Below are 230,686 nucleotides of genomic sequence, written 5' to 3'. Positions count from 1 at the left end.
CGGTGCCGCTGACCGGCGCAGAGATCGAAGACTTAAGGGGTTTAGGCGAGACGATAGACCTTGAAGAAGTGCAGCAGGTGTATCTTCCGGTGTCTCGTCTGCTGAACCTGTATGTGAACGCCGCCTCGTCGCTGAACCATATGACGAACGATTTTTTGGGGGTTTCGCAGCGGCGGGTACCGTTCATCATTGGTGTGGCGGGCTCGGTCGCTGTGGGCAAGTCCACAACCGCCCGCGTGTTGCAGGCGTTATTACGCCGCTGGCCTTCCACCCCGAAGGTGCAGCTCGTCACCACTGACGGCTTCCTGTACCCTAATGCCGAGCTGCAGCGTCGCGGCATTATGCACCGTAAGGGCTTCCCCGAGTCTTTCGATCGCAGAGCCCTGCTGGAGTTTGTATCCGCCGTCAAATCGGGTGTGCCGCAGGTTTCGGCACCCAAGTACTCGCATCTGTATTACGATATCCTGCCCGATGAGCGGATTGAGGTGAACACCCCGGACGTGCTGATCCTGGAGGGGCTGAACGTGCTCGCCCCCGCCGGTACGGAAGGCCCCGAAACATCGGATTTGACGCTCAGTGATTTTTTCGACTTCTCCATCTACGTGGATGCGCTCACTGAAGATATTCAACGCTGGTACGTGGAACGTTTCCTTTCCTTGCGTTCTTCGGCGTTTTCTAACCCCAATTCGTATTTTAGGCGTTATGCTGAGCTGGACGATACGCAAGCGGCAGAGGTTGCTACCGGTATCTGGAAGTCCATTAACGAACCGAACCTGGTACATAATGTACTTCCAACCCGTGCCCGTGCTCACCTGATACTGCAAAAGGGCGCTAACCACAGCGTGCAGCGGGTGCTTTTGCGTAAAAACTAGATGCGTTCGTGTGGATCACATGTCACCGACGAATGGAGATATTATGACCGTGCACCGAACAGCCGATATTTTTTCGCGCCGTGCCGCGCTTGCTCTCGCTGGCGGCGGAGCGGGCGCCTTATTATTGGCGGCCTGCGGTTCGGGTGATGGTACTTCGGGTGTATCAAACTCGGCTTCTTCTACTGGTTCCGCTTCTGAAGGGTCGGGTGGTGCGGGCTCAACGGCTGCGGCTGGCTCCAGCCCTTCGGCCGCATCGGCGAGCACCGAGACGAACCCGGGGTCGTTAAGAGTGATTGTGAACAAGATGCGCCCGTTCTCCCCTAAGGAGTGGGAGCCTGAGGACCTGGTAGATTTTGAGGGACATCAGCTGCGGGCTGAGGCGGCCGAAGCAGCGAAGAAAATGATGCGGGCCGCGAAGCAGGAGGGTGTGGAGCTGACGGTTAGCAGCGCCTACCGTTCGTACGCGGTACAGCAGCAGACCTATCAGCACTGGGTTGAGGTGAACGGCAAGCAGAAGGCAGATACACTCTCGGCCCGCCCCGGATATTCGGAGCATCAGACCGGTCTTGCCATTGATTTTGGGTCGGCGCAGGAGGGGTGCTTGCTGGAAGAGTGCTATAAGGACACGAAGGCCGGGCGGTGGCTGGCCGAGCACGCCCCCGAGTACGGCTATATCCTGCGCTTCCCTCAGCAGCAGCAGGGTATTACTGGCTACATTTTTGAGCCGTGGCACTACCGGTATTTGGGCGTTGAGCTTGCCAAGGAGTACACAGCTTCAGGAGCGGACACTTTGGAGGAGTTCTTTGGCACGGGGGCTGCCCCGAATTATGAGGAGTCTTAGAGCGGTGACTGACCGTCACTGAGGGCTCACCCTGAACGACAGGCTTAACTGTATATTTAGTGAAGTACTGAGGGGGCACATATGGAGAGTGTGTCCCCTCTTATGCTCGAATTTATGCGGTTAATAAATGCATCTCTGATAGACTGCTGAACATTTCCAGAAAGTTATTTGTGAATAAAAACACAAGGGTTTTTGTCTATATTCTGAGACACCTCTCGAAATCTGCACCTGATTATGGTTATCCTTAATCACATGCTTAAAGGTTTTAAAGATTTTATTCTCCGTGGCAATGTCCTTGATCTTGCGGTCGCTTTCATCATGGGTGCTGCGTTCAACGAGGTCGTGAAGGCTCTCGTTAATTCTATTCTGATGCCTGCCATTTCTATGGTTGTTGGCGTTCAGAATTACGATAACTTCCTGGCATTTGGCGATGTCAAGGTTGGCGTGTTCCTGACTGCTGTTGTCAACTTCTTGCTGGTTGCTGCCGCCCTGTACTTCGCGGTAGTGATGCCTATGAAGAAGCTCAACGCAAGGGTCAGCAAGAAAAAGGCTGAAGATATGGAAGACACTGAGCTGTCCCTGTTGAAGGAGATCCGCGACTCCCTCACCACCAAGAAGTAAGCTTCCCGTTCGTACCTGTATTTAACAGGCTTAACCTATCCCGTTCTTTCCCACCGGAAAGAGCGGGATAGCTGCTTTAAAGCGTCATACCCACAACAGGGACACCAATAATGAAAGGGCACCGACGGAGCAAGCCGTCGGTGCCTTGTGCGCATTATAGGGTTTATACGAGTTTCAGCTCTTTAGTGACAACATCAGCCAGCTGCTGGGCGACCTCGTCAGCCTGTTGTTGAGCTGCGGCTTCCACCATTACCCGCACCAGCGGCTCGGTACCGGAGGCACGCAATAGCACGCGCCCGCTGTGCCCCAGTGTTTTCTCGGCATCAGTCACTGCGGCGGTGAGTGCCTTATTGGTTTTCACACCGGCCCTGTCTACGTTCTTCACGTTAATGAGGCGCTGCGGGGTGGGCTTCATGCGGGCTGCCAGCTCCGATAGTTTCTTCCCGCTCCGGGCCACTTCGGCCGCCAGGTGAAGGCCTGTCAGCACACCGTCTCCGGTGGTTGCATAGTCGCTCATAATCACGTGCCCGGATTGTTCGCCACCCAGGTTATAGCCGTTTTCGCGCATGGCCTCCAGCACGTAGCGGTCCCCTACCCCAGTGCGCACTAGGTTAATGTCGTGCTCTTTCAGATATAGTTCCAGCCCCAGGCTGCTCATGACGGTCGCCACGAGTGTATCCTGCGCCAGAGTGCCAGCGTTTTTCGCTGCTACAGCAAGAATCGCCATAATCTGGTCGCCGTCCACGAGCTTGCCGTTCTCATCCACGGCTTGGCACCGGTCAGAGTCGCCATCGTGAGCAATACCCATGTCGGCGCCGTGTTTTATGACGGCTTCTTGCAGCTTCTCGGGGTGGGTTGAGCCCACACCGTCGTTAATATTCGTGCCGTTCGGTTCCACAGCTAGAGTAACTACCTCAGCGCCCAGTGCCTCAAATGCGGCGGGCGAGACGGAGTAAGCGGCACCATTCGCGCAGTCAAGCACAATCTTTTGGCCCGCCAGCGGTTTTTCTTCCGATAGGGTGGATACCAGATGATCCACGTACACTGAGGCGCCATTACTGAGCGGACGCACAGTACCTACCGCACCGCCGGTGGGGTACCGGAATGCTTTGAGCTTATACACGTGCTCAATGGCGTCTTCGACCTTGTCCTCAAGCTTCTGACCGCCGCGTGCTAAGAACTTAATGCCGTTATCGGCAGCAGGGTTGTGTGAGGCAGAAATCATCACCCCAAAATCGGCATCGGTGTGGGCTACCAGGTAGGCCGCAGCCGGGGTGGGGACTACCCCCGCGTCAAGCACATCAACACCGGCGCTGGCGAAACCAGCCTTCATTGCCGCGCAAATGAAGTCTGCGGATGCCCGAGAGTCGTTAGCGATAACTGCCCGGGGACGTACCCCGTCAGCAACGGTATCGAATCCCAGTACAATAGCTGCTGCCTGGGCAAGTTCTAGAGCGAATTCCGGGGTGATCGCCGAATTGGCGAGGCCACGCACCCCGTCGGTTCCAAATAGTCTTTCAGTCACACTCCCATTCTACGGGGTACTGAGAGATTCTTCAGGCAGGTTTGGTCAATAGCAATGATCACATCATTAAAATTTTTATTAAATATTCATTTAAAAAATTAAGATTATATAAATTAATTGCGCCCTGCAAGGAAAAACTTGCGGGACGCAACTGCATTCTTCTATCAACCCGATAATAGATTATTCGTTAAATTTTTTTATGTATTACCCGTATTATTCGGAGTGTAATAGCAATAAAGTTTTATAGCACCGCACCCACCCGGTGTATCAGTGACTTTTTCCAGGTGGGTGCAGGCCTCAAGGTCTACCCTTGTACATGGGCTAGGCTACTGAACGACAGGGAAACCTTCCGGGTCGCTGCCGCCTTCCTCCTCAAATACATCGGTAGCCGACCGAACAATAAGGGGGTCGCAGGTGCCCACCACTTCATGGTCCTTGGAGGGGTAGTCGAACTGCGAGAGCACATAGCGCATTGCCTCTAGACGGGCACGCTTCTTATCATTCGACTTAATTACGGTCCACGGGGCATCGCCGGTGTGAGTGTAGAAGAACATTGCCTCCTTGGCGGCAGTGTAATCGTCCCACTTATCGAGCGAGGCAAGGTCGGTGGGTGAGAGCTTCCACTGTCGCACCGGGTCGGTCCGGCGCGAGTTAAAACGCGCCAGCTGCTCCTGCTTGGTGACAGAGAACCAGAACTTAATGAGCTTAATGCCGGAGTTCACCAGCATACGTTCCAGGTCGGGAACCTCACGCATGAACTCAAAGTACTGCGTCTGGGTGCAGTACCCCATCACCCGTTCAACACCGGCACGGTTGTACCAGGAACGGTCCATCATCACGATCTCCCCGCCTGAGGGAAGGTGTTTAATGTACCGCTGAAAGTACCACTGGGTCTGTTCAATGTCGGTGGGTTTCTCCAGCGCAACCACACGGGCGCCACGCGGGTTCAGGTGTTCGGTAAAGCGCTTAATAGATCCGCCCTTACCAGCGGCGTCGCGCCCCTCAAAGATGATCAGGATTTTCTGGCCCGTGGCTTTTGCCCACAGCTGGAGCTTCAAAAGCTCAATCTGCAGGGCTCGCTTTTCTTTCTCGTAGGCTTTACGCCCCAGTTTCGTATCGTACGGATAGCCGATTTTCCAGGCGTCGCTCTTATTGTCGTCTTTTTTGCTGCCGTTTAGTGCGTGCGTTAAGGAAGCCATTTCGTCCAATTCCGCGGCATAGTCTTCCACTACCGAGGTACGGCGAAGCTGAGGCCTAAGAGCCTGCTTAATGGCTGCCCGCTTATCGGAGGTGGATGTGCCACTTTTTTCGGTCTCAAAGACAGCCTTCTCACTTACAGAATGGGCTGTAACGGACTGATCTTCTACAGTGGTGGCCTGCTCCGTTGCGGGGTTTTTCTCCGTCATACTGTCTCTTCCTGTTGTGTCTACTATGACCTTTTAACTGTATCGAAATCACCCTCTAAGTGACAACCGTTACAGTTACACGTACCCTTATGGTTACTACCCAAGCCCCGCCGCTGTGCCCTTTCAGCGGCACTATTACCGTGGGCCTACCCCCCGTGATATATGTGTTTCTTTCAACGCCCATACAAACGGGGCACTCTGCACGCACCGCCACTCTGCCTCTGCTCTGTTATCCCACTACTAAACCGCAGCAGCAAGAAGAGCTCCAGACTGACCTCGATAGCTTCAGGTAAAGCAAAGGCCCTGCAGCCCCACCTGAGGAGAGCTGCAGAGCCTGCAAACTGTCGCAGAACCAGCGATTAACGCTTGGAGAACTGCGAAGCTTTACGTGCCTTCTTAAGACCGGCCTTCTTACGCTCAATGACGCGTGCGTCACGGGTGAGGTAGCCTGCCTTCTTCAGCGCGGGACGGTTGTTCTCACGGTCGATCTCGTTCAACGCGCGAGCAATGCCCAAACGCAGCGCACCAGCCTGACCGGAGGGGCCGCCACCGTTAATGCGTGCGATCACGTCGTAAGCGCCCTCAAGTTCCAGAATCTTGAACGGCTGGTTCACGTCCTGCTGGTGCAGCTTATTGGGGAAGTAGCTATCCAGGGCGCGGCCGTTAATGGTCCAGTTGCCGGAGCCGGGGATAACGCGCACACGCGCCACTGCTTCTTTACGGCGGCCAACTGCAGCACCTGCAACAGTCAGTGCCGGACGGCTTGCCTGTGCAGCCGCCGCGACGGGGGCTGCGGATTCCGAGGTGTAGCTGGTCAGCTCTTCCTCGACTACGATCTGCTCTTCATTCTGAGCCACGATTTCTCCTATTGTTTCTTCGTAGGCCCGAATTACTGGGCGACCTGGTTGAATTCGTAGGTCTTGGGCTGCTGAGCCGCGTGCGGGTGCTCGGGGCCAGCGTAGACCTTCAGCTTCTTAATCTGCTGTGCAGCCAGCTTGTTCTTGGGCAGCATGCCCTTCACAGCCTTCTCAACCGCACGAACAGGGTTGGTTTCAAGAAGCTCTGCATAGTTAACGGACTTCAGACCGCCGGGGTAACCCGAGTGGCGGTATGCACGCTTCTGTTCAAGCTTTGCACCGGTCAGGGCGACTTTCTCAGCATTCACGATGATCACGAAATCGCCGGTGTCCACGTTAGGGGTAAAAGTCGGCTTGTGCTTACCGCGCAGCAGGATAGCGGTCTGGCTTGCGAGGCGACCGAGCACCACGTCGGTGGCATCAATGATGTGCCACTGGCGCTCAATTTCGCCGGGCTTAGGAGTATAAGTGCGCAAAATATTGGCCTTTGTCTCGAAATGTACATTCGGCGCTTAGTTGGGTATCACGCCTATTACTACGTGCATGACGAATCCGGGTGAGGACCGAATGCTCGCCCGTCCTAGCCCGTACCCCGCGGCACCTTAACGTCCTGCAACTAGACAGTGCCGCAGAGCGCGCTCGGGTAGAACACGCACAACTGTCAAAACTATACAGGACTTTAAACGCTTAATCCACACGGAACCCTCATCCGTGTGGATTTAAACGTTAAAATAAACCAGCACCTTTTAGGGGCCGGGCTATGACCGGTTTACCCTGCGGCTGCGGCGGTACGCGTCCGGCGGGCACGTTCCGCCTGCGCCCCGTACTCTTCAGGAGCCGGGTAGTAAATCTCAGCCAATGATAGGCCCTGAGGGGGTGCCAACGTCAGAGAGGCATCGCGCGCCGGGGAATCAATCAGCCCCCGCAGCCATTCGCGGGTGCGCTTGCCGCTGGCATACAGCACCAGAGCCCCAATAATGGAGCGCACCATATGGTGGCAGAAGGCATCAGCAACAATATGGGCCTCAATCAGGCCCTCTTCAGTGCGCATAAAGTTCAGAATCCGCAGCTCACGAATAGTCGTAGCACCCTCACGGGGCTTACAGAACGACAGGAAATCACGCAACCCCAACAGGTCTGCGGCGGCCTCATTCAGAACACTCGGGGTGAGCCTCTCAGGGACGCCCCACGTGAAGGTGCGCCGCAGCGGGTCGGGGCCTGCCTGCTGCCCATCGGCAATACGGTAAATATAACGACGGCCAGTCGCCGAGAAACGTGCATCAAAGTTAGCGGGCATCTCGCACACGCGGTGAATACGTATTGCCCCCTGCATTACGCCGTGCATACTCATGGGCAGGCCCAATTTTACCTCGGCCTCCCCCAGCGTGCGGCGCAGGGCCCCGGTAAGGCGGCGGTGCAGGGTGCACGCCGGGTCCTGATTACCCTCACGTCCGGTGAGTTTCTGCCATGTCTCTTCTGTTATGTCCAGATGCACAGTCTGCGCCTCAGCGTGCACACCGGCATCGGTACGGCCTGCGACCGTCACTCGGTGGGGTGAGCGCAGAATAAGTTCCAACGCAGATTCCAGAACACCTTGGACCGTCACCCGGCTGGGCTGCCTCGCCCACCCGCTAAAGAACGAGCCATCATACGCCAAGTCGATACGTACCCTACGCAGCCCCGGAGCTCGCACGCTAATAGCGGCGTCAGCGAAATCATCGCCGCAGCGCATGGCTATTAAGGCTGGATCGTATTCCTGCATCTCAAAATCCTGAACGCTGTCTTCCTGCACACCTGCTTCCCAGAGGGCCAGCATCGTATTCTCCTTGTGGTTGGTTGAGTCGGTGAGTGTGAGCCAGTGCTCTTCCACCATACCCGCCAAACAACCGGTAAAGAAACTACAACGAGAAAATAAGTAAAATTTTATCAAATTGATATAAAAGCAGGCCCGCCCCCACAGAACGTGGGGGCGGGCCTGCACAAAGCATCAGATGATCGCCACGACTACTCGGCGGAAACCTTCTGAGCCGCTGCGCCACCAGCCGGTGCGTAACCTGCTGCTTCAGCTGACTCGGCCGAGTCGAACCAAATCTCAGCAATAGTGTTCGCATACCAGCGGGAACCGGGCACATGGTACTTCATTGAGTCGGCGTTACCCTTCACCTCAAAGCCCTTGGGAGCCTCACCAGACTCCAGCGGGGGGTGAGCACCCGTGGGCAGGTCAGCAGACTTCCCTGATTCCTCAGCAGCGGGCTTTGCCTCAGCCTTCTCAGCCTTAGGAGCATCAGCAGCCTTTTCAGCAACCTTGGTAGCCTCCGCAACGGCGCCCTTGGTAGCCACCGGCTCCATCACGAGCTCAATCACAGCCATGGGGGCGTTGTCACCCTTACGGTTACCAATCTTAATGATGCGGGTGTAGCCGCCGGGACGCTCCGCCATTGCCGGGGCGATCACAGTGAACAGCTCGTGCACCACAGACTTATCGGTAATGGAACGCAGCACGCGGCGTCGAGCAGCGAGATCGCCCTTCTTACCGAAAGTAATGAAACGCTCCGCCACCGGGCGCATACGCTTCGCCTTGGTGAGGGTGGTGGTGATGCGCTTGTGCTGGAACAGCTGCGCAGAAAGGTTATTGAGCATCAGACGCTCATGGGTCGGGGAACCGCCAAGGCGAGGACCCTTAGTGGGAGTAGGCATAATTATTTCTCCATAGTTTACGTTCCGTCGCTCCAGTAGCCTCAGAGCTTAGGAACCAAGTTTGACTAACCCCGGTTTACCGGGTGAACTGTACGGTCGGAATGGTCCGTGGGGATTATTCGCCGGAACCGTCTTCGTCGTCGAACGCGCGGATTACGGGCTCAAACCCGGGAGGGGAATCCTTCAGGGCTAGGCCGAGCTCGTGAAGCTTTGCCTTGACCTCATCAATGGACTTGGCACCGAAGTTACGGATATCCATGAGGTCGGCCTCGCTACGGGTCACCAGCTCACCCACAGTGTGGATGCCCTCACGCTTGAGGCAGTTGTACGAGCGGACGGACATGTTCAGGTCCTCAATCGGCAGCGCCATATCAGCGGCGATGGACTCGTCCACCGGGGACGGACCAACCTCAATACCCTCGGCAGCAACGTTGAGTTCACGTGCTAGCCCGAAGAGCTCGACTAGGGTGCTACCAGCGGATGCGACGGCATCGCGCGGTGCGATAGCTTCCTTAGTTTCAACATCCAGGGTCAGGCTGTCGAAGTCGGTGCGCTGCTCCACACGGGTCGCATTCACGTTGAAGGTGACTTTCAGAACCGGTGAGTAGATAGAGTCAACCGGGATACGGCCAATCTCTGCGTCACCAATTTTATTCTGAGCAGCAGACACGTAGCCGCGGCCACGCTCGATAGTCAGCTCAGCGTTAAAGTTCGCCTTATCGTTCAGGGTAGCGATGTGCAGATCCGGGTTGTGGATTTCTACACCGGCGGGCACCTCAATATCGCCTGCGGTGAGCTCACCCTCGCCCTGCAGCCGCAGGTAGGCGACCACGGGCTCGTCGTTCTCAGAGGAAATGGAGAGTTTCTTGATGTTCAAGATAATCTCGGTCACATCCTCGGTCACACCTGCAATGGTGCTGAACTCGTGAAGCACACCGTCGATACGGACGCTGGTCACGGCAGCACCGGGAATGGAGGACAGCAGGGTACGACGGAGCGAGTTGCCCATGGTGTAACCGAAGCCCGGCTCAAGGGGCTCAATGGTGAAGCGCGAACGGTTCGGCGCTACGACCTCTTCAGTCAGAGTGGGGCGCTGTGCAATAAGCACTTTGTTTCCTTTCGGTGGACTCCGCTATATGAGCCCACAGGTTGGGGAAAACAGGATTCAGGAAGCAGACGGTAGTCTGTACTCTGCTCGCAAGGCATAGCCCGTATACACGGGTGGCCCAGCGAGGGACAGGGACGGAACCCTACTAGACGCGACGGCGCTTAGGCGGACGGCAGCCGTTGTGCGCAACGGGGGTGACGTCCTGGATCGAGCCGACCTCTAGGCCTGCTGCCTGCAGCGAACGAATGGCGGTTTCACGACCGGAACCGGGGCCCTTGACGAATACATCCACCTTTCGCACGCCGTGCTCCTTGGCGCGGTTAGCAGCGGCTTCGGCGGCCAGCTGTGCGGCATAGGGGGTGGACTTACGGGAGCCCTTGAAACCCATGTCACCTGCGGAAGACCACGAGATCACTGCACCGGTGGGGTCGGTAATGGAGACAATAGTGTTGTTGAAGGTCGACTTAATATGAGCCTGACCAGCAACGATGTTCTTGCTAACCTTGCGGCGGGTCTTACGAGCAGCCGCGGCGCGAGTCTTGGGAGGCATTTTTGATTCTCCTACAAAGGTTTACTAATACGTTGGCCGATAGCGATGATCCGGCTGAGCAACGTTGCTTACTTCTTCTTACCTGCGACGGTACGCTTCGGGCCCTTGCGGGTACGTGCGTTGGTCTTGGTGCGCTGACCGTGAACCGGCAGGCCGCGACGGTGACGCAGACCCTGGTAGCTGCCGATTTCAACCTTGCGGCGAATATCGGCTGCAACCTCGCGGCGAAGATCACCTTCAACCTTGTAGTTGCCTTCGATGAAGTCACGAAGAGCCACAAGCTCCTGGTCGGTGAGGTCCTTGACACGGGTGTCAGGGTTCACGCCGGTAGCAGCGAGGGTTTCGTGAGCACGGGTCTTACCCACGCCGTAAATGTAAGTGAGAGCAACTTCCACGCGCTTTTCGCGGGGAATATCAACTCCAGCGAGACGTGCCATACTGGCTTCTCCTTGTTGTTTTCCAGAGGTCTATAGCATCACTGCCCGGGCGTACCCGGTCCCCGGCCTCTGAGTCCGGAGGTATCCGCCTCTGCCCCGTATAAGGGACGATGCGGAGCGGTGCCTATGACGGTTCCACCGTTCGGTGGGTTTATGGCGACCGGGGCTTAGCCCTGGCGCTGCTTGTGGCGCGGGTTTTCGCAGATCACCATGACCACACCGTGACGGCGGATCACTTTGCATTTATCGCAGATCGGCTTAACGCTCGGCTTGACCTTCATCGCATTCCTTTTGATTGCAACTTGATAACTGGCGAGATAAGAGGTTCCGTCAAAACGCGGAACTATTTATCCCTGTGAACACGACTTAAACGCCGCCGAAGCGACGTTTAATCATCGGGTTTATTTGTAACGGTAGACAATACGACCGCGAGAGAGGTCGTAGGGGCTCAGTTCCACTATCACACGATCCTCAGGCAGGATTCGGATGTAGTGCTGACGCATCTTGCCTGAAATGTGGGCAAGGACCTTGTGGCCGTTTTCCATCTCAACGCGGAACATCGCGTTAGGTAGGGCTTCCACCACGTGGCCTTCAATTTCGATGACGCCGTCTTTCTTGGCCATATCCTCCGCTAACGTCGGTGCCCGGAGCCTAATGCGCCGGGCAATCTAATATTCTGCTGTGAGCCCTCGCCGACATACGAGAGTATCGGCGCGGGGCGTTCCACACCTAAAATGGGTGCACTTAACGCCGGCACAAACTACCAGCTATTAACTTTACGACACGCCCGGCCATAACACAACTTGGGAGGCTATGCTTCACCACACACTGCTGTTATTCTTCTTCCTTGGCGGCAAGCTGACCGCAGGCACCATCAATATCAGAACCACGAGTATCACGAATTGTCGTTGGAATACCGTGCGCCCGCAGACGCTCCACAAAATTCTGCTCCACGCCCTTACGCGATGCTGTCCATTTTGAGCCGGGGGTCGGATTCAACGGAATAGGGTTTACATGCACCCATCCGCGGCCGCGCTGCGCTAGCTTTTTCCCCAGCAAATCGGCGCGCCATCCCTGGTCATTAATATCGCGAATCAGCGCATATTCAATTGAGATGCGCCGCCCGGTCGTGCGGTAATAGTCGTATGCGGCATCCAGAGTCTCATCAACCTTCCACCGCTGGTTAATGGGAATAAGCTCATCGCGCAGTTCATCATCCGGCGCGTGCAGCGAGAGGGCAAGCGTAATCGGCAGTTTCTCCAGCTCAAACTTGCGGATACCGGGCACCAATCCCACGGTAGACATCGTCAGTCCGCGCGCGGAGATACCCAATCCCTCGGGGGCGGGATCGATCAGGCGGTGCACCGCACCCATCGTTGATTTATAGTTTGCCAGCGCCTCACCCATGCCCATAAACACAATATTGGAGACGCGCAGCGGGCGGGTATCTTCCGACCCTCCATCGGCCTTGTCAAGACCCTTCATCTGCTTCAGATAGCGTGCCCCAGCAACCACCTGCTCCACGATTTCCGCGGTCGAAAGATTACGAGTGAGCCCCTGCTGCCCGGTGGCACAAAAGGGGCAGTTCATCCCGCACCCGGCCTGCGAAGAAATGCACATGGTCACGCGGTTGTCATACCGCATAATGACCGATTCAATAAGCGCCCCGTCGAAAAGACGATGTACGACTTTGAGGGTATCCCCGCCGTCAGCTTCTAGGGTTCGCACGGGAGTTAGCAGCTGCGGCATTGCACGGGATACTATCTCGTCACGATCCTGAGCAGGCAGGTCTGTCATCTGCGCCGGGTCGTTAACCAGTCGTTCGAAATAGTGCTTTGAGAGCTGCGATGCACGGAAGGGCTGGTATCCCAGTTCCTTGAGGAATTCACGACGCCCCGCCATATCAAAATCGGCAATATGCTTGGGCGGTTTTGTGCGCCGGGGTGCTTTGAGCGCAATTTTTCCCGGTTCGGGGCGCACGCTTGAAATCTCCACGGGTACTTTGGTGGAGCGCGACGTGGAATCGGTTGAAGCTGCGGCGCAGCCAGCGAAGGTTTCGGTCATGGTTTCTTCCTGTCGTCTGTGTGGTGTGAGGTCAGTACCTCATCAGGTGAGGAACCGGTTGCCCGGCGGTATTCTGGAAGCCGGGTGGGAGGGTACCTCAAGTGCAGCAGCCGCACGGTCCGCTGTGGGGCGGTGTCTTAGTCGGCGGGGATCTCTCGCACCTCCACGCCCAGCTCCGCAAGTTCCTTAGCTCCCCCGTCCTGCGCAGTAAGCACCCAGATCCCATCCCGGTGAACAGCAACCGAATGTTCCCATTGACAGGCGTCGGAGCCATCAGCAGTCACGACCGTCCAGTCGTCCTGGAGCACGCGTGTGGCAATACCCCCGGTGACGAGCATCGGTTCAATAGCGAATGCCATACCGGGCTTAATTTTCGGGCCTAAATCACGTGCCGCATAGTTCAGTACATCTGGGCGCATATGCATTTGGGTGCCAATACCGTGCCCCACATAGTCTTCAATAATGCCGTACTTATCCCCCGCCTGCTCACGCACGAACCCTTCAATAGCAACTCCGACCTCCCCCACTTTTTTGGCGGTAGCCAACGCCGCGATACCGTGCCACATAGCAGCGCGAGTGATGTCCGAAAGTTCACGCCGTTCCTGGGACACTTCACCCACTAAGACGGTGCGTGCTGAATCACCGTGCCACTGTTTACCGGTTGCCGGGTCAATAATATAGGCGCCACCGTCAATGGAGAGAATATCTCCCTCTTTGAGCCTGTAGTCGCCGGGAATACCGTGCACCACCTCGTGGTTTACAGAGGTGCAAATACTGGCCGGGTAGTCGTAGTAGCCGTAGAAGTTCGAGGTGCCGCCCTGCTCCTGCAGGCTCTCTTCGAAGACGCGGTTAATCTCTGCGGTGCTCACTCCTGGCTGGGCGGCAGCAACCGCTGCGTCGAGCGCTCGGGACGTAATTAACCCGGCGCGTGACATATGCGCCAGTTGGGCATTGGTTTTAATCTCGACTCGTGCCACGGTGTTTACCCTTCATTCAGTGCGGTGCGGCGGGGTGCCGTATCTATCCAAGCTTAAAACGCTGTGCCCCCGCAAGTTCTTGCGGGGGCACAAGTCACGGTTTCCGCTAGTTAAGGGCCGAGAGGATACGTTCGGTCACCTCAGCGATCTCGCCAAGACCGTTTACTTCTTTGACGATGCCGCGTTCACGATAAATCGCGATCAGCGGTGCGGTCTCCTCTTCGTACACCTTCAGGCGGTGGCGGATGACCTCTTCATTATCGTCGGTGCGGCCCTGCTCGGCAGCACGGTTCAGCAGCCGCGCCACAAGCTCATCGTTATCAGCAACCAACAAGAGCACACGGTCAATCTGCTGATGAGTTTCGGCGAGGATCGAATCCAGTTCGTGCACCTGCGCGGTGTTGCGGGGGTACCCGTCCAGCAGGAAGCCGTTGGCGGTGTCTGCCTCAGCAAGGCGCGCCCGCACCATCCTGTTGGTCACAGAATCAGGAACTAGGTTGCCGGAGTCGATATACGACTTGGCTTCTTTACCCAGGTCGGTTTCTTCCTTAATGTTTTTGCGGAAGATATCGCCTGTGGAGATTGCCGGGATGTTCAGTTTCTCGGCGATTTTTACGGCTTGGGTGCCTTTGCCGGCCCCCGGGGGGCCAACGATCAGCAGACGGTTCATCGAAGCAGTCCTTCGTAGTGTCGTTGTTGGAGCTGGGCGTTAATCTGCTTGAGGGTATCAAGCCCAACGCCCACCACGATCAGCAGCGAGGCGCCACCGAACGGGAAGTTCTGGTTTGCCTGGAATAGAATCAGCGCAACCAGCGGAATCATAGAGATGACCGCCAGGTAGAGTGAGCCAGGCAGGGTAATACGGTTCAGCACGTAGCTGAGGTAACGCTCGGTAGGTTTGCCGGCTCGAACGCCGGGGATGAACCCACCGTATTTCTTCATATTATCCGCCACTTCAACCGGGTCGAAAGTCACCGACACATAGAAGTACGTGAATCCCAGGATGAGGAAGAAGTACAGGGTAATGTACAGCGGGTGATCGCCGCGCACCAGGTAGGTGTTAATCCAGCTGACCCACTCCGGCGGAGGCGAGCCGTTATTGGGGGTGTTCAGCTGGGCGATAATGCCGGGTAGGCTCAGCAGGGAGGAAGCGAAAATCAGCGGAATCACACCGGCCATATTGACCTTGAGCGGAATATAGGTGCTTGTGCCGCCAATGGTGCGGCGCCCAATCATCCGTTTTGCGTACTGCACGGGTACACGGCGTACCGACTGTTCCACGTAGACTACGGCGAGCATCACCACAAGGCCCACACCGCACACGGCCCAGAAAACCATTGCGCCCTGCTGACGCTCAATAGCGCCAAGTGCGTTCGGGAAGGAGGAGGCGATGGATGTGAAAATCAGCAGTGACATGCCGTTGCCCACGCCGCGTTCGGTGATCTGCTCACCCATCCACATGATCACGGTGGTACCTGCGCACAGGGTGATAATAATCAGCAGAACATGCCAGATGTCATCAACGGGGATAATGTTCGGGCAGTTCCCGATCAGTGCGCCGCTGCGGGCCATTGACACAATGGTGGTGCCGTTCAGAAGCGCGAGGGCGATGGTGAGATAACGAGTGTACTGTGTGAGTTTAGCCTGTCCCTGAGCCCCTTCATCGTGTAGCTCTTGGAAACGCGGGATGACCACACGCAACAGCTGAATAATGATGCTTGCGGTAATGTACGGCATCACGCCCAGTGCGAAGATAGACAGCTGCAACAGGGCGCCACCGCTGAAGAGGTTAACGATGTCATAGATTCCGTGGTTACTGCCATTATTGGCGATACACTGCTGAACGGTGCCGTAGGAAATACCGGGGGCAGGGATGAAAGTGCCCATGCGGTATATCACGATCATGCCCAGGGTAAACAGCAGCTTGCGTCGCAAGTCGGCGGTCTTTAGGACGCGCCCGAATGCGCTAAGCACATGTCCTCCTGAAATTCTTGGGGTGTGCACGCCCTAAGGCTAACCTTAGCGGGTGCGTTAAACACATACTTTCCAGTCTAACCCGTTCACGGCGTTTGTCGATAACCGTACCCACGAATACCGCCTATTTCTACTCTCTGAGCATGATTTAGTGTGCAATAACACCGTGCGGTTGCTGACTGGAAAAGAACGACCCCCGCAGGGGTAAAAACCTGCGGGGGTCGTACCTGTAGTGTGAAAACTACTTGACGGTCACAGAACCGCCAGCGGCTTTGATCTTCTCAATAGCGGAAGCCGATGCCTTGTCAACGGTTACGTTCACCTTCACAGTGATCTCGCCGTTGCCCAGAACCTTCACGGGCTGGTTCTTACGAACTGCCCCCTTAGCCACCAGCTCGGCGACGGTTACGTCACCGCCGGAGGGGAAAAGCTCCTGGATACGGTCCAGGTTTACCACCTGGTACTCGGTGCGGAACGGGTTCTTGAAGCCGCGCAGCTTCGGCAGGCGCATGTGCAGCGGCAGCTGGCCGCCTTCGAAGCCTGCACGAACCTGGTAGCGTGCCTTGGTACCCTTGGTACCGCGACCTGCGGTCTTACCCTTGGAGCCTTCACCGCGGCCTACGCGGGTCTTTGCCTTGTGGGCACCCGGTGCCGGGCGCAGATCGTGAATCTTGATAGCGTCTGCCATCTTACTTGACCTCCTCAACCTTCACCAGGTGAGCAACGGTGTTAACCATGCCAACGGTGACGGGGTCAGCAGTGCGTACTACCTTGTTGCCCGGGCGCTTAAGGCCGAGGGAACGTAGGGTGTCGCGCATGTTCTGCTTCTGACCAACATAGGACTTGACCTGGGTGATTTCCAGCTTTGCGTCACTGGGCTGAATACGCTTAGCCATTACGCACCTGCCTTATCGGACTTGGTGTTGCGCAGGTAGCTGGGGATAACCTCGTCTGCGGGCAGGCCGCGGCGGGCTGCCACTGCCAGAGGCTCTTCCAGCTGCTTGAGTGCTGCAACGGTTGCGTGAACGATGTTGATCTGGTTAGCTGACCCCAGCGACTTGGAGAGCACATCGTGAATACCGGCGCACTCCAGCACCGCACGCACGGGGCCACCAGCGATCACACCGGTACCGGCGGTTGCCGGGCGGAGCATCACAACACCTGCGGCTGCCTCACCCTGCACACGGTGCGGGATGGTGCGGTCCTCGATGCGGGGAACACGGAAGAAGTTCTTCTTCGCTTCCTCAACGCCCTTGGAAATAGCCGAGGGAACTTCCTTGGCCTTGCCGTACCCGACGCCGACCATACCGTTACCGTCACCAACAACGACCAGAGCGGTGAAGCTGAAACGACGGCCGCCCTTCACCACCTTGGCAACACGGTTAATGGCAACAACGTGCTCAATGTACTTGTCTTTTTCCTCTTCGCGTGCGCGGTTGTTCTTACGGTCACCGCGGCCGCGACGCTCGCCGCGGTTGCTGCGGCGATCTTCGCGCTGCTTGGAGGTCTCAGCGGTTTCAGCTACGGTTGCTTCGCTCACCTGAGTTTCCTTTTCGTTCTGCTCGCTCATTAGAGTTCCAGACCCCCTTCGCGTGCACCATCAGCAACTGCTGCAACACGACCGTGGTACTTGTTACCGCCGCGGTCGAACACAACGGTTTCGATACCCGCAGCCTTCGCGCGCTCTGCGATGAGTTCGCCAACACGCTTAGCCTTAGCAGTCTTTGTCAGTTCGGTTGCTGCACGCAAATCCGCTTCCATGGTCGATGCCGATGCCAGGGTTACGCCCTTCACATCGTCAATCACCTGCACGAACATGTGACGGCTCGAACGGGTGACGCACAGGCGCGGACGCGCCGCAGTACCCGAGATGTGCTTACGCAGACGAGCGTGACGACGTGCACGCTGCGCTGCTTTCGACTTAATAGCCATGTTTACTTACCAGCCTTCCCGACCTTGCGGCGGATGTGCTCACCTGCGTAGCGAACACCCTTGCCCTTGTAGGGGTCGGGCTTACGCAGACCACGAATGTTTGCTGCAACCTGACCAACCTGCTGCTTGTCGATACCCGACACGGTCAGCTTGTTGGGGCCCTCCACGGTGAAGGAGATACCTTCGGGGGCCTCAATGCTGATCGAGTGGGAGTAACCGAGAGCGAACTCAAGGTCTTTACCCTTGGCGGTCACACGGTAACCGGTGCCAACGATCTCGAGCTTCTTCTCGTAGCCCTGAGTCACGCCAATGATCAGGTTCTGGATCAGGGTGCGGGTCAAACCGTGCAGTGAACGCGACAGACGCTCATCATTGGGGCGGGAAACGGTAATTTCGTTCTCGTTCAGGGCTACAGTAATGGGGGCGGCCACAGTGTGGCTCAGCTCGCCCTTGGGGCCCTTAACGGTCACCAGGTTGCCATCAACTTTCACCTCAACGCCAGCCGGAATCGAGATGGGGAGACGTCCAATACGTGACATTATTCTCTTCCTTTCTCTAACCGACTACCAGATGTAAGCGATGACTTCGCCGCCCACGCCCTTCTTCGCAGCCTGCTTGTCAGTGAGCAGACCCGAGGAGGTGGACAGGATTGCGGTACCGAGGCCGCCCAGAACCTTCGGCAGGTTCGTGGACTTTGCGTAGGTGCGCAGACCCGGCTTGGAAATACGGCGCACGCCAGCGATAGAACGCTCACGGGACGGACCGTACTTGAGGACGAGGGTCAGGGTCTTACCAACCTTGGCTTCCTCTTCCTTAACGTCAGCAATGTAACCCTCAGCCTTCAGGATCTCGGCGATACGAGCCTTCAGCTTGGAGTAGGGCATAGATACGGTGTCGTGGTATGCCGAGTTTGCGTTGCGCAAACGGGTCAGCATATCTGCGACCGGATCAGTCATAGTCATGTGGGCTCTTGCCCTTCCTCGTTGTGGTTTCCCCCGCCGCCTGTTGTGCGGGTGGGACCTACAACGTAGTCGTTAGTTGGTCTTGAACGGGAAGCCCAGTGCCTTCAGAATGGCACGGCCTTCATCATCGGTCTTGGCGCTGGTCACCACGGTAATGTCCATACCACGCACGCGGTCGATCGAATCCTGATCGATTTCGTGGAACATGGACTGCTCGGTCAGACCGAAGGTGTAGTTACCGTTACCGTCGAACTGGCGGTCCGAAAGTCCGCGGAAGTCGCGGATACGGGGCAGGGCCAGGCTGACGAGGCGGTCCAGGAATTCCCACATGCGGTCGCCACGCAGGGTGACGTGCGCACCAATGGGCATTCCTTCACGCAGCTTGAACTGTGCGATGGACTTCTTCGCGCGGGTAACAATCGGCTTCTGACCGGTGATGGCGGTGAGGTCGCGGATAGCGCCGTCCATGAGCTTTGCGTCGCGAGCTGCCTCGCCAACACCCATGTTCACAACAACCTTAACGACCTTCGGGATCTGCATGACGTTCTCGTACTTGAACTCTTCCTGCAGAGCGGGAACGACGACCTCAGCGTACTTGGTTTTGAAGCGGGGGGTGATCTTGGTTTCGCTCATTAGATGTCCTTACCCGAGCTCTTGGCGTAGCGCACACGAACGGTGCGGGTCTTGCCGTTACGCTCTACAGTCTCTTCACGGAAACCAACACGGGTCGGCTTCTTGGTTTCGGGGTCAACGATCGCAACGTTCGAGACGTGAATCGGTGCCTCAACCTTCTGAATGCCGCCAGCAGCGCCGGTTACGGGGTTGGCTTTGGTGTGCTTGGTGACGACCTTAACGCCCTCAACAATCACGCGGTTTTCCTTAGGGATAACCTTCAGAACCTTACCCTGTTTGCCCTTGTCTGCACCGGAAATAACCTGAACCAGGTCGCCGGACTTGATCTTAGCCATGAGTTAGAGCACCTCCGGAGCAAGCGAAACGATCTTCATGAACTTCTTATCGCGAAGTTCACGGCCCACGGGGCCGAAGATACGGGTACCGCGAGGATCACCATCGGTGTTCTTCAGGATCACTGCGGAGTTCTCGTCGAACTTAATGTAGGAGCCGTCTGCTCGACGGGTTTCCTTCTTGGTGCGGACGACTACGGCTTTCACCACGTCGCCCTTCTTTACGGTACCGCCGGGGATAGCATCCTTGACGGTTGCGACAATAACGTCGCCAATGCCTGCGTAGCGACGCGAAGAACCGCCGAGCACACGGATGGTCAGGATTTCCTTCGCACCGGTGTTGTCGGCGACCTTCAGTCGCGACTCCTGCTGAATCATATTTCTCCTGTCGTCTCGCCGGTTCCGACACGCAGTAAGCGCGAGCCAGCCTTGCGGAACATTTTTACGGGATTGGGTGACGCCCCGGGCCCAACACTGTGCAGTGAGGGTTAGCGGAAACGCCTGGGGTAGCCCATGCCAACAGCATCTGGACCCGCGTGAAGCGGGCGTAATCCACCCGCGTAGCGGCATTATGCTTTGGCACGAGAAACCCGTGGTTGCGCGCGCGAATCTGTATGCGCGCACGCATTCTTAAAAATATACCGGAGATTTAGCGGTAAAACAAAGAAAATGCCGCAGGTAGGATGCGCGCCACATTTGAGACACGCCTACCCGCCCTAGCTGTCCCGTCCGGATACTCATCCTACGGGGCTAGGGAAATTTGGGGTATCCTGCAAAATCAGTGTGCTGCACAGATGTATCCACGGTGGCTACCGCTGGTGCAGGCATGTGGCGTTCTGCCTCTACAATACGCACCGGGATTCCCAAGGAGCGCGCAATATCGCCCTCTGCTTCCCCAGAGCGGACAGTAATAACATGCTCTTGCCCGGCCTTCCACTCGGCGGGGAATTCTACGGAGGCGGTCAACAACGCCCCAAAATGCGCCGCCTGAACCTGAACACGCGCCAGCTCTACCCCATCCCCTTCGATAATCACCTCGGACCCAACGCATGGGCCGTATCCGGGATGCTCTTTTAACCATCCCGAACCCGTTATCTGAATCGGGTACCCTTCAGGCAGCTCTGCAAGTATCTCAACATCAGCACCATCATCTTCAACAAGAACCCGCAGCGATGGGGAGAATACAGGAAAAACCGTGGCATCCGGCTCACCGTGCACCTGCACCTGCACACGCGTTATAGAATCCGCGTCAATAGTGCGCGGCTTTTCACCGGTGCGCTCTTCAGTATCCGCCGCAGTAAATTTACCCGTGAACGGATCAATATGGAACGGCACCCGCACCTGCTTGTGCTCCCCCGCCTTATCGGAGACAAGCACCGCCCCATCAGGAAGCAACACCTGGTGATTGGTTTTCGTCTCACTCACGCGGATCTCCCCCAACACTTTTCGGCTGGCAACGTCAATAATGCCAACAGTTCCACCAATAGGCTCAGGCGAACGGGGCGCACCGAAATCAGTCACATACAGTAGAGCTTTGGCAGCGTCATAGAGGATATTGGTTGGCATTTTGCCGTACGGGATAAAATCTAAAGGTTCCCCTTCAAGGCTGAGAATATGAACACCGGAGTTACGGCCCTGCACACCCTGAGTGGAAACATAGAGCTCACCGCGCGCACCGCTGACTTCAACACCGTGCACCACAGCAGGTAGGGTCTTGTAATCGGCGGCAGGCACATCATAAGTTCGTATATGTTCCGCGGTATTGAGATCTACCACTAAAATCTGGTTATTCATAATGTCGGGAATGTACAGTTCACGTTTTTCATCTAAGGCAATAGGCCCCAGAAGCATCGCTTCGGAGCCGCCGCTCTGCGTAGTGAGGTAGTGGTAGTTCACCTCAAAAGTGTCGAGGTCTACAGTGCAGTACCCTCCTGAAGTGGTGATATAGGCGCGGTTTCCGGGCGTATCAATAAATAATTCGCGCAGCTGCCATATCTGCTCCCCCACCGCCAAACTATCCCATACCAGGGACAGGTCATCTTGGTTATACACTGTGACGGACCCGGTGCTTGCGCTGCCAACCCACAAAGTTCCGCGTTCGTTATCGAGTGCTAGCCCAAAAGCACCCTGCAGCTGGTATTGCCCTTTCACCAGGTCTCGGTTATCGGAGGTCACGGGCAGCTGCGCGAATGCTTCGATACGCAAAGTATCGGGGTCAATGCGCGCAATGGTTGAGGTGGTGCTTCCGTGGGCGCGGGCATAGTTAAAGGTTCCGGTCACGAACAGCTGCCGTGTTGTGGGGTTGTGCGCTAGCTGGTATTGCCCAGGAATACCCTGCGCTTTAAGGAGGTTAGCGGTAACAGTCTGAGCCATAATGAAAGATTCTTCTCACAAAAATATAGGAGGCGGATATTTAATGTGATGGGCGGGTACTCCCTACTCTTGAGGAAGTACCCGCCCCTATCATAGACGCGCTATGCGCTGTTTTACTAGCCTAAAGCGGTGTAACCGACTTTATCCGTTTAGGCTGAAGTGCGGCGACGTGCCACCATGACCGAACCTGCAACGAGCGCAGCCGTGCCAGCACCCAGGGCTACCCACATCCCTGAGGCACCAGTGTTAGCAAGCGTCCGTGAGGAGGACTTGGTAGCGGCAGTGGTTGCAGAGCCGGAGCCCCGTGCCTCGCCGCTCGTAGTACCAGTAGACCCGCCACTGGTGGTCGTGGAATCACTGGTTAGAGTGGAATCGTGATCGTTATCCTTGGCGGCTGCAATACCATTGGCGTCGCCCTTGGCTGCGCCGTTAGCGTTGGCGTCTGCGCCCGCGTTAGCGTTTGCATTAGCGTTACCGCCTGCGTTTGCGTTGGCATTGGCGTTATCGCCCGCGTTAGCGTTGCCACCAGCGTTGTTACCACCAGCATTATTACCGCCACCAGCAACAATAGTCACATCGTTAGCTTCACCACCACGAGGGGTATCACCCTTCTTCATGGAGCCACTCAGCAGGTTAACGCTGACCTCATCACCAACGTTCGGTACAGCAACACCCTCCTTCACCTGATCTGCACCCGGGAAAGGAATCTCAGCGGTGAAGTTACCGTTAGCATCTGCCTGGATGTACAACCACACACCGGTGCTGTTACCCTTCTTACCCTCAAAAGTAGCGTCCACCTTAGGAGCCAGAGCACCACCATTGAGCTTAACAGCGATCACCGAACCGCTAGTACCATCCTGAGTCTTGAAACCCTCACCACGGATCTTCAGCGGCTGACCAACCTGCCACTGCTCAGGAATGTACACCTTGGCACCATCATCGTAGGTGTGAACATCTACTTCACCAACTACGTTATTGCCACCCTGGTTGGGGTTAGCCTGGTTGCCACCCTTGTTCGGGTCGGCCTGGTTACCGCCCTGGTTGGGGTTAGCCTGGTTACCGCCCTTGTTCGGGTCGGCCTGGTTACCACCCTGGTTTGCACCAGCATTGGCGTTGCCACCAGCGTTGGCATTACCGCCTGCGTTGGCATTACCGCCTGCGTTGGCATTACCGCCTGCGTTGGCATTACCGCCTGCGTTGGCATTACCGCCTGCGTTTGCATTATCAGCAGCATTGGCGTTACCACCAGCGTTAGCGTTTCCGCCTGCATTGGCGTTACCACCGGCGTTAGCATTGTTACCGCCACCAGCGTTATTGCCGCCGCCCTGGTTTGCACCAGCCTTAGCGTTGTCGCCACCGCCTGCGTTATTACCGCCAGCCTTAGCATTGTCGCCGCCGCCAGCGTTATTACCGCCAGCCTTAGCGTTACCGCCAGCGTTTACATTGCCACCAGCGTTATTGCCGCCGCCCTGGTTTGCACCAGCCTTAGCGTTGTCGCCACCGCCTGCGTTATTGCCGCCAGCGTTAGCGTTGTTACCGCCAGCCTTAGCATTGTCGCCGCCGCCAGCGTTATTACCGCCAGCGTTTACATTGCCACCAGCATTATTACCGCCACCAGCAACAATAGTCACATCGTTAGCTTCACCACCACGAGGGGTATCACCCTTCTTCATGGAGCCACTCAGCAGGTTAACGCTGACCTCATCACCAACGTTCGGTACAGCAACACCCTCCTTCACCTGATCTGCACCCGGGAAAGGAATCTCAGCGGTGAAGTTACCGTTAGCATCTGCCTGGATGTACAACCACACACCGGTGCTGTTACCCTTCTTACCCTCAAAAGTAGCGTCCACCTTAGGAGCCAGAGCACCACCATTGAGCTTAACAGCGATCACCGAACCGCTAGTACCATCCTGAGTCTTGAAACCCTCACCACGGATCTTCAGCGGCTGACCAACCTGCCACTGCTCAGGAATGTACACCTTGGCACCATCATCGTAGGTGTGAACATCTACTTCACCAACTACGTTATTGCCACCCTGGTTGGGGTTAGCCTGGTTGCCACCCTTGTTCGGGTCGGCCTGGTTACCGCCCTTGTTCGGGTCGGCCTGGTTACCACCCTTGTTCGGGTCGGCCTGGTTTCCGCCCTTGTTCGGGTCGGCCTGGTTACCACCAGCATTATTACCAGCGTTGTTGCCGCCCTTATTGGGGTCGGCCTGGTTACCACCCTTGTTCGGGTCGGCCTGGTTACCACCAGCATTATTACCAGCGTTGTTGCCGCCCTTATTGGGGTCGGCCTGGTTACCACCCTGGTTGGGGTTAGCCTGGTTTCCGCCCTGGTTGGGGTCGGCCTGGTTACCACCAGCATTATTACCAGCGTTGTTGCCGCCCTGGTTGTTATTAACCGTGGGGGTGGAGGAAGCACCACCGTTAGGCTGCTGGCTTGCGCCAGAAGACTGGCTAGCACTCTCAACCTGAAGGGTGACGGTGTTCACAATAATCAACGCACCGGAGTTCTGGCCATAAGCGAAGAGCTTACCGCCAGAGAAAGACATATTACCGACAATATCGAACTGACCGGTGGAGGTCTTCAGATCGATAGTCTTCACCACTGCACGAGTCTGCAGGTCAATAACAGTCACATAGCCGTAGCTTGAGATATATGCCTTGCCAGAGTCCTGGTCAATCTTAATCTCACGTGCCTGGAAGCTGGACTGGCCCTGCGCACCCTGAACGGCGCCATTGCTAGTCCACAGTTCCTTCATGGTGTTCTGGTCGTAAACAGTCACCGTGCTCTTCTCGGTGTTAACAACCCAGACGGTACCGTTCACGTCATCAATAGCAATGCTGTAGGAGCTGGAACCCTGGGTAGCACCGGGCAACTGAACAGTTGCCTCAACCTGCTGGGTATCAGCGTTCACGCGGGTGACGCACCCTGCGCGGTACGAATCATAGGAAGAGTAAGTCTTCCAAGCCTTGTTGTTCTTGGCAGAGTATGCAGACTGCGACGACTGGTACTGACCAGCCAAATCCTTGCTCTGCTCAGCCTGGCCCTGGCCTTGCTGCTGGTTGCCAGCCTGGCCCTGCTGCTGTTGCTGCTGAGCGGGCTGCTGCTGTTGGTTAGCCTGGCCCTGCTGCTGGGCAGGCTGCTGCTGTTGCTGCTGAGCGGGCTGCTGCGCCTCCTGACGGGCGCCTCCCCCCAACTGCTCAGTGGGTGCATTAGCAAATGCTGCGGGAATGGTTCCCAGCGAACCTGCTACGACTGACAGTGCGCCAGCCGAAGCCAAAAGCTTGCGGGAAGTTACTTTCTTGGACGAAGAAGTCATATTCTGATCCTCGATGTCTTTGGCGATTGACCTTTAGGGTCCGTAAACCTCAAAGATTACTTGACTAACACAGTAATTAACTTAAACCTGAGATGTAGACAAGTACAGTTCGATACTAGAGATTGCATTTCCAAGAATCAACCACTAGACAGGAATTGTAATCAGATATTTATATTTTCTTGCTTACGTTCCGTCATCAAATTTTATTTTTGTACGCAAACAAATACCCACAGCAAAGGGCCCTTCCCCGGGAAAACGGGGAAGGGCCCTTCCTCTACATACACGCCATACAGAGCGTTCGTTCTAGAAAAGCTTACTTAGCTTTTTCCAGAATCTCTACGACACGCCAACGCTTGGTAGCGGATAGCGGACGGGTCTCTGCCAACAGAACATAGTCACCAACGCCGCAGACATTCTGCTCATCGTGTGCCTTGATCTTAGAGCTACGGCGCATCACTTTGCCGTAGAGTGCGTGCTTCACGCGGTCCTCGACCTCGACGACAACGGTCTTGTCCATCTTGTCGGAGACGACGTAGCCGCGGCGGGTCTTGCGGTAGCCGCGCTCTTCGTTCTTTACTTCACTCACTTGGACTCACCTTCGGTTGCGGGACGAATACCGAGCTCACGCTCACGAAGCACGGTGTAGATACGTGCAATGTCACGCTTGATGGTGCGGCGACGACCAGCGTTAGCCTGACCGGTGACTTCCTGGAAACGGATGTTGAAGAGTTCCTTCTTCGACTCGCTCAGCTTCTCAGCCAGCTCTTCATTGGAGAGCTCTGCGAGCTTGTCGATGCTAAGATCCTTGGATCCAACTGCCATCTCTCTTATTCACCACCTTCGCGACGCACAATACGTGCCTTCATCGGGAGCTTGTGGATTGCCAGGCGCATTGCCTCACGAGCCACTTCTTCGGACACGCCATCGAGTTCAAACATGACTCGACCGGGCTTAACATTGGCAACCCACCACTCGGGTGAACCCTTACCGGAACCCATACGAGTTTCGGCAGGTTTCTTTGTCAGCGGGCGGTCCGGATAAATGTTAATCCAGACCTTACCGCCACGCTTAATGTGACGGGTCATTGCGATACGGGCAGCCTCAATCTGGCGGTTGGTCACGTACGCAGGGCTCAGGGCCTGAATGCCCCACTCACCGAAGCTAACCTCGGTGCCGCCCTTAGCCAGACCATGACGCTTGGGGTGGTGCTGCTTGCGGTACTTTACTCGACGGGGAATAAGCATTTATGCCTCACCGTTCTCTGCAGTCTTGGCTTCGGTGTTTGCCGAAGCGTTCTCGTTGCGGCGCTCACGACGGGGGCCACGGCCACCGGAGCGGCGGCGGTCACCGTCACGGCGGTTGCCGCGTCGGTTGTTGGCTGCCTGCTGAGCTGCCAGTTCCTTGTCGGTCAGATCGCCCTTGTAGATCCAAACCTTCACGCCAATACGGCCGAAGGTGGTCTTAGCCTCGAAGAAGCCGTAGTCGATATTCGCGCGAAGAGTGTGCAGGGGCACACGGCCTTCACGGTAGAACTCGGAACGGGACATTTCAGCACCGCCCAGACGACCGGAGCACTGGATACGAATACCCTTTGCACCTGCACGCTGTGCGGACTGGATAGCCTTCTTCATGGCGCGGCGGAAAGCAACACGGGATGCGAGCTGTTCCGCGATGCCCTGTGCAACCAGCTGAGCAGACAGGTCGGGGTTAGCGACCTCCAGAATGTTCAGCTGAATCTGCTTACCGGTGAGCTTCTCAAGCTCAGCGCGGATACGGTCTGCTTCAGCACCGCGGCGGCCGATCACGATACCGGGGCGAGCAGTGTGGATGTCCACACGTACACGGTCACGGGTACGCTCGATCTCAACCTTTGCAACGCCTGCGCGATCCAGGTTCTTCGCCAGCAGTTCGCGGATCTTTACGTCCTCACGGACAAAATCTGCGTAACGCTCGCCGGGCTTATTGGAATCAGCGAACCACTTAGAGACGTGTTCGGTGGTGATGCCCAGTCGGAAACCGTTCGGGTGAATTTTCTGGCCCATTTAGCGGTTCTCCTCCTTTTCGGGGGTAGCAACGACCACGGTAATGTGGCTGGTGCGCTTGTTGATGCGGTATGCACGACCCTGAGCGCGGGGCTGAATGCGCTTCATGGTCGGGCCCTCGTCCGCGTATACTTCGCTGATAAACAGCTCTTCTTCGCGGAAAGCCACACCTTCCTGGTTTGCTTTCTGGCGTGCGTTAGCCATCGCCGAAGCAACAATCTTGTATACCGGCTCCGAAGCTGCCTGCGGGGCGAACTTCAGAATCGCCAGAGCCTCTTCCGCTTGCTTACCACGGATCAGGTTGACGACACGGCGGGCCTTCATAGGCGTAACGCGAACGTAGCGCGCTGATGCCTTGGCTTCCATTGCCTATCTCTCTTTCGTCTATTGCCGAAAGGGAAACGTTAGCTGATCGGGAAAACCCGATTAGCGACGCTTGCCCTTACGGTCGTCCTTCACATGGCTGCGGAAAGTGCGGGTCGGTGCAAACTCGCCGAGCTTGTGACCAACCATCGACTCGGTGATGAACACCGGCACGTGCTTGCGTCCGTCGTACACTGCGATGGTGTGCCCGAGCATGTCGGGAATAATCATCGAGCGGCGGGACCAAGTCTTAATAACATTCTTGGTGCCCTTCTCGTTCTGAGCTGCGACCTTCAGGTAAAGGTGCTGATCAACGAAAGGGCCCTTCTTCAAACTACGAGGCATGTGTCAGGCTCCTTAGCGCTTCTTGCCAGTACGACGGCGACGAACGATGAGCTTGTCGCTTTCCTTGTTGGGGCGGCGGGTGCGGCCCTCAGGCTTACCGTTGGGGTTAACCGGGTGACGACCACCGGAGGTTTTACCTTCACCACCACCGTGCGGGTGGTCCACCGGGTTCATGACCACACCACGAACGGTCGGGCGGATGCCCTTCCAGCGGTTACGGCCAGCCTTACCCCAGTTAATGTTGGACTGTTCGGCGTTGCCGACCTCGCCCACGGTTGCGCGGCAGCGAACATCCACGTTGCGGATTTCGCCGGAGGGCAGACGGAGCTGGCCGTACTTGCCTTCCTTAGCAACCAGCTGAACCGAGGCACCAGCGGAACGTGCCAGCTTTGCACCACCGCCGGGACGCAGCTCAACGCAGTGGAGCACGGTACCTACGGGGATGTTGCGCAGCGGCAGGTTATTGCCGGGTTTAATATCGGCTGCGGGGCCGGATTCAACGATGTCGCCCTGTGCGAGCTTGTTCGGAGCGATAATGTAACGCTTGGAACCATCGAAGTAGTGCAGAAGCGCGATGCGTGCGGTGCGGTTCGGGTCGTACTCGATGTGTGCAACGCGTGCATTCACACCGTCTTTGTCGTGACGACGGAAGTCGATCAGACGGTACTGACGCTTGTGCCCACCGCCCTTGTGGCGAGCGGTGATGCGACCGGTGTTGTTACGGCCGCCCTTCTTGGGGAGCGGACGAACCAGGGACTTTTCCGGGGTGGAGCGGGTGATTTCAGTGAAATCAGCAACGCTCGAACCGCGGCGACCCGGGGTCGTCGGATTGTACTTACGAATACCCATTGTTAGATATTTCTTCCTTCGTTAAAGTGGTCTCCGCTGGCCTTATGCCTGCGGACCGCCGAAGATGTCGATGTGGTGGCCGTCCTTGAGGGTCACAATGGCACGCTTGGTGTCTTTGCGAGAACCCCAACCGAAGCGGGTGCGCTTGCGCTTACCCTTGCGGTTAATGGTGTTCACGGACGCTACTTCAACCCCAAAGATCTTCTCGATGGCCTGCTTAATCTCCAGTTTGTTGGAGTTGGGGGCAACCTCGAAGGTAACTTTACCTTCGTCGATCTGGCTGTAGCTCTTTTCGGATACGACGGGGGCGATGATCACGTCGTACACAGACTTGGTGGAAACGCTCATTACTTAGCGCCCTCCTTCTTCTGGTTAGCAGTTACGAATGCATCGTATGCTGCCTTGGTGAAGACCACGTCGTCTGAAATCAGCACATCGTAGGTGTTGAGCTGGTCAGCGTACAGCACGTGTACATTCTGCAGGTTACGTGCGGACAGGGCCGCAATATCCTCGTCGCGGCCGATCACTACGAGCACGTTCTTACGCTCGGTGATGGACGCCAAAGCCGCCTTAGCAGCCTTAGTCGAGGGGGTGTCGCCTGCAACGAGGGTCTCTACCACGTGGATACGGCCGTGACGAGCGCGATCAGAAAGAGCGCCGCGCAGTGCCGCAGCAATCATCTTCTTAGGGGTGCGCTGTGCGTAGTTACGCGGGGTGGGGCCGTGCACCACACCGCCACCGGTCATATGCGGTGCGCGGATGGAGCCCTGACGCGCGTTACCGGTGCCCTTCTGCTTAAAAGGCTTCCGGCCTGCACCGGACACCTCGCCACGGTTCTTGGTCTTGTGGGTGCCCTGACGTGCGGCAGCAAGCTGTGCAACGACAACCTGGTGCAGCAGGGGCACGGATGCCTGCGCGTCAAAAATCTCTGCGGGCAGGTCTACTTTAAGGGTTTTGACAGCCATGATGTACTAGGCTCCCTTCACAGCGGTACGAACTAGAACAACGCCGCCCTTAGGACCGGGAATTGCACCCTTGATCAGCAGCACATTGTTCTCAGCGTCCACACCCTGGATAGTCAGGTTCAAAGTGGTGTGGCGTGCTGCGCCCATACGGCCAGCCATGCGCATACCCTTGAACACGCGTGCGGGGTAGGATGCACCACCAATGGAACCGGGCTTACGGTGGTTCTTGTGCTGACCGTGCGATGCGCCAACACCCTTGAAGCCGTGACGCTTCATAACACCTGCAAAGCCCTTACCCTTGGTCTTGCCTACGACGTCTACCTTCTGGCCGACCTCGAACATCTCAACAGTCAGTTCCTGACCGGGGGTGTATTCTGCGGCATCTGCGGTACGTACCTCAACGAGGTGACGACGAGGGGTAACACCGGCTTTCTCGAAGTGACCAGCCAGCGGCTTGGTGACCTTGCGAGAATCGATGGCACCGAAACCAATCTGCACGGCGGTGTAGCCGTCAGTTTCCTGGTTACGGATCTGGGTAACAACGTTAGAATCAGCCTTGACGACGGTAACGGGCACGAACTTCCCGTCCTCGTCCCAGACCTGGGTCATGCCAAGCTTGGTGCCCAGCAGGCCCTTCACCTGGCGCTCGAATTTGTTAGTCATTTAGATGCGATCCTCTACAGCTTGATCTCGATGTTCACGTCTGCCGGCAGGTCAAGACGCATGAGGGCATCAACAGCCTTAGGGGTCGGATCAACGACGTCGATCAGACGCTTGTGCGTACGCATCTCAAAGTGCTCGCGGCTGTCCTTGTACTTGTGGGGAGAACGGATAACGCAGTATACGTTCTTCTCGGTCGGAAGCGGCACGGGGCCAACTACAGTTGCGCCTGCACCCTTGACCGTTTCGACGATTTTCCGTGCCGAAGAATCAATGACCTCGTGATCATAGGACTTCAGACGGATGCGGATTTTCTGTCCCGCCATCTGTCGGACTCTCTTTCTTGATGTATTCCCTGTATCGGGGCGTGTGCCCCTTATAGCGGCGCTTAAGGAACGCGATATATTCATCACGTGCGCCTCCCGATACGGACTGAATCCGGCAATGCCGGGTTCCTCACCCCGCTCAGGCACCGACCCCCGAACTCGGGCGTGTCGCCTGTGCGTAGACAGACTCATCCCTTGTGTCTTTGAATCGGGTCATACGTGGGCCTGTTTTGAGCAACAGACACTTTTACAACGCCGTCTATTCTCTCAAATAGGAAGGTACCGCGCAAGCGGGAATACATTAAGTGTGGAAGAACACTTAAACGGTACCTACCGTAAGCCCGACAAGCACAGCAGCCCCTCCCATCAGACACCTGGGCACCAAGCATCCTCCAACACCCCTCACACTGGGCCGTCGGATTTTACTCAGGAAATCTGCAGAAACAATACATCTCTAAAAACACTAAAATGATATATTAGTGATTTATGCATAACTAAATAGAGGTTATGAATTCTTTACACCTCTGATTCCCCCAGGAATCTTCAAAGTTTTTCTCAGTAAGCTTTTGGGCCGCTACAGCCCAAAACATAGTGACCCGGGGTATCGGTTCAACTAAGGTGGAAGTAAACCCGTTACCGTCACGAGGAGACTACGATGTCAGAACCTAATCAAGGGTTCCCCCCTCAGCTTCCCCCCGAGCCGGGGCGGCCTGCACCGCAGCAGGAGGCACCCCCCAGCTATGGCTCACCCCAGTACGCCCAGCAGGTTCCTCAGGGGGTACCGCCACAGCCTTACCCCGGCTACTATCCCCCAGTTCCTGCCCCTTCTAACAGCCGCAGGAAAACAGAAGATCTGCTTCTGAACGTTCTGCTCTACTTAGGGTCACTGCTGCTTATTGGCTCAGCAGCGCTGTTTATCACTAGCGTCACGTCCGAAGAAACCATCGGTCTACGTGTTGCAGCGCTCGGTTTTGGCAGCGCCCTCTTCTACGGCGCTGGCCTGATCATCTATAAAACAGTGGCACGCCTGCGTCTGGCTTCTTACTCCTTCACAGGCACCGGTTTAGCTCTTCTGCCACTAACCGGTATAGCAACCTACCATCTGGGAGTGTGGGATAACGGCCGCATGATCTGGCTCATCACCTCTTTGGTGGGTACTGTAGCCATTGTGCTGGCCTGCACCATGATGCGTAACCGTATTATGGCGTACCTGCTCGTATCCTTCTTCATTTCGGATGCTTTAGCAGCCACCCGAGTCGCAGAACTACCCTTCGTATGGTACTTCGTGCTACTGACAGTGCTCGCCACCATCCTGGGTCTTATTCTGCGGCTCAACGCGAAGCTTGTACCTACCGGGCTCCGTGAAGGACTCGTAGAATCCTCCCGTATTTTTGTGCCCGTCACGGCAGCGGTCGTGTTCTTCTTCGTCTCGAATATGAGCTTTCTTGAGGTGGGCGTTGTATTCGCCATTATGAGTGTGTACGCCCTCGTGTTTTTCACCCTCGACAACAAACTCGACTACTATATCCAGCTGCGTATCTACCCGCTGCTGGCCGTCATCTACTTCTGCATAGAGCTGCACAATCTGCCGCTGCTGTTCGCATTCTTATTCCTTGCTGTTTTACTCAGCAACACCCTAGCAGCCCTACTGTGCTACCCGATTATTATGCAGCGCAAAGGTTACGACCAGAATGGTGCCCCCCGCCTAGAGGTGGTTGGTCATCTTGATGCAGCCCTCAGCATCGCCGCTGCTGGTTTCACGCTCTTAGAAGCTACCATCACCATATTGCCTCACCGCTCCATTGATGGGGGAAACGTCCTAGAGCGCCTACTGCCCTTCTTCGAGTCACAGAACAATGGCGGATTCCTACCCGCGCTCTGGGTTTTGAGCGTATTCTTCCTTGTGGGCATGCTCCCCTACAAGCGTATACTGCCTGCAAACGTCATCCTCTACACGGTTTATGGCGTTGCTCTGCTTCTGTCTCTGGCTACGGCACGTTCTGATGGGGCGTTCTATGTGTGCTTCGCGGTCATTCCCATAGCCCTGCTGCTAAAGCGTGCACCGGGCGTTGAGCCATTAGCGGTCTCCATCGGCGCCAAGGTGAGCGCGTTCCTTGGTATTATGCACCTGTCGTACGTGACGTTCAGTGATTTCAGTGGGCGCGGCATTATCCTGCTCATGGCCGCTGTCATGGCAGGTTTCGGGGTGATCACCCTTTCCTTCGCGCACTCCGCTCAGGGCGCTAAGAGCAACAGCCGTATTGTTGAAGCGCTCGTGTATACCATCACCTCCGCCACGTTCCTGTTTCTCCGTTCGGTGCTGAGCTTCCGTTACCCCGAAGGTTCCACCGAGATTCTCACCGCGATGCTCTACAGCGCGGCTCTTATCGCCCTCACCGCACTGTGCATTTGGATGATCCGCCTGGCTGTCGATACCGCCTCAGCCAACATTAACCTGGGGGCCCGCTGGGCGTTGGGTATCGCCCTCAGTGGAACAGCCATAGCATCCGTCCTTATGCCCTACTACCTGCTGTCCATCATTATGCTGGTCATACTAGGTGGCACTATCGCATTCTTAGGGTTCATCATGATCCCGGCAGGCAGCCCAAGCCGTACCTTCCTGCTCAATATGGCACGCGGACCCATCTGCTGGATAGCCCCAGTACTGTGGGCCTCAGATACGGCACGTTTTGCTGACTTCCTGCTGCTGCTATCCGGGCTCTGCCTGCTGCTGGGTGTGCTCAGCGCCGTGCTATACCGTACCAGCGGCAGCCGCGGCGAGATGGTGACTTTCCAGGTGTTCTTCTATATCGCCTGTGTACCAGCAGGTATTGCCGGACTATTCATGGTCCGCTCCGAACCGCTCGCTGCTACCCTGTGCCCGCTGGCTGTAGTGCTCATGTGGGGTATCGGAGAATGGACTAACGTACTGTTCCTTCGCTTAGCAGCCGCCTCCGCTTTGGTGCTCACGTTACAGTCCATAGCTGATGTAACTTTCAAACCATCATTCTTTGCGCTGCACAGCAATACCGGTGGACCGTTTACCTGGGTGGCGGATTTCCCCACCGTCTATGGCCTCAGCGCTCTCTTCACCACACTGCTGCTGTACGTTGGCAAGGTACTGCTGCCCCTTGAAATTGGGGGTACCCAAAATGTACGCCCCAGCATCTCGGTACAGCTTCCGAGCACACCGCCGCGTGTGGTGCTGCTGCCGATGCACGGTCCGCTTACCAGCCCCTATCCGTATCGAAAAGCACAACACGGTTCGTTCGCCAACCGTGCATGCGGTGTACAGAATTTGCTGGTTATTATTCCTGGCATTATCGCCCTGGTTCTTTACGGGATGTTCTCCCTCGCATCAGCTAATACAACTATTAGTGCTTTCCTTTGCGCCTTCGCGGTGCTTTCTATCGCGTCGGTCTTGCCGAAGGAGAAAACGTACATAGCGTTCTTGCTCTCAGTTGTGGCTTTTGTGGGCCGGTTCCTCTTGACGATTAACAGCGGAAGCTTCTTCATTAGCTTCCTGGAACTGATATCGCTTATCCTGCTAGCACTCAGCACCGCCCCGGTACTGCGCAACGTCATGTCCAACCGTCCGGCTCGGGAAGGCATTGACGCATCGGTCGCTGGCCTGTACGCCACATTTGCTCTTCAAGGAATGGTCACCTTCATTGCGTGGGCTTCCCCACACGATATTGCCCAAGGCACCGTGATTATGACCATCAGCCTGCTCATGACCATTCTTGCGGCACTGCTGGTTGACCGTATCTGGGTCATTATTGGGGCTGTCATCGTCACCATAGACCTGGCGCTGCTGCTGAACAGCATGAACCCGCTGATGCTGATGATCATCGCGATTATCCTGATTTCCGGTGTGGTGTGGCGTTTGCTTACCCGCGATAAGAAAAACCCACCCACCGATGCTGACCGCAACGGTATGCCGCAGCCAAGCGCCCCACTACCCTATAACCCGCAGGACCACATGCCTGCCCCGGTGCAGGGTATGGGAGCCCCGCAGGGCGAACCGCAGCAGTACTACCCTCAACAGCAGCCCCCGCTGTCCCCCGACTACGCTCAGGGTCAGCAATGGCAGGGGCAACAGTACCCGCAACAGTAGCCCGCTCACCCTAACATGACGGTAACAATGGGGGCCTGGAAGGAACACTAATTGTTCCTTCCAGGCCCCCATCGTTTATTGTGTTGTGTTCACTATGCTGTACTTTAGCGTTCGCCCTGACCGTTCAGGTACCGCACCAGCTGTAAGAGGCGGCGAGCCCAGCTGTCCCAGTTCAGCCTCTCCCGCACATCCCGCACAGCCCACAGTGATGCATTGTCAATATCAACAGCCTTCATAAATTGCAGGCGCTTATACGAGTTCTGTTGGAACATGTCGGTTCGGTACAGCCAACCGCTACGATCGTGCCGCACCAGCGAAGCAATCCCCTCTACCTGCTCCCCCAGCACCGGCAGACCGCAGTACAGCGCATCGGTAACCAGCGCATCCTTACCCGCGGCAACAGGGACAAGAAGCACATCATGTTCAATATACACTTTCGCGGCTTCGTCATAGCTTGAGGGGGCCGGAACCCGACGGATCTCATACAGTAAATCTTCCGGGGAATCGCCTACGATACACAACTGCACCTTACGGACCTTCACCAGCCGCTCATACAAGTCGAGTATCATCGGCCCACCGTCCCGCTTCCAGTCCTCGCTGACAAACAGAAGCTTAAGCACATCACGGTCTGTGATGCGTGTGGGGCGGATAATCTTCGACTCCCCCACGAAGGAGCCCATCGGCACAACCTCAACCTTGCTGCTGGGAATATTCAAATCATCAATCAGCACGTCTTTAATCCATCGGTTCGCCACCGCGAACAGGCTCACCCCCGACGCGGACGCCTTCTCAAGGATCCGGCCCTGTACCGACATGAGTCGGCTAATGCCGCCGCCGCGCCGTTTCTCGGCGCGCAGTCGGGTTCCAAAAGACGAATCCGCCACCTGAATAACAGGGATTTTCCCGGATATCATAATCGTCTCAGTGGGTGGTGCTAAAGAGATAAGCGCAGCAACCCCCTGCAAATCAGCCACCTGGGAGCGGGCACGCAAACTGGTTTTCGCGGAACTAAACAAAGTATGAGTGGTCGTGTACTCCCGCCCCAAAAGTGAAGCGACCCTGCCCACCAACCGGTCAGCCAAAGGATCCTGCCCCTCGGCCACACGCACGATTAGTACCTCAGTGAGGTTCTGCAGGGCACGCACCGCAGCTGAGTTCTCCAGACCATAGGCGGGTGCCTGACTTTCGCGGCTTCCCAGAATCACGGCAACCGGCGGGTACTTTTGACCTGGCACTCATCTCTCCTAAAAGTACTGGTGTAAACTTTTATGCCACACCCCTAGAGTACCGTACCGGACTGTACGTCACTACCGTCACCATCTCAACCCCCACCGTTTAAATACAAAAGGACCCCCACAATACTGCGGGGGTCCCCTGTGTAAGATTCGCTACCTTCTAGAGGCAGAGCCTGCTACAAGAGCATAAGCGAATTGTCGTTGTTACGGCAATTACTTGATGATCTTGGTAACGCGGCCCGAACCAACGGTGCGGCCACCCTCACGGATAGCGAAGCCAAGGCCCTCTTCCATAGCGATGGGCTGGATCAGCTCAACGGTCATCTCGGTGTTGTCACCGGGCATAACCATCTCGGTGCCCTCGGGCAGCTTAATAACACCGGTCACGTCAGTGGTACGGAAGTAGAACTGAGGACGGTAGTTCGAGTAGAACGGGTTGTGACGGCCGCCCTCATCCTTGGAGAGGATGTAGACGTTTGCCTCGAACTCGGTGTGGGGGGTGATGGAGCCCGGCTCCACAACAACCTGACCACGCTCAACGTCGTCACGCTTGAGACCACGCAGAAGCAGACCACAGTTCTCGCCAGCCCATGCCTCGTCGAGCTGCTTGTGGAACATCTCGATACCGGTCACGGTGGTCTTCTGGATGGGTCGGATACCAACGATCTCGACCTCGGAGTTGATCTTCAGGGTACCGCGCTCTGCACGACCGGTCACAACGGTGCCGCGACCGGTAATGGTGAAGACGTCCTCGATGGGCATGAGGAAGGGCTTGTCCTTCTCACGAACCGGATCGGGGATGTAGCTGTCAACAGCTTCCATGAGTTCCTCAACCTTAGCAACCCACTCGGGGTCACCCTCAAGAGCCTTCAGAGCGGAAACGCGGATCACGGGAGCCTCGTCACCGTCGAACTCCTGCGAGGAGAGAAGGTCACGGACCTCCATCTCGACGAGGTCAAGAAGCTCTTCGTCGTCAACCATGTCAGCCTTGTTCAGTGCCACCAGCAGGGTGGGCACGCCAACCTGGCGAGCGAGCAGCACGTGCTCACGGGTCTGAGCCATAGGACCGTCGGTAGCAGCAACCACGAGGATTGCGCCGTCCATCTGAGCAGCACCGGTGATCATGTTCTTGACGTAGTCGGCGTGGCCGGGTGCGTCAACGTGTGCGTAGTGGCGCTTGTCGGTCTGGTACTCAATGTGCGCGATGTTAATGGTAATACCGCGCTGACGCTCCTCAGGAGCGGAGTCGATCATGCCGAAGTCACGCTTCTCGTTCAGGTCCGGGTACTTGTCAGCCAGCACCTTGGAGATGGCAGCGGTCAGGGTGGTCTTACCGTGGTCAACGTGACCAATGGTACCGACGTTAACGTGAGGCTTGGAGCGCTCGAACTTAGCCTTAGCCAAGAGTGTTCCTCCTAGAACGTATCGAAAACATGCACCCGAATCTTATCTCCGGCGCAATCCGTAGAAAAACGGTCTAGCGTCTACAATAGCGGATTACGACGCAGAGATGAAACTGTCCATGCCTTCAATGATGGATTTTAATTAAAAATTTTAGAGTGTGGGCTGCGCGTTTCTCAACCCGCAGCCCACAGGATGAGAGCGGTGATTACTCGCCGCGGCTCTTCTGGATGATCTCGTCAGCGACGTTCTTGGGAACTTCACCGTAGCTGTCGAAAGCCATCGAGAACACTGCACGGCCCTGGGTCTTACCACGCAGGTCACCAATGTAGCCGAACATTTCGGTCAGCGGCACGAGAGCTTTAACGATCTTCACGCCGGATGCATCCTCCATGGAACGCACGTGACCACGACGGGAGTTCAGGTCGCCGATAACATCGCCCATGTACTCCTCGGGGGTACGTACCTCAACGTCCATGAGCGGTTCCAGCAGAACCGGGTTAGCGCGCTTAGCACCTTCCTTGAACACCATGGAACCGGCGATCTTGAACGCCATTTCAGAGGAGTCAACATCGTGGTACGCACCGTCGATCAGGGTTGCTTTCACACCGACCATCGGGTAGCCAGCCAGGATACCGAACTTCATAGCGTCCTGAATACCGGCGTCAACAGAAGGAATGTACTCGCGAGGCACGCGACCACCGGTCACCTTGTCCTCAAACTCGTACAGTTCCTCGCCATCCAAGGGCAGCGGCTCGAAGGAAACCTGCACCTTTGCGAACTGACCGGAACCACCGGTCTGCTTCTTGTGGGTGTAGTCAACCTTCTCGACAGCCTTCTTAATGGTCTCGCGATACGCCACCTGAGGCTTACCAACGTTAGCTTCAACCTTGAACTCACGCTTCATACGGTCAACAATGATGTCCAAGTGGAGCTCGCCCATACCACCGATTTCGGTCTGGCCGGTCTCTTCGTTCAGCGACACGGTGAAGGTGGGGTCCTCAGCGGAAAGCTTCTGGATAGCGGTCGACATCTTCTCCTGGTCACCCTTGGTCTTAGGCTCAATAGCCACGAAGATCACGGGGGCGGGGAAGGTCATCGACTCAAGCACAATCGGATTTGCCGGATCGCACAGGGTATCACCAGTAGTGGTGTCCTTCAGACCAATCGCAGCATAGATGTGGCCTGCAGTGACTTCCTCAACAGGGTTCTCCTTGTTGGACTGCATCTGGAAGAGCTTGCCGAGGCGTTCCTTCTTACCCTTAGTCGAGTTAAGAACCTGCTGACCCTGGGCCGCGTGACCGGAGTACACACGGGTGTAGATGAGCTGACCGTAGAACGGGTGAGCTGCAACCTTGTAGGCCAGAGCCGCGAAAGGCTCATCAGCGGAAGCCTTACGGGTGAGCTTCTCTTCCTCATCCGAGGGGCTAGAGCCCTCCACAGCGGGCACATCCAGCGGGGAAGGCAGGTACTCGATCACGGCATCCAGCATGGGCTGAACACCACGGTTCTTGAAAGCAGAACCGCAGAGCACGGGGAACGCCTCACCGTTAATGGTCAGCTGACGGATACCAGCTTTGAGCTCGTCAACGGTCAGTTCGCCCTCTTCGAGGTACTTCTCCATGAGCTCTTCGCTGGACTCAGCAACAGCCTCAACCATCTCGGCACGGTACTCTTCAGCCTTAGCCTGCAGGTCGGCGGGGATTTCCTGAACCTCGTAGGAGGCACCCATGGTCACGTCACCCTTAGAGTCACCGGGCCATACGTATGCCTTCATTTCGAGCAGGTCAACCACACCAACGAAGTCGCTCTCAGCACCAATGGGCAGCTGCAGAACGAGCGGCTTAGCGCCCAAGCGGTCGATAATGGTCTGAACAGTGAAGTAGAAGTCCGCGCCCATCTTGTCCATCTTATTGACGAAGCAGATGCGGGGAACGTCGTACTTATCAGCCTGACGCCACACGGTCTCAGACTGAGGCTCAACACCTTCCTTGCCGTCAAACACTGCTACCGCGCCGTCAAGCACGCGCAGCGAACGCTCCACCTCAACGGTGAAGTCAACGTGACCGGGGGTGTCGATAATGTTGATCTGGTTGTCTTTCCAGAAGCAGGTGATAGCTGCGGAGGTAATGGTAATACCTCGCTCCTGCTCCTGAGCCATCCAGTCCATAGTTGACGCGCCATCGTGAGTCTCACCGATCTTGTGGTTAATACCGGTGTAGAACAGGATGCGCTCAGTTGTGGTGGTCTTACCGGCGTCAATGTGCGCCATAATACCGATGTTGCGGACCTTGTTCAGGTCAGTGTACACATCATGTGCCACGTTTTTCTCCCTAAATGAGATACTCCGAAAGCCTGACGGAAAACCCGGCAGGCTCTAAACGGAGAATTACCAGCGGTAGTGAGCGAAGGCCTTGTTGGACTCGGCCATCTTGTGAGTGTCTTCGCGACGCTTCACAGCGGCACCGAGACCATTGGACGCATCCAGGATCTCGTTCATCAGACGCTCAGTCATGGTCTTCTCGCGGCGCTGCTTTGAGAAGCCAACAAGCCAGCGAAGAGCCAGAGCGGTGGAACGGCCGGGGCGAACCTCAACCGGAACCTGGTAGGTAGCGCCACCAACACGGCGGGAACGAACCTCAAGCGAGGGCTTGATGTTGTCCATAGCCTTCTTCAGGGTAACAACCGGGTCAGAACCGGTCTTCTTCTCAACACCCTCAAGAGCACCGTATACGATGCGCTGGGCAACAGACTTCTTGCCGTCCAGCAGAACCTTGTTAATGAGCTGGGTGACCAGTGTCGAACCGTACACCGGATCGTTGACGAGGGGACGCTTGGGAGCGGGACCCTTACGAGGCATTACTTCTTCTCCTTCTTAGCGCCGTAGCGGGAGCGAGCCTGCCCGCGACCCTTAACACCCTGGGTATCCAGAGCGCCACGAACGATCTTGTAACGAACACCGGGGAGGTCTTTCACACGACCACCGCGAACGAGCACAATCGAGTGCTCCTGCAGGTTGTGACCTTCACCGGGAATGTATGCGGTAACCTCGACGCCGCCGTTGAGCTTGACACGAGCGACCTTACGCAGTGCCGAGTTCGGCTTCTTCGGGGTGGTGGTGTACACACGGGTGCACACGCCACGCTTCATGGGGTTGCCCTTCAGTGCGGGCGCCTTGGTCTTGACGACCTTGGGAGTCCGGCCCTTACGGACCAGCTGCTGAATAGTAGGCACGTTTTCTCCGTTGCATTGATGGGCTTATCTGTCTTCAAGCCCGCTAAACTGACTAGCTCCCGGCGCTTTCACCCCGGGCGCTCTCGGTTATAGAAGCCCGCACACACTAGCACCCCGCATGAGGTGATAAAGGGCGCGGGTTCTTGGCTCCCAGCGAATCACTTGCTACCTTACGACCGAGCTCGATTCGACCGGGGTTAGAAGTTTTTGGGCACACTTAAAAATGGCATTTAGGTGTCAGCACAAAAAGCAACACCAAAGGACGGTATCCATACTGCCATTGATTCGTTTGCCCGCGTGCCGGAATCTTCACGGCACCCGCGTAATAGCGGGCACCCCAGCACTGAGGCCAAGTACTTCGACATACGACTATACAGGTTAAAACCCGCTTAATCCAGCGGGTTTTACTGCCAAGAAGGCAACCACCGCTTTAAACCCTGTGTGATTACTCACCATCTTGGTGCGGGAGATGTTTCCACCCCGCAGGCGCATACCGTGTTTAAAGCCTCAGGAGGCGGCCCCGGCACAATGCCGAAGCCGCCTCCCTCAACTGCCCCAGTGGTTAGCACCAGAAGCAGACCGGATAGAACCTCAGGTGAGGCTACTCCATACCGCGACCGTACTCTTCCAAGGGAACCGCCATAAACCCGTTATTCGCATACGGGTACGGCTCGTCGCCCATCGGGCTAAAGACGCTCTGGTAACCGAATGCCTCCAGCGCGTTAAGCTGCTCCTGACGGGCCTGCGGGCTGGGCTCAACCTCAATATCGTTGTAGCGAGCCAAACCGGTACCGGCCGGAACCAGCTTACCGATAATGACGTTCTCCTTCAGGCCAAGCAGCGGGTCGGTCTTAGCCTCCATTGCGGCCTGAGTAAGCACGCGGGTGGTCTCCTGGAAGGATGCGGCAGAGAGCCAGGACTCGGTGGCCAGCGACGCCTTGGTAATACCCATCATCTCGGGGCGACCGGCGGCGGGCTTCTTACCCTCCGTCAGGGCCTTACGGTTAGCGCGCTGGAAGACGATATTATCCACCAGCTCACCCGGCAGCAGCTCAGTATCGCCAGACTCAATGACGGTCACGCGGCGCAGCATCTGACGCACAATAACCTCAACGTGCTTATCGTGAATCTCCACACCCTGAGACTTGTACACGCCCTGAACCTCGCTCACCAGGTGCTTCTGCGCCTCACGCGGGCCGCGAATACGCAGCACCTCCTTCGGATCCACCGAACCGGCGGCAAGCTGCTCGCCCACCTGCACATGATCGCCATCCTGAAGCTTCGAGGCGGCACGGCGCAGCACCGTGTACGACTGCGGATCAGAACCGTCATCCGGGGTCACCACAATCTTGTAGGAACGCTCCGTGTCCTCAATGCTCACCCGACCGGCAACCTCAGAAATAGGTGCCACACCCTTGGGGGTACGGGCCTCAAACAGCTCCTGGATACGAGGCAGACCCTGGGTAATGTCGTCAGCCGATGCCACACCACCGGTGTGGAAGGTACGCATGGTCAGCTGGGTACCGGGCTCACCAATAGACTGAGCCGCAATAATACCCACGGCCTCGCCAATATCGACCAGGGTGTTCGACGCCATCGAACGGCCATAGCACAGGGCGCACACGCCAATACCGGACTCACAGGTGAGCACCGAACGCACGCGCACATCCTTCACACCAGCCTTGAACAGCTTCTCAATCAGCACATCCGAGACATCCTCACCAGCGGCTGCAAGTACGCTGCCCTCAGCGTCCTTCACATCCACCGCAAGGGTGCGTCCGTGAATGGAGGTCTCAACATCCGGATGCAAGTTTGCCTCATCATCAATGAGCGGAAGCACCAGGCCGCGGCGGGTACCGCAGTCATGCTCACGCACAATCACATCCTGCGACACGTCCACCAGACGACGGGTTAGGTAACCCGAGTTAGCGGTACGCAGCGCGGTATCGGCAAGACCCTTACGGGCACCGTGGGTTGCGATGAAGTACTCCAGCACCGACAGGCCCTCACGGTAGGAGGACTTAATCGGGCGGGGCATAATCTCGCCCTTCGGGTTCGACACCAGACCACGGATACCCGCAATCTGACGAACCTGCATCCAGTTACCACGTGCACCGGAAGTCACCATACGGTAAATGGTGTTCTGACCGCCATTAGCGCTCAAATTATCGCGCATCGCCTCAGCAACCTCATCAGTTGCCTGGGTCCAAATCTCGATCAGTTCCTCACGGCGCTCATCATCGCCAATGGTGCCCATCTCAAAGTTCGCCTGGATAGCGGCGGCCTGCTGCTCATAGTTCTCCATGATCGCAGGTTTCATCGACGGGGTGGCAATATCAGAAACCGCCACGGTCACACCCGAACGTGAAGCCCAGTAGAAGCCAGCGTTCTTCAGGTTATCCAGGGTGCGGGCCACGATATCCATCGGGTACTTCTCAGCAAGATCGTTAATGAGCTTGCCCAGCCCCTTCTTATCAGCAACACCGGAGAACCACGGGTAATCCTTCGGCAGAGTCTGGTTGAACAGGATCTGACCGACGGTGCACTCCAGCAGAACCGGGCCGCCCGAGGTGTAACCCTCAGGAGCTTCCCAGCCCTCAGGTGCCACGAACTCATCACTGGAAAGACGCACCTTCACCTTGGTGTACAGCTCAATCTCGTGACGATCCATCGCCATCAGAGCCTCGGCAATCGACGAGAACGCGTGACCCTCATTCTTTTCACCCTCACGGGGAGTGGTCAGGTGATACAGGCCAATGATCATATCCTGCGACGGAACAGCCACAGGGCGACCATCCGAAGGCTTCAAAATATTGTTCGAGGAGAGCATCAGGATGCGCGCCTCAGCCTGAGCCTCGGGCGAAAGCGGCAGGTGAACCGCCATCTGGTCACCGTCAAAGTCAGCGTTGAACGCGGAGCACACGAGCGGGTGCAGCTGAATAGCCTTACCCTCAACCAGCTTCGGCTCGAACGCCTGAATACCCAGACGGTGCAGGGTAGGTGCACGGTTCAGCAGCACAGGGTGCTCGGTAATGATCTCTTCGAGAACATCCCACACCTGCGGGCGGAAACGCTCCACCATACGCTTTGCACTCTTAATGTTCTGTGCGTGCGAAAGCTCCACTAGGCGCTTCATGACGAAGGGCTTGAACAGCTCCAGCGCCATCTGCTTCGGCAGACCACACTGATGCATTTCCAGCTGCGGACCAACCACGATCACGGAACGGCCAGAGTAGTCCACGCGCTTACCAAGCAGGTTCTGACGGAAACGGCCCTGCTTACCCTTGAGCATATCGGAGAGCGACTTCAGCGGGCGGTTACCGGGGCCGGTCACGGGGCGACCGCGACGACCGTTATCGAAGAGCGAATCCACAGCTTCCTGCAGCATGCGCTTCTCGTTATTCACGATAATCTCGGGGGCGCCAAGCTCCAGCAGGCGCTTGAGGCGGTTATTACGGTTAATCACACGACGGTACAGGTCATTCAGGTCGGAAGTTGCGAAACGGCCACCATCGAGCTGAACCATCGGACGCAGCTCCGGCGGGATAACCGGAACAACATCCAGCACCATACCCAGCGGGGAGTTATTGGTGGTCAAAAACGCGTTAACAACCTTCAGACGCTTCAGCGCACGGGTCTTCTTCTGGCCCTTGCCGTTCTGAATGACCTCCTTCAGCGCCTCGGCTTCGGCCTCAAGGTCGAAATCCTCCAGGCGCTTTTTAATAGCTTCAGCACCCATTGCGCCCTCAAAGTACACGCCGTACTTATCAACCATTGAGCGGTACAGCGCCTCATCGCCTTCAAGGTCAGCGACCTTCAGGTTCTTGAAGCGGTCCCACACCTTCTCCAGGTGCTCAATCTCGCGGTCGGCGCGCTTACGGGCCGAAGCCATCTGACGTTCAGCATTCTCACGCAGCTTACGCTTCTCAGCAGCTTTACCGCCGTCAGCCTCAATACGCGCCAGCTCCTGCTCAACCTCGCGGGAAATAGCGGCAATATCGGCGTCGCGCTGGGTCTCCAGGGCCTTCTTATCACGGTCATGTGCGGCCTGCAGGTTCGGCAGATCCTCGTGACGAGCTTCCTCGTCCACGCTCGTGATCATGTAGGCGGCGAAGTAGATGACCTTCTCCAGGTCCTTCGGAGCCAGATCCAGCAGGTACCCCAGGCGGGAGGGAACACCCTTGAAGTACCAGATGTGGGTGACGGGGGCAGCCAGCTCAATGTGGCCCATACGCTCACGGCGCACCTTTGAGCGGGTCACCTCAACACCGCAACGCTCACAAATGATGCCCTTAAAACGTACGCGCTTGTACTTGCCGCAGTAGCATTCCCAGTCCTTAGTAGGGCCAAAAATGCGCTCGTCGAACAGGCCCTCCTTCTCGGGCTTGAGGGTACGGTAGTTGATGGTCTCGGGCTTCTTAACCTCGCCGTAAGACCAGCGACGAATATCGTCGGCGGTGGCAAGGCCAATTCGCATCAAACCAAGCGAAGATTCGTTGGACATATCGGTCCTAATCTCTTTCTGTAGTTTACGAAGACTTCGGTTTAGCGGGCGGGGCAACCGCAGCGGCGCCCCACCCTAGAAGGAAGGCGGATTATGCCTCGTCCACAGAGCTGGGCTCTGCGTGGGTGAGGCTCACACCCATATCTTCTGCTGCCCGGAAGCCTTCTTCCTCCGAGTCGCTCATCTCAATGGTCTTCCCGTCGGTAGAGAGCACCTCAACGTTCAGACACAGGGACTGCATTTCCTTAATAAGAACCTTGAAGGATTCGGGGATGCCCGGTTCGGGGATGTTCTCGCCCTTAACGATTGCCTCGTATACCTTCACACGACCAGCCACATCGTCAGACTTGACGGTCAAGATTTCCTGCAGGGTGTAGGCGGCGCCGTACGCTTCCAGCGCCCACACTTCCATCTCACCGAAACGCTGACCACCGAACTGGGCCTTACCACCCAGCGGCTGCTGCGTAATCATCGAGTACGGGCCGGTAGAACGAGCGTGAATCTTATCGTCCACCAAGTGGTGCAGCTTCAGGATGTACTGGTACCCCACCGAGATCGGGTCAGGGAACGGCTCACCTGAACGACCATCAATCAGACGGGCCTTGCCGGAGCGGTTAATCAGGCGGTCACCATCACGGTTCGGGTTTGCGTGGTCCATGAGGTCAAACAGCTCGTCCTCATGGGCGCCGTCAAACACGGGGGTTGCCAGGCGGGTGGGGCCGGACTCTTTCGGGAAGTTCGGCATATTCTTCAGCCAGGCCGGGTCGCCCTCAATCTTCCAGCCCTGCTTGGCCAGCCAGCCGGTGTGAACCTCAAGCACCTGCCCAATGTTCATACGGCCGGGCACACCCAGCGGGTTCAGGATGACGTCCACGGGGGTACCGTCTTCCAGGAAAGGCATATCCTCAATCGGCAGGATCTTGGAAATAACACCCTTGTTGCCGTGGCGGCCCGCGAGCTTATCACCATCGGTGATCTTACGCTTCTGCGCCACGTACACGCGCACCAGCTGGTTCACGCCCGGGGGCAGATCGTCTTCGTCGTCGCTTTCACGGTCGAAGATACGAACACCGATCACAGTACCGGATTCGCCGTGAGGAACCTTCAGGGAGGTATCGCGCACCTCGCGGGACTTCTCACCGAAGATCGCGCGCAGCAGGCGCTCCTCCGGGGTCAGGTCGGTCTCGCCCTTGGGGGTGACCTTACCGACCAGAATGTCGCCAGCCTCAACTTCGGCACCAATGTGGATCACACCGCGCTCATCCAGTGCGGACAGGGCCTCATCCGAGACGTTAGGGATATCGCGAGTGATTTCCTCAGGCCCGAGCTTGGTGTCGCGGGCATCGATCTCGTGCTCCTCAATGTGGATGGAGGTCAGCACGTCCTCGGAAACCATGCGCTGGGAGAGGATAATCGCATCCTCATAGTTCAGGCCCTCCCACGGCATGTATGCCACGAGCAGGTTCTTGCCCAGAGCGAGCTCGCCACGGTCGGTGGAGGGGCCGTCCGCAATAACGTCACGCTCTTCCACACGCTGACCGGCCTTAACCACAACACGCTGGTTGTAGCAGTTACCCGGGTTCGAGCGGGAGAACTTCATGATCGGGTACGAGCTGCTGGTGCCGTCATCATTACGGACCATCACCAGGTCAGCCGAGACCTCAGAGACCACGCCAGCTTTCTTCGCCAACACGGAGTCACCGGAGTCAAGCGCAGCGTACTTCTCCATACCGGTACCCACCACGGGAGCCTCAGACTCCAGCAGCGGCACAGCCTGACGCTGCATGTTCGCGCCCATCAACGCGCGGTTCGCGTCGTCGTGCTCAAGGTAAGGGATCAGGGCGGTTGCCACCGACACCATCTGGCGCGGGGAAACGTCCATGTACTGCACGTCGGTTGGTGCTACCAGCACGGCCTCACCGGAACCATCGCCTGCACGGCAGAGAACCTCGTCCTCAGCGAAGGTGCGGTCAGCGGTCAGCGGGGCGTTTGCCTGCGCAATAATGACGCTCTTCTCGTCATCAGCAGTCAAATAACGCACCTTGTCGGTGACCTTGCCGTCTTCAACCACGCGGTAGGGGGTCTCAATAAAGCCGTAAGAGTTAATGCGGCCATAGGTTGCCAACGAACCGATCAGACCAATGTTCGGGCCTTCAGGGGTCTCAATGGGGCACATACGGCCGTAGTGTGAGGGGTGCACGTCGCGCACTTCCATGCCCGCGCGGTCGCGGGAAAGACCGCCGGGGCCCAGTGCCGACAGGCGACGCTTGTGGGTTAGCCCAGCCAGCGGGTTGTTCTGGTCCATGAACTGCGACAGCTGTGACGTACCGAAGAACTCCTTAATGGCCGCCACTACGGGGCGGATGTTCACCAAGGACTGCGGGGTAATCGCGTCCACGTCCTGGGTGGTCATGCGCTCACGCACCACGCGTTCCATGCGGGAAAGACCGGTGCGGATCTGGTTCTCAATCAGCTCACCCACGGTACGGATACGGCGGTTCCCGAAATGGTCGATGTCGTCCACATCAACCTTCAGGTCGATCTCCTGGCCGCCGCGTGAACCCTTAATGGTGGGCTCACCGGCGTGCAGGGCGCACAGGTAATGAATCATCTGTGCAATATCGTCCTGGCTCAGCACCGACGCTTCATCCGAGTCTAGGGGCACCTCCACGCCGAGCTTGCGGTTCACCTTGTACCGGCCAACCTTCGCCAAATCGTAGCGGCGCGGGGTGAAGTACATGTTGTCAAGCAGTGCCTGGGCTGCCTCGACTGTGGGGGGCTCACCCGGGCGGAGCTTACGGTAAATATCGAGCAGGGCCTCGTCCCGGGTTGAGACGGAGTCCTTCTCAAGAGTCGCACGGATCGAGTCGTACTGGCCGAACTCTGAAAGAATCTTCGACTCGCTCCACCCCAGGGCCTTCAGCAGCACGGTCACGGACTGTTTACGCTTACGGTCCAGGCGCACACCCACCTGATCGCGCTTATCAATCTCAAGCTCGAACCAGGCGCCGCGTGAAGGAATCACACGTGCCGAATAGATGTCTTTATCTGAGGTGCGGTCCGGGGCCTTCTCAAAGTAAGCACCGGGCGAGCGCACCAGCTGGGAAACGACCACACGTTCGGTACCGTTAATAACGAAAGTACCGGATTCGGTCATGAGCGGGAAGTCGCCCATGAACAGGGTCTGCTGCTTAACCTCGCCCGTGGCGTGGTTAATGAACTCAGCTTTGACATAGAGCGGAGCGGCATAGGTGGCGTCACGGTCTTTGCATTCTTCAACCGTGTACTTGGGGTCCGCGAACTCCGGGTCGGAGAAGGAGAGCTGCATGGTCTCCTGAAAGTCCTTAATCGGGGAGATTTCTTCGAAAATCTCGGCAAGACCGGACTTACGCGGAACGGAGGTATCGCCAACAGCTTCAGCTGCTTCAAGGCGAGCCAGCCACCCGGCGTTACCGACAAGGCGGTCAAAACTATCGGTCTGGATAGCCAGCAGGTTAGGAACCTTCAACGGTTCGTTAATTTTTGCGAATGAAATACGGCGGTCGGTGTTACCCGCACCGTTAGCGGCGTCATGGTTAGAGGTGCTCGAAGCGACCAAGATGGGGATCCTTCCACAGACATGTCTGTTAGCAATCAGCCTCCCGGCAACGTTACCGAAAACACAGACTCCGGGCCGCAGATACGGTGCACGAAGCTACAGATGTCGAACGGGGAAACGTCACCTTCAAGCCTGTGCCCACCGCTATATGAAGGCACTCAGGTTAGGGAAAGCGTAAATATTAACGATACACCATTGTTTGAGGATTGTCTACCACACCCCGTGGGATGATGCAAGCGCCGGTTCACAAGAACTTGTGATGCCCCTTGTGAAAGCTTCAATAGTATGCCCGCAATAATTAATCACCGGATTTTGAACCGCTCATGAGAGTCTCTCACTCTCCCCCGCCCCGGCTGGCCTTCATGCTTCTAGTGCCCATAGTCAAAAATAGTGCCGTCAGGGTTGGTGTACGACTCAACCGCCATACCCACTTTCACCAGTTTTACACCGTCCTGGTACACCATTATCATGCCATGTTCAATATCCCACTCAGTCTCGGCTTCCACCACAATCAGCAGGCTGTTATTGTCCCAGGCCACCGTGCACCGATCCCAGATAGGGCCCACCAGGCTCCACACCTGAGATTCGGGAATATCCGGCAAGTATTGTTCCCAGCCGTACTCATCCGCCATATCAAAATACATACGGTAGAACTGGTACACATACGGGGTTGCCTGAGCAAAAATATCGGCATCGGGTGAGCGGAAGTTATCAATCGCGGCACGAATACGCTGCCACCCGGCGGAGTCAAGAGTCTGCAGATCGAACCTAAACGTTACTGCATTCTTCTTGAGCGCAGGCACATCCACTGGATCGCTCACATAGAGCTCTTTATCGGTATCGTAGGTGAAGTTTATGCTCTCAGGTTCAGGAGTGCTCTCAGGTTTCATCGCCGCCGCTTTCCTTCTGTATGAACTCCCATTATTTCATCACCGCTCCCCGTTCCGGTCTTTTTAGCGAACGTGTTCTTGAATCGTTGCCTCCAGTTCTTCAAGAAACCGTGCGGTGGGCGGGCGCACCTAACACCCGGTAGCTAGCACTCCACCACATTCAGCGCGAGACCGCCCATGGAAGTCTCCTTATACCGGTGTGACATATCCATGCCGGTTTGGCGCATCGTCTCAATCACCTGATCCAGCGACACCCGGTGCACCCCGTCCCCGCGCAGGGCCATGCGCGCCGCCGTCACCGCGTTCGATGCGGCCATAGCGTTCCGCTCAATACACGGGATCTGCACCAGCCCGCCCACGGGGTCGCAGGTCAGCCCCAGGTTATGCTCCATCGCGATCTCGGCGGCATTCTCAATCTGCTCATTCGTGCCGCCCAGCACCTGCGCCAGCCCAGCCGCCGCCATTGACGAGGCGGTACCGACCTCACCCTGACACCCGACCTCAGCCCCCGAGATGGAGGCCCGTTTCTTATACAGCGCACCGATTGAGGCAGCCGCCAGGAAGAACTTAACCACCGCGTCCTCACGCGCAGCCTGGCCACAGTGGCGAATCCCCGGGGTGTAATTCATGGCGTAGTGCAGCACCGCCGGAATAATACCCGAGGCGCCATTCGTTGGGGCCGTCACCACGCGCCCGCCGAAGGCGTTCTCCTCATTCACGGCAAGCGCGATCAGGTTCACCCAGTCCGTGGCGAATTCCGCCGACTTCTCGGGGTCCTCCACCATAAGGTCACGGTGCCAAGCCCCCGCACGGCACCGCACCTTAAGCGGCCCCGGCAGGTACCCCACGCGTGACAGCGAAGACCCAATGCACTCTTTCATGACCTGCCGAATGCCCAGAATACCAGCGCGTACTTCCTGCTCGGACCGGACGGAACACTCATTCGCCATTTTCAGTTCGGCAATACTCAGCCCAGCATCATTCGCCAGCTGCAGCAGCTCAGCACCGGAACCAAACGGATAAGGCGGGTTCGACAGGGACGCCCCTCCCGTGGCCTCCTCATCGCCCTCAACAACGAACCCGCCGCCAATTGAGAAGTAGGTGCGCTCCGCCAGTATCTGCTCACCAGCAAACGCAGTGATTTTCATACCGTTCGTGTGGCGTGGCAACACCGTGAGCGGGCGCAGGGTCATCTCGGCTTCACGGTAGTTCAGCACCGGCCCGTACACTTTCCCGTCCTCCCCGCCGGGGGCTCCCCCCGTGTAGGCCCGCGAGGGGTACCCGGCAAGCGGCAAGGTGCCATCTACACTATTGCGCTGCATCATCGCCTCGGCATCAGCAATGCAGATAGTTTCGGGGACGAACCCGCAGAGTCCTTTCAAAGCCGCGCTCATGGTGCCGTGCCCGGCCCCGGTTGCCGCAAGGGAACCGTAAAGATCGACGTGGATACGGCTCACCCTATCCAGCAGGTTCGCGTCGATCAGCTCGGCAATAAAACGGTTGGAGGCGCGCATCGGCCCCACTGTGTGCGAACTTGAGGGGCCCACCCCCACACTGAACAGCTCAAAGACACTAATGTCATACTCCAGTGCCTCCGCTTTTTTCTGCACGGCGCTGGGTATGCTGGCGGTGCTGGGGTTCCGGTCGTCATCGGGCGCACCAATGTTAAGAGCCATAGTTCACTAAACTTTCTGATTTTTCCCGGCACGACATTGCACCGCAACAGTGTTCTCACCCAGCCCCATACGTTGCCGAGCCCAGCCCCGGGTTCTGGGGTGAGGCGGCGAAACGCTACAGTATCTGCGGTATGAGCGGAGCCGCCGAGCAGGTATCAACAGCAGACGTTTCCCATCCTATCCCACCGGGCACCAACCTTAAAACTAAGGGTGGGTTACCCCGCACTCGCGCCCGCCCGCTAAGTGTTCGTTCGACTAAGACACCACGGGCAGAGGGCACACACGAAAACCGGGGTGCCACTCCCCCACCGCTGTGAGGAACCAGCACCCCGGATCTGTGCGTAAGCCCTACCGGATGCGCGGGCGGCTACACCGTGAGGAGCCGCCGCTTGTTGCTACTTCTCGCGCTTGTAGAACGGCAGCGGAACCACATCAAACGTTGCACGCTTACCGCGAATATCTACGTCCACCTCGGTGCCGACCTCGGAGAATTCGCGCTTCACCAGGGCCATTGCCACCGGGTAACCCAGGGTCGGCGAGGGAATACCGGAGGTGACCTCACCAATCTGGTTGCCCTCGGCATCAACAAGGAACGAACCCGCACGTGCCGGACGCTTCGCCTGTGCCTTCAGACCCACCAGGATGCGCTCCGACGGGGACTTCGCAAGCTCGGCCAGGGCGGCACGGCCCACGAAGTCAACGGCCTTCTTCTCCAAGGCAATCTCAACCAGGCGGCCCAAGCCAGACTCGAACGGGGTAATATCCAGGCCCAGCTCGTGGCCGTAAAGCGGCATACCAGCCTCAAGGCGCAGGGAATCACGGGAAGCCAAACCAGCAGGAGTCAGCCCAAACGGCTCACCTGCGGCGGCGAGAGCCTCCCACAGTTTCACGGCATCAGCGTTCGGCACGAACAGCTCAAAACCATCTTCACCGGTGTAGCCGGTGCGTGCCAGCAGCACATCCACCCCGGCGATGGTAACCGGCACAGAAGCGTAGTATTTGACCTCACGCACCGCGTCCTCATCGGAAGCACCAGCGGCCAGCAGAATCTCCTCAGCACGCGGACCCTGCACAGCAACCAGGGAGGTTTCCTCAGACTCATTGACGAACTTCACATCAAAATCGCCCAGGCGCTCACTCATGGCGGCGAAATCTTTATCAATATTGGCGGCATTGGGCACCACCAGGAACTCCTCGTCACCCAGACGGTAGGTGATGAGGTCATCAATAACACCGCCCTTATCGTTCACCAGGATAGAGTACTTGGCGCGGCCAGGCTTCAAGACAGACATGTTGGAAACCAGCGCGTAGTCAAGGAACGCTGCGGCGTCCGGCCCGCTCACACGGAACTCGCCCATATGGGAGAGATCAAAGATACCGGCGCGGGTGCGCACAGCCTCATGCTCGGCAACATCGTTAGCGTACTTGAGCGGCATATCCCAGCCACCGAAGTCGGTGAACGAGGCACCCAGTTTTTCGTGGACGGGGTACAGGGCGGTTTTCTTGGGTGACATATTATCTCCTTACTACACTGCTTCGTGTAAAAACTAGTGCAAGAACAATCGTTCTGCTATAAGTGTGGTTGGTGTGCTGGGGTACGCCCCGCTCCCCTGCCCTCCCGCGTCTGGGGGAGGGCGAAACGGGGCGCCCCTGAACCGGTGCTACCGGCCGAAAACCCTACTGGGCTTCAAGGTCGAATGCCTCCATCGGCGGGCATTCGCAAACGAAGTGGCGGTCACCACCGGCACCATCAATACGGCCCACCGGGGTGAAGTACTTATTCAGACGCAAAGACTTCACCGGGTACGCCGCCTGCGTGCGGGTGTAGGGGCGGTCCCACTCGTCAGCAGAGACGACCTCCACAGTGTGCGGGGCATTACGAAGCACCGAATCCTCCAGTGCGACCTTACCGTCTGCGACCTCAAGAATCTCGTCGTAGATGGTCTCCATCGCCTCAATGAAACGGTCGAGTTCCTCCTTCGACTCCGACTCGGTCGGCTCCATCATCAGGGTGCCCGGAACCGGGAACGCCAGGGTGGGGGCATGGAAACCGAAGTCCATCAGGCGCTTACACACGTCCTCAGCGGTCACATGCGAACGGTCGGTCAGCTCACGCACATCCAGGATGCACTCGTGACCCACCAGCCCGCCCGGGCCGGTGTACAGTACGGGGAACTTATCGTTCAGTTTCTTCGCCACATAGTTGGCGTTCAGTACCGCATATGCGGAAGAGCTCTTCAGACCCTCAGCGCCGCTCATCGCGATATACATCCAGCTGATCGGCAGCACCCCGGCCGATCCGAAGAACGCTTGCGAAATCGGAAGCGCCGCGCCTTCAGGCAGGTTACCTTCAGCGTCAGCGGTGTAGGCATCACCGGGCAGGTACTTCACCAGGTGCTCCCGCACCGCCAAGGGGCCCACGCCGGGGCCGCCGCCGCCGTGCGGAATGGAGAAGGTCTTGTGCAGGTTCAGGTGGGAGACGTCGCCGCCGAACTTACCGGGCTGCGCAAAGCCCATCTGCGCATTCAGGTTAGCGCCATCCACATACACCTGCCCGCCCGCAGCGTGCACCAGCTCGCACACCTGGGCCACCTGCTCCTCAAACACGCCGTGCGTGGAGGGGTAGGTGATCATAATGCCTGCGATCGCATCGCCGTACTTCTCAATCTTTGCCTTCAAATCCTCAACATCGATCGAGCCGTCGGTTGCGGTTGCCACACCCGCAACCTTAAGCCCAGCCAATGCGGCGGATGCGGCATTCGTGCCGTGTGCAGAGAGCGGAATGAGCACAGTATTGCGCTGATGGTCACCATTAGCCTCGTGGTAGGAGCGGATGGCACGCAGACCGGCGTACTCGCCTGACGCGCCTGAGTTCGGCTGCAGCGACACCGCATCGTACCCGGTGATAGCCACCAGCCAGTCAGAAAGCTCACGGATGAGCTCATGCCAGCCCTGGGCCTGATCGGCCGGTGCCAGCGGGTGAACGCCCGCAAATTCAGGCCACGAGATGGGCTCCATCTCGGCCGCCGCGTTCAGCTTCATGGTGCACGAACCCAGCGGAATCATCGTCCGATCCAGCGCCAAGTCCTTATCCGAGAGGCGGCGCAGGTAACGCATCATCTCGGTTTCAGAGCGGTACTTGTGGAAGATGGGATGCTGCATGTAGTCGTCGGTGCGCAGCAGTGCATCCGGGATACCAAACGCAGGGTCAGCCTCAGCGGGCAGCTCCCCACCGAGGACCTTCACAAGGCGCCCCAGCACGGCATCATCATGCGACTCACCCACTGAGATACCCACGCGGTTAGCGTCGAAACGGCGAATATTAACACCGGCATCCAACGCCTTAGCCACCAGCTCATCAGCCGCACCGGGTGCCTCAACAACAACGGTGTCAAAGAAGTCCTTGTGCGCAATACCGTAACCAGCCTTCTGCAGCGCAGTGGCCACACGTGCCGCATTCGTGTGCAGGCGTTCAGCAATAGCGCGCAGCCCCTCGGGGCCGTGATACATGGCGTAAGCACCGGCAACAATCGCCAGCAGGGCCTGGGCGGTACAGATATTACTGGTGGCCTTCTCACGGCGGATGTGCTGCTCGCGGGTCTGCAGTGCCAACCGGTACGCAGGTTTACCCGAAGAGTCCTGCGAAACACCCACCAGACGGCCCGGCAGGGTACGTTCCATCCCCTTATGAACCGCCATGTACGCGGCGTGCGGGCCGCCGAAGAAGAACGGCAAACCAAAGCGCTGGGTGTTGCCCACCGCAACATCGGCGCCCAACTCACCCGGGGACTTCAACAGAGTCAAAGCCAGCAAGTCGGCGACCACGGTCACCAGGGCCTTACGTTCTTTAGCGGCCTTAATAAGCGGCTCAATATCGCGCAGCTGGCCATCCTGGGCGGGGTACGCGAAGACCACACCGTACAGGTCGCCCTCGGGCAGCCCATCCGAGAAGTCGGTGATTACAAACGGGATGTCGAGCATCTGCGCACGACCACGCACCACCGAAATCACCTGCGGCAGGCAGCGTGAGTCAATGGCGAAGAAACCGTTCTTCACCTTACGGTTAGCGCGGTGCATCATCACAACCGCTTCAGCAACCGCGGTCGCCTCATCCAGCAGGGAGGCGTTGGCGATCTCAAGACCGGTCAGTTCCATGACCGTGTTCTGGAAATTCAGCAGAGCCTCCAGGCGGCCCTGCGAAATTTCAGCCTGATACGGGGTGTATGAGGTGTAAAACCCGGGATTCTCAAGGATATTACGGCGAAGCACAGCGGGGGTTACGGCATCATAGTAGCCGGCACCAATCATCTGTGCGTACACCTTATTCTTAGCGGCATACCCAGCGATCTTAGCCAGTGCATCCTGCTCAGTCAGCGGCTCCGGCAAAGGCAGATCGGCACGAAGACGAATCTGTTCGGGGACGACGGCGTCCATCAGAGCCCCTAGGGAGTCATACCCCAGGGTGCTGAGCATCTGCTCAGCGTCTGCGGAACGGGGGCCGAGATGACGGTCAATGAAAGACATATATCTATCTCCTAATCGGCGCAAACCGTTAGCGGTTCACAACGGTGCTGTTGTGTATAACAGTACTAATTTTCCCACAATGTGGGCTTAAACTTCTAGCTGTCTATGCCCTGTGACACGCATATTATGGGGGCTTACCGGCACATATATATGCACAGGTTAGGGCGCGTCAAGAGACTTCTTGCCGCCGCGCACTATGAGCGTCATCCCCACACCAACGGCCGCGGTCAGGGCCAAGAGCATCAACCCGTTAAAGTAGCTGTTCGCGGCGGCATTATAGGTTGCGCCCATCACCAGCGGCGGGAAGAACCCGCCCAGCCCACCGGCGGCACCAATAATTCCAGACGCGATGCCCACCTTATCGGCTGGAATAGCACGGCCAACCCAACCAAATACGCTGCCGCACCCAAGCCCCAGCAGCACCGCCATCGTCAAGAACAGCGGGCCATACACATGCTCCCCTTCGGGCTGGAGGGCCACCGAGGCTCCCAGCGCCACGGTTCCGCCCATACCTATCAGGGTCACCAAGCGCGGCCCCACCCGGTCGGCCAGTATCCCGCCGAGAGGACGAGCCGCCACCGCAGCAACCGCGAAGCCAGAGGCACGCATCCCCGCCTCAATCAGGTTCTTCTCGTACACGTTCGTAAGGAACGTGGGCAGGTAGTTTGAAAACGCCACAAAAGCGCCGAAGAAAATCGAGTACAAAAAGCACAGCTGCCACGTTTCTTTAACACGGGAGGCCGCCAAAAGTTTAGGGATTATCGGCTCGGTAGAACGAGTGAACTGTGGGGAATCACGCAGAACCGTAAAACATACGGCCGCCATCACCAGGCACAGGGCGGCCAGCAGAATATGGGTGGGCCAGTACCCCAGCTGCCTGTGCAAAATCGGGGTCACAAACGCCGAAACGGCGGTACCCACGGTACTCACCCCATAAATACCGGTCGCGAACCCCTTCTTCGAGGCACCGTACCAGGCTGCACTGAACGGGATACCCACCGCGAACACGGTACCGGCAATACCAAGAAGGAAGCTAAACACCAGCATCAGCCCGAACGATTTCATGGAACCCGCCAGCGCCACCAGCAGCGTTAATGGGGCGCTGAGCGCCATAACAGCGGTGAGCATCACGCGCCCGCCGTACTTATCGGTGAGCGCCCCAGCAGGGATACGCCCTACCGCCCCCACCAGTACAGGCATAGCAATCAGTAAGCTGGAGCCTCCCTCATCCAAATGCATTTGCTCTGGGGAGGAATAGAATTTGGCGAGCGGGCTAATAACGCTCCAGGACCAGTACGCAAAAATGGAGGCGAACGTTGCCACCAGCAGGTTACGCAGCTGCCCTTTCTTCAGGTCAGCATGTTTCACTTCAGAAGCTTCCATGGTTCCTCGTTGGTGTATCGGTGTTGCGTTGTCTACTAAAACCCACACTGAATATATGCATATTTTATACGAAATTTATGGGTTATTGTGACTGTTGCCCCATCAATTTGTTGTTTTACGATTTGAAACCCACAGAAAAAAGCTCTGGTCGTTCCCCACCAGGGTGGGGAACGACCAGAGCCGTGGAACAAACAGTTGAGTGAAAAACTCAGCTACTGTTTCGCAACAGCCTAAGCCTTATGATGCTCCGGCTTGCCTCCGTGCTTGACGAAGAATGCCGAGGCGAAGGCCAAGGCCGCGGTTACAGCCAACAGGGTTAGGCCAACGAAGTAGTTACGATGTGCGGCATCGTAGGTTGCGCCCATCACCAGCGGCGGGAAGAACCCGCCCAAAGCACCAGCAGCAGCGATCACACCAGAAACCGCACCCACGTTCTTCGGGTCAGCCGCGCGGCCAACCCAGCCGAAGACCGAGCCGGAGCCCAAGCCCAGCAGAGCTGCCATCGCCAAGAAGATGGGGCCATAAACGTGCTCGGCGTCCGGCTGGAATGCGGTAACCAATGCCAAAGCCGATACGCCGCCCAAGGCAATGAAGGTAATGATCTTCGGGCCGAACTTGTCAGCCAAGATACCGCCGAAGGGACGAGCGACCACGGCAGCCGCCGCGAAACCTGCGGCACGAGCACCAGCAGCCTCAGCGTCGAAGTTGTAGATATTGTTCAGGTAGGTCGGCAGGTAGTTCGAGAACGCCACGAAGCCGCCGAACACCACAGAATAAAGGAAACACAGCTGCCAGGTGGACTTCACCTTGAACGCCCGAATGATCTTCGGCATCAGCGGGGTAACCTCGCGGTTAGCGGTCGCCGGTGAATCACGCAGAAACAAGAATGAGATGGTGGCGGTCACTGCGCACAGGCCAGCGATCATGTAGTGGGTGTTCATGTAGCCCACGAGAGACAGCAGACGCGGAGTGAAGAAGGCCGACAGTGCGGTACCGACCATGCCTGCACCGAACACGCCGGTTGCGAAGCCTTTACGCGCGGGCGGGTACCAAGCTGCACTGAACGGGATACCCACTGCGAACACGGTACCGGCAATACCGAGCAGGAACGAGAAGACCAGCATCAGGGGGAAGGACTTCATCGAACCGGCAAGACCGACCAAAAGCACCAGCGGGGTGCTCACAGCAAGCACCAGGCTCATCATGATGCGCCCGCCGTACTTATCGGTCAGACCACCGATCGGGATACGCCCGACTGCACCAATAAAGATCGGCATGGCAACCAGCAAACTGGTGGTGCCCGGGTTTAGGTTCATCTGTTCCGGTTTAGCGTAGTACTTAGCTAACGGACCGACGATTGTCCACGCCCAGAACCCGACGGTCGAGGCGAAGGTAATCAACAGCAGATTAAACAGCTGACCTTTTTTCAGGTCGTAACTCTCAGCAGCGGGAGCGCTCATGTTTCCTCATTATGATTGTGTGTTTACTTATCGGCGGAAGACATCTTCACGGTCATGAGTACCGATCGGATCCCAACCACGGCGTGCGCCCACACGCTCCCCACCGCGGGAACGGTAGATGGTGTACGGGCGGAACAGGTAGTGCAGCGGCATAGTCAGCGCGTGCACCAGGCGAGTGAACGGCCAGATGATGAACAGCACCATGGCCGCAATAATATGAATCTTGAAGGATAGCGGCACGTTGACCATCAGCGCCACCTCCGGGTGGAAGTAGAAGATGGAACGGAACCATACCGCGATGGAGGTGCGGTAGTTGAACTCCACTTCATGCCCGTTAACCGGCGGCAGGCCGCCGGAAGGATTAATTGCCGAGAACAGGGTCGCGGCGGTACCAGCCAGAATCACGGCCACCAGCACGAAGTACATGAATTTATCGTTCGCAGTAGTTGCGGTGAACACCTGGGCGTTATTGCGGCGGCGCCACAGCAGCAGTGCCAAACCGGCAATGGTGGCTAGAGCGGCAGCCGAGCCGCCCACCAATGCAACAATGTGGTAGGTGTGATCATCCACCACATAATCCGTGAGCATCTTCGGGACCACAAGACCGCCCACGTGTCCCATGAACACGGCGGCTAGGCCGTAGTGGAACAAGGGCGAACCCAAACGCAGCATCTTCGATTCGTAAATCTGCGAAGAACGTGTGGTCCAGCTGAACTGATCGGTGCGGTAACGCCAAATGGTGCCACCGATCAGGATAAGAATGGTGACGTAGGGAAGCACGCCCCACAAGAGGATATCAACAATCCCCGGCTCGCCAACAGGCACAGGCACCCCATGGGCTGCATGCTCAGATGCGAGTGCGTACACGATGTACTCCTATCGAGGGGTTTAAGGGTTATTAGGATTAGCTTGGGCGATGCGGGGGTCGGCGTACCCGGAAAGACCAACGGTCTCAACGGGCGGTCCGTACCCTGCCATCTGCTGCACCTGCTCCTGGGTCTCGGGAGAGACGCCCGGCAGGGTGCCGCAGATACTGTGCAAAAGCCCATAGTGGGGCAGGTTTCCATCTTTCAGGGACAGCCGCAGAAGCTCCAAAGAAGGGCGGTACGCCTGTAACGCGGCACGCCCTTTTGTACGATCCACAAGAGCGGCGAATTCCAGCACCAGCGGCAGGTAGTCGGGCAGTTCCCCATTGAGCTGAGTAAACATTCCCGAGTCGCGGTACATCTGCTTAAACTTGAGCAGGGTCTCACCGCGGCGGCGGGTGTCGCCATCCGTCCAATAGGAAAGGTGCAGAGCGTGGCGGCGGGAAAGGTCATACTCCTGCACGTACTCGCTCTGAACATCTTCCAAATCTTGTGCGGTCATCCAGTTAGCGACGGTCTGCACGGCCTGGGTGAACTCGTCATCCTCAGTGGCCTGCGCCAAACGGATAAGTTCGGGAAGGGTTTGCACTAGCTCCTCGCTGGGGTAACCCAAGAGCATGCCGCTGACCTGGTAGATGACCGAATCCCGATCCTGCCCGGGGCCGAAGTCCCGGTCAAAAGGGTCGATATTATCCTGCGCGGGGTGCGCCGGATCCGAGGTTTTATCCTCGGACCCGGCTGTACCCATGAGCCTGGAGAAGAAACCAGCCACTTACCTACTTCTTTCCGGTGGTGTTCGGGAAGAGGCCGTCGGGGCGGGAATTGCCGTCCCAGCTGAAGAGACTCACCTTATTTGAGTTCTCATACACGCTCGTGGACACCGGAGTGGGGCGACCCTCCATGTCATTGAAGGCGTCACCGTACATGCCGGGACCGCCGTCTACGCTCAGGGAGCATCCCATCTCTTCAAGGTTGTGGGCATCTTCCATGTGGGCACGCGGAATCACGTAGCGCTCGTTGTACTTGGCGATCGCCATGAGACGGTACATCTCGTACATCTGCGCACCGGTCATGCCCACCGAATTTGCGATCTCTTCGTTGCCTTCGCCGCCCAAGGTGATGTCACGCATGTAGGCGCGCATCGCAGCCAGGCGCTTGAGCACAAAGGTGACCACTTCGGTGTCGCCCGCAGTGAACAGCTCAGCCAGGTATTCAACCGGGATGCGCAGTGCTTCAATCGCACCGAACAGGTTCTGGCTGCTCTCAGCGTCGTGGCCCTGGTCCTTGAGCAGGTCCACGATCGGCGACAGCGGCGGCACGTACCAAACCATCGGCATGGTGCGGTATTCGGGGTGCAGCGGCAGAGCCACCTTCCACTCTTTCGCCAGCTTATACACCGGGGAGTTCTGAGCGGCAGTAACCCAGGCATCCGGAATGCCGTTTGCGCGAGCCTGCTCAATCACACGCGGATCGTGCGGGTCAAGCATCAGCGAAAGCTGTGCCTCGTACAGGTCTTTCTCGTCCGGTACGGAGGCTGCTTCGGTCACACGGTCTGCATCGTAGAGGAAGATACCGATATAACGCATACGACCCACGCAGGTCTCGGCGCATACGGTGGGGATACCAGCCTCAAGACGGGGGTAGCAGAATGTGCACTTCTCGGCCTTACCGGTCTTGTGGTTGAAGTACACCTTCTTGTAGGGGCAGCCGGTGATGCACTGGCGCCAACCGCGGCAGCGGTCCTGGTCAACCAGAACAATACCGTCTTCGGCACGCTTGTAGATAGCGCCGGAGGGGCATGCCGCCATACAGGACGGGTTCAGGCAGTGCTCACAGATACGCGGCAGGTAGAACATGAAGGTCTGCTCGAACTCGAACTTAATCTTGTCCTCTGCCTTCTTGCGCACCTTCTCAACCAGCGGGTCGAGGTGGCCGTGCTCGGGGGCACCACCTAAGTTATCGTCCCAGTTCAGACCCCACTGAATCTTGGCGTCTTTACCGGTGATCAGCGAAACTGGTTTCGCTGCCGGGAAGTCATCACCCAGAGGCGCGGTGGTCAGGTTCTGGTAGTCGTAGGTCCACGGCTCGTAGTAGTCGGTCAGCTCAGGCTGAATCGGCGAGGCGAAGATGGAGAAGAGCTTCTGGAAGCGGTTACCGCTCTTGAGCTCCAGACGACCGCGCTTATTCAGTACCCAGCCGCCCTTCCACTTCTCCTGGTCCTCGTACCGGCGCGGGTACCCCTGACCGGGGCGGGTTTCAACATTGTTGAACCACACGTACTCGGTACCGGCACGGTTTGTCCATGCCTGTTTACAGGTCACGGAGCAGGTGTGGCAGCCGATGCATTTATCAAGCGCCATCACCATAGCAACTTGGGCCATAACACGCATTAGAATGTAACCTCCTGCGACTTGCGACGGCGAATGTACGAGACAATGTCACGCTGGTTGCCGGTCGGTCCGAGATAGTTGAAGGCAAACGCCTGGTGGGCGTAGCCGCCGATCATGTGGGTCGGCTTGAGCAGGATACGGGTCATCGAGTTGTGAATACCGCCGCGTTTGCCCGTGGTTTCGGTCTTCGGCGTCATCATACGCTCCTGGGCGTGGTGCACGTAGCACACACCCTCAGGCATACGGTGGGAGACAACCGCACGACCCACAAACACACCGTTGGTGTTCACGCATTCGATCCATTCGCCGTCCTTGACGCCGATCTTCTCGGCATCCTGGGGGCTCATCCAGGCAGTCTGACCGCCGCGGAACAGGGTCAGCATATGCTGGTTATCGAAGTACTGGGAGTGGATAGCCCACTTATTGTGCGGGGTCAGGTAGCGCACCGCAACCGAAACACCGTCGGTAGCACCAATCTCGGGTTCTTTGAAGAGCCCGGTCATATCCAGCGGCGGACGGTAAATCGGGGTTGCCTCACCCATCTCGTGCATCCAGTCGTGATCCAGGAAGAAGTGCATACGACCGGTGAGGGTATGGAATGGCTTCTTCTTCTCGATGTTCACAGTGAACGGCGCGTAGCGACGACCACCGGTTTCCGAACCGGACCATTCGGGGGAGGTCATCACCGGCTGCGGGGATGACTGGGTCATGGGGAAGGTAATCTTCCGCTCCTCGTTACCTTCGGCAAGGTCCACCAAGTGCAGGCCGGTCTGCTTCTCAAGCTCCTTGAAGCCTTTAAGAGCCACCTGACCGTTGGACGTACCGGAGATACGCAGAATAGACTCAGCGATCTTCACATCGGTATCCAGTGCAGGACGACCCGCGCCCTTACCGGAGTCCATCACACCAAATTCTTTCGCCATCTGAGCGACTTCGTCCTTCAGATCGTACGTCACGTATTTGGTGGTGGCACCGACCTTGTCAAAGAGCGGACCCACGGAGGTGTACATATCGTACATAGCGCCATAGTCGCGTTCGACAGTCATAAAGTTCGGCATGTTCATGCCGGGAACGCCCACCATATCGGGGTTGTTCTTCCAGTCGGGGGCATGGCCGCCAGGCTGCTTAATCTGACCCGGAGTGTCATGCAGCAGCGGAACCGACACAATGTCTTTACGGGTACCCAGGTGCTTCTTCGCCTGACGTGTGAACTCATATGCGAGAGCTTTGAAGGTCTCGTGGTCAGTCTTTGCCTCCCACGGCGGGTCAATCGCGGGTGAGAACGCGTGCAGGAAGGGGTGCATATCGGTCGAGGAGATATCGTACTTCTCGTACCAGGTAGCGGTGGGGAACACCACATCCGAGAGCAGAGTCGTGGTGGTCATACGGAAGTCTGAAGACACCAGCAAGTCCAGCTTGCCCTGCGGGGCATCCTGGTACCACTTGACCTCACGCGGAATGGATTCCTCGTGGTCGGCACCCTGCACGTTGTCCATGCTGCCCACAAGGTGCTTGAGGAAGTAGCTCTCGCCCTTAGCGGATGAGCCGAACAGGTTCGAGCGCCACAGCATTAGGGTACGCGGCCAGTTCACGGGGTTGTCCACGTCTTCAACCGAGAACTCCAAATCACCGGAGTTCAGACGCTGAGCCAGGTAGTCGGCGTTGTCCTTCGCCTCACCACGTGCCACTGCCTCTTCAGCTTTATCAGCCAAATCAAGGGAGTTCTCGGGGAACTGCGGGTAGAACGGCATCCACCCCATGCGGGTAGAGCGGGCCACCACGTCTGCGGTGTGTACGTTCTTCAGCTCGCCCTTACCGAGGGGGGACTGCAGGTAGTCGGTGGAGTAACCGTCCTGACGGAACTGGTCGGTGTGCATGTACCAGAAGCCGGTGCCGATCATGTGACGCGGCGGGCGGCTCCAGTCCAGAGCGTTCGCCATATTGGTCAAACCGGTGAGCGGACGCGCCTTCTCCTGACCCACATAGTGGGCCCAGCCGCCGCCGTTACGGCCCTGGCACCCGGTCAGGTTCAGCAGAGCCAAAATAGCGCGGTAGGTGGTATCTGCGTGGTACCACTGGCAAATACCAGCGCCGAAGATGATCATGGAACGACCGTGCGAGTCGATAGCGTTCTGCGCAAACTCGCGTGCCACGCGGATTACGGCCTCCGGCGGAACCGAAGTAATTTGCTCCTGCCATGCCGGGGTGTTCTGGATCGACCAGTCGTCGTAGCCCGAGGCCCATTCACCGGGCAGCCCGGGGCGCCCAATACCGTAGGTAGCGAGCATCAGGTCGAAGACAGTGGTAACTTCCTGACCCTCGACGTAGCTGACGGGCACACCACGGGTAATAATGTCGCCGTGGCCCTTGGGGTTGTCGAAGGTGGGAAGTTTAATCTCGACCGCTGCAGCCTCACCCTGGGGCAGATCGCGGATCGACAGAATGGGTTTGCGGCCATCCAGTTCAAGGTTCCAGTTACCCTGATCGGACTCAGAGTAACGATGCCCCATGGTGCCGTTGGGAATGAAAACCTCACCGGTTTCACGGTCCATCATGGCGGTCTTGAAGGCGGCGTTCTCCTGGTGCTTCTCCCCCGCCAGCGACGCAGCGGTCAGGAACTTGGAGGGCACCTTGGTACCGTCTTCACGAGTTTCGAGGGTAACCAAGAAAGGAAGATCCGTGTAGGTCAGTGCGAAGTCCTCAAAGAACTCCACGCGCTGATCCACATAGTTTTCCTTAAGAATGACGTGACCCATCGCCATAGCCAGCGCCGCGTCGGTGCCTGCCTGTGCGGGCAGCCATTCATCAGCGAACTTGGTGTTGTCGGCGTAGTCGGGGCTAACCGAGACAACCTTGGTGCCGCGGTAACGCACCTCGGCAACCCAGTGGGCATCCGGGGTACGGGTCACGGGAATGTTCGAACCCCACATGATCAGGTAGGAAGCATCCCACCAGTCACCGGATTCAGGCACGTCGGTCTGATCGCCAAAGACCTGCGGGGAGGCCACGGGAAGGTCGGCGTACCAGTCGTAGAAGCTGGTCATCACGCCGCCAATAAGCTGAATGAAACGCACGCCAGCACTGAAGGAGACCATCGACATTGCAGGAATCGGGGTGAAGCCGGTGCAGCGGTCGGGCCCGTAGTACTTAATGGTGTGCACATGAGCGGCCGCAACAAGTTCGAGTGCTTCAGCCCAGGTGGAGCGCACCAAACCGCCTTTACCGCGTGCACTAATGTAGCGGTTGCGTTTAACAGGGTCGGAGACGATGGAGTGGAATGCTTCCACTGGGTCGCCGTAAAGCGCCTTCGCCTCACGGTACATTTCGAGCAGCAGACCGCGCACATAGGGGTATTTCACGCGGGTCGGCGAGTACGTGTACCACGAGAAGGCTGCGCCACGGGGGCACCCGCGGGGCTCATATTCGGGACGATCGGGACCGACTGTGGGATAGTCAGTTTCCTGCGCTTCCCAGGTGATAATGCCGTCTTTGACATACACCTTCCAAGAGCAGGAACCGGTGCAGTTCACCCCGTGGGTTGAGCGAACTTCTTTATCGTGGCTCCAACGGTCACGGTAGAAGGCGTCACCTTTACGGCCACCTTCACGGAAAACTGCACGGCCGTCATCTGTTTCATCCCAACGGGAGAAGAACTTACCGAATTTAATCAGTTGATCGGTAAGGGGGCCATCTGGGCCCTTGGTCTGTGATGCTTGTTCCATATAGCCAATATATCGTAAATTTGGTACCCGAAATACGATATAAAAATCTTATCTAATCGAGGGAATTCATAGGGTTATTCAGACCGTAAGCCAGCTCGAAATACCACCCGATAGAATGCGAACTGGAGCCTGTGTGAGAGGGGTAATTTCACGGGCAGCTTCAACGGATCGGGTGTATCCGGTGCAGTAAATAACCACCAAGTTTGTTTCAGGGGCAATTTTTTCGCGTAGTTTAGCGGAAAGTGAGCCCTCACGGGCCCGCGAGAGGATGTCGGTCAGGGGAAAATTCACGGCATTATCGATCGCGTAGGCCTCAAATTCGACCCGTTCGCGCACATCAATCACAACAACTTTTTGACGGGATATGACGTCTTGAAGCTCCGCTGCACTAATATCCGACCGGGTGCTGTCTTCGGAAACTGTGTCCAAAAAAACCAAATTGTTACGAAATGTTACGCGATTTTCTGGCTCTTTCCTCCTCTCAGAGTGAGATTCGGCGTTTTTCTGAGGCAGAGCTTGCGTGTTAGCTAACAGAGGTATATATTTCCACTCCCCACTTAACCCCGAGTATAGGCCAACCTCACCAACAAGTGGTTTTCCGGAACCCGTGATGACTTTAATAGTCTCCATCGCCATCGCTGAGCCCACTACCCCGGCGAGCGCTCCGATAATCCCGGCGGTACTGCACGAAGGGACGCTTCCCGGCGCAGGGGCCTGCGGGTAGAGGTCCTCATAGACCGGCCCGCGGCCAGGCCAAAAGACACTGAGTTGTGCGTCGAAACCCAGGATTGCCGCCCAAATATGCGGGATGCCCAGCTGTTGTGCCGCAGCCGAAACCGCGTAGCGGGCCTCAAAGTTATCGCTGCCGTCGAGCACCGCATCCGTGCCAGTGAGGAGAGTCAAAGCATTACTGTCGGTGAGGCGTTCGCGGATAACGGTCACCGTGATGAAGGGGTTGAGCGCGCGCATCGTTTCGGCAGCCGACTCTGCCTTCGAGTTTCCCGCCCGTGCGTAGCTGTGGATGACCTGCCGGTGCAGGTTTGAGATCTCAATGGAGTCATCGTCGATAATGATAATCTCGCCCACCCCGGCTCCCGCAAGATAGAGCAGGGCGGGGGCACCAAGCCCGCCGGCACCGAGCACCGCAACCCGTGCCGCCTTCAGCTTCAGCTGCCCCGCCATGCCGATCTCGGGCAGAATCAGCTGGCGCGCATAGAAGGCACGTTCGGCCGCGCTCAGCTGAGTTACGGGATCCGGCGCGGTCTCGGGGTCTGGGATAAAGCTCATCCTGATGGTATCTTTCGCGGGAATATGTGTTGAGTCTCTAGGTGTCTATGCCCACCCATTCGGTGCTGCCGTCCGTCAGCTCCTGTTCTTTCCAGATGGGAACCTGGGCTTTCACACGGTCAGCCACCGCCTCGCAGGCCTCGAAGGCTCGCCCACGATGTGCTGCAGCGGCAAGCACGGTCAGCGCGGACTCTCCTATAGCGATGGGACCGACGCGGTGAACCGCCCACAGACGAACCCCCTCCAGCTCATCCGCTACAGACTGCACAACACGCGCAATATATTCTTTCGCCTGCGGATGCGCACTATAGGACAGCCCGCGCACCGCGCTGCCGTGATCATGGTTGCGTACAATGCCGTCGAATACAACAAGGGCGCCCATGGCCTCTGTCATGACCTGAGCCTTCGCGGCGTTGGCAAGCGGCTCTAGGGCTTCCTCGGTAATATCGGTGAAAATGACAACCGAACCGGTGGGCTCAGCACCGTGCGCCCCGCTGTGGTCGAGCCCCTGCGGCTTAGTGGTCATGGTAGTCCTCCATCTGGCGGCAAATATGTTCCACGAGTGGGTCTAGGGTTTTCACTCCATCTTTAACTCCGCCGCGCGACCCAGGCAGAGTCATCACGAAGGTTTTATCGATCACGCCCGCAACCCCGCGTGAGAGCACTGCGGAAGATACGTTCTGCAGGCCGTTCGCCCAGAAAGCGTGCATGATTCCGGGGATTTCCTTATCCAGATGCGGGCGTACCGCCTCCACGGTCTGATCGTCCGTGTTCAGCCCGGTACCGCCGCTGGTGAGAATAAACGTGGGCAGGTTATTATTCTTCTTCCCATCGGCAATGAGGGTGTTGAAGTAGTCGATAATCTGCCGGTCTTCGATCACGACGGCGTCCGGGGTGTCGAACCCGCGCGAACGCAGCCACTCGACCGCGATAGGACCCGATTTATCCTCATAGATACCACGGGCGGCGCGAGTAGATGCCACAATAACAAGCCCGGTCAGATTCTCGGGAAGCTGGATTTCTTCTGCACTCATGGTGTGCCCTCCTTATAGAGTGGTTACTAGTGTGGTGATGTGGCGGGTTTACCGATCTGTTACAGCCCAGTCGCCGGATTTTCCGCCGGATTTCTCTAGTACCCGAATATTGCTGATCACGGCGTATTTATCGACCGCTTTAATCATGTCGAAAATCGTCAGCGCCGCGGTGGAGACCGCGGTCAGCGCCTCCATTTCAACCCCGGTAACGCCCCGGGTTTTCACCGAAGCCACAATGCGCACAGAATCCTCGCCACGTTCAAAATCCAGGGTAATTTTACCCAGGGGCAACGGGTGGCACAGCGGAATAATATCCGGGGTGCGTTTAGCGCCCATAATACCGGCCACACGTGCAACCGGCAGGGCATCGCCCTTAGGCAAGTCGGCATCAAAAATCTTGGCGATCACATCGGCACGAGTGTGCACGGTTCCCTCAGCGAGCGCCGTGCGTGTGGTGACGTCTTTCATCGTCACATCAACCATATGGGCCGACCCGTCGGCGCGCACATGAGTCAAGTCTTGGGCTGGCTGTGCCGCATCGGAGCGAAGATTCTTCTCGGTCACGATATGTCCTTAAGGTCTGTGTTGGGGTGAGAGTTCAGCCGCGTTTAGTTATCTGTAAGCCGGATGCGGTGGTACCGCACCGCTTCCCCCCCGGTGTACGTGGTGCCCGGCGCCAGCTCGATGAGAACATCGGCGGTCGCAGCGTGATGCAGCAGATGCGAGCCGGGCAAAACATCGGGGTATAGCTCCACCCGATAGGTTCCCGGTTCGGACTCGACCATCGCCAGGTTACCGCGCAAAAATTGGCGTTTATTGGCCGGTGCCGTCAGCGGTTTGTCAATGACGAGCACGCCACGCGGGGCATTGTCGAGAGTTGCCATGCGCGAGGCCACCTCGTGCGGAGTGCCGTAGGGTCCGCCCGCGCGCAGGTAGGGGCGAAGCATCAGCACATAGGAAATGAGGGTACTGACGGGGTTGCCGGGGAAAGAAATCATGGGCAGACGGTGCCCGTTGAAATCCAGCACGTTCACGCCCTGCGGTCCGCCGGGCTGCTGGCTCACATGGCCGAACCAACTGAGCGGAATTGGCAGCCCTAAAGACGGTGCCATAGCGATGGCATTGCGCACCACTTCGTATTTGCCGTGGCTGATCCCGCCGGAGGTAATAATAATATCCGGTGCGAAAGTCTCATATTCTTCCCGCAAATGCTCGATCAGAAGCTCTGGGTCGTCTCCGATCGAGATGCGCCGCACCACAGCACCATCCTCAACCAGCATTGAGGTGAGCATGGGGCCGTTAGCATCATAAATCTGGCCGTAGGCGAGGTCGGTGGCCGTATCGTCGCCGTCTTCGGTGAGGGTTGGGCGAATTTCGTCGCCGCCGGTGCACACCAGCACGCGCGGTCCGCAGGCGACCGTCACGCGGGTGTACCCCTGTGCGGCGAGTGTCCCCAGTAGCGCGGGGGTCACGCGCTCGCCAGCGCGCGCAAGAACCTGCCCAGCCACTACGTCTTCGCCACGGCGACGTATAAACTGCCCTTCGGGTGCCTGAGGGAGCCTAATTTTTTCGCTGGGACGCCCGAAAGATTCGGGTAAGTTAGGGTATTCGATACGTTCAGAATGCTCAACCGGGACCACCGCCACATACCCCTTAGGGATGGGGGCACCGGTCATAATCGGATAGGTTAAATCGTCGGATGCGCGCGAACGCTGCAGCGGCCGCCCCGCCGGAATTTCACGCCCCACCGTAAAGATGCGGTTCTCACGGCTGGCGCCCTCGGCGGTTAGGGCGTAACCATCCATCTGGGAGTTATCGAAACTCGGTACATCAAGCCTGGCCAGCACGTCCTGAGCGAGGATGCGGTCGGTAGCACGCGCCAGCGGCAGGTTTTCGGCTCGGCCAATAAAAGTATCACGCAGCAGAAGCGCCAGATAGGCGCGATACTCTTCGGTGCTGGGGGTGCCATCGAACTGGGGCTTGTGCATCTGTACTCCCAAACGGTAATAAATTATCTACTAGCTATTGTAAGAGGCTTTGGCACGCAGTTTCTTCACCACGGAAAATAGGCCAAGCAGCCCAAAGATGCACACGTACAGACTGATGAGCATGAGGGCGTTGCCCAATGCGGAGCTCATGCTTCCGCCAGCGATCGCCAATTCGATGCCGAGCGGGATAGTTTCGGTTTTGCCCTGCACATTACCCGCGAAGGTGACGGTGGCGCCGAATTCGCCGAGCGCTCGTGCGAAGGAAAGCAGAAAAGCGGTGGCAATTCCCGGTGCTGCTAAGGGAAGGAGCACCTTATAGGTAATTTCGGAGGATTTTGCCCCTTCCACCCGAGCTATCTGCTCATATTCTTCAGGGATAGCCTGCAGGGTTGTTACGGCGGTCGCCACGAAGAAAGGCAGCGCCACGAAAGTTTGCGCAAGAATAACTGCGGTGGGTGTGAAGGGAATCATAATGCCTGCGTGGTACAGATGCTCACCGATCATGCCCTTGCGCCCCCAGAAGAAGAGCAGCCCCAAACCCGATACCACCGGGGAGAGAATCACGGGCGTATAAATAATCGCGTACAGTACTCCCCCAAATTTTTTCAGGCGCGAGCGGCTGAGCACTTTAGAGAGCACCAGCGCTAAGGGAGCACCTAAAAGACCGCAGATCAGCGTTGAAATACTGGCGGTGGTGAGCGAGAGACGCGCGGCGTCGAGAACTTCTTTGTCGATGATCTCGTGCAGGCGCATCCAGGGGATGTTGTACAGCAAACCCACGAGCGGACCCAGAATGAGCAGGAAACCCAGGAGCGCGGGAACGACAAAGTAGCGGGGAACGGCGGTGAAAGCGGTATGTTTTTTCACGGGTACGCCTTTCGGAATCTGCGGCGACACAGTCGCCTCCTGCAAGAATCTCGCATGGTTCTTTCAGGAGGCGACCGTTACGTGACAGCTGTTATGCACTGAAGATTCTAGTTTGCCTGAGGAGACTCGAAGTCGTACTTCGCCAGAATCTTCTGGGCTTCATCCGAAGAGAGCCATTCGTTGAACTTCTTCGCAGCATCGGATGAAGAACCCTTGGTGGTCAGTGCTGCGGGGTACTCGTTCTTCTCCACATCGGGCAGGTCTACGGAGCCGAGGTTCTTGCCGTCTTTCTTAGCGGCGGCAAGGTCGGTGGTGTAGATGAAGCCCGCATCGGCACTACCGGAGGTGACCTTGGTGGTCACTGCGGCCACATTCGACTCGTTGGTGGCGTTCTTCAGCTCAATATTGTGGTCCTTGAGTTCCTTATGGGCCAGGGTGCCGCAGGGTACATCTTCCTTGCAGATGGCCACGGTGCCGTCGGTGTTCTTCAGATCGTCGATGGAGTTGATCTTACCGGGGTTGCCGTCGGCGGTGACCAGTACCAGCTTATTGGTTGCAATAACCTCACTCTTGGAGCCTTTGAACTCGTCGAGCTTGGCGGCCTTGTCCATGTTCTTCTTATCGGCGGTGATGAGGAGATCAGCATCCTCACCCTGCTCAATCTTCTGCACCAGCTTGGAAGAGCCCTCATAAGTGAAGCTGAAGTTCACGTTCGGGTGCGCCTTCTTGAAAGCAGCTTCCAGGTCTTTCCCGGCGTTGCGCAGAGATGCTGCGGCGAACACCTTCACCTCGCCCGAAACGGAGCCAGCGGCCGAAGAGTCGGCTGAGGCGCTTGATGAGGAGTTCGCGCTAGAGCCGCATCCGGCCAGTGTTAGGGAAGCAGCCAGTGCTGCGCCGACGCCTACGGCTTTGAGGGAGTTCTTCATACGTGTTCTTCCTTTGCGGTTGGATGAATTGAAGTGAGTGGATACAATGCGAGGTGTCTCCATGTTCTTAGGGTGTGTGCGTGTGCGCTGCTTTGGGGATGTAACTTACCCTTGGGGCACTATCGGTGATTACCCAAAACATGGAATAATTTATATTGTCGCTTTTAGTATGCATATTTTCTATGAAGGTTCCAATGGCTTACACACCCGGTTCGGGCCGGTCTCAGCTAATCGCTGGCCCCGTGTTACACACCTTAGCTTCTGCTGAGGGTGAGACAGCCGGTTTTGTGACGCCTCAAAAAATCCAGGCCCCGGATATTAAGCGGCGTAAACCGGCGAATATTAAAAACAGCGGTCCGCTCTTAGATAGGTGGGGGCGCATCGCCACCGATTTGCGGATTTCACTGATTGATAAATGTAATCTTCGTTGCATTTATTGCATGCCAGCCGAGGGGCTGCAGTGGCTCCCTAAGAACGATCTGCTCACCGCCGACGAGATTGCGCGGTTAGCCGATATAGCGATCCGTGAGCTCGGTGTTGAGGAGATCCGGTTCACCGGCGGTGAGCCGCTGGTTCGCGCCGACCTGGTGGATATTATTGGACTGATTCACGCCATGCACCCGCAGGTGCCCCTAGCGATCACTACGAACGGCATCGGGCTGGAAAAACGCGCCGAGGCGCTGGCAAAAGCCGGGCTGGCCCGCATCAATGTCTCCCTTGACACGATCTGCCCAGAAACGTTCGCTGAGCTGACCCGCCGCGATAAGCTCGACGCCGTACTGCGTGGCATTGATGGTGCAGCGGCGGCCGGGCTGCACCCGATTAAGATTAACGCGGTGCTCATGCCCGGGCTGAACGATACGCAGGCCCCGCAGCTGCTGAAGTGGGCCTTAGCGGGCGGCTACCAGCTGCGGTTTATTGAGCAGATGCCTCTGGATGCTGATAACCGGTGGACGCGTGAAGGCACTATTACCGCCGCACAGATACGCACCATGCTCGCTGAAGAGTTCACGCTCGGGCCGGTGTCTGAAGAACGCGGTGACTCCCCCGCTGCCCTGTGGGAGGTGTACCCGCACGGTACCGCCCTCACCGACGGGGTACCCGCCGACGGCACAGCATCCCTGGGGCGGGTAGGTATTATCGCCTCGGTCACCGAATCCTTCTGCGGGGCGTGCACCCGCACCAGGCTCACCGCCGACGGTAAAATCCGTTCCTGCCTGTTTTCGGATTCCGAGACCGATCTGCTGCAGCTGCTGCGTTCGGGGGCATCCGATAAAGAGCTGGCGCTGCGCTGGCGTGAGGGCATGTGGTTTAAACCGCGCGCCCACGGCAAGGAAGACGCCGATTTCGATATTGAAGAGTTCGCTCAGGCAAGCCGCTCCATGAGCGCGATCGGGGGGTAACCAGTGATTGTCAGGTTTTATGCGGCCGCATGCGCGGCAGCTGGCGTGGATCAGGTGAACATTACGCTCAGCGACCTCGCTTCCCCCACCCTCGGGGCGCTCGTTCAGGAGCTGGGAGACCGCTACACGGGTACCACCGCCTCCGGGCTGACGTTGGCGCAGGTGATGCAGCAGTGCTCTTTCCTGCTCGACGGGGTGCGCTCAGAGCACGAGGCGCCTCTCACCGAAGAAACCCGCGTGGATGTGCTTCCCCCCTTCGCGGGCGGCTAAACCGGGTCTCCTCCACCCCGCCTCAGGCGCCACCCGCAGGTTCCTATTAAGGGCACTCAACTATTAACTAAAGCGTTCTGTACGGCAGCAGCAGGGATGCCACAATATTCACAAGCGCACACCGCGCCGGTACACTTACTGTAGCCGTTGCGGCTTACCGAGCCACACAATGAGGGGTTACGTATGCACACACCGGGTTTCTGCGCCATTATTGTTGCCGGAGGAAAATCTTCCCGCCTGGGGAACACCCCCAAAGCTGGCCTCTCAAACGGCACGCACACCCTTCTAGACCGGGCCCTCCTGGCGGTTTCTCAAGCCGATGCCTGCGTGGTTGTAGGCCCCGAAACCCTGCCGGTGCCCAACGATGTGCTCCTCACCCGTGAAGACCCGCCGTATTCCGGGCCAGCTGCCGCTATCCACGCCGGAGCCGAAAAACTAGCCCAGCATTATTCAGGGATCGGCCGCCCGGCCCCCACCTGGTGCATCATCCTGGGGGTAGACACCCCCAATATCGCCCCGGCGGTAAATTTGCTTGCCGAGCATGCCGGGGCCGCCGCCGGGCACGAAACCGGTTTCTGGGGCGTCTGTGACGGCGTCTACCAGCCTCTGGTTGGGATATACCGTTATGCGCCGCTGCGGCAGGTGTTTTCGGCGGGTAGCACTAACGCCTCCGTGCGCTCGTTCCTCAAACAGCTGCACCCCCAAGAGGTAGAGCTCAGCCCCGCCCACACCGCCGACGTGGACACCTGGGAGCAGGCGCGGGCGTTAGGCTTCGACTCCCCGCAGTGGAGCAGCTACTAGAACTTCCATAACCGCGCACCGCATCCGAACCACCCCGCTAGAAACTGAGGTACCCGCCCATGCCGCACCACCATCCTCCCGCCGTTGCCTGGGAGCAGGCACGTAAGAACCTGCACGCCGCCGGGCTCACGTGCACGGCGGGTACCGATGTTGAGACCCTGCCCCCCAAAGCCGCCATCGGGCGTTACACAGCCGATGATTTGTACTCACTTATGGACGTACCCCACTATGATTCCTCAGCAATGGACGGGTACGCCGTATCCGGCACCCCGCCCTGGCTGCTTGTCACCCCCGAATATCCCGACGACGAGCGCGTTAATATTCACCGCCTGACAGTGGCGATTGAGCCGGGGCAGGCCACCCCCATCCTCACCGGCGGGCTGCTGCCCCGCGGGGCGCAGGCCATTGTGCGGGAAGAAAACACCACACTGAACACGGTAGGAGGTATCACCACCGTGACAATGGCTTCCGGGCATATCCCCCCGGCCAATGGCGCCGATATCCGCCGCACCGGGTCCGAGCTGCCCGCAGGCAGGCTGCTGGTTGAACGCGGCACGCTCATTACCGCCCGCCTTGCCGCATTTTTGGGGATGAACGGCTTCGACGAAATCCCCGTCTTAGCGCCCGTTACCGCCCGCTGCGCGTTTACCGGGAACGAGGTTATTACTATCGGTGTGCCAGAGGCAGGGCAGGTGCGGGATGCTTTCGGCGGCTTCCTAGAGGCAACTCTCGCAACTCAGGGGTGCGCCGCGCTGCCTTCGGCCCGTCTGGCCGATACGGGGCATGATTTCACCACTTTTTTGAACACATCCCACGCGCAGGTGCTGATTTTTACGGGCGGTTCCAGCACCTCCGGGGTGGATATGGTGCGTAAAACCCTCGCCGAGGCTCAGGCAACTTACCTGTTCGAGTCGGTGCAGGTGCGCCCCGGGCACCCGGCGCTCGCCGCCCGCTTAGCTGACGGGCGTATTGTGCTGGGGTTGCCGGGTAACCCGCTGGCAGCGTACACGGCCTTGTACTCTTACCTGCCGCCGCTGCTGGCGGGTATGCGGGGGCTGCCGCTGCCGCCTCTTGATACCGCTGAAATTGCCCAGGACATTCCCGCGCTCACCGCCAGCTCCCAGCAGCGGCTCATTCCGGCTCTAGTCCGTGAATGCCGGGCGCATCCGCTTCCCAGGCGTGCATCCTATATGCTTTCTGGGCTGTCGAAGGCCACCCACCTGCTGGTAGCGGATGCCAGCGGGCATACGGCGGGTGATCGTGTGCCGCTGCTGCCGGTGTTTTAGGGAGGGCCGCTACATCCCCTTCTTTTCCGCCGCAGCACACTGTGCTTTTATGGGCGCAGAATAAGCCGAACACCCGGTGTTCTCTCGGAGGATCAAGTGTACAATAACCTTTACGGTTAAGATTGCATACGTATACTGCAAAGGAGACTTACCCGTGTCAAAGCCTAAACTCGGCGATGTGGCCGCACGCGCAGGGGTTTCTCCCACCACAGTGTCGCGGGTGCTGAATAATAGGGGCTACCTGAGCCAGAGAACTCGTGAAAAAGTATACGATGCAATGCGGGAGCTGGGGTACCGCCCTAACGCTATTGCCCGCAGCCTTAAAGGTCAGCGTTCCCGTATGGTCGGGCTGGTTTTCCCAACTGTTGCTAATCCGTTTTATGCGGAGATGGTGTACCGGATTGAGTCATTTTTAGCGGACGCCGGGTACCGGGTGATTCTATGTAATAGTGACGACCACCCAGACCTGGAGGAACAGTATTTTGAGATGCTGCTATCGAACCAGGTGGATGGAATTATTACCGGCGCACATTCGCAGGTGGTGGCGAACCTGCCGCATGTGCAGGCGCCGCTGGTGACAGTAGACCGCCCAGGTACGCAGAAGTACCCCAATATTCGTGCGGATAACTATGCGGGTGCACGCATGGCGGTTGAGCATCTGGTCGCCACCGGGGCAAGAAACATTCTGCATATCACCTCAACCGTGAGCGAGCAGAACCTTCGCCTGGCGGGCTACCGGGACGCGTTAACTGCCGCAGGAATGACCCCTCAGGTGCTTGAGTTAGGGTTCCGCACTCCCCTGCCCCGCAAACGTGAACTTATCGAACGTTATCTTAAGGAGAGCACCGCAGGCGAGCGTGCTGACGCTGTCTTCGCCTCAAACGATACGTATGCGGCGATGGCACTGAATTGGGCGCGCACCCGTAACCTGTGTGTCCCCCAGGATTTTCAGGTGGTGGGGTTTGACGGCACCGAGACGGTACGCGCACTTATCCCGGAGCTTGCAACTGTGGTGCAGCCGATTGAGCAGATCGCCACGCGTGCAGTGCAGCGGCTGCTTCAGACGATCGAATCGGGCAGACAGGGCCGCCCCGACGATACACCATCGCCTCATGAAAGTGATAAGGAGCAACAGGGTTCCACGGCTGATGTTTTCCCGGTGCACCTGCACGAAGGCGGTACCCTCAGGGCCATTACCGTTTCCTCTTAGCGGAACACCAGACCTCGCTACTTCCTCGCTATGCCGCCGATAAGAGGCCGTTTGCGGCGGCTGAATGCGGGTCGTACTGCACCCCGTCAATGGTGGCGGGGTAGAGCATCCCAGCTGCCGGGCTAGTTCCCTTATAGGTGCCGACGGGCACGAAACCGTGGCGGGTGTAGAGTGTGGCGCTGCGCGGGGTGGATGCCTCAAGATATGCGGCGGTTCCGTTAAACCGGGTGATGCCGTGTTCTAGCAGTGCCGAGCCAACCCCACGCCCTTGGGCGGTGGCGCGCACACCGATAGTGTGCAGGTACCAGTGGTCGAAGGCAGGACGGTGTTTACGAATGTAGATGTCGGTGGCGATCACGTGCCGCAGGGCACGGGCCCCAAGTATTTTGAGGTACTTCGGCCCGTCACGCAGCTCCAGTTTCAGGGTTCCTTGCTGGCCTTCGGGAGGCATCCACTGGGCGGTTCCGAGGATTGCGCCGTCGCTATCGACCGCAACATCAATGAATCCGCGTGGGATGTAGAGGCTTTTGAGCTGGAGCTCGAAGAGCCCGCGGATCTTCTCGGGTTGGGGTTCTTCTCCTAACAGTACGCGCATAAACGGGTCTGGGGTGAACGCTTCAACGAGCACATCGAGGAGTTCCGGGAGTTCTTCGGGGCGGGCTTCACGAATCGTGTACGGTTCGGGTGGCATGGTATATCTCCCTGTGTGTTGGTGATTGCATCTCTTTTCGATGCTAACGAAGCCCTTCACACAGTCAAAGTGCAAATATGATATACGCCACTTATCCTTGACTTTACGATTTGCAGCAAAGCGGCGGCCCGTCCCCTGTTATACGGGGCAGGCCGCCGTTTCATCCACCTCGTACAGGCAGGATATTCCGGAAAATATTAAGCCTGGGTGGTCGTCGCCTTCGTTTTGAGAGTGACATCCGCGAGGGTGTCTTTCCCGGTGGTCACGGTTGTACCAGCACCGGCAGCATCCGCCATGAGGGCCACAGCGTTCTTGGCATTGGTAGCTCTTGCATTACCGCGACACCTGGCAGGAGCCCTGTTAAGGGAGCGGGCCGCAAGTGAAACTACAGCACTGCGTAGCTCAGTTTCAGCACCTCGCCGTTACCGCCCATACGCACACGACGTTTGCTGCCCGAGAAGTAGGTGCGGGCCGAGAATACCTGCTCGTATGAGCCCGCCCCGTCCTGCCCGCTCACGGCACCGCCCACGAACAGTTCGGTGGATGAGGCATCCACCAGCAGCTCAAACTCACGCTCAGTGTTCGGGGTAAGGGCGCGGCGGCGTAAAGTGCCGCCCTCAGTGTATCGGGTGCCCGAACGGTCCAGCTGCGCAAAATCCTCCGCGATCGTGATGCGCAACGCCGTACCGTGCGCATCTTTCACCCGGATTTTTACCGGACCATCCGAAACATCAACGGTGCCGTGAAGCCGCCAGGTACCCGCGTCTTTGAGCACCGGAACTTTACCTTTCACCGCGTCAACAACCGTCGGCTCAAGCGGCAGCACCCGGTCAAGCTGCGGCACTGGGGTTTGGTAGATTTTTCCTTCCCGCAGGTGCAGCTCACGCGGGTAGGTGAACATGTGTACCCAACGGTGCGCCCACGAAGGGTGGTCGTCCTGCTCGGCGTTACCCAACCAGCCGATCATCACAGTCTGCGGGTGCGGGGCATCATCATGCGCGCTGGTGCCGGTACCGTGCACAGTCTGCGGGGCGTAGAACTCGAACCCGGCATCCAGCTCCGTGAACGGGGTGTGCACCTCAAACCGCAGGGTTTGCGGGTCAAGCTCGCCGACAATGTACCCTGACTGGTAGATATTCTGGTACTTCTCCCCCTCGGGGCTCAGCCCCTGGGGGCTGAAAATCAGCACGTCCCGCAGGGTGCCCGTCGCCTCATCCCGCAGCTGCAGCAGAGACGGGCATTCGTACATGTAGCACCCCTCAACGGTGGGGTCGGTGAAGTCAAGTTCGCCTTTAAAATCCCAGCTGCGGCGGTCTACCGATGTGTACACGACTACAGCGCCGGTGCGGTGCTTCTTCTTTTTGCCGTCTTTCTGGGCACCAATGACCATCCACCATTGGCCGTCCCGCTCAAATACGTGCGGGTCGCGGTAGTGCGCCGTATAGCCCTCATGCGGGCCCTCAAGCAGCGGAGGCAGCTGCCGGGTGGGGTGTGCGTCTTCCCCCGCGGTGGCCAGTATCTGGTAGGTTTCGCGGTTATTGCGGGAGTCTTTCACGTTGCCGGTGTAAAAGAACTCAAAACCGCCGGGCACTCGGATGCCGGAGCCCGAGTAGCAGCCGTGCGAATCGTAGCGCGTGTTTGGTACTAGGGCGGTACCTGCGTCCTCCCAGTAAGTGAGGTTGTCGCTTATGGCGTGCCGCCAGTAGACAATGCGCTCTGGGTGCAGCGGCGAGTACTGGTAGAAAGCGTGGTAGTGCCGCCCGTCGTATACCAACCCGTTCGGGTCGTTCAGGCGCCCTACCGGAGGGGCAAGATGCAGTTTCGGGTAGTCCCGGTCGCTGCGCACGGATTCCCCGAAGACGGCCACGGTCTGCTGGTCTTCGGCCGCTAAATCCCGCTGCAGGTACGGGGCGAGGGGCGCCAGCGTAACCGGCTTGGCGGCGGCTTGAGAGGGTGCGGTGTTCTCCGGCAGAGGTTCGAGCGTGATCTTCCCGAAAGAGGACCACGGGGTGGTGGGGCTCTCATCGACCGGCTGCACGTCGTCTGTGTCTAGTATGGGTCTATTCTGTTTAGTCATGCTCATTCTGTGGGTTCGTGCTTACAGTGGCGTGAGATATTCATGCGCCCTCGCGGGGGCTTTCTCGGGTGCCTGGCGGCTGCTTTGGATACTGCTGCCGGGTTTTACCGGGCGTTTCTCATCATACAGGATGCACCTTCTTCGTATCTTCGGATCTTGACACCAGCCCCTGCTGTTGAGGTGTCAAAAAGCTGGTTCCCCGCGGGGTGCCTTCCAGCAGGGGTTAGAGACAAAAAACCACCCGCCGGGCGGGCTCCGTCAGGGAGCTCATCCGGCGGGTGGGGTAAGAATCGAGAAGAAGTCGATTACTTGAGGGTAACGGTTGCGCCTGCGCCCTCAAGCTGCTCCTTAGCCTTCTCAGCGTCTTCCTTGGAAGCGCCTTCGAGGATCGGCTTGGGTGCGCCGTCAACGAGGTCCTTTGCTTCCTTCAGACCGAGGGAGGTCAGGGCACGAACTTCCTTAATCACGGCGATCTTCTTGTCGCCAGCGGATTCGAGGATCACGTCGAATTCGGACTTCTCTTCAGCAGCGTCGCCGCCGCCAGCGCCGCCTGCTACAACTGCAACGGGAGCTGCAGCGGTAACGTCGAACTCTTCCTCGAATGCCTTAACGAACTCGGAAACCTCTACGAGGGAGAGCTCTTTGAAAGCTGCAATGAGTTCTTCGATGGACAGCTTAGCCATGTGTGGCTCCTTCACTATCAGGTGCGGGATGTACCCGCGTTTTAGATTTGAGTGCCGCACCCGGCGGGTGGGCTAAAGTTTTGGGTGCGTTTTCACGCGGTGAGTGCGGTGCGGCTTATGCCTCGTCCGCTGCCTCCTCGGCGGCGGGTGCGCCGCCTTCCTGCTCTTCCAGCTTCACGCGCAGGGCGTCCACAGCCTGAGCAACACGGGCAATAGCTGCCTTCGCGCCACCAGCAACCTTGGACAGCAGAACCTCGCGGGATTCGAGGTCAGCGTAGCGCTTCACATCAGCTTCGGTCAGTGCGGCACCTTCATAGAAGCCGCTCTTGACGATGAGCTGGGGGTTTGCCTTGGCAAAGTCACGCAGGCCCTTGGCAGCATCGATCAGGTCGCCCTTGATGAATGCCAGCGCGCTGGGGCCGTGAAGCTGGCCGTCGAACGCGTCGATGCCAACTTCTTTCGCCGCAATAGCAGCGAGCGTGTTCTTCACCACGGCGTATTCGGTCTCTGCACCGAGTGCACGACGCAGCTCCTTGAGCTGAGTCACAGTAAGACCGCGGTATTCGGTCAGGATCACTGCGTTCGAAGCTTCGAAGAGTTCTTTCAGCTCGGATACTGCAGCGATCTTTTCCTGAGTCGCCATGGTAGTTCCTTCTTCCGATTCTTGTAAGGTCGCCGGTAGAGCACAATCGTGAGCACTAAAAAATGCCCCGATGCGCAGGGGCTTCGAGGCATATAGAAAAGTCCCTTTTAGAGTTGAGGGAGGTTTTCTATTCACTTCTTCATCACCTGCGCGGGCGGCGAATCCCTAGAGTGGGAATCTGCTCTTATCAGTGCTAATAACACTGGCAGCTTACGGCTATTCACCGAAAAATGCACAGCAAAACACTAGACCGGCGGTCTTTGGTCTAATCATCATGACAGGTTAACCCGGCAAAAGCAAGTTAAACCCTATCGCCCAGGCGCAGTCCGCTGCCGCCTCTGTAAGATTCACCCAACTATCTAGGTGAGAGCCACGTAGGCACAAGAGAAGCTTATACCTTTTGGAGTTTACGCTCTACATCTAGGACGTGTTCGGGTGCTTGATCCACGGATAAAGGTGTAACCCCTATTTGTTCCCACCGTTTGAGCATCGACTCAAAGAGTCTGCCCTGTTCCTTTCCCTGAGGCTCTTCAAAATACCCAATCACAGGGGTATCTTCAGAAAGGTGAAGCATCTTCTTATCAGCTCCCTGCAAAACCGACACGTTACCCTCACGAACCTCATTCATATCAGCAATAAAAGCTTTGAGGCGGTTACGGAACTCTGTGCTAGGGTCAGCCAGAAAAGAGAAGGCACTATTAAGCTCGGTGTAGTTCTCCCCTAACACTGCCAGATCCACGGTCACTGAGTCTCCTAGAACCTCCAGTTTTGGTTTCTTCGCAAGATATGGTTCAACGATATAAGATCCCTCGTACCCTTCTCGGACCATACTGCGCACCCTCGTAAGATTCTGTGCGCGGGCCTCATGTGAACGATCAATTATCCGCCGATATAGGTCATCTGCAATAGCTTGTGCAGAAATACCAACAGCCGGACGAGCCGGATCAATCTGAAGAATACCGTGCCCCTGCCTGCGAGCGCGTTCCACGAACCCGTTCACGGTCGAGGTGGGGTCCAGATCCGACTGAGTCGCTGACCTTAACTTCAGATCTTCCCTCAAACCGTTGAGAGAGGCCAGAAATTCTTTGCGGGGACCCCCAATATTAGGAATATCCGAGACTTTGGTCACGAACCTGCTGGCCGAGTCGGTATTCTGTTCATCAGCGACGATCACGCCGACACCGACCGTATCGGGGCGCACGGAATCGGGAACATACCGAACGGTCCAGTAGCGATACAGCATAAGTTTTTCTCTCCTCCTCTCAGCGGCTCGTCTGGTTCATGTGGTGCGTGAGGCGTTCTATCGTGTAGCCTTTTCGCCCCAGCACATAGCGAAGTATTTCGTCCATACCTTGCTTTGACTGATTCCATTCAGGCGGAATCATGTCAGTAATATGATGCAGGTCTGAATATTCTAACGCGTCCACCGCGTTGATGCTTGCCTGCCAGTTATCTTTTTTGATATGCCCCGGGATTGCGGGTATTTCGGGTCTTCCTGCTGGCTGGTGAAAACTGATAAGTTGACGTCCTGGCGGCTCCTGTGAATCGAACCAGTAGCCGTGGTCAAAAGAAAATATCTGGAAATCATTCTCCTGCTTATACAACACCTGTATATCCACGGCATTACAGAGATACCAGAGAGCAACCAGCCTAGGAATACGCTCTTGGTTACCGTCACGGTTCAAATAATCCAGAGTATCCTTCTCTTGTGCAGTCTGAACCACACGCGATCCAAAAAGTGGTGCGTCCGATATTTCCCTACCCTCAAATGATGTCCCCGCAAATTCTTCAGGATTGACTATTGCCCACTCACACACGGGAGCACCAATAGCTCGACCAACTTCGGCAGAAACGATTTCATTCACCGCCGTATCCTCGTTGATACCTGGTTCAAAACTCTTGCACCAGTATTCCTGCTCGTCATCGCATCTGCAGAGCACTGGACGTTCCCCCGTATTCGCCACGCGAATCAGATACCGCATTGTTACTCGGTGGGGTAATGTGGCATCGGAGATCATCTTCTAGAATCCTCAAACTATATACAGGTCTAACAATTTCCTAGTGTCTCATAGATAGTGCCGCGTGCCGTTGGCAAAGATAAAACAGTGGTGCGGGGGAACCTGAACCTGTGCCCGCTGCCCCGATGTCAGGACGGGCAGGGCGAGCGCATCCGGCTCAAAAAATTCGAGGGGCTGCCCACCGGGAACCTGCAGAGGAACTCGCGCCGAACCGTCATGCGACGCGGCATATACAGTCACCTTTGCCTGCGTTACAGCGCGGTAGAGTGTGCCACCCACCTGCGGGAGTACACTCCGAATCTGCACCGGTATCGTATTCTTCGAGGGGTGCTCAGCAATGTTCTCTATGCGCCGCAGCGAGGTTGCACGCACATAGAGCGAAGCCCCAGCAGGAAGATGCTGTCCCTCTGTGAGAGTCAGTTCGTTCAGGGCTGGCGATGCTGTCAGCCGCGCCGCCTGCAGCGTATGCGGATTTGCCAGCAGATGCTCGGGGGTATCGACCTGCACCAGGTACCCGGCGTCCATGACCGCCACGCGCTGCCCAAGCTGCAGTGCTTCGTTCTGATCATGCGTCACGTACAGCCCCGTGAACTTGTATTCGGCGTGCAGACGCGCAATATCCGCCCGAATACTTGCGCTCAGTTCCTCATCAACACTCGCCAGCGGCTCATCGAAAAGAACCACAGGTGCTTTGCGGATGAGGGCGCGCGCAATACCCACACGCTGCGCCTGCCCGCCTGAGAGTTCCTGGGGTTTGCGGTGCTGAAGCTCGCCAATCTGGAGCGCATCCATAAGATCCGTATAGTAATTTTTATCGACCTTTTGGCGGTAGCCGCGCAGCGTAGTTGGAAAAAGAATATTCTTGCGAACCGACAGGTGCGGGTACAGAATCGGGTGCTGAAAAACGAACCCTACCTGCCCGGCGCTCAGCGGCTGACCCGCATAGGTAATGCGTCCGGCATTGGCTTCCTCAAGCCCGGCAATAATGCGCAAAAGCGTAGATTTACCGGTTCCGGATGCGCCCACCAGTGACACCATTTCGCCCGGTTCCACCTCAAGGTCGATCTCACGCAGAACGTGAGTATCCGTCCCAAAACTCTTCGCGACACCACGAATCTGAAGCCCGCCGTGAGTCGTCGTTGAGGAAGGCTGAGGTGTTGAACCTTGAGTTGTCATGTTTCTATTATGACCTCCGGCGTTCTACCCGAAAAGCAGCGCCACAGCCCGCACGTTCCTGAGGCTCTGTGTTCGATGAAGCTACCGTACTAAAAGCTTGCCGCGTATCGCCAGCACCAGCATCCCGAGCCAAAGCACCGCGATCAGTGCGGTGCCAAGAATCCACAGCGCCCAGCCAAGCTGCACGAGCTGAGAAACCGCGACCAGGTGCATTCCGGTGCCCGCCATAGCGCCCAGCCCGAAGGAGAATCCCCACAGGCTCATAGTGTACCCCGCTTTGAGAATCCACGGCACTAAGCGAAGCAGGAACAGCAGCTGAAGCACCCCGTAACCCGTGAGCACTAGGAAAACCCAGTCCACGTGTCCGCCATTAGCTGCCAGATAGGCGTTACCGCCCACAAACGGAGGGGCCAGCTGAACCCCTATAATGCCGCGTACCGCAGGATCCAACGCAGGTTTGGTGCGCAGTCGGCCTAAGATGGCCGACTCTACACTAAACCACGAGATGAGTCCCATGCCGAAGAACAGCATCGCCCAGTCACGGTGCCCCAGCGCCCCTAACCCAGACGCAGAGGCAAAGTTCGCGGCCACCGTGGGCAGGTAGATGACCGGGGTTGTCGCCGCCACTGTATGCGTTCCACGCCAGAGCCCGGCGGTGCGGTACATCGAAAATGCCAGCTGCCCCAGCACACCGATAAGAATCAGCGAATACCCAAGCGGTGCCGCATAGGGGTGTGCGGATATCCCGATTTCGATGGTGGTGACCGGAACCAGCGCCAGGAAGCAGCACATTACGAGGTCGCGAAGTTCGCTTCGGAGCGCATCGCGACGGGTTATGAGTTTGACGGCAAATGCCGTAATCAGCGCCAGCCAGGTTGCCGAGGCGAGCGCCAGTATGCTCTCCCCCACCCAGGACGGTACCAGGTGTGCGGTGGCACCGTACCGCCACGACAGCCCCAGCGCACTCGTTCCCAGCGCCACCGAAAAGTAGCTCGTTGGAATAGGGAACGGTTTTGTGGTGGTGGGCGTGCCCAAAGGTACGGGTTGTGCGGCGGCGGTACTCATGTAATCCTCCCGAAGTATATGCACAGTATACGGCGGCGCTCTCACCTGAGGTATCGCCTCGTATGGGTCTGGCTTGTGTAGCTGCCGGGGTATATAAGCAGAAGTTTTCCCGTTTTATTCCCGTGCAGGTGCTCAGGCGGCTCTGGGGTGCGGCTTTGCGACGCATCATAACCCCACCACAAGCAGCAAAGAGCCCGCCACCCCACTGGGATAACGGGCTCTTTGTATGAAAGCTGGTAACGCTACAGCGTCTTATGCAGTGACCTCTGCCGGATCCACCGGGATGCCGGGGCCGAAGGTGGTCGCAATGGTAGCCTTCGAAATGTAGCGGCCCTTAGCCGAAGAGGGCTTCAAACGGTTAACCTCTTCCAGGGCTGCCGCGAAGTTCTCCGCCAGCTGCTCAGCAGAGAAGGATGCCTTGCCGATAATGAAGTGCAGGTTCGAGTTGCGGTCAACGCGGAAGTCGATCTTGCCGCCCTTAATGTCGGCAACAGCCTTTGCAACGTCCATGGTCACGGTGCCGGTCTTGGGGTTCGGCATGAGGTTACGGGGACCCAGAACCTTACCCAGGCGACCAACTTTACCCATCATATCGGGGGTTGCAACTGCTGCGTCGAAGTCGGTCCAGCCTCCCGCGATCTTAGCGATCAGCTCGTCCGAACCGACATAGTCGGCGCCCGCTGCTTCAGCTGCGGCAGCCTTATCGCCCGCGGCAATAACAACCACGCGGGCGGTCTTACCGGTGCCGTGCGGCAGGTTCACGGTGCCGCGAACCATCTGGTCGGCCTTACGGGGGTCAACCGAGAGGCGCAGAGCCACCTCAACAGTTGCATCAGTGTTAGCGGAGGAAGTCTCCTTCGCCAGGGCTACTGCCTCGGCGGGGGTGTAGAGTTTACCCTCTTCAATCTTGGCTACAGCCGCCTTGTACGCCTTGCTGCGCTTTGCCATCTGCTTATCTCCTTATGCAGTTGTGGTCTCGTGAGCCGCGCTCGGCTCTGCCACATCCCACGCTCAAACGTGGGCATTTACAAGTTAAAACGCGAAAACCGCGGTTGCCGAAAAACGGCTTAGACTACTCGACGGTGATACCCATGGAGCGAGCGGTGCCGGCAACGATCTTGGTTGCGGCATCCAGGTCGTTCGCGTTCAGGTCGGGCATCTTGGTCTCGGCGATCTCACGTGCCTGAGCCTCGGTGATCGAACCAACCTTCACGGTGTGCGGGGTTGCTGAGCCCTTCGCAACACCGGCGGCTTTCTTGATCATCTCAGCGGCCGGAGGGGTCTTCGTGATGAAGGTGAAGGAACGATCCTCGTATACGGTAATTTCAACGGGGATCACGTTACCGCGCTGCGATTCGGTAGCAGCGTTGTATGCCTTGCAGAACTCCATAATGTTCACGCCGTGCGAGCCCAGTGCCGGGCCGACGGGCGGAGCCGGGTTAGCGGCGCCTGCCTGGATCTGCAGCTTAATAAGGCCGGTGACCTTCTTCTTGGGAGCCAATGTTAGGTCCTTTTCTTAGCTGGGAAACTGACGCACAGGAGCGTACGCCAGCAGACGGTGACCGTGGCGCGGCCACCCGTGCGGGCGCATGAAAGCGTGAACATGCGCATACACAAGCGAATATTCTACCGTTAATCGCATTTTTAATCCACTGGATTCCTGCGTGAACACGGCTGACAAAACGGGGAGGGATGGGTAGTGAGTTATCTCCCCATCACACTGTGCGCCCCCCCCACCACGATTACCGTCTGGCGGGTGTTGGTAGTTCTAGGCAGCCTGCTTTTTCTTCTGCTTCAGCTCTTGCAGTTTAGCCAGGCGGTCTGCCCGCTCCTGTGCGGTCAGAGCAGCCGGGGCGTTATTCATCCCGGCCTTGATGGTGTTCACCCGATGAATCAGTTCGGGAAGGTGAGGATAATACTCACCGGGGCATGAGGTGCTAATAATATCCCGGTGCCCAATCAGGTACAGCGAATGCCCCAGCCGCACCTCAATATCTGCAATGAGCTGCGCCAGCGTGTCCAGATCCTCGGAGCGGCAATCGGGTCGGTTCTCCAGCCCGATCGACACCTCATTCACCTCCCACTGTCCCGCGTGAAGAGCTACATCCTGATCATCGGCGATCTGAGCGACACGACCGGCTTCTACCACATAGTTCGCGGATACCTTACGGTCGTTATTGCACAGGAAGTTAACGGTTTCATCAAAAGACTTTCCCTTATCGTCACCCCACCAGTGAACGACACCGTACAGAACATCGCTCAGCTTACGGTAGTTGATGTGACGGTTTTTAGTCTTAGATGTCGTGATCAGCTCGTAGCTCATGAGGTGCCTTCTCTCTCGTGCATCGGTGAAGCGGCAGGTTCCCGCTGGTACAGTATCTACCCTGCCATCCTAATTCTGCGGGCGCAAGAGGTTAAGCACCCTCAGCATAAGCACCGCCGCCTCAGATCCAACCGTACCGCCCGCATAAAAAACCTCTTGGGGCGGTGCAAGAAAACGGGTTCTTGCACCGCCCCAAGAGGCTGATACGTTCAGAGTCAGAAAAGAGTTTACATCTTCTCGATCTGGCTGAATTTCAAGGTCACCGGGGTGTCACGTTCGAACACCGAGATGAGGGTGACGACTTCCTGCGCCTCGGGCTTAATCTCGGAGATCGTGGCGTCCATACCCTCAAACGGGCCGGACTTCACGCGAACATTATCGCCCACCGAGTAGTCGGATTCGACCACAGGCTGAGGAGTGGGCAGGCCCTTGCTCTGCTGCTCTTCTTCAAAGACCGGCAGGAGCATATCGAACACCTCATCCATACGCAGCGGCATGGGGTTGTACGCGTCCTGACCAACGAACCCGGTCACACCGGGGGTGTGGCGTACTACGCCCCACGAGTGGTCGGTCAAATCCATGCGCACCAGCACATAACCGGGCACACGCACGCGGCGGATGGTCTTTTTCACCGTGTTCTTGTACTCAACAACGGTCTCCATGGGAACCTGAACCTCGAACACCTCATCCTCGGCCTCCAGGTTCTGGATGCGGGTCTCAATCCCGGCCTTCACCTTATTCTCGTACCCCGAGTAGGTGTGCACCACATACCAGTCACCGATTTGGCGGCGCAGCTTCGCTTTGAACTCCTCCAGCGGGTCGGTAGCGGCAGCAGCCTCTGCGGAGCTCTGAGACTCCTCCGTTTCAGGCTCCTGCTCAGCGGTGTCCGCAGCGGGCTGTTCATCAGCTGCGATGCTGCCGGTTTCCTCTACTTCGTCTTCAAAAGTTTCGGCCTCAGCGGGTTCCACCTCGACCTCTTCAACCTCGGATACCATATCCTTCTCGGGCACGTCGCTCCTACTTTCTCAGTTCGTTACCTGTGCCCGGCGCCAGGTGGCGGGGCGAATTGATGCGGGTGCGGGCTTAGCTTCCGCCCGTCTGAATCGTTCCGTTACCGAAGACCCAGAAGGCGCCCTGACCGAACACCCAATCCAGACCCGAAATTAACAGAAGCATAAAAACAACAAAGAAAAGCACGCCGAAGAAGTAGCCAATCAGCTCTTTACGGGTGGGGGTGGTGACCTTCTTAAGCTCCGTAATCACCTCACGGATGTACTGGAATAGGCTTCGCCGTGTCTTATCCTCAGCGGACTCAGAAACCGTCTCGGCGGTAGCAGATTTAGCCATCTCCTCGCCCCTTTCTACTGTCTAACATGGCGCCCTATAACAGGTACGCACAGAACATTTCATTGAGGCACTAGCAGGGCGGACAGGACTCGAACCTGCAACCTGCGGTTTTGGAGACCGCTGCTCTACCAATTGAGCCACCGCCCTTCGAAGCTTCCACTCCGTCGGTGTGGGGTGTTGCTCCCCACGTGTTTGCGCCCTCGAATGCCTCACAGCCGGCGGCTATACAAGGGAACAAACTAATGCACCCTAGTAGCGGGTGCAGAAACAACTCTAGACCATACAAAGCCCGCTTGGCAACTTGAACCGCAAATATTTTCCGCGAATCCGCCGCCTCCGCACTGAAGCGTTTCTCCGCCCACTATACAGCACAGTTAGCGCACGCACACTCTGAGCACACCCAAGACGCAGGCTAAGATGCGCTTCCGCCGACCGGCGGTAAACCCCTATCATAGTAGGAAGGTGCCCAGCACGCAGCCCCACGCACGCGCACCTTCGGGCCGCTAAGGGTGGACTACACCGGGCTTATCACCGAATTTTGCACCGGAGTATTGGTGCAGAACACTATGAAAGCGAGAGAGAATGCCGCGTATTGCCAGCCGTATTGCCGCCATCACCCCTTCAGCAACCCTCGTCGTCGATTCCAAGGCCAAGGCGCTCAAAGCCGACGGTCAGCCGGTGATCGGTTTCGGCGCGGGAGAGCCTGATTTCCCCACTCCTGCGCACATTGTAGAGGCCGCCCGTCAGGCGCTTAACGACCCGAAGAACTTCCGCTACTCCCCCTCTGCCGGATTGCCTGAGCTGAAACAGGCCATTGCTGAGAAGACCCTCCGTGACTCCGGTGTGCAGGTTGAGCCCTCACAGGTGCTCGTTACCAACGGGGGCAAACAGGCGGTCTACGAGGCGTTTGCGGCTGTTATTGATACGGGCGACGACGTTCTTTTACCCGCTCCCTACTGGACCACCTACCCTGAGTGCATCCGCTTAGCGGGCGGAAACCCCATTGAGGTTTTTGCTGGAAGCGAGCAAGACTATAAGGTCACCGTTGAGCAGCTGGAGGCCGCCTACACCCCCGCCACAAAAGCCCTGCTGTTCGTCTCCCCCTCAAACCCAACCGGTTCGGTCTACACCGAGGAAGAGACGCGCGCTATCGGGCAGTGGGCGCTCGCGAAGGGGATTTTTGTGTTCACCGACGAAATCTATGAGCACCTCACCTACGACGGTGTTGATTCGGTCTCTATTCTCAAGGTAGTTCCGGAGCTCACCCCGAACTGCATTATCCTCAATGGTGTGGCGAAAACATACGCCATGACGGGGTGGCGTGTGGGCTGGATGGTTGGCCCGCAGGATGTTATCGCGGCCGCCTCGAACCTGCAATCGCATTTGAGCTCAAACGTGAACAATATTGCCCAGCGTGCGGCGCTGGCGGCACTGGCCGGCCCTCAGGATGAGGTCGCGGTCATGCATGCCGCGTTCGACCGGCGGCGCAAAGCTATTGTTGCCGGGCTCAACGCCATTGAGGGTGTGCACTGCCCCACCCCGCAGGGTGCGTTCTACGCCTACCCGGATGTGCGCGGGCTACTCGGTAAGGAATTTGACGGGGTGCGTCCGCAGACTTCCGCCGAGCTGGCCGACCTCATCCTGGAGAAGGCGCTTGTGGCGGTGGTGCCGGGTGAGGCGTTCGGCCCCAGCGGGTACCTGCGGCTCTCCTATGCGCTCAGCGACGAAGACCTCGCCGAGGGTGTGGAGCGTCTGCAGAAGTTTTTGGGAAGTGCGCGGTAGGAACCGTCTCAGTCACACCCGGTACGTTGATTTAGGTGCCTATTACCTGAACTTTTCTGCCGGACTTCGGCATCATTTCGGTAAAAACACACCCAACCCAACACTTACCCACACAACCCAAACGCGCTAGAATAGATAGCAAGAGAACGGCCTCCCGGGCTCGTGCCAGGCGTTGCTTAACGTGTCGCACAAGCTTTGCGGAGGCCATCATTATATGACCGCGCGCCTAAACCCAACACCTGCGGGCGCCAACCCAAGGAGCCATCATGAAAATCGGTCTGCTCACCTCCGGCGGCGACTGCCCCGGCCTTAACGCTGTTATCCGCGGCGCCGTGCTCAAAGGCATTAAACACTACGGTTACGAGTTCGTGGGGTTCCGCGACGGCTGGCGTGGCGTCGTCGATGGGGATTTCATGGATCTGCCCCGCACTAAGGTGCGCGGCCTGGCCAGCCAGGGCGGCACCATTATTGGGACCTCCCGCACCAACCCCTTCGACGGCCCCAATGGCGGCCCCGAGAAGATCGAGATCATGCTCGAACGCCACCATATTGATGCGATCGTCGCCATTGGCGGTGAAGGCACCCTGGCCGGGGCCAAGCGCCTGGCTGATGCGGGTCTTCCTGTTATTGGCGTGCCAAAAACTATTGATAATGACCTGCGCGCCACCGATTACACGTTTGGGTTTGACACGGCTGTTTCCATTGCGACTGAGGCAATGGACCGTATTCGCACCACCGGCGAGTCACACCATCGGTGCATGGTGGCCGAGGTGATGGGCCGTCACGTGGGGTGGATCGCATTGAACTCCGGCATGGCCTCCGGCGCACACGCGATTCTCATCCCCGAGGTGAAGGTGTCAATGGACGAGGTCTGCCAGTGGGTGAAAGAGGTACATGACCGTGGCCGCTCCCCCCTGGTGGTGGTTGCGGAAGGGTTCATCCCCGAAGGCTCTGACGAGGTCATGGCGAATAAGGGTACCGAAAAAGACGGGCGGCCCCGCCTGGGTGGTATCGGTGAATACATTACCCACGAGATTGAGGCCCGCACCGGTATTGAAACCCGCAACACCATCCTGGGGCATATTCAGCGCGGTGGCGCACCAACCGGTTTTGACCGGGTGCTGGCAACCCGCCTGGGTATGGGCGCGGTGGATATGGTGAACCAGAAGCTCTGGGGCAAGATGGTGTCGCTGCAGGCCACCAATATTGTGTACGTTCCGCTTGAGGAGGCACTTGACGGGCTGAAAATGGTACCGCAGGAACGCTGGGACGAGGCGGCCGTACTGTTCGGCCGCTAGACGCTGGCCCCTAACGAGTGGGTTAGGGCCATCGAACACACAGATATATTGAATGCAGAGAGGGCGCCCGGTGATTTTTCGCCGGGCGCCCCGATTCACCGTGATGCGATGGCCGCGTTTATCTACCGGTACAAGCACTAGCCGATACGTACTAGCGCGCGGCCGTCTTTACGACGGGTACGGGGCCGCTAACCCCGCCAGTGGGCGAAAATACTGTAGCGTCACAGAGGTTTGCGAGCAGCCTGTGACGCTACAGTGACGTCGGGGTGTTTTCCGTGGACGGCTGTGGCTGGGTACGGCGTTTTTTGAACGTCATAATAGCCAGCGTCGCAAAAAGGAAGCACAGCACTATATCGATTTTGTCGGCTGTGAAGGCCAGCAGCATCTGCGGGTCCTGCTCCGTGAAGAACGCTGTCCCAGAGATTATTTGGTACACCAGACGAGCAGTTCCGTACAGGCCCCACAGCGCACCAATAATATTGACCACGATAATGTACACGAGAGCTCGGTTACGCAGGTACAGGATAGCGGCAATAATCTGTGCTACCAGATACGCCGTATACACTGCCGAAATCAGAAACGAAGGCATGGCCCACTGAAGGTAGGTCTCTGTCCTTGGACCATATCCATTGGAGTCCTGCGCCAGAATAAATATAAGAAACTCCACCGTGGACACGACATTTATCACCAGTAAGATCACAAAAATAGCGATGCGCACACCGTAGAGCCATTTCAGCGGTGTGCGCGGGCGTACCTTAGCAGCTGGAGGCTGTTGCACCTCACGCCTTGCACCCTGTTGTACAGCGTCAGAGTAGTTCCCGCCAGGTGCGGATGGCTGAAACGTTGGCTCTTGGTGTTTTTCCGTGTGGCTTTCTGACCGGTGTGGCTGATAAGAATCGTCGTGGTGCCCGGAAGTCTGTTCACTCATGTACCTGAATGTACCACGGCCATCTGACGATCACCGTTATATAGTGAAGTTTCAGAAGTAGCAATCCTGTTCGCCAGCGCACAGCCTGCCCAGCAAGCCGGAAGGCTCCTAGCGTTTGAGGAAGTCTTGCCCCGCAACGGATTTGCGGGCGATTTCGCCAGCCTCGGGAGAGACGATGAGAGTCTGCGCCGCAGCGTATTCGGTCGCGGGGGCTGAGGATTCAGCGGTTGCGGCCTCTCCGGTATCTACCGCACGCAGAGGAGCCGCAGGATCCACAGCCCGCTTAATGACGGCGAGCGCTATGGGACCCGCCTCATGGTGCAGCGCCACCGAGGTGATGCGCCCCACCGCACGGGGTTTACCCTCTACAAAGAGTTCGCTGCCCGCTGCAGGCAGGGTGTGCTCAGAGCCGTCAAGGTCGAGAAAGACCAGGCGGCGCGGCGGATGCCCCAGGTTGTGCACACGCGCAACGGTTTCCTGCCCCTTGTAGCACCCCTTCTCGAAGTGCACGGCGGTGCGGGTGTAATCCAGCTCTTGCGGAATGGTTTTATTATCAACTTCGGTGCCTGCGCGCGGGCGCCAGGCTTCGATGCGCAGCGCCTCAGCCGCCCAGACGCCCGCCAGCTGAGCGCCTTCCGTGAGGGTGGTGAGCTTTTCGCGGGGAATAATGCTCAGGTACCGTTCGTAGTCGGTACCGGGATGCGCATCAGGCGTTGCGCTGTAATGGTAGCCGCCTTCGACGAGCGCCGTCCACGGGTCGCGCCAGATCAGGGCATCCGCAAAGGCAGGATGGATCGTCCCCTGTTTTCCGCGCGGGTTTCGGGCGGTCTCAACGACGGCGTACTCTCCGCTCATGTTTTCAATATCGACGCGGAGCATGAATTTCATGCGGTTCAGGTAGTCGGTGAGCGGTTCCGCCTGTGCACCTTCGACGATGAGCCAGAGCGCCTGCCCGTCCTCGATGGCGGCGGGTGCATATTCGATGCGTCCCTGCGGGGAAAGCAGCAAAAATTCGCGGCTGTCCCCCGGGTTCATGCCGGTCAAGACTTGGGATGCGAGGGAAGTGAGCCAGCTGGCGCGGTCGGGCCCCGAGACCCTCACGACGCCAAGGGAGGAGCGGTCCACGACTACAGGGTCCCCCGTTGTGGCTCCACGGTCGCGGACTAAAGCACGCTGTTCGGCGAGGGGATTGCCGTAGTGCGCCGCGACGCCCGCATCCGGCCCATCTGCGGCGAAGGCACCGTGCACCTGCATGAGGGGGCTGGGTATAGGGGTGTATTCGGGCGCATCGGCGGCAATATTTTCGGCGGTACTCATGGTGTTCCTCTCATGCTTTCTGATCGTGAGTGACGGCCAGGCGGTCTGCAAAACCCGCACACCGCAGCGGGGCGGCGGGTGTGCGGGTTCTATACTGTGTGGCGTAGTCCTAGTTTTCGGTGGGGCCTTCTTCTGCGCCGTCGTCGAGGGAACCAAACATGCCTGTGCCCAGCGAATCTCCGGACATGGATGAGGTTTTTCGCAGTTCTGCGGAGGCGTGCTTGTGCAGGTTCCCTTCGTCGTCTGCGATCTCCCAGTCCCACATGAGGTTGCCGTTCACCAGCCCCCACAGGCGCACCGAACCGGCGTACTGGTGGGAAATATCGTCACGAATCAGGTTTGCCGTCTGCATACGCACCACGGGGCCTTTGACCATGCCCACATAGTTTTCACTGATGCCGCCGGGGTGCGCGATAGTGGCGATCAGGTTAAATCCGTCATCTTCGTTGCGGAGGGTTTCGACCGATTCCGCGTCGGCGAAAGCGGGAACAATGTCTTTAGGCACCAGCCCAAACCCGCCATCCGCGTCGGTGAGGGGGCGGTCAATCTGCCAGAACCCTGTTTCTATAGTGATGGGGCGCAGCTTCTGCCCGCTATCGTCCAGCAGGAACGACTCTGCTCGGTATTCCAGGTACGGCAGGCCGTCTTGGGTGAAGGTAATAATCTGGCCAAAAGGGGTTTTCTCCTGCTCTTTGTACCAGATGGTACCGGTGCCCTCCCAGGTTCCAAGGAGCCACGAGAAAGGCACAAGTTCAGGGGTTAAGTTGCTTGGAATTTCAATTGCCATACACACCAGTCTAACAGTGTGCGGGCACACCCTACCATGTGAGGCAGCTAATTTCCCTACCGGAATAACCGCCCCAGACGTCTACGTCTCACGTTCTAAAGCTCACCCAGTGTAAGGGCCAGCACGCACATCATCACGGTATCAAGCCATTCTGAGGGGGTTGCGATAAGGGGCTGCACCCCGCCAGCTGGCAGCCGCACCCGAGCCGTCATGAACCGCACCGTTACAGCCCTTAGCGCCGCATAAACCCACACAAACCAGCAGGGCACGAACGGTGTGCCCCGTGTTCACTGCGTACAGGTTTACTTCTGGCCGCGGTACAGGCCCAGAAGCACCTTCAGCGCACCAATTGCGATGCAGATAGATGCCAAGCCCAGCAGGCAGATAAAGAAGATTTCAAGAGCAAAAATGTTATCCATGCTTAAAAAATATCACAGCGAATGCGCGCCCGGCCCTAATGTTAACCTCAGGTTATTTCAGGTAACTCAACCAGCCCCTTGGCCCGCACCGCCGCCGAACAGGCCCACCTCTTAACCGGCCGCACCGGGTAGCGCGCACAGCGTTCGTACAGGGGGTTCACACCCCGACGGGTAAAATGGTGTTCTACCAGGTAAAACCCAGGAGGGCCCATGTACCGCATTACGCTACTGAGCGACGCTTCCGGCGAGCAGTCCGATATCGCCGCCCTGAGCGTGCTCAGCCACCGCGTGGACCTGTACCCCCTGGCTACCTCCGCGAAACGTTTTGAGACGGCGCACCACGATGTTGTGATGATTGATGCCCGCCGCAAACTCATTGAGGCACGCAACACGGCGCAGGCGCTCAAAACGGCGGGATTAGACGTCCCGCTCATGATGGTGCTCACCGAAGGCGGGATGGCGGCTGTCTCTTCAGTATGGATGGTGGACGATATTGTGCTCGATCAGGTGTCTCCATCCGAGCTGGATGCACGCCTGCGCCTGGTCGTCACCTCCCCGGAATCTTCCGCAGACACCGAAAGCTCCGCACAAATCATCCGGGTAGGGGCCCTGTATATTGATGCCCCAGCGTACTCGGCGTACCTCAACGGCGTCGCACTGAACCTCACGTTCAAAGAGTTTGAGCTGCTGAAGTTCATGGCGCAATACCCCGGCCGGGTGTTCACCCGCGCCCAGCTGCTCTCGGAGGTGTGGGGGTACGACGCCTACTATGGCGGCACCCGCACCGTGGATGTGCACGTGCGGCGGCTGCGCTCTAAGCTCGGCACCGAATATGAGCAGATGATCTCAACCGTACGCAACGTGGGGTACAGCTTTAACGCCCAGCGCTAACCCGCCGCCGCAGCACACCGCATACACCGGGATTCAGCGCAGGGTAATACACCCCTCAACCGTCACCAAACCGCACAGAAAACCGATAGAGTTAAACACAGAAGGCACAGCGGAAAGAAGGCGTACATGGCACCAGAGCAGTTCACCCCCGAAGCGGTCTCTTTCACTCAGCCCGTGCTCAGTGACGAGTTCTTGGCGCGGTTCGATGACTTTGCCGCCACAGTGCAGGCGCACGACGGCACCCCTGCCTTCTCCGAACAGACCCGCATTGAGCTGAGTAAGGCGCTCGCCACGCACGATGCGGTGCCTCCGCGCGTATTTGTGCTGGAGCGAGCCGGGTACCTTGCGGCGGCGCTGGTGGCGGTACCCGCATCCGGCGGGCAGCAGGACACGGTTCCGGGGGTCATTGAGGCGGCTGTTCACCCGGATGCGCGGGGCGTGCACCTGGGTCAGGAATTCTTCGAACTGGCGATCGCTGAGCTCGGGGCCGAAGCTTCCCTGTACAACCTGTGGGTGCACGGCAGCGCGCAGGACACCGGTATTGAGTCACCTGCGAATGCGCTGGCGAAAGCTGAAGGGTTCAAACCGGTGCGGGTGCTGTACAAGATGGTGCTGCCGCTGGATCCGCAGACACGGGAGAACCTGGTGGAGGCATCCGACGCCCGCCAGCTGCCCGATGACCTGCTGCTGCGCACCTACACCCGTGACGACGAGCAGCCCTGGCTGCGGGTCAACGCCCAGGCATTCGCCCACCACCCCGAGCAGGGGCGGCTGACCCTCGCAGACCTGCGTGAACGCACCGGTGCCGACTGGTTCCGCCCCGAAGGGTTCTTCATTGCCAGCGACCGTGAAAACCCCAGCAGCATCGCCGCATTCACGTGGACGAAAATACCGCGCTCTCAGCCCGCCACGGCACTGTCACCAGCCGGTGAAATCTACGTGGTAGGTGTTAGCCCGAGTGCTCAAGGCGGCGGCTTGGGCCGCACCCTGGTGCTGCGCGGGCTGGCGTACCTGGCGCTGGCGCATGACGAACACAACGTGCCGCTGCGGTCCATCGAACTGTACGTGGATGCAGACAACGCCCCGGCGGTGGCGCTGTACGAGTCGCTGGGCTTTGCGGTGGCAACTATTGACCGCATGTACGCCCCAGCCCGCCCGGCATCAGGCGAATAAGCGGCGCTGCACAGGTAAACCCACCCGCACCTGTAAAGAACGTTCGTTCCTTTACCGGAGGGCGATGAGGCCCCCGGTTAGAGGAACACCGAAAAATATGATCGACCGAAAGGAACACTGTGGCACCTAAAACCCCGCAAAAGAAAACCAAAGAGCCCGCACCCGTCACCGGGGTGATTCACATCGGGAACGACGTCTCAAAGATTGAGCGCGCCGAAACACGCAGCGACCGCATCGAAGCAGGCGAAAAAATCACCCTGCCCAGCCTTGAAGGCGATTTCGGCACCGAACGGTTCCTCGACCGCGAAAGCAGCTGGCTCGACTTTAATACGCGCGTACTCGAACTCGCCGAAGACCCCGACCTGTACCTGCTGGAACGGCTGAATTTTCTTTCTATCGTGGCCTCGAACCTTGACGAATTCTTCATGGTGCGAGTGGCCGGGCTCAAACGCCGTATCGCCACCGGGCTCGCCGTACCATCCGCCGCCGGGCTCACCCCAGACGAGCAGATGGAGGCAATAGCCACTGCCGCACACCAGCTGCAGGAGCGACACGCGCAGGTCTTCCACGAGCAGGTACTTCCCGAACTGGAAAAACAGAACATTCATATTGTGGGCTGGGATGACTTAGACGCAGACGCCAAGACCCGTCTGCGCCAAGAGTTCCTGCGCGATATTTTCCCGGTACTCACCCCGCTGGCGGTAGACCCGGCACACCCGTTCCCCTACATCTCGGGGCTTTCGCTGAACCTGGCGGTGCTGGTGCGCAACCCGCAAACCGGCAAAGAACTGTTCGCACGCGTGAAAGTACCCGACCAGCTCGACCGCATGATCTCAGTTGATGGTGCACGCGCCGCCAACACCGCCGGGAAAGAGTCACGGTACATCCCACTGGAAACGATTATCGCCGAGCACCTAGACACGCTCTTCCCCGGCATGGAAGTGGTGGAACACCACGTCTTCCGGGTGACCCGCAACGAAGACCTTGAAGTTGAAGAGGACGACGCCGAGAACCTGCTGCAGGCGCTCGAAAAAGAGCTGCTGCGCCGCCGGTTCGGCCCGCCCGTGCGCCTTGAGGTTGAAGATACGATCAACCCCACAATCCTAGACCTGCTCATCTCCGAGCTGAACATTGACGAATCCGAGGTGTACAAGCTGCCCGCGCCCCTAGACCTGCGCGGTGTGGGTGCAATTGTGCGCGCCAACCGGCCCGCCCTGCACTACCCCAAACATATTGCCCACACTTCCCGCTGGCTCAACGCCGCCGAAACTGCTAAAGAAGCGAACGTATTCGCCGCAGCACGTGACCACGATGTGCTGCTGCACCACCCCTACGATTCGTTCGCCACCAGTGTGCAGGCGTTCCTCGCCCAGGCCGCAGCCGACCCGCGTGTGCAGGCAATCAAGCAGACCCTGTACCGCACCAGCGGCGACTCCCCCATCGTAGACGCCCTCATTGAGGCGGCAGAAGCAGGTAAGCAGGTTGTTGCCCTCGTCGAAATCAAAGCCCGTTTCGACGAGGAAGCAAACATCTCGTGGGCCCGCAAACTCGAACGCGCAGGCGTGCACGTAGTGTACGGCATCGTGGGTCTCAAAACCCACTGCAAGCTCTCCCTGGTAGTGCGCCGCGAAGGCAACCAGCTGCGCCGCTACGCGCACATCGGCACCGGCAACTACCACCCCTCCACCGCACGGTTCTACGAAGACCTGGGGATTATCACGTGCGACGAGCAAATCTGCGAAGACGTCTCACGCCTGTTCAACCAGCTCTCCGGGTACGCCCCCAAAACCAGCTACAAATCCCTGCTGGTGGCACCGCGCTCGCTACGCAGCGGGCTGATCGAGTGCATCGAAAAGGAGATTGAGAACCACAAGGCAGGCAAAGAGGCACGCATCCAGATCAAGTGCAACTCCATAGTGGATGAGGCGATTATCGACTCGCTCTACCGTGCTTCACAGGCTGGGGTTCCCGTGGATGTGGTGGTACGCGGAATCTGTGCCCTACGGCCTGGCGTTCCCGGGCTCAGCGAGAACATCCGGGTGCGTTCGGTGCTCGGGCGGTTCCTGGAACACTCCCGCGTGTTTGCTTTCGCCAACAACGGTGAGCCTATCGTCTACATCGGGTCAGCCGATATGATGCACCGCAACCTCGACCGCCGTATCGAGGCGCTGGTGCGGATCAAAGATCCCCGCCATATTAAGTACCTGCTCGACATGTTTACGGTGTACATGAGCGACGAATCCCGCACCTGGCATCTAGACGCCAACGGCACCTGGACACGTTTTAACCAGGACGCTGAGGGTAACCCGCTCAGGGATGTGCAGTCACACTACCTGCGTTCACGCTCCCGAAAGAACGTGGACAAGGTGTAACCGCACTGAGGCGCTGAGGCTCACCCCTGCGAAAAGTGGCTTCTGGCTGCGAAACGCCCCTGCACACATACCGGGCTGCCAGAAAGCCGCTTTTCGCAGGCCACCGAGCAACAGACCCCACCACCAAAGTAAACGGAAGGTAACGCACAGGTGACGGAACGGGGCGTTTAATCCCCTAGAATAGTTATGGGAGGAACGGACGCCTAACAGCTCCACCCCGACCACACCTCGCCCGCCCGTTACGCACCGAGAAGGAACACGTGCCTAAAACAACGTACTACTCCGCGCATACCCAACCCAACGGCTTAGCCCTCACCTACACCCCCAAAAACGCCGCTGAAATTATTGCCGCAGGCGCACTCATCTGGCGCGTACGCAACAGCAAAATCGAGCTGCTCATCATTCACCGCCCCCGCTACGACGACTGGTCATGGCCCAAAGGCAAACAGGACGCGGGCGAAACCATCCCCGAAACAGCGATCCGTGAAATCTCCGAAGAAGTGCAGCTGCGGGTACACCTAGGGGTGCCCCTGGGCACCACCCGGTACAAGGTCAACAGCAAAACCAAGGATGTCTTCTACTGGGCCGCGCAGCTGCCGGCGGGGCAGAAACCGCGCGCTGACAAGGACGAAGTGGACGATATCCAGTGGGTGAGCATTAAGAAGGCACGCACCATGCTCACCAACCCCTCAGACCTGCAGCCGCTAGAGGCGTTCGAGAACCTGTGGGCTACCAGCGGGCTGGACACGCACCCCATCATTATTGCCCGCCATACGAAAGCCAAACCGCGCGCCAACTGGTCAGCAGCCGAAGACGAGCGGCCCCTCGCTGGTACGGGTAAAAGGCAAGCGCTTGCGCTGGCCCGGCTGCTAACGGCGTGGGAGCCTTCTCGGGTATTGTCCTCGCCTTGGCTTCGGTGTGTGCAGACCGTCGCCCCCTACGTGAACGAGTACTCCCTGACGGTGAAAGAGAAAAAGTCACTCTCAGAGGCAGGCGCGGAACGCCACCCCAAACGCACCGCAAAAACCATTGCGTCCCTCTTCGAGAAGGGCACCCCTGCCCTGGTGTGCACGCACCGTCCGGTGCTGCCGGTGGTGCTGGATGCGGTAGCCGAACACCTGCTCACCAAAAAGCAGAAGGAGCACCTGCCCTCCAAAGACCCGTACCTCGAACCGGGGGACATACTGGTGCTTCAGGTCTCCACGTACGAACGCGGCGGCATCGTATCGGCTGAAGTGGTGCGCCCGTTCACGGACTAAGAACCCGGCCCGTATACCACCCATCCCTGCCCCGCTGCAGACGTGGGGCAGGGATTACTATTGCCCTGACGAGCTGTTTTGCCCTATACAGACCCTGTCCCAGCTTCAGTACAATGGTATTTTTACCAAGTGTCTATACCCAGGAGTCACCATGAGCATGCCCGCACCCGCGCATCACGTCTCTGGTCAGCAGAGCATCCCAACCCCCTATGAGGATCTGCTGCGTGAAATTCTTGACGAGAACCGTGATGCTATTGCCTCCGATGCTCAGCGCAAAGACCGTACGGGCACCGGCACGTTCGGCGTGTTTGGGCGGCAGATGCGCTTCGATCTGCGTGACTCTTTCCCCCTGATTACTACCAAGCGTGTGCACTTCAAATCGGTGGCGGTCGAGCTTCTGTGGTTCCTGCGCGGCTCCTCAAACATACGTTGGCTGCAGGAACGCGGCGTGACTATATGGGATGAATGGGCTGACGAAAATGGTGACCTCGGTCCGGTCTACGGGGTGCAGTGGCGCTCCTGGCCCACCCCCGACGGCGGCACCATCGACCAGATCGCGAAAGTGATCGAATCTCTCAAAACGAACCCGTCGTCACGCCGCCACATTGTCTCGGCATGGAACCCCGCCGAGGTTGATGAGATGGCACTGCCGCCCTGCCACGCCATGTTCCAGTTTTACGTGCACGAACGCCCCGACGGCGTGAAGGAGCTGTCGTGCCAGCTGTACCAGCGCAGCGCCGACATGTTCTTGGGTGTACCCTTCAATATCGCATCCTACGCCCTGCTGACCTACCTGATCGCCCACGAGGTCGGCATGGAACCCGGCGAGTTCATATGGACGGGCGGCGACTGCCATATCTACTCCAACCACCTGGAACAGGTGAAAAAGCAGCTCGGTTACGGCAACGACCCCGAAGGTAACCCCTATCCCCCGCGTGCACCCTACCCGTACCCCAAACTCGTTATCAAAACAAAGAAACCGTCTATTTTTGATTACGAGTATGAAGACTTTGAACTCATCGATTATAAGCATCATCCCGGGATTTCTGCCCCCATCGCGGTTTAGGACAATCGATGCGTGAGTATGATTCCCCCTCCCCCGTACGACCGTGCCTCGGCGCTATTTGGGCGCAGACCGATGCGGGTATTATTGGGCGCGACGGCACCATGCCCTGGCGTGCCCCCGAAGACCTCGCGCATTTCAAAACCGTCACCGTGGGTAAGCCCGTCATTCTAGGTAGGCGCACCTGGGAGTCTTTTCCACCGCGTTTTCGACCGCTGCCTGAGCGCACCAATATCGTCATCAGCCGCAGTATTACGAGCGATTCAGCCGCGCCTCTTAAACGCGATGGCGCGCTTTGGGTTCCGTCGCTGGATGCGGCTCTCACCCTCGCGGACAACACACCTTTAACGCCCAACACTACCCAGCACTCAGATGCGGCACATCAGCGAGTTACTGCCTGGATCATTGGCGGCGGCTCAGTCTATGCGGAGGCGCTTTCCCGCGAGGATTTACCTTCCTTTGGTCGCGTCGAGATTATCGAACGCACCCTCTTCTACTGCCAGGAAGGTAACGAGATTACGGGTGATACCTACGCCCCCGAACTTGCGGTAGAAGGATTCGTGACCGCGGGCGAACCAGCGCGATGGCGCATCCTGGGTGAAAGTGCCTGGGAGAAGAGCGAGCGCGGCTACCTGCTGGATGCTTCGGGCGGGAAAAATCCCATGTACTACTCATTTCAGACCCTAGCCCGCCTCTGATGTACCTGGCGCGGAAATTCCATACAGTAACGTTCGCCTGTGCGAACGGCAAAGTGTAGTCCCGTTTGTCTGAGGTACATTCGTTCCCCTCACAACGTCTTACGCCAGAACTCATCACGCTTCTCGCACTTCACCTTTTCCAGGCATATTTACCATACTGACTAGGGGTTATGACGCTGTTCCACGCGATATGTGGTACACGGGGTAGACTAGAAATTATGAATTTTAATCCCGGTGACTCAGTAGGTTTTGTAGGTTGGCGCGGCATGGTTGGTTCCGTGCTGATGAAGCGCATGCTTGAAGAGAACGATTTCAACGATATTTCTCCCGTTTTTTTCACAACCTCCAATGTGGGCGGTGAAGCCCCCACCTTCGACGGCACGCTTGAACCTTCTACGCTGAAGGATGCGTACGATCTGAATGAGCTTCGCCAGCATAAGATTATTGTGACCGCACAGGGCGGTGACTACACGAAAGAGGTTCACCCGAAGCTGCGCGAGTCTGGTTGGAAGGGCCTGTGGATTGATGCCGCTTCTGCCCTGCGCATGAACGATGATGCCATTATCGTGCTTGACCCAATTAACCGTGATGTGATTGACCGCGGGCTCGAATCCGGTGTGAAAGATTTTATTGGTGGCAACTGCACCGTCTCATGCCTGCTCATGGGGCTGGGTGGTCTCTTCAAACAGGGTCTGGTGGAATGGACCACCTCGATGACCTATCAGGCGGCTTCGGGAGGCGGCGCCCGTCATATGCGCGAGGTTCTGGGGCAGTTCCGCGACCTCGGTAATGAGGTGTCTGCCGAGCTTAACGATCCGGCAGCGGCAATCCTGGAGATCGACCGTAAGGTGCTTGCCAAGCAGCGTTCGGGTGAGCTTGATACCGCGCAGTTCGGGGTTCCGCTTTCCGGTTCGCTGATCCCGTGGATTGACTCTGACCTGGGCAATGGGCAGTCCCGAGAGGAATGGAAGTCTGATGCCGAGACCAACAAAATCTTGGGCCTTGAGGGCGATAACCGTGTGATTATGGACGGTTTGTGTGTGCGTATCGCGGCCATGCGTTCGCATTCTCAGGCGCTTACGATGAAGCTGACCGAAGACCTGCCGGTTGCCGAGATTGAGCGCATTATCGCTGAAGATAACCAGTGGGCCCAGGTGGTGCCGAATACTAAGGATGCCACGATGCAGGGGCTGACTCCGGTCGCCGCTTCCGGCTCGCTGAATATTCCGGTGGGGCGCATCCGCAAGTTGGCGATGGGCCCGCAGTACATTAGTGCTTTCACGGTGGGCGACCAGCTGCTGTGGGGTGCCGCCGAGCCGGTGCGCCGCATGCTCAAGATCGCGGTTGGAAAGCTCTAAAGTAGCCTTCTCAAAGTATTCGTGGGCGCGGTGCCGTGTAAACGGTACCGCGCCCACTCATATTGAGTTTGCACCCCCAGATCGCAGGCAATGAAACGTTATATACTGTGCCGCGCACACACCAGCTGCGCTCTTCCTTACCGGGCACAAGAGCATGCTCAACTAGTTTTCCCGCCACACAGCAAAGGCACGTTATGTTAGGTAACGTGCCTTCGGGTTGGTTGGGGTTATGCTTGCCTGCGGGCCTCTGTTTTGCGGGCTTTACGTTCGGCGTGCCGTTCTTTGAACCAGTGCCAGATACGCAGCACCAGCCGTTTGAGCCGCTGGTTCAGGTGATGCGCCCACGCGAACTCGGTTCCCCAGATTCCCAGGCCAATAAAGATAAACAGCCAGCCGGGGCCGGGGGTCACCAGCATAATCAGCCCCGCGATGAGGCAGAAGCCGCCCACACCGATCACGAGCGGCTTGTACAGGTGGCGCATCACCGGGTGGGCGTGCATGCGGGCTTTTTTCTTCTCTAACCAGCGGTGGAACCGGCTGGTTTCGCTTTCTTTGACTTCGTCCTCGATGGTTTTCACGGTGCGTCACCTTCTTTCCAGCAGTGAGGGGGTATGCCGGGCGGCGCACACGGCATTGAAGTAAGACTATCACCGGCGCCTGTGAGTACGCTAGGAAAGGGGCGCAGCAGCCGTGCTCCAGGATAGATGAGCGGCACCCGGAATAGGGGTGTTGTTTCTTCACTCGCTTTTCCACGGCCTGGTTTCCTTTTTCGTTGTCTGAGAGCGTGCAGACTGCTCAACCTATGAACAAATGGTGATATGCAATACAAGTTACCGTTTCGGGGCGCACCGGCACCCACAAGGTAGTAGTATACAAACCATCTAAAATAAGGCGCATCCGCTGGTTTTACCGCTTCCGGGGGTAAAAACTGCCCCGCTACGCGCCGCGCATCTTCCGGGAAGGAACCACGCAATGAGCGTCTACAGATCCGTGAGTATCACCCTCGCTGATGATATAAACCACACGGGCGTGTTCCGCCCACATCCTGCCGTGTTCAGCACCCGGTAAAACCCGACCCCGCCCCGTTGTCAGCACATTCACCGTAGAAGAGCGCATCGCCCCCCCCCCAGCGCGCAGCACAAGCCCGCAGTAAGAAAGAGAGTCATGGACACAGCCGATTACGACACCGGTTTCACCACAGAATTCACCGCGTGGACGGTACCCCCTGAACTGGCCGTATACCCGTGGGATGATGCGCATCCTGCAGACCGGCTTAAACCCGGGGTGATCAGTGTTAATACGCCCGGGCGGGGCTGTTATGAGCTGTACCTTGACCCCATGCCCCGCCCCGGCAGGCCGGGAGTGTGCCGTACCCATGCCAGAAGTGGGAAGCTGTACCCGCTGGGCGAAGGCGAACGGTGGGCGCATGATGTGAGTATCGAATGGCACAGCCCCACCGACGACGATATGGCCATCATAGCGTTAGGTGACGCCGTTTTCTGGGATGAGCACCGCAACGGGGTGTACGCCATCGCCTATATTGGGCGGGATATGACCCTGTGGTGGGACGTGCGTGACGACAACCCGCGCAGGATGGCGTTTATCCAAGCCATAGCGGAGGCGCTGCACCGCAGCATGCAAGCCAGCCCCACACTGAGTGTCCCACCCAAGAGCAAGAGCTAGCTGCCAGCTGTGCCGAGGGTGCCCCGCCAGGGGTAAGCTGCCGTTCCTATCTTTACTGAGCACGCCGCACTGCTGATTGCGTTGCGTGCGGAGCACCAAGGGTTTTCCCAGTCGCAAAGGGTATCCTAAGAGACGTGGGACGCCGGGGTGGCGCACCCCGCAATGATGCGTTTCTCCCTCTGCCAGGCGAGAGCACAAACCCCTAAGCCCCCTAACCAACCGCACAGCCCCGCGAGTCTTTCGCGGGCACAGCACAACCCGAGGGAACCATGACCGACCGCACCTATACTGTGACTTTTACACCTTGGCCTATCACGGTGTATCACGCCGAACGGATCCGCACCTCTCAGAAGCCGTGGGAACGCATCATACCGGGCGAATTCCACATTAGCTGTTCCAATGGTGAACAGTCATGGCTTTTTCTGAACTGGGATAACCAAGTTGAGCCGACCCAATACAGCGACTATCGAGTGGATTTCACCACCGATCCCACCACGGCCCGTATCACCAGCAGCTTCACTATCATGTTCGATATGCGCCGTGAGGGGATGCGCCTTCAGGCGGTGAGTAACCTCATGTGGGAGCCATATGCTTACGATGAGGAGGGCGTGATCGCTGAGGCCGCTATCGGCCCCGACCTTGAGTTCACATGGACGGTACGTGATAGGCTGCCCGAGCGTGCCCGACTGATTGAGGCAATTTTCGAGAGCGTGTATTCCAGCTTCCATGTGACCCCGGTGGTGCTCGCCGAAGGCCACCATTTCTATAAGGAGCAGACCCTCAGCACGGGTGAGCAAGCGCTGGAAGAAATCCACCTGTGTGTGAACAGCAGTATTACGCGCCTGTTCATTACCGACAGCTGGGATGTTGAGGGACCAGAGGGCAAACACGTCACCGGCGGGTATGAGGCCACCATTATGAACCACGGCGGGTATGACGGTGTGCTCACCTGGAGCACCCCCGAAGATGCACGCTACACGTTCGCACCCGATATTGTGCCGTATGAGGCCCCGCTCAGCGGCGATGCGCTGCCCCAGAAGGTGCAGGCGATTCTGCCGTACCTGCCAGCCGCCCCGGGTGCGTCCCTCACCGAGCATGGAACGGGTGATCAGTAGCTGTGGCCTCTTCTCCTTCCGTGCATTTCATCCCTTGGCCTGTGGCTGGCCCGCAAAGAAACAGTGAGGGCACGCCGTTGGGGGCTCATCCGGTTCAATATTTGAAGCCCGGGCTGCTCACCCTCACATCAGGCGGCAGCGCGCATAGTTTGTTCCTGGTGCCACCCACTTTTACCCCGGAGCACCCGTATGGTTTCAGCGCTGAGGCCACACCAATCATCCTGCCGGATGAGCCCGAGCCGCAGGGCATGTGCTTCCATTTCACGGCCGATGAGAACCAGCTGCTGGTTCGCGTGTTTGGTTCCTCCCTGTGGGAGCAAGAAACGCATTATGCAACCGCCGCCATAGACCACGCCCTGAAGCTCATATGGGCTAAACGCGACACGAATACAGAGCGCATGGCCTGCATTGAGGCAGCCGTGACAGCCATACATCAGGGGATGCTCACCGCCCCGCACCTCCTTGGCCCTGGTGAATACGCTAGGGTGAGCTCCCCCGACGGGTTCATTTCATACCACCTGCATTCGGCTGCTGCGCCCGGGCAGATTACCCGTGTTCTTGAGGTGGACCAGCGCTACGGCAACCCCGAGCGTCGCACAGTGACGGAGTACTGCGCGCAAGTACTGCCCGATCATGGGGGCCTGGTGTGGCAGGTGGCGGCTGAGGATGCCCGCTACTGGTCAGATGCCATGAGCCCTCTCTTTGATGCTCCACTGACTGGGGAGCATATTCCCGGGTTTGTGCGGGAAATCCTGCCGTATCTGCCGTCTGCACCGATCGCTTGCGAATATCCGCAGCCGCCGCAGGTCACAGACTACAGGGTGACGTTCACGCCGTGGCCGGTGGCTGCTGCGCAGGCGGAGCGCATGAGCGCGGCACCGGATCTGTGGGGACAACTGGTGCCCGGCGAGCTGAATGTGGAACGTGCAGACGGTAAACCTGAAAACCTGAGCCTGTATATGGCCGTCGATGATGCCCACACCCTGGTGCCTGGCTGTTTCTTCCAGGTCCCGCCCGAGTGTCCTGAAGACCCCGCAGGAGGTCTCTCTTTCTATTTTCGGCAGGCTGCGCTGTGTGGGGACCTACTACTGGTGGCAAGTGCCGCTGAGACCGTATGGTCTCCGCGCGGAGTGGAAGAGATCGCGGTGGCACGCCTTGATTCGTCACTGAACCTCACCTGGGAGGTGCGGGACACGGTTCCGGGCCGGGCCGAACTGGTTGAGGCCGTGTTCGAGGTGATGCGCACCATCCCCGGCACGGTGCCGCCAACTCTCTCTGAGGGAGGATGCCTGCACGTGCCGCATAGGTTCGATGTGGCTGAGGAGTTCGGCACCTACCATTATTGCCATGACGGGGTGATGGTGCGCGCATTTATGGTGGGGGCTGGCTGGGTGGACGGTGATGTGCAGCTATACCAGGCGCAGGTACAAACCGCCGACGGGACGGGTGTGCTCGTGTGGGGTACCGGTTCCTATGGTGTCCGGTACTGGAAGGCACCGGGGCATCGGGCGTATTTCCCGCCGCTGACCGGCGATGAGATTCCCGCCCCCGTGCGGGCGCTGAGTGCGCACCTGCCGCCAGCGGGCAGCGAGTAGCCGCCCGAGGATTCCGCGTATTGGCGGGAATTCTGCACCCTGAGAACATATACAATACAGCCAGCTAATCATGCGTTATAACGCTATATGAAAGGAATAAGCAGAGCATGATCGACGACCTTTTTCTGACCGAGTTCATCCCCTGGCCCGTGCCCGCCGGGTGGGTTCAGCGGCAGCAGCAGTTTAAGCATCCGGCGGCGCGCCTTATCCCCGGGGAGCTGCACATTCCCTTCGCCTGGGAGGAAGGGGTGGAAAACGGTGAGAAGGGTTGCATCTTGCGTTACCAGGTGGTTTGGGAAGGGCTCACCCCGGAAATGTTTGAGAATGGCAACCGGTGGGGCTTCCCGTACCGTGCGGGGTACCTGTCGGTATTTCCGTTCTCACAGGCCGCCGCCGATGGGCTCATTTTTGGGATGGATATTACCGAAACTGAGCTGCATCTGACCGCTGAACAAGATAATTATTTCTGGTCCCCGCAAGAGGGCCCCGACTATGAAGAATGGGCTAAAACCAACCTTCTTGCCCGGGTGCGTATTGGTGAGGATATGACCCCGGTGTGGGAGGTGCATGATACGAACCCGTATCGCCGCCGCTACCTTGAGAACGTGCTGGGTGCACTGGTGGAGAGTCTGTCGCTGACCCCGGTTGAGCTTGCTGAGGGTGAGGCACACCTAGTGGAGGATTCTGAGTACGACTGGGGTGGTCCCGTAGGCTCGCTGCACTACGCCACTACCCTGGTGGCCGATAGGTTCAGCGAAGGCGGCTGCACGCGTGTTGAGGAACCGCAGATGCTTCGGCTTGTGGCCTGTGAGCACCCGATTGGTATTGGTTCACCGGACCCAGTGTATGTGGCACAGTTGTTTAACACTGCGGAACCGGAGTATCTGGCGTGGAGCACCGGCGAGGTTGCCCGCTACTGGCCGAAGGAATTGAGCCCGGCGGCTTTTCCTCCGCTGACGGGTGAGGACCTTCCGGAGCATATTCGGCAGCTCATTGCGCACCTGCCGCTGGTACAAGACGCATAAACCACTGCGTTGAGCCGTGTGCTGCGGGCCGTAATACGCGGCCAGCAACACACGTTCCTATACACAATTTGTATTTTTATACTTTAAGGGAGCGATATATACCGTAGAGGATTAATGATTACTCTCAAATAATTCGACAGGTTTAAAGATATATACGTAAAAATACTCTAAAATTATTCAGGAATATGGCAGAAAAACGGGCCGCTCTAAGCTATCATATATGCATAACTATTTAGGGCATGACACCAATCACCACACCGATAAATAACCCGTTATAGGAACACATGTGAATAGCTTCCCGTACACCATACAATTCACACCCTGGCCAGTCACCGACGAATATAAAGTCTTCTACACCGCCCCCGAACCCGGGGCGCATCCGGCGGAGTACCTGCAGCCTGGCGTGCTGCGCATCGCACACACAAGAATCAGCGACCCCACCCACGAACTGTACCTGGTGCCGCCCATATTCACACCCAATCACGATGCCGACTTCGTAGGGTACCTGCACAGCCCAGACGCTGACCAGTGGGCACCCGACATTGAGTTCAAATACTTTGCAAGAGGCGGCGAACTCATGATTCGTGCCCGAAGCCGCCTGCACTGGGACGACCCGGCCGTGAGCCGCTTCGCCCTAGCCAGTATTGATGCGCAGCTTAACCTGCATTGGGAGCAGCGGGATGAGAACCCGCGCCGCCGGGACTACACCGAGGCCGTCATCGGCGCCCTGCATAAAAGTATGCGCCACCCCGCCCGCACCATAGCCGACGGGCAGTGTGTGGCTGTGCGTTCCCCCGACGGTGAGGTGTCCTCTTATCACCTGCGGGAAGGTAACGATATTATTCGGGTCATTAACATTACCGAATACTCCAACAGCCAGACCCGCAACGCGAAAGCCGGGTACTATGGGCGGGTGCTGAGCTACTTTGAGGAGGATACGGCCCTGGCGTGGCACGCCGCCGAGCAGGACGCCCGGTGCTGGCCGTACGGTATGAACCCACTGTTTGATACTCCGCTCACCGGCAGCGATATTCCGGAGTGGCATGTGCAGCCCATTCTGCGGCATCTGCCTGATTCATCGATCCGCAGGCAGCGTGTGGGGTAGCTGCGCCTATAGCGCCAGCAGAGGGTGTCGGTTCGGGCAGAGGATATTTTCTCCTCCGGTGAGACAAATATCCTCTGCCCGCGCATATAATATAGGGTTACTATAGATGCTAAAGTCAGCGGCACAGGGTGCCGCGGCACACCAACCACCTGCCCAAGACGCCAGTTACAAACACAGTGTCTGTCACCTCGTAAAGGATCACCCGTGAGCGAGTATTCCTACACCATAACGTACGTTCCGTGGCCCCTAGCCGCTTCCTCAAACGCCGGTGTACACCCGGCCTCACGGCTGTTCCCCGGGATTTTCACGATTGACCGGGCGCTAACCGATGAAGGCCCCCTTAAGGGCGGCGGCACCGTCGAGGTGGATTATGAATTCGTAGACTATTTCTTCTTTAACCCTCCCGCGTATAACCCGCTGAACCCCAAGAATTTTCAGGGGTTCTCAAATGAGGGCACCTACGATTTTGAGGACCAAGAACTATTCTTTGAGTACTCCGCCGACTCCGAGAACCTGTATATTGCGGCTGTCAGTGACACCGGCGACGACCGGGTGTGCTACGTGCGGGGCCGAATCGAGCCCACCCTCAAAGTGGTGTGGGAAATCCGCAGCGACGACCCGGAGTTTATGGAATTCATGGCAGCCGTGCTGGATGCGGTGCGCACCAGCCTGGGGGTGACCCCGCCGCATCTGAGTGAGGGCGAAATGATGGAGGTGACGGGCACCATTGAGCGCGTTGAGCCTATTGTTGGGGCCTCGTACCATACGGTAGCCGGGGGCGTGGTGGTGCGTTTTGTGAATGTGGAATTCGTGCCGCACCACCCCCTCACGCAGGCCGCATCGTATTTTGCCAAGGTGGTGGGGCGCGGGGTGCCCAGTGGGAGCGTAGTGTGGAGCGGCCCGCGTCGTGTAGTGTTCTGGGAGGGCGCCGACGATGACAGCGATAACCCTCTGCGCGGCAAAAGTATTCCTGCCCCGGTGAATTATGCGGTAAAACGCCTGCCCGTTGTGGAGGGCGCTTAGACGCGCGGTTTTCTAGTCTGGGCTGGGCGTAATATTTCTTCACTATTGACGGTTTTTACCCGCAAATTGGGAGGGTGCTTACTTTCACACACTATGTTTGAGTCATAAACACCCTAACCTGGTGTATGCTGAGAGACAAAGAAAATATCGCACCAAAGGTATCCACCATGAAAACCGCTGCAACAGCAGAATCCCCCACCACACCCAACCTCTCACAACGGCTCGAATCCCTGCCCTTCACCCGCAAACACGCCAGGCTCTTGGGCGTCACCGGTATCGGCTGGGCGCTCGACGCAATGGATGTTGGGCTGATCTCCTTCATCATGGCGGCACTGACCAAACAGTGGGCGCTCTCCCCCACCGAAACAAGCTGGCTAGGCTCCATCGGCTTTTTGGGTATGGCTCTGGGCGCCACCGTCGGCGGGCTTCTCGCCGACCGTTTTGGACGACGCTACATTTTCGCCGCAACGCTGCTCATCTACGGTTTGGCGACGGGCGCATCCGCACTCGCCGGTTCACTGGCCGTTTTAATGGTTTTCCGGTTTATTGTGGGGCTGGGGCTCGGGGCTGAGCTGCCGGTCGCATCCACGTTGATGTCGGAATTTTCGCCGCGCGCTATTCGCGGGCGCGTGGTCGTTATTTTGGAGGCGTTTTGGGCGCTCGGATGGATTCTTGCGGCGCTTATCGGCACCTTTGTTGTGCCGAACCCAAACGGCTGGCGGTGGGCGCTTGCCATCGGCGTGATCCCGGCACTGTATTCGCTGATTATTCGCTGGGGAACGCCCGAATCCGTGCGGTTCTTAGAGTCGAAAGGGCGCACTGACGAGGCAGAACGAGTGGTTGCCGAATTTGAGAGCTCTGCGGCCCTCAGCACACGTGCTCACGCGGATGAAACCAACCGTGACAATGCACCTGAGACCCCTGCCAACGATGCCCAGGAGGCAACCTCCATCTGGTCGGCTCCGCTGCGTAAACGCACGCTGGCGCTGTGTACCGTGTGGTTCTGCATTAACCTCTCATATTACGGGGCATTTATCTGGATACCCTCGCTACTGAGTGCGCAAGGGTTCAGCCTAGTGAAATCCTTCGCGTTTACCCTGATCATGACCTTAGCGCAGCTACCCGGCTATGCAGTGGCCGCCTACCTGATTGAGAAGTGGGGGCGCCGCTCCACCCTCGCCGTATTTTTAGCAGGCTCGGCGGGCGCAGCGGTATGCTACGGCCTCTCGCATTCGGATTTCTTCATTATCCTCAGCGGGTGCTTCCTCTCGTTCTTCAACCTGGGCGCATGGGGCGCGCTCTACGCCATTAGCCCGGAGGTATTCCCCACCCGGCTGCGCGGCACCGGCACGGGCACGGCGGCTGGACTGGGGCGCATCGCATCAATTCTGGCGCCGCTTATCGTTCCGCCACTCATCTCTTTCGGCGGCACCGGGGTACTGTTCGCTGTTTTCGCGGCGGCGTTCCTTCTGGCGGCGGTTACTACCTTCGCGCTGCCCGAAAAGCGCGGGAAATCGCTCTAGCTGCTAAAACCTTCAACGCAGGAATGATGTGAAGCATAGTGTGCCGAGAAGGTGGGAATCTCTCACCTTCTCGGCTTTTTCCTTTGTTTATCAGGTGCTCGTGGAGTTACAGAAGACAAGGGGAGGGTGCATAAGCCGCGGGGCACGCCGCAGACACACTATGAGGCGTTGACGTATTTCCAGGTGCCGATACGTTATGATGGCTGAACATCGCGTGTTGCCGCCTCATTATTGTGTACAGGGTGGGGCTCAGTGCGTATCTCAGGTGAGATAGAACGGTCTAGACATCAACCTCAAGGAGCGCGGCATGGCAGAAACCCCCGCAGTCACCTATATTCCCTGGCCAATTGCCCACACGCCCGCGCCGCTTGAGAACGGTGAACCGGTCGCAGGCAGGCATCCTGCTGAGTATCTGGGACCCGGGGTGCTGCACTATATCGGTTCGGAATTTCACCTGATGGCGGAGCTGAACCCCCAACCTTTCGACCCCGAAAACCCGCATCGGTTTAGGGGTGAACTGGTGCATCGGTACACGTATTTCTCAGGCAATATCACGTTTAGTTTCAAAGCTGATGAGGATTATCTTTACTTCACGGCGCACGTTTTTCTGGCCTGGCAAGAGCCCTCTGACCGCACGTACGCGCGCGCCTGGGTGGATCGTAATTTCGCTTTTCACTGGGAGCAGCACGATGATGACCCGCAGCGTTCGGTCTATATTGAGGCGGTCTTCATGGCACTGTACCGCAGCCTCAGCGTTGAGCATACGGCGCTTGAGGACGGTGAGTTCCTAGACCTGAACGAAGACAAGTGTTACTCATACCATATGCGCCAGGGTGACAATATTACTCGGCTGGCGTACGTTACCGACTACAGTTCTCGAACATACCTTGACGTGACGACCGACTACCGGGCAACGGTTTTGAGCTACTGCCACCCTCCGGCGCGGTTGGCATGGAGTGTTCCGACCGAAGATGCGCGCTACACATTCGAACATACCGATCCCCTCATCTATCCCCCGGACACGGGCGAGGATATTCCCGAGTACGTACGCCGCATACTCCCCCATCTGCCGACAGCGCCCTACCGGCAAGCCGCCCGTTCCTACCCGCCCGCCTCAGAGTATGGTGCGGTCTTTACGCACTGGCCTATGACGGTTCAGCAGGGTGAGGATATTCGTGACACCCAGTATCCGTGGCAGAGGCTCGTTTCCGGGGAGTTTTTAATTCAAAGCCCGCAAAGCGCCCCCTTCAGAATGTATCTGGACGCATGCGAACCCGATTGGGATTCTATGAAGGGCGACCGCCAAGTCTACGCCGAGCTAATGCCCATCTCGGGGATTATGCCTAACTTGAATCATGCGCGGCCCGGGTTTGGCGTAGATTTTACGCTCGTCATGCGCCGCTGGAATAACCGTTTGGTGTTTGTGGCGGAGCATCTGACCCCGTGGCGTGCCACCGACTGGGAGGTGTGCGCCGTCGCGATCCTAGATGCGGAAGGAAACCTGGTCTGGGAGCTTCGCGATGAGGTCCCCGGGCGCGGCGCCTATATCGAGGCACTGGTGGGGCATATTGTGGATTCTCTGGGAACCGAGCCGCCCGTACTCGCCCCGGGCGAAGGAAAGGTTCTCTACGACGACTACGGTCAACTCTCTTCCGTGCACGTCAATACGGGTGAAGCCATGCTGCGGGCGCTCATCACGCGTATCTGGTACGGGGTAAACCCGACGACCGGTGAGAGGGCACCGTACCTGTATGAGGCGCGGGTCAAAGACCAGTTTGATGAGGATTCCAGTGGCGGGTTCAGCACGATCGCGTGGAGCTCACCCGAGAAGTTCTACTACTGGAGCTGGGATCGGGTGCCCGGGTTCGTGCCTGCGGTAACCGACCCCGAGATTCTGCGCCGCGACGAGGTGGATCTGCTGATTCCGCATCTTCCGGTTGCCCCCGGCGTACCCTCACAGGAGAATGAAGATGATGCAGCGGTGCCGTGGTTTTACGAGGCTTCAGGTGCTGTTTCTGACAATCCTGAGCCGTAAACGCGGGCAGCAAAGTCTGCGCCGAGAACTCGACCCAGATTTTTACCATTCATCGTTAGAAAGGGTTTAAACCCATGCAGTACATTCTTTTACTCAGGAGCGTTAACCTGGGGAAGCTGCGCAAGGTGTCGATGCCCGAGCTGAAAAAGCGGCTGGCTGCGCTGGGGTACGAGAACGTCACAAGCTATATCAACTCAGGAAACCTGCTGTTTGTGAGTTCGCGGGATAAAACCACCGTGGCACAGGAGATTACCGAGCTGCTGGCGGAGCATTACGATTTTGAGATTCCATTCTCACTTCTCACGGCTGACGAATACCGCGAGGATGCGCACAACCTGCCCGAGTGGTGGAACGAGGATATGCCGCGCCTGGACGCCATGTTTTTCACCACTGATGCTGATCGCGACGCACTCGCCACCGAGCTCGAAACACTGGATGTTCCCGACGAGGTGCTTCACATAGGAACCTGCGCCGTCTACTTCGGCAACTACAGCACGCCCGATTATAAAAAGGCTCAGTACGGAAAGTTCATGTCAAAGAAAGCCTTCGCAAACCATCTGACCCTGCGCAACGCCAAAACCTGCAACAAGATTCTAGACCTGCTGGATTAACGCCGCCCCACCCACATCACAGTTTGAGTTTCGTATGGGGTGGGTGATCCGTTTAATTCCGCCGGTTGATCCTCAAAATCTACGGGACGACGCTGGGCACGGCTGCGCGGCTGTAGTTCTAATTCAATATCGGCGGCGTCGAGTGGCATCAAAGCGTCCAAACCACTCCGAATGGATTTAGACTGCAAAGTCTTCTCATACTCGGTATAGGTCATGAGCACGTATGCAGGTTCGCCCCGGTCGGTAATAATGACTGGTTCGGTTTGTACCGTTTTCTGTGCTTGGCTGACGTTCTGCTTGAACTCTTGATTGGTCATCACGGTCATTACGATAGCTCCTTACACAGCGATATACCTGCAAGAATAGGATGCGCCCCTGAGAATGGCAAGAAAACTTCTGAACTTACAGACCCAACAAACCGCGAGCAGATAGTATTTTGACGAGCAGATAACAATCCGCTATCTTCTCGTCAAAATCCTATCTGCTCGCGGGACTAAGAGGCTGAAGAGTCCTAAATCGTCCCGTTCACCACAACCGGCTCGGGTACTAGCTCAACCCCGAATTTCTCGGCAACACCGGCGCGCACCGCGCGGGCAATCGCGAAAATATCCTCAGCGGTGGCATCCCCACGGTTCGTAATCGCCAGCGTATGCTTGGTCGAGAGCGAGGCGCGGCCGCCCGCAATCTCGCGCGCATCGCCTTCTAGCCCGAAGCCTTTCTCGAACCCGGCGTGCTGAATCAGCCAGGCGGCGGAGAGCTTCACATGCTCCTCGCTCTCCTGCTGCTCGGTTCCGAACACTCCGGTGCGCGTTACTACCGGGAAGCGCGGCGCATCCTCAGGCAAAGATTCCAGTGCAGACACTGGCACAATCGGGTTCGTGAAGAACGAACCGGTCGAGAAGGTATCGCGGTCGGAGGCATCCAGCACCATCCCCTTGGAGGCACGCAGCGCCAGCACCTTATCCCGCACCAGTGCGGATTCGGCGCGCTCCCCCACCTGCACGCCCAGGCTCTTCGCCAGCTCGCCGTATTTAATGGGTGAAGACAGGCTGCCGAGCGTGAACTGGAAGTCCACGGTCAGCACCACATAGCGCGGCGAGCCGTTCACCATGTTTTGTTTCAGGATTGAATCGCGGTAGCCGAAACGCAGATCGGCGTTTGCGAAGGTCTTAAACTGGTTAATCTGGCGGTCCCAGGTGCGCACGGACGCGATGAACTCGCCGACCTCCACCCCGTAGGCGCCCACATTCTGCACGGGGGTTGCACCCACGGTCCCGGGAATACCCGATAGCGCCGCCGGGCCGGACCATTCTTTTTCAATGCTCAGCTGCACGAAATCATCCCACACGGTACCCGCTTGCACGCGCACATTCGCGCCGCCACATGCGGGAATAGGCAGCTCCTCAACCCCGGTGGATGCAATATGCACAACGGTACCGTCAAACCCGGCATCGGAAATCAGCAGGTTTGAGCCGCCACCCACGATCAGCACGGGTTCGTTGGCGGCATCGGCGGAGGAAACGGCCTCGACAATCTCGGCTTCAGTCGTGGCGCGGATGTATGTGCGGGCAGGGCCGCCAACTTGGGCGGTGGTGATCTCACTCAGCAGCTTTTCAGTCATGTCTTTAAGAATACCGGTCTGTCACGTTTTATTCCGTTAGGGTCAGCTAAACCTTATGGCAGGCCCACCCCGTAGTCAGAGCGGGCCTGCCATAACTCAACAACGCACAATCACACAGAGTATCGACTGCAAGCGCGTGGGCTAGGCAAATTTCACTACGGCTTGAGTCTTCATCAGAACCTTCTGCTGGCTGCCTTCACCGTCAGCGGTAACGGTGAGGTCGATGCGAGCCGTGCGCGCATCCTCATCCACGGCGCCTACCTTGCCGGTGATAGTCAGCGCATTCGTAGGGGTGTCCGGGTTGCCGCCGCCGGGCGCATCCGGCACCGGCACAGGCTTAGTAAAGCGAGTCTGGTAGTCCACGATTGCACCCGGATCGCCCGCCCAATCGCTCACCAGCTGCACGGCGGTGCCCATCGTGAGCATACCGTGCGCAATCACACCAGAAAGCCCCACGGACTGGGCAAAACGCTCGTTCCAGTGAATAGGGTTGAAGTCACCGGATGCGCCCGCATACCGCACCAGCGATGCACGCGAAATCTCAACGGTTCGGGAGCCGATCTCCTGCCCTTTTTCGAGTTCTGCAAAGTTTACGGACATTATTCGCCCTCCTCGTCGGCACGTACCAGCAGGGATGAGATACAGGTGGTGACGAGTTTACCGTCAGCATCAGTAATTTCCTCGCGGGTGGTGAGCATGGCGCCCGCACCCATCACACGCACGGAATCCACATGAACTTCGGTGCGCAGTTCGTCCCCCGCCACGATGGGGCGGTGATGCGTAAAGCGCTGATCGGCGTGCACTATGCGGGAGAAATCGATGCCCGCAGATTTATCACCAATCAGAGCGGCATCGGCGGCTTGGGACAGGATGATAGCGAAGGTGGGCGGGGCGATCAGGTCTGCGTATCCTGCGGCGCGTGCCGCCTCAACGTCATGATGCAGAGGGTTTTCGGCGTGTACGGCGCGGGCAAATTCGCGGATTTTCTCGCGACCGACGGCGTAGGTGCCCTCGGCGGGGTACACGCGCCCCACAATGTCAGGGTTAATACTCATACCCACCAGTCTATCGGGTTGGCCGCAACGTGGGGGCGCAAGTGCGGCGGGGGCACCCGTCATTTTCACGGCCGTGGGAACCGCCCACGGCGAACCTCCTGTTGCCGCGCGCGAAGCGGGAGTAGCCTAAAAAGGTACATTAACCGTCACAGTGAAGGAGTGACACAATGACTAACCAGCAGATTCCGTTCTCGGTGCTGGATCTTATGCCCACCCGCAAAGACCGCTCGCACACCCAGACCATGCGCTACACCCTTGAGGCGGCGCAGGCGGTGGAACGGTTCGGGTTCAGCCGGTACTGGGTGGCCGAGCATCATAACGCGGGGTCGCTGCTTTCTTCGGCAACGGTCGTGGTGATGGCTGAGATTGCCGCCGCGACCGAGCGCATCCGGGTGGGTTCGGGCGGTATTATGCTCCCCAATCACGCCCCCTATGTAGTGGCAGAACAGTTTGGTACCCTTGAGGCGTTCCACCCTGGGCGCATTGATTTGGGATTGGGCCGCGCACCCGGCACCGACCCGATGACCGCCCAGGCGCTGCGGCGGGATGATTCAGCGGCGGCTCATTTCCCGGCGGAGGTGCAGGAGATCATGGGGTATTTGGGCAGCCCCTCCCCCATGCGGCGGGTGCACGCTATTCCCGGGCAGGGCTCGAACGTGCCCCTGTATATTCTGGGTTCGTCCACGTTTGGGGCGTCGTTGGCGGCGCAGCTGGGGCTGCCGTTTGCGTTTGCCTCCCATTTTGCGCCCGCAGCGCTGGTTGAGGCTATTAACCTGTACCGCACCAATTTCACGCCGTCGCGTGTGCTGTCTGAACCGTATGTGATAGTGGGTGCGGCCGCGATGCTCGCCGATACCGATGAGCAGGCGCGGCGGCTTTTCACCACCATGCAGCAGCATTTTTTGGGTGTTATTCGCGGCCGCACGCTTTATGCCCCGCCGGTTGAGGCTATGGATGAGCTGTGGAGCCCTATTGAGAAGCAGCGCGTCGATTCTATGCTCGCCGAGGCGATCGTTGGGTCCGCTGATACTGCGCAGCGGCAGCTCACTAACTTGGTGGAGCGTACCGGCGCGAATGAGGTGATTGTGATGAGCGCACCGTGGGAGTTTGAGGACCGTATCCGAAGCTATGAGCTGCTTTCACAGCTACCAATTTTCCAGAAAGCCGAGTAACGGAAAACCCTAATATCTCGCCGGAACACGGTCTTCCGGCGGGCTACCAGGGCTGTTGGAGGCGGTCTAGGCGCACCGCACGCACATTAAAATGACTGAGGTCGCTCCACGACTGAAGGACGGGCATGCGCACAGGCGCTGTCTAGACCGCCTTCACCCCTGGCGCTTCGGCACACATGCACTTTGCAGTGAAGAGCCAGCAGACACAACAAAAGCCTGCCTCCGAAGAGACAGGCTTAGCTGAGCCCCGACCGGGAATCGATCCCGGGACCTCCATCTTACCAAGATGGCGCTCTACCACTGAGCTATCGGGGCGTAGCGGTGGACGGGCTCGATCCGTCGACCTCACGATTATGAGTCGTGCGCTCTAACCAGCTGAGCTACACCGCCAGAACATTAACCTTGCAGGTCAATGCGAGAGCCCCGACCGGGAATCGATCCCGGGACCTCCATCTTACCAAGATGGCGCTCTACCACTGAGCTATCGGGGCAACAGATAAAAGTTTACGGCACGGTTCATCTTTTTGACAAATGCAGGGTGAGTGTTCTGCACCACGTGTGCGGGGGTTCGGATACCCCACCCCGGCGCGTGCTCCCGCCTCCCCGCTGAAGGAGGCGGGCCGCCGCCGAGCCGCTGCACTGAGCCGCTACGCTAGGTGGGGCATCAGCAGGCTAGTAGCGTTTACCGCCGTGCCCGCCGCCCTTGTACCCGCCGCGGCCGCCACGACGGTCATCCCGGCTGTTGCGGCCCTCACGGTAACCACCGCCGCGGCGCTCATACCCGCCACGGTCATTGCGGAAACCGCCGCGCCCGCCACGGGAGCCGCCTCCCCTGGGGCCGTTATCCTTGCGGATATTAATGAACTCACCGGCGATTTTGGTGTCGCGCAGACGCTCAAAGAAATCACGCGGCAGATCCTGCGGCAGCCCCACAATTGTGAAGTGCTGGCGAATATCAATCGAACCGATCTGTGAGCCCTTAATGCCGCCCTCGTTTGCGAGCGCACCCACAATCGCGGAAGCGCTCACCCGTGCGGAGCGGCCCACATTCAGCTTGTAGTCGACCATGCCCTCGTTATTGAACTGTTTCTTGCCCTTGTTCTTGCGGGGGCGGTCTCCGTCGTCGGCGAAGGGGCGGGAGGCGTGCGCAATATCCTCGTCTTCGTCGAGGAAGAAGGCCCGCCCCTGCTGTGCGATAACAGCCAGTGCCGCCGCAATGTCTTCGGCGGTAATGTCGTGCTCGTTCTCGTAGTCTTGAATGATCTGGCGGAAGAAGTCCAAATCTTCGGTTTCGATGGTGGTGGTGATCTGCTCGGCGAAACGCTGTTTGCGGTTCGCGTTCACGTCTTGGGCGGTGGGCATGCGCATCGGCTCAACCTTTTGGCGGGTTGCTTTTTCAATCTGCCGCAGCATGTACCTCTCGCGCGGGGTGACGAAGAGGATCGCTTCGCCGTCACGCCCGGCACGGCCGGTACGCCCGATGCGGTGCACGTAGGATTCGGTATCGTGCGGAATATCGTAGTTCACCACGAGGGAGATGCGTTCAACATCCAGCCCGCGGGCGGCAACGTCGGTCGCTACGAGAATGTCGATGCGCCCGTCGCGCAGCGCATCAACGGTGCGTTCACGCAGCTGCTGGGGGATGTCGCCGTTAATGGCTGCGGCTTGGAAGCCGCGTGCCTTGAGCTTGTCGGCGACTTCTTCGGTTTCTTTTTTGGTGCGTACGAAGACGATAATGCCGTCGTAGTTTTCGACTTCGAGCACGCGGGTCATGGCGTCAAGTTTGTGGGAGTGGGTGACCTGCATGTAGCGCTGGCGGATGTTCGCCCCGGTGGTGGTCTTGGTTTTGACGCGCACCTCGGTGGGGTCGTTGAGGTATTGCTGGGCGATTTTGCGGATCGAGTTGGGCATGGTGGCTGAGAAGAGCGCCACCTGTTTGGCGTCTGGGGTGCCTTCGAGGATGGTTTCTACGTCTTCGGCGAAGCCCATGCGCAGCATTTCGTCGGCCTCATCGAGCACCAAGTATTGCAGGTTTGAGAGGTCGAGTGAGCCTTTGTTGAGGTGGTCGATCACGCGCCCGGGGGTGCCGACGACTACCTGTGCGCCGCGACGCAGTCCGGCAAGCTGGGGTCCGTAGGGTGAGCCGCCGTAGATGGGAAGCACGGTGAAGTCTTCCATGTGGGTTGCGTAGGAGGAGAAGGCCTCGGCAACCTGCAGGGCGAGTTCGCGGGTGGGGGCGAGTACGAGCACCTGGGTGTCTCGGGAGACGCCGTTAATGTCGGCGAGTTCTGCCATGCGGGAGAGCGCGGGCAGTGCGAAGGCTGCGGTTTTGCCGGTACCGGTCTGTGCCAGACCCACCACATCGTTGCCGTCCAGCAGCAGCGGGATGGTCTGTTCCTGGATGGGGGAAGGTTTCTCGTAGCCGACTTCTTCGAGTGCAGAGAGCACTCGGGGGTCTAGCCCCAGGTCGGTGAATTTAATGCCGTTCTCCTCGCCTTTTTCTGCGGCGGTTTCGGGGGCTGTAGCTGCCGCGGCGACGTGGGTTTCTTCAACGGTTCCCTGTTCGGGGTGCGCGGCGTCGTTCTGCTTTGTGGCGGCCTGTGTAGTCTCAGTATGCGCCGCAGTTTCCTGTTCAGCGGCGGAGGTATTGGCAGTATACGTTGCGTTGTCTGCCTGATCGGCAGAGATATTCTCAGTCAATTTTTCCTCAATTGTTTTAGGGGTTCGTACGGTGCGCGCTTTTCGGCACCGGGCGGGGTTCCCCTGTTCCACGTGTCCCTGCGGAAAACGTACTCCCATCTTGCACAGCCCGACGGGGCCGTGGCGCGCAGAGCGGATTGCCTATGCGGTGGTGCGATGGGATGGTTGCTGCTGGGATTTTCAGGCCTTGAATTTCTCGTAAACACGCAACATCGCCACGCACGGTGAAAACGTGGCGTCCGCCGGTGGGCGGTGAAGAATTGATTCGGAGTGCGGCGCCCTCCCGTGCGAGCTGGCGAACCGGCTCTTTTTGGGCGCACAAGACCTCTTGGGGTACCCGTACGTCATCTAGTGTACCGCACCCGGGAACCGGTTGGGGTTAGCCTGCACATTACTTTCGCTTACTCCGCCTCATGCCGCCTCACGCTGGCCCGCACCGCAGCGGCAGGCATGGGGGGCAAGTGTTAGCTGATACAGGTGCACCCCACCAGCTGCCGAAGCAGGCGGTGGGGCGCATCAGAGGCAGGGCTCATGGATTTTACGGAGGCTATTTGTCGGTGCGGCGCACAATATCGATGGTGCCCACACGTTCAGCTACCTCATAGGGGTGCCCGTACCGGTCGGCGGCGTACTGCGCCGCATTGGTCGGGGGCTTACCGCCCCAGGCGGTACCGGCGCGGTCAATCACCACATAGTCGGGGGCCGGTTCGCCGTGATGCCCAATCCAGTAGACAGTGCGTCCGGGAATCAGCTCGGTAATAATCGACAGGTCGGTGGCCACGCTCGCACCGATGGGCACCGCATCAACGGCACGGCGCTTGTTCACCTCGGTACTGGTTTGATCGGTGGTGGTGAACACCGGGTCGGTCAGCTGCGCCAGCGGCTGGGTGGGCTGGGCGGTAAGAATCGGTGCGACAGTGAACACCAGAGCCAGAAGAGGCACCAGCCACAGCGGGGTTTTGAGGATAATTGCCTGCGTGGCGTTTCGGTATGGTTTCGCCCAGTCGCTCCCCGCCGTGTTCTGCTGCTCAGGCTTCTGGTAGGCGGTGTTCTGATCCGCAGCGGCTTTATCGTGTGCTGAGGCGGCAACCCGGCGACGGTGCTCGTGCACCCGCACCAGCACGTCCAGTAGCGCCATGAACACGATCGGCATGAGTACCAGCGAGTAGTGCCAGGTGCTCAGCCAGTACGACGAGTTACTTGAAAGCATCCGCCAGGCGATGGTGGGCAGCGCCACGGCCGCCAGGGGGCTGACCACCCACAGGAAGGCGCCCACCATGAGCAGAAGCCAGAGGCTTTGGGCTTTTTCATCGGGGGTGAACAGCAGTTGAAGCGCGTTCAGCGGGTTCTTGAGGGCACCGAAAAGGTCCACTTTGTCGGCGTAGTCGAACTGGTGGTTGACGTTAAAAATCGGCAGTATCAGGTTCATTGAGGTGTACGACCAGAAAAGGCCCCACACCATCAGCAAGGTGGCTTCGGCTGCCCCACGCGATTTTGTCCACCCGGAAAAAACCTCACGCAGGCGCGGCCAGAATGCGGGTACATCCTTGCTGGCGTGCGGGAACAGTGTGTTCGCCGCTTCACGCAGCCAGCCGGAGCGGATGAGCGCGATTGCACCGATCATGGCTGCGGTAACGCCCATATCTTCTTTAACGAACGCCAACGGGGCCGCCCACCAGCAGGCGTGTGTAATATGTGATGCGCGCTGCGGGTTCTGCTGCGTGCCAGCAAGTACCAGGTGTCCCAGCGAGAGGCTTAGGAACGGCAGGGCGAACGCCACCTCGTGAAACTGGGCGGCGACCGCCTGCTGCACCCCGTAGCTCAGCCCGAATGCTGCGGCTAGGAGCACTCCCACAACGTGCCCGTTGAGCCCGCCAAGCGCGCGCTGAGCAAACCGCACCGTCAGGTACACGCTAAGGGCCACCATACCGTTCTGCACCACCAGCAGGGTCATGGGTGAGGGGAAGAAGGCGTACACCGGCCCCAGGAGCATGAGGATGGGGTGAAAATGGTCACCCCACAGGTTAAAGTCGGGGCCTTTAATGGGCACGATCGGCATTTCAAACCGCGAGTACGCCTGGGCCATTTGGGTAAAAATCGCTAAATCCCAGGAGGGGGTGATCCAGTGCAGCAGCTGCTGTGAGGAGTAGTAGTTGTACAGCATGAAAATGCACACCGCAAGCAGCCCCGCCAGCAGGATACCCTGTTTTTCACGCAGGCGCGTACCGATGTTTTTTCTTGGTTCTGTCTCGGCGGAGTGTGTGGGCGCGCCGGTTTCGGGCGCAGTATTTTCGGTGGTGGTGTCGGGTGCTTTACCAGTATTGGATTGAGTGTTCGGCGTATCCTCTGTACCGGATGCCCCTGCGGCCATGTTGTTCCCCTGTCAGCCTGTTTGTCTACGGTGCCCTGTAGTGGCGTATTGATAAGGATGCACCCGCACCGTGCACGGGGCATCCGCATCATGAATATCTACCTCATAAGGGTATCTTATCCCCCGGTGTAACAGCTGATACGGTGGTGCACATTTCCTATGGTCAGCACCACGGTGACAAGCTCAGGCGGCGGTATGTGGGGCACGAGGCTGCGGTAGCATGTGTGTATGCCCCCGAATCTTCCGACACCGCCCATGGCGCTACCAGAGGTTGAGCTGGCGCCGCTACCCACTCGCACCAGCGCAATCACACAGGAGGCGACGATCGGGGTGCAGGCGGTGATCCGCCCGCAGGTTCCGGTGCATATGGGCCAGACACTGGGGGTATTGCAGCGGGGTGCCGCAGATGCCGCATATCGGATAACCGCCCGGGAGCCGGGGGCCGAAATGGTGTGGGTTACCGCCCGCACCCCGCAGCTGATGCTCCCGGTCACCCTACGTTTTTCTCGGGCGGCAGATGACACCCCCGAGCCCGCCCTGCCGGCCCTTCACCGCCTGCTGATGCGTCCCATCCTAGTGCGGGCGTGGGCGCGGCTATCGCCCGAAATGTTTCTTGAAGAGCCGCAGGCGCGGGCCGATGTGGAGGCGCTGGTGCGAAGCTGCCCAGCGTGGCTGGGTTTGGGTGATTCTTGGGAGTCGTTTACCGCTTCGGCAGGGTACGCGAGCCTGCCGCGCAGCTTACGCAGGGCGCATCGGGAACATCCGGGGCTGCGGCTTAGCGCCTCGGACCAGCTGGACCGTCACGTTTTTGCAGCCATTATTGAGCAGCGCGTCACCCTGAAGGAGGCGTTCCAGACGCAGCGTGACGTGCTCATGCGTTACGGGGAACCCGCCGTGGAGTCGGGGTACCGTGATCAGCCTGCGAGGATGCGTGTGCACCCAACGGCCCGCACACTTGGAGCGATCCCGGATTGGGGGTGGCACCGGGTGGGGGTTGATGCGGCGCGTTATAACGCGGTGCGCGCCTACGCCCGCGCCGCCGATTCTCTGCACCGTCTTGCCGCTGCGGGCCCGGTGGCTCATTTTGCCTCCGCCTTGGGGTCGCTGCACGGGGTGGGCCCGTGGACCGTAACCCAGGTGCTTCAGATTCAGGTGGGCCACCCGGATGCGGTGAGCGTAGGCGACTACCATTTGGCGCACCATGTGGGGTATGCCCTGCGTGGGAAGCGGGGTGATGATGCTGATATGCTCAGGCTTTTAGCCCCGTACGCGGGGCACCGCCAGCGGGTGGTGCGGCTGATTCTGGCTGCGGGCGCTACCGAGCCGAGACACGGCCCGCGCACGCCGGTGCGGGATTACCGCGACCTATAAGACCGTATACGTACCGGGTTCGGCGGGGTTCCTCAGGGCGGAGGTGCACGTATAGGGCCGGCACCTGTACGGTACCGGCCCCTGCATCATATGCGCACGTTTGCGCTAAGCTTAGGATTCTGCCTTTTCTGCGGCGGCTACCTCTGCGTGAACCTTATCCATGTCGAGCTCTCGGATGGATGAGATCACCTGCTCGAACTGTGACTCGTTGAGCGCACCCGGCTGTGAGTATACGAGGATGCCCTCACGGAACCCCATAATAGTGGGGATGGAGGTAATACCAGCGTCCTGCGCGAGCTGACCCTGGTCTTCGGTGTCTACCTTACCGAAGGTAATGTCGCTGTATTTCTCGGAGGCAGCCTCGTAGACAGGCGAGAACTGCTTGCAAGGACCGCACCAGTCAGCCCAGAAGTCGAGGAAGACGATGTCGTTCTCCTGGACGGTGGGCAGGAGGTTCTGCTGGGTAATTTCGATAGTTGCCATGCAGATAACGCTACACCTTACGGGCGCTTAGCGCGAATATTTCACTCACAGACTAAAGAATGTGTTGGTTTCATGTCGTATTGTCGTCATATTTTATGCGGTTAACAACATGAAAACGGGTTTGGGGGTGCTGAACGCAACCCGCACCATGCTTATTGGCGGTATCGCCCTGCTGTTTCGGGCAGGTAGTGAACGGGTACAAAATAACCCGGCTACCGCAGTAACCGGGTTATTTGTGGCAGATGAGGGATTCGAACCCCCGTAGGCTGTGCCAGCTGATTTACAGTCAGCCCCCTTTGGCCGCTCGGGTAATCTGCCAAGCTAACCATCATATTTATGATTGTTAGACGTTCGTCAGGCGAACAGATAAAAGTCTACAGCATGTATAGCAACTGTGTGAAATCAGCACCCTTATTTGTGAGGAACGCTACTTTTTCTATTCGCCGTCTTGTTCAAGCAGCAGCGTGATTTCGAGGTGCTCAAGGTACCGCTGAGCCTGTTCGACGGTGCACATCCCGCCCCGAATCTCCCGCAGCAGATCGCGGCGGACGCCGTTGAACCGAGCCACAATGTTCGGGTCAGTGAGCGTCACCCCAATGCCCTCAAATGGGGAGAAGTCCTCATCGGTTTCCTGCTCGTCACCAGCTTCAACAGCCGTTGTGGCCTCGACCTTCTCGGCATCGGGAATATCGGCCGGGTCAAGGTCAAGAGAACTATAAATGTCCAAGAAAAGCAGGGTTTCCAGGTCATTTGGATTGTTATGAGTAATATCGTGTGTGTAGTAGTTAGTCGTCATATCTCCATTTTGAGCGGCCAATGTTGGAACAAGCTGAGAAATATTCGAGCGAACCTGATAGTTCGCTGTGAACGGCGCCTCAGAGCGGGTAGGCTAGATGTGTACCAGGTGCGCGCTGGCGCGCCGCAACCCGTTACCAACCGAAAGGAACAGAAAACCAATGGCAAGCGAGTCTTCATTCGACATCGTCTCAAAGGTTGATAAGCAGGAGGTTGCTAACGCCCTGCACCAGGCGCAGAAAGAGGTCTCACAGCGCTACGATTTTCGCAATGTGGGCGCCGAGATCGACTTTTCGGGCGAGAAAATCCTGATTAAAGCCAATACCGAGGAGCGGGCACTGGCAGTTCTAGACGTCTTCCAGTCGAAGCTCGTCAAGCGCGGCATCTCGCTCAAGTCTTTGGACGATGGCAAGCCTTATGCTTCGGGTAAGGAGACCCGCATTGAGTGCGCCATTAAGGAAGGTATTGCCCAGGATCAGGCGAAGAAGATTTCCAAGCTCATCCGCGACGAAGGCCCCAAGGGTGTTAAAGCAACGATTCAGGGGGACGAACTGCGCGTTTCGTCCAAATCACGTGATGATCTGCAGGATGTTATTGCGATGCTCAAAGCGGCAGACCTTGAGGTGGATCTGCAGTTCGTAAACTACCGCTAAGACACGCACACACAACATACACACGGCGGGGTGGGTACCGGAACATTTCGGTACCCACCCCGCCGCGTATACTGCCCTAAACCTGAGCCAGTTGGTCACTCCAACCGGGCACTGGGGCGGCAGGTCTAGTTGTACTGCCCGTTATCGCGCGCCATCTGCTGCAAACGAGCGATACGCTGATCCATCGGCGGGTGGGTTGAGAAGAACTTCCCAATATTTAGGTTGCCGAAGGGGTTGGCGATCATCATGGAGGAGGTGGTGGCGGTACGCGGGTTATCGGGATCCATAGGGTACAGCGACACCCCGGATTCAAGCTTATTGAGCGCCGAGGCGAGCGCCAGCGGGTCGTTGGTGAGCGCGGCGCCGTCTTCATCAGCGTCATACTCGCGGGTGCGGCTAATAGCCATTTGAATAACGGCGGAGGCCAGCGGCGCGAGCACAGCGATCGCAAGAGCCCCGAGCGGGTTACCGCGTTCGTGACGGTTACCGCCGCCAAACATAGCCCCGAAACTTACCACGTTAGCGATGGTGCCGATAATAGTAGAAATACCCGCGGCGATAGAGCTGGTGAGGATGTCCCGGTTATACACGTGCATCAGCTCATGTCCCAAAACCCCGCGCATCTCTCGCTCATCAAGCAGCTGCAGGATACCTTCGGTGCAGCATACGGCGGCGTTTTGCGGGTTACGGCCGGTAGCAAACGCATTAGGGGTTTGGGTGGGTGCCACGTACAGGCGGGGCATAGGCTGGTTCGCGCGGGAGGAGAGCTCTTCCACAATGTCGTAGAGTACAGGCACTTCCTCTCGACTGACCGGGTAGGCGTTCATGGAACGCAGGGCAAGTTTATCGGAGTTCCAGTAGGTGTAGGCTACCGAGCCGAGCCCAATGAGCCCAAAAAGCCAGATGAAGAGCATGCTGCGGGTGTACGCCGAGATAACCACGCCAATAAGCATAAGGAGCCCCACCATAGTCCCCATGAGCAGGGCGGTTTTGAGGCCGTTGTAGTGTTTGTGCATTTTTCCTTCCCCGTTTCAACTTCCCATGCTGGTGTGTGCAGCGGGGTGTTAGGGTGAACGTGTTTTTTCTTAGGATACGGGGTGCGCGGCTGGCGCGTGGGAGACTTCGCCCAGAGCGGGGTGTTTTGCATGCACACATCCACCGCTGTATGAGAGATAAATCACCGGTCATTGAACTACATACCCCTCTTAAGGCGCCATGACACGGTTTTTAGCGACAGCGCATTACGCATTTTCATCAATTTATTATGAAAAATTCAGATTACCAATTGTGAAATACTCAGATTAAATGTAGAGTGGTGGTCATGACCGAAACCGTAGCCACGAACGCGGCACCCAGAGCCGAGCGCGCACCCCGAGGATGCGCCCACACCGGCCCGCTCCCGGCAGACGCAGATACTACGCCGCAGCTTCTAGAGGAAGTCTGGTCGGCTAGCCTGCGCTCCAAAGGACGTAGGGTGACCAAGCAGCGCCTCGCTGTACTCCGCGCGGTTCAGTCACATCCGCACTCCAATGCGGAAGAAATTGTCACCGCTGTACGGCAGGAGCTCCCCTCCATTACCGTGCAATCGGTGTACGTCATCCTCACAGACCTCACTGACATAAACCTGCTGCGCAAGTTCGAACCGCCCGGGACCCCCGGACTGTACGAAACCCGCACAGGTGATAACCACCATCACGCTTTCTGCATTCGCTGCGGAAAAGTTCAGGACGTAGACTGCGCCATCGGCTCAGCACCTTGCCTAACACCCAGCGACTTCCACGGCATGGCGCTCATTAGCGCAGATGTGCTCTACCAGGGCATCTGCGCCGACTGCCAAACCGAAGAAGAAACACGCCTCGCTGCGGCACAGAAACAAGCAGCAGAGAGCATCAGCCGCTAAAGGTGCCGTGGCGGCCCACCCGCTCAGTCCTCACACGGCTGCAGCGGCACACCGGCAGCACCTTCTAAAGCGCCGATACCCACCGGCTCATGCGGCACTGCATCACCAAACAGCACACGGTTGCGTGCACCACACCGCGCGATACGTCAGAGTTAGGGAAGAGACATGACGAATAACCCCATTCACCCCGGATCTTTTACGACCACAAGCACCGGCACGCCGGTGGCTTCAGACGACCATTCCCTCACCATTGGGGCTGATGGTCCCATCGTTCTGCACGATGCTTATGCCGTTGAAAAGCTCGCCCAGTTCAACCGTGAACGTGTGCCCGAGCGAGTGGTGCACGCAAAGGGAACCGGCGCATACGGCTACTTTGAAACCACCGAAGACGTTTCGCAGTACACCCGTGCGGCACTCTTTCAGCCGGGCGTTAAAACCGAGCTGCTGATTCGTTTCTCGACCGTGGCGGGCGAGTCCGGCTCCCCCGATACGTGGCGTGACCCCCGCGGTTTCGCGGTGAAATTCTACACCACCGAAGGCAACTACGACCTGGTAGGCAACAACACCCCTATCTTCTTCATTCGTGATGCCATCAAGTTCCCCGACTTTATCCACTCGCAGAAACGTATGCCCGGTTCGGGTCTGCGCGATCACGATATGCAGTGGGATTTCTGGAGCCTGAACCCCGCAACGGCGCACCAGGTCACCTGGCTGATGGGCGACCGCGGCCTGCCCCGCACCCTGCGCCACATGGACGGCTTCGGCTCTCACACCTACCAGTGGATTAACGCCGAAGGCGAACGCTTCTGGGTCAAGTACCACTTCAAGACCGAGCAGGGCAACGAGTTCTTCACCCAGGCTCAGGCCGACGAAATGGCGGGCAAGGATGCTGACTTCCACCGCCGCGACCTGCGCGAGGCTATTGAGCGTGGCGACTACCCCGCCTGGACGCTCTATGTGCAGATTATGCCCTATGAAGACGCGAAGACCTACCGCATTAACCCCTTCGATCTGACGAAGGTGTGGCCGCACTCGGATTACCCGCTGATCAAGGTGGGCCGCATGGTGCTGGATCGCAACCCGCAGAATTTCTTCGCCGAAATTGAGCAGGCGGCCTTCTCCCCCTCGAATTTTGTGCCCGGTATCGCGGCTTCGCCCGATAAGATGCTGCTCGGTCGTATCTTCTCCTACCCGGATGCGCACCGCTACCGCATCGGCACTAACTTCGCGCAGCTGCCGGTGAACGCACCCCACGCAGCGCCGGTGAACAACTATTCACATGATGGCTCGATGCGCTATAACTTTAACGACCCGTCCGTTCCGACTTACGCACCGAATAGTCTGGGCGGTCCGCATGCGGATGCGGCACGCGCTGGCGAAGGTAACTGGGAGTCTGATGGCTCCCTGGTGCGCACTGCTTACACCCTGCGGGCTGAAGATGATGACTTCAGCCAGGCACGCACCCTGTACGAGGTGACCATGGATGATGCTCAGCGTGAGCGTCTGGTCAGCAATATCGCTGGCCATGTGGGCGCCGTTCGCTCCGATGAGATTCGTGAGCGTGCTTTCACGTACTGGGAGAACGTGCACCCTGAACTCGGTTCTCGCGTACGCGAGGCCGTGGCGGCCGCCGCTGCGCCTAGTTCGTGCGGCGCGGCAGCGTAACCTCCTGTAGGTTACGTGTGGCCGTAGCTCGGGGCCGGTGACTTTCTGTGAGGTGGGGTCACCGGCCCTGAGCCTTTTAAACCAGCGAAACCTACATATGAAAAAGTTCTGAACTTTTCATGAAAAGATTCTGTTGTTCTGCTACGGTTGGTATATGACGACGAAGAACCACATCCACTCTCTGATGTCTTATCAGGAAGTTACCTCCTCTGACTTGAGCCGTAATTCCAAAGCTGCATTTATGTTGGCGTCGCAGCATCCGGTTCGTGTCGTGCGTCGTGATGGGGAGAATTATGTACTCATGACGGAGCAAGAAGAGCATAAACGGCACATACTTTCCGAGTACGCCGCGCAAATTCTTGCTGCCACTACCCGTTCTGCGGGGTCGCTGGAAGATAATTTGGTTGATGTTTTTCCGTGGATATATTTTCTTGCCGCTGAAGACAAGGCCCAGTGCGCCCAAGACATCGTTAATAGCGCACGAGACGCGCTAACCGGCGGGTCTATCGATTTCTTCCTGACTGAAATTGAGAGCTGGAAAGAAAGCGCCTACGCGCGCAAACATGGCTTGTTCCAGGACCCCATTGACTGGCTTACTGAGCCTATCCGGGTGGAGCGCCCCTAATGGCTAAGAAATCCAGAGTCCCACGGCCTACAAAGAAATATGAGTATGAGCTCTTTTTCGGGACTCATGATGCCTCCAAAAAATGGCGTGACCTCGTTGCCACCCTACGAAACCCTATGGTTGATGCGTGGGATTTTCTCACTCAAACGCCACTGAAACATACTCAACGAAGCTACCCTTTGAAAGGTAAGGAAGCCACTATTGTGCATCAAGGTGCTGCTCACACCTTATGGCAATATAAGCCAACCTTGGGCGGCAGCGCCAGAATATGGTATTACGTTGAAGACCAATCGGTCTATATAGTCGCGGTACACACGCACCATCCCAACGAAACCAAATAGGAGTAAAGATTCGTGCCCGCCACCGGATAGTTCGGTGGCGGGCACGTCCAGTATGAGTATGTGCAGAGGCTATACGTGCGGCTATATGTTTACCGCTGCCTCGCTCATTGCCTCTTTCTGCATGTTCTCCTGTTCCTGGGTGATGTCCAGGAGCTCACGGATCTGCTTCAGGCTCAGCGTGGTGCTGGGGTTAAACAGGTTGATCTGCACGCTCTTCGCGCCGTCCGAGATGGCGAACTTGAGCACCTCCAGGGCGTGGGCTGCGCGCACCGTAATCTTCGGGTCGATTGCGGCCACCTCAATGGGCGAGGTGAACACCAGCATACTCTTTGGTTTGCCGTTCTCGTCCGGGGCGTAGAAGGGCCGGCTCATCGGGTCGTTCGGGTCAACGGCCACCAGAAGCATTGAGTTCGGGGCCACCAGGGAGCCGAGAAGCTGCTGCATATTATCGTTCATCAGCGCCATCTTCGCCCCGTCGTTACGGGGAGCGCCCACAACCCACTCCACCTGGGCGCGCTCAATGTAGCACTCGTGGTCGCTGCCGGGGTCGATCACGATCAGGTCCAGGTCCTCATTGCTGAGGAAGTCCATGAGGATCTTCATTGCGGGCTCACGCAGGATCAGCTCATCGCCTTCACGGGATTTATCGTAGCCGGGGCTGCCCAGAATGTACTCCGAGGATGAGAAGACGCTCAGCGCCTGAGTATTCTGGTCGTGGCGGATCACCTGGTAGCGCAGCTGGGATTCGGGGCCGATTTCAAGCTGCCCCTGGGGCACAACGGTGGAGCCGGTAGCATCGACCAGCACGTCCCCGCCCACAAGGGTTCGCACCACGTTAATGAGGGTCTCTTCGCGAACATCATTCTTGAAAACGTCAAGGGCGTGCACAAGGTAACTGTTTGGCACCTCGTGCTCTTCTTTGCCTTCCCGCGTGAACTCTTCAAGGTCTTTGCGGTCGGCGCGGCCACCCAGACGCTCATAGGCCCATTCGGGCACGAACTTGCGGGCGCGCGGGAATTGGCGCAGGTGCTCACGCACATCTACCGCCGTCAGCCCGCCTTCACCCTTCCAGCTTTCGGGCTCAATATCGCGTTTGTAGGATGCCCCAACGCTGAACTGCGGGTTGGGCCAGTTCATGGCGGCAACCACGATTGAGGCGGTGAAGAAAGTACCGCGCACATCGTCGTAGGCTGCCTGCTGCAGCTTACGGATCTCCTCAATGACGGGAGAGTCTTCCTTAAGAGGCCCGATCGTTCCGATGAACTCTTGGTCGTCACGGAACTCGCGCACACGCACGAACGTCTGTTCGGCGAGCGGTTTAATGTCCAGAATCAGCTCGTTCCAGCCGGGTTCTGCACGCACCACATCAAGCAGCCAGCTGCCGATGTTGTTCAGGGCCTCCTGCACTCTGACTGCTCGGCGTGCAGGTTGAGTTGATTGAATCTGTAGCATACGTTCGTTTTCTTTGTTCCTCTTAGGCGGTGGTGAGTTAGTGCCGAGTGTATGAGTTGAGCGCGGCGTCCTATCTCCACCCATTTTAGCGAAAATAACAACCGGATATGCGACGATTTCGCTCTCAAGGTGCACAGATGCGGGTAAAAACGCTGGGTTATCAAGAATATTTCTAAATTCACGAAGCGAAATAACGGTTTTGAGGTGCTTATTTAGTGCGAAAGGTTGCTAACCTTAAGTACATGACAAATTCTCTGCAGGAACTGATCGACGCGTCAATCTTTATCTCGACCGAGTACCAGGCTCGTGTGGCCGAACTGGTGGGAGCGGCGCAATGGGATGTTGATTTTACGGCTCAGTCGTTAAGTTTTGAGACCACTCCCCCGGTCTCACTTCGACCTTACCTGCTGGGTACCGAATCTGAAAACCGGGGAACCTGGGTGTGGTCGTGGCAGCAGTTGGGGTATTTCCCGGACGCTGTGGTCTCTGCTGCGGTGCAGGCACGAGAAGCTGGCGAGAAAAAGTCCCTGACAGAGCTAAGCACCGACGAAATTCCGCTTTCTGATTCGCTGGCGCGGCGCCTGACTCTAGCGTCAAAGACTGTGACCGGCCTCTACGCGCACTACCCCCTACCCGCTGGTGCCGGGGTGCGCGCCTGGACCCTGCTTGACGGGGATGAGCTGGTGCTGCCGGAGCCAACCATGAAACGTGTGGGCCGCGTTATCGCTCAAACCCTGCAGGGTGAGAATATTGTTAATCAGGTTCTTGCAGTTGATTCATACGCGAAACAGCGCGGTTTCCACATCGCTTGGGATACCGAGGCAACCGCTGTACTGACCCTCACCGACGGGGCATTGCGCCTATGGTTTGATGAGGGCCGCATGAGCGGCATTGAAGAAGCCAAACCCCAGGTGGGCCCGGAGGTGCTGGCGAAATGTTTGTCCCAGGCGGCTGAGCATCGCGCTGCGCTGGCACAAGCACGCGAAAGCCTTGAGAAAGTGGCTGCCGCCGAGGCCCAGCAGCAAAACGCTGAACGTGAGCAGCAGGCCGCGCAGAAGGCTGCTGCCCGTGCTGAGGCTGAACGGGCCGAACAGCAGGAGCGGGCCGAAGCTGAACGCGCGGCAGAACGCGCCAAGGTAGAACGTGAACAGGCTGAACGCGCAGAACGCGAGAAGATGGCAGCCCAGAAAGCCGAACGTGAAGCGGCTCAGAAAGCCAAGGCTGAGCGGGAGAAAGCTGAGCGTGAACAGGCCAAGGCTGAGCGTGAGAAGGTTACGGGCGTCTCGACCACCGAGCACCTGTACCCGGATACCGAGGCACCCTTCGATCAGGACCCGCGCGAAGATTCCGAGCACGGCACCGTGACCACCTCCACCCTACCCGCAGGGGCGTACCGCGATGGGGAGGCCGAGGACGCTTACGAGGCTGAAACTGTGGATCTTCAGGTGCACGAAGACGAGGTTCACACCGGCGTCACCGAGGTTGTTGAGGTGCAAGAGGAGCATACCGAAATCAGCATTGATGAAGAGCTGATCCACGTACCGGAGGAAGAGCTGGAGCACCCCGAGCAGGAGCCGGAGGAGCTGCCCGAGCCTCTAGAACCTGAACACGTCGAGCCGGAGCATCACGAACCGGAGCACCCCGAGCAGGTACAGCAGGAGCACAAAACCGACGAAGAGGGCAAGAAAAAGGGCTTCTTCTCGCGGTTCTTCGGGCTCTAAATCCCGTAACCGCCGGTTATTGCGGCGCGGAAACAATACACGGTACGCCGCCTTGCACACCCGCAAGGCGGCGTACTTTTTTTGCTGCGAACCCGCTGGCGTCTATCCCCCTGCCACCTTGACGCCGCCAGCGGACCCGCAGTTTACGGCCCAGCGGCTGCCGCATATCTGGGGAGGGGCGCTCACGATACAGAGCCACGCCGCATAATATGCTCACAGCAGGCGTGGTACGGGTACCCGGCGATAGGTATAGTGGAAAACGTGTCCCGCGGGCCGCATCATGCTTCACCGCAGGGCTGTAACCGCACAACCACCCCACTGTAGATAAGGAGCCGCATTGGCAGCAGATAACCGCGCCCCATCACATATGCGCACCGGACTTTTCTACGCGATCATTACCTACCTGATGTGGGGTATGCTGCCGCTGTATTTCAATCTCATGGCGGATGCCTCCCCCGTTGAAATTGTGGCCTCACGCGTGGTTTTCTCCCTGATTTTCTGCGCGGCACTGCTACCGATGCTGAAGCTGACCGGCGGGTTCGTTGAGGTGCTGAGGAATAGGCGGGCCACGCTCGTGCTGTTTGCAGCGTCCCTGCTGATTGGGGTGAACTGGTTTATTTACGTGCTTGCCACCACCACGGGGCGCACGATTGATGCCTCCCTGGGGTATTTCATTAACCCGCTGGTGTCGGTGAGTTTGGGCGTGATTTTCCTGAAGGAGCGGCTGCGGGTGGCGCAGTGGGTGGCTGTGGGACTCTCGGCGGTGGCCGTGCTGATCATGAGCGTCGTGTATGGGCAGGTGCCGTTCATCGGGTTGGGCCTGGCGTTTAGTTTCGGCATTTATGGGCTTCTTAAAAGCCGGGTCGGCGGCACGGTTGCACCGGTGGTCTCGTTGTCCCTGGAGACGCTGCTGCTCATTCCTGTTGCCCTGCTGGCGCTGGTGTGGGTGCAGGGTACGGGGCAGTCCACAATGTTCACCGCGCCGGGGCGGTTCTTGCTGTTGGCCTCCACGGGGGTGGTGACGGCGGTGCCGCTCATAGCGTTTGCGGCGGCGGCTAAACGCCTGCCGCTGACGGTGATCGGGATGGTGCAGTACGTGGGGCCGAGCATCCAGTTTTTCTTGGCGGTGTTCGTGCTGAAAGACCATATTGGCGCCGAGAAATGGCTGGGGCTGAGCATCATTTGGGTGGCGCTGGTGATTTTCACGGCCGATGCGGTGCGGGCTTCACGTACCTCGCGTCTTTCGCGCACGGCAGACCCCGAGACCGGTATGGTACCCATTGTGCAGCGCGGGGAATAAAAAATCACCTATTGCATCAATGCATAAATCCTGGGCACACCGAATATGGTGAAAAATTATTGGTAAATTTATTGATTAGCGTATAAATGACGACAGAAGATTATGGCCTGTGAATGTAGTTTATAACGCCCATTTTATGCGAAGCTTTCAATATTTTACGGACTATAAAATTATGCACGCCACCCATTGTTTTATGAGTGGCGTGCACAATTTATGTATTTATATTCTTTTAGTTTTACATCCTAGCAAGGTGCGGAGCACCCATTACGATGCGGCGGATGTTCCCTCGGTACCCGAACGTGCGGGGGCCTCATCAGAGTCGCCGGTATCGGTTTCGGGGTGCTTGTACAGGTTCAGCAGCGCAAACCCCAGACCGCCCCAGATAATGAGGATTGCCACGATCATCATAGCGATAGCTGCACCACTCATTATGCCTCCTCACCCTGTGCTTTTGCGTGTGCTTTCCGCGCGGCGTCGTCCACATGCGTGTGGGCGAGCTGACCGCCGATAACGGGCGGTGCCGGGGGTTCCTCGGCGGCGCGTGACTTATGCGACCACGGCAGGAATGAAATCACGATGGAGCCGATGATGAGGAATGCCACCATGCCCCAGCCGAAGATCAGAAGCAGCTCCGCCGGGTACCCCTCATAAGGTTTAAAAAGGGACGTGAAGAATGTGGATATTAGGCTGTACCCCAGGATCAGCGGGGTAACTACCGCCAGAAGAATCATCCAGAGCCACCCCACCTTGAAGGAGGAGACAGAGTTCAGGTGATCCCGCAAAGTCGGCAGGGCCCGCACACAGTAGACGACCACAACAATGGAGGTCAGACCGGCAGCGAGAATACCGAAGTTATTCACGAAGTTGTCGAGAATATCCAGCACGTACAGGCCGGATGAGGTGGGCATCAGCAGGGTCGAGATAATCGCCAGCGGAATAATCACGATCATGGTCGAGATCAGGCGTGACGTACCGGCTTTATCCTGCACGCCGGCGATAATGACCTCAAGAATCGAGATGAACGAGGTGAACCCGGCGAACAGCAGGGAGCCGAAGAACAGGAACCCGATGAGCGCCCCCGCCGGCGCCTGGGAAATAATGGTGGGGAAGGCGATGAAAGCCAAGCCGGTGCCTTCTTCGACAACTTTGCCTACGGCGACGCCCTGTGCCTGTGCCATAAAGCCCAGGGCAGCGAACACACCAATACCCGCCAGCAGCTCAAACCCGGAGTTGGCGAAGCCCACGACGGTGCCCGAACCGGTCAGGTCGGTCTTGGGCTTCAGGTAGGAGGCGTAGGTGACCATAATGCCGAAGCCGATGGAGAGCGAGAAGAAGATCTGCCCGTAGGCTGCAACCCAGACCTGGCCGTTAGCCAGCGCTCCCCAGTCGGGGCTGAACAGGGTGTTCAGACCGGTCATCGCCCCGGGCAGGGTGAGTGAGTACGCCACCAGCCCCACGAACATCAGGATCAGCAGGGGCATAAACACCACGTTGGCGGCGCCCACACCTTTTTGCACGCCCAGCGCCATAATGACGATCAGGGAAAGCCACACCAGCACCAGCGGAATGAGAATGCCGGGGTTAAAGTCGAGCGAAAGCTGCGGCTTCCCCGCTTTCAGGAAGTCCTTCATGAAGAAGGTTTTCGCGTCGTCGCCCCATTCTTGGTTGAACGAGAAAATCATGTACCGCACCGACCAGGCGATAATCGCGGCATAGTAGATGGCGATCACCGAGTTAATGCCCATATGCCACCAGCCGATGAACTCGGTTTTGCGGTTGAGACGGCGGAACGCCAGCGGGGACGATGCGCGCCCGCGGTGGCCGATTGCGTAGTCGAAGAAGAGGAAGGTGATCCCGGCCGTCAGCAACGCCACAATGTAGGGGATCATAAAGGCGCCGCCGCCGTTTTTATAGGCTGCAGCAGGGAAACGCCAGATATTGCCCAGCCCCACAGCTGAGCCGATGGCGGCGAACAGGAAGACTCTGCGGCTTGAGAATCCTTCACGTTTCGCCGGGGTTTTAGCAGGAGTTGCTCCCATGGTTTGGTATACCTCGGTCTAGATGTTCACGTGTGCACATTTGCACGGCAAAAGGTGCCCCTCGCGCCGGTAAGGTGCGGGGTGCGGTGCCGATATCGGGATGCACGCTGGTTGCGGCGTGTCTCCTTCGTCGATGCCGCCGGTACCGGGTATGACCGGGAGCATAACTCTAAAAGGTTTACAGTATTTAATGCATGCGGTCAATGTGCTTGGGCCTGCATGCCTCGCTTTAAGGTTGTGAGCTTAACCCTATAGTTACCCTTCACGGTGTACCACGGCGTGAGCGAATGAGGTGAGGGCAGCTTTCGCGGTGCTTTCAGGCAGAGGCGCGAGCGCCGCAATCGCACGGTCAGCCCATTCGTAGGCAATCCGCCATGCCTGCTCTGTGACCGGGTGCGCGGCGAGCGCGGACACGGCGGCCCCCAGTGCATCATCAGTACTGAGGTCGGTATCAATGAGGGCACGCACTTCACGGGCGGATTCATCCCCGGCTGCGGCGGCCCGGTCGAGCAGGATGGTGGGCAGGGTCGGCACGCCTTCGCGCAGGTCGGTGCCGCGTGTTTTGCCTGAGGAGGCGCCGTCGCTGACGATATCGATCACGTCATCGGCGAGCTGGAAGGCCACCCCCACGAGTTCACCGTAGCGAGCCATGATCTGCACGGTCTCTTCGCTTGCCCCCGACAGCAGGGAGCCGTACTCCCCCGCCGCGGCGATGAGCGAGCCTGTTTTGCCTTCAATAACGGCGATGTAGTGGTCAAGAATGTCTTGGTGTTCGCGTGGGCCGGTTGTTTCGTACAGCTGCCCCAGCACGAGGCGTTCGAAGGTTTGCGCCTGAATTTTCATGGGGCGGGTGCCCAGCTCTGAGACGAGCAGTGAGGCGCGGGAGAAGATAAGATCGCCGGTGAGGATGGCGACGGAGTTGCCCCAGATGGTTTGCGCGGTGTCTACTCCGCGGCGTTTGGGGGCTTCGTCCATCACGTCGTCATGGTAGAGGGTTGCCAGGTGGGTGAGTTCTACCACTACGGCCGCTTCGAGCACATCGTCGTTAATCTGTCCGTCCACGGCAGCAGCGAGCAGGGTCAGCAGCGGGCGTACTCGTTTACCTCCGGCGAGCAGCAGGTGGCGTGAGGCAACATCCGCAAGCTTATCGGTTTGGGTGATGGCTTCTCCCAGGCGCTCTTCGATACGCGCTAAGGAGGTGAGAATACGCGGCCCAAGCTCGGGGTCTGCCGCGATGAGTTCGAACCCTGCGGGCAGAGTAAAGTCATCTGCCGCCATGAATTCGGTTGCCGCGATGGGCTGTTCTGTGTTGCTTGCGCTCACTGTGCCTTCTCTTATTGATGCTGTGCGTTTGGTGCCGGGTGAGTGGGTGCGCCAAGGTGCAGTGGTCTGCTGACTTGGCCGTAGTATACATTTTGGACTATTTAGTTAGGCTCTGCGAGTTTGAAGCCGCGGTGAATGGCAACGATTCCGCCGGAGAGGTTGCGGTATTTGACGTCTCGCCAGCCTGCGCACGCGAATTCTTGGGCAAGGTCACGCTGGTTAGGCCAGGCAATAATCGACTCCGCAAGGTATTCGTAGGATTCGGGGTTTGAGGAGATAGCGCGCGCTACTGGCGGTATTGCCTGCATAATGTACTTTTTATATACCTTACCGAATGGGGCGAAGGTGGGGGTGGAAAATTCGAGGACGACGATGCGCCCGCCGGGTTTGGTGACTCGGTATAGTTCGCGCAGGGCCTTTGGGTAGTCAGCCACGTTGCGCAGCCCGTAGGACATGGTGACCGCGTCGAAGGTGCTGTCGCTAAAGGGGAGGTTGGTGACGTCGGCCTGCACGAAGGTCATATCGGGGCGGCGTTTGCGTCCGACCTCCAGCATCCCTTCGGAGAGGTCTGCGGCGATAACATCTACCCCGGCGTCGGCGAAAGGCTCGGAGGATGTGCCGGTTCCGGCGGCAACGTCGAGTATTTTCTGGCCGGGGTGCGCCTCGACGGCGGCGACGGTGTGTTTGCGCCAGCGCAGGTGCTGCCCCAGTGACAGGATGCCGTTCATGAGGTCGTAGCGGTGCGCGACGGTGTCGAACATGGCGGCGATGTCGCCGGTTTTTTTATCAAGGCTCGCGCGGCTTCTGGCGGAGTTGCGGGGCATGGGGTTCTTTTCTGTGGTGCTCACGCCTTCAATTGTGGCATGTTCTACCGCTGGTGGATAGTTGAACACTTTCTGCAAGGAGGCGGGGTGCGTGGGGGTGCGGGGTGTTTTCACCCTTTGACGGCGCGGAACTCATGAATATTCACTGTCTTCGGGGGGCACTTGTTTCCCGCCATTTCGGGCGAGTATGCGCATTCAGAATATTCATATCCTGTATTTTCAGTATTTTTATGAATATTTATTATATTACTTGCATTCTTTATCGTTTGGGTGCAGACTAGAGAAAGCCCGATAAACGTCATACACCTACGGAGAGACCATGACCACCGCTACCAAGAAAACCCTCGCGCTTTTCGCTCTCGCCCCCCTACTGTTGAGCGGATGCGTCTCAACCGAAAGCTCCGGCTCCGGCGGAGGCAGCGTTAACCTCATCAAATCCGACACCCTCAGTGTGTGCACCAACACCCCGTACAAGCCCTTCGAATACGAAGAAAACGGCAAAGTGATCGGGCTGGATGCAGACATTGCCGAAGCCATCGCCAAGGATCTTGGCGTCAAGGCGCAGCTGACCTCCATTAGTTTCGAGGGCCTTGACTCCGGTACCGGCCTCACCAGCGGCCAGTGCGATATTGCCCTAGCAGGTATTAGCGTCACCGACGCCCGGAAATCCAAGATGGCCTTCAGCAACGTCTACTTTGAAGACAAGCAGGCAATCCTGGTTCCCAAAGACTCAAAGATCAGCTCTGCCGCTGACCTCAAAGGCGCTAAAGTAGGGGCCCAACAGGCCACCAGCGGTGAGGAATACGCCAAGAACCAGGGTGCAGACGTCACCCAGTATGAGGACACCTCCCTCATGATCTCAGCCCTTGAGACCGGTAAGGTGCAGGCCGTATCGGCAAACCTCTCCGTTATCTCTGAGGCCCTCAAGGCCAACCCCTCACTGAAGATCGCCTACGAAACTTCCGAAGGGGCCGACGAAATCGCCGCAGCCGTATCCCCGAACAACACCGCACTGCTGGAGAAAGCCAACCAGAGCATCGACAAGCTCAAGAACAGCGGCGAACTCAATAAGCTCAAAGAAAAGTGGGTGGGGACTTCTTCCACCTCAAGCACCGCCGCCACGGCCCCCAAGAGCTAAAGCTCCCAGCACAAGCGTCACAACAACGCACAGCCCCACACGATACGAACAGATAGATGGCACAGACAAAGCTCTCACCCCGCAAAAAACAGGCGATATTCCGGTACACCCAGTACGCGCTGCTCGCAGTCATTGCGATTATTGCGCTCGCCATGGCCGACTGGAATACGCTCACCAAACAGGTTTTTAACCTTGATATTGCCGCCAAACAGTTCCCCGGCATCATTACCGTCGCGCTGAAAAATACGCTCATTTACACGGCGCTCGGCTTCGCTGTGGGCCTCTCAGGCGGGCTGCTGCTGGCGCTCATGCGTATCTCGTCCATCGCACCCTACCGGTGGCTCGCCACCCTGTACGTCGAGATCTTCCGGGGTATTCCCGCCCTGCTGGTCTTCTTCGCATTCGGTTACGGCATTCCCCTGGCGTTTAAAATCCGGTTTGTGGATAACCTCATCCCGGTTACGCTTTCTTTGGGCGTGGTCTCAGCCGCGTACATTAGCGAGGTGCTACGGGCCGGCCTGCAGGCCGTGCCGAAAGGCCAGTATGAGGCAGCCCGGTCCTTGGGAATGTCCCACACCCGGGCGATGGTCTCCATCACCGTGCCGCAGGCATTCCGCATTGTGCTGCCGCCGCTGACTAACGAAGTTATTCTGCTCACCAAGGATTCCTCACTCGTGTACCTGCTGGGCGTGACAGTGTCCCAGTACGAGCTGGCGAAATTCGGGCGTGAAGGCATCACCGCTGCGGGTGCCGGGCTCACTCCCCTAGTGGTCGCGGGCCTATGCTACCTGATTATTACCGTGCCGCTGGGGCAGCTATCCGCATATTTTGAGAAGCGCACGGGCGCATCACGCAAGTAACCGGTGAAGGAGAACATGACGATGACTGAGACAATGAAGCCGGCACCGGCATCCGTGAGCATTAAGGGCCTCAATAAGTCCTACGGCAAACTACAGGTGCTCAAGGGTATTGATATTGAGGTGGAACCGGGTGAGGTGGTGTGCCTGATCGGCCCTTCCGGTTCAGGCAAATCAACTCTGCTGCGGTGCGTGAACCTGCTTGAAGAGCCTCAGGGCGGAACCATCACCGTGGGCCACACCGAAGTCACCGACCCGGATGTGGATATTAACGCGGTGCGCACCCGCATGGGTATGGTGTTCCAGCAGTTCAACCTGTTCGGGCACCTGAGCGTACTCGATAACTGCACCATAGCGCAGGTGAAAGTGCTGGGGCGCAGCAAGGCAACCGCTGAGCAGGTGGCGCGCGAGCAGCTGGCGAAGGTGGGGCTTGCCGGTAAGGAAAACAGCCTGCCGAGCCAGCTCTCGGGCGGGCAGCAGCAGCGTGTGGCTATCGCACGGGCACTCTCCATGAACCCCGAGCTGATGCTGTTTGATGAGCCCACCAGTGCCCTCGACCCCGAAATGGTCGGCGATGTGCTCGGCATTATGCGTGAGCTGGCCGACGAGGGGATGACCATGCTCGTGGTCACCCACGAGATGGTGTTCGCCCGGGACGTGGCCGACCGCGTGGTCTTCATGGCTGACGGCGTGGTGGTAGAGGAAGGCCCCGCCGAGCAAGTGATTGGCAACCCGCAGCATGAGCGCACCAAGACTTTCTTAGCGCGTGTGCTGGACCCCACCCACGTTGCTCAAGCGCAGCAGGACGCAGCTGAGGGTGCATCCGCCAAAAGCTAAAGCGTAGCGCTCCCCCAGTGAGGCGGCCGGTGCACACCCGCCAAGTATGACGTTAAGGCGGGGCGGCAGAGAGATTCTACCTCTCTGCCGCCCCGCCTTTGGTCTACGAATCGTTCACTGTATCTGCCGTATTGTCGTGAGATGGTAGCTGGTTGCGGTACTGATCCGGGGTGAGACCCGTCCATTTTTTAAATGCCCTCGTGAACGAACTAACCTCCGTATATCCAGAGAGCAGTGCCACATCTTACAGGCTCGCCACCGGGTTTTTCAGATAGGAGCGCGCCAGTTCGCTTTGCGCCTGAGAGCATTCATGCTGGTAGCTGGTTCCGGCCTGTTGAAGCTCACGCTGTAAGGTTCGTCATCTTTAGCGGTGTTGTAGCCGATGCCTGAGCTTGCGCCGGTGAGCAGAATAACCTGGGACATTTTTCTCCTTGTATGGGTTGTCTTATGTGTTCTTGATCCGGTTGTATTACCAGCATAGAAAGAACATCATTAGCAATTCGCGCCATACGGTTAGCAGTTTACGCCAGATTATGCATCGCTCCCCTACACACCGCAGGTGGTCATACCCCCAGTTAAACAGTGGCGCCCCGGTTTCCAGCAACCGGGGCGCCTCCGCGCTTAAAGGAGTGAATCGAAGAGAGTGAATACTGTTGAGTGAAAGCCTGCGGGCGGGGTGGGTCCGCTAAATTTCATCGAATTCAACAGTGGGTTTCGCATCAGGATGCGACTCACCGGTGAGCATAGTAACCATGAGCGTGGAATCCTCCAGCGCCGTGAGCGAATGCAGCAGGTCCGCCGTCACGTGGATCGGCTTGCCAGGTACCAGAATCACGCTCTGGCCTTTCACCCGGAAATCAATCTTGCCTTTCAGGGCCTGCACAACCACCGGGTGCACACTGTGGTGCTCATGCCACGACTGCCCGGCGGCAAGCTCCATGAGGATAAGGTTCCCCCCATCAGCGTCAATAAGCTTCTTAGCCTGCGGCTTATCCTCAAAGGGGGTAAGCTGCTCGGTGAGCTGCGGGAATATGATGACGCGACCTTCGTGGGTGCCTGCCATGGGTTTACCTTTCGTCGTGTGCGACGGTATTTCTTACGGGGATAGGCTTTGAGCTCGCCCTCTAAAACACCAATATCGCATGTACAGTGCCAATATTACGCCTCGGTTTCCCACCCCGCAAAATGCTTTCCATCACAAGCATTGTGCCCTGTGGCGGCGTGAAAAACCGCAGAAAACTAGTACGACCACACCTTGGTGTACGCCGGACGCGGCCGGTTACGCGGGCGCAGCAGCCCAATCAGTGCGGCCGCGCACCCGGTGCCAACAGCCAACACCATACTGGTGGATGCCACAAACACCCCGCCCGGCAAAGACGACACCGAAACAATCAGGTACAGCACCACCGAGCAGAACCCCAGAAACAGGGTCGCAATCGTCAGAAGCGGCACAATCACCGAGCCAATCGTTCGTTTACCGCCCCTGAACTCTGAGCGGCGGAAATACCGCAGCACCATCAGCCCGATCACCGTCCAAAACGCGGTCACAAAGATAGCGCTCACCACATCCCCCGGGCGGTGCCAGTTATTAATCATGGTCGCCATACCCGTCAGGCAGGTCGCCAACGACCCCAACACCGCAACCGCCGGGCGGAGCGAACGCGGGGCCGCCAAGAAAATAGCCGCACCTGCGGCCGCCGCCAAAGTGGTATGTCCGCTAGGGGCCGAGTTCAGCACCGCCTCCTGAACACCGTAGTTGGGTTTCACCAAAGTATTCTTCAGCAACTGCGTACTCACAGTTGCCGCAGCAGCAGTGAACACGCCCACCACCGCCGACACGAAATGATGCTTCCATATCAGCACCAGCACCAGCCCCACCACGGCCAACGCCACCACCACATACGGCAGGTTATCGAGAGCCTTTAAGGTGGGGCCCTCAAAACCGCTGAACTGCTTACCGTATTCGTTCAGGGCATCCTCATCAAGCTGCTGCCCACGGTAGGTGCCCACAAAAAAATAAAGGCTGGCAACAGCACCCACCGCAAACACAAACAGTGCAAAAAGATGCTGCAGAATAATGCGTGTACCAGGCCGCCCGGTATCGGCGTACCCCTCAGGGGCGGCACCGGGCGCCTGCGGCGGAACCCCATAAGCCACATACCCAGCCGGGCCACCGTACTGCGCATTCGGAGGGTACTGCTGGGGGGCCTGAGCATACTGAGGACTTGAAGAAAACTGAGGATCCGCACTATAGGGAAGATGCTCCGTAGGGTCAGCATCATAAGCGCCAACCGAATGAGGTGCCGCAGGGTACCCCTGAGCGGGTGTAGGCGGCGAGTGTGGATCAGGCACATGCGGCATCTGCGCCGTACCGGAGGCGCTGCTACGCCGCTGGTACGGGTTACGGGTTGCGCCTATTGTCTCTTCTTCAGCACCTAAAACTTCGGTAGCCTCGGGCACCTCGCCCAAGGGAATCGTTGAATCATCAGGCGCGGTGGAGTCATGAGCCGAGGCGGTATGTGCCGTACTGCGTTTTGCCATGGTGTCCTCCCGGATCAATCGTCAGTACCGCCGCATCTGGGCATTATCAGTCCTAACTATCTCAGGTTAAGCTATGAAAAAGAATAAAATTCTCAACCCAAAGCTGGGAGTTTGCAGGGAATACCCACCCGTGTTAAAGGAGGTCACTGTGCCGTTTTCCCGCGCCATATCAACGCACCACGGCGATTCCAACAGCCCCGGTATCACCCCTTACGGGTTCGTCTCTGAGGGAACACCGCTGCCCCCACTCGAAAAAATCCTTAACACCGCACACGTTATAAGCGTGGGGATGCGCGTCACATTCCGAGGGGTCACCACCCGGCACAGCGCCCTCATCCGCGGCCCCTACGGCTGGGGCGAATTCGCGCCCTTCCCAGAATACGACGACGCCGAAGCCGCGCACTGGTTATCCAGTGCCCTAGAGGCAACCTACCTGCCGCCCACCGTAACAGTACGCGAGCAGGTGCCGGTCAACGCCACCCTTCCCGCCGTGCCCGCCCACCGCGTGCCCGACGTCCTTAATAACTACAACGGCGACATACAGGAACTAAAAATTAAAGTCGCCGAACGCGGACAGACTCTTGACGACGACATCGCCAGGGTCGCCGCCGCCCGCACCGCCCTGCCCAGCGCCCGCCTCAAAATAGACGCAAACGCCGGGTGGACACTGCCGCAGGCCTTCACCGCACTCACAGCCCTGAGCGACTACAACCTGCTGTACGCCGAACAGCCTGTAGGGAGCATTAGCGACATGAAACAGCTACGCACCCAACTCGACAATGCGCAGGTTCCGGTTCTCATCGCCGCAGACGAACTCGTACGCAAAGCTGATGACCCGCTCACCGTGGCGCGGGCGCATGCCGCCGACCTGATCGTCGTCAAAGCGGCACCGTTGGGCGGGGTGCGGCGTGCATCTGCTGTCATCGCGCAGTCCGGGCTGCCAGCCGTCATCTCCTCCGCGCTCGAAACCTCGGTGGGTATCGCAACGGGTGTGCACCTGGCCGCATCCCTGCCCGAACTGCCCTACGGGTGCGGGCTGGGAACAGTCTCACTCCTGGACACCGATGTGAGCAGTACCCCCCTTGTGGCCGAAAACGGCCGCATACCGGTGCGGCCCGTAGCCCCCGAAGAGGCGCGACTGAAGGCGCTCGCCGCAGACCACGCCACACGCGCATGGTGGCTAGAACGCATCGAACGGTGCTGGCGGCTGCTGCACCGCGGATATGCCACAGCCGATGCCTGACACGGCCAAGAGAATATGGGCGACTAAGGGCACACACAGTCCCACCGTCGACGAGGCAGCATTAGAATAGTCAGGTGACTGAAAACCGCACACCACTCTCTATGCTCAGCGCCATCTCTGTACTTGATTCGCTCATCCGCGCCGGGATGCGCCACATCGTTCTCTCCCCCGGTTCACGCAGCGCACCGCTGGCGTATGCGGTGGCTGCCGCCGAAACCGCGGGCGCAATCGTGGCGCACGTGCGGGTTGACGAACGCACCGCAGGGTTCACCGCACTTGGCATTGCGAAAGCATCCGGGCGGCCGGTGGGGCTGGTATGCACCTCGGGCACGGCACTGGGGGAGTATGTTCCGGCGGTCATGGAGGCGTACCATACGGGGGTTCCGTTGGCCGTTATCAGCGCCGACAGGCCCGAAAAGCTGCGGGGTACAGGGGTCAATCAGACCACTTTTCAGCACAACTTGTATGGGCGTTTTGTGCGCGCATCCGCAGATCTGACCCGCTACCCCGAACAGTCCGAAGGGGAACAAACTCAGGCGTTTAAACGGTGCCTGGCGGCTCTGGCCGGCAGGGATGCGCACAACTGGTCACGGGCCAGCGACGAGCCGCTGGGGCCCGCCCATATTAACCTGTGCCTCGACTCGCCGCTGGTGCCGGACGAACAGACCGCGCGCATCCTGCCGCAGTGGGCGGCTTCACTGACCGAACACACCGACTACGCCGCCGAGGCTCGGCAGCTGGCGGAGCACTTAGGGACAGCCCCCCATGAGGGCCCTGGCACTCTCACAGCGCTGAGCCCCATTGAAGCCGGGTGGCTGGTACAACACAAAACAGCCCAAGCTGAGGCCGCCTGCGGCACCCCGCTGCCTGATACCCCGCAAACCCCCAAAACGGTGGTGGTCGCAGGGGACGGGGCCGGGCCGTTCGCCGCAGAGTTCGCCTCCGCTTTGAACCTGCCGCTTTTTGCGGAGCCCTCTTCCGGTGCGCGCGGCGGGCGCACCTCCATCCCCCACTATGTTGAGCTACTCGGCACGGACGCGCGCAGCGAGTTGGGGACGCAGATTGAACGGGTGGTACTGTTTGGGCACCCCACACTTTCACGGCCAATCAGTGCCCTGCTGGGTCGGGAAAGCATCCCGCAGGCATACTACGCGCCGCGTAAAGCCAGCTGGTATGAGCCAGGCGCACGCGCCGCACAAGAAATAGATTTTCCCGTCGATGCAGCTATTTTTGCGCTTAAAGGTGCCGCCGCCGGCAGCACCGAATGGCTAGAGCAGTGGACCGACGCAGGCACCGCGCAATATGCCGAAAACCAGCGCAGAATAGCACAGTACCGTTCACAGAGCGCACCCCACCAGGCAGAACATACCGACCCTGCGGATCGTACCGCCGGGCAGGCCCTAGCGCACCGCCTCTGGGTACAATGCGCCGCCGATCATCACGCTCTCGTTGTGGGGTCGTCGAATCTGGTGCGGGACCTTGATAGGGCCGCGCCAGCACTGGGTGAGGCGGGCCCTGCACGCGTGTATGCAAACCGTGGGCTGGCCGGTATTGACGGTACGGTTGCCACCGCTATCGGCATTTCCCTAGCCGGCTACTACCCCACCGGCACCGGCACGGTGGGGGGTGCCGCATCACCGGTACGGTTATTGTGCGGCGACCTGACCTTCCAGCACGACGTGGCGGCGCTTAACCTGCCCGTCACAGAGCTGCTGCCGAACCTTGAGGTGCATGTTTTTGATGATTCGGGCGGCAGTATCTTCAATACTCTAGAACACGGCGAACTCGCCCGGCAGGAGCAATTTGCCCGCACAGTAGACCGGTTCTTTACGGTGCGCGCCACCGAGAACACCGATTTAGAGGCCATGGCCGCCGGGTTCGGCACCGCCTCCGGGGTGCGCGTGAGCATTCACCGCCCCTAACCGGCCCACCCGCTGCGGCCCACCCTGGGGCGGGCCGCAGCGGGTGGGCTGCCAGAGTAAACTACCTCTGCCCCGAATGCGCCTTACCGATCGTAATCGGCCCGGTAAAGCCGCTCACATCCGGCTGGGCGGCGGCATCGCTACCGCCGTCAAGGAACGCCAGCCGGTCCAGCAGAATGCGGGTGGTACCCGGCGAGTAGGGCAGCTGGAACATTGAGGCCGTGGTGGAGGGGTTATTCTGGTCAATCGCGGAGGTGCGGATCGCCTTAATAGCGGCCTCCATAGTGTCACGGGCACGCACCACAAAATCCCGATCAACCGGCTCGCCGCGGCCGGGAACGTAGATGCTGTACCTGTCAAGCTCAGTCAGCGCCCCGATAGTCTCTACCCAGCGGTCGGGGTATGAATCGTCAAAGGAGGGGTCGGTGCCCTGCTCCAGCAGGCCGCCCGCAAATAACACATCTTCAACCCCCACCAGCAGGTCGCCTTTAGTGTGCCCCTGCCCCAGGTAGATGAGGGTTGCAGAGCGCTCCCCCAACTCAACGGGGGTGAAAGTAATACCTTCACCGTTATGGGCGGTGAGTTTATTCGGCACGATAATATCGGTAGCCGGGCCTTGGTGGTGCGCCATTTCAGGTTCTAAGGTCTCAACATAGGGCCGCTGCGATTCACCGTATTTTTCGATAGCTCGCACGGTGCGCGGGTGCGCCCAGAAATCCTCCACACCCATGGCCACGAAAACATCGTTGCCGAAGAAACGCTCGTAGTGGGCGTGAGTGTTAACCACGGTAATAGGCAGTCGGGTTAGGCGGCGCACTTCATCATATATTTCGGTGCCTTGACGGGGGCCAGCGCCGGTATCGATCACCAGGGCGGCCTCAAGGCCGAGGATAAGTCCTGTATTTAGACGATAGTTATCCGTTGCAATACGGTACACGCCGTCAGCTAGTTCGATAGTTTGTGCCATAGTTAAACGGTACTTGACCGGGCTAGTTTTTGCGCGAATATGCTGTATTAAGGTTTCGTAACATTTTCTAATGTTCCATTGTGTGCCCCGGTTTTTGTGCCGTTAACCTCACGTTTCTTTTTCTCTGAACTACCGTCGAGCCCACACATGTCGCAGTCTTTTTATATTGCGCCAGCTCACATATTTATCCCTATTGGAAGTGTTCACCACAGCATATATTCGGTACTGTAAATATCGTTGTATTCCTTTTATTTACGGGCTGCAAAGGGCTGTTTTAGGGTACATACTGGGCATAGTGTGAAAGAAATAGAGCACACGGTTTATGCGCATCATTATAAATACCGGAAGGCTCCGGCAGCAGACATATTGATATGCAGTATATGCTTCGAGGAAAAACGCATATCAAGTTTATCTTGAATGAAACTTCAACCAGGGGGCGTACAGCGTGCTATTGAAAATTCTGAAAAGCACCGACGCCACCCCTTCACACCGGCGGAGCATATTAACAACACAGCGGGAAAGTACCATAGTGCTATGACCCGTGAACCGCACCTTAACGCCGCACCCGCCACCGTTTCACCGAGCCCCAACGCACGCCCTGGGGCTGGCCGGTACGCCCCTTCTCCTTCGGGAGACCTGCACTTAGGGAACCTGCGCACCGCGCTTCTGGCATGGATGCTGGCTCGGCAAGGAAACCTGCGGTTTGTGATGCGTATCGAAGACCTCGATAGGGTGAAGGAAGGCGCGGCACAGCAGCAGCTGGCGGATTTAGCATCACTGGGGCTCGATTGGGAGCAGCCGGTGCTGTACCAGAGCACCCGCCGGAACGCGTACCAGCGTGAGTTTGAACGCTTGCAGGCGGCTGGGATGGTGTACGAGTGCTACTGCACGCGGCGTGAGATTCAGCAGGCTGCCACCGCGCCGCATGGGGCCCCGGGCGCATACCCGGGCACCTGCCGGGAGTTATCAGATCAGCAGCGCGCCGAACGCCACGCGCACCGGGCACCTGCCTACCGTCTGCGCGCCGGGGTGAGCGAGTATACGGTGCACGATATGTTCCGCGGCGACTACACGGCGGCAGTGGATGATGTTGTGCTGGTGCGTAATGACGGCACATTCGCATATAACCTGGCGGTGGTGGTGGACGATTATTTTCAGGGGGTGACCCAGGTGGTGCGCGGGGATGACCTGCTGTCTTCGGCACCGCGCCAAGCATATGTGGCACACCTTCTGGGGTACCCGCCGGTAACGTATGCGCATGTTCCTCTAGCCCTGAATGAGGAGGGCAAGCGCCTGGCTAAACGTGATGGCGCGGTGACTCTGCCGCAGCTGCGCCAGGCCGGATTCACTGAGGCGGATGTGCTGAGCTGGATTGCCGCTTCCATCCCCGTCACCGATCCTAAGAAAACGGGCGGGGCGCAGGTGTTTGAAAGCGCAATGCATATTTTACGGTTTTTTGACCCACAACGGATGAGTTTGGAGCCTTGGACGGTGCGGGACCCGCTTAAAATTTCATGATGCGAAACGACTCATCCCCAAGGCTTTGAAATTTTTTCAGACCCCCACATGTGTTTGTGCGGGTTTTACCCTATCTCGGGAACGCGTAAAACTTTCCTCCCCGTCATAGCGGGGATGCACACGGCAGATAAACCCACATATTCTCACATGAACCGGACAGTTAATCTACGAGTGTGGGCATATATATACCCAGAGTTCGGCTCACCAAACCCCATTTCAACTTTGTTTTTTGAGATACGAAAGCTAGACTGTATCCCGGGCCACTTATAAAGACGTATATTTATGTATAAATATTCAATTGCTTGAAAGAATGACCTACCACCGAAATAGGGAGAAAAATGTCCGATAGTACTTTCCAAGTCATCGCGTTGGCGATCTATTTCATCGCCATGATCGTGATCGGGCTGTGGGCAAACAGCAAAAACAACGACCTTGACGATTATGTGCTGGGTGGGCGGCAGCTCTCCCCCACCGTCGCGGCTCTCTCGGCAGGCGCCGCCGATATGTCCGGCTGGCTCCTGATGGGGTTGCCCGGCGCTGTCTATCTAGCCGGTCTTTCCAAATCATGGATTGCTATCGGTCTGACAATCGGCGCATGGGTCAACTGGAAATATATTGCACCCCGCCTGCGTACCTACACCGAAGTCGCTGGCGATGCCGTGACCGTCCCGGTGTTCCTCAGCAACCGACTGCACGATAAGTACAATATTCTGCGTATTTTTGCAGGCATTATTATCCTCGTTTTCTTCACCTTCTACGTCTCCTCCGGCATGGTTGCTGGCGGTAAATTCTTCGAGTCTTCCTTCCACCAGGACTACCTCACCGGTATGCTTCTCGTCGCCGGTATTACCATGTTCTACACCTTCTTCGGCGGCTTTATGGGCGCCTCCTACACCGATATGGTGCAGGGCCTGCTGATGCTCGCCGCGTTGATTGCCGTGCCGATCGTGGCCATTACCAATATGGGCGGACTCGACCACGTCACGAACGCCGTCGCCAACGTTCGTCCCGATGCCCTGGGACTTTTCACTGGAACTACATTCATCGGCATCGCATCGGCACTCGCCTGGGGTCTGGGCTATTTCGGGCAGCCGCATATTATTGTGCGTTTCATGGCGCTGCGCACCCCCGAGGATGCAAAAGCCGGGCGTCGCATCGGCATGAGCTGGATGCTGCTGACCGTGGTAGGCTCCATCAGCACGGCGTTCGTGGGCGTAGCCTACTTTGCAACCCACCCCGATATTTCTCTCACCGATAAGGAAAGCGCGGAAACAGTCTTCCTGGATCTCGCGCAGATTCTTTTCCACCCCTTTATCGCCGGTATGATCCTGGCTGCCGTACTTGCGGCTATTATGTCCACGCTCTCCTCGCAGCTGGTGGTCTGCTCCTCGGCACTGGTGGAAGATTTGTACGGTGTCTTTGTGAAGAAGAAGCTCAGCGCGAACCAGTCACTCTGGCTTGGACGTGCGGGCGTAGCGATTGTGGCGGTCATCGCGACTCTCATGGCACTCGATAAGAACAACTCGATTCTCTCGCTCGTGGAGTTCGCCTGGGCAGGCTTTGGCTCGGCCTTCGGCCCGATCGTGATCCTTTCCCTGTACTGGCGCAAGCTCACCCTACCGGGTGCGGTCTCGGGCATGATCGTGGGTGCTGTCGTCACCTTCTTCTGGCGCCAGGTCTTCAACCTCACCGAAACGATCGAGGTTTACGAGATGATCCCCGGGTTCTTCCTAGCCTTCCTGGTGACCGTCGTGGTCTCGCTGTCTACCTACCAAAAGAACGACAAGATTGAGCAGGAGTTTGAAGAGGCCGCAAACCTCGCAAAGCTCACCACCGCTGGTCTTCCTGCCAAGGAAGAAGAACAGGCGGCCAAGGCATAAGCCCGCCAGGTGCGCCGCGCGGCTAACACCAGATAAGAAGCGATTCTCCCACCCGCCCGCTAGGGGCTGGGCGGGAGAATCGCTTCTTATAGTTTTAACTCACTGACGCTGTGCCCATAACGTGTGCGTACAGTTCCTCACACAGGGCCATACTGTGCTGTATCTTGTACAAGCCATCCAGCAGGTAGGAGGTGTGGCTGTCCTGCTGCCGTTCGGGGGTCGTGCCGTCTAAAAATTCGAACCACAACAGGTAATCCATATGCGCCGCGATTGCTTCCTCCTGCTTCTGTGCATAGGGCTTCTTCATCAGCTCTAACCGGTACCGCTCCAGTTCAGCAACATCAATGCTCCCGCAACGGTACGCCCGGGTGTGCCCCACATACTCACGCAGCACCTCAGGCTGCTCGCTTAACGGGATAACGTTACGCTCCGTGAACTCAATCACTCGGTCGATATACTCGCTGTAGCGCGTGAAAATATCGGACTCCTCAATAGCGTCCTGCAGCTCAATGATTCGCCCGAATTCATCTGGCTCCATACATACTCCTTTGCGATGCACCAGCGGTGCGCTAATTCAAGGTGTTCCTGCCGGTGCGCGGCGGCGGGTCTGTGCAGCACAGGTAGTCGAACCAGGCACGCACCTGCTCTTCGGCGTCCCGCACCGGTTCAAAAGCAGCATGATCGTGCGGAACACAGGGCTGAGGTAAGGCAGCTGCCGCCTCAATGAGGGCCCGGGCACACGGGGTGACCTCGCGGGCCTCCTCCCCGGTGAGCAGACGCGCCCCGATTGGGTTTTCCTCGGTTGGGATTTCCTCGGTTGGACTGCAGCCCGCAGCATCGGGGAAAACACTCACGACGCTCTGCTCAAACACCGGACTACCCGCCGCGAACTGCGCCTCAGCGAACGACACAGGCCCCAGAAACAGCGAACGCCCAAAAAGCGCCTGCCCCTGGAACTCGCAAGAATCCCAGCGGCCGCCCTCACAGTAGATGGAGCCGCCGAGATCCGCCTCGGCCCGGAACGTGCCCCTAAAATAGGCGGGCCCATAATAAGCGCAGCCGCTAAAATCTGCGCATCCAGCGGCCTCACCGCCGAATGATGCGGAAGAATAGAACGTGCTGTCGGCCGCAGTAACACACCCGCCGTAAGCGCCGGTGCGGGCGACGGGTCCGTAATGGGTGCACCCGCTGAATATGGAGTCGGCCATGTAGGTACAGTCCTGGGCGTTGGCCCCCGCGCAGTACACGCTTCCGCTAAAGCAGGCGTCTGCCTCGTAGGTTGAACCAGCAAAACTCACGAACCCGCCATAATACGAGCCGCTAAAATCTGCTCCCACGGGCGCTGTCGCCCCGGGACAGGTGCCCGCACGGTAAGTGCACTCTTCAAACGACACACCCGTCTGCCCGCGGTACACCGAGTTACTGAAGGATGCCGCATCGCAGAACGTGGAACCCGCGAACGTTAGCCGCCCGTCCCAGTAGCACCCGCTAAAATCCACCGTGTCAAAAAACTCAGCCCCCGAAAAGTCGAAGTCAAACCCCGACCAGGGCCCTGGGGCTGCCTCCCCACCGGCGGCCGCGTCCTCCAGCGGCTGAGGCTGGCGCACTCGCCCGCGAATCTCAGCCAGGATACGCGAACGCACCTGCGCCTCCGCCAGGTATTCGGCCTCATCAATGCGGTGTTGCCGTGCCATACCTGTATCCGACGACCGTTCGGGGGTGCTGGCGGGGGCTTGGGGGCAGTTTCGGGACAGGGGGAAAGGCAGACGCACATAGGCGCAGAGCATATCCACGATCGTTTGTGCCTGTTCCCGGCCCACCGGCGCGGGTATGCTGGCGTCGGCTAACCATTCATCGGCCAGCTGGGCAAGCAGCCTCACCCCGCCAAGGCGCGTTATTGCCGATGCGTTCCCCAGCAGCTCCAATGCCTTGAGGTAGTGGGTGCGGCGCCTATCGTGTGCTGGGCCCCACCCGTGCGCGGTTGTTTCGGTGAGGTGCCCCTCCCCCTGTGTGCTCGTCATGTGTCTCCCAGGTTATTGTTGCGGTATGCTCTTGCCCCGTGCCGTGTGCTGGCGCGTGTGGGTTTCTGCCCGGCTCTACCGGGCGTTATGCACCTGCCGGATGCTGCTGACTTCCTCAATGAACTCTCTCTGCTGCTGCCACTGAGTGTATTCTTCGCCGCTCACCCAGCGGGCCCCATCCGGCGGGGTGTTCGGGGCGGAGTCCAGGAACCTGTTTACGGTGCCATCGGCGAACACAGTCCCCTCAAAGTAGGGTTTGGTGCTGAACCGGGTGCCGCTAAAATCCGCACCACCCAGGTAGATGGAGCCGCCACAATTGGCGCCTTCCCTGCACACGCTCTTCGTGAAGGTGACCGGCCCGCCGTGCAGGCACTCGTAGAAGTCCGCGCAGTCGTTGTAGGTGCACCCGCTGAAATTCACGGCTTGTGAATAATAATTCATCTCAAGCTGGGCTGGCCCGTCATAAACACATTCGCTCAGGTTCACCTGTCCGAAGAAGAAACAGCCCTGAAAGAACACTCCCACGTAGGTGCACCCGCTCAGGTGGGCATCGCCTGCGAAGATAGCGCCGCTGAAGAAGGCCAGTTCGTTGTAGGTTGATTGTGTAAAACGCGCGGTGCCTAAGAATTTACACTCCGAAAAGTCTGCCTCTTTCTGGTAGGTGGAGCCTGAAAAGTCGGCGTCGGTGCAGTACACGGACCCATCGGCGCGCGCCTTATCACGGTAGGTACACCCGGCGAAGGTGGCCCCTGCGCCCCAGTACGATTCGCTCAGGTACGCCGGGTAGAAAAAGTCGGCACCCGTAAAGTCAAAGGTAAGGTGCGACCACCGGCCGGGCCGCAGCGCCTCCAGGGCCTCTTGCGGTGTATCACTTTCTGCTCTGCGCAGGTACTGCACGCGCTCGTGAATGCTGCCCAGAATATGCCCGCGCACCTGGGCCTCCTGCGCCAGCGCGTCCCTATCGGCACGGTACCGGGTGGGCTCTTGCTCGGCGGGCAGTTCGCGTACAGGGGCGCGGGTGAGCACATCGTACTCACCGGCAAGAGCATACGGGGAACGAATATATTCACACAATCGGTTAATAATGTGTTGAGCGTTGGTGTTACGGGTGTTTTCGTCCAGGGAGGTATCCGCCAGGTACCCATCGGCGAGGCCCACCAGCGTATCTACCGCAGCCCGCCGCTCAGCGAAGGCACCACGGGCCAGCTGCTCCACAGCCAGAACGTAATCGGCGTTGTCTTTAACGGGTGAAGCTGGTGAATTCGGTGAGGCCATTCTCTAATCCTATGCGGTTAATACGGTGAACATTTGCCCCCTCAGCATACCCCAACCGGCCCCGCACCACACCGGGCTCGGTCACCGCACAAACCGCATGAGGACGGGGCAATGAAGGTTCTGTGTGTGCCGGAATTATGCGCCCGCAGCGTTCACACGAGAGGCACCTGCCATAAGTGGCGTGCTGCCCATGGCTGACAGTGCTGTTTATTCCCCGTCCCTGACCTGCTGCGACCATTCCCACAAGCTTTCAGTTACCGCGCGCAGTTCATCACTGACGGTCAGGAAGTTCATGTTCTCACCCTCCTTGCCCTGCACTGTAGCGATTTGGTGGGGGATGGTGCTCAGCAGCGTGTGCGCCTGCTCTGCCTCGTCAGCGGGAAGCAGACGCGCACCCACTGGGGCCTGCGTCAGCTTCATGACCGGGACGGTATCCGTGTGCTGGTGCCCATCACTCGGCTGATTCTTGTGCGGTAGCCGGGTGAGCACTCCGGGGGCAAACACCGCCTCGTCAAACGACGGCGCATCGCCTGTGAACCGTGCCCCCGCGAAATCGACGTCCCCCAGGAACAGGACATTAGTGAAGCCAACGGCCCCTTCATACTCGCTCTCCTCGCTGCGGTAGTCGCCGTAGAAGGAGCACGAATCGAAGTCGGCATCCGCCTCGCAGGTGATGTCTGAGAAGTTAGCCTCCGCCAAGAATACGGCCTCAGCGAAGACTGCTTCCCCGGTGAACGAGCTGCCCCGCATGGCGGTACCGTCGTAAAAGATGCAATACTCGAAGAACGCCGTGTCCATCCATTGCACCGTTGAGAAATCGGTGTACGCGCAGAAGCAGCTTTTGGAGAAGTCGGCGGCTTCAGCGAAGACGCAGCAGCTGAAATTTACGGGGTGCTGCGGCCCGCCGCAGAAGACAGACACCCCAAAATCGGCGGGGCCGTAGAAGATTACCCGTGAGAAGTCGGCCGTGCCCCGGTAGGTGCTGGACCCGAACTCTGCACCGGTCCGGTAGACGCTGCCGGTGTGGCGCACATCCTGGTGGTATACGCACTGCACGAACCCAGCACCCGAACGGTAGGTGGCGCCCTCAAAGGTGGCTTCCCCGTCGTAGAAGGATGAGGAGAAGTCAGCGGTCTCAGTAAAGATGCACCCCGCGAAGCTCACTGTACGGCCCCAGTGTGAACCGCTGAAGTCCACCGGGTGGCAGAAGGTAGCGCCCGTGAAGTCAAACACCAGGTGTGACCACGGGCCGGGGGTTGTCTGCGCCTGCAGCGGGGTTTCGTACTCCCCCACCTGCTCCTCCGGGTTCAGGCGCCACCGCACCCGTTGATGAATAGCCTCAAGGATATGCTGGCGCAGGGTACCCTCAGCACCCTCGTTCAGCTGCCCTTCACCGTGAGAGAATGATCGTTCTTTTTCGGGTGGGTTCTCCCCCGTGTTTCTTGGGTTTTCCGCCTCTTGTTCAGGCATTAATGGGGTGCGAATATACGCGCATAATGCGTCAGCAACCACCTGAGCGGCGGTATCCCGTTCCGCCGCGCTGATTGTGGCATTAGACAGCCATTCGTCAGCGAGCCCCACCAGCGTATCCGCCGCAGCCCACCGCTCAGCGAAGGCACCTTGGGCCAGCTGTTCCACGGCCAGAATGTAGTCGGCGTTGTCTTGCATGGGTGACGTTGATGCACTCGGTGAGGCCATTCTCGCTCCTGCACGGTGATGGGACGGGTAATGTGCCCCCTTAGCATACCCTACCCGCCCCCGCACCACACCTGAGCCGGTCACCGCACAAATCGCGAAGACAGAACGACAAGGTTATCGGTCCGGCCCACCATGAACACGCTCATGCACCCGCGGCATAAGTGAACAGGCACACCACACGGCAGAACATGCACCCAACAGGACAGCCAGAAAACACTCCCGAGACTCACACCTAAGCTTATGAGCCGTTCAACCAGCAGGCATACAATATGCCGGGGTGAAATACTTTTCTGGGCGCAGAACCCGCATAACCAGTAGCACCCCAAAACACCCACCAGCAAACAATCACATGAAAAGCGCCAGGAAAATAGGTTAGTATTATTTTTAGCGTCTAAATTGCAGAATTCACTATTTCCCTCGCCACTGGCAGTGGGGCATTTCCGGTGGTTTCATATTCAATACGTTGAGGGAGCTAACAAGTGCAGTATCTAGGCAGAGCACGGAAAAACACTACCGCTGCTGACAATACTGGCACCCAGAACACAGCGAAGAAAGAAGAAGGCAGTGTTGTTCCCCTAATTGCCGGGCTGTGCGCGCTGCTTCTGCTCATTGGGTCAGTGACGCTAGCGATCACCGGCGCGCACGTACAGACCCAGCGGCTCACCGACTTCGCGGACGCCCAAGCCTCAGCAGTAGCGCGGCGGTTAGCGAAAGACCAGCGTGCCGCGGCGTTTAATGGTGTTTCGCTCAGCCCCAGCCAGGCCCAGGCGTATGCGGCGGAGTATTTAGCTGCCAGTGGGGCAAGCCGGGAGTTTAGCGGGTTGAGCATTGACTCGGTTGATGTCAGTGATGGAGAAAGTGTGCGTATTAGGCTGCGGGGACGGATTCATCCGCCGCTCGTGAGTATTGTGGTGCCTGATGGTATTGAGGTGAGCGCGAATTCAAGTGCACGGCTGAATACAAAGCAGACTAACTAACCCTACCTAGCACCGCAAAATTATCCGCAGCAGAAATGTGACCGTGAATAGGTGCCCTTGCTTATCTGGCCTATGTAGTGTGATGAGTCAGGGGATAGAGTAGCGGTTTTAGAGAGACTATAGAGGATTCCGTTTAGTTATCGAATTTCGCAATGTTAGTTACCCCTCGCACTAACCATTCACGACCATTGTAAACAATCTTAAATTCCACACTATACTTATTATCTTCAGTGAAATCCTCAGTGCGAATAGTGCGCTTTTCATTATCAAACGTTATTGCTGGCGATACCACAGTGCGACCCAGAAGCGAGTACTGATAATCTTTTCCCGACACATGTTCAAAACTATCCTTCTCATAAATAATTTTTCGAAGACCCCCAATCACCCAGCCACCTTTCTTATACAAAGTCTCCATATAAGCGATAGCTTGAAGTTCCTCAGTAAAAGCACCCGAGGTAATATGCGCGTACCCCTTCACATCTCCCGTTTGAAGAGCATAATTACGCTGCTCATTCCAATACTCAATAAACTTAAAAAATGCTTCTGGGGTTTCAAGGTTCATGCCCTCAGGCTCTTGAGGCTTGGGAACATTCTGTGCCGGGCCCTTATCATCAGCAGGACGATACTCACCCTCCGGTGCCTGCGAACCACCTGAGAACCCTTTACTAAAGGTTTCTCCTACAGGGGTAGGGGTTGCTGATGTATCACTGCTGCCAGAGGCAGAAGCTTCAGGCGACGAAGTCTGAGGTGTCGACGAACCAGTCTCAGACGGAGAAGCTGGCTGCCCCTCAGTATTACCAGCACCACCACAGGCGGTAAGGGCCACTGACCCTAGCCCCGTACCAGCGAGCAACAGTGCACGGCGACGAGTGAACATACTCAGATCAGACATAGACGTAGAATTCACGATTATCCATCCTTCTCGGGTTAATATAAACCCAGTCTAAAGAGTGCTAGAGAAACAGGCTCTTCCTTATTACTCTTTCTCTTGGCTCGTATCCTTCGCGCTGGTTAGTGGGGATAACCCGACAATCTTCCACCCACTATCCGCGTGACGAATATGCAAATAGAAGGTATCGTCATCATGACGTTTATTCTCCGATGGGTCCCATTCTCCGTTGCCCTGAACATTAATCTGTTTAATCCACTTCAGGTAAAATTCCCACAGGTACGTACCATCATCTTTCATTACGGGGTCATCCCCATGGAACTCAAAGACCTTTAAACCATCTATAATCCAGCCCCCTTCTTGATAGAGCTTAGTGTAGTAATCATAGCGTTCTATTTCTTCGGTGAATTCATTCGATACAAACTGACGAGCAACATCAAAATCCCCAGTCTGAACGGCGTAATTACGCCATTCCACCCAGGCAAAGACTGACTTCTTCAAGCCCTCCACAGAATTTACTTTATAACTCTCATCAGGACGGGCGGGCACACGAACATTCTGCGCCGGGCCCCGATAATCCGCCATCACATACTTCCCCTCCGGGGCTTTCTCACCACCGGAATACCCCTTCGAGAAACTAGGGTCAGGGGTATTAGAGGCCTCCCCAGAGGCAGAGGGACTAGCACTACCGCTGTCTTGAGATGTCTCTGAAGCAGAACTGGAACTGCTGGATTCCTGCTCAGCTGCCTTATTCTCACCACCACACGCAGCAAGACCCAACGATCCCAACCCCACACCAGCCAGCCACAATGCACGGCGACGGTTGAACAGTATAGTTTGAGCGCAAGAACCCATCAGAGAACTCCTAGTATCGGGCGCGTACTCACCAGCTGCAATAAATCAACCAGAGAATGTTTTCGGGCAAAATACAGGGCCCGTGTTTTGCCCGAAAACATTCTTGCTGTTGTTGTTATGCTAGTTCATTATTCACTAGCTGGTAGCGCGCTACGGTGTGATTTAGCGTGAACCAGTCTGTTTTTTAGCGGGTTTCCGCCACCATTCGGTATCACCGCTGCCAACATTATCCTTGTGCCACTGTTGGCCGGTATGCGGGTCCGGCACTGCAAGACGCGGGTTGGGGTTATTATAATCCGGTCGATGCTTACTACCGGGGCACGCCCACGCGGTCGGGTCTTCAGTGCACAGTTTCGCAACATTATGGGTCTCTATTTCCCAGACCCTCACCAAAGCAGCCTCACTGGTTTTCGTGATCTGCCCGTCAATTGGATGCCAAGGGCCATCCCCAACTTTAAACCGCCCGGTATAGGTAACCGTCACATAAGCATGATAATTACCAGACTCTTTATACATATAGCTATTGGGTGTCTTCGGCATTTCTTCTTGACTCTGTGCACGCAATTTCCCACTAGCAACAGATGAAGTATATTGGCCCCCATCCCCAGACTCAAAAGCATACGAGATAGGAACCGCTTCAATACGCACGTGCCCCGCTTTCAGCTCACCCTCATACTGATTGGAACCTTCAAAATCGACATAGAAATGAGCATTCTCATCTTTCCACACATGCGGGCTGGGGTAATCGTTAAGCCGCAGCTGCGGGGTCGCAGGGTTCATCTCAACGAAGCGTCGCTTAATCTCAGCCACCTGTTCTTCATAGCTGGCTCGTTCCTGCTCTATCTGTTCGGCCGGTTTATCCTTCGTTGCCGTGCACATTGCTCGGCCCTGTAGCGGGGCACGTGGAACAGCTTGAACAATGTTTCCATCCTCCCCGTACCCCATTCGAGGGTTCAGTTTTCCGGGTTTACCATCTGTAGTAATACAAGAACCACCGGTGGTGTTAGATACGTAATATGTTTCACCACTAGGGGTTTTATGTTCACTATAATTTTCCGCAAGGTACGCTTTCCATTCTTCCTCAGTCATACCAGGAGACTGCTGTTGAATTTGTGACCTATCGTTGCTTTCTTCACCTCCATCACTGGCCCCTAACTCCGATGAACTCTCAACGCATGTTTCACCTACATGGTTTTTCCCATTACCACTACCGCTATCCGTAGTACAGGTTTCAGATGCATAAGCGCTGGGAAACGACAGGTACAATGTGCTAAAAACAAGTGAAAAACTAAGAAGTACAGAAGAAGATTTCTTCACTATCCCTCTTTCTCCCCACTCGTATCCTTCTGCCCGGTTAATGGGGACAGCCCGAGAATCTTCCACCCACCATCCGCGTGACGAATATGCAAATAGAAGGTATCATCATCATGACGTTTATTCTCCCAAAGTTTCCATTTTCCGTTTCCTTGAACATTAATCTGTTTAATCCACTTCAGATAAAACTCCCACAGGTATGTACCATCATCTTTCATTACGGGGTCATCCCCGTGAAACTCAAAAACCTTTAAACCATCTATAATCCAGCCCCCTTCTTGATAGAGCTTAGTGTAGTAATCATAGCGTTTCACTTCTTCCGTGAATTCATTTGACACAAACTGACGAGCGATGTCCATATCTCCGGTTTGTATCCCATAGTTACGCCATTCAATCCAGGCAAAGACTGACTTTTTAAGACCCTCTACAGAATTTACTTTATAGCTCTCATCAGGGCGGGCGGGCACTCGAACATTCTGTGCCGGGCCCCGATAATCCGCCATCACATACTTCCCCTCCGGGGCTTTCTCACCACCGGAATACCCCTTCGAAAAACTAGGGTCAGGGGTATTAGAGGCCTCCCCAGAGGCAGAGGGACTAGCACTACCGCTGTCTTGAGATGTCTCTGAAGCAGAACTGGAACTGCTGGATTCCTGCTCAGCTGCCTTATTCTCACCACCACACGCAGCAAGACCCAGTGATCCTAACCCCACACCAGCGAGCAACAGCGCACGACGACGCGGAATAATACGGTCAGCGTTCGGTTCTACTATCACGGGAGTTCTCTCCTTCATTAGCATCAGAAGGCCCCGTGCACAACAGGCGGCAGAAAATACACCCACATCATCTGGCCCGGAAGCGCCTCAATCTTATTGGTTCAATGTGAATACGTACCCTTAGACTACGGGCTGAGACTCAACAAATCAAGGCTCAGTGGATGTAACACGCCCAAAAAGTATATTTATTGTGGTAGCTACTGTTAGTGTGTTTGTCTTTCCTCCCGTATAGCAGCCTGCTAAGGCAAGGAAGTAACGGTTTCAAAGCTTTCAGGGGTGTTCGGGGAGGGAAATCTTCCGTTCCCTCACCAGCAGATATGCCAGGGAGGCGTTCTATGGTGAATAGTCTGCTATTTGCTTTATAGCCCCTGTTTGTGCTCAGATAAATACAGCAAATCACCTTAGGCCCGCCCGGCTTCGCCCCTAACGGGCACTGACCGAAAGACACAACCACACATGAGCAGCAACCTCCCAGACGGTACCTTGAAACCAGCGTTCGCTGAGCAGCCCGAGACCTCAGCCCGCCTTCGACGCCCAGGTTTGAAAGATCCCAAATTTATTGTTGGTATCCTGCTGGTTCTGGTTTCTCTTGTTGGCACTATTGCGGTTATCCAGCTGAATAACCGCAACACCCAGTACTATATAGCGAAGAATGACATCCCGATTGGGGAGAAAATCTCGACCGATAAGCTCACCCCTGTTGAGGCTAACCTGGGGTCTGCCTCCCAAAACTATCTCACTGCTGAAGAAGTGCAAAAAGGTGATTTAACGGCTGTTCGGCTTATCCCTGCGGGCGAGGTGGTCAGCAAAAATTCTGCCAGCAATAATGTGCGGGAAAACCGTCGACTTGTGACCGTTAAGGTAGATCGGGGCCTAGCCACTAACCTCAAAGCGGGTGACCATGTAGATATATGGGCTTCAAACAGTACCCTCTCTGTAGGTTCGCAGCCCTCCTCCGCACAGAAAAAGCCGCAAGATGACAAAAATAATGGTGGTTCTCAGGGGTCGTCTTCTGCGGACGGCAGGGGAAACAGCGAAATCTCCGACGACTCAACCCCCATTGCGAAAGACGCTGAGATCTCGAGTATCTCGGTCGAAGAAAGCGTGCTCGGTTCCAACGGCAAAGCCACCGTGCAGCTATGGGTAGCGTCCAATTCTCTCTACCCCGTCATACAGGCGGACTCGACCAACGCAAAAATCTCTCTCGTACCCATAGCACTCGGGGAGAAAAAGTAACTGTCTGTTTGTGAGGCGCCCGCCCCGGAAGGTGCGGGCGTTTTCCTTTCGCCTATTCACCTTACGGGGATACTCAGCGCGCTTGTGCATTTAGGTGCGGCCGTGTTCCACGTCCCGCCAGTCGGTTAGGCGCCTGGCACCGGGCGGCAGTTCCCCCTCCCCCGCGGTGAGGGGCGCCCCGGCGGATAGCGTCTCCACGCTTGTCATGGCGGCATCGGGTGTGAAGCGTGCGCGGGTGAAGACTGGGGCGGTCGTAAAAACGGTGCAGTCAAAATGCGCGTTGTCCCAGTAGACGGTGCCGCTAAAATCGGCGCTGGTGGTGCAGGTGCAGTCGGTGAAGTCGGCGCCCCCCATAAAACGGCAGCTGGCGAACACGGCAGGGCCTGCAAACGTCGAGCCGGTGAGGGTGATACCGTCATCGTATGCCGCCGTGGAGAAGTTGGCACCTTCCGTGAAGCTGCTTCCCGAGAAGTCCGCGCGGCCCCTGTAGAGGCACCCGGTGGCAAGCACCTGAGCGTTGTAGGTGCTGTTTGCCGCGTGCACATACGACTCGTAGAGGCTGTTCGTAAAGTTGGTTTCCCCGCCGTAGGCGCTCATATGGTAGGTGACCGTGCCGTGGTGTGTGCAGCCGCTGAAGTCTGCCCCCGCGTTGTAGGTGCTGCACCCGTAGTCGGCTGCTGCACGGTAGTTGGAGTCGGTAAAAACCGCGCACCCCTCATACACGGAACCGGAAAAATATACAATATTGTGGTAGGTCGATTCTGCAAAAGACGCCGCACCACAGTAGGTAGAGTTTGAGAACAGAACATATCCGCGGTATTCGCAGCGGCTAAATACCGCATCCTCACCGTACAGCGAGTTGCAAAAATATGCGTCATGCGTGAAAACTGCACCATCGAAAGTAACCGGCCCAGCCCAGTACGCCTCACCCAGATCAACGACATCGTAAAACACCGTATATGAAAAGTTGAAGGCCAGGTGCGACCACGGCCCCGACAGGACTGCTCCCGGTTTCGGCGGCTGATTAAGCTCCGCCGCCAAGGGATGCGCATCTTCCCCCACGCTCAACTCAGCGTGCACGGGCCCCACCGGGTGAGGGTTTTCCCGCCAGCGCACGTGCTGCCGGATCGTATCAAGGATGTGCGTGCGAATGCGCCCTGCGGCGCTGAGGTGCGCAGCGTCAGCCGGTGCCGTATCGCAGTCATTAGCAGGAGAACGCAGGTAGTCACAGAGCGCAGTAATAACTCTCTGGGCGCGGCGGTTACGCTCCTGCTCCACCACAGACGTATCGGCCAGCCACTCATCGGCCAGTGCCGCCAGCTCATCCACCGCGTTCAGGCGCGACGCAACACTTGGGGCAGGCCCGCCACCAGCGGGAACCACCCCATTAAGCCGCCCAAGCGCGCTCTTGAGACGCCGCAGCCGCTTGGCCTCATCCACGCTTTTGCCGTGTGCTTCACTCACCGCAGGCGCCGTTCACCAGTCGCTATAGGCTGCGCGGTTCGTTAACGCGTATGCCCACTGGTCGATGGCGTTATCCAGGTTGCGCACACGGGCGGCGAGCGCCTCTTTGTTCGGCCCTTCAGCCGCATCATGATACGTTTGTACCGCACTCGTGTACGCTGCCAGTCGGTTGGCTAAATCCTCCGTTTCTTCAGGGGTGAGGTAGCGTGAACCGGCAGGTAAGCCGCTGCCGGTAAACACAGGATGAGCGAAATAGTTTTCATGATGTGGGTTAAGGAAGCAATCGGTGAAAGACACCTGCGGCTCACCCGCAGCTCTCTCCTGTGCAGTGCTGGTAGCCTGCGCGGCCCCCGTAAAATCTATGCCGCCTGCGTACACTGAACGGTCAAACACGCAGCGTCCGCCCGAAAACTGGGTGCCCCGGAATGTTATTGACCGCAGGTGGGAGGATCCCTCGAAAGAAACGTGGTGCAGTGTGCAGCCGCTCAGGTCTGCGCGGCCGCGCCAACGGCACCCCACAAACTCCGTATCGTGGCGGAACACGCTGCCGCTGAAATCGGTATCACCCCGGAACTCGCTGTACGAAAAATAGGCCCCCGCCCGGTAGGTGCAGCCCTCCATGTGGGCGGTACCGTGAAATGCGGTACTCATAAATACCGCATCCTTTTCATAGGTGCACCCTGCAAGGGTAACGTCGCAGCCCCAGGTGCACTCCGCAAAATTCGCGCCCCGCCTATAGGTGCAACCGCTGGCGTTAAGACGCCCCCGCCACGTGGAGCGGGTCCAGTCGGCGTCTTCCCGGTAGGTGTTTTCCGACAGGTTGGCCTCAGCCTCATACACCGAGGCTTGGGCATGCACCTGCCCCCGGTAGTCGCATCCGCTCATATGTACGGCAGCACGGTACACACTATTGCGGAAGATCGCCTTGCCGTAGTAGGTGGATGCCGTAAAATGTGCTGCCGCGGCGTATACGCTGGCGCTCAGGTTGGCTGTCTCACGGTAGCTGCACCCCGAAAAATTCGCGCCCGCACCCCAGTACGATTCGCTCAGGTTAACGGTGTGGCGGAACTCAGCCCCAGAAAAATCAAAGACCAGGTGTGACCACGGGCCGGGCGTCACCGCGCCCCGCTCAAGGTGACGCGCAGCGTTCTTGCGCGCACCACCAAAGGCCGGTTCCCACCGCACCCGCTGGTGGATGGTGCCCAGAATATGCTGCCGCAGGGGCGTCTCGGTGGTGCTGTTCGGGGGTGTTTCAGCCTCACCCGTATAGAACGATAGTTCTTTTTCTGTGGTTTCACCCTCGCTGCTGCGGTGCTGCGGTTTTCTCCCCTGCCCCTGCGGCTCAGACGGGTATGGGGCGCGCAGGTAGTCACACAACGCAGTAATAACGCTCTGAGCGCGGCGGTTACGCTCCTGCTCCTTCATAGACGTATCGGCCAGCCACTCATCGGCCAGTGCCGCCAGCTCATCCACGGCACGCATTCTAGATACAGCAGGCAGGGCGGTGTCCCCCATGCGGGCGAGCGCCTCAGCAGCCCTATCAGCGCAGCCGCCAGCGTGCAGGTTCACCGCATCCACCATATGCTCCTTCTGTCGCCAGCGTCCAGCAACCCCCTAGGCGCGCTTAAACTCGCGGCGCGCGGGCTTTTTACCCACCGCAAAAACGCATTTTTTAAACGACGGTGACGACCCCGCCAGCACAATATTACTGAAGTCTGTTGCGGCAGAAAATACGGAGTAGCTGAAAACGGTTTTGGTGCTGTACACCGAGTCGGCGAATACCGCTTCTTTGCCGAAGGTTGAGCCGGAGAAATCGGCGCGTTCCCCGTACTGGTTCTCGTTAAAGTTCGCCTCGCCCCGGTAAATGCACTCGCTGAACGTGACGGGAGACATGTACCGGGTGACCCCGAAGTCGGCGTTGGCGGCGTAGGTGCAGCCGCTGAAGTCCGCGATGCCCTGGCAGTGGGTGCCGATGAATGAGACGTTCCCGCCGTAGAACGAGTTGCTGAATGTGACGGACTGTGCAAAGAACGCGCCGGGGCAGTACAGCCCCTCCCCCCAGTATGAGCCGGAGAAATCGACCGGGAAGAAGAACTCGGCAGACGAAAACGAGGCAGAGTCGAAAAACTCGAAGTAGAACCCCGACCAGGGCCCGGGGGTGATTTCCCCGGCCGCCACCTGCTGCGATTCTTTCTTCTTGGTGGCCCCGCCCGCCGGTTTCCAGCGCACACGGGTGTGGATTTCCTCCAGGATGCGCACCCGCACCCGCGACTCTTCGGTGAGCGCCTTCTTATCCCGGTGGAATTGCAGCGTTTCCTGCTGGCCCAGGTTCGGGGGCACCTCACCATACAGTTCCGCGCGGGATGCCAGCGGGAATGGGGTGCTCACGTAGGCGCACAGGGCGCTGACAATGTCCTGCGCCTCACGGTGGCAGGCGCCCTCAGACACGGAGACGTCAGCCAGCCACTCGTCGGCCAGCCGCACCAGCTCACCCACAGCGCCCAGGCGCGCCTCAACGCTCAGGCCGCTCTCATAGCTCAGCTCACCAACCGCCGCCGAGAACCTGGCGTGACGGCCGGTGAGGGCAACATCCGCTGAAAAATAACCGCTCATAGTGACCGTACCCTCCGCGCAAAAACGGTGCACGCCTCAAGCACCCGCTGGTGCACACCACGGTGCGCATCCGTGCCGGGCGGCACATCGTACAGGGACGCCACAAGCGCCTCGATGGCGCGCAGGTGCACGCCCATCTGCGCAGCCTGCGACAAGCTAAGTGCCCGCGCGCCCGCGGGGAAGCCGCCCACCAGCCGAATATCGTACCGGCCGCCGGGGCCGTTACCGAAATAGTTATTGACGGTGGGGTCAAAAATACACCCGTCGAAGGAGGGGGCGCCCGCCATGAACTTTGACTCGCCAATATCGGCGGTACCGCAGTAGATGGACTGCCCAAAATTGGCGGCGCCGCCGTACGAAGACCCGGCCATCCCGGCGGGTTCACGGCTGGGGCCGCCCAGGTAGAGGGAGCCGCTGAAGTCAACGCCAGCCTCGTACCGGCACTGGCCCATCGCCACATCCCCCAGGTAGGTGGAGCCGCTGAAGCTGACCGTGCCCTCATAGGAGGACGCCCCGAAATTGGCGTTCCCGTAGTAGACGCAGTGGGTGAAGTCGGTGTACCCGCGGTACTGCGAGTCGTACATGTCCATGTCACTGAAATAGACGCAGTGGCTAAAGTCGGCGTGCTCCCGACACCGGCTGCTTAACGAGGCGTACCCGTAGTACACAGAACTTTGAAATGCGGCGTCTCTCATGTAGGTGGACCCGGCCAGCACTGCCTCCCCGAAATAGGTGCAGCGGCTCAGGTTCGCGTCCCCATAGTAGTTGCAGCCGTGCAGGTAGGCGTCATCCCGGTAGACGGACCCCGAGAAGTCAGCGTCGCTATTGTACAGGTTGGTGCGCGCATCCAGCCCTTGATGGTAGTGGGACACCCCAAAAAATACGGGGCCGTTGAAGGTGCACCCGTGCACCTTAGCGGCCTGCCGGTACACGGAGTACCCGAAACTGGTGGGCCCACCGAACACGGAGTCGCTGAAATCCACGTCCCCGTAGTAGACGGAGCGGCTGAAATCTGCGGAGGCGTGGTAGGTGCACCCGCGCAGCGACAGCGGCCGCCCCCAGCAGGAGCCGGTGAACGTGACCGGGTAGAAAAATACGCTGCCCGTAAAGTCGAATTGGAACCCGGACCAGGCGCCGGGCTTGCCGTCCACCACAATCGTGCGGGAATGGATGGCCTCAATGATGCCCGCCCGCACCTGCGCTTCCGCCTCAAACAGCGCCTTATCAACCGTGAAAAGTTGTTTCTCTTGTTCGTTAATGAACGGGGCAGGTTCTAAAGACGAAAAACGCGCATACTCCGACGCCAACGAAAATGGGGACCGCACATACGCGCACAGGCTGCTGATGGCCGCCTGCGCCTCCTGCCTGCACTGGGCCGCCGGGGCGTCGTCAGTGTTCATCCACTCATCCACCAGCCACACCAATGCGTACACGCCGCTCATGCGCACAGTCGGGTCGCTACTGCCCAGCTGCTCAAGCGCCACAATATAGCGGGCGCGGCGATTCAGCATCGTGAGATTACTCGTTGAGGCGGACGGGGTCATTGCGGCATCCTCGCAATATGTTGTGGTTGGTACTGTTACCCTAGCATACGCTACTGGGGGCCAATGCGCGCATCCGCTACTATCGTGCCGTGTCAGGGGCCGTTAACGAACGCACCCATGAGGCCAACGCCTCACTGGCTGCGCGCAGCTCCGTGCGGGCTTCCAGAACCTCCGGGGAGTCCTGCCCGGTGCGGCGCGTCATAACCTCCAGGGCCTTTGCCGCCCGGTTAATGCTCTGCCGGTAGCTGCTCAGGCGGATAAGCCCCTGCTCGGTGAGGGTACGTGAGCCTATAGGGAACGACGGGCACCCCGCCGCCATGGGGATGCAGTGCTCACTGCCCATCGCCACATTAAACAAGTACCCAGCCATCGGGTTAAACAGGCACCTATCGAAGGCCGGTTCGTTCGCAACAAACCGGACACCAGCGAATGACACCCCGCCCATGAACGCCGCCTCCCGGAAATTCGCGGCGCGTTCGTGGCACACCGAGTTGCTGCAGTCCACCCCCTCAAGGAACACCGTCTCCCGAACAGAGAGGTTCATGCCGTACACGTTCCCCGTGAAATTGACCTCCTCATGGAAGATACTGCCCGCGAACGTCACATAGCCGGTGCTGCGGCACCTGTTGAAAGCAACACGGCCGTAGTATGCCGAATCACTGCCGGTGAAATAGTGCCCGAAGGTGCTGCCGACGAAAGAAGCATCCTGCAGGTAGGTGCAGCGGTCAAAAGAGGCGGGGTTGGTGTAAGTGCATCCGCTCGCGTTGAACGTGCCGCAGTAGGTGTTATCGTGCAGGAACGCGTCTCCCTTGTAGGTGCAGGAGTCAAGCCGGGCGGCACGCGAATAGTGGCTGTGGTTCAGGCGCGTATCCGAGTTGTAGGTGCTGCCGGTAAATATTGCCCGGCCGTGGTAGGCGCACTGTGAGGCCGACATGTACCCCGTATAGGTGCAGCCCGAAAAGTCCGCGTCGGAGCGGTAGACGGAACTAATGAACCCCGCGTAGGGGCCGAACGTTGAACCGCTGAAATTCACGAACTCACGGTACAGGCTCCCGCCGAACCGGGTGTACCCGCCGTAGGCGCACCCCGAAAAGTCCGTTGCACCGGCATACACCGACCCGAAAAAGTCGGCATCATCCGCGTAGGTTGATCCGCTAAAATCTGCGGGCCCGCCATAGTAGGAGCCGGTGAGGTTCGCATCTTCCCGGTGCGTGCACCCGCTCAGGTTCAGCCCCTGACCCCAGCAGGAGCCCCTGAAATCCACCGGGTAGAAGAACAGGGTGCCGCTGAAATCGTAGGCGAACCCAGACCATGTTCCGGGGCTGAAATCCCCGGTTTTAAGCGGCGCGTAAGGGTTTTGACTAACGGTTTTGGTGGTCATCCAGCGCACCCGTTCGTGGATCTCTGTCAGGATGCTGCGCCGCACTTTCGCCTCAGCCACCAGTTCAGCCCGCTCAGCATAGAACCGGGACTGCTCCTGCAGGTCGCCGGTCGGCTCATCGGCCCAGAGTTCAGCCCGGTAGGCGAGGGAGAACGGGGAGCGGATGCTCTCACACAGGGCGTCAATAATGGTCTGCACCTGGTGGTGGCGTTCGTGTTCCGTCACGACTGTATCAGCCAGCCACTCATCGGCGAGTATGACAAGGGTGCGTGCCGCACCCATCCGAGCCTCAACCGTACCGCCACCGAGCTGCCTGACTGCCTCTTCAAAACGTGCTGTGCGTTCTGTGCGCATTGTCTACCCCTTCATAGCGCCGGCGAACACCGACCCTCGGAAGCTGCTGGACGCCTGCGGGTTCGTGATGTGGCTAAACTGGACGCCGTCAAAATTGGCGGAACCGATGAACTGCTCAGAAGCGTGGTAAACGCCGCCACGGTACTGGGATTCAGCAAAGGTGGCATTTCCCAGATAACGGCTCCCGTAGAACGAGGCATCTGCTTCATACACGCTGCAACTGTAGTCGGCATCCCCCATATGTGCGGATTCACTAAACTCTGCCGAGGCACCGTATGTGCACCCGCGCATTGTCAGGTTCGCCCCGTACCGGTTTTTGCTGTAGTTAACCTTGCCGCGGTACGTGCACCCCGATAAATCGGCGGGACCGTAGTAGGTATTGCCATGGCTGCACACGCCCCGGTCGTAGGTGCTGTTACTGAAATCAGCCGCACCCCGGTACACAGAACCTGCAGCAGTAAAATCATGGGTATACCCGTGGTAGTTGCCCCCTACAGCCCCGTAGGTGCAGTGGCTGCGGTCCAGGTTACCGCGGTAGATGCACCCAAACACGTAAATCGTTTTTCCCAGGTAGGTGCCGCCCGAAAACGACGCATCACCGTTAAAAACGCTGGTCTCCATGAACACATCATCCCGCCAGGTGGCGTTCCGGGCGGTCACCCTCCCGCCCCAGAAAGCCCCCGCACGGTGAACAGGGTAAAAGAAATCCGCGCCCGAGAAATCATAGTCAAACCCGGACCACGGCCCGCCGATAATGATGCCCTGCACACGTGTTCCAGCCTGCTCGGCGGGAACATGCTCATCAGCAAGCCATTCATCGGCGAGCGTTACGAGGGTTTTCACGGCTGCTGCGCGCACGGGGGCTGCTGGGCTGTACAGCTGTTCGGCGGCAGCGGGTTCTTGGGCATGCCGCTGGGTGTGGTTGGGCTGGTTCGGGTTCACGGTGGTGTACTCCCCTGGTTTTATCGGTGGTATGTGGTGATGCGGTGGGCAACGGGTGTGGTTTTAGAGAGCGTACGCCCACTGTTTCAGCTCGTTGCACACGGCGAGTATCTGCTGGTGGATGGCCCACCGCTCTTCAGAGTCTGCCGGTGCCTGCAGCAGGGTCTCCGCCAGTTCCCTCACATGCTGGGAGCGTTCATTCATGTGGGCCACCTGCGAGCCGTTGAGCAGCCGGGAACCAACCGGGTACCCGGCGCGTATTTCTGCCTCATAGTCGCTGTCGCAGTCCACACTGAAAGTGTTGCGCACAGCCGGGTTGAAGATGCACCCGGCGAACGAATTATCGGGGGTGCCGTACTGCACCTCGTCAAGGCTGACGCTCTGGCAGAAGAGGGCGGGGCCATAGGTGACGGGCCCTTCATAGCAGCTTCCGGAGAACACCCCGGAGGCATCGCCGTAGCCTTCACCATCTTGTGGGGGCACACACTGCAGGTAGAGGCAGTCGCCGAAGTCTGCCTTCGCCTCATAGGTGTTGTAGGTCAGCCCGGCCCCCTGCCCAAGGTAGATGCTTTCACGCATGGTGACATCGCCCTGGTACGTGTTGACAGTGATCTCGGTGTGCCCGTAGTAGACATTGTGGCTGTAGTCAATGGGCCCGACAAACGTGGTTTCGTCGTGTTCAAGGTCTGTGAAGAAGACGCTGCGGCTGTAGTCTGCGAGGCGTTCCCCATCACCGTGGCCCAACCTGGTTTTTCCGTGGTAGATACAGTTATTGGCGGTAACCCCCTGATGGTAGTTGGAGGATAAGTCAATATGCTCCCCGTAGTAGAGGCACCGGCTCAGGTTGGCGTGGCCGTGGTGGGTGATGTCGATCCAGGTGTTGCCGTGGTAGAGGCACCCGCTCAGATCGGCCTCCTGGAGGCATACGCCCTGTATGCTCACGCCCTGCTCGTAGATGGTCGAAGATGCGTTTAACACCCCGTTAAAGTGGACTTTATTGAAATGGACATCGGCGCCGTAGATGCTGTGGGAGAAGTCGACGTCGCCATTAAAGACGGTGTCATTAAAGATGGCGTCCGCGAGGTAGGTTGAGCTGGAGAAGTCGGCATCCGCACAGAATGTTGCCTCAGCCATATTGAGCGGTACGCTCCAGTAGGAGCCGGAGAGGTTCACCGGGTAGAAGAACACACTGCCGGAGAAATCATAGGCGAAACCGGACCAGGGCCCGGGGCTCTCACGGGTACCGATCACGCGCGTGTGCACCGCCAGCAACAGGGTGAGGCGCACGGTGACTTCAGCATCGAATTCGGCCTTGTCGTGCGGGAAGTTCCGTTTATCTTCCTCACTCAGCGCCGGGTCTGGCTCGTCACGGCTGAGCATCTCGTATTCGGGGGCCATAGGGTATGGGGAGCGAATGTAGGCGCACAGGCTGTCAATGAGCGCGGTGGCCTCGGCGTGGCGGGTGGGGCCGGGCAGGGTCTCGTCGGCCAGCCATTCGTCAATGAGCCATATGAGGGACTGGGCTCCGCTAAGGCGCGTGACGGGGGCAGGGTCAGCGAGCTGTTCCAGTGCGGAGATGTAACGGGCTTGGCGGTCGAAACGAGGGTCGGGGGCTGGTGAGTCGGTTGTGGGCATGGTGTACCTCATCAGGTATGTGCGGCTGGTGTTGTCCCCTCAGCTTACGGGAGTGCTCGCCGGTCCGCACTTAATTTTGTCGGTTATACATTGATTATGCATAAAAGTCTCAGGTTCAGGTTGCAGGTGACCTACATTTTTTCAGATGTTGCGCACACAACAATAAGGTTTTCTGCTTGAAGTTTCCAAGGGCCACACCCCACAGGGCACGACGCAAGGCACCACCACAAGAACGCGCCAGCTACGGGAAAACTATGCACCGACTAGGGAAAATACTGCATACCCGGAACAGGCGTCAGGTGCCCTGCGGCGGCACCTGGCACGCACAGGATACACCACGGTGCCCACGGAAGCGGTAGGCGGGCATGTGCGGAAAATAACGGATGCTCAGGGTGCATCACCCGCCGTCAAGCAGTGGACTATTTGCTAGAAGTTAGGGTGTCACGAGTCGTTTGGATACCCTTAAGGACCTCTGCCAGTCTGCAAGCAGACGATGCCCGGAATCCAGCGCATTTTCAAGATAAGGTAACGGGGTTTTCATAGGGGAAGCTCAATAAGGTCCGGCTCTATATACTGCCACATGCGTGGATCAATTGATAACGCAAGATCCACTGGACGGTGCAGTTCTTGTTCCAGCTCAACCGCAGCATCCACACTCTTGCAGAAAGCTTGGTAACCGGAATCATTTCCGAACTCTACAAGTATGTCAATATCACTAGTGGGGGTGAGCTCGTTACGTGCCGCACTCCCAAAAAGGCGAGCGCGGGTAGCACCGTAAGCACGCAAAATATTAAGTACGCGCTCCTCATGTGGAAGAGCGTACATACGTTGAATACCGGCTACGCCACTCATGCCCTGATTGTAGCATTTGACGGGCTGTTCCCTTGAGGGTGCAGCGCCGTTTCGCCCTGGGACACGGGCGGGTGAACCCCGCGTAAAATAGGGGGCATGACTGTTACGTTCCCTCCCCAGGTTTCCGATATTTTCAACCCGCAGCACTGGCGCATCGTTGACGGGTTTGAGGATTTTACCGACATCACCTACCACCGCCAGGTGCAGCGCGACGAGACGGGCGAAATCTTGCGCGACTTGCCGACCGTGCGCATTGCTTTTAACCGGCCCGAGGTGCGTAACGCCTTCCGCCCGCATACTGTGGACGAACTCTACCGGGCGCTCGATCATGCCCGCATGACCTCTGATGTAGGCGCTGTGCTACTGACAGGGAACGGCCCCTCCCCCAAAGATGGCGGGTGGGCGTTCTGCTCGGGCGGTGACCAGCGCATCCGTGGGCGCGACGGCTACCACTACGCCAGCGGCGACACCGCCGAATCTATTGACCCTGCACGTGCTGGGCGGCTTCATATTCTGGAGGTGCAGCGCCTGATTCGTACCATGCCCAAGGTTGTGATCGCTCTGGTCTCTGGGTGGGCTGCGGGCGGCGGGCATTCCCTGCACGTGGTTGCGGATTTGACCATCGCCTCCGAAGAGTACGGCAAGTTTAAGCAGACCGATGCGACTGTTGGCTCTTTCGACGCAGGCTACGGTTCGGCGCTTTTGGCACGGCAGGTTGGACAGAAGTTTGCGCGCGAAATCTTCTTCCTCGCCAAAGAGTACGATGCGCAGCGCATGTACGAGATGGGTGCCGTTAACGATGTGGTGCCCCACGCAGAGCTGGAAAACAAGGGTCTGGAATACGCGGCTCATATTGCCCGGCAGTCTCCGCAGGCTATCCGTATGCTCAAGTACGCCTTCAACCTGCCCGATGACGGTATGCTCGGGCAGCAGGTTTTCGCGGGCGAAGCAACCCGCATGGCGTATATGACCGATGAGGCTGTGGAGGGGCGCGATGCGTTCCTGCAAAAGCGTGACCCCGACTGGTCGAACTATCCCTACTACTTCTAGGGTTTTACGCGTTGCAGAATAACCGTTCTGTTGTGCCGGAAGGCCCTTGCGATCCCCGTAAGTCCCGGGTGGGTAGCGGCAAAGCAGGCACCACAATAGGCGCTTTCCCCGGTTCACTCACGCCGCTTTCTGCCCCACGCCAGGATGCGCTGCATCCGCACGCGGTCATCCTCAGCGCCGATGAACCCGCCGATCCGCAAGAGATTCTGCGTGCCTTCGAGCGCTCTCTCACCGGGGACTTGCCGAACAGTGCTCGCGATCATCAAGACCCGCGCGGGCAGACAGAAGGCCCGGAGTCTCTTGCGCTCCTGGTAGGCACCTCCGGGTCTACAGGTGCGCCAAAACAGACGGCGTTAAGCGTGCGGGCGCTGAGGGCATCCGCTCGGGCGACCGAGAGGTTTTTTGCGGACTACCCTTCGGCCGGTTCAGCTAAACCGCAGAGGGCTACTTCTGAGGTTCCTGCGCAATGGCTTCTCGCCCTGCCCGCGCACTATGTGGCGGGAGCCCAGGTTCTCGCCCGGTCGGTGCTCGCCGGAACGACGCCGGTAATTGCCGCATCGATCACCGACGGGGTTAGTTTCACACCCGAAGTATTTCTGAACGCCGCCGAACGGCTCAGCTGCGCCCGCCGGTTCGTTTCTCTTGTGCCCACGCAGGTGCATAAGCTCCTAGAAGCCGCCGAAGCCAGCCCTGCACTGGGGTCAGAAATTTACGATGCGCTCGGCCAGTTCACCGGCATCCTGCTTGGCGGTGCCCCGGCAAGCGCATCCCTGCTGACGGCGGCGCGCGAGCTTGGGCTGAACGTGGTCACCACCTATGGAAGCGCAGAAACCGCCGGCGGGTGCGTCTATTCGGGGGTAGCCCTGCCCGGGGTGCGGCTGCGTGTGGTTCCAGAGGACGCAGGTTTAGCAGACAGCCCGGTTGTGGCCGGGGCTGAAGCGGCCGGGCGTATCTGGCTCGGTGGTGAGCATCTTGCCAGCGGGTATATGGGCGATAGCGCGCGCACCGCATCGCATTTCTTCGTGGATGCCGATGGGTGCCGGTGGTACCGCACCGACGATTACGGCTCGCTCGTGCCCCCCGCCCCAAACACGTCCGAGGACGGTGGTGCTCCGGCGCTGAGTGTTCTGGGGCGCTCCGATGATGTAATTATCACCGGAGGGGTGAAAGTCTCTTCTCACGCAGTCGCCGCCGTCCTTGAGAGCCACCCGGCGGTGCGTGAGGCTGCGGTGGCCGGTGTTCCCGACGCGCGGTGGGGGGCCGCCGTCATTGCCGCCGTCACCCTGCGGAACCTGCCCGAGCATTATGGTGCGGACGCTGCCGAAACAGCAGGGCAGCTGCAGCAGCTGTGCGGCGCACGGCTGGGTGCGGCGGGCGTGCCGAAGGTGGTGCGTATTGTGCCTGATTTTCCGGCCGCGAGCACGGGCAAACCTGACCGGCTGGCAATATACAGTATGCTGTGTAAGGCGCACGCCGAGCAGCAAACCAACCGTGTGTGAAGGAGGGCATAGCCGTGGCATCACCGGCAGAATGGATTGAGGGCGCGCGTCTGCGCACCCTACCGCTTGCTTTGGCGCCGATCGTGGCGGGGTCTGTGGCGGCGGCCGAACTGCATTCGTTCCGCCCCGTACGGGCTGTGCTTGCTCTTCTGGTGGCGTTCTTCCTGCAGGTGGGCGTGAACTATGCGAATGACTACTCTGACGGTGTCAAAGGCACCGATGAGGGCAGGGTCGGCCCGATGCGCCTTGTCGGTTCAGGTGCTGCAAGCCCGAAAGCGGTCAAGTTCGCCGCGTTTTTGTGCTTCGGTCTCGCCGTGTGTTCCGGTATGTTGCTGGTGGCGTTGGCGAACCAGTGGTGGTTCCTGGCGGTTGGCGCATCCGCGCTTTTTGCGGCGTGGGGATACACCGGCGGGAAACGGCCCTACGGGTATATGGGTTTGGGTGACGTGTTCGTGTTCATCTATTTTGGGCTGGTTGCCACTTTAGGCACGTTATTCACGCAAACTAATCAGCTGACGCTCACCGGGTGGGTGGGTGCCGTGGCGGTGGGCCTGATCTCGTGTGCGCTGCTCATGGCGAATAATGTGCGCGACATCCCCACCGATAGTGAATCGGGTAAGCTCACCCTGGCGGTGCGGCTGGGTGATAGGGCCGCACGCATCACCTACGCGGTTGAGATGATCCTGGCGATTCTGCTGTGTACCGTGCTGGTGCCGCAGAACCCGTGGTTTGCGCTGATTTTTGTGCTGGTAGGGCCGACCGTTTACTCATGCGTGACGGTGCTTTCTGGGCGCACCGGCAAAGACCTCATCCCCGTGCTGAAACAGGCCGGTATTGTGGCGCTGGCGTACAGCCTGCTCATGGGGCTGGCGGTATTCTTGGGGAACTTCAGCTCGCTCTCCTAACCCCCTGCCCCATAAACTTTTGTGGGTTTTCCCGACCCGCGCAGGCCGCACAGGCTGTTGCTAGGCGTAGTAGGTGTTCAGGTGCGCCAGGTAATCACCCGCGCTGTCTGCCACCAGCTGGGCGGCGGCTTCATCGTAGTTCTCATGGGTGTCGATGGTGTGGAACGTGAAGAGAGGCTGATAATTGGCGCTAATATAGTTAGCCGTCAGCTCGAAGGGGCGCAGGGTTTCAGCAACAGTGTACCCAACGGAGCCTTCCGCACTGTACTCTGAGGCGGGAGCGCCCAGCGAGACGGCAATACCGAGTTTCTTATTCTCGAATGCCTTACCCTTTGATCCGTAGGCCCACCCGTACGTCAGCACCTCGTCGCACCACTGTTTCAGAAGCGGAGGGCAGTTAAACCAGTACACCGGAAACTGAAGCACAATGTTCTGGTGCTCTTCCACGAGAGCCTGCTCGCGCTCTACATCAATCACACCGTCGGGGTACTCGCTGTACAGCTCATGCACGGTAAACCGATCCGGATGCTGGCGCAGCATCTGCACCCAGGTTTTGCTGACCATAGAATCATGGATATTAGGATGCGTGACAATCACAAGGGTTTTCATGGTATTCCCTTCCGTTCGACTTGAGAAAATACCATGGTATCCATGCCGTTTGGCTCTGACAATACCTTAGAGTACCCTTTCGGCTAATGGCTATACAGCGATCTCTCGCAAGGAGGTGCGCTGCTGACCGTGCGCATCAAAATTCTTCGGATCCAGCCATTGCAACAACCGGTGTTTACGCTGCTCCCATTCGGTATCCAGCATTGAATACCACGCCGTATCGCGGTTGCGGCCTTTATATACGACGGCTTGGCGGAACGTCCCCTCATAGGTGAAGCCCAGACGCTCGGCTGCGCGGCGTGAAGGCTCATTCAGTGCATCGCATTTCCACTCGTAGCGGCGATAGTGCAGCGTCTCAAACACGTACTGCGCCAGCAGGTACTGCACCTCCGTGGCGGCGCGCGTGCGTTTTAGACGTTCGCCATAGGTCACGCTGCCCACCTCGATAACACGGTGGGCGGGGTTAATGCGCATGAGCGCTAAAGTGCCAATCGCACGCCCATCCTGATCTATCACAGTCAGATAGTACGGGTCGGTGGATTCCTCCATGCGCTTGAGGAGGGTCTCTAACTCTGCTCGGTCAGCAACAGGGTTCAGGGACAAATAGGTGAAACTTGGTTTGGGCGCTTCAGGGCCGTAGACCTCGTACAGGTCGTCGCCGTGGCGTTCTGCATCAAGTTTTTCGAGGCGGCAGTAGCGCCCCTGTAAACAATCAACACTGGGGGCCTCACCCGCGCGGTAGTCGGGCAGGGCATCGCCGATAGGCTGCTGGTAGTCGTTATATCGCATGGGTTTTCTCAAATTTTTCGGTTGCGGCAGGTGCTTCTTTATCGTACCTGCAGAAGCACCAGCCCTCAGCGATTTCCTCTGTTTATAGTCCGTACATTGTTTTCATGGCAGCCCATATGATGCCGGGCTGCTCACTGATAGCCTCATGGCTGGCGAACGGCACATTCATCAGGTGCGCCTCGGGCAGGTGCTCACGCAGTTCCGCCAGCTCTTGTAGAGAAAACAGAAAATCGTTCTCCCCACGCGCGGCCAGCACAGGCACCTTAATCGCGGAAACATGCTCGTTCAGGTACCCTGTCTCCGTGGTGTCCAGCCACCGGTGACGCAGATCGTCTACAAGTGTCTCAAGGTGAGGGCGCGGATTCAGCCTCTCGTAGGATGCGACCCTGTCAGCCATGCGCTCACGGAAAAGTGCGGGCGACAGGTTCTCAAACATCTCCCGTACGGAGGCATCCTGTACACCACTCCACGACGCACCAACAGTCACTACCGAGCGGACCCGTGTATCCTCAGCCGCTAGCCGGTAAGCCGCCGTGCCGCCATCGCTGAAACCAAAAACGTGGTATTCTTGCAGCCCGGTAACCTGCACAATATGACGCGTGTCTTCAGCAAGCTGCGCGTAGGTGAGTTCAGCCGTGCCGCGGGTGGAACGCCCATGCCCGCGTGCGTCGGTTTCAACCACAAAAAAGTGCTGCTGCAGCTCAGGCAGGATAGCAGCGAAATCCTCTGCTGACCCGAACCCACCGTGCAGAAGCAGCATGGCCGGGTTTTCAGGCTCACCGCTTAGACGGTAGAACAAATCAGCGTCTCGATAATGCGTGGTGGGCATGTGTTTCTCCTAAAGGCTGAGGGTGCGGTCTGTAAGGTCGCGTCCCCTGCCCGGCCAGCCCGGCACCTGAATCTAGGGTTCCGCCCTTGCTGCCGGTGGTCGGTACGTCCCGCGTTTTCATTCAACTGACTTACTAATAGCATGTCATATTTCTTCTGCGCCGGATATATCCTCAAAACCAATAATGTTGCTATCACAAAAGTTAATGAGTATGCCGTACGGCTCGGCAATAGGCAGCGGGCTTTCCCTAAAAACAATAGACCAGCTGCGGCCCTCATAGAACATAAATTCCGGCAGCGAAAGAAGCGGCCCGTCGGGTGCACGATCCCCCTCAGAGACCCCTAATGCGCCCGGGTTTTCAGCCAGGATGCTCTGTAGAAATAGTTCGGCGTCCTGCCGGTACGCAGATGCACGGTTCATGGTGTGGGCGACAAACGCAAAATCAGCATCGTGATAGTCGGCAGGGTGGCTCAGCTGGATGGAGAACGGCATATGTTTAAAGATGCCGTGCAGAAAATACTCCCCTGTCTCGCCGGCAGCTGTTACCTGCATATCCGTAAAGCCAGCAGCATACACATCCATGCGGTAATCCGCCCTCCATCCACCAAGTGCGCTCAATGCCCGCTACCCCCACAGGAACTGCAGGGCGCCCAGCCACCACGACACCCCATACGCGAGCGCAACAATCACCACTGAGGCCACCACCAGGTACGCATCCCGACGTGAATAGGCGGGCACACGCGCCCACGACCGCGCCCCCGCACCGAACCCGCGTGCCTCCATGGTGACCGCCAGGCGTGAGCCGCGCCTAATAGCCTGCACCATCAGCGCGAACATCTGCCCCGCACCGGTGCGCAGCCGCCCCCACGGGCCCTGCCCCGCGCCCAGCCCGCGGGCACGCCGCGCCTGCCCCAGCGTGTTCCACTCCCCAAATAGGATTCCCACCAGGCGCAGCGCCGCCAGCGCGGCCAGCACAAACCGTGCCGGGAGCCGGAAGGTCTGCGCCAGCGAATCCCCCAGGTCTGTGGGGTCGGTTGAGAGCACGAACGCGAACGTGGGCAGCACCATCGCCAGGGAGCGGAGCATCATTGAGACGGCGGCAGCCAGCGAACCCTGCGTAATACTATTCACCCCGAAGTCGAGGATCACGGGGCCGGTCTTATTCACCAGGATCGCCACACTCCAGCCGGTGCTGGCCACCGCCACCAGGATGGGCCAGGCGCGGGCCAGTAGGTTGACCGGGCGGAAACCCACCACCGTGAACCCCACCAGTTCGAGGACGAGCATGACGGTGGCGCTCACCGGGTCTTTAATGAGGATCGCCGCCAGGATAAGCACCACGGTGACCACGCATTTCACCCCCGCGTTCAGCCCGCCAAACCAGCTGTTCCGTTCGGCGCTTGGCCCGAAAAAGTCCGTGTTCATGCGCGGTTTCCTTCCTGAGCATCCCGGGCGGGCGCATCAAGGGTGATGCTCCGCCCGCCCAGGGCAGCCGTGAACTCCATATCGTGGGTGATAGACAGCACCGCCGTCCCTTCGGCCAGCAGCCCGCGAATAATGCGCACCAGCTCACCCCAAGTGTGGGCGTCCTGCCCGAACGTGGGCTCATCCAGGATGAGCACGCGGGGCGCGGTCGCCAGCGCCGAGGCCACCGACAGGCGGCGTTTCTCCCCACCGGAAAGAGTGAACGGGTTAGCACCCAGCAGCCCGCTAAGGCGCAGCCGCTCAGCCAGGGACTCGGTGGCGGCAGCAAGCGCGCCCTCATCCACGGGCTCACGGCGTAAAGCGGCTAGGCGGCGCGGGCCCAGCTGCAGCTCCTCACGCACGGTGCCGCGCACGAACTGGTACTCGGGTTCCTGAAACACGTACCCGATTCGCCCAAGCAGCTGCGCCGGGTTCCATGAGGGCACATCCCAGCTGGCGGGGTGCGCCTCGTGGGCGAGGTTTTGCAGCGCCGGATGCGCACACAGGGTGCCGTCGGCGGCGTAGAGCAGCCCGGCCAGGGTGAGGGCAAGCGTTGATTTTCCTACACCGTTTGGGCCCAGGATACTCAGGTGCTCCCCCTGCCTGATGCTCAGGTTCACCCCGCCGCGCAGGGTGGGCATGCTGATGCGCACGGGTGCGGCATCCGGCATGGTTTTGAGCTGTTTACGGCGGGCACGCAGCTGTTTTTTGGTGGGGTATTCCCGCGTGATAGCAAGGTTTTCGGCGGAGAGCAGCTCGGCTTTTGGCGCCGTTGGGGTGCCGGGTGTTTCGGGTACGTAGCCGGGCACCCACACGCCGTCGGCGATGAGGGTTTCGCGGGCCTCATCAAGCACCTGCTCGGGCGGGCCGTCGTGGGTGATGCCTCCGCCGGAGCCGAGCACGATCACGCGGTCCATGTGCTGCGCCCACACGCTCACCCGGTGCTCCACCACGATGAGGGTAGCCCCGGTGTGCGCGGCCGCCCGCACCACGGCCTCACGCACCTGCTGCACCCCCTGCGGGTCGAGGTTGGCGGTGGGTTCATCCAGCAGGATGGCGCGCGGGTGCATCGCCAGGATCCCGGCAAGCCCCAGGCGCTGTTTCTGCCCGCCGGAGAGGGCGCTGGTGGGGTGGTCCAGGCTCAGGTGCTCCAGGTTCACGGCGCTCAGGGCTTGGCTGACGCGCTCCCAGATTTCTTCGCGCGGAATGCACAGGTTTTCGGGGCCGAAGGCCACATCGTCGCCCACGCGGGCCAGCACCACCGACGACTCCGGGTCTTGCTGCATGAGCCCCACTATTCCGCGCGCATCGGCGGGTGTGTGCCCGTCGATGCGTGCGGTACCGAGCTGGCTGTGCCCGTCATCATCGTGAATAACCCCCGCTAGGGCGTGCAGCAGGGTGGATTTCCCGGCGCCGGAGGGCCCCAGCAGCAGCACTTTCTGGCCGGGTTCGATGCTCAGGGTAATCCCCGAAAACGCGGGTTTTTCACGGCCGGGGTGGTGCCACCCGAACCCGTCCAGTTCGATGCGTGCCCCCGCTGAGCCTGCTGGTTCTGCGGTGCGGTGCTGCCCCACGGTGGTGGTGTTCACGGTGTGCCTTTCTCCTGCAATAGTGAGGTGTTACGCCTGCACGGTGCGGGCTTGCGCCCCCGAGGCGAGGGAGGCGAGCACACCGGTTTTCGCGAGCGCCTTAGTGAGCGCCCACGAGCCGATACCGGACATTACCAGCCCCGAGAGCACGGAGCACACGATGTAGATTGCGGCTTTGGTGGGGTCCATATCCGGGTAGTAGATGAGGATTTCGTTGCCGCCCATGAACAGCCCCGCAAGCGCACCGGCGAATACCGCCACCGGCAGGTTCCAGCGCCGGTATGCGAACACGGCAAAGGCGATTTCGGCACCCACACCCTGGATGAGGCCCGCCAGCAGAATCTCACCGCTGAAAGCGCCCCCGGTCAGGAGCACGGAAATGAAGGCGGCCACCACCTCGCAGTACAGTGCGGCACCGGGTTTGCGGATCAGGTACCCGCCGAGCACCCCGGCGAGCAGCCAGGCGCCGCCAATGAGGGGCTGGTATTCGGGGACGGCCGCGAAAATGGTTTTAGCGGCCGGGCTCACCCCAATATCCCACACCCAGAACACTACGGCGCAGGCTACCGCCACGACCGATACGATCACGATTTCGTTCACACGCCATGTGAGGCGAGATTTATGTGACATTTTTCCTCCCGTCGTTGGAAGGGGGACAGCCTCGCCCCGTGTATGTGGGCGGGGTTATCGAGAATAGTCGACTCCCTACACCGGTACTAACCGGATCAGGTTCGAGGGTCTGCGTAGCACTCTCAGCGCCGTAGGGCGCTCCCCTGTCGTTAATGCCCGGGTACCACCCGGGGTCCATACATATTCTACATACAGGTGAAGGCTTTGGTGAATCCCGCTCAAAGACCGTGTTCTGCCCAAGGAATAGCGGGTAATAGGCGTGAAGCTGCCCGAAAGTGGCTTTTGGTGTGGCGGGGCGGGTATCACACCCTGAAAAATCCGCTCCGGGTGCGCGTAACCGCGTAAAAGCATATACGCTAGAGGGTAGGGTATTTCTATCGAATGGAGAAACTATATGAACCCCGTCGCCAAAATCGCCATCACCGGTGTGAACCTCGCCGCGTCCGCTCTCGTAGGTAAGGGCTTGAGCTATGTGTGGAAGGGTGTTACCGGCAATGAACCGCCGACTATCGCCCCCGAATCTGAAGACACCGTGCGCAACGTTATTATTTGGGCGGTGCTCACCTCGGTGGTGGGTACGCTGGTGAGCATTGGTATTGCCCGCGCCCAGCGTCGCTTCCTGCCCACCCGGTAGCGCGTACCGTACCGCACACCACCCGCTGATGCGGGTATTTTGAGGGGATGCGCGGGTTCGCCGCACCGGCCCGCGTGTCCTTCACTTTTTCACACAAAACATCCCCGCGGAATGCGCACGGTCGCGCCCGCCTGACAGCTTTTCAAAGAACATGGCTACTACACCTGACCACAGCACCAGCCGCCGTTCGGTGGCCTCATGGGTGCTTTGGGACGTCGGATCGTCAAGTTTCGACACCATCATGACCACCTTCATTTTTACGGTCTACCTCACCAGCGCATACTTCGGGTCTAAGGAGGGCACCTCTGCGGCGCTGTCGCTGGGGCTGACCATTGCGGGGTTTTTCATCGCCCTGTTGGCGCCGGTCACCGGCCAGCGTGCCGATAAAACGGGTAAGGGCGTCTTCTGGTTGGGTGTGAACACGCTCTCGCTGGTGGCGTTGACGGCACTGTGCTTTTTCGTTGCGCCCTCCCCGGCGTACCTGTGGCTGGGGGTGAGCCTGGTGTCGGCGGCAAGCGTGTTCAGTGAATTCGCATTCGTGAACTACAACGCTGTGCTTCCACGAGTTTCAACCCCGAATAATATCGGCAAAATCTCGGGTCTTGGCTGGTCGGCCGGGTACCTGGGCGGGGTGCTGGCGCTGGGTGTGGTGCTGTGGGGGTTCGTGCTTGAACCGAATGGGCTGCGGCTCAGCACCGACGATGCGTTCAATATCCGTGCGGTCGCCCTGTTCTCGGCGTTCTGGTGCCTGGTGTTCTGCCTGCCGCTGCTGGTGCGGATGCGGCGTCGGGAGCGGTTCCTGCCGGAGGTGCTGCCCGTGCGTGAGCTGAAGTTCTTAGAACGGGGTTTTACGCGGCTTTCCCCGGCCCGCCAGGGTGGACTGTTCGCCTCGTACCGGGAGCTGTGGCGCACCATTGTGCGGCTGCAGAAAAGCGCCCCGCAGACCCTGTACTTTCTGCTGGCAAGCGCGGTGTTTCGTGACGGGCTGACCGGCATTTTCACGTTCGGCGGTATCCTGGCGGCGGGCACGTTCGGTTTCACCACATCTGATGTGATTATTTTCGGTATTGCCGGTAACGCCGTGGCCGCTATTGGTGCGATCCTTGGCGGGTACCTGGACGACTACCTGGGACCGAAGAAAATTATTGTGTTCTCGCTGGTGGGTATTCTGCTGGCCGCCACCCCGCTGCTGCTGTTCCCGTACCCGGGCACGTTCTGGGTGTGCGCGCTGGTGCTGTGCCTGTTTGTGGGCCCGGCGCAGTCGGCGTCCCGCACGTTCCTGGCGCGTATTGCCGACCCGGGTACGGAAGGTGAACTGTTCGGCTTGTACTCCACAACTGGGCGGGCCACAAGCTTCTTAGCCCCCATGCTGTTCGGTGTTTTCGTGGTGATTTTCAACGCCCAGGTGTGGGGCATCTTGGGGATTATGATCGTGATTCTGGCCGGGCTGCTCATGCTCCTGCCGCTGGAGTCGCCGGAGGCGCTGCGGCAGCGTAAAGCCCGCCGGCTGGAGAAGAAACAGGTGAAGCGGGAGAGGAAAGAGCACAAGGCCGCCCACCGGCGGTAAGGGGCAGCATACCGCAACGCACCGGCCGCATCACAAAATAACTCTGTGATGCGGCCGGTGCGTTTGTGCCTAGTTAGTCTGCGAACCAGCCTACTCGGTGGCCTCCGCGTTTTGAGTGGTGTCCCCTGCGGGAGTCCCATCGGCGTCTTCTGCGGTATCTTCTGCGGCGGTTTCGCTACCGGGAGCATCCTCTTCGGAGGCGGCCGCATCCGGGTCGGCGGCATCCAGCTCAGCCGGTTCAGGGTCTGTGTACAGCGGGTCATCCACCGTGCGCACCGTCACAATACCCGCCTCAGAAAGCTGCGTAATCACCGTATCGTACGCATCCCGCGGCAGACCCTCAAACAGTTCGCACAGCAGCTCATAGTGCGTCTCTGAAGAGATCTGCTGCTCAGCAGCGATCCAGCATTCGGCTGCGAACCCCGACAGCTCGTTCAGGGCCTCACCGCGGTGCAGCAGGAACGTCTCCTCCCCCACCAGGTACCCCTCACTACCGGGCGCACGAGCCACCGTCACAGTACCGTTAGCGAACACGTTCGGCAGGGCATCTGCGGGCTCAAACGTCTGGTACCCTTCGGCTTCACGCTCCGGCAGCCCCTCACCGCTAAGCAGCTGATACACCAGCGGCTCAGCCTGCTGCACCTCCGAATACACCAGACGCCACGCACCGCCGCTTTCAATAATCACATCGGCGATGCTGCGCAGCCCCTCACGGGTGAACATCAGCCCCGAGGTCTGCTCACAGATCGTCATAAGCGCCTGCGCCAGCGGCACCGGCTCAATACGCGGGGAGGTCGGCTCGTCACGGCGGTCAATGATCACCACACGCTCAAGACGGTAGCTGTGATCATCCGCAGCAACCACGTTCAGCCCCAGCTCGGCGGGGTTCTGCTGCTCCTTCGGCTCGTCGGGGGCAACAATGACCGACAGCGGCTTCGGGTACGGCACCACGGCACCGGTGGTGCGCTCAATAATGGTGGTCTCATCCGTCAGGTACGCCAAACGCTGCCCCAGGTAGCGGGAGGCGGTGGTTTTACCGCTGCCGGATGCCCCCACCAAAGTAATGGCACGCTTCGTGGCGGGGTCACCAATGGCGGCAGCATGCAGCAGCACCTTAGAACCACCCACCAGCTGCTGAATCATAGCGACCGTGAGCATGGATGTCATGGACTGCAGCGCCTCAGCCTCACGGGTGACGTTCACCATCTGCATGGTCTCGAAACCGTTCATCAGCTGCGGGACCTCATCAAACAGGTTTCTGCTGCCATCATGCGCCACGAGCATATGCGCCACGGAGCGGGTCGCCTCAATAGCCGCCTCAACGCTCTCATACAGCACCGGGTCGAGGGTAGCCCAAATCTGCTCCACCTTGCTCACGAACTGCTCGTCAGCGCCGGGACCAAACACCACCTTCAGTTGGGCGCCAGCGGGCCGCACAACCATTGTAGGGAACAACAGTATTCTCTTTTCTCTTAGCCATCAGGACAATAAACCCCGGCTAATCTGCGGGATTCTCAGTAACGGGAATCTCGGTACGGTGAAAGTTCAAATAGCTGCGCGAAGCCGTGGGCCCGCGCTGACCCTGGTAGCGGTTGCCGTAAGCGCCCGAACCGTAAGGGTGCTCAGTCTCGCTCGTGAGCCTGAAGAAGCACAACTGGCCCACTTTAGAACCCGGCCACAGCATGACCGGCAGAGTCGCCATATTCGACAGTTCCAGGGTCACATGCCCCGAAAAGCCCGGGTCGATGAACCCGGCCGTGGAGTGAGTCATCAGCCCCAGCCGGCCTAGGGAGGATTTACCTTCCAGGCGGGCGGCGATATCGGCCGGGAGGGTGACCTGCTCGTAGGTGGAGCCGAGCACAAACTCACCCGGGTGCAGAATAAAAGGCTCATCGGGGGCAACCTCAACCAGGCGGGTGAGGTCTTCCTGCGGCTGTGACGGGTCAATGTACGGGTACTTGTGGTTATCGAACAGCCTGAAAAAACGGTCGATGCGCACATCAACACTGGCTGGCTGAATCATCGAGTCGTCGAACGGGTCGAGCACGATGCGCCCGTCAGCAATTTCCTGTCGTATATCGCGGTCTGAGATAAGCACTCTCTAAGGATACCTAGTGTATCCCCTCCCGTGCGCACCGAAGCGCCACAAATTTTAGGGCGTGCCGCACAATTGCGCACGCATCGATCCTGAACAGCACGGCGGCGGGGTGCTAGCGGGCGGGGTGATGAGGCACGCACCCGGCCGGTATGCGAAAAACCCAAACACACGCTACACTAGATATGTCCATTACGGATACGCGGCTGTAGCTCAATGGTAGAGCGCACGCTTCCCAAGCCTGATACGCGGGTTCGATTCCCGTCAGCCGCTCCACTTGTGTCTCCAGCCTAACGGCTGGAGACCTCTTTTTTAGGCTTACAGGAATCGCTTACACTAAAAAATCGCCCCATCAGGGACGATTTTTTACCTCCAGCCCGTCAGCCGCTCTCATAAACCCCTAGCTTCTGTTAGGGGTTTTCGTGTGCCCAATTTTAGACGGGAATCGCTTCCAGGCGCGGATTTGGTACCTCGCTCGCTCGGAATCCGCACCCTCCAGCCCGTCAGCTGCTCTTAAAAGCTCTGGTATTTACCAGAGCTTTTTTATTTTCCTGACTAACCCGCGAGCAGGTGGTTTTGGCAGCGTGTCAGAGCAATAAAAACGCCGCCAAGAACCGCGATAAAGGTTGTGTGTTAGCCTGAATGAGAAACATCTGCGTGTGCCGCGTCGTCGCAAAATCACCGCAACGCCCGCGTGAGCACGCAGGAAGTACTACTTTCACAGTCGAATCGTGGTCCCATGACAACCAACAGCACCGCCAAAACCACCACACCTTTAGACCTTTCACTGTACCTAGTCACCGGCGAAAACCCCGTCGAAACGGTGCGGCGGGCACGGCACGCCACCTGCATACAGGTGCGCTCCAAGCCCATCAGCGCCCGCGACCTGTACGCCCTTGCCGAAGAGATTGCGTGCACCGCGCTCCCCCACCAGAAGATACTGATTGATGACCGGGTGGATGTTGCCCTTGCCCTGCGCGCTCGCGGGGTGCGCATCGACGGGGTGCATATCGGCCAAGACGATCTGCCCGTCGCCGATGCCCGCCGTCTGCTGGGTGAGCACGCCATTATTGGTCTCACCACCGGCACCCGCGAGCTTGTTGAGCGCGCCAACACCGTTGCACACCTGATCGACTACATTGGTGCCGGGCCGTTCCGCCCCTCCCCGACCAAAGCCTCAAACCGCCCGCCGCTGGGTGTTGAAGGGCTGCGTGAACTTGCCGAGCTCTCGAAGGTTCCGGTGGTCGCCATCGGTGATATTTGGCCGCAAGACTGCCCGAGCATTCGCGAAACAGGGGTTGCCGGGGTTGCAATGGCACGCGCCTTCGTGGAAAACCCGGAATTGCAGGCATAATCATGGCAGAGGCTATTACCGTGGTGGGCGGCGGAGTTATTGGGCTGGTAACCGCCTTTGAGCTTACCGAACGCGGCCAGCGGGTGTGCGTCTATGACCCAACCCCCGGCGAGTGCGGCACGGGTGCCAGCTATTTTGCGGGTGGGATGCTCGCGCCTATTGCCGAAGTGCAGTTTCAGCAGGATGCGCTTTTCCCGCTCATGGTTGCCAGCGCGAATGCGTACCCTTCGCTCATGCGCAGGCTCGCTGCGGTAACAGACGCCCCCACCGGCTACGATACGACCGGCACGTTGGTGGTGGCGGGTGACCGTGCGGATGCGGCGCATCTGCGCAATGTTTCTGAGTATTACCGTTCGCTCAACCGCAGTGCCGAGGCGATTCCCGTGAGCCGGGCGCGTGCCCTAGAACCTGCGCTTGCCCCGGATTTGGCGGGTGCGGCGTTGATTGAGGGCGATCATCAGGTGGCGCCTCGGCTGTTTATGCAGGCTCTCGTGAAGGCGTTGAGGGCGCGCGGGGTCGAGTTTGTGCGTGAGCGTGTGACTGACCCGGATTTTGGGGATATTGTGTGCACCGGTTTGGGTGCGGCGGGGCAGTATCCGCTGCGGCCGGTTTACGGTGATATTCTGCGTTTGCAGACACCGCATCCGCTGGTGGAGCATGTGGTGCGCGGGTTCGTGAATGGTCGGCCCATTTATGTGATTCCGCGGCCTGGCGGTGAGGTGTGTATCGGTGCGACAAGCCGCGAGGACACACGCACACGCCCCAGTGTGGACGGCGTGTATCAGCTGCTCAAAGATGCGATTCGGGTGGTTCCTGCGGTGGAAGAATGCGAGCTTATCGAGTCGAATGTGGGGGTGCGCCCCGGAACCCCGGATGACCTGCCAATCTTTGGTGACCGTACCACGGCGACTGGGCGGCGGCAGCTGATCTCAAACGGGTATTTTCGGCACGGAATTTTACTGGCAGCACTCGCTGGGAAAGCCGGTGCGGAGGTGTTCTTGGGCGGAGATATTCCGCCGGAGTTCGCGCCCTGCTCGCCGAAGAGGTTTGAGCGCTGATACGCGATTTTGCTAGTACATACCGCCAGTTTGTGCACTAACAACGAGAGGAATAACCCATGAAAATAACCTATAACGGCGAACTATTAGACATTTCTACCCCGAATCTTGAGGCGCTGATTCTTCAGCAGGCGGGCACCGATCAGGGTGTCGCTGTCGCACTCGATGGTGCTGTGGTGCCGCGTTCACGGTGGGCGAGTACCGAAGTTCCCGAGGGCGCTAGGGTCGATGCGCTGACCGCAGTTCAGGGCGGGTAGAAGCCATGATTATTGCTGAGAAAGAGTTCTCATCCCGGCTCATTATGGGTTCCGGGGGCGCCACCAGCATGGACCTGCTCGAAAAGGCGCTGGTCGCATCCGGCACCGAGATGACCACGGTCGCGATGCGCAGGCACGCCTCGGGTACCCCTATTTTTCCGCTTCTGACCAGGCTAAATATTGCGCCTCTACCCAATACGGCGGGGTGCCGCACCGCGCGCGACACCGTTATCACCGCCCGGCTCGCGCGCGAAGCCTTGGGGACAAAGTGGATTAAGGTTGAGGTGATTAGCGACGAAGACACCCTGCTGCCGGATGTGTGCGAGACCGTGACCGCCTGCGAAACGCTGGTGGCGGAAGGCTTCACGGTCATGGCGTACACCTCTGATGACCCGGTGATCGCCAAGCGTTTAGAGGATGTGGGCGTCGCGGCGGTCATGCCGCTCGGCTCACCCATCGGCACGGGGCTGGGCATTTTGAACCCGCACAATATTGAGCTGATTTGCTCCCGCGCCACGGTTCCGGTGCTGCTGGATGCGGGGGTTGGCACCGCATCGGACGCCGCGTTTGCGATGGAACTGGGCTGCTCGGGCGTGCTGTTGGCCTCGGCGGTCAACCGTGCGCAGGATCCGGTGGCGATGGCACAAGCCATGAAAGCCGCCGTTGAGGCAGGCTATCTGGCGCGAGGCGCGGGCAGGATTCCCCAGCGCGAGCACGCGAAGGCTTCCTCCCCGGCGGAGGGTCTGGTGTCATGGATGTGACCTCACATAATCGCTCTTCGGTGCCTAGCACACCACAGATTCTAGCGCCAAAGAACCCCGCGCAGGCGCAGGCACTCGAAGCTGAGCGCATATCGCGGCAGGATCGTCTGCCCGGTTTTGACCAGCAGGCGGTCGCCACTGCGCATGTGCTCGTTATCGGTGCGGGCGGTCTGGGGTGCCCGGTGGTGCAGGCGCTCGCCGCCGCAGGGGTCGGGTCGATTGCGCTCGTCGATCACGATGTGATTGAGCTGTCGAATCTGCAGCGCCAGCCGTTGTTCGGTGCCGCCGATTGCGGCCGGGCGAAGGCTGAGGTTGCCGCGCATCGTGCCCGCGAGATTGCCCCGGCACTCACGGTGACGGTGTATCGAAGGTACCTGGAGGCATCCTGGATTCTTGACCTGCTCGCCGAGGAGAACCCGGCGGTGATCGTCGATTGTACCGACACCTTTGCGACTAAATATTTGATTGCCGATGCCGCCGAGATAACCGGTATTCCGCTGGTGTGGGGGTCGGTGCTGCGGTATCAGGGCAGCGTGAGCGTCTTCCGCACGGGGTCGGTGCATCTGCGCGATCTGTTCCCCACGATCCCGGAAACGCTGGAATCCTGCGCCGAGGCGGGGGTGCTGGGCGCTACCACGGCGGTGATTGGTTCGCTCGTGGCGACGGAAACACTCAAGTTCCTGGCGGGGCTGCCCACGCTTGAGGGGCGGCTGCTCACCTACGAGGCGTTGAGCGGTACCTTCCAGAATTTTGCGCTCTCTCCAGACCCGGAGCGGGTGCCCGTGACGGATTTGAGCGCCTATGAACTGCCGAAGATTCTGCTGGATGTGCGCGAGCAGAGCGAACGCGAAACCCAGGTGAAGTACCCGGATTCTCTGCACCTTCCTCTGTCTGCAGCTACCGAGGATGCGGTGCGCGCCATGTTGAAACCGCTCGCCGGGGAATGCGTGGGCGTGTTTTGTAAGTCCGGGGCACGCGCAGCGAAGTTTATGAAGGATTGGGGTGCAGTTGCAGCAGATTATGGGGTGAGGCTCACTGGGGTGTAGCCCACCATCGTGCGGCTTCTTCACGCCGTGAAGGGGTGCGCCACAGGCGTTATAAACCTGAAAACAGGAAAATAACGTTTACATTAAACTTTAAGGTTTGCTGAGTAAATGCTTGAGATTTATGGCACGGGTCTTCTAGGGTAGATGGGGAGACATCCCCTACCGAAAGGGCTCATCATGACCACCGATAATAAAGGCCTCTCCCGTCGCAAACTCCTCAAGGCAGGCGCTATAGGTGTTCCCGCCGCAGGTGTACTCGCCTTTGGCTCGACCCTCGTCACCGCAACCTCCGCGAACGCTATCTCCACCGACGGCTGGTGGGGATCTGAAACTAGCGCGGGTCTGCAGCGGTTCATGAACGCAGTTATGGGCGCAAACCTTGTTGTTGATGGGGTCATCAGCTCCCAGCGTTCGAGTATGGCGCCATACTGCCCAGGAATTGTTGGTGGCTGGGAATGGGTAGAGGTCAACCAGGCAAAAGGCTCCCCAACCATCCAAGCCACGGACGCATGGCTGAAACACTTACCTTATAACTATAAAAATCTTTTTGGCACAATCACCACTGCCTGGATTGAATACCTACAGAAACATTACGGCATTCCCGTAGATCGTCGCCTTGACGCTCCCTCCCGGACTATTCAGGCTTTGCAGAACGAAATCAACCAGTACGTCTAAAATTCTTGTGAATCTTAGCATTCGCATTGCATAAGACAGCACGCTATGTGTAAGGACTTATCATCATGACCACCGATAATAAAGGCCTCTCCCGTCGCAAACTCCTCAAGGCAGGCGCTATAGGTGTTCCCGCCGCAGGTGTACTCGCCTTTGGCTCGACCCTCGTCACCGCAACCTCCGCAAACGCCATCTCCACCGACGGCTGGTGGGGCTCCGAAACCTCGCTCGGGCTACAAAAATTCATGAACGCCATCATGACCGGAACCTGGAACGACGAATTTGGGAGCATGAGCAAGATCCCTACAGTTGCTGACGGAGTCATCAGCTCCCAACCTTCGAGTATGGCGCCTGCTTGCCCCGGAATCGTCGGCGGCTGGGAATGGGTAGAATCCAATCAAGCAACAGGTTCCCCCACCATCCACGTTATGAACGCATGGCTGGATGGCGTGACTCCTAAACAATATGCGGGATTTGACCCCAGCGGCTGGAAGGGTTCTTCCAAGATCGGCTACGGTATCATCAAGCGCCTACAGGGACACTACGGCATCTCTCAGGACGGCCGTCTCGACGCTCCCTCCCGGACTATTCAAGCTCTCCAGAACGAAATCAACCAGTACGTCTAAGTTCTTGCGAATTTCAGTATTCGCATGGATATAGTCAGTACGTTATGTGTAAGGAGTTTTCGTTATGACGAATGAACACGCCGGATTTTCCCGTCGCAAACTCCTCAAGGCAGGTGCTATAGGCGTTCCCGCCGCAGGTGTACTCGCCTTTGGCTCGACCCTCGTCACCGCAACCTCCGCAAACGCCATCTCCACCGACGGCTGGTGGGGATCTGAAACTAGCGCAGGTCTGCAACGGTTCTTAAATACTGTGGTCACGAATAAGGGCTGGCTCACAAACGAGGAGTTTAGCAGGGGTCTGGTTGTCGACGGGGTCATCAGCTCACAGGATTCACGTGTGGCTCACCAGTGCCCCGCAATTGTTGGCGGCTGGGAATGGGTAGAATCCGGCAAAGCGGAAGGCTCTCCCACCATCAAATGGTTACAGTCATGGTTAGATCTGAATCCTCCGACCCCTATCTTCGATGGTGGAGATATTCTTTATCTGCAGCACCACTACGGCACCCCTGAGGACGGTCGCCTTGATGGCCCTTCCCAGACTGTCCAGGCTCTCCAGAACGAAATCAACCAGTGGGTTTAGAGGTTTCTTCTTCATACCTTCCACCCACACCCTGCCTAACTGGGGCGCGTTTTTTCTCCTTATGGGATGCGCCCCAGTTTAGGTTTCATTATCCGCTTTACAGGCCTCAACACATGAAAAGGAAGAAATTATGACTCTTGAGAACACCAGACTTTCCCGCCGCAAGCTCCTCAAAGCAGGCGCCGTGGGTGTTCCCACCGCCGGTTTGCTTGCTTTTGGTTCCACTCTTGTGACCGCAGCACCCGCAAACGCTATCTCCGCCGACGGCTGGTGGGGCTCTGAAACTAGCGCGGGACTGCAGCGATTCATGAACGCAGTTATGGGTGCAAACCTTGTTGTCGATGGGGTCATTAGCTCCCAGCTTTCGTACATGGCACCTGCGTGTCCTGGAATCGTCGGCGGCTGGGAATGGGTGCCAAGTGACGCAAAAGGCTCTCCCACAATTTATTATGTGCACAAATGGCTAGGATGGCGAAACCCTAGTCGTTATTTCCGCGACGCAACCATTGAGAAGTTACAAAGTCACTATGGTATCTCCCCAGATCGGCGCCTTGACGGTCCTTCCCAGACCATCCAAGCTTTGCAGAACGAAATCAACCAGTACGTCTAAGTTCTTGTGAATTTCAGTATTCACATGATGTGCACAGTGCGTTATGTGTAAGGAGTTTTTATCATGACCGCAGAAAACAAAAACCTCTCCCGTCGCAAGCTTCTCAAGGCAGGCGCTATAGGCGTTCCTGCGGCAGGGCTGGTAGCCTTCGGCTCGACCCTCGTGACCGCAACCTCCGCAAACGCTATCTCCACCGACGGCTGGTGGGGCTCCGAAACTAGCGCGGGGCTGCAGCGGTTCATGAACACTGTCATGAACGCTGGCCTTGTCGTTGACGGGGTCATTAGTTCACAGCCTTCGGGTATGGCTTCTGCCTGTCCCGGAATTGTCGGTGGATGGGAATGGGATGGCTCGTACGAGCCTGCCGGTTCACCTACAATAGCTTGGATGAACAAATGGCTAGGTGTAAAACTTGAGAAAAATGATTACGTGAGCAATGCATATATTAGTGAGGGAAGTATTAAGGCGCTTCAAAGCCACTATGGGATTTCCCCAGACGGCCGCCTTGATGCGCCTTCCCAAACCATCAAGGCTTTGCAGAACGAAATCAACCAGTGGGTTGGGTAAATTAACTAATCCCCAAGCTGCGCCAGGTATCGGCTGTTAGGTTCGGTCCCTAAAAAGGCTCTTTATTTCAATAAAGCGGATTTTCTAATGCTTTATTGAAATAAAGAGCCTTTTTCTGGCGAAAAATTAGGGGACTATTTATCGATACTCAGCATCACCTTGGGGCGTTCCCGCTCCCCCGCTTCCAGCCGTTCGAAGGCGGCCTGCGCATCGTCGAGGCTGTAGCTGTGGTCGATGAGCGCGCCCAGCTTGCCCCGGTGCTCCCGCACGAACTGCGCACCAGCCGCGTAGTGGTCGATGCCGTGGCGCACACCCACCAGGTGCTGCCCCCGCAGGGCAAGCTCTGAGGCGTCAAGGCCGGTCTGCGCTGGCGGGAAGCCGATCAGCACCGCCGCGCCCCCGTTCCTCAGCAGAGACGGCGTGGCCTGTAGCGCCGTACCGGAGCCGGAGCACTCCCACACAGCATCCCAGTCCCCAGAGGGGAGCGAGTCCACCGTTTTATAGGCCCTAATCCCAAGCTCGGCAAGGTGCACGGGCTGCGAGGGATCAACCACCGCCACCTCAACGGGGTACTGCCCCAGCACCAGTGCCGCGAGGGTGCCGATCGTGCCGCCGCCCAGCACCAGTACCCTGTCACCGGGTTCCGGGGTGGCTTTCGCCAGGCCCTCCAGAACCGTCACGAGGGGTTCGATCAGAATATATTCGGGATGCGGCTCTGCACCCGGGCCGTCGTCAATGACGGTCAGCACGTGCGCTGGCATCACAAGCTTTTGCGCCGCCGCCCCACCGTGCTTATAGAGACCAACTTCGCGCAGGTTTGTGCAGAGGTTCCGATGCCCGCGCTGGCAGAAATCGCATATCAGGCAGGGAATCATGGTGCTTCCGGTGACCACCGCACCGGGTTTCAGCTGAGTGCCGTGAACAGTCTGCGGCGGGGTTTCGATCACGCCCACCCATTCATGCCCGTAATGGTGCGGGTACTGGGTCAGGCCGCGCCGCAGGTAGTTTGAGGTGCCGTCGTACAGTTCAAGGTCGGTCCCACAGATGCCCGCATAGGCAACCCGGATGAGGGCCTCATCTGGTTGTTGGGGGTGCGCATCGTCAATCTCACGCACTTTAGCGCTTCGGATTCCGGTGATAAAACTGGCTTTCATCGTTTTTCCTCCCCTTCTATAAGCCTGGTTGCTGAAGCTGCACCTATTCGACTTCCACGTGCCCGCCGGAGCAGGTGATGTACACGCTCGGCTGGTTCTCGGCATCGTACGAGTCGCCGGTGCTGCGCTGTTTTCCGAATATTTCCACGCTGCCGGTTGCCTCCCGCACCCGGTAGCCGGGCATCTCATCAAACGTGCCCACCGTGAGCACCGCCCCGCCAGCCACTTTAAGGCTTGCGTCCTCATCAACGGTGCAGTTCACCAGCAGGACCGACGCCGATGACGCCCGCGCCTGAACGTGTGAAAAGTCAGAGTTCCTGCACCGGATGGTGCCTTCGGTGGCGGTCAGGTCGGCGTAGCTGGCGTGCATCCCGCCGATAGTGCAGTACGAGCTGGTGCGCACCCGTAACGCGTCGAGGAACGTCCCGGTGGGGACGGTGATTTTTACCCTGGGGCGTGTCAGAAAGTGCAGCAGTGAGGGGCGGGTTGCGAAGGGTGATTGCCAGTAGTGTTCTGTCTGGGTGAGCTGTATGGCGCCTTCGTCGGTGCGCACGGTGAAAAGTTCTGCATGGGGCACCTCAATAGTTGTGTTTTTGTCGGTTGTTGCGAATATGTCGGTCTCAAGATCAAGTATTTCAAGGGCCAGGGATTTAGGTTCAGTGACGACTATGGACATGGGAAACCTCCACTGCAACGGTAGCGACGGGCGCTGATGCGCCTCACCGCAGGGTTCAAGCGGTACGCACGAACCTGTACAGGTGCACGTTGGGTGGTGCCGCATCCGGCGCCCCGTTTACCCGTATTTTACCCCTGTCACTTGAAACTTTTCTAAAGCATCAGTGTAACGGTGTGTGTGACAAATCTCCCTATTTATATGCATGGTGGGGCCTAACATATCCGCTCGGGGGCTTAAAAATATTCGTCTTTGCACACTTGAAATTCATTCGCTCACACGTTTTTTCGCACCTCGGGACGCTATTTTTTAAAAATGATGTGCACAGCCTTGCAATTAAAGCGCATCTTTATACGTAACGAGAGTAGTATGGGAAGGACAACAATTTTCTGGCCCCAATTTTTCAAGGACTCATGACTCCCCTTCTGCTTTGCACTTCTATCCTTGTTGTTACTCTCACGGCCAGCGGTATCGCTAAGGCTAAAGACCCTTCTAGCACCGTTGAAGGTATTCTGAACTTAGGTTTAGACTCGGTTGCGCCGCTGAAGCTCACCCCCGCTGTACTGCCGTGGGCTGAGCTGGTGCTCGCCGTCGGGCTTCTGTTCGCCCCCGGCCCGCTGTTCCCGGTGTTCGCCATAGCCTCGTGTGCGCTTATGGTGTTCTACCTGGTGGTGATTGCTCGGGCGTTGGCTACCGGCCGCACCGAAGGCTGTAACTGCTTCGGGAAGAAATCGGCGGCACCGGTGAGCCGTTACACGCTGATCCGTAATATTGCGCTGACCATTGCGGGTATTCTCACCGTGGTGGCTTCCTTCGCTGGCGGGAAGGCAGTGGTGTATGAGCTGGTGGGCCTTAACGGTTCCGGGTGGCTGTGGGCTGTTGGCGCGGGCCTGATCGCGCTGACCCTGTGGGCTATTCAGCGGGGCGAGTCCCTGGCCGAGCCCGCCCCGGATATTCCCGAGGTGGTGCTGCCCTCCGCAGCTGATGAGTCCGAGGATTATGTGCGGGTGCCCATCCCTTACGCCTCTATTTACACGACCGATGGGCGTGTGACCACCCTGCGCGATATGTCCCGAGTGCAGGCGCGTGTACTGTTTTTTGCTTCTCCCACATGCGGTTCATGCACCCCTATTTTGAAGACTATTCCCCGGTGGCAGAAGCTGCTGCCGCAGCTGGGTTTGCACCCCGTGTTCAGCAGTGAAGAGAAGATTCGTCAGGCCCATAAGCTGGAGAAACTGGATGAGGGCGTTGAGGCGCTGGTGGATCCCAAGCATGCGGCAATGCACAACTTTGGCCGCGGCACCCCAATGGCCGTGATCCTGGGTTCCGACGGGATGCTGGCGGGCGGCCCCGTAGCGGGAACGAGCGACGTGAAGCAGCTTATGGATGATCTGCTGGTTGAATTCGGCGCCATTAAAGACCCGAACGCCCCCAAGGAGGCGCAGCCCGCTCAGGCCGCCGCTTCGGCAGCAGGAGCCTCAGAGCAGCGCGCACCGGTGCAGGGCGGCTCGGCGACGCAGGCCCCGGCCCGGCCCGGCGCTGTGGACAATGTCTCGCACGGTCAGGTGGGCCGCACCGCACCGGCGCAGCAGAATGTTCCTGCTTCCGAGCAGCCGACCCAGCCTCAGGCTGCCGTATCGAAATCCCAGAATGCGCAGCAGCCCGCACCCGTGAAACCGGGTAGGCAGCCCACGCAGGGTCAGGGTGCTTCCACGCAGCAAAACGTCGCAGCTCAGCGGCAGAGTGCATCCCAGCAGCAGCCCGCAGCGCCCCAACAGGGTACGGCCACTGGGGTCGCCCCCGCGCAGAGTTCGGTTCAGCCCCAAAAAACCGCGAAGAATACGGCAGCGCAGCAGCCTGCCGCGGCTTCTTCAACGGCATCGAAAGAGGCCGCTGCACAGCAGCCAAAGCAGCAGAAGGCTCAGGACGCCTCCTCCCCCGCTCAGAAAGCTCAAACGTCAGCCCCGGCAGCTTCTGCCGCTCAGGCATCTGGGGACTTGGCGCAGGCCACTGCTCCGGTGCCGACGCAGAAGCCCAACGATGCCACCGAGCCCCTGGCCCAGGTGGGGCGGCAGCAGAAGGCGTCCCAGCCACAGCAGGGCGGCACCGGCTCGGGCCAAACCGCACAGCAGATCCAGCCTGCACGTGTACAGCCCACACAACCCGCGAATAAGCCGCAGCCTGCAGGCGGCGGTGCGGAGGCGGCCAAGACCACCAGCGCCGCGAAAGCGTACCGGCTGGGGATGCGGCAGCAGGCGGTGCGCGCTAAATCCGCAGGTGCTCAGCCAGTACCGGCTGGCTCTTCCACCGGCGTGGTGACTTCTCCTTCTGCTAGTTTCAACGGGCCGCGTAAGCGGTACACACCGGGGGCCAGCATGCTCAAGTCGCGGCGTTCCCCCGCTGAGCTGTCGGTGCCTCAGGCTGCTACGCGCCCGCCTCTGAAGCCCAGCTCACGTGCCGCTTCTGCCTCTATGGCGAAGCTGCGCAGCCAGCAGATTATTCAGAAGGCGGCGGCAAAGAAGTAGACTGTTAGAGGGCGCCCGCAAAGCAGATACACCGGGTCGCATAAAGAGCGCAGTGATGCTCTTTATGCGACCCGTGTTCTGCTCCCACGCGGCCCCGCCCGCAACGAAGACGTGCACACACTCCACCCTATAGAAAGGCAACTGATGGCTGAGATACAGTTCAATGCCCCTGGCGAGCGTGAAAAGTCGCTGTGGCTCATTAAGAAGGAAAACGACCCGGGCCACTCGCAGTGGTATATTGAGCGTTTTAAGCAGATGGAGGCTGAGGGTAACGACCTGGGCGGTGAGTCACGTGTTCTGGATGCGATGGCTTCCCGAGGGGCAAAAATCCTGGATGCCGGGTGCGGCCCGGGCCGGGTGGGTAAGCAGCTGCACGCGCTGGGGCACCGCGTCACCGGTGTGGATATTGACCCTGAGCTGATTGATGAGGCGACCCGTGTGTGCCCCGAGGCTTCCTGGGTCACCGCTGATTTGGCGGATTTGCCGCAGGCTCTTGGGTTTAATGGTGATGCCGGTCAGGACGGGTTTGAGCTGCTGGTGTGTTCGGGGAATGTGATGGGCTTTTTGGCGCGTTCTACCCGGTACCCTGTGGTTGAGAATTTTTATCGGGTGCTGGCCCCGGGCGGGCGGGCCGTAGTGGGATATGGTTCCGGCCCTGGGCGGGATTATTCGTTTGAGCAGTTCCTTGCGGATGCGCGTCAGGCCGGTTTTAATGTGGATGCCACTTACAGCACCTGGGATTTGCGTCCTTTCACCGAGGATTCGGAGTATTTGGTGGCGGTTCTTTCGCGGGCTAAGTAGGGTGCGTCTAGGCTTCGGGGGCGGTATGTTGTCGAACGTACCGTCCCCGTTGTGTTGTGTAGGTGGCTTCTATGAGGAAATCAGGTGGATGGCGCGTGCTGTTTCTTCAGGCAGTAGCGCCCCGGCTCCCAGCAGCAGGATGACGAGTGCGGCGACCACGGCGATGGTGGCTGAGCGCCAGCCGGGGTGCAGCTCGTTAAAGGTGATCAGGTGCGGGTGCAGTTTATCAATATCGAGCACGTTCGCTTTCTGGTAGACGGTGGTCTGCTCCGAGAGTTTTGAGGAGACGGTGCGCATCGTTTTTGCATCCCAGACGCGCCCGTCCAGGCGCATGAGCGGTTTCTTGTTTTTGCTGATGGCCCACATGGCGGGGACGGGGCGGTACCGCAGCCGCCCCATGCCGGTGGTTTTTTTGCCGTGCGCCTGCTTGGGGTAGAGCTTTTCAACAAGGATGGTGTGGTCTATGTTTTTGAGCGGCACGGCTTTCCAGCCGATGAGGCGGGCACGCAGCACGTGGGTGTCGGTCAGAGCCACAATGGTGGGTTTGAGCACCGAGTAGAGGCTGATACCGGCGCAGAACGCGATGAGCAGCGTCACTATGGTGTAGGGCAGGGCGGGCCGTTTGTAGCCGAGGAAGGCGAGTGCGGCGATGAGTGTGAGGGTGCCCGGTAGTGCCGCTTCGACGCGCCTGCCGTAGGAACGGATGCGCGGGTGGTAGATGTGTTCGGCGGTGCCGTGTTTGCTGCTGATTTCGTGTGCGCGTTCTGCCATACTCTCCACTTTAGTGGTATGAGCGCTCATAGCCTAGTGGGGCGCGCGGTTTCTGCCGCCCTATTCCTGCCGTTCGGGCACGTGGTTTTCTGGGGTGCAGCCGGTCTTAGCGTGGGCGCTGCGAATACGGGGCGTTTACCTGCTGGCGGGAACGGGGGGGATAATACCGGCGGTGTTTCAGAAGGAGACGCGCACGGATTTCGCGTCTACCTCGGCCATGCCTTTGAGTGTGAACGGGATTTCTTTTGTTATTTCTTTATGGGTTCCCGTGTATAAATCCAGCTGCTCGAACGAGATTTTTACTTTGCCTTCTGCGGGTGAGAGTTTCCACATTTTGTCTGATTCTGCGGTTACTTTCGGCTGCGGGTATTCAATGACTGACCATTTCACTGCCCCATCTACTCGCCCACCGAAGGAGTACTCAAATGGGCATCCGGACGGGTATAGGGTATTTTGGGCCGCGCATTTATCAACGTAGGAACGCACCTGGGTTTGTACGGATTCCAGCGCCTTTTCGCTTGGTTCCAGGGCTATATCGGCCTGGGAGGACGCATCCGCTGTGAGCACCTGCTGCACGCTTTTTGAGGTGGTGTACACTGCGGAGTCGTAGGCGACCGTGTACACCCCGGGGTAGAATACCGGGAACGATGCCTCACCCTGATCGACGGCGACTTTACGGTTATTCACGGTGGCCGCCTCAACCCCCGCGATTTTCACTTTGAGGGTGGGCAGCTCCCCCAACTCAATATCCCAACGGTCGAAGACCCCCCAGTGGGTGCCTGCCTGGTGGAGCCGGAAATCGGTGTGTTCGCTTTTGCCGTCAATGGTGTAGGAGGCGCGCACTGTTGCTTTATTGCCGTTGGGGTCTTTTTCTATGACGTCAATCTGCACATCTTTGAGGGTTGAGGCTGCACGCCGCAGCGTGTCGCCGTCGAGCATAGCGGGGTCCCCGTCGGGGATTCTGGCCCCGAGCAGCCCCAGCGCGTATGAGCCGTTACCCGTTTGGAGTGCGTGGAAATATTCGCGTACTTTCCCCTCCGGTCCGTACACCAGTTTATTGGTGGCGAAAAGCGCGCCAGCGGCCGCCACGAGGGACACAATAACGCCAATAACCCAGGCAGTCAGGAGCTTCTCGACGGGAGAGTGAATACGCATAGATATAGAATAGCTCACAGTGAGTACACTATTAGTACGTATGTAATTCCCGTCATACCGTTATTGTTTTATGTATGCACCCCAGTGGCTTTTTGGCTAAAAGTTATTTTCTGCAATATCGCAGACGTTTATAGCCTCACAGGGCGGGCTCTAGTTAATCCCCCGCAAATCCAGCACGAGTTCGCTCTCATCCGCGGCATCACCGGTGACGATGACCGGAATACCCCAGTCCTGCTGGTACAGGTGGCATGCGGCGTGCTCGGGAATATCGCCGTCGGGGGTACCGTCGCAGGCGGCAGCGCGGGCGGTAATGTGCAGCACCGCCTCCTGAATTTCGGGGTTGAGCACGAGGGTACGGCTGAGCCCCTGGGAGGTACCGGCACCGTCCAGCAGGAAGTTTTCGGGGGTGGATGAGATTTTCAGCTGGGTCGGGTCTCCCCAGCGGGTATCGAGTTTCTGCCCGGTTGGCACGGTAAACCGCGAGGTAAATTCGAGGGTTCCGCCGGTGAGTTTCGTGGCGGGTCGGGCGGTTGTGATCGCACCTTCGTCCACTTTTTGCGCCTGCGCAGGAATGGCGGCGCGCACCAGCTGGTGCGCATTGGTTTCCACGATTATTAGGCGGGGATCCTCACCCGGGCTATGCTCCACCAGGAGGTCGGCAGGTTCGGCGAGTCCGCGCTGTAAGGTGCTTAGTTCCTTCACGGCAGGATCCCAGCGGCGAATCGCACCGTTATAGGTGTCTGCCACCGCGATAGAACCGTCGGGAAGCTCCGCGAGTCCCAGAGGATGCTGCATACGTGAGGTCTGCGAGTCACCGTCCACAAACCCGAAATCGAACAAACCCAGCCCTACGGCAGAGATCACCTGTACACTCTGGTGCCCGGGCTCATCCCGCGTAAAGGTTACGTGGCGCAGCCCGCTGGTTTCCGAGCAGGCGACCCACAAACTGCCGTCACGCGCCTCGATAATGCCGGAGGGTTGGGCAAACCATGCGTCCTCGGCGGGGCCGTCCTGCAGCCCTTCAACCCCGGCGCCCGCAAAAATACTGACGGTTTCAGAGACGGGGTCGTAGCCGAAGAGCTGGTGGGTGCCAGCCATCGCGATCACGAACTGCCCGGCTTCACGCGAATAGACCGCATCCCACGGGGATGAGAGCGCTATAGCGGTGGCGGGCGCATCCTCGGGGATATGGTTTGCATTGCCTGTGACGGCGTTGTCTCCATCAATCACGCGCTGCACGCCGTTGCCCGCAAGGGTACGAACCTCGCCCGTGCGCAGGTTCAGCGAGCGCAGCCGGTGATTCACGGTGTCGGTGATCAGCACATCGTACCCGAGTTTTTCGCGGAGTTCGGCGGGTACCAGGGCAAGCCCTTGCGGTTCGTTAAAGCGTGCAGTGGTTCCGGTTCCGTCGGCGTAGCCTTTTTCGCCGTCTTCTCCCCCGCCGTAGGCTGCCAGCACCGTGTTGAGGTCTTCGGCGACCTGCAGGATGCGGTGCCTGGCGGTGTCGGACACCAGGTAGGTGCGTGCGCCGGTGCCGAACAGGTTTTTGGGTCCGAACTCTGTGGGGAGTTCGATAGCTTTCCCCGGAAAAGCGAATGTTCCCTCGGTTTTGGGTCGGGGCACGTAGGGGCCGTCGCCTCGGTGCAGGGTACCTTTTTCCTCGTGTTCGGCAACGAGCTCACGCACGAGTGAGGTAAGCCCCTGCACGTGCCCCTCCCCGGAAAGATGCGCCACAATATACCCCTCAGGATCGATAACCACGAGCGTGGGCCAGGCGCGGGCGGTATAAGCCTGCCAGGTGGTGAGTTCGGGGTCGTCGAGTACGGGGTGTTTGATGTCGTAGCGGTCTACGGCTGCGGCAAGCGCTACCGGGTCTGCCTCATGCTCAAATTTGGGGCTGTGCACGCCCACGGTGACGAGCACATCCGAGAACTCTTCTTCGAGGGGGCGCAGCTCGTCGAGCACGTGCAGGCAGTTAATGCAGCACAGGGTCCAGAAGTCGAGGATCACGATTTTGCCGCGAAGGGCTTGCAGGTCTAGGTTCTTTTCGCCGGTGTTGAGCCAGGATCGTCCGATGAGTTCGCTGGCGCGCACGCGCACGGTTTTCTGCCCGGTATGATCTTGCCCGGGATGCTGGTTGCTGGTTTCGCTCACGATTCTCTCCCCTGTGGTTTCGCGCCCTGGCCCCGCTTAGCAGCAGGGTGCGCTCGTTTCCACCCTATTATGCCAGCGGTGCGGGCGTGTTCACCGGGCGGTAAAAGTTTATGAACTCGCCCCGCAATACGCCGTCATATTCTGTCATAGAGTCTCTTTCTCCCCTGTTGTTATGGCGGCCTGCGGGGTTGTTCCTCATTCGCACGCCAATAGTTTTGTCCGACAGATAGTTTTTCTTTCCGCCCGTACTTTATAAATAAGTGCGCCCGCCCGTCGGGATATCCGGCGGGCGGGCTATTACGTGGTGCGGGCAGATTTTAGTGCTTCGGAATCGGCTGCAGGCGGCGCAGCTGGGTGACGTGTTTGGGCTCCAGCTCGGCCACGTTCTGCACCTGCAGCAGCTTCATGGTGCGGCGCACCTCTTCGGAGAGGATTTCGATGGTGCGGTCCACGCCGCGGCGGCCACCTGCCATCAGCCCGTACAGGTAGGCGCGCCCAATCAGGGTGAATTTTGCACCCAGTGCCAGGCAGGCCACCACGTCGGCGCCGTTCATAATCCCGGTATCAACCATCACCTCGGTGTCCATACCGACTTCACGCACTACCTCCGGGAGCAGGTGGAACGGTACGGGTGCGCGGTCCAGCTGGCGTCCGCCGTGGTTCGACAGCAGAATGCCGTCCACGCCCAGATCGGCAAGTTTCTTGGAGTCCTCAACATTCTGCACGCCTTTAATGACGATCTTGCCGGGCCAGATGCTGCGGATTTCTTTCAGGTCCTCATAGTTAATGGAGGGGTCCATCGCCGCGTTCAGCAGCTCGCCCACGGTACCGCCGGTTGAGGAGAGCGAGGCGAATTCCAGCTTGGGGGTGGTCAGGAAGTCGTACCACCACCAGGGGCGCGGGATAGCGTTCGCTACGGTCTTGAGCGACAGCTGCGGCGGGATGGAGAAACCGTTGCGCTTATCGCGCAGTCGTGCGCCAGCTACCGGGGTGTCCACGGTAAAGAAGAGCGTGTCGAACCCGGCTTTGGCGGCGCGTTCTACCAGCCCGTAGGAGATTTCACGCTCACGCATCACGTACAGCTGGAACCAGAGGCGCCCGTCGGGGTTTATCTTGCGCACATCCTCAATGCTGGTGGTGCCCAGTGTTGAGAGGCAGAACGGTATGCCTGCCGCGCCGGCGGCACCGGACCCCGCGATCTCGCCTTCGGTCTGCATCAGGCGGGTGAAGCCGGTGGGGGCGATACCGAACGGCATGGCGGAGGTACCGCCTAGCACCTCGGTGGTGGTGTCTACGGTCGAAACATCAGTGAGCACGCCGGGGTGAAACTCGATGTCTTCGAATGCCTGGCGGGCACGGTTCATGGAGAATTCGCCTTCGGCGGCTCCGTCGGTGTAGTCGAAGGCAGCGGCGGGGGTGCGGCGCTTAGCGATTTTGCGCAGGTCGTAGATGGTCAGCGCTTTTTCCAGGCGGTTTCCGGTGAAGTCCAGGCTAGGCTTTTTGAACTGCATGAATTCCATGAGTTCGCTCGGTTTGGGAAACTGACGCTGTACCATTGATGCGCCTTCTTTCTGCGGTGTCACCGCGTCATTGCTGTACCTTCGTGTTGGCGAGGGGCGGGGGTGGGCCACCTCTCATATGCGGTTAGACCACACACCCTTAAAAGTAAGCTTAAGCTAACGTAAAGTCAATTATTAGGGTAGGCTGTACTTATTAAAATCTGTGTGGTGATGCGGTATTCCGCAGGCACAAACCCACACTGGGAGCCCACATCCCCGCACAGCATGTTCTCCGCACGGGAAACCCCGCAAAGGTATTCCACAAGCCAGAACACACCGATGACTGATAAAACTCTGCCCAGTAGCGTAGTATCGAAAGTAGACGGTGAAAAACAAACAACCACACAGCGCACACAAGGACTTCACCATGGACCAGACCCAATCACGACGCGGACGCCCGCCCCGCATCACCCATGACCAGATAGCGCAGGCAGTCATTGACGTTGGTTTCCCAAACCTCACCTTCGCGGCGGTACGCGAAAAACTGGGGGTGGGTGAAAGCACCCTCTACCGGTACGCCCCCGACCGCGACGAGCTTGTACGAATGGGCCTGAACTACGCGTTCTCCCAAGTTGAAATGCCCCCGCTTGAAGGGCACTGGCGGGACATCCTCCATTCCCAGGCGGTGCACCTGTGGCGCAGTTTTGAGAAATACCCCGGCTCCGCCACCGAAGCCGCACGCGGGGTGGTTCCCGCCGTGGCAATGTACTTCCTGGAAGAGCTATGTGCCGCCCTGATTCGCCGCGGGTTCACCCCCGAAAACGCTGTTATTGCCTGCGACACCCTGTTCGATATGGTGATCGACAACAGGCGCGGAGTCGAGCATATTGATGCCCTCATCCCCGATGGCGGCCCGGGGCGGGAGAACATCCTGGAGCAGGTGGGGCAAGACCAGCCCGCACCGCACCAGCAGGATCAGGACCAGGATACTGACCCCTACCGGGAGCAGGCCCAACAGGCAATACTGGATGTTTTTACGCGTGACCCGTATGACTGGCTCATCTGCAAGATCACCATCATCCTTGACGGTATCGCGCAATCACTCGCGCCGCAGCAGCCCCCGGATGCCTCCGCCCTCCCCGATGACTCACCGGCAGAACACTCCGACGATACCCCCACATAAAAGCTCCCGCCCCAACCAGTTTGTAGCTGATTGGGGCGGGAGACCATGTGGTTTCCAGGCCCTGCACGCTGTACGTTCACGCACGGAGGCTGACGGCGCTGGTTCGGCGGTTTCCCCGCCGGATAAGCATCCTAGTAGTACATGCCGTGGCGGTAGTCCCAGCTGGGGAACGAGTCGGAGAGGTGACGCATAATCGCCTCATAATCCAGGCCCTTACGGATCAGCACCGGTGCGGGGGTTACCCCACGCTCGCCGTGCTGTTCGGGGACAATCTTGCCCTCATCATCAACCATGGACACCATCACGCCCTGCTCGTGGCGGGTCTCCTCAGACTTATCGGGCTGGATGGACTTCACATACTCGTCGGAGCGGATAATCAAATCCACGCTGCTTTCAATGCGCTCACCAATGCCGCTGGCACGGCCCTTATTGCCAATACCGGAGGGGTTTGCTGAGCTTGCGAAGGTCAGGCGCCCGCCTTCCCACAGCTTACGCACGATCTGCTCACCGGGCACACCGAAGCGGATCACGAAGCAGCTGGTCGCGCGGGTGTCTCGGGCCAGTTCCTTGGTGGTCTCATCCGGCAGGTACTTCTCGGCGTCCTCACGCCACGGCAGGATGCACCCCAGCAGGATGTCCTCGTCCCAGTGCTTCTGGTAGAAGTCGCGGATTTCCGGAGTCAGCTGGGCGAGAGCCTCAAGCTGCTCCATGGAACCGCACAGCACAACGCCAGGCTTCTGGCGCTTGCGCTGTTTCGCGTCAAACTTACGTTCTAGTCCTTCGCCGTCGGTTGCCATGAGAATGTAACCGACCTTTGTGGGGGATACGATAAGGCCGCCTTTGCCGGAGAGAATAGATACGGCCTGCGGGGATGCTTCCCCAGTCCATTCTTCGAAGGTGGGGGCTGATGCTGCGTTGTTAGTCATGGGGTTTATTATATTCCGCAGACTTTTGTTGGCGCGACGGTCAGGGCAGACATCCACATAATGAGAAGAGCCTCCGGGAGAAACCACCGCCAACACGTCACGCTCACGGGATGAAAAACCCGCCAAGGGGGCATCATCATAGAACCCGGGCGGGGCTTTCTGGCACACGGTTATAGGCCGCGGCGCGTGTCCTCCTCGTGCAGACGCTCAAACATTTCGTTGTAGGCATTCAGTTCGGCGTCCCCGTCACGGTCGGCCTGCCGGTCAATGCGTGCAGCGAGTTTTTTGTCGGCCTTTGCCCATTGGAAGCCCACCGCAACCGCCACGATCATGGTCGGGATTTCGCCGATACCCCACATGAGCGCACCGCCCATCTTCTGGTCGTCCAGCGCCGACAGGCCCCAGGTGCGCCCCAAGTTACCGAACCAGGAGGCGGCCAGCAGGGCCTTCGAGTTCATGATCGAAATACCCACGAAGGCGTGGTACCCCAGGGTTGCGATCAGCATAATCAGGCGCATCGGGTACTGGGGGCGGTGCGGAATCGGGTCAATGCCAATAAGCACCAGCATGAAGATATAGCCCGTGAGCGTAAAGTGAATCATCATGAATTCGTGCCCGATATGGTACCGCAGCATCACCCCGAAAAGCGGCGTGAAATACACAACAACGATTGAGCCAGCAAAATTGACGGCGGCAAAAATGGGGTGTGTAACAACTTTCGACCACCCCGAATGCACAATGCGCACAATCCACTCGCGCGGGCCTCGCGTGCCGTCCTGGCGCGGCTCCAGCGCCTTAAGCAGCAGCGTCACAGGCGCACCTAATACCAGCAGAATCGGTACGACCATCGTGAGCACCATATGCTCAAACATGTGCACCGAAAACAGCACGCGCGAATACACGGCGGGCGGGCCGGAGGTGATGTAGTTCAGCACCAGCAGCCCCAGCATCCAGGAGACGGCGCGCATCACGGGCCAAGAGTCACCTGCACGACGTACCTTCACGAACGCCCACAAGTATACAATCGCCAGATACCCCAGCACAGCAACCCAGAACCAGTCCCAACGCCACTCGGTGAACCAGCGCTGAAAATGCGGCTCAGGCGGCATGTCGTACCAGGTGATAATGCGCACCGGCGTGGCATCCGGCGCGAGAGTTTCCGGAACCGGTGGCGGCGTACGTGAGAGCGACGCCCCCAGCCCGGAGGCCGCCCCCATAATCACAAGCTCAGCAGCTATGGCGCTCCACAGGGCGCGCGTGCCGCTCATCTTACCGGCAGCGAGCGCGGGAATGAGCCTGAGGCGATGCGCCGCGCCAATAGTTCCCAGAATCAGGGTCAGCCCTAGTTTTAGGAGCACAATCTTGCCGTAGTCGGTGCCTAAGTCCCGCCACGACGACATGCGCACCCCCGCGTTCGTAATGCCCGAGAGCAGCACGAGAATGAACCCGATGAGGGCAAGCAGAGAGTAGCGGCGCAGTACCGCATGGGCCATTGGCACGCGACGAGATGCCGCAGTGTGTTCGCCGCGGCGCTCCTCAACGACGGTGCCGGTGCCCGCATCCTTACCCGAAATACCGCGCGAGATAAACGCCAGCGCGATCAGCCCGCCGCACCAGATGCTCACCCCCAGCAGGTGCAGCCCCAGGGAGTTAACGGCGCCCATATGGTCCTGCCCGCCCGAGGAGTGCCCCGAAAGCGCCATATCCGCGATACCGACGAGCGAGATCATGAAGATGAAAAACAGCCCCATGAGTGAGCGCACCCCGAAACAGGCGGTGGCGACCACGGCGGCGACCACCACGGTCATGCCTTTTTCTTTGCCCGCATCTAACGTGGTGACGTAGCTGATCAGCTCACTGGCGTACTCGGCACCGGAGCCAATGGGCCTCCCCGAAATATCGGCGTAGGAAAGAATCAGCACAGCCAGCGCCGCTAGAGTCCACAGCACGGCGGAGGCGGCGGCAAGGTTCAGCACATCGGCGAACGGTTTGTACTCTTTCTCAGCGGTATTGTGTGCGGAGCGTGTGCCCTGGTGTGTGCCGTGGCGTGTTCCGGCGGCATCGGCGGCGTAGCGGGGAATAATACCCATCGCGAAGATCAGCGCGCCCATAGTCGTCGCCATTGCAAAGTTATGCACAACCTCGGTGATGGGCAGCCCCCAACGCACGAGCGCACCAGCATCCGCTAAGTCCGTTGCGGCGTTGGCGGCGGTAATGCGCAGTGAAATAATCAGCACCAGCAGCCCCACCCCCGCGTAGGCGGCAATCCAGGGTGCGCTCAGCCCGGGGCGCACGGCGGCGCTCTTGGGGCTTGCCTCGGTTTTCTGCGGTTGTGAAGACATAGTAGCCATAGTTCTTTTTATCTGTGGTGTGTGCGATGGTGCGTGTTAGGTATGCGCGTACATTCTGGGCGGCTAGGTGAAGAGGCTTTCGCCGATATACCCACCTTCCTCACGTACCCCCGCGGGGATAGCGAAAACCGCCGACCCGATAGGAATCGTCCACGTGTTGAGCATATCGAGTTTTTCGAGCCGTTTCTGAATGGGCACAAATTGTTGCACCGGGTCGGTCTGGTACGCCACGAAAATCAGGCCCGCGTTGGAGATACCGCCGGATACCTCCCCGTGCCGGGACAGCCCGCCCGCGTTCGCCACGGGTTCGTCGTAGTTATAGGCGCGGCGCAGGATGCGCTCCCACGGTTTTTTATCGAGTTCTTCCCCGCGGGCCCGGCGAATATGCGCGTAGGGGGCGATCATCTCAAACCCCAGGTTGTCGGTTTTGGCGAAGTCGGGGTCGTCGAATTCTTTTGCCCCGGTCAGCGGTGCCCCGTTGGAAAGTTTACGGCCAATCGCGTCCTCACGGGCGGGGGTGTCTACCTCATCCCAGGTGTCCAGGTTCATGTGGATGCGCCGAATCACCACGGAGGTGCCGCCGGGTTCCCACGCCTGCGGGTACCCAGCGCTGGCGCTGCCTTTGCCCCACACGATGTCGTCGAGGCTGGCGCCGCCGCGTCCTGGGTTTGCGGCGGGGTCGGCGGTGGGGTTCACGGTGCCGTCTACCTGCCCGAACAGGTTACGCGGCGTGCCGGTGCCCGCCCCGAAAGCACGCAGGAACCCGTTCTGCACCCACCTAATACGCCCGAAGGAGCGGGTGTCTTTGGTGAGCATCCGCTGGGCGTGGGAGAGTACCGTGAGGTCGTCACAGCACAGCTGCAGCAGCAGGTCGCCGCCGGTGTAGGCGTCCTGAAGCTTGTCGATGGCGGGGAACGCCGGCAGGGGTGCGAGCCAGCCGGGTTTTTTCTCGGGTGCGGCGATATCGAAGATGCGGGAACCGAACCCAATAGTGACGGTCAGGTTCGCGCTGACCTGGGCAAGTTCAGGTTCTTGGTCGGTGAGCGGGGCGGTTCCTCTCGTCAATGCTGCAGCATCGTTGGTGAGGATACGCAGGAGCCGCTGGATTGCCTCGGCGTGGAGGTTTTCGTTCAGATCAATGGCAATGAACCGGGCGTGCGCTTGGGATTCTGTGGCGATCCCCTGCTGATGTTCACCGTAGAATCCTGCCGTGGCGTCGGTGAGGGCAATGTCGGCGGGTTTCCGCCCGGGGACCGACATGTCCGAGCGGGGCGGTGACAGCAGCGCGTGGGCGCTGGCCCCGGCAACAGCGCCGACCCCTACCCCGGCGGCGCCGGTAATGACGGTGCGGCGGCGCATCGCGCCTAAGGGTGTCTGCCCCGCAGTATCTGTGGTTTTATGTGGGTTTTCGGGTGGCATGTTTTATCCTGCGCTACTCGTGGTGGTTGTAAGGTGGTGTGCGCATTCTGGATGCTACGGCGGTAGCATCCTGCTGCACCGGCTACGGGCTTTCCTACAGTAGGTACGATAGGGCCGGTTACCGCCCGATCCGGTGCGGCTTAAGTCCATTTATTTTACCAAACAGTTTTTCAGTTCTGAGTGGCTTACCGTTGTTTTTTCTGGGTTTCGCGGCGGGGCCGGTGCCTTGCGGTGCAGGGCTCAAAAGTCCTGCACCGCAAGGCACCGTGTGATGACCTGGCGCCATCGGTTTACCCGCCTCCCATAGAGCGATTTACGGTATTAGCGCGGTGCTGCGGCTACTTGCACTCGGGCAGCGGCGATTCGGAGGCCCCTGCCGCACCGTGCGAATGCTCGTGGGATCCTTCGCCGTGGTCATGGTCAGCGTGTTCACCGGCTGAGGCCGACCCGGAGGCTGAGGACCCGCCGTGTTCATGGTCATGTCCCTCATGCGAGTGGTCATGCCCGCCGTGGCTGTGCGAGTGGTCATGCCCGCTTGCCGAGGCATCGGCGGTGGCTGACGCTGAGCCTTCACCCTTGTACTCTTCCTTCGCACCCTGGTAGTCGCGTGCCACCGGCTTGAACTCGAGTGAAGCGCCGTCTTCGGTCTTGACCGTCACGGTGGTCGCCCCGCCTGCGGCGAGCGAGCAGCTCATATCCATGAGCATAATGTGGTCACCACCGGGCTTGAGTTCCAGGGTGGCACCGGGCTCAATGGTGAACTCGTGCACCTGCTCCATCTTGGTGCCGCCGTCTGAGCCTTTGGTGGTGGTGTGCAGCTGCACGGTGTCGGTGGCGGTCGAGGAGGCGCCGGTGATCTTCACCGGCTTGTCCCCGCTATTGGTGATTTTGCCGAACACGCCGGTCATGCCGCCCTTGCTGGCTTTCACCCAGGCCCCCTCAATTTTTAGGGTGCCTGACGAGGCGCTGGCCCCCTGCCCGCCTGCCGCACTAGCCCCCGCTGAGGCTGATGAGCTTGCCGAGGAGGATGCCGATGCGGACCCGGATGAGCCGGTGCTGGTGGAGCCACCCCCGCAGGCGGAGAGCAGCAGCACCCCAGCTGCGGCGGTGCAGGTAAAGGTTACGAGCTTCTGATGATTCTTGAACATGGTTGGTTTTCTCTTTCTGGGCGGTACCGCCCGGTGTGTGCTGTGCGCTGCTGCGGTCGAGGGACGATCCCAGCTATTGCGCATACTTAGTGAGTGCGGCTACTTAGTAGTTCCTGAGCCGTCGTTGCGTTTGCGGATGAGCATCACCGCAATCGCCCCGACCAGCAGGATCAGCAGCCCGCCGCCGCCCCACAGCCAGGGGGCAAGTCCTTCTTTATGTTCCGTGTCCGACCCGTTCTGTGCCTCACTGCTCTGTTCGGCGGAGGCGCTGCTTACAGGTGCCGAGGCGGTCTTACCGGCCCCCACAGTAAACCTGTAGGTACCCTGAATGGGGTGCCCGTCGGATGAGACCACGCGCCAGGTGACGGTGTACGTTTCATCCGCTGCGGGGTCTTTGAGGTTGAGGGTCTGGGTGACGGTGTTGCCGCTGACTTTAGCGTCGCCTTTCCCTTCAACAAGGGAATTGCCAGCCGAGTCGGTCACACGCACCCGGTTGCCGCCCTCAACGTTCATGAGGTTAGCGCTGTAGGTGAGCGTGATTTCGGTGGGTGCCTTGCTGAGGGTCGCATCAGCGGCGGGGGTGCTGCTGACGAGCTCGTCGTGCGCATAAGCGGGCGCGGCGGTGAGCGTCAGCAGCGTTGCCGTGAGCGCGGCAAGTAGGGTACGCAAAATAGTGCGCATAGTGTTTCCTTGTCTGAGTCACGGGTTGCGGTAACCCGGGTGCGGGTGCGTGCACCATCTGGCACGCTGGCTTTCTCAGACGAAGGCGGGCGGGCCGCGCTCAATACGGCAGTATTTGAGGGTGGCAACCCGCCCGGTGGCGGGTGCGTTCGGAACATACAGTAGGATGCGCCGCCCCAGCAGCGGCAGCACGGCTGGCGGGGTGAAAAGAGCCACCCCCAGGGCACGCATTTTCATGGCGAGCAGGCGTATTAAGCGAGCGAGGGTGCGCTCAGCGCTGTAGAGCACCCCCAGGCTGGCGATAGCTGCCACTAGGTGCACCCCGAACATGGGCATATGTGCGTGTTCGGCCGCTGCGTGGGTGAGGGTGTGGGTGCCGCCTACCCCGCCGCCCGATGGGGCATAGTCATAGGGCGTGTTTCCTGGTAAAACATGGTTGCCCAGCGTATGGGTATGTGCCCCGTGCGCGGCGGTGCCGGCGTGGGCTGCTGCGATGTGCTCCCCCGCTAGGGAGGGCGCGTGGGAGAGGTTAAAGAGTGTGTGCAGTAGTGCTTGTACGGCAACGGCGCCTAGGGCGGTTCCTGCGGTGAGGGCTTGGGGGATGCGGTTGCGCATCCGGCTCATAACCAGCAGCAGCCCCAGGCTCATGAGCGCCCCAAGCGCGGTGCACAGGATGAGAATCATAAGGTGCGGCGCGCTGGCCCCGGCAAGGGTGTGTCCGGCTGCGCCGAGGAGCACGGCGGTACCTGAGATAGCCCAGGCACGCCCCATTAGGGCGGTGCGGGTGGGGATGCACAGCGTGTGCGCATCCGTTTCAGTGCATGCGCAGGGGGTGTTGCAAGGGGTGAAGGCGCGCCGAGCGTAAGCGTTAGCTGCGTCGCGCATATATGCCTCCTCGCTGCTGGTACACCGTGTGTGCGGTTTTCGTGTACAGCACCCATTCTACCGGTAATACCGTAGGGCGCCGCATCCTCCGTTGGATGCGGCGCCTGTTGGGCTACCGCCCGAGGCACGGAGCGTTACTTGTGGCCCCTGAACGGCAGCTTCCTGTGCCGAGGTGGTTGAGCCGTACGGCGCGCCTTATTTCCGCACTGACGCGCCGCTGCTCTTTCCGCACAGGTTTATGAGCTGGCAGCCTTATCGGGTCAGTTGTTCGCATGCCGCATACGGTGGTGTAGGCGGCTTCTTTCCCGAAGGGATTGTGTGAAGGCGTGGCCGTCAGCTCAGCAGCGTGGAGGGGGTTCTAGTGGAGGTGGTCATGAGGGTTTTCCTCTGTGGTGGTTGGTATACGGTTTGGGGTGTACTGCCGCAGTTCGTGCACCCGCATTGTTGCGGGCTTGCGGTAGTGATAGGTTCCACTATATAAGGGGTGGCTATGTTTGACCTGTGTTTATACTGTGATACCCGCCTGTGAACAGCGAGAGCACCGAAGCAGTGGGGGGTTGGCGAGGCGGCTCCCACCTCAGCTGTAGCGGGATACTGCCGCAGCGGGGATACCGTGGCGCCCCTGCCGCAGGTAGTGTGTCTCTGTCTGCTATTAGGGTCGGGGCCGCAACAAGGCACAAGCCGCCCCCCCCCCCCGATTGTTTTTGAGGCCAACATTCGGGGAGCAGTGTTATCCGCTCAATGGAGGGAACTATTTGGAGGTCTGTGTGGGTTCTGCTGGCGCTTTGGGGGTGACGTTCTGCCCGCTGGGCACAGCAGGAACCTGCGGTGTTGCGGGTTTTTCAGTGGTGGGAGACCCGTTTTTAACAACGGTGTATTCCCCGTCTACGCTCACTTCTGCGGTGTCACCGTTGGCGTAACGGGTTTCCCATGAGCCGTCTGCTTTGACTGTGGTGGTGTCACCATTGGGGTTGGTGCGGGTCCAAGACCCTGCGGTACCCACTGTGACGGTTGCCCCGCCGTTTTCGGTGTTCTTCCAGGCTGGGCTGCTTGCGGAGGTTGCGGGTTTCTGCCCGCTGCCAGTCGTCTGGGTGCCGCCGTCTGCACTGGTTTCGGCGGCACTGGGGCTGGTGCTGGTCTTAGGTTTTTCGTGGGGGTTCGCCTGGGTGGATGCCCCTGCCGTGCCCGGGTTTGTTTCTGCGCCTGCACCACCGGTGGTTTTGCCTGCTGCGGTTCCTTTGCTGCCGCCGGCGGTGGGCTTCGGTGTGGTGTTTGCGCTGCTGGTTTCACTGGGGGTTGCGGATGCGCTGTCTTCGGAGATGGTGTTGGTGGTGCCGCAGGCGCTAAGAGTGAGCATCCCCGCGATGCTAAGAGCAGTCAGTACAGATATTTTTGAATTTTTGAAGACGGTATTCATCTTGTCCTTTTCATGCAACGGGGCTCATATATCGGTGTGGTGCTATTAGCTTAGCAGGGTGACCTCAGTAAACGCCGGAAAATTACAGCTTATTTTTGAGAATGCGCGGCTGTTTTCCTCATGCATGGCGCTCATCCCGGGGCGTATGAGTACATTTAGTTTCCGCCGCATTGCACATTGCGAATTCTGAGGTTCACCGGGAAAAGAGGTAACGATAGCAGCCTGTTGTTTTACAGAAGGTGCGGTGCCGCTATTTTTCTACAGGTATGGCGGGGTTAATAGGGGTTTTGGGTGTTGCCGCCCCGGGTGCGCTGGCGGGCGTGGGTGTACCTGGTTTTGCGGGGAGCACGGGGGTGCCGCCGCCTCCGGGGTTGTCGTAGGTTCCGTCGGTTTTAACACGCATACTGCCTTTATTAATACCGCCGATCCAGGTCCAGGATCTGTCACGGTTAACGTCAATAACTCCACCTTCGGGGGATCCGGTCCACCGCCATGAGCCGTCGGTGTTTACGGTGATGGTGCCTATGTCGCTACCGGTTGCGGCCCATGACCCGTCGGGGTTAACGTGCAGCTGAGTTCCGTCAGGGTTGGTGGCAAACCAAGAACCGTCTGTTTGCACGACTGCGGTGTCGGTGTTGAAGGTCAGGGCGTGCACACCGCCGGGGTTTTCGGCGGGCTCGGTGTCAGCTGCTACAGATGAGGCAGTACCGGTGGGCGCACTCGCACCGCTGGTGGTGCACCCGGTTAGAGCGAGGGCCAGCACACCGGTGAGAACCGTAACGAGAAGAACTGGTACGTTTTGAGCAGCCGTCATTGGCGAACCTTTCTGCATATCAGTCACGCACCCCTTATAGCTTGTGGTGGATAAAGGTAGCCCCGGGCCGGTGCTGAACTGCACCGGCCCGGGACTCTAGATCGCCCTGTGCACGGGCGCTAGGTGAAGGATATTCTCCTAAGAATTGCTGTTAACTTTCTTGGGCTGCACAGGGGTCTTTGGAGTAGTAGCGTCTTTTGACGGCTTGATAGCGCTCATGTCTGGACTTTTAGGTATTGTAACCTTAGCCTTACCGTCCTCTGAGGTTCCGGTATTACCCGCGGCATCAGTGTATACCCAAGTTCCATCGGTCTTCGTGGTAAACGTGGTACCGTCATTACCTTTACGAACCCACGAACCATCAGCAGCAACGTTAATAGTTCCTTGGCCCTCTTTTTTCATAACCCAGGACCCATCCGCAGCAACAGACAGTTCGATACCCTCCTCAGAGAACTTTCCAACCCAAGAACCATCAGGGCTCACTTTTACGTCTTCCAGGCCCTGAACTGCGGAGCTTGACCCTGAGCCGCTCTTTGCTGAAGCTGAAGAGTCAGCTGCACCGCTGCTGGAGTCTGAACCACTGGAGCTCTCGGCGGTTGATTCGGTGCTATCACTGTCTGCAGACGCACTGGAATCAGCTGCCCCGGAGGAGCTTGCGCTGCTGTCCGAGCTGGCACTGCTTGACGCGGAGGACGATGCGGAAGCACTGGAACTCGCGCTTGAAGATGCGGAGGAGCTTGCGCTGCTGCTCGAGTTGTTGGAGGCAGACCCTCCACCGCAGGCGCTCAGGGCGAGCACACCAGCGAAGGCGAGAGAAAGTAGGGCCGGTGCTTTTTTGTATTTCATCGAGAGACCTTTCGGTAGTGTATATCGGTGTGTGTCCCCGCCCCAGACGCTTATCCCAACATATGTTGAGCCAGCATAAAGGCAGGGCGTGTCACTAGCGGCTACTTTCACTGGTGCGGAACCGGTTTCACCCCTAGCAGGCCGTTAAAGCACTGATATTCAGTCTACCTGAAAAGAACCGCTGACAACGTGGCGACACATTACACTTTCTAGAAGCACTATCCTGACACTCTCATGACGAGAAAATACAGGCTACTTACGCCGCTGTATTTTTACGAAATCTCAACGTTGCCATACCTTTTCCCAGTCACCAGTCAGGCATCCTGAGGATGAAACATTACACTTACCTCAATCATTCTCCGATTATTATTCAGAGTGGTTGGTGCCACCTCCATGCGGTAACCGCTGGGGCATTCTATTCATGTGCAGTTAGCAGCAGGTTACTTACTTGGAGAGATGGGGGTTCGTGGGTCTTTGACGTCAGTGTTCGGCTTAGCAGGTACCTGGGGAGCAACTACTGTACCGTCCTTGGGTGAAGGGGTGCCGTCATACTCAACAGCGGTGACTTTGCCGCTGGGGTCTCTCATGGTTCACGACCCGTCATAATCGGAAGTTCTTTCTTATGTGATTGTTAGTATGCGGTTATGCTATGCCGCAACGATTCGGGGCACCATCAGTCGCCTGTGTGCCTCCATTTGGCCTGTGTGGGCGGGGTTTTCCGCATCAGTTGAGACCTTTTAAATTTACTGTCGTTTTCTATGCCTCTGCCATAAAAAGCTATGTTTTAACTGTGAAAAGCACCCCATAATGTGTGGGGAGCCTCCATATGTACGGCAACTGGGTGCCGTATCCCGTAGCGGATACAGCACCCAGCCTCAGCAAGATCCGTGTTTTTGAACCGTTGAACGAGCCGGAGCCCCTAACCTAGTTTCTTAGTGGGCTGGACGGGGCTGACAGGGTTGGCGGCCTCAGCATTCGGTTTTGCGGGCACGTCCGGGGTGTCTGGCTTATCTGCTTTACCGTCGTGCTCAACCTGATTGTACGAGCCGTCAGGTTTTACCGTCACACTGTCGCCGTCGTGTTCGGTTTTAGTCCACGAGCCGTCAGGCTGCACCGATACGGTGTCACCGTCACGTTCGGTCTTGGTCCATGAGCCATCTGCTGCGACTGTGATCGTGTCGCCGTCAGCCTCTGTGAGGGTCCAAGCGCCGCCTTCACCCATGGTCACGTTGCCGTTTGCCCCACTGGATGCTGCACCCGAAGCTGCACCAGCCGCGCCACTACTTGCGGCACCGGAGGCACCACCAGAAGCACTAGCAGATGCGCTACCAGTTGCCGCACTGGATGCGGTACCATCCTGAGTCGCAGCCGCAGAAGAGCTGGCTGCTGATGAAGCGCTTGATGAGCTGGAGCTCGAAGAACTATTGGAAGATGATGCGTTATTAGAACCACCGCAAGCGCTCAGCGCGAGCGCACCGGCGACCGCAATGGTCAGGAATGCGGAAGTCTTCTTGACAGATGCGTTCATTGTCTTGTCCCTTCAAGGGTGGTCGGTTGGCTACCACCGGGTGGATGCACAACCACAGCACATTATAGGATCAGGTGTGTGCGTCCCGTATGGGGAGGGAAATTGATTCTCGGCGCCGGTTCGGGTTCGTGGGGAACTGTCGCCAAATGCTAAGAATCTGCTGAACCTAATGTGATTGTATGTTGTCATCCTGTGGTGATATCCCCAGCTTATCAAGGTTTTCTATGTTTTCTCCTAGAAAACCTGTGCTTTAGCTGTGATAGTTAAATCTTAATATTCTGACTTAAGGATTTCGTTGCTGATATGAAAGGTGTTTGCTGTGCCGCACCAGCATCGTTACCCCGCTATTACTGTCTGCATCCGCCGGGGGCGATGCGTCCTGTTGGTGAGAACCGGGTGCCGCATCGGCGTTAATGCGGCACCCGGGGATGGGGGGGGTCAGGTGGGAACGACGCTGTTCCCGTATGTTGTGGGAGATTCCCGCACAAGCGGGCTAGATGTTGTCTGTTATGGATTTTGTGGGTTGTACGGGAGTGACAGGGGTAACTGCCGAGTTATCGGGTTTTTCGGGAGCTTTTGGAAGTTTCGGGGGCTCGTTGGATGCTGCGCCCTCTTAAGCACGCGGAAGGTACCATCGTCATCAACTTGCACCGTGGTGCCCTGGGCACTGCGCGCTTCCCAGGCACCATCGTTCTCAATGGTGGTGATTTCCTGAATCGTGCCGAACCCCAGATCGATGGTGCCCGTTTCGTTTTGTTGCGGAGATGCCGTTGATGCTTTGACACTGGGGGTCGCGCCAGCTGCGGCCTCACTGGCAGCAGCCGGGGAGCTGCTTGGTGTCTGCGTTGGCTGATGCTGTCTTTTCAGGCTCTAAAGGCTGGGCGTGGCCAGATGGGGTGTGGTCAGATGAGCTGGGGGACATGCCCAATGTAGCACTGGTGCTAGGCGATGCACTGGAGGCAGATTCCGAAGACGCTTTCGCCTTTAGAGATTTCAGCCTGCGCCGAAGCCACCGCATCCGAAGCCTGCCGGGTCTCATTCGAGGTGCCGCCGCAGGCGCTCAATAAGCAGACACCCGCTACGGTACAAGAAAGCAGCACATACAGTTTTCGTGCGGAACTTTTCATCAGGGGCTCTTTCCTCACGTGGTTGGTATGCGCCCCAGCTAAGCGGCACAATGGTTGTACCGAAAAGTAGGTACCTCATGCCTTGTGAGTCAGCGCCCCGGCATACTGCAGTGTGCCATTATTAGCGAGGCTGCACCGGTGTTTTCGGTGTGGTCGCGTTCTGGTTCGGCTTCGCGGGGAGCTCAGGAACGTCCGGCCGGTCATGTGAAGGAGCCCCGTCCTCAATCATCACAAACGAGCCGTCGGAGTTGACGGTGACAGTGTCCCCGTCATTCTCACGTTTCGTCCATGAGCCATCAGAATTCACGGTCACCACGTCGCCATCAGGCTCGGTTTTCACCCACGAGCCGTCCGGGTTTACCGAGACAACATCGCCGTCAGATTCGGTAGTGCTCCACCCGCCGCCAGCGGCAACTGCTTGAGTGTTACCCCCCGAGATATTGACGGAAGAACCGCCACCGTTCTGGGAGCCTTGTCCCTGTGTCGCTCCGCCCTGTGGCTGCTGTTCACCACCGTGCGGGGCGGCGGCGGAGGGGCTGGGTCCGTTCTGGGCCGCAGGTGCAGGTGCAGGTGCAGCGGTACCGCTGGCACGTGCACTTGGTGCTGCGGCGGCCTCAGTATTCCCCCCATTTCCCCCGTTTATCGTCTCATGAGCATTATGCGTTGCTGTGCTCTCATGCACCGGTGCGGCGGTGGGTGCCTCAGAGCGGTGAGCCCCACCACTGTGGGAGCTGGCGGATGCTGAAGCGGACGGGGAAGCAGAAGCTGAGTCTGATGCCCGTTTCGCCATCTCAGCCTGGGCTGAGGCCACCGCGTCCGAAGCCTGGCGGGTCTCATGGGATTTTCCGCAGGCGCCCAACACCAAAACACCCGCAAGAGCTAGAGGTACCACCGCATAGTATTTTTTCTGTCGGGGTGTCATAGGGAAAGTCCTTTTCTTAATCCTGCGTGTGAATCGCTGGGCGTTCCCGAAAGACGGAATAAACGCCGTATCTCGTAGCCCAGACGGACCCTGAACTGCGTGCCCCAGCGTACGGGGTGGAGGCTTCTACCGGAGCGGCGCGGGGCCGCTGGCCGCATAGCTACCATGCGGCACCCCATCCATATCATAGCAACGTCCACTATGCCCCAGCTAAGAAAACCTGTGTTTTCCCTGAGAAAACCATGAACGCCCGGCGTGTCACACGTTATAAACCCTGTTTTCGGCGGGTGAACCACCCGAAACCGCCTACAATATTCGCCACATGTCTATCCCGCAGCCCCGCACAAAGCTACCCAGCACCTGTGGCTTTCACATCCTTTTATCTGCGGTATAAGCTGGCTCCCTGCTTCGTATGCGAACCGGCCGCGTACAAACAGAGCCGCCTCCCCACCGATACGGCGGGGAGGCGGCTCTTCACAGTTTAGAGTCTCAAGAATTACTTCTTCTTGGTGGTCTTGGCGGCCTTCTTCTTGGTGGCGACTGCTGCCTTCAGCTTGGAGCCTGCGGTCAGCTTCACGCCGTGACCAGCGGGAATCTGGATGGTTTCGCCGGTCTGCGGGTTACGGCCGGTACGAGCAGCACGGTCGGTGCGCTCAATTGCCAGCCACCCGGGGATGGTGATCTTCTCGCCCTTGGAGACGGAAGTCTCGAAGACCTGGAACACTGCGTCGAGGACTGCATTAACGGTTGCCTGGCTCTTGCCAGACTTCTCTGCTACCTCTGCAACGAGTTCGGTACGGTTCTTAGCCATTAGGGTGCCCCTTCCTGAGACTTTAGATTTGCGACTAAGTCAAAGCTTTTTCCGGTGAGAAATAACTTTGCCTAGGTACAAAATACCAGAAATTACCAGCTCGACTTAGTAATGCCGGGCAGTTCGCCACGATGAGCCATCTCGCGGAAACGCACACGGGAGATACCAAACTTCTGGAAGGTACCGCGCGGGCGGCCGTCAATCTGGTCACGGTTGCGAACGCGAACGGGGGAAGCGTTACGCGGCAGCTTCTGCAGCGCCACGCGTGCTGCCTCACGCTCTTCGGGAGTAGCGTTCTCGTCGATCAGCGTCTTCTTCAGGGCAAGACGCTTCTCGTTGTAACGAGCCACAATGACCTTGCGCTGCTCATTACGAGCAATCTTTGACTTCTTGGCCATTATTTAGCGCTCCTCTCGGAAATCAACGTGCTTACGTACGACGGGATCGTACTTCTTCAGCACCATACGGTCGGGGTTGTTGCGGCGGTTCTTACGGGTCACGTAGGTGAACCCGGTGCCAGCAGTGGACTTGAGCTTGATAATAGGACGCAGATCCTTAGCCTTCTTAGATGCCATAATGCTAGATCTTCTCCCCGCGTGCGATGATGTCTGCGACCACGGCGTCGATGCCACGAACATCGATCACCTTAATGCCCTTGGCGGACACGTTCAGGGTTACCTTACGGCGAAGCGAAGGAACCCAGTAGGTCTTCTTCTGAACGTTCGGATCGAATCGACGCTTATTGCGGCGATGCGAGTGCGAAATGCTGTGTCCAAAGCCGGGAACAGCTCCGGTCACCTGGCAGACTGCTGCCATGTTTCACTCCTTATGGTTGATTTTTATGACGGGTACGCAGTCGATGTTACTCGTAAGCGTCCCGTCACCAATGTAGAAGCACCGGGTTATTCGCCGGGCTAGAGTGTCCAAGACCGCCACCCGGGTGAGAGTCCGAGCAACAGCCCCCGCCGCGGGAAAAACGGTGAAGCTTAAAATTAGTGTCGAGAGGCGTTTTCACCACTACGAACAGCCTTAAATTCTAGGTAACTCAAGGCACTCTCGCAAGCCTAGACGCCGGTAATCCCCATAAATTTTGCGGATTTCTCGCTAAAACCTTAGGGTGCGCACCCCGTAGGGTACCCCGGAAACCACCCAGCATCAGGCCAGAGAGCCACCAGAATATTCTATCACTGTCCCGTATTGGCGCAAGTCAGAGCGCCTATTCACCCCGGTAGCGGATAATTTTAGTGGGTGTTAGCGTGCTCCAAAACCTGAATAAATAACACAGCTGAAATTCGCTGTGTGAGATTAATAGCTTAAAGCACCGATTAAGACATTAAACCGCAAAAGCACAGGCCGCAGCCTTCCACACCAGCGGTGTTCCCTTTGACCCGGAAACTACACCGCGTTCGCCGCATGTTTGCCGGCGAGCACACCCACACCGCCGCCAAGCTCCCGGGCAGAAGACTCAAACAACGCTGGACGAAACGCCGCATACTTAGGCTGCAGCCCATCTCCAGAGCTGGTTCCCCGGATCCTACGCCCCACCCACGGCAGAGCGTGCTCCCGCACCCAGCGCGCGCTCTGCTCCAGCTCTTCACGGCGGCTCAACTCAACCGCTGGCGGCAGCTGCGGCTCCGGCACAGCGCCTTCAAGACCCAATAAAGACAGCACCCGAGCCGCAAACTTCTGGTGCCCATACTCGTTCATATGCAGCTTATCGGGAGCCCACAGCCGCCAATCCACAAAATCACGCATCCGCCAATAATCGACAATGTGCACTCCCCTGTTCTCAGCCACCTCACGGATCAGCTCGTTATACAAGGCCGTGCGCGGACGGGTGCGGGCAAACGGGCCTTCCCCCAAAATGTCCAGACCAGTCATGGTGAACACCTCAATACCCTCGGCACGCAAAAGAGCAAATGCATCATCCATGCGCTGCACCAACGCATCAATATCCACGTTGGGGCGTATGATGTCATTACCCCCGCCGTAAATACTCACCAGGTTCGGCTTCAGCTCAAGAGCCCGGGCCAGCTGCTCATCCATGATCTGGTCCATTAAATACCCGCGGATCGCCAAGTTTGCGTACTGCGCCTGCGCATCCCGGGCACCTATCGCATCAGCCACCCTATCGGCCCAGCCACGCACCTGATTCGGGCGGGACTCATCAATATCTCCGACCCCCTCAGTAAACGAATCTCCCAAGGCCACATAGCGTACCGGCTCACCGTTCAGGCGAGCATCCTCATCAAGGTGAAGCACCGATCCCCTCCCCTAGCTCACAGTTTTGCCTACACGCCAGTATCCCATAAACGACACCTGCTCCTTTGGGGTTCCTGCCTCCTGCACGCTCGCCCTGTGAAGGCGTTTACCCATCGCGACTCCTCCCCACAACGAACATGTCGTGCGGGTCATTGGCGACACGGCAGGTATAACGTCATAGCGGGTAATATTGTTGAGGTTTTGCCGAGCGCCTTGAGTTTATTGTCAAACCAGTTGGCAGACTTATTTGAATTCTCTTCCCTAGAACTTGAGTCTGCCGGTCACCAACCAGCCGCTGCGGGATGCACGCTCGTAAATGGCGTGCGCCATGGTGCGAGCGTAGCTTTTTGTCACGTGGTTATCGTCCATGTACACGTAAACATTCCCGATGATCGGCTGGCAGGTTCCTTCAGGGCAGTACAGGTCAGCCAGGTCGATGGTCACCGCGCCTTCGTACCGGTCTAGCACCTCGCGGGAAGGGTTGGTATCAGCAAGTTTCTCATTCACGGGACGAGCACAGGAGCTCATATCCGACCCGGCTTTTTGGGCGCACTCGTACACATTGAAGTCATAACGCGGGTTATCCCGCAAACCAATCACCTGAATCCCGGCGTCGGTAAGTTTTTTGACGGTCTCATCCAGCGCCGGGTCGACCCGTTCCTCATTGGTTTTCGCATCCGCCACAGTTGCGGTTAACACCACCGTCTGGGGTTTGCGTTTGAGGATTTCCTCGGTCACCTTATGGTTGAATTCGCTGCATTCGTCGGATGCGTTTACACCTCGGGTCGGGTACAGGCACCCTCCCAGCAGGTAGGCTTGCAGGTTGGTGTGGGTCTGCTCCGCGATCGGTTTGAAGGAAGCAATAGACTGCTCGATATGCGAGTTGCCCACAATAACGGTCAGCGGGGCATCATCCGCACCGTACGTTTGGATATTGCAGTATTTGGAAAGCGACTCATCCCTGGGTTTAAACACCCCATCGCAAGCCCCGTCCAGGCGCTCATACTGGCTTTTGGGGTCGGTAGAAGGGATGGGGTTGTCGTTTGATGTCACCCGGTTGGTACCGATGGCGCGCGCACCAGGGTACTCTGAGTGTTCATCGCCAGTACTCTGTTCTGCTTTGGCTACGGCTTTGGTGTTGGATGCGCTCACCCACGCCTGTGCACCAGCAAGCGGGATCCCTGCGAGCAGGAAGATGGCGACAAGGAAAGCAGCCTGATCTGCCCAGGTGCTCACCACGAACACTTTTTTAAACCGTAGTTTCATCATGAGCCAGGGCACGAACGGGTCTTTACGGTACCGTAGCGGTTTTTCGATGAAACGGGTCAGCAGCCATGCCAACGCCACGGAGACCACAATAATCAGGGTCCCTTCCAGGAAGTCTACCCCGGTTTTACCAACAGAGGCGCTGTAGAGAATGAGGATAGGCCAGTGCACCAAGTACAGGGCGTAGGATATGTTACCCAGGTTCTGCAGCGGTTGGGAGACCAGCAGCCGGTCTATGCCCCATTTGCTATTGGTGCGGCCAGCCATAATGACAAGTGCCCCCGAGAGCACCGGCCACAGGGCGAGAAAGCCCGGGAAAGACCGCTGCACCGGTAGCACGGCACCACAGATGGCAAGCCCGATGATGCCCACCCAGCCCATAATGACGCGTGCTTTCTCTGGGGCCTTCCATTTGAGGGTGAGCATGGCCAACAGGGTTCCGATGGCAAACTCCCAGAGGCGGGTGCGAGTGTCAAAGTACGCGTACCCCTGGTTTGCGCTAGTCTCAATGATGGAGAAGGTTAGGGAGGCCACGAACACGGTGTTGAAAACAAGCACAGCTGTGGTGAGCAGGTTCCAGTTGTGACGGCGCACCAGATAAGCAACAAAGGCGAACAGCAGAGGCCATAGAAGGAATATTTGTCCCTGGATGGAGAGCGACCAGAAGTGCTGGAAGGGGGTCTTCGCGGCCGCATTTTGGGCGTAGTAGTCCACTGAACTATTCGCTAGGTGCCAGTTCTCGTAGTAGAACAGCGAAGATTTGGCGTCGGCCATAATCTCAGGCCAACGGCTGGGCGCGAGAATGAAAAACGCAGCAATGGTCGTACCCGCAATGGTGATGGTAGCGACGGGCAGCAGCCGCTGGAATACGTGCAGCCAATAGTTAATGAGGTTCAGCGGACGACCCTCATTGATTTTACGGAGATAAGACAACGAGAGCAGGAAGGCCGAGATGAAGAGGAACACGTCCACTCCCCCGGAGACCCTGCCGAACCATACGTGGTAGAAGACGACCAGTAGCACTGCGAAGGCTCGCAACCCCTGAATTTCGGGGCGAAAGCCGCGTGTCTCAATGAAGTTTTCGAGGGTCTTAGGCTCCTGTGGGCGAGCCGGTGCGGTGCGTGCTGACGGTTGGTCTGACATGGTTGCCATTCTATGGTTGATGTGAATGCTTGCGGTTGGTTTATAGTTTGTATCGGTGTGCCCTGTATGAAAGAAAATCCTGATTCAGCGCATCCGCACAGGCGGAAGGGACGAATCAGGATTTTGGGTGAGCCCCCTACCGGATTCGAACCGGTGACCCTCGGTTTACAAGACCGATGCTCTGGCCAACTGAGCTAAGGAGGCATACGACCTCTAGTTTACCCTACGATGGGCGATTTCCTGCCCTTTTAGGCGCTCAGTATCGGCTACATCACTCTAGTTTATGTGTGGGGTGGGTCGCATACCTGACACATTTATCGTATCAGGTATGCGACCCACCTCGTGGTATGGCTACCCTGAGGTTATTTTACGCACCATACGGGCGACCACAGACCAGCCTGTTACTGCTGCTTTTTGGCATCAATCTTTCCTTGAACCCACTTAGGGAAGTCTTCGGATTTAGGCCCGGGGAACTGTTCCCCATCAGCGTAGATCGCCGGAGTGCCGTGCACACCGTTCTTGAGAGATTCTTCATTGACCACGTTCACGAGGGGGCGCCACTTGTTGTCGTTCAGGTCGCTCGAAATATTCGCCCCGTATTTTGCGGCGATGTCGGCGATCTGCTGGTTATTCAGGTCCCCACCGCCCTGCCGGTCAAAGAGTTCTTTCTGGAACTCCAGGTACTTATCGGCACTCACCTGGTTTGCCACAGCATAGGCGGCGTTTGCGGTACGCGCGGAGTACTGGGTGGGTGATCCACGGTCCAGAATGATCATATTACGGTATTCCACGGTAATGGAACCGTCCTCAACGAGCTTCTTAATGGTCTCGTAGTTTGCCTGTTCAAAATCACGGCAGTGGTGGCAGTTAAAGTCCTGGAAGATCACCACGTGTACGGGCTTACCGTTCTTCTTGGCTTCTTCCGCTTTCTCTATGCCTAGCGGCAGGGCTTCCGGGGTGGCGCTTCCGCTGGCAGAGGGAGTAATGGATGTATCGGAGGTACCGAGTTTATCGGCGTCTCGCTGATCCTGCTTTGACGCATTCTTGACGATTCCGTCTTTGGTAATAACGATACCGCCGTATTCGTTAGCACTAGCTGGCACGGGTCCTGCCTTGGGAATATCCTGCTTCTGCCCATTAATGAAGACAAAACCGACAATAATCACGGCCACTAGGACAACCGCTAGCACACCCAGCTGCAGCAGGCGACGGTTTGATTTTGTTGGGTTATTGCGTGCCTGTTTGGCCGCGATTTGACGGGCCTTTTCACGGGCATCGTTCGACATACCTGTTCCTTTTCTTGTAGGACGCACGACGCTGCGCCTTATTATTACCCCGTCTAGACTACCGAACTAGAGGATGCATATTCCAGCCATCAGTCGATTTCTGCGGAGTTTCGGAGTTTTCTCACGCTCTCAGCTTATTTTACGACGCAAATATATGCCTTTACGCAGATAGTGATGTCATGTTTCTCATACGGGGGTGAAGGAAGATACCAGGCGCCTTATAGCTCTGGCTTTTTGTGTAGACCCCCAAACACCCCCACACACGCACGCAGCACACCCACACTAAAACCACCCCCCCCTTGGGGGCACAAAAAAAGGAGGCCCCCCACAAAGGGGACCCCCACTCACAAAAAAAATTGCGGCAGCCATCTACTCTCCCACACCCACCAAGATGCAGTACCATCAACACCACAGGG

Annotated in this window: 212 protein-coding genes, 7 tRNA genes and 1 riboswitch (1 of these 220 cut by a window edge); of the genes, 66 read left to right on the top strand and 153 right to left on the bottom strand. The window is 58.4% G+C overall.

The genetic code is table 11. The features are described from left to right. The 3 genes from coaA to mscL form a co-directional block, all read left to right on the top strand. Positions 1 to 872, top strand: the 3' portion of a protein-coding gene (gene coaA, locus D8M41_RS01075; RefSeq protein ID WP_006888717.1) for a type I pantothenate kinase. It extends 85 nt beyond the left edge of the window; 872 of the gene's 957 nt are visible here — the last part of the coding sequence; its start codon lies off the left edge, out of view; it ends in the stop codon at positions 870 to 872. Between the two features lie 43 nt (positions 873 to 915). After that, positions 916 to 1,713, top strand: coding sequence for a M15 family metallopeptidase (locus D8M41_RS01070; protein WP_126852956.1), 798 nt, complete (start codon positions 916 to 918; stop codon positions 1,711 to 1,713). Between the two features lie 252 nt (positions 1,714 to 1,965). Continuing rightward, positions 1,966 to 2,334: a large conductance mechanosensitive channel protein MscL gene (mscL, locus tag D8M41_RS01065; protein WP_126926555.1), complete on the top strand. Its 369-nt coding sequence runs from the start codon at positions 1,966 to 1,968 to the stop codon at positions 2,332 to 2,334. A gap of 163 nt (positions 2,335 to 2,497) precedes the next feature. Here mscL and glmM read toward each other — a convergent pair whose 3' ends face one another. From glmM to rpsJ, 37 genes are all read right to left on the bottom strand, one after another. After that, positions 2,498 to 3,859, bottom strand: coding sequence for a phosphoglucosamine mutase (gene glmM, locus D8M41_RS01060; protein ID WP_126926244.1), 1,362 nt, complete (start codon positions 3,857 to 3,859; stop codon positions 2,498 to 2,500). Positions 3,860 to 4,185: 326 nt separating this feature from the next. Beyond that, positions 4,186 to 5,265, bottom strand: a complete 1,080-nt coding sequence (gene ppk2 / locus D8M41_RS01055; RefSeq protein ID WP_126926243.1) for a polyphosphate kinase 2 — start codon at positions 5,263 to 5,265, stop codon at positions 4,186 to 4,188. 359 nt (positions 5,266 to 5,624) lie between these two features. Beyond that, positions 5,625 to 6,122, bottom strand: coding sequence for a 30S ribosomal protein S9 (rpsI, locus tag D8M41_RS01050; RefSeq protein WP_006888782.1), 498 nt, complete (start codon positions 6,120 to 6,122; stop codon positions 5,625 to 5,627). A 32-nt stretch (positions 6,123 to 6,154) separates the two neighbouring features. After that, on the bottom strand, positions 6,155 to 6,598 hold the full coding sequence (rplM, locus tag D8M41_RS01045) for a 50S ribosomal protein L13 (protein ID WP_006888736.1): 444 nt from the start codon (positions 6,596 to 6,598) through the stop codon (positions 6,155 to 6,157). Between the two features lie 293 nt (positions 6,599 to 6,891). Continuing rightward, a complete protein-coding gene (gene truA / locus D8M41_RS01040; RefSeq protein WP_174232413.1) occupies positions 6,892 to 7,992 on the bottom strand; it encodes a tRNA pseudouridine(38-40) synthase TruA in 1,101 nt (366 codons plus the stop codon). A gap of 134 nt (positions 7,993 to 8,126) precedes the next feature. Next, complete coding sequence (gene rplQ / locus D8M41_RS01035; protein ID WP_126926242.1) at positions 8,127 to 8,819, bottom strand: 50S ribosomal protein L17, sunset domain variant; 693 nt, start codon at positions 8,817 to 8,819, stop codon at positions 8,127 to 8,129. A gap of 115 nt (positions 8,820 to 8,934) precedes the next feature. Next, positions 8,935 to 9,927 carry a DNA-directed RNA polymerase subunit alpha gene (locus tag D8M41_RS01030; protein ID WP_006888733.1) on the bottom strand — a complete coding sequence of 331 codons (993 nt, stop codon included), beginning with the start codon at positions 9,925 to 9,927 and terminating at the stop codon, positions 8,935 to 8,937. A 145-nt stretch (positions 9,928 to 10,072) separates the two neighbouring features. Further along, entirely contained in the window at positions 10,073 to 10,477 is a 405-nt protein-coding gene (gene rpsK, locus D8M41_RS01025; RefSeq protein ID WP_006888779.1) for a 30S ribosomal protein S11, read from the bottom strand. Positions 10,478 to 10,545: 68 nt separating this feature from the next. After that, a complete protein-coding gene (rpsM, locus tag D8M41_RS01020; protein ID WP_005505026.1) occupies positions 10,546 to 10,914 on the bottom strand; it encodes a 30S ribosomal protein S13 in 369 nt (122 codons plus the stop codon). A 167-nt stretch (positions 10,915 to 11,081) separates the two neighbouring features. After that, on the bottom strand, positions 11,082 to 11,195 hold the full coding sequence (gene rpmJ / locus D8M41_RS01015; RefSeq protein WP_004005257.1) for a 50S ribosomal protein L36: 114 nt from the start codon (positions 11,193 to 11,195) through the stop codon (positions 11,082 to 11,084). A gap of 120 nt (positions 11,196 to 11,315) precedes the next feature. Further along, a complete protein-coding gene (gene infA / locus D8M41_RS01010; RefSeq protein WP_006888715.1) occupies positions 11,316 to 11,537 on the bottom strand; it encodes a translation initiation factor IF-1 in 222 nt (73 codons plus the stop codon). A gap of 211 nt (positions 11,538 to 11,748) precedes the next feature. Further along, on the bottom strand, positions 11,749 to 12,978 hold the full coding sequence (gene rlmN, locus D8M41_RS01005; RefSeq protein WP_126926241.1) for a 23S rRNA (adenine(2503)-C(2))-methyltransferase RlmN: 1,230 nt from the start codon (positions 12,976 to 12,978) through the stop codon (positions 11,749 to 11,751). 137 nt (positions 12,979 to 13,115) lie between these two features. Further along, positions 13,116 to 13,955 carry a type I methionyl aminopeptidase gene (map, locus tag D8M41_RS01000; protein ID WP_037234577.1) on the bottom strand — a complete coding sequence of 280 codons (840 nt, stop codon included), beginning with the start codon at positions 13,953 to 13,955 and terminating at the stop codon, positions 13,116 to 13,118. Between the two features lie 106 nt (positions 13,956 to 14,061). Continuing rightward, positions 14,062 to 14,625, bottom strand: coding sequence for an adenylate kinase (locus D8M41_RS00995; protein ID WP_037234574.1), 564 nt, complete (start codon positions 14,623 to 14,625; stop codon positions 14,062 to 14,064). Further along, positions 14,622 to 15,929, bottom strand: a complete 1,308-nt coding sequence (gene secY / locus D8M41_RS00990; protein WP_006888706.1) for a preprotein translocase subunit SecY — start codon at positions 15,927 to 15,929, stop codon at positions 14,622 to 14,624. Before secY ends, D8M41_RS00995 begins: the two co-directional genes overlap by 4 nt. Before the next feature lie 241 nt (positions 15,930 to 16,170). Next, complete coding sequence (rplO, locus tag D8M41_RS00985; RefSeq protein WP_006888780.1) at positions 16,171 to 16,617, bottom strand: 50S ribosomal protein L15; 447 nt, start codon at positions 16,615 to 16,617, stop codon at positions 16,171 to 16,173. Position 16,618: 1 nt separating this feature from the next. Beyond that, a complete protein-coding gene (gene rpmD / locus D8M41_RS00980; RefSeq protein WP_004005265.1) occupies positions 16,619 to 16,825 on the bottom strand; it encodes a 50S ribosomal protein L30 in 207 nt (68 codons plus the stop codon). Beyond that, a complete protein-coding gene (gene rpsE / locus D8M41_RS00975; RefSeq protein ID WP_006888721.1) occupies positions 16,825 to 17,499 on the bottom strand; it encodes a 30S ribosomal protein S5 in 675 nt (224 codons plus the stop codon). The genes rpmD and rpsE overlap by 1 nt, the downstream gene beginning before the upstream one ends. Beyond that, positions 17,499 to 17,861: a 50S ribosomal protein L18 gene (rplR, locus tag D8M41_RS00970; protein ID WP_006888729.1), complete on the bottom strand. Its 363-nt coding sequence runs from the start codon at positions 17,859 to 17,861 to the stop codon at positions 17,499 to 17,501. The genes rpsE and rplR overlap by 1 nt, the downstream gene beginning before the upstream one ends. A gap of 2 nt (positions 17,862 to 17,863) precedes the next feature. Next, positions 17,864 to 18,400 carry a 50S ribosomal protein L6 gene (gene rplF / locus D8M41_RS00965; RefSeq protein ID WP_023134222.1) on the bottom strand — a complete coding sequence of 179 codons (537 nt, stop codon included), beginning with the start codon at positions 18,398 to 18,400 and terminating at the stop codon, positions 17,864 to 17,866. 24 nt (positions 18,401 to 18,424) lie between these two features. Then, complete coding sequence (gene rpsH, locus D8M41_RS00960; protein ID WP_006888793.1) at positions 18,425 to 18,823, bottom strand: 30S ribosomal protein S8; 399 nt, start codon at positions 18,821 to 18,823, stop codon at positions 18,425 to 18,427. 72 nt (positions 18,824 to 18,895) lie between these two features. Next, the gene (rplE, locus tag D8M41_RS00955) at positions 18,896 to 19,456 is read right to left on the bottom strand and encodes a 50S ribosomal protein L5 (RefSeq protein ID WP_126926240.1); all 561 of its coding nucleotides are present in this window, start codon (positions 19,454 to 19,456) and stop codon (positions 18,896 to 18,898) included. Continuing rightward, positions 19,456 to 19,791: a 50S ribosomal protein L24 gene (rplX, locus tag D8M41_RS00950; protein WP_006888716.1), complete on the bottom strand. Its 336-nt coding sequence runs from the start codon at positions 19,789 to 19,791 to the stop codon at positions 19,456 to 19,458. The genes rplE and rplX overlap by 1 nt, the downstream gene beginning before the upstream one ends. 3 nt (positions 19,792 to 19,794) lie before the next feature. Continuing rightward, positions 19,795 to 20,166, bottom strand: coding sequence for a 50S ribosomal protein L14 (rplN, locus tag D8M41_RS00945; protein WP_006888745.1), 372 nt, complete (start codon positions 20,164 to 20,166; stop codon positions 19,795 to 19,797). Positions 20,167 to 20,538: 372 nt separating this feature from the next. Continuing rightward, complete coding sequence (locus tag D8M41_RS00940) at positions 20,539 to 22,161, bottom strand: YncE family protein (protein ID WP_126926239.1); 1,623 nt, start codon at positions 22,159 to 22,161, stop codon at positions 20,539 to 20,541. 149 nt (positions 22,162 to 22,310) lie between these two features. Then, on the bottom strand, positions 22,311 to 25,487 hold the full coding sequence (locus D8M41_RS00935; protein ID WP_126926238.1) for a proline-rich domain-containing protein: 3,177 nt from the start codon (positions 25,485 to 25,487) through the stop codon (positions 22,311 to 22,313). A 313-nt stretch (positions 25,488 to 25,800) separates the two neighbouring features. Next, complete coding sequence (rpsQ, locus tag D8M41_RS00930; protein ID WP_006887720.1) at positions 25,801 to 26,073, bottom strand: 30S ribosomal protein S17; 273 nt, start codon at positions 26,071 to 26,073, stop codon at positions 25,801 to 25,803. After that, positions 26,070 to 26,309 (bottom strand): 50S ribosomal protein L29, encoded by a 240-nt coding sequence (rpmC, locus tag D8M41_RS00925; protein WP_006887703.1) that lies wholly within the window; start codon positions 26,307 to 26,309, stop codon positions 26,070 to 26,072. The genes rpsQ and rpmC overlap by 4 nt, the downstream gene beginning before the upstream one ends. Before the next feature lie 5 nt (positions 26,310 to 26,314). Beyond that, positions 26,315 to 26,731: a 50S ribosomal protein L16 gene (gene rplP, locus D8M41_RS00920; RefSeq protein ID WP_006887759.1), complete on the bottom strand. Its 417-nt coding sequence runs from the start codon at positions 26,729 to 26,731 to the stop codon at positions 26,315 to 26,317. Beyond that, complete coding sequence (gene rpsC, locus D8M41_RS00915; protein WP_006887779.1) at positions 26,732 to 27,529, bottom strand: 30S ribosomal protein S3; 798 nt, start codon at positions 27,527 to 27,529, stop codon at positions 26,732 to 26,734. Then, positions 27,530 to 27,895: a 50S ribosomal protein L22 gene (rplV, locus tag D8M41_RS00910; protein ID WP_006887795.1), complete on the bottom strand. Its 366-nt coding sequence runs from the start codon at positions 27,893 to 27,895 to the stop codon at positions 27,530 to 27,532. A gap of 60 nt (positions 27,896 to 27,955) precedes the next feature. Next, positions 27,956 to 28,237 carry a 30S ribosomal protein S19 gene (gene rpsS, locus D8M41_RS00905; protein WP_004005282.1) on the bottom strand — a complete coding sequence of 94 codons (282 nt, stop codon included), beginning with the start codon at positions 28,235 to 28,237 and terminating at the stop codon, positions 27,956 to 27,958. Between the two features lie 12 nt (positions 28,238 to 28,249). Beyond that, on the bottom strand, positions 28,250 to 29,086 hold the full coding sequence (gene rplB / locus D8M41_RS00900) for a 50S ribosomal protein L2 (protein WP_006887702.1): 837 nt from the start codon (positions 29,084 to 29,086) through the stop codon (positions 28,250 to 28,252). A gap of 42 nt (positions 29,087 to 29,128) precedes the next feature. Beyond that, complete coding sequence (gene rplW / locus D8M41_RS00895) at positions 29,129 to 29,434, bottom strand: 50S ribosomal protein L23 (RefSeq protein WP_006887768.1); 306 nt, start codon at positions 29,432 to 29,434, stop codon at positions 29,129 to 29,131. Further along, positions 29,434 to 30,051, bottom strand: a complete 618-nt coding sequence (gene rplD, locus D8M41_RS00890; RefSeq protein ID WP_006887721.1) for a 50S ribosomal protein L4 — start codon at positions 30,049 to 30,051, stop codon at positions 29,434 to 29,436. Before rplD ends, rplW begins: the two co-directional genes overlap by 1 nt. Before the next feature lie 6 nt (positions 30,052 to 30,057). Beyond that, positions 30,058 to 30,714 (bottom strand): 50S ribosomal protein L3, encoded by a 657-nt coding sequence (gene rplC, locus D8M41_RS00885; protein ID WP_006887725.1) that lies wholly within the window; start codon positions 30,712 to 30,714, stop codon positions 30,058 to 30,060. 14 nt (positions 30,715 to 30,728) lie between these two features. Beyond that, positions 30,729 to 31,037, bottom strand: coding sequence for a 30S ribosomal protein S10 (gene rpsJ, locus D8M41_RS00880; RefSeq protein WP_004005287.1), 309 nt, complete (start codon positions 31,035 to 31,037; stop codon positions 30,729 to 30,731). 655 nt (positions 31,038 to 31,692) lie between these two features. On the opposite strand from rpsJ, the gene D8M41_RS00875 reads away from it, so the two are divergent. Further along, a complete protein-coding gene (locus tag D8M41_RS00875; RefSeq protein WP_126926237.1) occupies positions 31,693 to 35,154 on the top strand; it encodes a hypothetical protein in 3,462 nt (1,153 codons plus the stop codon). Between the two features lie 104 nt (positions 35,155 to 35,258). Here D8M41_RS00875 and D8M41_RS00870 read toward each other — a convergent pair whose 3' ends face one another. The 24 genes from D8M41_RS00870 to modA all read right to left on the bottom strand — a co-directional run bounded on the left by D8M41_RS00870 (position 35,259) and on the right by modA (position 72,139). Next, complete coding sequence (locus D8M41_RS00870; protein WP_037287318.1) at positions 35,259 to 36,389, bottom strand: glycosyltransferase; 1,131 nt, start codon at positions 36,387 to 36,389, stop codon at positions 35,259 to 35,261. A gap of 213 nt (positions 36,390 to 36,602) precedes the next feature. Further along, positions 36,603 to 37,793, bottom strand: a complete 1,191-nt coding sequence (gene tuf / locus D8M41_RS00865) for an elongation factor Tu (protein ID WP_006887686.1) — start codon at positions 37,791 to 37,793, stop codon at positions 36,603 to 36,605. A gap of 205 nt (positions 37,794 to 37,998) precedes the next feature. Then, a complete protein-coding gene (gene fusA, locus D8M41_RS00860) occupies positions 37,999 to 40,113 on the bottom strand; it encodes an elongation factor G (RefSeq protein WP_006887698.1) in 2,115 nt (704 codons plus the stop codon). Positions 40,114 to 40,179: 66 nt separating this feature from the next. Then, entirely contained in the window at positions 40,180 to 40,650 is a 471-nt protein-coding gene (rpsG, locus tag D8M41_RS00855) for a 30S ribosomal protein S7 (protein WP_006887788.1), read from the bottom strand. Next, a complete protein-coding gene (gene rpsL / locus D8M41_RS00850) occupies positions 40,650 to 41,024 on the bottom strand; it encodes a 30S ribosomal protein S12 (protein WP_005504939.1) in 375 nt (124 codons plus the stop codon). Before rpsL ends, rpsG begins: the two co-directional genes overlap by 1 nt. Before the next feature lie 601 nt (positions 41,025 to 41,625). Then, on the bottom strand, positions 41,626 to 45,528 hold the full coding sequence (locus D8M41_RS00845; RefSeq protein ID WP_126926236.1) for a DNA-directed RNA polymerase subunit beta': 3,903 nt from the start codon (positions 45,526 to 45,528) through the stop codon (positions 41,626 to 41,628). Between the two features lie 91 nt (positions 45,529 to 45,619). Continuing rightward, positions 45,620 to 49,126, bottom strand: coding sequence for a DNA-directed RNA polymerase subunit beta (rpoB, locus tag D8M41_RS00840; RefSeq protein WP_126926235.1), 3,507 nt, complete (start codon positions 49,124 to 49,126; stop codon positions 45,620 to 45,622). Between the two features lie 368 nt (positions 49,127 to 49,494). Next, entirely contained in the window at positions 49,495 to 50,016 is a 522-nt protein-coding gene (locus D8M41_RS00835; RefSeq protein ID WP_126926234.1) for a DUF6985 domain-containing protein, read from the bottom strand. 143 nt (positions 50,017 to 50,159) lie between these two features. After that, positions 50,160 to 51,692, bottom strand: a complete 1,533-nt coding sequence (locus tag D8M41_RS00830; protein WP_006887699.1) for an L-serine ammonia-lyase — start codon at positions 51,690 to 51,692, stop codon at positions 50,160 to 50,162. 395 nt (positions 51,693 to 52,087) lie between these two features. After that, entirely contained in the window at positions 52,088 to 53,206 is a 1,119-nt protein-coding gene (gcvT, locus tag D8M41_RS00825) for a glycine cleavage system aminomethyltransferase GcvT (RefSeq protein ID WP_006887780.1), read from the bottom strand. 163 nt (positions 53,207 to 53,369) lie between these two features. Continuing rightward, complete coding sequence (gene gcvP / locus D8M41_RS00820; RefSeq protein ID WP_006887792.1) at positions 53,370 to 56,216, bottom strand: aminomethyl-transferring glycine dehydrogenase; 2,847 nt, start codon at positions 56,214 to 56,216, stop codon at positions 53,370 to 53,372. Positions 56,217 to 56,375: 159 nt separating this feature from the next. Beyond that, a complete protein-coding gene (locus D8M41_RS00815; RefSeq protein WP_006887764.1) occupies positions 56,376 to 57,599 on the bottom strand; it encodes an MFS transporter in 1,224 nt (407 codons plus the stop codon). A gap of 230 nt (positions 57,600 to 57,829) precedes the next feature. After that, positions 57,830 to 59,059: an MFS transporter gene (locus D8M41_RS00810; RefSeq protein ID WP_006887756.1), complete on the bottom strand. Its 1,230-nt coding sequence runs from the start codon at positions 59,057 to 59,059 to the stop codon at positions 57,830 to 57,832. Positions 59,060 to 59,086: 27 nt separating this feature from the next. Further along, positions 59,087 to 59,926 carry a respiratory nitrate reductase subunit gamma gene (gene narI / locus D8M41_RS00805; RefSeq protein ID WP_006887776.1) on the bottom strand — a complete coding sequence of 280 codons (840 nt, stop codon included), beginning with the start codon at positions 59,924 to 59,926 and terminating at the stop codon, positions 59,087 to 59,089. Positions 59,927 to 59,947: 21 nt separating this feature from the next. Then, positions 59,948 to 60,697 (bottom strand): nitrate reductase molybdenum cofactor assembly chaperone, encoded by a 750-nt coding sequence (gene narJ, locus D8M41_RS00800; protein WP_006887766.1) that lies wholly within the window; start codon positions 60,695 to 60,697, stop codon positions 59,948 to 59,950. Between the two features lie 4 nt (positions 60,698 to 60,701). Continuing rightward, on the bottom strand, positions 60,702 to 62,315 hold the full coding sequence (gene narH / locus D8M41_RS00795) for a nitrate reductase subunit beta (protein WP_006887783.1): 1,614 nt from the start codon (positions 62,313 to 62,315) through the stop codon (positions 60,702 to 60,704). Beyond that, complete coding sequence (locus D8M41_RS00790; RefSeq protein WP_126926233.1) at positions 62,315 to 66,037, bottom strand: nitrate reductase subunit alpha; 3,723 nt, start codon at positions 66,035 to 66,037, stop codon at positions 62,315 to 62,317. The genes narH and D8M41_RS00790 overlap by 1 nt, the downstream gene beginning before the upstream one ends. 78 nt (positions 66,038 to 66,115) lie before the next feature. Continuing rightward, positions 66,116 to 67,324, bottom strand: a complete 1,209-nt coding sequence (locus D8M41_RS00785; RefSeq protein WP_006887709.1) for a ThiF family adenylyltransferase — start codon at positions 67,322 to 67,324, stop codon at positions 66,116 to 66,118. A 37-nt stretch (positions 67,325 to 67,361) separates the two neighbouring features. Next, positions 67,362 to 67,850: a molybdenum cofactor biosynthesis protein MoaE gene (locus D8M41_RS00780; protein WP_006887700.1), complete on the bottom strand. Its 489-nt coding sequence runs from the start codon at positions 67,848 to 67,850 to the stop codon at positions 67,362 to 67,364. Beyond that, positions 67,840 to 68,358 (bottom strand): MogA/MoaB family molybdenum cofactor biosynthesis protein, encoded by a 519-nt coding sequence (locus D8M41_RS00775; RefSeq protein ID WP_006887785.1) that lies wholly within the window; start codon positions 68,356 to 68,358, stop codon positions 67,840 to 67,842. Before D8M41_RS00775 ends, D8M41_RS00780 begins: the two co-directional genes overlap by 11 nt. Before the next feature lie 48 nt (positions 68,359 to 68,406). Next, positions 68,407 to 68,922, bottom strand: coding sequence for a cyclic pyranopterin monophosphate synthase MoaC (moaC, locus tag D8M41_RS00770; protein WP_006887737.1), 516 nt, complete (start codon positions 68,920 to 68,922; stop codon positions 68,407 to 68,409). 44 nt (positions 68,923 to 68,966) lie between these two features. Continuing rightward, positions 68,967 to 70,346, bottom strand: a complete 1,380-nt coding sequence (locus D8M41_RS00765) for a molybdopterin molybdotransferase MoeA (protein WP_006887769.1) — start codon at positions 70,344 to 70,346, stop codon at positions 68,967 to 68,969. Positions 70,347 to 70,376: 30 nt separating this feature from the next. Further along, the gene (locus tag D8M41_RS00760) at positions 70,377 to 71,243 is read right to left on the bottom strand and encodes a molybdate ABC transporter permease subunit (RefSeq protein WP_006887750.1); all 867 of its coding nucleotides are present in this window, start codon (positions 71,241 to 71,243) and stop codon (positions 70,377 to 70,379) included. A 77-nt stretch (positions 71,244 to 71,320) separates the two neighbouring features. Further along, positions 71,321 to 72,139 carry a molybdate ABC transporter substrate-binding protein gene (gene modA / locus D8M41_RS00755; RefSeq protein ID WP_006887781.1) on the bottom strand — a complete coding sequence of 273 codons (819 nt, stop codon included), beginning with the start codon at positions 72,137 to 72,139 and terminating at the stop codon, positions 71,321 to 71,323. Positions 72,140 to 72,333: 194 nt separating this feature from the next. Between modA and moaA the strand changes: the two genes are divergently transcribed. The 5 genes from moaA to D8M41_RS00730 all read left to right on the top strand — a co-directional run bounded on the left by moaA (position 72,334) and on the right by D8M41_RS00730 (position 77,109). Next, on the top strand, positions 72,334 to 73,542 hold the full coding sequence (moaA, locus tag D8M41_RS00750) for a GTP 3',8-cyclase MoaA (RefSeq protein ID WP_006887782.1): 1,209 nt from the start codon (positions 72,334 to 72,336) through the stop codon (positions 73,540 to 73,542). A gap of 3 nt (positions 73,543 to 73,545) precedes the next feature. After that, positions 73,546 to 73,812 (top strand): MoaD/ThiS family protein, encoded by a 267-nt coding sequence (locus tag D8M41_RS00745; RefSeq protein ID WP_006887797.1) that lies wholly within the window; start codon positions 73,546 to 73,548, stop codon positions 73,810 to 73,812. Between the two features lie 183 nt (positions 73,813 to 73,995). Next, positions 73,996 to 74,613, top strand: a complete 618-nt coding sequence (gene mobA, locus D8M41_RS00740) for a molybdenum cofactor guanylyltransferase (protein WP_006887718.1) — start codon at positions 73,996 to 73,998, stop codon at positions 74,611 to 74,613. Between the two features lie 59 nt (positions 74,614 to 74,672). Then, positions 74,673 to 75,899, top strand: a complete 1,227-nt coding sequence (locus D8M41_RS00735; RefSeq protein WP_006887790.1) for a molybdopterin molybdotransferase MoeA — start codon at positions 74,673 to 74,675, stop codon at positions 75,897 to 75,899. 154 nt (positions 75,900 to 76,053) lie between these two features. Continuing rightward, positions 76,054 to 77,109, top strand: a complete 1,056-nt coding sequence (locus D8M41_RS00730; RefSeq protein ID WP_006887695.1) for a LacI family DNA-binding transcriptional regulator — start codon at positions 76,054 to 76,056, stop codon at positions 77,107 to 77,109. A gap of 28 nt (positions 77,110 to 77,137) precedes the next feature. Here the strand turns inward: D8M41_RS00730 and D8M41_RS00725 are convergent, their stop codons facing one another. The 14 genes from D8M41_RS00725 to D8M41_RS00660 form a co-directional block, all read right to left on the bottom strand. After that, on the bottom strand, positions 77,138 to 77,800 hold the full coding sequence (locus tag D8M41_RS00725) for a GNAT family N-acetyltransferase (RefSeq protein ID WP_006887707.1): 663 nt from the start codon (positions 77,798 to 77,800) through the stop codon (positions 77,138 to 77,140). Between the two features lie 385 nt (positions 77,801 to 78,185). Further along, positions 78,186 to 79,877, bottom strand: coding sequence for a glycoside hydrolase family 32 protein (locus D8M41_RS00720; protein ID WP_100209260.1), 1,692 nt, complete (start codon positions 79,875 to 79,877; stop codon positions 78,186 to 78,188). Positions 79,878 to 80,182: 305 nt separating this feature from the next. Next, positions 80,183 to 80,560, bottom strand: a complete 378-nt coding sequence (rplL, locus tag D8M41_RS00715; protein WP_004005325.1) for a 50S ribosomal protein L7/L12 — start codon at positions 80,558 to 80,560, stop codon at positions 80,183 to 80,185. A 115-nt stretch (positions 80,561 to 80,675) separates the two neighbouring features. Beyond that, complete coding sequence (rplJ, locus tag D8M41_RS00710; protein WP_006887692.1) at positions 80,676 to 81,203, bottom strand: 50S ribosomal protein L10; 528 nt, start codon at positions 81,201 to 81,203, stop codon at positions 80,676 to 80,678. A 391-nt stretch (positions 81,204 to 81,594) separates the two neighbouring features. After that, positions 81,595 to 82,446, bottom strand: a complete 852-nt coding sequence (locus D8M41_RS00705) for a hypothetical protein (RefSeq protein WP_006887772.1) — start codon at positions 82,444 to 82,446, stop codon at positions 81,595 to 81,597. Between the two features lie 19 nt (positions 82,447 to 82,465). After that, positions 82,466 to 83,221 (bottom strand): HipA family kinase, encoded by a 756-nt coding sequence (locus D8M41_RS00700; RefSeq protein ID WP_006887701.1) that lies wholly within the window; start codon positions 83,219 to 83,221, stop codon positions 82,466 to 82,468. Positions 83,222 to 83,269: 48 nt separating this feature from the next. Continuing rightward, entirely contained in the window at positions 83,270 to 84,397 is a 1,128-nt protein-coding gene (locus tag D8M41_RS00695) for an ABC transporter ATP-binding protein (RefSeq protein ID WP_006887729.1), read from the bottom strand. 81 nt (positions 84,398 to 84,478) lie between these two features. Next, positions 84,479 to 85,462, bottom strand: coding sequence for a dicarboxylate transporter/tellurite-resistance protein TehA (gene tehA, locus D8M41_RS00690; RefSeq protein ID WP_006887749.1), 984 nt, complete (start codon positions 85,460 to 85,462; stop codon positions 84,479 to 84,481). Positions 85,463 to 85,714: 252 nt separating this feature from the next. After that, on the bottom strand, positions 85,715 to 86,410 hold the full coding sequence (gene rplA / locus D8M41_RS00685) for a 50S ribosomal protein L1 (protein WP_006887758.1): 696 nt from the start codon (positions 86,408 to 86,410) through the stop codon (positions 85,715 to 85,717). Between the two features lie 124 nt (positions 86,411 to 86,534). Then, positions 86,535 to 86,963 (bottom strand): 50S ribosomal protein L11, encoded by a 429-nt coding sequence (gene rplK, locus D8M41_RS00680; RefSeq protein ID WP_006887755.1) that lies wholly within the window; start codon positions 86,961 to 86,963, stop codon positions 86,535 to 86,537. Positions 86,964 to 87,230: 267 nt separating this feature from the next. Then, on the bottom strand, positions 87,231 to 87,785 hold the full coding sequence (locus D8M41_RS00675) for a peptidoglycan recognition protein family protein (protein ID WP_006887726.1): 555 nt from the start codon (positions 87,783 to 87,785) through the stop codon (positions 87,231 to 87,233). Between the two features lie 227 nt (positions 87,786 to 88,012). Then, a complete protein-coding gene (gene nusG, locus D8M41_RS00670) occupies positions 88,013 to 88,780 on the bottom strand; it encodes a transcription termination/antitermination protein NusG (RefSeq protein WP_023133189.1) in 768 nt (255 codons plus the stop codon). A gap of 88 nt (positions 88,781 to 88,868) precedes the next feature. Next, positions 88,869 to 89,132 carry a preprotein translocase subunit SecE gene (gene secE / locus D8M41_RS00665; protein ID WP_006887732.1) on the bottom strand — a complete coding sequence of 88 codons (264 nt, stop codon included), beginning with the start codon at positions 89,130 to 89,132 and terminating at the stop codon, positions 88,869 to 88,871. A gap of 74 nt (positions 89,133 to 89,206) precedes the next feature. After that, positions 89,207 to 89,279 (bottom strand) — tRNA-Trp (locus D8M41_RS00660). Between the two features lie 435 nt (positions 89,280 to 89,714). Here D8M41_RS00660 and D8M41_RS00655 point away from each other — a divergent pair. Both D8M41_RS00655 and D8M41_RS00650 read left to right on the top strand, forming a co-directional pair. Next, positions 89,715 to 90,914: a pyridoxal phosphate-dependent aminotransferase gene (locus D8M41_RS00655; RefSeq protein ID WP_006887711.1), complete on the top strand. Its 1,200-nt coding sequence runs from the start codon at positions 89,715 to 89,717 to the stop codon at positions 90,912 to 90,914. A 266-nt stretch (positions 90,915 to 91,180) separates the two neighbouring features. Next, a complete protein-coding gene (locus tag D8M41_RS00650; RefSeq protein ID WP_006887714.1) occupies positions 91,181 to 92,212 on the top strand; it encodes a 6-phosphofructokinase in 1,032 nt (343 codons plus the stop codon). A 250-nt stretch (positions 92,213 to 92,462) separates the two neighbouring features. Here the strand turns inward: D8M41_RS00650 and D8M41_RS00645 are convergent, their stop codons facing one another. The 3 genes from D8M41_RS00645 to D8M41_RS00635 form a co-directional block, all read right to left on the bottom strand. Continuing rightward, on the bottom strand, positions 92,463 to 93,140 hold the full coding sequence (locus D8M41_RS00645) for a hypothetical protein (RefSeq protein ID WP_006887704.1): 678 nt from the start codon (positions 93,138 to 93,140) through the stop codon (positions 92,463 to 92,465). A 108-nt stretch (positions 93,141 to 93,248) separates the two neighbouring features. After that, positions 93,249 to 94,457, bottom strand: coding sequence for a CAF17-like 4Fe-4S cluster assembly/insertion protein YgfZ (gene ygfZ / locus D8M41_RS00640; RefSeq protein ID WP_126926231.1), 1,209 nt, complete (start codon positions 94,455 to 94,457; stop codon positions 93,249 to 93,251). A gap of 109 nt (positions 94,458 to 94,566) precedes the next feature. Then, positions 94,567 to 95,244 (bottom strand): FABP family protein, encoded by a 678-nt coding sequence (locus D8M41_RS00635; RefSeq protein WP_039955011.1) that lies wholly within the window; start codon positions 95,242 to 95,244, stop codon positions 94,567 to 94,569. A 629-nt stretch (positions 95,245 to 95,873) separates the two neighbouring features. Between D8M41_RS00635 and D8M41_RS00630 the strand changes: the two genes are divergently transcribed. The 7 genes from D8M41_RS00630 (at position 95,874) to asd (ending at position 104,477) form a co-directional block, all read left to right on the top strand. Continuing rightward, a complete protein-coding gene (locus D8M41_RS00630; protein WP_006887748.1) occupies positions 95,874 to 96,554 on the top strand; it encodes a winged helix-turn-helix transcriptional regulator in 681 nt (226 codons plus the stop codon). Positions 96,555 to 96,680: 126 nt separating this feature from the next. Beyond that, on the top strand, positions 96,681 to 97,727 hold the full coding sequence (gene mshD, locus D8M41_RS00625) for a mycothiol synthase (RefSeq protein ID WP_006887716.1): 1,047 nt from the start codon (positions 96,681 to 96,683) through the stop codon (positions 97,725 to 97,727). 173 nt (positions 97,728 to 97,900) lie between these two features. Next, complete coding sequence (locus D8M41_RS00620) at positions 97,901 to 100,099, top strand: RNA degradosome polyphosphate kinase (protein WP_371873038.1); 2,199 nt, start codon at positions 97,901 to 97,903, stop codon at positions 100,097 to 100,099. 260 nt (positions 100,100 to 100,359) lie between these two features. Further along, positions 100,360 to 101,358 (top strand): NUDIX hydrolase, encoded by a 999-nt coding sequence (locus tag D8M41_RS00615; protein ID WP_023133180.1) that lies wholly within the window; start codon positions 100,360 to 100,362, stop codon positions 101,356 to 101,358. A 157-nt stretch (positions 101,359 to 101,515) separates the two neighbouring features. Then, positions 101,516 to 102,424 carry a thymidylate synthase gene (locus tag D8M41_RS00610; RefSeq protein WP_037287331.1) on the top strand — a complete coding sequence of 303 codons (909 nt, stop codon included), beginning with the start codon at positions 101,516 to 101,518 and terminating at the stop codon, positions 102,422 to 102,424. Between the two features lie 8 nt (positions 102,425 to 102,432). Further along, positions 102,433 to 103,119, top strand: coding sequence for a dihydrofolate reductase (locus tag D8M41_RS00605; protein WP_094757527.1), 687 nt, complete (start codon positions 102,433 to 102,435; stop codon positions 103,117 to 103,119). A gap of 218 nt (positions 103,120 to 103,337) precedes the next feature. Continuing rightward, on the top strand, positions 103,338 to 104,477 hold the full coding sequence (gene asd / locus D8M41_RS00600) for an aspartate-semialdehyde dehydrogenase (protein ID WP_037234181.1): 1,140 nt from the start codon (positions 103,338 to 103,340) through the stop codon (positions 104,475 to 104,477). Positions 104,478 to 104,704: 227 nt separating this feature from the next. On the opposite strand, the gene D8M41_RS00595 is transcribed toward asd, so the two are convergent. Beyond that, positions 104,705 to 105,055, bottom strand: a complete 351-nt coding sequence (locus D8M41_RS00595; protein ID WP_006887688.1) for a TIGR02611 family protein — start codon at positions 105,053 to 105,055, stop codon at positions 104,705 to 104,707. A 586-nt stretch (positions 105,056 to 105,641) separates the two neighbouring features. On the opposite strand from D8M41_RS00595, the gene D8M41_RS00590 reads away from it, so the two are divergent. The 9 genes from D8M41_RS00590 (at position 105,642) to D8M41_RS00550 (ending at position 116,192) form a co-directional block, all read left to right on the top strand. Then, positions 105,642 to 106,160: a hypothetical protein gene (locus D8M41_RS00590; RefSeq protein WP_006887791.1), complete on the top strand. Its 519-nt coding sequence runs from the start codon at positions 105,642 to 105,644 to the stop codon at positions 106,158 to 106,160. 269 nt (positions 106,161 to 106,429) lie between these two features. After that, entirely contained in the window at positions 106,430 to 107,275 is an 846-nt protein-coding gene (locus D8M41_RS00585; protein ID WP_006887687.1) for a hypothetical protein, read from the top strand. 2 nt (positions 107,276 to 107,277) lie between these two features. Then, positions 107,278 to 108,870, top strand: a complete 1,593-nt coding sequence (locus D8M41_RS00580; RefSeq protein WP_126926230.1) for a hypothetical protein — start codon at positions 107,278 to 107,280, stop codon at positions 108,868 to 108,870. A gap of 107 nt (positions 108,871 to 108,977) precedes the next feature. Continuing rightward, positions 108,978 to 109,895 (top strand): hypothetical protein, encoded by a 918-nt coding sequence (locus D8M41_RS00575; RefSeq protein ID WP_126926229.1) that lies wholly within the window; start codon positions 108,978 to 108,980, stop codon positions 109,893 to 109,895. 286 nt (positions 109,896 to 110,181) lie between these two features. Next, on the top strand, positions 110,182 to 111,000 hold the full coding sequence (locus D8M41_RS00570) for a hypothetical protein (RefSeq protein ID WP_126926228.1): 819 nt from the start codon (positions 110,182 to 110,184) through the stop codon (positions 110,998 to 111,000). Positions 111,001 to 111,204: 204 nt separating this feature from the next. Next, on the top strand, positions 111,205 to 112,023 hold the full coding sequence (locus tag D8M41_RS00565) for a hypothetical protein (protein WP_126926227.1): 819 nt from the start codon (positions 111,205 to 111,207) through the stop codon (positions 112,021 to 112,023). 167 nt (positions 112,024 to 112,190) lie between these two features. Then, positions 112,191 to 113,546, top strand: coding sequence for an MFS transporter (locus tag D8M41_RS00560; RefSeq protein ID WP_126926226.1), 1,356 nt, complete (start codon positions 112,191 to 112,193; stop codon positions 113,544 to 113,546). A gap of 307 nt (positions 113,547 to 113,853) precedes the next feature. Then, entirely contained in the window at positions 113,854 to 115,581 is a 1,728-nt protein-coding gene (locus tag D8M41_RS00555; protein WP_126926225.1) for a hypothetical protein, read from the top strand. A 74-nt stretch (positions 115,582 to 115,655) separates the two neighbouring features. Further along, positions 115,656 to 116,192, top strand: a complete 537-nt coding sequence (locus D8M41_RS00550; protein ID WP_126926224.1) for a DUF1697 domain-containing protein — start codon at positions 115,656 to 115,658, stop codon at positions 116,190 to 116,192. Here D8M41_RS00550 and D8M41_RS00545 read toward each other — a convergent pair. From D8M41_RS00545 to D8M41_RS00530, 4 genes are all read right to left on the bottom strand, one after another. Further along, the gene (locus D8M41_RS00545; RefSeq protein WP_238693475.1) at positions 116,189 to 116,509 is read right to left on the bottom strand and encodes a type II toxin-antitoxin system Phd/YefM family antitoxin; all 321 of its coding nucleotides are present in this window, start codon (positions 116,507 to 116,509) and stop codon (positions 116,189 to 116,191) included. The two genes, D8M41_RS00550 and D8M41_RS00545, sit on opposite strands and share 4 nt — an antisense overlap. A 194-nt stretch (positions 116,510 to 116,703) precedes the next feature. Continuing rightward, positions 116,704 to 117,813, bottom strand: a complete 1,110-nt coding sequence (locus D8M41_RS00540) for a UDP-N-acetylmuramate dehydrogenase (RefSeq protein ID WP_126926223.1) — start codon at positions 117,811 to 117,813, stop codon at positions 116,704 to 116,706. A gap of 141 nt (positions 117,814 to 117,954) precedes the next feature. After that, on the bottom strand, positions 117,955 to 118,413 hold the full coding sequence (locus tag D8M41_RS00535; protein ID WP_126926222.1) for a MaoC family dehydratase: 459 nt from the start codon (positions 118,411 to 118,413) through the stop codon (positions 117,955 to 117,957). Next, on the bottom strand, positions 118,413 to 118,868 hold the full coding sequence (locus tag D8M41_RS00530) for a MaoC family dehydratase N-terminal domain-containing protein (RefSeq protein ID WP_126926221.1): 456 nt from the start codon (positions 118,866 to 118,868) through the stop codon (positions 118,413 to 118,415). Before D8M41_RS00530 ends, D8M41_RS00535 begins: the two co-directional genes overlap by 1 nt. A gap of 167 nt (positions 118,869 to 119,035) precedes the next feature. Between D8M41_RS00530 and D8M41_RS00525 the strand changes: the two genes are divergently transcribed. After that, a complete protein-coding gene (locus D8M41_RS00525) occupies positions 119,036 to 120,040 on the top strand; it encodes an LLM class flavin-dependent oxidoreductase (protein ID WP_126926220.1) in 1,005 nt (334 codons plus the stop codon). Between the two features lie 243 nt (positions 120,041 to 120,283). Here the strand turns inward: D8M41_RS00525 and D8M41_RS00520 are convergent. The 5 genes from D8M41_RS00520 to D8M41_RS00500 form a co-directional block, all read right to left on the bottom strand. Beyond that, positions 120,284 to 120,355: transfer RNA gene (locus D8M41_RS00520), tRNA-Thr, on the bottom strand. A gap of 1 nt (position 120,356) precedes the next feature. Next, positions 120,357 to 120,430, bottom strand: a tRNA-Met gene (locus D8M41_RS00515). A gap of 29 nt (positions 120,431 to 120,459) precedes the next feature. Continuing rightward, positions 120,460 to 120,531, bottom strand: a tRNA-Thr gene (locus tag D8M41_RS00510). 181 nt (positions 120,532 to 120,712) lie between these two features. After that, on the bottom strand, positions 120,713 to 122,839 hold the full coding sequence (locus tag D8M41_RS00505; protein ID WP_238693448.1) for a DEAD/DEAH box helicase: 2,127 nt from the start codon (positions 122,837 to 122,839) through the stop codon (positions 120,713 to 120,715). A gap of 448 nt (positions 122,840 to 123,287) precedes the next feature. Further along, positions 123,288 to 125,111, bottom strand: coding sequence for a DUF2079 domain-containing protein (locus D8M41_RS00500; protein ID WP_126926219.1), 1,824 nt, complete (start codon positions 125,109 to 125,111; stop codon positions 123,288 to 123,290). Between the two features lie 228 nt (positions 125,112 to 125,339). On the opposite strand from D8M41_RS00500, the gene D8M41_RS00495 reads away from it, so the two are divergent. Further along, positions 125,340 to 126,482, top strand: a complete 1,143-nt coding sequence (locus D8M41_RS00495; protein ID WP_238693447.1) for a DNA-3-methyladenine glycosylase family protein — start codon at positions 125,340 to 125,342, stop codon at positions 126,480 to 126,482. Between the two features lie 111 nt (positions 126,483 to 126,593). On the opposite strand, the gene D8M41_RS00490 is transcribed toward D8M41_RS00495, so the two are convergent. Next, on the bottom strand, positions 126,594 to 126,965 hold the full coding sequence (locus tag D8M41_RS00490; protein WP_006887715.1) for a thioredoxin family protein: 372 nt from the start codon (positions 126,963 to 126,965) through the stop codon (positions 126,594 to 126,596). Positions 126,966 to 127,074: 109 nt separating this feature from the next. On the opposite strand from D8M41_RS00490, the gene D8M41_RS11555 reads away from it, so the two are divergent. Beyond that, positions 127,075 to 127,230, top strand: a complete 156-nt coding sequence (locus D8M41_RS11555) for a hypothetical protein (protein ID WP_153269369.1) — start codon at positions 127,075 to 127,077, stop codon at positions 127,228 to 127,230. On the opposite strand, the gene D8M41_RS00485 is transcribed toward D8M41_RS11555, so the two are convergent. Together D8M41_RS00485 and D8M41_RS00480 are read right to left on the bottom strand one after the other, a co-directional pair. Continuing rightward, positions 127,202 to 127,283: transfer RNA gene (locus D8M41_RS00485), tRNA-Tyr, on the bottom strand. The genes D8M41_RS11555 and D8M41_RS00485 overlap by 29 nt on opposite strands. A 118-nt stretch (positions 127,284 to 127,401) precedes the next feature. Continuing rightward, positions 127,402 to 127,761 carry a hypothetical protein gene (locus tag D8M41_RS00480; RefSeq protein ID WP_126926218.1) on the bottom strand — a complete coding sequence of 120 codons (360 nt, stop codon included), beginning with the start codon at positions 127,759 to 127,761 and terminating at the stop codon, positions 127,402 to 127,404. Between the two features lie 160 nt (positions 127,762 to 127,921). Between D8M41_RS00480 and D8M41_RS00475 the strand changes: the two genes are divergently transcribed. Beyond that, a complete protein-coding gene (locus D8M41_RS00475; RefSeq protein ID WP_023133155.1) occupies positions 127,922 to 128,413 on the top strand; it encodes a YajQ family cyclic di-GMP-binding protein in 492 nt (163 codons plus the stop codon). A gap of 125 nt (positions 128,414 to 128,538) precedes the next feature. Here the strand turns inward: D8M41_RS00475 and htpX are convergent, their stop codons facing one another. Further along, complete coding sequence (gene htpX / locus D8M41_RS00470) at positions 128,539 to 129,429, bottom strand: zinc metalloprotease HtpX (RefSeq protein ID WP_006887724.1); 891 nt, start codon at positions 129,427 to 129,429, stop codon at positions 128,539 to 128,541. 305 nt (positions 129,430 to 129,734) lie between these two features. Between htpX and D8M41_RS00465 the strand changes: the two genes are divergently transcribed. The 4 genes from D8M41_RS00465 to D8M41_RS00450 all read left to right on the top strand — a co-directional run bounded on the left by D8M41_RS00465 (position 129,735) and on the right by D8M41_RS00450 (position 132,944). Next, complete coding sequence (locus D8M41_RS00465; RefSeq protein WP_039955001.1) at positions 129,735 to 130,313, top strand: Fur family transcriptional regulator; 579 nt, start codon at positions 129,735 to 129,737, stop codon at positions 130,311 to 130,313. A gap of 165 nt (positions 130,314 to 130,478) precedes the next feature. Then, a complete protein-coding gene (locus D8M41_RS00460) occupies positions 130,479 to 131,978 on the top strand; it encodes a catalase (protein ID WP_094757512.1) in 1,500 nt (499 codons plus the stop codon). A gap of 154 nt (positions 131,979 to 132,132) precedes the next feature. Next, complete coding sequence (locus D8M41_RS00455) at positions 132,133 to 132,603, top strand: prevent-host-death protein (protein ID WP_126854764.1); 471 nt, start codon at positions 132,133 to 132,135, stop codon at positions 132,601 to 132,603. Next, complete coding sequence (locus D8M41_RS00450) at positions 132,603 to 132,944, top strand: hypothetical protein (RefSeq protein WP_126854763.1); 342 nt, start codon at positions 132,603 to 132,605, stop codon at positions 132,942 to 132,944. Before D8M41_RS00455 ends, D8M41_RS00450 begins: the two co-directional genes overlap by 1 nt. Positions 132,945 to 133,025: 81 nt before the next feature. Here the strand turns inward: D8M41_RS00450 and D8M41_RS00445 are convergent, their stop codons facing one another. Continuing rightward, positions 133,026 to 134,396 carry an SseB family protein gene (locus D8M41_RS00445; RefSeq protein WP_023133151.1) on the bottom strand — a complete coding sequence of 457 codons (1,371 nt, stop codon included), beginning with the start codon at positions 134,394 to 134,396 and terminating at the stop codon, positions 133,026 to 133,028. A gap of 242 nt (positions 134,397 to 134,638) precedes the next feature. Between D8M41_RS00445 and D8M41_RS11550 the strand changes: the two genes are divergently transcribed. Continuing rightward, complete coding sequence (locus D8M41_RS11550) at positions 134,639 to 136,117, top strand: DUF6882 domain-containing protein (protein ID WP_153269368.1); 1,479 nt, start codon at positions 134,639 to 134,641, stop codon at positions 136,115 to 136,117. 337 nt (positions 136,118 to 136,454) lie between these two features. Further along, a complete protein-coding gene (gene rarD / locus D8M41_RS00440) occupies positions 136,455 to 137,417 on the top strand; it encodes an EamA family transporter RarD (RefSeq protein WP_238693446.1) in 963 nt (320 codons plus the stop codon). A gap of 264 nt (positions 137,418 to 137,681) precedes the next feature. Here the strand turns inward: rarD and D8M41_RS00435 are convergent, their stop codons facing one another. The 4 genes from D8M41_RS00435 to D8M41_RS00420 all read right to left on the bottom strand — a co-directional run bounded on the left by D8M41_RS00435 (position 137,682) and on the right by D8M41_RS00420 (position 141,603). Then, positions 137,682 to 137,846, bottom strand: a complete 165-nt coding sequence (locus D8M41_RS00435; RefSeq protein ID WP_126500458.1) for a methionine/alanine import family NSS transporter small subunit — start codon at positions 137,844 to 137,846, stop codon at positions 137,682 to 137,684. Next, positions 137,846 to 139,456: a sodium-dependent transporter gene (locus tag D8M41_RS00430; RefSeq protein WP_126926217.1), complete on the bottom strand. Its 1,611-nt coding sequence runs from the start codon at positions 139,454 to 139,456 to the stop codon at positions 137,846 to 137,848. Before D8M41_RS00430 ends, D8M41_RS00435 begins: the two co-directional genes overlap by 1 nt. A 255-nt stretch (positions 139,457 to 139,711) precedes the next feature. After that, the gene (locus D8M41_RS00425; protein ID WP_126926552.1) at positions 139,712 to 140,734 is read right to left on the bottom strand and encodes a polyprenyl synthetase family protein; all 1,023 of its coding nucleotides are present in this window, start codon (positions 140,732 to 140,734) and stop codon (positions 139,712 to 139,714) included. Positions 140,735 to 140,880: 146 nt separating this feature from the next. Continuing rightward, a complete protein-coding gene (locus tag D8M41_RS00420; RefSeq protein WP_126854822.1) occupies positions 140,881 to 141,603 on the bottom strand; it encodes a demethylmenaquinone methyltransferase in 723 nt (240 codons plus the stop codon). A gap of 319 nt (positions 141,604 to 141,922) precedes the next feature. On the opposite strand from D8M41_RS00420, the gene D8M41_RS00415 reads away from it, so the two are divergent. The 3 genes from D8M41_RS00415 to D8M41_RS00405 are packed head-to-tail and all read left to right on the top strand — an operon-like array spanning position 141,923 to position 144,435. Then, positions 141,923 to 142,741, top strand: coding sequence for an ABC transporter substrate-binding protein (locus D8M41_RS00415; protein WP_126926216.1), 819 nt, complete (start codon positions 141,923 to 141,925; stop codon positions 142,739 to 142,741). A gap of 56 nt (positions 142,742 to 142,797) precedes the next feature. After that, positions 142,798 to 143,601, top strand: a complete 804-nt coding sequence (locus D8M41_RS00410) for an amino acid ABC transporter permease (RefSeq protein WP_126926215.1) — start codon at positions 142,798 to 142,800, stop codon at positions 143,599 to 143,601. 21 nt (positions 143,602 to 143,622) lie between these two features. Beyond that, positions 143,623 to 144,435, top strand: coding sequence for an amino acid ABC transporter ATP-binding protein (locus tag D8M41_RS00405; RefSeq protein WP_126926214.1), 813 nt, complete (start codon positions 143,623 to 143,625; stop codon positions 144,433 to 144,435). 103 nt (positions 144,436 to 144,538) lie between these two features. Here D8M41_RS00405 and D8M41_RS12115 read toward each other — a convergent pair whose 3' ends face one another. From D8M41_RS12115 to D8M41_RS00390, 4 genes are all read right to left on the bottom strand, one after another. Then, positions 144,539 to 144,676, bottom strand: a complete 138-nt coding sequence (locus D8M41_RS12115; RefSeq protein ID WP_023133268.1) for a helix-turn-helix domain-containing protein — start codon at positions 144,674 to 144,676, stop codon at positions 144,539 to 144,541. Between the two features lie 26 nt (positions 144,677 to 144,702). After that, positions 144,703 to 144,858, bottom strand: a complete 156-nt coding sequence (locus D8M41_RS11545; protein ID WP_006887697.1) for a hypothetical protein — start codon at positions 144,856 to 144,858, stop codon at positions 144,703 to 144,705. Between the two features lie 262 nt (positions 144,859 to 145,120). Beyond that, positions 145,121 to 145,498 carry a cupin domain-containing protein gene (locus D8M41_RS00395; protein ID WP_006887793.1) on the bottom strand — a complete coding sequence of 126 codons (378 nt, stop codon included), beginning with the start codon at positions 145,496 to 145,498 and terminating at the stop codon, positions 145,121 to 145,123. 176 nt (positions 145,499 to 145,674) lie between these two features. Continuing rightward, entirely contained in the window at positions 145,675 to 146,976 is a 1,302-nt protein-coding gene (locus tag D8M41_RS00390; RefSeq protein ID WP_006887784.1) for a phosphatase PAP2 family protein, read from the bottom strand. Positions 146,977 to 147,124: 148 nt separating this feature from the next. Between D8M41_RS00390 and D8M41_RS00385 the strand changes: the two genes are divergently transcribed. After that, entirely contained in the window at positions 147,125 to 148,219 is a 1,095-nt protein-coding gene (locus D8M41_RS00385) for an o-succinylbenzoate synthase (RefSeq protein WP_006887728.1), read from the top strand. A 74-nt stretch (positions 148,220 to 148,293) separates the two neighbouring features. After that, positions 148,294 to 150,141, top strand: coding sequence for a 2-succinyl-5-enolpyruvyl-6-hydroxy-3-cyclohexene-1-carboxylic-acid synthase (gene menD, locus D8M41_RS00380; RefSeq protein ID WP_006887730.1), 1,848 nt, complete (start codon positions 148,294 to 148,296; stop codon positions 150,139 to 150,141). 61 nt (positions 150,142 to 150,202) lie between these two features. On the opposite strand, the gene D8M41_RS00375 is transcribed toward menD, so the two are convergent. Beyond that, the gene (locus D8M41_RS00375) at positions 150,203 to 151,108 is read right to left on the bottom strand and encodes an MBL fold metallo-hydrolase (RefSeq protein WP_006887955.1); all 906 of its coding nucleotides are present in this window, start codon (positions 151,106 to 151,108) and stop codon (positions 150,203 to 150,205) included. 534 nt (positions 151,109 to 151,642) lie between these two features. On the opposite strand from D8M41_RS00375, the gene gluQRS reads away from it, so the two are divergent. Beyond that, a complete protein-coding gene (gene gluQRS, locus D8M41_RS00370; RefSeq protein ID WP_006887950.1) occupies positions 151,643 to 152,626 on the top strand; it encodes a tRNA glutamyl-Q(34) synthetase GluQRS in 984 nt (327 codons plus the stop codon). 338 nt (positions 152,627 to 152,964) lie between these two features. Continuing rightward, complete coding sequence (putP, locus tag D8M41_RS00365; RefSeq protein WP_006887951.1) at positions 152,965 to 154,506, top strand: sodium/proline symporter PutP; 1,542 nt, start codon at positions 152,965 to 152,967, stop codon at positions 154,504 to 154,506. A 94-nt stretch (positions 154,507 to 154,600) separates the two neighbouring features. Here putP and D8M41_RS00360 read toward each other — a convergent pair whose 3' ends face one another. The 4 genes from D8M41_RS00360 to D8M41_RS00345 form a co-directional block, all read right to left on the bottom strand. Then, on the bottom strand, positions 154,601 to 155,044 hold the full coding sequence (locus D8M41_RS00360) for a hypothetical protein (protein WP_006887953.1): 444 nt from the start codon (positions 155,042 to 155,044) through the stop codon (positions 154,601 to 154,603). A 31-nt stretch (positions 155,045 to 155,075) separates the two neighbouring features. Continuing rightward, positions 155,076 to 156,527, bottom strand: coding sequence for a pentapeptide repeat-containing protein (locus D8M41_RS00355; protein WP_126926213.1), 1,452 nt, complete (start codon positions 156,525 to 156,527; stop codon positions 155,076 to 155,078). 75 nt (positions 156,528 to 156,602) lie between these two features. Further along, a complete protein-coding gene (locus D8M41_RS00350; RefSeq protein WP_006887956.1) occupies positions 156,603 to 157,802 on the bottom strand; it encodes a pentapeptide repeat-containing protein in 1,200 nt (399 codons plus the stop codon). 207 nt (positions 157,803 to 158,009) lie between these two features. Continuing rightward, complete coding sequence (locus D8M41_RS00345) at positions 158,010 to 159,500, bottom strand: pentapeptide repeat-containing protein (RefSeq protein WP_006887959.1); 1,491 nt, start codon at positions 159,498 to 159,500, stop codon at positions 158,010 to 158,012. Positions 159,501 to 159,979: 479 nt separating this feature from the next. On the opposite strand from D8M41_RS00345, the gene D8M41_RS00340 reads away from it, so the two are divergent. Beyond that, a complete protein-coding gene (locus tag D8M41_RS00340) occupies positions 159,980 to 160,477 on the top strand; it encodes a hypothetical protein (RefSeq protein WP_006887957.1) in 498 nt (165 codons plus the stop codon). Between the two features lie 133 nt (positions 160,478 to 160,610). Here the strand turns inward: D8M41_RS00340 and D8M41_RS00335 are convergent, their stop codons facing one another. From D8M41_RS00335 to D8M41_RS00320, 4 genes are all read right to left on the bottom strand, one after another. Continuing rightward, the gene (locus tag D8M41_RS00335; protein ID WP_006887958.1) at positions 160,611 to 161,384 is read right to left on the bottom strand and encodes a DUF6318 family protein; all 774 of its coding nucleotides are present in this window, start codon (positions 161,382 to 161,384) and stop codon (positions 160,611 to 160,613) included. A gap of 69 nt (positions 161,385 to 161,453) precedes the next feature. Further along, the gene (locus D8M41_RS00330) at positions 161,454 to 162,221 is read right to left on the bottom strand and encodes a DUF6318 family protein (protein ID WP_126926212.1); all 768 of its coding nucleotides are present in this window, start codon (positions 162,219 to 162,221) and stop codon (positions 161,454 to 161,456) included. A 162-nt stretch (positions 162,222 to 162,383) separates the two neighbouring features. Beyond that, entirely contained in the window at positions 162,384 to 163,538 is a 1,155-nt protein-coding gene (locus D8M41_RS00325; protein WP_006888703.1) for a hypothetical protein, read from the bottom strand. Then, positions 163,538 to 164,311: a DUF6318 family protein gene (locus D8M41_RS00320; protein WP_126926211.1), complete on the bottom strand. Its 774-nt coding sequence runs from the start codon at positions 164,309 to 164,311 to the stop codon at positions 163,538 to 163,540. Before D8M41_RS00320 ends, D8M41_RS00325 begins: the two co-directional genes overlap by 1 nt. A gap of 456 nt (positions 164,312 to 164,767) precedes the next feature. Here D8M41_RS00320 and D8M41_RS00315 point away from each other — a divergent pair, with 456 nt between their 5' ends. Continuing rightward, a complete protein-coding gene (locus tag D8M41_RS00315) occupies positions 164,768 to 165,547 on the top strand; it encodes an SAF domain-containing protein (protein WP_006888817.1) in 780 nt (259 codons plus the stop codon). Positions 165,548 to 165,637: 90 nt separating this feature from the next. On the opposite strand, the gene D8M41_RS00310 is transcribed toward D8M41_RS00315, so the two are convergent. The 8 genes from D8M41_RS00310 to D8M41_RS00275 all read right to left on the bottom strand — a co-directional run bounded on the left by D8M41_RS00310 (position 165,638) and on the right by D8M41_RS00275 (position 176,305). Next, positions 165,638 to 167,011: a pentapeptide repeat-containing protein gene (locus D8M41_RS00310; protein ID WP_006888814.1), complete on the bottom strand. Its 1,374-nt coding sequence runs from the start codon at positions 167,009 to 167,011 to the stop codon at positions 165,638 to 165,640. Positions 167,012 to 167,023: 12 nt separating this feature from the next. Further along, positions 167,024 to 168,592, bottom strand: coding sequence for a pentapeptide repeat-containing protein (locus D8M41_RS00305; protein ID WP_126926210.1), 1,569 nt, complete (start codon positions 168,590 to 168,592; stop codon positions 167,024 to 167,026). Between the two features lie 33 nt (positions 168,593 to 168,625). Next, the gene (locus D8M41_RS00300; protein ID WP_126926209.1) at positions 168,626 to 169,624 is read right to left on the bottom strand and encodes a hypothetical protein; all 999 of its coding nucleotides are present in this window, start codon (positions 169,622 to 169,624) and stop codon (positions 168,626 to 168,628) included. Next, positions 169,621 to 171,168 (bottom strand): pentapeptide repeat-containing protein, encoded by a 1,548-nt coding sequence (locus tag D8M41_RS00295; protein ID WP_006888802.1) that lies wholly within the window; start codon positions 171,166 to 171,168, stop codon positions 169,621 to 169,623. Before D8M41_RS00295 ends, D8M41_RS00300 begins: the two co-directional genes overlap by 4 nt. Before the next feature lie 79 nt (positions 171,169 to 171,247). Continuing rightward, entirely contained in the window at positions 171,248 to 172,903 is a 1,656-nt protein-coding gene (locus tag D8M41_RS00290) for a hypothetical protein (protein ID WP_006888821.1), read from the bottom strand. A 3-nt stretch (positions 172,904 to 172,906) separates the two neighbouring features. Continuing rightward, positions 172,907 to 173,845 (bottom strand): hypothetical protein, encoded by a 939-nt coding sequence (locus tag D8M41_RS00285; protein WP_126926208.1) that lies wholly within the window; start codon positions 173,843 to 173,845, stop codon positions 172,907 to 172,909. 63 nt (positions 173,846 to 173,908) lie between these two features. Continuing rightward, entirely contained in the window at positions 173,909 to 175,480 is a 1,572-nt protein-coding gene (locus tag D8M41_RS00280; protein ID WP_126926207.1) for a pentapeptide repeat-containing protein, read from the bottom strand. 537 nt (positions 175,481 to 176,017) lie between these two features. Then, positions 176,018 to 176,305, bottom strand: coding sequence for a nucleotidyltransferase family protein (locus D8M41_RS00275; RefSeq protein WP_039955260.1), 288 nt, complete (start codon positions 176,303 to 176,305; stop codon positions 176,018 to 176,020). A 123-nt stretch (positions 176,306 to 176,428) separates the two neighbouring features. Here D8M41_RS00275 and D8M41_RS00270 point away from each other — a divergent pair, with 123 nt between their 5' ends. From D8M41_RS00270 to D8M41_RS00260, 3 genes are read left to right on the top strand one after another with little or no spacing between them, the layout of a single operon-like run. Further along, positions 176,429 to 177,382, top strand: coding sequence for a 1,4-dihydroxy-2-naphthoyl-CoA synthase (locus D8M41_RS00270; RefSeq protein WP_006888801.1), 954 nt, complete (start codon positions 176,429 to 176,431; stop codon positions 177,380 to 177,382). 11 nt (positions 177,383 to 177,393) lie between these two features. Next, positions 177,394 to 178,881, top strand: a complete 1,488-nt coding sequence (locus D8M41_RS00265) for an AMP-binding protein (RefSeq protein WP_238693445.1) — start codon at positions 177,394 to 177,396, stop codon at positions 178,879 to 178,881. Positions 178,882 to 178,895: 14 nt separating this feature from the next. Beyond that, positions 178,896 to 179,786 carry a 1,4-dihydroxy-2-naphthoate polyprenyltransferase gene (locus tag D8M41_RS00260; RefSeq protein ID WP_126926206.1) on the top strand — a complete coding sequence of 297 codons (891 nt, stop codon included), beginning with the start codon at positions 178,896 to 178,898 and terminating at the stop codon, positions 179,784 to 179,786. Between the two features lie 60 nt (positions 179,787 to 179,846). On the opposite strand, the gene D8M41_RS00255 is transcribed toward D8M41_RS00260, so the two are convergent. The 7 genes from D8M41_RS00255 to D8M41_RS00225 form a co-directional block, all read right to left on the bottom strand. After that, positions 179,847 to 180,395 carry an NAD(P)H-dependent oxidoreductase gene (locus D8M41_RS00255; RefSeq protein WP_126926205.1) on the bottom strand — a complete coding sequence of 183 codons (549 nt, stop codon included), beginning with the start codon at positions 180,393 to 180,395 and terminating at the stop codon, positions 179,847 to 179,849. A 90-nt stretch (positions 180,396 to 180,485) separates the two neighbouring features. After that, entirely contained in the window at positions 180,486 to 181,184 is a 699-nt protein-coding gene (locus D8M41_RS00250) for a GNAT family N-acetyltransferase (protein ID WP_126926204.1), read from the bottom strand. A gap of 82 nt (positions 181,185 to 181,266) precedes the next feature. Further along, positions 181,267 to 182,013, bottom strand: a complete 747-nt coding sequence (locus tag D8M41_RS00245; RefSeq protein WP_126926203.1) for an alpha/beta fold hydrolase — start codon at positions 182,011 to 182,013, stop codon at positions 181,267 to 181,269. Between the two features lie 144 nt (positions 182,014 to 182,157). Further along, entirely contained in the window at positions 182,158 to 182,631 is a 474-nt protein-coding gene (locus D8M41_RS00240) for a hypothetical protein (protein ID WP_126926202.1), read from the bottom strand. Between the two features lie 6 nt (positions 182,632 to 182,637). Next, positions 182,638 to 183,438 carry an energy-coupling factor transporter transmembrane component T family protein gene (locus D8M41_RS00235; protein WP_006888825.1) on the bottom strand — a complete coding sequence of 267 codons (801 nt, stop codon included), beginning with the start codon at positions 183,436 to 183,438 and terminating at the stop codon, positions 182,638 to 182,640. After that, positions 183,435 to 185,066: an ABC transporter ATP-binding protein gene (locus D8M41_RS00230; protein WP_126926201.1), complete on the bottom strand. Its 1,632-nt coding sequence runs from the start codon at positions 185,064 to 185,066 to the stop codon at positions 183,435 to 183,437. Before D8M41_RS00230 ends, D8M41_RS00235 begins: the two co-directional genes overlap by 4 nt. Positions 185,067 to 185,096: 30 nt before the next feature. Next, entirely contained in the window at positions 185,097 to 185,696 is a 600-nt protein-coding gene (locus D8M41_RS00225) for an ECF transporter S component (RefSeq protein WP_126926200.1), read from the bottom strand. Between the two features lie 55 nt (positions 185,697 to 185,751). Then, a riboswitch (TPP riboswitch) is annotated at positions 185,752 to 185,851 on the bottom strand. A 239-nt stretch (positions 185,852 to 186,090) separates the two neighbouring features. On the opposite strand from D8M41_RS00225, the gene D8M41_RS00220 reads away from it, so the two are divergent. Together D8M41_RS00220 and D8M41_RS00215 are read left to right on the top strand one after the other, a co-directional pair. Beyond that, complete coding sequence (locus D8M41_RS00220) at positions 186,091 to 186,330, top strand: DUF4235 domain-containing protein (protein ID WP_006888809.1); 240 nt, start codon at positions 186,091 to 186,093, stop codon at positions 186,328 to 186,330. 151 nt (positions 186,331 to 186,481) lie between these two features. Then, complete coding sequence (locus D8M41_RS00215) at positions 186,482 to 187,897, top strand: MFS transporter (RefSeq protein WP_126926199.1); 1,416 nt, start codon at positions 186,482 to 186,484, stop codon at positions 187,895 to 187,897. 90 nt (positions 187,898 to 187,987) lie between these two features. On the opposite strand, the gene D8M41_RS00210 is transcribed toward D8M41_RS00215, so the two are convergent. Beyond that, complete coding sequence (locus D8M41_RS00210; RefSeq protein WP_238693444.1) at positions 187,988 to 189,352, bottom strand: hypothetical protein; 1,365 nt, start codon at positions 189,350 to 189,352, stop codon at positions 187,988 to 187,990. 43 nt (positions 189,353 to 189,395) lie between these two features. Then, entirely contained in the window at positions 189,396 to 189,995 is a 600-nt protein-coding gene (gene dcd, locus D8M41_RS00205; RefSeq protein WP_126926198.1) for a dCTP deaminase, read from the bottom strand. A 199-nt stretch (positions 189,996 to 190,194) separates the two neighbouring features. Between dcd and D8M41_RS00200 the strand changes: the two genes are divergently transcribed. The 11 genes from D8M41_RS00200 (at position 190,195) to D8M41_RS00150 (ending at position 197,523) form a co-directional block, all read left to right on the top strand. Next, positions 190,195 to 190,268, top strand: a tRNA-Gly gene (locus D8M41_RS00200). Positions 190,269 to 190,731: 463 nt separating this feature from the next. Then, positions 190,732 to 191,346, top strand: coding sequence for a thiamine phosphate synthase (locus D8M41_RS00195; protein ID WP_006888815.1), 615 nt, complete (start codon positions 190,732 to 190,734; stop codon positions 191,344 to 191,346). A 2-nt stretch (positions 191,347 to 191,348) separates the two neighbouring features. After that, the gene (gene thiO, locus D8M41_RS00190) at positions 191,349 to 192,404 is read left to right on the top strand and encodes a glycine oxidase ThiO (protein WP_006888804.1); all 1,056 of its coding nucleotides are present in this window, start codon (positions 191,349 to 191,351) and stop codon (positions 192,402 to 192,404) included. Positions 192,405 to 192,463: 59 nt separating this feature from the next. Continuing rightward, positions 192,464 to 192,661: a sulfur carrier protein ThiS gene (thiS, locus tag D8M41_RS00185; RefSeq protein ID WP_006888800.1), complete on the top strand. Its 198-nt coding sequence runs from the start codon at positions 192,464 to 192,466 to the stop codon at positions 192,659 to 192,661. A gap of 5 nt (positions 192,662 to 192,666) precedes the next feature. Next, positions 192,667 to 193,422: a thiazole synthase gene (locus tag D8M41_RS00180; protein WP_006888813.1), complete on the top strand. Its 756-nt coding sequence runs from the start codon at positions 192,667 to 192,669 to the stop codon at positions 193,420 to 193,422. Then, positions 193,413 to 194,468, top strand: coding sequence for a ThiF family adenylyltransferase (locus D8M41_RS00175; RefSeq protein WP_006888799.1), 1,056 nt, complete (start codon positions 193,413 to 193,415; stop codon positions 194,466 to 194,468). The genes D8M41_RS00180 and D8M41_RS00175 overlap by 10 nt, the downstream gene beginning before the upstream one ends. 177 nt (positions 194,469 to 194,645) lie before the next feature. Then, positions 194,646 to 195,143, top strand: coding sequence for a chemotaxis protein CheA (locus D8M41_RS00170; protein WP_094757474.1), 498 nt, complete (start codon positions 194,646 to 194,648; stop codon positions 195,141 to 195,143). A gap of 65 nt (positions 195,144 to 195,208) precedes the next feature. Continuing rightward, complete coding sequence (locus tag D8M41_RS00165) at positions 195,209 to 195,766, top strand: chemotaxis protein CheA (protein ID WP_094757473.1); 558 nt, start codon at positions 195,209 to 195,211, stop codon at positions 195,764 to 195,766. Between the two features lie 64 nt (positions 195,767 to 195,830). Beyond that, positions 195,831 to 196,346, top strand: a complete 516-nt coding sequence (locus D8M41_RS00160) for a hypothetical protein (protein ID WP_006888301.1) — start codon at positions 195,831 to 195,833, stop codon at positions 196,344 to 196,346. 130 nt (positions 196,347 to 196,476) lie between these two features. Continuing rightward, positions 196,477 to 196,956 carry a hypothetical protein gene (locus D8M41_RS00155; RefSeq protein ID WP_006888293.1) on the top strand — a complete coding sequence of 160 codons (480 nt, stop codon included), beginning with the start codon at positions 196,477 to 196,479 and terminating at the stop codon, positions 196,954 to 196,956. Between the two features lie 63 nt (positions 196,957 to 197,019). Next, positions 197,020 to 197,523 (top strand): hypothetical protein, encoded by a 504-nt coding sequence (locus D8M41_RS00150; RefSeq protein WP_006888298.1) that lies wholly within the window; start codon positions 197,020 to 197,022, stop codon positions 197,521 to 197,523. A gap of 134 nt (positions 197,524 to 197,657) precedes the next feature. Here D8M41_RS00150 and D8M41_RS00145 read toward each other — a convergent pair whose 3' ends face one another. Both D8M41_RS00145 and D8M41_RS00140 read right to left on the bottom strand, forming a co-directional pair. Then, complete coding sequence (locus tag D8M41_RS00145) at positions 197,658 to 198,677, bottom strand: zinc-dependent alcohol dehydrogenase (RefSeq protein ID WP_006888303.1); 1,020 nt, start codon at positions 198,675 to 198,677, stop codon at positions 197,658 to 197,660. A gap of 43 nt (positions 198,678 to 198,720) precedes the next feature. Beyond that, positions 198,721 to 199,353 (bottom strand): DUF4097 family beta strand repeat-containing protein, encoded by a 633-nt coding sequence (locus tag D8M41_RS00140; protein WP_006888291.1) that lies wholly within the window; start codon positions 199,351 to 199,353, stop codon positions 198,721 to 198,723. A 410-nt stretch (positions 199,354 to 199,763) separates the two neighbouring features. Here D8M41_RS00140 and D8M41_RS00135 point away from each other — a divergent pair, with 410 nt between their 5' ends. Both D8M41_RS00135 and D8M41_RS00130 read left to right on the top strand, forming a co-directional pair. Continuing rightward, positions 199,764 to 201,875: a MauE/DoxX family redox-associated membrane protein gene (locus tag D8M41_RS00135; protein WP_006888307.1), complete on the top strand. Its 2,112-nt coding sequence runs from the start codon at positions 199,764 to 199,766 to the stop codon at positions 201,873 to 201,875. A 144-nt stretch (positions 201,876 to 202,019) separates the two neighbouring features. Beyond that, positions 202,020 to 202,676 (top strand): class I SAM-dependent methyltransferase, encoded by a 657-nt coding sequence (locus D8M41_RS00130; RefSeq protein WP_006888305.1) that lies wholly within the window; start codon positions 202,020 to 202,022, stop codon positions 202,674 to 202,676. 69 nt (positions 202,677 to 202,745) lie between these two features. Here the strand turns inward: D8M41_RS00130 and D8M41_RS00125 are convergent, their stop codons facing one another. From D8M41_RS00125 to D8M41_RS00110, 4 genes are all read right to left on the bottom strand, one after another. Beyond that, a complete protein-coding gene (locus D8M41_RS00125) occupies positions 202,746 to 203,447 on the bottom strand; it encodes a hypothetical protein (RefSeq protein ID WP_006888288.1) in 702 nt (233 codons plus the stop codon). Positions 203,448 to 203,624: 177 nt separating this feature from the next. Then, positions 203,625 to 204,620 (bottom strand): hypothetical protein, encoded by a 996-nt coding sequence (locus D8M41_RS00120; RefSeq protein ID WP_232617551.1) that lies wholly within the window; start codon positions 204,618 to 204,620, stop codon positions 203,625 to 203,627. Positions 204,621 to 204,752: 132 nt separating this feature from the next. Next, positions 204,753 to 206,756, bottom strand: coding sequence for an NHL domain-containing thioredoxin family protein (locus D8M41_RS00115; RefSeq protein WP_006888289.1), 2,004 nt, complete (start codon positions 206,754 to 206,756; stop codon positions 204,753 to 204,755). Positions 206,757 to 207,073: 317 nt separating this feature from the next. Continuing rightward, positions 207,074 to 208,312 carry an alpha-hydroxy acid oxidase gene (locus D8M41_RS00110; protein WP_039955169.1) on the bottom strand — a complete coding sequence of 413 codons (1,239 nt, stop codon included), beginning with the start codon at positions 208,310 to 208,312 and terminating at the stop codon, positions 207,074 to 207,076. A gap of 370 nt (positions 208,313 to 208,682) precedes the next feature. Between D8M41_RS00110 and D8M41_RS00105 the strand changes: the two genes are divergently transcribed. Then, positions 208,683 to 209,438 carry a TetR/AcrR family transcriptional regulator gene (locus D8M41_RS00105; RefSeq protein ID WP_023134282.1) on the top strand — a complete coding sequence of 252 codons (756 nt, stop codon included), beginning with the start codon at positions 208,683 to 208,685 and terminating at the stop codon, positions 209,436 to 209,438. A 131-nt stretch (positions 209,439 to 209,569) separates the two neighbouring features. Here D8M41_RS00105 and D8M41_RS00100 read toward each other — a convergent pair whose 3' ends face one another. The 11 genes from D8M41_RS00100 to D8M41_RS00055 all read right to left on the bottom strand — a co-directional run bounded on the left by D8M41_RS00100 (position 209,570) and on the right by D8M41_RS00055 (position 221,453). Beyond that, positions 209,570 to 210,364, bottom strand: a complete 795-nt coding sequence (locus tag D8M41_RS00100; protein ID WP_023134283.1) for an L-threonylcarbamoyladenylate synthase — start codon at positions 210,362 to 210,364, stop codon at positions 209,570 to 209,572. Positions 210,365 to 210,534: 170 nt separating this feature from the next. Then, positions 210,535 to 212,715 (bottom strand): cytochrome c oxidase assembly protein, encoded by a 2,181-nt coding sequence (locus tag D8M41_RS00095; RefSeq protein WP_126926197.1) that lies wholly within the window; start codon positions 212,713 to 212,715, stop codon positions 210,535 to 210,537. A 63-nt stretch (positions 212,716 to 212,778) separates the two neighbouring features. Then, a complete protein-coding gene (locus D8M41_RS00090) occupies positions 212,779 to 214,134 on the bottom strand; it encodes a Dyp-type peroxidase (protein WP_006888287.1) in 1,356 nt (451 codons plus the stop codon). 338 nt (positions 214,135 to 214,472) lie between these two features. Beyond that, positions 214,473 to 215,282 (bottom strand): copper chaperone PCu(A)C, encoded by an 810-nt coding sequence (locus tag D8M41_RS00085; RefSeq protein WP_006888306.1) that lies wholly within the window; start codon positions 215,280 to 215,282, stop codon positions 214,473 to 214,475. 99 nt (positions 215,283 to 215,381) lie between these two features. Next, positions 215,382 to 215,963: a copper resistance CopC family protein gene (locus D8M41_RS00080; protein WP_006888304.1), complete on the bottom strand. Its 582-nt coding sequence runs from the start codon at positions 215,961 to 215,963 to the stop codon at positions 215,382 to 215,384. A 75-nt stretch (positions 215,964 to 216,038) separates the two neighbouring features. Next, positions 216,039 to 216,848 (bottom strand): hypothetical protein, encoded by an 810-nt coding sequence (locus D8M41_RS00075; RefSeq protein ID WP_051344446.1) that lies wholly within the window; start codon positions 216,846 to 216,848, stop codon positions 216,039 to 216,041. Positions 216,849 to 217,599: 751 nt separating this feature from the next. Beyond that, the gene (locus D8M41_RS00070) at positions 217,600 to 218,265 is read right to left on the bottom strand and encodes a hypothetical protein (protein WP_006888295.1); all 666 of its coding nucleotides are present in this window, start codon (positions 218,263 to 218,265) and stop codon (positions 217,600 to 217,602) included. A 250-nt stretch (positions 218,266 to 218,515) separates the two neighbouring features. Continuing rightward, complete coding sequence (locus D8M41_RS00065; protein WP_006888296.1) at positions 218,516 to 219,106, bottom strand: hypothetical protein; 591 nt, start codon at positions 219,104 to 219,106, stop codon at positions 218,516 to 218,518. A gap of 111 nt (positions 219,107 to 219,217) precedes the next feature. Beyond that, a complete protein-coding gene (locus D8M41_RS00060; RefSeq protein WP_126926196.1) occupies positions 219,218 to 219,925 on the bottom strand; it encodes a hypothetical protein in 708 nt (235 codons plus the stop codon). 440 nt (positions 219,926 to 220,365) lie between these two features. After that, on the bottom strand, positions 220,366 to 220,512 hold the full coding sequence (locus D8M41_RS11540; RefSeq protein WP_006889124.1) for a hypothetical protein: 147 nt from the start codon (positions 220,510 to 220,512) through the stop codon (positions 220,366 to 220,368). Positions 220,513 to 220,844: 332 nt separating this feature from the next. Continuing rightward, positions 220,845 to 221,453 (bottom strand): hypothetical protein, encoded by a 609-nt coding sequence (locus tag D8M41_RS00055; RefSeq protein WP_006889123.1) that lies wholly within the window; start codon positions 221,451 to 221,453, stop codon positions 220,845 to 220,847. 836 nt (positions 221,454 to 222,289) lie between these two features. Between D8M41_RS00055 and D8M41_RS00050 the strand changes: the two genes are divergently transcribed. Continuing rightward, positions 222,290 to 222,520, top strand: a complete 231-nt coding sequence (locus D8M41_RS00050) for a hypothetical protein (protein ID WP_023134300.1) — start codon at positions 222,290 to 222,292, stop codon at positions 222,518 to 222,520. A 181-nt stretch (positions 222,521 to 222,701) separates the two neighbouring features. On the opposite strand, the gene D8M41_RS00045 is transcribed toward D8M41_RS00050, so the two are convergent. The 9 genes from D8M41_RS00045 to D8M41_RS00005 form a co-directional block, all read right to left on the bottom strand. Beyond that, positions 222,702 to 223,502 carry a hypothetical protein gene (locus D8M41_RS00045; protein ID WP_023134302.1) on the bottom strand — a complete coding sequence of 267 codons (801 nt, stop codon included), beginning with the start codon at positions 223,500 to 223,502 and terminating at the stop codon, positions 222,702 to 222,704. Between the two features lie 496 nt (positions 223,503 to 223,998). Next, positions 223,999 to 224,313: an HU family DNA-binding protein gene (locus tag D8M41_RS00040; RefSeq protein WP_006889128.1), complete on the bottom strand. Its 315-nt coding sequence runs from the start codon at positions 224,311 to 224,313 to the stop codon at positions 223,999 to 224,001. A gap of 92 nt (positions 224,314 to 224,405) precedes the next feature. Next, on the bottom strand, positions 224,406 to 224,711 hold the full coding sequence (gene rpsN / locus D8M41_RS00035; protein WP_006889130.1) for a 30S ribosomal protein S14: 306 nt from the start codon (positions 224,709 to 224,711) through the stop codon (positions 224,406 to 224,408). Positions 224,712 to 224,714: 3 nt separating this feature from the next. Continuing rightward, positions 224,715 to 224,888, bottom strand: a complete 174-nt coding sequence (gene rpmG / locus D8M41_RS00030; RefSeq protein WP_006889131.1) for a 50S ribosomal protein L33 — start codon at positions 224,886 to 224,888, stop codon at positions 224,715 to 224,717. 4 nt (positions 224,889 to 224,892) lie between these two features. Further along, a complete protein-coding gene (gene rpmB, locus D8M41_RS00025; RefSeq protein ID WP_006889129.1) occupies positions 224,893 to 225,129 on the bottom strand; it encodes a 50S ribosomal protein L28 in 237 nt (78 codons plus the stop codon). Positions 225,130 to 225,708: 579 nt separating this feature from the next. Continuing rightward, positions 225,709 to 226,575: an SGNH/GDSL hydrolase family protein gene (locus D8M41_RS00020; RefSeq protein ID WP_006889121.1), complete on the bottom strand. Its 867-nt coding sequence runs from the start codon at positions 226,573 to 226,575 to the stop codon at positions 225,709 to 225,711. A 261-nt stretch (positions 226,576 to 226,836) separates the two neighbouring features. Beyond that, positions 226,837 to 228,984, bottom strand: coding sequence for an acyltransferase family protein (locus D8M41_RS00015; protein WP_051122156.1), 2,148 nt, complete (start codon positions 228,982 to 228,984; stop codon positions 226,837 to 226,839). 130 nt (positions 228,985 to 229,114) lie between these two features. Then, a tRNA-Thr gene (locus D8M41_RS00010) sits at positions 229,115 to 229,188 on the bottom strand. Between the two features lie 197 nt (positions 229,189 to 229,385). Then, positions 229,386 to 230,270, bottom strand: coding sequence for a DsbA family protein (locus tag D8M41_RS00005; RefSeq protein ID WP_126926195.1), 885 nt, complete (start codon positions 230,268 to 230,270; stop codon positions 229,386 to 229,388). Positions 230,271 to 230,686 lie beyond the last annotated feature (416 nt).

The organism is Rothia sp. HSID18069 (assembly GCF_003989155.1).
Taxonomy (GTDB): Bacteria; Actinomycetota; Actinomycetes; order Actinomycetales; family Micrococcaceae; genus Rothia; species Rothia aeria.
The sequence above is the reverse complement of the archived record's forward strand: the minus strand, read 5'-3'. Positions and strand labels throughout refer to the sequence as shown.

Bases quoted from the DNA above. Each gene is read 5' to 3' on its own strand.
- D8M41_RS00765 (WP_006887769.1), bottom strand. From the start codon at position 70,346: ATGCACAAGCCCCAGTTCGATGGCACCCCCAGCACCGAAGAGTATCGC.
- D8M41_RS00105 (WP_023134282.1), top strand. From the start codon at position 208,683: ATGGACCAGACCCAATCACGACGCGGACGCCCGCCCCGCATCACCCAT.
- D8M41_RS00535 (WP_126926222.1), bottom strand. From the start codon at position 118,413: ATGTCCGTAAACTTTGCAGAACTCGAAAAAGGGCAGGAGATCGGCTCC.
- D8M41_RS00160 (WP_006888301.1), top strand. From the start codon at position 195,831: ATGACGAATGAACACGCCGGATTTTCCCGTCGCAAACTCCTCAAGGCA.
- D8M41_RS00635 (WP_039955011.1), bottom strand. From the start codon at position 95,244: ATGGCAATTGAAATTCCAAGCAACTTAACCCCTGAACTTGTGCCTTTC.
- thiO (WP_006888804.1), top strand. From the start codon at position 191,349: ATGGCAGAGGCTATTACCGTGGTGGGCGGCGGAGTTATTGGGCTGGTA.
- D8M41_RS00540 (WP_126926223.1), bottom strand. From the start codon at position 117,813: ATGACTGAAAAGCTGCTGAGTGAGATCACCACCGCCCAAGTTGGCGGC.
- D8M41_RS11555 (WP_153269369.1), top strand. From the start codon at position 127,075: ATGAAAACGGGTTTGGGGGTGCTGAACGCAACCCGCACCATGCTTATT.
- D8M41_RS00155 (WP_006888293.1), top strand. From the start codon at position 196,477: ATGACTCTTGAGAACACCAGACTTTCCCGCCGCAAGCTCCTCAAAGCA.
- asd (WP_037234181.1), top strand. From the start codon at position 103,338: ATGAATTTTAATCCCGGTGACTCAGTAGGTTTTGTAGGTTGGCGCGGC.
- rpsJ (WP_004005287.1), bottom strand. From the start codon at position 31,037: ATGGCGGGACAGAAAATCCGCATCCGTCTGAAGTCCTATGATCACGAG.
- gcvP (WP_006887792.1), bottom strand. From the start codon at position 56,216: ATGTCTTTCATTGACCGTCATCTCGGCCCCCGTTCCGCAGACGCTGAG.
- D8M41_RS00735 (WP_006887790.1), top strand. From the start codon at position 74,673: ATGCCGCACCACCATCCTCCCGCCGTTGCCTGGGAGCAGGCACGTAAG.
- rplN (WP_006888745.1), bottom strand. From the start codon at position 20,166: ATGATTCAGCAGGAGTCGCGACTGAAGGTCGCCGACAACACCGGTGCG.
- D8M41_RS00780 (WP_006887700.1), bottom strand. From the start codon at position 67,850: ATGACCACTAAGCCGCAGGGGCTCGACCACAGCGGGGCGCACGGTGCT.
- D8M41_RS00315 (WP_006888817.1), top strand. From the start codon at position 164,768: ATGAGCAGCAACCTCCCAGACGGTACCTTGAAACCAGCGTTCGCTGAG.
- D8M41_RS11540 (WP_006889124.1), bottom strand. From the start codon at position 220,512: ATGAGAGACCCCAGCGGCAAAGTCACCGCTGTTGAGTATGACGGCACC.
- rplC (WP_006887725.1), bottom strand. From the start codon at position 30,714: ATGACTAACAAATTCGAGCGCCAGGTGAAGGGCCTGCTGGGCACCAAG.
- rplL (WP_004005325.1), bottom strand. From the start codon at position 80,560: ATGGCTAAGCTGTCCATCGAAGAACTCATTGCAGCTTTCAAAGAGCTC.
- rpmC (WP_006887703.1), bottom strand. From the start codon at position 26,309: ATGGCAGTTGGATCCAAGGATCTTAGCATCGACAAGCTCGCAGAGCTC.
- D8M41_RS00410 (WP_126926215.1), top strand. From the start codon at position 142,798: ATGGCACAGACAAAGCTCTCACCCCGCAAAAAACAGGCGATATTCCGG.
- D8M41_RS00075 (WP_051344446.1), bottom strand. From the start codon at position 216,848: ATGCGCGACGCAGCTAACGCTTACGCTCGGCGCGCCTTCACCCCTTGC.
- D8M41_RS00705 (WP_006887772.1), bottom strand. From the start codon at position 82,446: ATGCTGTATCGCTACTGGACCGTTCGGTATGTTCCCGATTCCGTGCGC.
- D8M41_RS00250 (WP_126926204.1), bottom strand. From the start codon at position 181,184: ATGCGATATAACGACTACCAGCAGCCTATCGGCGATGCCCTGCCCGAC.
- rplX (WP_006888716.1), bottom strand. From the start codon at position 19,791: ATGGCTAAGATCAAGTCCGGCGACCTGGTTCAGGTTATTTCCGGTGCA.
- D8M41_RS00245 (WP_126926203.1), bottom strand. From the start codon at position 182,013: ATGCCCACCACGCATTATCGAGACGCTGATTTGTTCTACCGTCTAAGC.
- D8M41_RS00810 (WP_006887756.1), bottom strand. From the start codon at position 59,059: ATGAGCGCTCCCGCTGCTGAGAGTTACGACCTGAAAAAAGGTCAGCTG.
- D8M41_RS00215 (WP_126926199.1), top strand. From the start codon at position 186,482: ATGGCTACTACACCTGACCACAGCACCAGCCGCCGTTCGGTGGCCTCA.
- D8M41_RS00655 (WP_006887711.1), top strand. From the start codon at position 89,715: ATGCCGCGTATTGCCAGCCGTATTGCCGCCATCACCCCTTCAGCAACC.
- D8M41_RS00280 (WP_126926207.1), bottom strand. From the start codon at position 175,480: ATGCCCACAACCGACTCACCAGCCCCCGACCCTCGTTTCGACCGCCAA.
- modA (WP_006887781.1), bottom strand. From the start codon at position 72,139: ATGAAGAACTCCCTCAAAGCCGTAGGCGTCGGCGCAGCACTGGCTGCT.
- D8M41_RS00005 (WP_126926195.1), bottom strand. From the start codon at position 230,270: ATGTCGAACGATGCCCGTGAAAAGGCCCGTCAAATCGCGGCCAAACAG.
- D8M41_RS00225 (WP_126926200.1), bottom strand. From the start codon at position 185,696: ATGTCACATAAATCTCGCCTCACATGGCGTGTGAACGAAATCGTGATC.
- D8M41_RS00125 (WP_006888288.1), bottom strand. From the start codon at position 203,447: ATGGCAGAACGCGCACACGAAATCAGCAGCAAACACGGCACCGCCGAA.
- D8M41_RS00040 (WP_006889128.1), bottom strand. From the start codon at position 224,313: ATGGCTAAGAACCGTACCGAACTCGTTGCAGAGGTAGCAGAGAAGTCT.
- D8M41_RS00475 (WP_023133155.1), top strand. From the start codon at position 127,922: ATGGCAAGCGAGTCTTCATTCGACATCGTCTCAAAGGTTGATAAGCAG.
- D8M41_RS00465 (WP_039955001.1), top strand. From the start codon at position 129,735: ATGACCGAAACCGTAGCCACGAACGCGGCACCCAGAGCCGAGCGCGCA.
- D8M41_RS00530 (WP_126926221.1), bottom strand. From the start codon at position 118,868: ATGAGTATTAACCCTGACATTGTGGGGCGCGTGTACCCCGCCGAGGGC.
- nusG (WP_023133189.1), bottom strand. From the start codon at position 88,780: ATGGTATCCGAGGTTGAAGAGGTCGAGGTGGAACCCGCTGAGGCCGAA.
- D8M41_RS00790 (WP_126926233.1), bottom strand. From the start codon at position 66,037: ATGGAACAAGCATCACAGACCAAGGGCCCAGATGGCCCCCTTACCGAT.
- D8M41_RS00455 (WP_126854764.1), top strand. From the start codon at position 132,133: ATGACGACGAAGAACCACATCCACTCTCTGATGTCTTATCAGGAAGTT.
- rpsE (WP_006888721.1), bottom strand. From the start codon at position 17,499: ATGAGCGAGCAGAACGAAAAGGAAACTCAGGTGAGCGAAGCAACCGTA.
- D8M41_RS00255 (WP_126926205.1), bottom strand. From the start codon at position 180,395: ATGAAAACCCTTGTGATTGTCACGCATCCTAATATCCATGATTCTATG.
- D8M41_RS00630 (WP_006887748.1), top strand. From the start codon at position 95,874: ATGTACCGCATTACGCTACTGAGCGACGCTTCCGGCGAGCAGTCCGAT.
- D8M41_RS00415 (WP_126926216.1), top strand. From the start codon at position 141,923: ATGACCACCGCTACCAAGAAAACCCTCGCGCTTTTCGCTCTCGCCCCC.
- D8M41_RS00650 (WP_006887714.1), top strand. From the start codon at position 91,181: ATGAAAATCGGTCTGCTCACCTCCGGCGGCGACTGCCCCGGCCTTAAC.
- D8M41_RS00575 (WP_126926229.1), top strand. From the start codon at position 108,978: ATGATCGACGACCTTTTTCTGACCGAGTTCATCCCCTGGCCCGTGCCC.
- htpX (WP_006887724.1), bottom strand. From the start codon at position 129,429: ATGCACAAACACTACAACGGCCTCAAAACCGCCCTGCTCATGGGGACT.
- D8M41_RS00100 (WP_023134283.1), bottom strand. From the start codon at position 210,364: ATGACTAACAACGCAGCATCAGCCCCCACCTTCGAAGAATGGACTGGG.
- rpsC (WP_006887779.1), bottom strand. From the start codon at position 27,529: ATGGGCCAGAAAATTCACCCGAACGGTTTCCGACTGGGCATCACCACC.
- D8M41_RS00235 (WP_006888825.1), bottom strand. From the start codon at position 183,438: ATGAACACGGACTTTTTCGGGCCAAGCGCCGAACGGAACAGCTGGTTT.
- rplP (WP_006887759.1), bottom strand. From the start codon at position 26,731: ATGCTTATTCCCCGTCGAGTAAAGTACCGCAAGCAGCACCACCCCAAG.
- D8M41_RS00390 (WP_006887784.1), bottom strand. From the start codon at position 146,976: ATGGCAAAACGCAGTACGGCACATACCGCCTCGGCTCATGACTCCACC.
- rpsH (WP_006888793.1), bottom strand. From the start codon at position 18,823: ATGACTATGACTGATCCGGTCGCAGATATGCTGACCCGTTTGCGCAAC.
- gcvT (WP_006887780.1), bottom strand. From the start codon at position 53,206: ATGTCACCCAAGAAAACCGCCCTGTACCCCGTCCACGAAAAACTGGGT.
- rpmB (WP_006889129.1), bottom strand. From the start codon at position 225,129: ATGGCAGCAGTCTGCCAGGTGACCGGAGCTGTTCCCGGCTTTGGACAC.
- D8M41_RS00015 (WP_051122156.1), bottom strand. From the start codon at position 228,984: ATGTCAGACCAACCGTCAGCACGCACCGCACCGGCTCGCCCACAGGAG.
- D8M41_RS00135 (WP_006888307.1), top strand. From the start codon at position 199,764: ATGACTCCCCTTCTGCTTTGCACTTCTATCCTTGTTGTTACTCTCACG.
- D8M41_RS00360 (WP_006887953.1), bottom strand. From the start codon at position 155,044: ATGGAGCCAGATGAATTCGGGCGAATCATTGAGCTGCAGGACGCTATT.
- D8M41_RS00405 (WP_126926214.1), top strand. From the start codon at position 143,623: ATGACTGAGACAATGAAGCCGGCACCGGCATCCGTGAGCATTAAGGGC.
- D8M41_RS00140 (WP_006888291.1), bottom strand. From the start codon at position 199,353: ATGTCCATAGTCGTCACTGAACCTAAATCCCTGGCCCTTGAAATACTT.
- D8M41_RS00305 (WP_126926210.1), bottom strand. From the start codon at position 168,592: ATGGTGGATGCGGTGAACCTGCACGCTGGCGGCTGCGCTGATAGGGCT.
- D8M41_RS00560 (WP_126926226.1), top strand. From the start codon at position 112,191: ATGAAAACCGCTGCAACAGCAGAATCCCCCACCACACCCAACCTCTCA.
- D8M41_RS00375 (WP_006887955.1), bottom strand. From the start codon at position 151,108: ATGGCACAAACTATCGAACTAGCTGACGGCGTGTACCGTATTGCAACG.
- D8M41_RS00610 (WP_037287331.1), top strand. From the start codon at position 101,516: ATGCCCGCACCCGCGCATCACGTCTCTGGTCAGCAGAGCATCCCAACC.
- D8M41_RS00150 (WP_006888298.1), top strand. From the start codon at position 197,020: ATGACCGCAGAAAACAAAAACCTCTCCCGTCGCAAGCTTCTCAAGGCA.
- D8M41_RS00555 (WP_126926225.1), top strand. From the start codon at position 113,854: ATGGCAGAAACCCCCGCAGTCACCTATATTCCCTGGCCAATTGCCCAC.
- rpsS (WP_004005282.1), bottom strand. From the start codon at position 28,237: ATGCCTCGTAGTTTGAAGAAGGGCCCTTTCGTTGATCAGCACCTTTAC.
- secE (WP_006887732.1), bottom strand. From the start codon at position 89,132: ATGGCTAAATCTGCTACCGCCGAGACGGTTTCTGAGTCCGCTGAGGAT.
- D8M41_RS00695 (WP_006887729.1), bottom strand. From the start codon at position 84,397: ATGACAACTCAAGGTTCAACACCTCAGCCTTCCTCAACGACGACTCAC.
- D8M41_RS11545 (WP_006887697.1), bottom strand. From the start codon at position 144,858: ATGTCCCAGGTTATTCTGCTCACCGGCGCAAGCTCAGGCATCGGCTAC.
- gluQRS (WP_006887950.1), top strand. From the start codon at position 151,643: ATGACCCGTGAACCGCACCTTAACGCCGCACCCGCCACCGTTTCACCG.
- D8M41_RS00525 (WP_126926220.1), top strand. From the start codon at position 119,036: ATGACTAACCAGCAGATTCCGTTCTCGGTGCTGGATCTTATGCCCACC.
- D8M41_RS00435 (WP_126500458.1), bottom strand. From the start codon at position 137,846: ATGAGTGGTGCAGCTATCGCTATGATGATCGTGGCAATCCTCATTATC.
- D8M41_RS00395 (WP_006887793.1), bottom strand. From the start codon at position 145,498: ATGGCAGGCACCCACGAAGGTCGCGTCATCATATTCCCGCAGCTCACC.
- D8M41_RS00835 (WP_126926234.1), bottom strand. From the start codon at position 50,016: ATGAAACCTGAGAGCACTCCTGAACCTGAGAGCATAAACTTCACCTAC.
- D8M41_RS11550 (WP_153269368.1), top strand. From the start codon at position 134,639: ATGACAAATTCTCTGCAGGAACTGATCGACGCGTCAATCTTTATCTCG.
- D8M41_RS00720 (WP_100209260.1), bottom strand. From the start codon at position 79,877: ATGACTAAACAGAATAGACCCATACTAGACACAGACGACGTGCAGCCG.
- rplQ (WP_126926242.1), bottom strand. From the start codon at position 8,819: ATGCCTACTCCCACTAAGGGTCCTCGCCTTGGCGGTTCCCCGACCCAT.
- D8M41_RS00935 (WP_126926238.1), bottom strand. From the start codon at position 25,487: ATGACTTCTTCGTCCAAGAAAGTAACTTCCCGCAAGCTTTTGGCTTCG.
- D8M41_RS00675 (WP_006887726.1), bottom strand. From the start codon at position 87,785: ATGAGCTACGAGCTGATCACGACATCTAAGACTAAAAACCGTCACATC.
- D8M41_RS00875 (WP_126926237.1), top strand. From the start codon at position 31,693: ATGTCAGAACCTAATCAAGGGTTCCCCCCTCAGCTTCCCCCCGAGCCG.
- D8M41_RS00045 (WP_023134302.1), bottom strand. From the start codon at position 223,502: ATGACACCCCGACAGAAAAAATACTATGCGGTGGTACCTCTAGCTCTT.
- D8M41_RS00830 (WP_006887699.1), bottom strand. From the start codon at position 51,692: ATGGCTCTTAACATTGGTGCGCCCGATGACGACCGGAACCCCAGCACC.
- D8M41_RS00725 (WP_006887707.1), bottom strand. From the start codon at position 77,800: ATGCCACCCGAACCGTACACGATTCGTGAAGCCCGCCCCGAAGAACTC.
- rpsN (WP_006889130.1), bottom strand. From the start codon at position 224,711: ATGGCCAAGAAGTCAAAGATTGCTCGTAATGAGCAGCGCAAGGTCATT.
- D8M41_RS00815 (WP_006887764.1), bottom strand. From the start codon at position 57,599: ATGGAAGCTTCTGAAGTGAAACATGCTGACCTGAAGAAAGGGCAGCTG.
- rplW (WP_006887768.1), bottom strand. From the start codon at position 29,434: ATGAGCGTTTCCACCAAGTCTGTGTACGACGTGATCATCGCCCCCGTC.
- D8M41_RS00270 (WP_006888801.1), top strand. From the start codon at position 176,429: ATGACTGTTACGTTCCCTCCCCAGGTTTCCGATATTTTCAACCCGCAG.
- D8M41_RS00590 (WP_006887791.1), top strand. From the start codon at position 105,642: ATGGACACAGCCGATTACGACACCGGTTTCACCACAGAATTCACCGCG.
- D8M41_RS00995 (WP_037234574.1), bottom strand. From the start codon at position 14,625: ATGAACCGTCTGCTGATCGTTGGCCCCCCGGGGGCCGGCAAAGGCACC.
- D8M41_RS00545 (WP_238693475.1), bottom strand. From the start codon at position 116,509: ATGACCAATCAAGAGTTCAAGCAGAACGTCAGCCAAGCACAGAAAACG.
- D8M41_RS00450 (WP_126854763.1), top strand. From the start codon at position 132,603: ATGGCTAAGAAATCCAGAGTCCCACGGCCTACAAAGAAATATGAGTAT.
- D8M41_RS00505 (WP_238693448.1), bottom strand. From the start codon at position 122,839: ATGGGAGTACGTTTTCCGCAGGGACACGTGGAACAGGGGAACCCCGCC.
- D8M41_RS00550 (WP_126926224.1), top strand. From the start codon at position 115,656: ATGCAGTACATTCTTTTACTCAGGAGCGTTAACCTGGGGAAGCTGCGC.
- infA (WP_006888715.1), bottom strand. From the start codon at position 11,537: ATGGCCAAGAAAGACGGCGTCATCGAAATTGAAGGCCACGTGGTGGAA.
- narH (WP_006887783.1), bottom strand. From the start codon at position 62,315: ATGCGTGTTATGGCCCAAGTTGCTATGGTGATGGCGCTTGATAAATGC.
- D8M41_RS00080 (WP_006888304.1), bottom strand. From the start codon at position 215,963: ATGCGCACTATTTTGCGTACCCTACTTGCCGCGCTCACGGCAACGCTG.
- D8M41_RS00940 (WP_126926239.1), bottom strand. From the start codon at position 22,161: ATGGCTCAGACTGTTACCGCTAACCTCCTTAAAGCGCAGGGTATTCCT.
- D8M41_RS00645 (WP_006887704.1), bottom strand. From the start codon at position 93,140: ATGAGTGAACAGACTTCCGGGCACCACGACGATTCTTATCAGCCACAC.
- D8M41_RS00300 (WP_126926209.1), bottom strand. From the start codon at position 169,624: ATGAGCGGTTATTTTTCAGCGGATGTTGCCCTCACCGGCCGTCACGCC.
- rplF (WP_023134222.1), bottom strand. From the start codon at position 18,400: ATGTCACGTATTGGACGTCTCCCCATCTCGATTCCGGCTGGCGTTGAG.
- rpsM (WP_005505026.1), bottom strand. From the start codon at position 10,914: ATGGCACGTCTCGCTGGAGTTGATATTCCCCGCGAAAAGCGCGTGGAA.
- D8M41_RS00480 (WP_126926218.1), bottom strand. From the start codon at position 127,761: ATGACGACTAACTACTACACACACGATATTACTCATAACAATCCAAAT.
- D8M41_RS00490 (WP_006887715.1), bottom strand. From the start codon at position 126,965: ATGGCAACTATCGAAATTACCCAGCAGAACCTCCTGCCCACCGTCCAG.
- rplE (WP_126926240.1), bottom strand. From the start codon at position 19,456: ATGAGCGAAACCAAGATCACCCCCCGCTTCAAAACCAAGTACGCTGAG.
- D8M41_RS00130 (WP_006888305.1), top strand. From the start codon at position 202,020: ATGGCTGAGATACAGTTCAATGCCCCTGGCGAGCGTGAAAAGTCGCTG.
- D8M41_RS00460 (WP_094757512.1), top strand. From the start codon at position 130,479: ATGACGAATAACCCCATTCACCCCGGATCTTTTACGACCACAAGCACC.
- mshD (WP_006887716.1), top strand. From the start codon at position 96,681: ATGGCACCAGAGCAGTTCACCCCCGAAGCGGTCTCTTTCACTCAGCCC.
- rpmJ (WP_004005257.1), bottom strand. From the start codon at position 11,195: ATGAAGGTCAAGCCGAGCGTTAAGCCGATCTGCGATAAATGCAAAGTG.
- D8M41_RS00085 (WP_006888306.1), bottom strand. From the start codon at position 215,282: ATGTTCAAGAATCATCAGAAGCTCGTAACCTTTACCTGCACCGCCGCA.
- D8M41_RS00355 (WP_126926213.1), bottom strand. From the start codon at position 156,527: ATGACGAGCACACAGGGGGAGGGGCACCTCACCGAAACAACCGCGCAC.
- D8M41_RS00060 (WP_126926196.1), bottom strand. From the start codon at position 219,925: ATGAAATACAAAAAAGCACCGGCCCTACTTTCTCTCGCCTTCGCTGGT.
- D8M41_RS00700 (WP_006887701.1), bottom strand. From the start codon at position 83,221: ATGATCTCCGATGCCACATTACCCCACCGAGTAACAATGCGGTATCTG.
- rlmN (WP_126926241.1), bottom strand. From the start codon at position 12,978: ATGACCGAAACCTTCGCTGGCTGCGCCGCAGCTTCAACCGATTCCACG.
- D8M41_RS00295 (WP_006888802.1), bottom strand. From the start codon at position 171,168: ATGACCCCGTCCGCCTCAACGAGTAATCTCACGATGCTGAATCGCCGC.
- ygfZ (WP_126926231.1), bottom strand. From the start codon at position 94,457: ATGAGTACCGCCGAAAATATTGCCGCCGATGCGCCCGAATACACCCCT.
- D8M41_RS00090 (WP_006888287.1), bottom strand. From the start codon at position 214,134: ATGCCACCCGAAAACCCACATAAAACCACAGATACTGCGGGGCAGACA.
- tehA (WP_006887749.1), bottom strand. From the start codon at position 85,462: ATGAGTACCGCCGCCGCACAACCCGTACCTTTGGGCACGCCCACCACC.
- D8M41_RS00145 (WP_006888303.1), bottom strand. From the start codon at position 198,677: ATGAAAGCCAGTTTTATCACCGGAATCCGAAGCGCTAAAGTGCGTGAG.
- D8M41_RS00785 (WP_006887709.1), bottom strand. From the start codon at position 67,324: ATGAGCTTTATCCCAGACCCCGAGACCGCGCCGGATCCCGTAACTCAG.
- D8M41_RS00290 (WP_006888821.1), bottom strand. From the start codon at position 172,903: ATGCGCACAGAACGCACAGCACGTTTTGAAGAGGCAGTCAGGCAGCTC.
- D8M41_RS00110 (WP_039955169.1), bottom strand. From the start codon at position 208,312: ATGGTACAGCGTCAGTTTCCCAAACCGAGCGAACTCATGGAATTCATG.
- rplR (WP_006888729.1), bottom strand. From the start codon at position 17,861: ATGGCTATTAAGTCGAAAGCAGCGCAGCGTGCACGTCGTCACGCTCGT.
- D8M41_RS00845 (WP_126926236.1), bottom strand. From the start codon at position 45,528: ATGTCCAACGAATCTTCGCTTGGTTTGATGCGAATTGGCCTTGCCACC.
- D8M41_RS00055 (WP_006889123.1), bottom strand. From the start codon at position 221,453: ATGAACGCATCTGTCAAGAAGACTTCCGCATTCCTGACCATTGCGGTC.
- D8M41_RS00445 (WP_023133151.1), bottom strand. From the start codon at position 134,396: ATGCTACAGATTCAATCAACTCAACCTGCACGCCGAGCAGTCAGAGTG.
- D8M41_RS00430 (WP_126926217.1), bottom strand. From the start codon at position 139,456: ATGGGAGCAACTCCTGCTAAAACCCCGGCGAAACGTGAAGGATTCTCA.
- rpmG (WP_006889131.1), bottom strand. From the start codon at position 224,888: ATGGCATCTAAGAAGGCTAAGGATCTGCGTCCTATTATCAAGCTCAAG.
- D8M41_RS00220 (WP_006888809.1), top strand. From the start codon at position 186,091: ATGAACCCCGTCGCCAAAATCGCCATCACCGGTGTGAACCTCGCCGCG.
- rpsK (WP_006888779.1), bottom strand. From the start codon at position 10,477: ATGCCTCCCAAGACTCGCGCCGCGGCTGCTCGTAAGACCCGCCGCAAG.
- rplJ (WP_006887692.1), bottom strand. From the start codon at position 81,203: ATGGCGACTCAGGAAAAGATCGCTGCAGTATCCGAGCTGAAAGAACTC.
- rpsG (WP_006887788.1), bottom strand. From the start codon at position 40,650: ATGCCTCGTAAGGGTCCCGCTCCCAAGCGTCCCCTCGTCAACGATCCG.
- rplV (WP_006887795.1), bottom strand. From the start codon at position 27,895: ATGGAAGCCAAGGCATCAGCGCGCTACGTTCGCGTTACGCCTATGAAG.
- D8M41_RS00495 (WP_238693447.1), top strand. From the start codon at position 125,340: ATGCCCCCGAATCTTCCGACACCGCCCATGGCGCTACCAGAGGTTGAG.
- D8M41_RS00420 (WP_126854822.1), bottom strand. From the start codon at position 141,603: ATGCCCCGCAACTCCGCCAGAAGCCGCGCGAGCCTTGATAAAAAAACC.
- D8M41_RS00775 (WP_006887785.1), bottom strand. From the start codon at position 68,358: ATGAGTGCAGAAGAAATCCAGCTTCCCGAGAATCTGACCGGGCTTGTT.
- D8M41_RS00330 (WP_126926212.1), bottom strand. From the start codon at position 162,221: ATGGGTTCTTGCGCTCAAACTATACTGTTCAACCGTCGCCGTGCATTG.
- D8M41_RS00585 (WP_006887687.1), top strand. From the start codon at position 106,430: ATGACCGACCGCACCTATACTGTGACTTTTACACCTTGGCCTATCACG.
- mscL (WP_126926555.1), top strand. From the start codon at position 1,966: ATGCTTAAAGGTTTTAAAGATTTTATTCTCCGTGGCAATGTCCTTGAT.
- ppk2 (WP_126926243.1), bottom strand. From the start codon at position 5,265: ATGACGGAGAAAAACCCCGCAACGGAGCAGGCCACCACTGTAGAAGAT.
- D8M41_RS01070 (WP_126852956.1), top strand. From the start codon at position 916: ATGACCGTGCACCGAACAGCCGATATTTTTTCGCGCCGTGCCGCGCTT.
- D8M41_RS00500 (WP_126926219.1), bottom strand. From the start codon at position 125,111: ATGGCCGCAGGGGCATCCGGTACAGAGGATACGCCGAACACTCAATCC.
- rplD (WP_006887721.1), bottom strand. From the start codon at position 30,051: ATGGCTGTCAAAACCCTTAAAGTAGACCTGCCCGCAGAGATTTTTGAC.
- moaA (WP_006887782.1), top strand. From the start codon at position 72,334: ATGGCTTACACACCCGGTTCGGGCCGGTCTCAGCTAATCGCTGGCCCC.
- D8M41_RS00195 (WP_006888815.1), top strand. From the start codon at position 190,732: ATGACAACCAACAGCACCGCCAAAACCACCACACCTTTAGACCTTTCA.
- D8M41_RS00180 (WP_006888813.1), top strand. From the start codon at position 192,667: ATGATTATTGCTGAGAAAGAGTTCTCATCCCGGCTCATTATGGGTTCC.
- D8M41_RS00275 (WP_039955260.1), bottom strand. From the start codon at position 176,305: ATGTACGCTCTTCCACATGAGGAGCGCGTACTTAATATTTTGCGTGCT.
- rplO (WP_006888780.1), bottom strand. From the start codon at position 16,617: ATGGCAGACGCTATCAAGATTCACGATCTGCGCCCGGCACCGGGTGCC.
- rplB (WP_006887702.1), bottom strand. From the start codon at position 29,086: ATGGGTATTCGTAAGTACAATCCGACGACCCCGGGTCGCCGCGGTTCG.
- thiS (WP_006888800.1), top strand. From the start codon at position 192,464: ATGAAAATAACCTATAACGGCGAACTATTAGACATTTCTACCCCGAAT.
- mobA (WP_006887718.1), top strand. From the start codon at position 73,996: ATGCACACACCGGGTTTCTGCGCCATTATTGTTGCCGGAGGAAAATCT.
- D8M41_RS00350 (WP_006887956.1), bottom strand. From the start codon at position 157,802: ATGGCCTCACCGAATTCACCAGCTTCACCCGTTAAAGACAACGCCGAT.
- D8M41_RS00170 (WP_094757474.1), top strand. From the start codon at position 194,646: ATGACCACCGATAATAAAGGCCTCTCCCGTCGCAAACTCCTCAAGGCA.
- D8M41_RS00345 (WP_006887959.1), bottom strand. From the start codon at position 159,500: ATGGCCTCACCGAGTGCATCAACGTCACCCATGCAAGACAACGCCGAC.
- rplA (WP_006887758.1), bottom strand. From the start codon at position 86,410: ATGGCAAAGCGCAGCAAGGCGTACAAGGCGGCTGTAGCCAAGATTGAA.
- D8M41_RS00605 (WP_094757527.1), top strand. From the start codon at position 102,433: ATGCGTGAGTATGATTCCCCCTCCCCCGTACGACCGTGCCTCGGCGCT.
- rpmD (WP_004005265.1), bottom strand. From the start codon at position 16,825: ATGGCTAAGCGTATTCAGCCCAGTGACGCAAAGCTGGAAATCACCCAG.
- D8M41_RS00070 (WP_006888295.1), bottom strand. From the start codon at position 218,265: ATGAATACCGTCTTCAAAAATTCAAAAATATCTGTACTGACTGCTCTT.
- D8M41_RS00165 (WP_094757473.1), top strand. From the start codon at position 195,209: ATGACCACCGATAATAAAGGCCTCTCCCGTCGCAAACTCCTCAAGGCA.
- D8M41_RS00175 (WP_006888799.1), top strand. From the start codon at position 193,413: ATGGATGTGACCTCACATAATCGCTCTTCGGTGCCTAGCACACCACAG.
- D8M41_RS00095 (WP_126926197.1), bottom strand. From the start codon at position 212,715: ATGGCTACTATGTCTTCACAACCGCAGAAAACCGAGGCAAGCCCCAAG.
- D8M41_RS00425 (WP_126926552.1), bottom strand. From the start codon at position 140,734: ATGGCGGCAGATGACTTTACTCTGCCCGCAGGGTTCGAACTCATCGCG.
- putP (WP_006887951.1), top strand. From the start codon at position 152,965: ATGTCCGATAGTACTTTCCAAGTCATCGCGTTGGCGATCTATTTCATC.